Consider the following 230686-nt stretch of genomic DNA (forward strand, 5'->3'; position numbering starts at 1 on the left):
CGCTAGCAATTAAATTACTAGTTTGTTTTTGTTGAAAACAGCTTTCTGTTTTCTGCCCTGCGATTACCAGTGAGACTTTACGTCTCATTGCTTTTCGTCTTCTTCTTTGTTCAGTTTTCAAAGGTCACTTTTTCTTCGTTGCCGCGTTTAGCAGCAACTCTTATATCTTACTCTATCCAGTAGTTAAAGTCAAGAAGTTTTTTCAAAAAAATTTAATTTCCTGAAGAACATTTTGTCTTTGTTTAACTGGAACGTTTATAAATATATCATGTTTTTATAGGTATTGCAAGCATATTTTAAGAAAAAGTTTCTCTTTGGCAAATTTGTTTTTTTCTAATAAAATAGCAAAATCCAGAACTGGTAAAATCAGCTCTGGATTCGTTGTTAATCGCGATGTTTCATTGTTGGGAATAATAATATATCACGGATAGATGGAGCGTCTGTTAATAACATTACTAGACGGTCTATACCTATACCTAGTCCACCTGTTGGCGGTAGACCATATTCTAATGCTTCAAGGAAATCTGCATCCATTCCGTGAGCCTCATCATTTCCTTGTTCGCGTTCTTTCATTTGTGCTTCAAAACGTTCTCTTTGATCAATTGGATCATTTAATTCTGAGAACGCATTAGCATGTTCACGACCAACGATGAATAATTCAAAACGATCAGTGAAACGCTCGTCTTCTTTGTTTTTCTTAGCTAAAGGAGAAATTTCCACTGGATGACCATATACAAATGTTGGTTGAATTAGTTTCTCTTCTACGTATGTTTCAAAAAATTCATTAAGAATATGGCCATACGTCATGTGTTCTGTTACTGCTACATCATGTTTTTTAGCTAGTTCGTGTGCTTCTTCATCAGATGTTACATTCCAGAAATCTACGCCTACATATTCTTTTACTGCGTCTGCCATGTGGATACGACGCCAATTTGGAGTCAGATCTACATCGTATTCGCCGTATGTTATTTTTGTTGTTCCATTTACTTGTTTACATACTGTTGATACTAAGCCTTCCACTAAGTCCATAACATCTTCATAATCTTCATAAGCAGCGTATGATTCTAGCATTGTGAATTCAGGGTTATGGCGTGTGGATGTTCCTTCATTACGGAAAACACGACCGATTTCATAGACTTTATCCATCCCGCCGACAATTAGGCGTTTCAGATGAAGTTCTAAGGCGATTCGTAAGTATAATTCCATATCAAGTGCATTATGATGTGTAATAAATGGTTTTGCGGCAGCTCCGCCAGCAATGGTATGGAGTACTGGTGTTTCTACTTCTAAGAAACCTTGATTATCCATGTAATCACGAGTGTATTTCAAGATTTTACTACGCATAACAAAACGATTTTGACTTTCTTCATTTGTAATTAAGTCTAAATAACGTTGACGGTAGCGTTGTTCTACGTCTTTTAAACCGTGATATTTATCAGGAAGTGGGCGTAATGATTTAGAAAGCAAAGTGAACTCTGTTGCTTTTACGGATAATTCCCCTGTGTTAGTGCGGAAAATAGTTCCTTTTATACCAATAATGTCTCCTAAATCAGCTAATTTGAAAATCGCATAGGCATCTTCGCCAATAGCATCTTTACGAATGTAGATTTGTAATTGATGGAAACGGTCTTGAATATGCGTGAAACCTACTTTACCTTTGACACGCTTCGTCATGATTCGTCCTGCTACAGAAACTTCAATCGCAGCTTCTTCAAGGTCTTCTTTTGATTTATCAGCAAATTTTGTTTCAATTTCTTCCGGGCTGATGGAACGGATGAATTTCTCACCAAAAGGATCTATGCCTTCTTCGCGCAATGTGTCCACTTTTTCTCGACGGACGATGAGTTGGTCATTTAGTTCTTCATGATTCTCGTTACTCATATAGGTACACTCCTATTCTATTCATTTCTACAGATGTTTCCATTATACGCTTTTTTGGTCTTGTTTTTCTAGTATAAATTTAAAAATTGCCCCGAAATCTCGAGGCAACAATGATTAATCTTGTTTTGCTAATGCTTTTTCTTCGTATTGAAGAACAAATTCATTTAAAATTGCTTCCATTTCTGATTGTTTTGTTGCTTGGTTAGCAGCTACTTTTGCACGGGTACTACCGCGAGCTCCTTTTAAATAGTATGCTGCGTGTTGTCTAAATTCGCGTACAGCAATGTTTTCACCTTTTAATTCGACTAAACGGTTTAAGTGAAGCATAGCTGTTTCCATTTTTTCGCGTGGTTCTGGTTCTGGTAGGAGTTCTCCTGTTTCCAAGAATTTCACCGTTCTGTAAATCATCCATGGGTTTCCTAGAGCAGCACGGCCAATCATTACGCCATCAGCTCCTGTATGTTCTAGGATTCGTTTGGCATCTTCAGGTGTTCTTACGTCACCATTTGCCATGAACGGGACTTTTAGCTCGCGTTTAACATCTCTAAGCACATCCCAGTTTGCACTACCTTCGTACATTTGGACACGAGTACGACCATGCATTGCAACAGCTGCAGCGCCTGCACGTTCAGCTGCGAGAGCGTTTTCGATAGCAAAGACATGTTCTTCGTCCCAGCCAATACGCATTTTTACCGTTACAGGTTTATCAACAGCATCCACAACAGCAGCTACCATATCATAAACTTTATTTGGATCAAGTAACCATTTTGCTCCAGCTTCACATTTGATAATTTTGTTTACAGGGCAGCCCATATTAATATCAATAATATCTGCTGTAGTGTTTTCAGCCACAAATTTCGCAGCCTCCACAAGCGTTTCTTTCTCACCACCAAAAATTTGTAAGCTTAGTGGTTTTTCTTTTTCATCAATATATAGCATATCAAGTGTTTTAGCATTACGGTATGCGATTCCTTTGTCACTAATCATTTCACAGCAAACTAGGCCTGCTCCGAATTCTTTGACTGTTAGACGAAATGCGGAATTGGATATACCGGCCATTGGCGCCACAACTACTTGGTTTTTAATTTCTACGTTACCGATTTTAAACATTATTGGTAAACCCCTTCCTCTTAAATTGCGCTAGTGATATGTTATCATAATCAGTTTTTTCTGCAAGTGCCAATTTTACCAGTTCACTTGATTTTTTATTTTTCGAACGCCTTGTTCTTCTAAAATTGCTGGATTCTCTAAAAGATTGCTTTTTTCTGGTGAAATTTCTATTAAAGGTATCATTACAAAAGCGCGTTCTTTCATATAAGGATGTGGGATTTTTAGCTTTTCTGTATCGATTTTAACATCGTCGTATAATAGAATATCAATATCGATTAAGCGCGGCCCCCATTTAAACAATCGAACTCGCCCCAATTCAAGTTCGAGCGCAAGGCAAAAGTCTAGTAATTCATTTGGCATAAAGTCCGTTTCGACTTCCGCTGCGATATTTAAAAATGCTGCTTGATCTTCATAACCTACTGCATCTGTTTCATATACGCTAGAAACATTAGTAATTTTGATTTTCTCAGAATCAGCTAGGCCTCTTAGTGCATCATTTAGATTATCTAAACGTTCCCCTATGTTTGTACCAATCGACAAAAAAGCTTTAGCCATCCAAATCACTTCTCTTACGTTTAATTTCGACTGCAACAGAATCATAGTGACCTGGAATTGGCGGATTTGGTTTAATAAGCTTGACCGTAATCTCTTCTAAAAGCGGATAGTCTGTTAAAACTTCCGATGCGATTTTTTCAGCAAGAGCTTCAATTAGTTTAAACGGCGTACCTTCTACTATTCCTTTCACGGTTTCATAGACGTCCGCATAACTTACAGTGTCATCTACACTATCTGATTGACCTGCTTTTTTTGTAGAAAGTCCAAGGATTAGAGATACTCTAAATGTTTGACCTAATTTTGTTTCTTCTTGTAAAACTCCATGATAACCATAAAACGCTAATTCATTTAAATAAATTTTATCCAATCAAAGCACCTCTTTATAATTTTGTAATATCTAATTTACCAGTAATCGCATCTGTCATCCGTACCATGCGAGCTATCGGAAGTACATCATGTACACGAGTAATTGTACATCCTTTTGCAAATCCGTAAACTGTTGTTGCGCCAGTTCCTTCCATTCTATCTAGAGGAGTAGTTCCAAGCACCAAACCAATAGTTGATTTTCGACTTGTTCCAAGCAGGACTTCATAGCCAAGTGCGACAATTTCATCAATACGGCGCAATACTTCTAAATTTTGAGCTGGTGTTTTAACGAATCCAAAGCCTGGATCTAAAATGATATGTTCATCTGGCACAGCTGCTGCTTTAGCGATTGCAACACTCTCTAATAAATCTTTCTTCACATCTTCTAAGAAATCTTGATATTGCGTATTTTCTCGGTTATGCATTAAACAAATCGGTATACCATACTTCGCTGCAACTTCAGCAATTTTCGGTTCTTTTTTCGCACCCCACTGATCATTTATCATGTCAGCTCCAGCTAAAACGGCTTGTTCTGCTACTTCCGCTCGCCAAGTATCAACTGAAATCCATATATCTGGAAGAGCATTTCTAACAGCTTTAATAACCGGAATAATTCGTGCAAGTTCTTCTTCTGGTGTAACTTCCGAAAAACCCGGTCGAGTAGAAATCCCACCAACGTCGATAATTCCTGCTCCATCTTTCGCCATTTGTACAGCTCGAGCTACAGCTTCTTCTACTTGCATATATTTTCCGCCGTCTGAAAAAGAGTCTGGCGTAACATTCAATATTCCCATGACCATACCTAGGTGATCCCTTTTCCACTTCTTCAAGCACCAACACCTCTTTCCGAGATTTATTATAGCAGAATTCAGTGATTTTAGCGCACAAAAAAACCGATGCGGAAAAGGGAGTAAACCGCATCGGTCAAAAAAGGGAGTTTAGGGTTTTCATTCTAATAGGGGGGAGAAGAATGAAAATGTTATGCTTGTTGTTAGCTTATGATTATATATTAACCAAGTTTTTGGTGGATACACTGTGATTTTTGTTAAAGTTTCATGAGATTTTTCGGTTTTTCTTTTCATTTTTTTGCATTAAAAAAACCAGTGTGGAAAAAGGGAGTAAACCACACTGGTCAAAAAGGGAGTTTAGGAATTTCATTCTAAAAAGGGGAAAGAATGAATTGTTTTGCTTGTTGTTAGCTTATGACTATATATTAACCAAGTTTTCGGTGGATACACTGTGATTTTTGTTAAAGTTTCATGAGATTTCTCGGTTTTTCTTTTCATTTTTTGCATTAAAAAACCAGTGTGGAAAAAGGGAGTAAACCACACTGGTCAAAAAAGGGAGTTTGGGATTTCCATTCTAAAAGGGGGAAGAATGAAAATGTTTTGTTGTTGTTAGCTTATGACTATATATTAACCAAGTTTTTGGTGGATACACTGTGATTTTTGTTAAAGTTTCATGAGATTTCTCGGTTTTTCTTTTCATTTTTTTGCATTAAAAAACCAGTGTGGAAAAAGGGAGTAAACCACACTGGCTAAAAAGGGAGTTTGGGATTTCCATTCTAAAAGGGGAAAGAATGAAAATGTTTTGTTGTTGTTAGCTTATAAATACATTTTAACTAGAAAAAGAAAATTTCCGCTGTGCATTTGATTAGAAAATAGTAAGAAATGCATTTATTTCTTATCATAAAAAAAGAACCTAGAAAATCTAGGCTCTCTGGATTACTAATCTTCAAAATTATAAAGCGGTGTACTTAAGTAGCGTTCGCCGTTACTTGCAACGATTGCGAGCACTTTTTTACCAGCACCAAGTTCTTTTGCAAGGTCTAGAGCAGCTTTAATAGTTGCTCCGGAAGAAATACCTACTAGGATACCTTCTTTTTTCGCTACTTCGCGTGCTGTTTCAAGCGCATCTTCACTTGAAACTTTCAAAATGCCATCATAAACTTTTGTATCTAATGTATCTGGTACAAAACCAGCTCCGATACCTTGGATTTTATGAGGCGATGGAGAACCACCGCTAAGTACTGGGGATTCTTCTGGTTCAAGAGCATAGATTTTAACATCTGGGTAGTTCTTTTTAAGTACGTGTCCTACACCAGTTACTGTTCCGCCTGTTCCCACTCCTGCGATGAAAGCATCTAAGCCATCTTTACCGAAAGCTTCAACGATTTCTGGTCCAGTTGTTTCTTCATGGACAGCTGGGTTTGCTGGATTGTGGAATTGTTGAGGAACGAAATAATTATTTTCTTTTGCAAGTTCTTCTGCTTTAGCAATTGCGCCTTTCATGCCATCTGGTCCTGGAGTTAGCACTAATTTCGCACCATAAGCTTGAAGTAATTTACGACGTTCTATACTCATTGTTTCTGGCATTACGAAGATTGCTTGGTAACCTTTTGCTGCTGCTACCATTGCTAGTCCGATACCAGTGTTACCACTAGTTGGTTCGATAATTGTATCTCCTGGTTTTAATGCACCTGATTTTTCAGCGCTTTCGATCATCGCATTAGCAATACGATCTTTTACGCTACCACCCGGATTTTGGAATTCTAATTTCACATATACGTCGGCGCTACCTGCTTCTGGTAAACGATTAAGTTTCACAATAGGTGTCTTTCCAATTAAATCAGTGATCGAATTTACAATTGTCATTTTTAAAGCACTCCTATCTTTTTTAGGTCTTTCATATAGTTTAATTAATTCCGACCTATTTTGTCAAGTTTAATCACTTTTAAAAAAAGAGCACCCAGTCAGGCGCTCTTTTTTCATCATTTCGCTTCTTCGTATAGTTTTTCTAATTCTTCTTCTGAGAAATCGTAGGTGTTACGGCAAAAATGACATTCTGCTTCGGCACCGTGATCTTCTTCTATCATCGAACGTATTTCTTCTTTTCCAAGTGAAATAATCGCACTGCCAAAACGTTCTTTGGAGCAATTACACTCAAAAGCTACAGGGATTTTTTCTAGAATTTGTAGTTTATCTTCGCCGCCTGCGAGTTTAGCTAGAATAGTTTCTGGTGTTTCTCCGGCTTCAATCATTCTTGAAACTGTGGGTAATGTAGAGAGATTTTTTTCAATTTCATCAATGATTTCGTCTGTTGCACCTGGAAGAAGTTGCAGCATGAAACCGCCTGCTGCTTCGATTGTATCATCTGGATTAACAAGAACTCCAACGCCTACTGATGAATTGATTTGTTCAGATGTTGCTAAATAGTAAGTAAAGTCTTCGCCAATTTCACCTGAAACGATCGGTGTTTGACCAGTGAAATTTTCTCCAAAGCCTAAATCTTTTACTACTGAAAGCATACCAGACGTTCCTACACCGCGGCGGACGTCTAGTTTTCCAGCTTCATTTAGTTCGCTGAAGTGGACGTGTGGATTTGTTACGTAACCTCTAATTTGACCTTGCGCGTTACTATCAGCTACGATTGGACCGATTGGGCCGTCGCCTTCGATTTTCACGGTTATTTTTTGGTCTTCTTTTTGCATTGCTCCAAGGAAAAGTGTTCCAGTCATCGTTCTACCAAGTGCGGCAGAGGAAACTGACCATGTATCATGTCTTCTTTGTGCTTCCTTGATTGTTTCTGTTGTTACTGCTGCATATACACGCGCCATGCCATCGTAGGCTAACGCTTTAACTAAATAATCGCTCATTATATAAAACTCCTTTTATTTTTCTGTGGTTGGCTTGTTTCTTCTATAGAGAAGTTCCAAACCTTTTAATGTTAAAAACGGATCTAAAATGTCTACTGCGGAAGATTTTTCTGTTATCATCCGAGCTAGCCCGCCAGTCGCTACTACAACCGGACTTGTATTAGATTGCTTTTTCATTTCTGCGATAATTCCTTCGCATTGACCGATGAAACCGTAAAAAATACCCGCTTGCATCGATGCCACGGTAGATTTACCAATAATTTGACTTGATTCTGCAATGTCTACCCGCGGAAGTTTTGCGGCACGATTGTATAGGGCTTCGGTCGAAATCATAATACCGGGAGCAATTGCGCCTCCTTGGTAGACTCCAGCCTCGTCAATATAGCAAAAAGTGGTTGCAGTTCCAAAATCAACTACAATTACCGGAGTTCCGTACTCTTCTGAAGCAGCGACAGCATTTACGATTCGATCAGAACCAATTTCACGAGGGTTATCGACTTTTAGATTTAAGCCTGTTTTTATTCCTGGACCAACGATTAGCGGTCGAATATTGAAATAGCGTACACACATTGTTTCCATTGCGTGCATGATTGGTGGAACGACGGACGAAATAATAATTCCTTGAATATCAGAAGGCGTTAAATTTGCATACGAAAAAAAGTTCAAGACTGTCATTCCTAATTCATCGGAAGTACGATGACGATCAGTTGTCATCCGCCAATGTCTTAGAAGTTTCTGTTCTTTATAAACTCCGACAGTACAGTTAGTGTTTCCCACGTCTATTACAAGTATCATAAGTTTAAATACCGTCCTTTAGAAGATTTTTCTAACGTATCATAACATGTTTTACTTAAAAATCCGAATAATATAGCTTCAAAAAAGAGACTGGGAAAGCCCAGCCTCTTTGATCTTATTCGTCTTTTTTATCGTTTGGAGTTTGCTCAATATTTGGAGCATCTTCCGAAGTTACTTCTTTTGGTTCATCTTGTGTTTCTTCGACTTTTTCTTCTTTCAAGTCTTCTTTTTCTTCTTCAAAAGATTTACCTGCTACTTCTTCGTCTTTTTCAGAAGGATATTCTGCTTCTACGTCAATCGTATCGATATCTGGAGGCATTACACCGTCATCAAATAGGGAACGAATTTGGCGAGCATCTAATGTTTCTACTTTTAGTAATGTTTCCGCGATAAGTTTATGTTGCTCTTGGTGTTCTGTAATGATTGTTTTAGCGCGGTCATAACAGTAGCGGATTAAGCTTTGAACTTCTGTATCAATTTCGTAGGCGATTTTATCGGAATATCCTTTATCGCTACCAAAATCGCGGCCCATAAATACTTGACCATTACCAGAAGTGAATTGAAGTGGTCCAATCTTGTCACTCATACCCCATTCAGTTACCATGCGGCGAGCGAGTTCAGTTGCACGTTCAAAGTCGTTACTTGCACCAGTTGTTACTTCACCAAAAGTAACTTCTTCGGCTACGCGTCCACCAAGTAAACCAGTAATACGGTCCATTAACTCAGCTTTTGTCATTAGGAAGCGATCTTCTTTTGGTAACATTACGGCATAACCACCAGCTTGTCCACGAGGAACGATGGTAACTTTATGCACAACTTCCGCTTCATCAAGTACCATTCCGACGATAACGTGACCACCTTCATGATAGGCAACTGTGCGGCGTTCTTTTTCAGAGATAACTCGATTTTTCTTAGCCGGTCCAGCAATTACGCGGTCACTAGCTTCATCGAGGTCACTCATGTCTATTTCTTTCTTATCGGAACGAGCGGCAACAAGTGCAGCTTCATTCAGTAAGTTTTCTAAATCGGCACCAGAGAATCCCGGTGTACGTTGAGCGATTGCTTTTAAATCAACACTTTTAGCAAGTGGTTTGTTACGAGCATGAACACGAAGTACTGCTTCACGGCCTTTTACGTCTGGACGATCAACCATAATTTGACGGTCAAAACGACCTGGACGAAGAAGTGCTGGGTCAAGTACGTCTGCACGGTTAGTTGCTGCAATAATGATGATACCTTCATTGCCGCCGAAACCATCCATTTCAACTAGTAATTGGTTTAGGGTTTGTTCACGTTCATCGTGACCGCCGCCCATTCCTGCTCCACGTTGACGACCAACTGCATCAATTTCATCAATGAAAATGATACATGGTGCATTTTTCTTCGCATTTTCGAATAAATCACGGACACGGCTTGCACCGACACCGACAAACATTTCTACAAAGTCTGAACCTGAGATTGAGAAGAATGGCACGCCTGCTTCACCGGCAACTGCACGAGCTAGCAAGGTTTTACCAGTACCCGGAGGACCTACTAAAAGGACACCTTTCGGAATACGAGCGCCAAGGTCCGCAAATTTGCGCGGATCTTTTAGGAATTCTACTACTTCAACAAGCTCTTGTTTTTCCTCGTCTGCTCCAGCTACATCTGTGAAGCGAACTTTCTTCTTGTCGTCGTTGTAAAGTTTGGCTTTACTTTTACCAAAGCTCATAACTTTACCGCCGCCACCACCTTGAGACTGGCTCATTAGGAAGAAGAAGAGGATGAAGATAATTACAAAAGGTACAATAGAAGTTAGGAATGTAACCCAACCGCTGTTTTGTTTGGCAGGTACTACTGTTGTTTTCACGTCTTCTTTATCAAGCGTTTTTTGCAAATCGCCAAGTGAAGTATCGCTATTTAAAGCGTATGTTGTGAAAGCAGTGCTGCTTGTTTTACTTTGGCCAAGACCGGTTTTTTTGTCGTCGGAGCTTTTATCGCTTGATTTAAATTCTCCTTCGATTGTATAAACACTGCGGTCTGGCTGTATTTCTACGGATTTAACTTTACCATCTTCTAATTTACTCACAAATTCTGAATAGCTAATATCTTTGGCTGCCTCTTTATTTGAATTAAATGAAGCAACAATCCCGATAATAACAAGGAATATTATGACATAAAATATCGCATTTCTAAAAAACCTGTTCATTCCTTACCTCCTCCCACGTAAGAGCTTGGATTCTTACTTTCTCTGGACTTTTACCCCTTTAAAAGTTGTTTTTTACTAATAGCAGATTTAGAAACAATGTTTTCTTCCCCTGATTATTAAAAACATATCCGTTTCGCTTTTTCTCTCACGAAGTTATTCTATTATTAATTTAGATTTTTTAATATTTATTGATACAATTTTCACCTTCGAAAACTAAGACTAATGATAGCATACCGAATCTAGATTGCCCACTATTTTGCATGTTTGGCAGCAATTTTTTTCTTTTTGTTTTCGAAAAAGGTATCTATTACATTTTAACAAAAAATAGTTCTGTTTGTTAATTATTTTCACTCGCTATAAATTTCTGGTTTTAAAATACCGATATATGGTAGATTACGGTAACGTTCAGCATAGTCTAGGCCATATCCAACTACAAATTCATTAGGTACAACAAACCCTACATAGTCAGCTTCAATTGCCACATTTCTCCCAGCTGGTTTATCAAGCAAAGTAACCAGTTTAACTGATTTTGCTTTGCGATATTTGATTAGGTCTACTAGGTAACTAAGTGTACGACCGCTATCAATTATATCTTCAATTATAAGTACATCGCGACCTTCTACTGAAGCATTCAGGTCTTTAATAATTTTCACTTCACCCGATGATACTGTACCATTTCCGTAACTGGAAACATCCATGAAGTCCATCTCTAAGTATGTGTCTATTCTTTTAAGTAAATCAGTCATAAAAGGGGTTGCGCCTTTTAACACGCCTACCACTAATGGGTTACGTCCTTCATATTCCGCTGTCAACTCACGACCAAGTTCACGAATTTTCTCTTGTAATTCATCCTCCGATATCAGTACTTTCTGAATATCATTATGCATGCTCTCGTTTCCTCCTATATTTCGAGTGTACCTAATAATGTATTGCTTTTTGCTACGACTAAATTCTCGGTCATATGCAGACTTTTTCACGCCGGGCACCCAAAGGATTTTTCCAGTATAGTCTGTAATTACGGGTAAATTGTCGCGTTCTTGCCTTGGTATTTTGGCATCGATGAAAATATCTTTTAGTTTTTTACTACCTGCTTGTCCTTTCATCGTCATCCTGTCGCCGTTCACACGGTTTCGGACGATTAATGGAAGTGTGATGTCTTCTGCATCCAGTAGCATTCCATTTAGCCCATTTGTTTGAACAACAGAACTTTTTAACTTTAAACGGATGCTTGCTTTATTGTCTAATTCAATGCGGTCATTTAGTTCTAATTGATGATAAAACTCAGGAGGAGCATGTCTTTCTCCAAATTGAAAATGGAGTTCGTTGTATGATCTTATAACAGTGAGTTTTTTTGGTAAATCAATAGAGCTTGATGGATTTTCGCTTTGAATCATCTGGATAATCTGGTAGATGTGATTAACTGTAATAACACGGCCATCATCATTGTACAGATACATCAATAGTAAATGAATTGCGCGACGTTGTAAAGGATTCGCTTCATTTTTAAATTCACTGAGTAAAAGTGTTGATTGTTTGCCGTTTTGAATGAGATTTTTCTTTAATAAATTGCTTGCTAACTCTTCTAAAAACTGAAAATCTTCGCTTGTTTCTTCGGAAAATCTTTTGAAGTGATCATAAACAGCGGGATTTTCTTTAGATAGAAAGGGCAATAGCTGTGTACGATAACGATTTCTAGTGTATTCTTGGCTGGTATTTGATTCATCGATTTCATATGGCAAAGTGTGTTTGGTTGCGTATTCGATGATTTCGGCTTTTGTAATTGGTAAGAAAGGGCGAATGGCATAACCGCCTTTCACTTCACGTTTTGGTTGTATGCCTGACCAACCGATACTAGAACTACCACGAACTAACCTCATGAGAATTGTCTCGATTTGATCATCCGCGTGATGCGCCAGTACAAGTTTATTTATATTGTTCTCGGCCATTACTTTTTCAAAGAAGTCATATCTGACAATACGGGCTGTTTCTTCAATGCCTTTTTGCAGCTTCTCCGCGCGTTTTTTTACATCTACTTCTTCTATAAAAAATGGAATATCCCGCTCTTCGCAAAAAGTCTGAACGGCGAGTTGCTCTTTTTCTGCATTTTCTCGTAAATGGTGATTTAGATGAGCAACGGCGATAGCTTCTTTTGGAACTAACTTAGCTGACCATAAAAAATGGAGCAACGCAAAAGAATCCGGCCCACCAGAAACTGCCACAAGCAATTTATCATCGGATCGGATTAAGTCATGTTTCTCGATATATTTATGTATTCGTTTTTTGGTGTCATCCATTCAAGAAACCCTTCCTTCGAAATTCGGCTCTCACATTTTATCAAAAAGTGCACCGTATTATGATCCAATACGGTGCATCCTTCTATACTTTACAATTAGTTTTTAGCGTTTTAGCCGCGTTTTGCTCCTCGGCCGCCACGTTTAGATTCTGTTTGGCGTTTGATAGTAGTAAGTCTTTCATCACTATCTTTCAAGAATTTAGACATTATATCTTCAAAGCTCTCGGCTGGTTTCACATAGTTTCCAGCAGGTTTTTTGCTGTATTTTGGCTTACGATCATAACTTTTTTCTGGGCGGTCCGGACGATCTACTGCTTTACGAATGGACAGACCAATCTTGCCATCATCACCAATATTCATTACTTTGACAGTAACTTCATCCCCTACAGTTAAGATGTCATTAATGTCTTTAACATAGTTATCTGCTACCTCACTAATATGGACTAAACCTGTTTTGCCACCTTCTAGCTCCACAAATGCTCCAAAATTAGTAATTCCAGTAACCTTCCCTTGTAACTTGTTGCCTACTTCGATCGACATAAAAAAATGCGTCCTCCTTAAAATATCACTCTATTGCTTAATTATAGCTATAATAAAAAGAGTGTCAATCAGTCAAACTCGCAAACTCCAAAAATACTCAACTCTATTTTCCTTTGATTCTACCATGGAGAATGACGGCTCGGCTTTGACTTACTCTTTTTGTTTCGAATTTTCTTCGGGAATATTAAAAATAATTTCTCCATCTTTGGATAAATAATATTCACTTCTTGCTAATTTGGCTATGTACTCATCATCATGAAGTTTTTTGATTTGGTCATTGAGCGCTTCTTGTTCATCCTTCATTGCAACCATTTTCTTATCTACTTGCACTTGTTTTTCTTTTTTGTCTTTGAGGGCTAAAACTTGTTTGGTATACGTAATAGTTAGTAGTCCACCAACGACTGCAAAGATAATGGCCATAAAAGCAAGTCTACGGAACAGGGCAATACGGCGACGATTACGAGTTTTTTTCATTGTTGCGGTATCTTTAATATAGCGGTTTTCTATTCTCGCTACTTTTGATTCGGCTTTTTTCATACATCGTCCCTCCCATGTTCTTATTTGCTCTTATCTGTGAAATTCGGTAGAGAAAAAAACGTTTCTTGCTTAAAATAATATCAATAAATCAGGCATTTGTCTATTGGAATCCGCTTTTTTTATGATATTTTTCTTGACTTTTTTGCAAAAAATTGTTTGTACTTTATTATACCCAATAAAAAATCGTTTGAAATCGGCTAACGTGCGCGATTTCAAACGATTTTTCTATCTACTTTCGTCTGTGCGTTCTTCTTTTAAAATTGTATACATTTCTGTTGCTTGTTCTTTCTTTGCATTTTCTTCTAAGCGTTCAATTTTTGCTGTAACGATTTTCGGACCAAAGCGAATCACAAGTTCGTCACCAGATTTTACATTTGTTCCTGGTTTAGCTGTTACTCCATTGACAGCGATGCGTCCTTTTTCAGCTACTTCTTTTGCTACTGTTCGTCTTTTAATTAATCTTGAAACTTTTAAATATTTATCTAAGCGCATAGTTGTTGCCATTTTATTCACCTACTTTATATTATTATTTCCGTGCTACAAACTTACTAAGTGCGAGTAATTTGGAGCCAAACGGAAGGAAAACGAAATCTTTCGGGCCGAGCAATTTGTACCTCAGAGCAAAAACAAGAAAAACGCTTCCGCCAATAGCAGCACTTGTTATAGCTTGGAATGCACTTCCGAGTCTAGTACTTAACGGTGCGAACCATTCGAACAAACACGGAACTACTGCCATTAAAGCTAACGCAGCAACTAATCTTAAAATCATTGTTTTCTCTACAAATGGTACACGAATGGTCTGTTTTAACGAAACGTAACAGATGATTAGGACTATCAGTAGGCCGATACACGTTGAGATTGACGCGCCAATAGTTGCAAGTCGTGGTATTAGTATGCTGCCTGTAATCCATTTTACAATAAGACCGATTCCAACACCAACTGCGGGCACGATGATTTTTCCGAAGCCTTGTAAAATACTACTCAGCATTACAATTAATGAACTTAGGAAAACGGCGGGCATGAATAATTGTAAGACAAAGGTTCCATCTGGCGTTTGAAATAGCATTTGATTTAAAGGGCGCATAATAACGATTAATCCAACAGTTTCTGCTCCCGATAAAATCAGAGTAATTTTAACCGCTAATAAAATGGAGCGTTTGAGTTCTTTTTGTTGATTTTGAACCCTTGCCGCAGTAATCATTGGAACAAGCGCAAGAGCGAGCCCCGTTGATAACACAAGTCCTAATTGCAAAATTGGCTGCCCGCGGTCGTATATACCTTTGAGTGATTTAGCGATAAATTCCGGAATTCCTGAATCGCTCATTAACCGGTAAACTTGAAAAGAGTCTACTAATTGAAATAAAATCAGCATGGAACTGACCACACAGATCGCTACACTTTGCCGTAAAAAAGCCCGGCCAATCCCCACTTTTTCTTCTTTATTTGCAAATACAGCAGGTTGTAATCCTCCTCCAAGCGCGACTTTTTTATTATAAAAATGGCGCAAAATAAAGATTCCGGCAACCCCGCCAAAAAATGCTCCGCTCATCGCCATCGAGCCTGCGTCATATAGATTAAGTCCCAAATTGAGCGCAAGTCCTGCACCAATTAAAATGATAGCTACTCGAATTATTTGTTCGACTGTTTGAGAAATTGCTGTTGGTATCATGTCTCCCTCACCTTGGAAAAAACCACGCATGAACGCGAGTTGTGGCATAAGCAAAAACACAAAACTAATAACGCGAATTAACTCAGAAAGGGCTGGATCGCCCATCATGATTGCAATTAAACCTGCAAAGATGAATAAGAAAGCAAAAATCACGATGCTTACAATTCGAAGCATCCGTGAGACAGCTCGCATAATTATTTGCTGCCTTCTTAAATCGCCCTCTGCTTCTGCCAGCATTTTAGAAATAACAACCGGGAAGCCTCCAAGCGCAAGTGTCATCGCAATTCCATATATTGGATATACTTGTTGAAAAATATAAAATCCAACATCTCCCACCATATTTTGAAAAGGTACCCGGTAAACTGCACTAAGTAATTTAGAGATAAACGAGGCAGCGGTTAGCCAAGCCGCTCCTTTCATTAGTCCCTTCATGGAACGTTCTGACATCCCGCCACCTCCTTTCTTCTTAATAATGCACTACTTTTCGGTAGATACTTGTTCTTTCATAGCTCCACGAAGTTTTTCTGCTAAACTTTTCACTTGATATAGCCATTCTTTTAAAGGTTTATTTTGGACATTTATAGTGATTTTCAGCCGTGTTCCTTCCATGCCTACTCCAACCATACGACCAAATTCGCCAATAATTTGCATGACGATGTCTCCGCGAATTCCAGCTGTTCCGCTTTCTGAAAATAGCATCGTAATTTTATTTTGTTCTTGTTTAACTGATTCAATTCCAACTTCAAGCGCATGTACTTTGAGTTCTGTCATCGTAAATAAATATTCAACTTCTTCTGGATACTCACCAAAACGGTCAATCATGTCGCTTTGCAAGTCTTCCAGGTCGAGTAATGATTCAATATTTCGGAACCGTTTGTACATCTCAATTTTTTGGCGCCCGTCAGTAATATAATATTCTGGAATATAGGCATCTGCCTGAATGTCGATTTCGACTGGAACGATTTGTTTTTGTTCTTCTTTCGGTTTTTTCGCTTCAATTGCTTCTTTTAGCATTTGCGAGTATAGATCGAAGCCGACCGAATCAATAAAGCCGTGTTGTTGCGCTCCAAGGATATTTCCAGCCCCACGAATGGATAAGTCGCGCATTGCAATCTTAAATCCAGAGCCTAACTCGGTAAACTCTTTAATGGCTGATAAGCGTTTTTCAGCTTCCTCACGCAAAATTTTATCTTTTTGATACATAAAGTAAGCATATGCGATTCTGTTCCAGCGTCCTACCCGTCCGCGCAATTGGTACAGTTGTGATAGTCCCATACGATCAGCATCTTGCACGAAAAGCGTATTAACGTTCGGAATATCTACTCCGGTTTCAATAATAGTTGTCGTGACGAGGACATCGAATTCTCCTTCAAGGAAACTTAAAATAACTGATTCTAATTCCGATTCACCCATTTGACCATGAGCCGTTGCAACACGTGCATCCGGAACCATTGCAGAAATTTCATCAGCTTTTTGCGTAATTGATTCAACACGGTTGTAAAGATAATAAACTTGTCCATCCCGCGCCAACTCACGTTCAATTGCCTCGCGAACTAAAACGTTATTTTGCTCTGCTACGTATGTTTGAACTGGAAAACGGTTCGCTGGAGGCGTTTCGATAACAGATAAGTCACGAACGCCGAGCATAGACATGTGAAGTGTTCTTGGAATTGGTGTTGCAGTAAGAGTTAGCACATCTATTTTTGATCGCATTTGTTTGATTTTTTCTTTATGAGTTACGCCAAATCGTTGTTCTTCGTCGACTACAAGCAAGCCTAAATCTTGATACTCAACGTCTTTTGATAATAGGCGGTGCGTTCCGACCACAATATCAACTGTGCCATTTTTCATTCCTTTTAACGTCTCTGTTTGTTGTTTTTTCGTACGGAAACGGCTTAAAAGTCCGATTTCGATTGGGAAACCTTGGAACCTTTCTTTCATTGTTTCATAATGTTGTTGCGCCAAAATAGTCGTTGGGACTAAGAACGCAACTTGCTTGCCATCCATAATTGCTTTGAAAGCAGCTCTTAAAGCCACTTCGGTTTTCCCGTAACCAACATCTCCAACCAAAAGTCGATCCATTGGGCGCGGGCGTTCCATGTCTTTTTTAATTTCTGAAATCGAGCGCAATTGGTCGTCGGTTTCTTGGTACGGAAAGGCTTCCTCAAATTCGCGCTGCATTTCGTCATCCGCACTAAATGCATAACCTTTTTCAGCTTCTCGTTCGGCATATAGTTTGATTAAATCATCGGCAATATCTTGGACAGAAGCTTGTACTTTTTTCTTCACACGCTTCCATTCAGCACCACCTAGTTTGTTTAACCTTGGGGATTTCCCTTCTGCACCAACATATTTTTGAACTAAATCAAGTTGATCTACTGGAATGAAAAGTTTATCCTCACCTTGGTAAACTAGCAGCAAATAATCTTTGTGCACGCCGTTAATATCTAGTGTTTCCATCCCCACATAACGGGCGATACCATGATTAACGTGAACCACATAGTCGCCAACTTTTAATTCAGAATAACTTTGTATTCGTTCTGCATTAGAAAGTTTTTGACGTTTTTTCACCTTTTTGATTTTTTTATTAAAAAGTTCAGTTTCACTAATAAAGGCTACTTTTGCAAGCGGAAGTTCAAAACCGTTTTGGAACGTTCCGATGACAAATTGAACCATACCATATTTCGGTACATCCGATTCTTTTTTCAAAATCGTGCTTTCCATATCGTAATCAGCTAAAGTTTGCTGCATTTTTTCAGCGCGTTCTAAGTTTGGCGCTAAGATAACTACGGCATAATTATTTTTGTGCCAACTTTCTATTTCTGTTTTTAAAACATTCATTTGGCCGTGAAATTGCTGCATTTGTTTATAAACGATATTGGTCGTTTTGGCCACGCGCATACTTGCCATTTGTTTTTGGAAAAGCGTTAAGTATATTTTTGGCGAATGGTTTTCATCTAATAATTTTTTGAATGAATGGCTTACTTGAACGTCGCGAACTGTTTCCATGCGACTTAATGTTTCGGTCTGCCACTCAGCTTCTTCCCGCTCCAAACTTTCTTCGGTTTCTAAAATCCGCGCAAATTCATCGAGTAATATAGCAGTGTTTTTTGGCAAATAATCGAAAAGTGAAGCTGGATCTGGATAAGCTAAACCAATATATTTAAAGAACATGTCTGGTTTTACGCCAGAACGCAACATTTCTAAATCTTCTTCTAAATTTTCAACGAGCGCTTGTTTATCTTCGTTTTCTTTTAGTTCATTTAACGTAAGCGTCATTTTCTTTTCTAAACGGGTAACAATGTCAGGATAATAGCTTTGATCTAAGATGATTTCTGTCGCGGGAAGCAAACGGAATTCTTCAACACGTGTTGTCGAACGCTGTGTCTCCACATCAAAGAAACGAAGAGAATCCACTTCGGTATCGAAAAGTTCTATTCTAATCGGAAATTCTTCTGTAATCGGATAAATATCAATGATGCCCCCGCGGACACTGAATTCTCCTGGGGTGTTCACCATTCCACTCATCGTGTAACCCATAGTGACTAATTTTTGGCGCAATACATCTGGATCGATTTCTTCGCCTTCAACGATAGATATATTAAAATGTTTCCATAACGAGACAGGTGGAAGCATTTTTCTAAGCCCTGCAACTGGAACAATTACAATTCCTGGTTTGCCAGATAATAAGAAGTCAAGCGCCTCAACACGTTGACCACGCAATTCTGGACTAGAAATACTTAACTCTGAAGAAATCAATTCATCTGCTGGATATAAAAACAATCTATCAACATCTATTAAAGAAAGTAAATCATCGTATAATTTTTGCGCATGGTACAAATTATGCGTTACAAACACAACTGGCCGCTTAGATGCACCTTCCACTACACTCGCAAAAAGTGCACGCGAAGAACCTGTCAGCCCTGTGACAAGTTGTGATTTTTCTTTTTCATCAAGCGCGTTTAAGACCGCGCGAATATCTTTTTGTTCATATATTAATTGTTGTAATCCTTTCAAGGGAAAACAGCTCCTTTTTTGTCAGAAAATTCATTCTATGCAATGCAAGATTAAATCACACGCTAGAAGAAAGACCGAAATACGTGGCAAAAGCATTGCCACGCCTCTCGGATAGTCTATTTTTTAATTATACTTATTCATTACTTCAATAAATGGTGTTTGCGCAAAATCTTCAATAGCATCTGCGCTTTTTTGAATTGCTGCGATAATATCAGGTTGTTCCGCTTTTGGAAAATCTCCTAATACGTAATGGATGACTTCCCCTTTTAAAGGACGACTGACACCCACACGGATACGATTAAACTCTTGCGTCTTGACGTGTTGAATAATTGATTTCATCCCATTATGACCACCTGCGCTACCTTTTTGGCGCAATCTGATTTTCCCAACTGGTAAATCTAAGTCATCATATACAATTAGAACGTCTTCTATCTGGATATTGTAGTAATCCATTAGCGGACGAATGCACTCACCAGAAGCGTTCATGAAAGTCAGTGGTTTAACTAGAATCATTTTCTCGCCGCCCACATTAATTTCACTTACCATACCGTTAAATTTTGATTTTTTCCAAGGGGTTTGATGGCGAAAACTCAGCTCATCTACTACCATAAAACCGACATTATGCCGGGTACGTTCATATTTTTTGCCCGGATTTCCGAGTCCTGCGATTAATTTCATAAAAGCTTCTCCTTACATAAACTAAACCACTTCACGAATGAACTGGTTTTTGTTTCGATGTTTTTTTGATTATAACACGGATTTCCATTGGTTGAAAGTTTTCCAACTAAGCCTTGTATTCCGCAATTTTATTTTCAATTATTTGCCAAGCTTTTTCGTTTTCTGCTTGAAAGTTTTCTGTTTTCCAATTTTCAGGAGTTTCATCCACGAATTTTTCAAAGCCAAATTTTTGATAAAGATAAATAGCTTGGTAACTTCCTGTCTGCGTTGTTAGATAGACGAAATCACTTTTGTTTAAGCCGAGAATTTTAGATAACAAGGCTTTGGCGATACCTTTTCCGCCGTGCGAGTCGAGTACAGCGACCCAATGAATGCGGCTTGCCATCTCGCCAAATGTATTTCCATCCCAAAGCATTGCGGTCCCGATAATTTCACCGTCTGGAGCTTCTACAAAGACGCAGCGCTTGGCTAATTTTTCTTTTTCATTTCCAAATTCTGTATTAAAACGCATCCGAATACTTTCCATCGATGGAACTTGGCCAGTTTCTAGTTGCAATCTGCACCAGTCTTCCTCCAGCCCATCTCTATAAAAACGAAACGAATAACCCTCCGGCAAACTGAACTCAGGATATTTGGTAGCACTATGATTTACCATTGCAACAGAAATATGTGGTACTGATTTATCAAGCATGAAACCGCCTCCTTCATACAGCTATTATAACAAAAAAAATGGAAGATATCGCAAACAAATGCGAATCTTCCATCCTTATTTATAAAAAATTATTCAACTGGTTCTTCATCATTACCATGTACAGCTTCTGGTTCTGGCGCTTCCGTAGTCGTTGGTTCTTCTTCAGCACGTGGAGCAGAAACGGTAACAACTGTTTCTTCTTCCTCTGCTTGCACGACATAATCTTTGTTTTCAGGAAGGTCGTTTGTAGTTAAAACATCACCGATTTCTAATGAAGAAATGTCTAATTCAATTGTTTCTGGTAATTTTTCTGGTGTTGCTGAAACTTTTACATCATGGATAATTTGTTGAAGTACACCGCCAGCTTTAACGCCTGGAGCATCACCAACTAATACCACGCGAACATCAGTCTCAACTTCTTCATTCATATCAACAGCTAGTAAATCAACGTGTACTAATACGTCTTTTAACGGATCCACTTGATATTCATGTAATAAAACATTTAATTTCTTGCCGTCTACAGTAACTGAAAATACGGCGTTTCGACCATTGTCACGAACTGCTTTGATTAATTCCAAAGAATCAACGGAAACTGGAACATTTTCCGATTTGTAACCATAAATAATTCCAGGCACTTTTCCTTCACTACGCAATCTCGTTACTTCTGAATGTTGCGTTGTTTCTCTTTTCTGGACCTCTAATGTTGTTGCCATAAAAAATCACTCCACTCATTCAATTTTGGTACATCTATATTATATCTACCCTTTAGAAAAATAGCAAAACAAAGCAAAAGCCTTATTTCTCTTTAAAAGGTTTATAATTCTCAATAAAAGGTAAACAGAAAATAGCGAACCGCTCCTAATGCAGACGCTTTCAAACTGTACTATAGCGTTTTCATAAATTTATTATAACAACTTTTTAAAATTTAGGACGTTCAATGCTTCACAAATGAAAAATACATGTTATACTGTACTAGTAAATAGATTTTTTATAGGAGGAATTCGAAATGAAAGATCATCAAAAAATTATTTTAGTTGGCGACGGAGCAGTTGGTTCTAGTTATGCATTTGCTTGTGTAAACTTAAGTATCGGACAAGAATTCGGCATTATTGACATAGATAAAGACAGAACAATCGGGGATGCAATGGATTTAAGCCACGCCGTTCCATTTTCCACACCGAAGAAAATCTACTCAGCAAATTATAGCGACTGCCACGATGCAGACTTAGTTGTTGTCACTGCTGGGACTGCACAAAAACCTGGTGAAACTCGTTTGGACCTAGTAAACCGCAATATCAAAATCATGAAAGGCATTGTGGATGAAGTTATGGCTAGCGGATTTGACGGTATCTTCTTAATCGCATCTAACCCAGTAGACATTTTAACTTACGCTACATGGAAATTCTCAGGCCTTCCAAAGGAACGCGTTATCGGTTCTGGAACAAGTCTTGATACAGCACGCTTCCGTATGTCGATTGCCGATTACTTAAAAGTGGATGCTCGTAACGTCCATGGTTATATCCTCGGCGAACACGGCGACACAGAATTCCCAGCATGGAGCCATACAACAGTTGGTGGCCTTCCAATCACTGAATGGATTAACGAAGACGAACAAGGTGCAATGGATACTATTTTCGTAAGCGTTCGTGATGCAGCTTATGAAATTATCAATAAAAAAGGCGCTACATTCTACGGCGTTGCTGCGGCTCTTGCTCGTATTACAAAAGCGATCCTAAATAACGAAAATGCGATTTTACCACTTTCTGTTTATTTAGATGGCCACTATGGTATGAACGATATTTACATCGGCGCACCAGCAGTAGTTAACCGCCAAGGAGTTCGCCACATTGTCGAAATGAACTTAAACGACAAAGAAAAAGAACAAATGAAAAACTCCGCGGATACACTTAAAAAAGTTCTAGACGATGCAATGAAACAAATCGACTAATATTCTTAAATCCTAAAAGCATGCGATTTTGCATGCTTTTTTGTTATACTTAATTTATTCGAGAGGAGTGACGCGTATGATTACTTTTGACCAACTTGACACCGAGCTAAAAGCCTTAGAAAACCCCAATACGATTAAAATTTTTCGTAATCACGGTTGTCCGGATTCATTAGATCTTTACGGACTAAAAATTGGAGACTTAAAGAAAATTATCCGCCGCGAAAAATTAACTAAAAACCATGAACTGGCCGTAGAGCTAATTGAATCAAATAACAGCGACTTAATTTATCTCGGTTTACTTGCAGTTAATCCAAACAAAGTAACTACCGAGCAAATCGATAAATGGAATGTCGCTTTTCGCGAAACATGGTCACAACTCACCTTTGGACTAGCATCGATCGTAAGCAAACATGGTGATGCACTCCTTTTCGCCAAAAAGTGGATTGAAAGTGAGTATGATTTAACTAAATCCATGGGCTGGCAGATTTATAGCGAGCATATTAACAACTTGCCCGAAGCAGAGGCATTGCTCCAACGCGCGAAAGAAACATTACAATCCGAATCAAATAGAACTCGCTATTCAATGAACGGCTTTATTATCACTTGCGGAATTTACAAAGACGATTTGCATGAAAAAGCAATTGAAGCTGCAAAATCAGTTGGAAAGGTTCACGTAAACCTAGGAAAAACTTCTTGTAAAGTTCCAGATGCAATTTCTTATATTGAAAAAGCGCGAAATCGGGTAAATTAAGCAGATATCCTTTGACTAGAAAAAGTACTAAGAGGTATGATAAAAGAAAACTGGAGGGATAAAACCATGATTGTAACAACCTCACCAAATATTGAAGGCAAACAAATTATCGAGTATAAAAAAATCGTTTTCGGCGAAGTCATTACTGGTGTTAATTTTATGAAAGACATCGGAGCCGGACTTAGAAATTTCTTCGGGGGCCGTTCGCAAGGCTATGAAGATGAACTTATTAACGCTCGCGAGGAAGCAATTCGCGAAATGGAACAACGCGCGAAAGATATTGGCGCAAATGCCGTTATTGGTGTTGACATTGATTATGAAGTGCTCGGTGCAGATAATGGCATGTTAATGGTTACTGCTTCCGGTACTGCCGTTGTTATTGAAGCGCAAGATTATTAAGCAAAAAGAAGTATCCGACTGGTCGGATACTTCTTTTTTACTACTAGCTTATTTTTCGACTTCTTTAAAGCCTTGAGATTTCAACATTTTTTCAGATTCTTTCATACTAATACCTTTAGATACATCGCCAGTTGCTGCCATGCCCGGTAATTTCTTAAGATCTTCAGAAGCTATTTTCGTGTAATCTACTTCTAATGTTTCAATAGCTTTATCATCTTTATAATCAATGCTTTCTTTCAATCCTTCAATGTTTTGGAATTTCTCACTTGTTTCTTTAAGCATTTTTTCTGCTTCTTCTTTTGTTTTAATGCCCATTGAAGTATATAACATTGTGTTTTCAGCAGTTTGCTTAGTAACTTTGTCCCCTTTATAAGTGTAAGTTAATTTCGAATCCACACCATTTTGAGAAAGCGCAAAGGTCTTACTTTCTTCCTTATCCCCACACGCTACTAACATAACTGCCATAATCATTACAAATAAAACTGTTGTTCCTTTTTTTAGCAATTTCATAGCTGTTCCTCCTAATTAGTCTTTTGTACTATTTAAGAGTACCTAACAAACAGAGCCATTACAATAGACATTCTGTGAACTTTATCCACCAAATCTCCTGTGCAAAATTTGTAATAATCATCTCAAACAACGAGTTCAAAACTGCTCTAACTCCTGCTTTCCCCAACCATTTATCCCGAATTAAAGTTATCACACCCTCATTTAAAGCAAAGATAAAAATAGACTTTCAAAAGGGAGATTTTATATAAAGTGTATATTTCCCGTCTTGATTATTAACTGGTTTAATCAAAAACACGATTTTAAATTAAAAAAGGATTTTTCTATGATAATCACAGAAAAATCCTTTTTAGTTTTAAATTTTATTCAAATAAAGAACTTACAGAAGCATTTTCATGAACGCGAACGATCGCTTCACCAAGAAGAGCTGCTACAGAAAGTTGCTCCATTTTATCAATCCATTTTTCTTCTGGAAGAGCGATGGAGTTTGTTACAACTAGTTTTTCGATTGGTGAATCTTCAATGCGTTTCATTGCTGGGCCAGAAAGAACTGGGTGCGAACAACATGCGTATACTTTTGTCGCGCCAGCTTCACGTAATGCTTTTGCAGCAAGCGTGATTGTTCCAGCTGTGTCGATAATGTCGTCAATGATAATACAAACTTTTCCTTCAACATTACCAACGATGTTCATTACTTCAGCTACGTTTGGACGCGGACGACGTTTATCAATGATAGCAATCGGCGCTTTCAAACGGTCAGCCATTTTACGAGCGCGAGTAACTCCACCGTGGTCAGGGGAAACTACTACTAAATCATCACCCAAATGACGTTCGCTGAAATAGTCACTTAGAAGGCGAACCGCATTCAAGTGATCGATTGGAATATCAAAGAAACCTTGGATTTGCGGTGCATGCATATCAAGTGTAATCATTCTAGTTGCACCAGCAGTTTCGATTAAGTTTGCTACTAATTTCGCTGTGATTGGTTCACGACTTCTTGCTTTACGGTCTTGACGTGCATAACCATAGTAAGGCATAACAATATTAATTGTTGCTGCGGAAGCGCGTTTCAACGCATCAATCATGATCAAAAGTTCCATTAAATTCTGGTTTACAGGATTACTCGTTGATTGAATAACATATACATGACAACCACGGATACTTTCTTCAATGTTAATTTGGATTTCTCCATCACTAAAATGAGTAACGCTTGATTTCCCTAACTCAATACCTACTTCTTTCGCAATCTCTTCAGCTAGTTCACGATTAGAATTTAGCGAGAAAATCTTCAACTTTGGATCAAAATACTCGTTTGACATAATCAGCCTCCACTATTTTTTATTAAAATTTTAAACTTTCCAATAGGAAATTATTTACCGTGATTCAAATGTTTCGCGTAGCCAAGTTTGTTATCTTGTTTCGCGCGAGCAATACCTAACGCATCTTCAGGAACATCTTTTGTAATTGTGGAGCCCGCTGCTATGAAAGCACGATCTCCCACTTTGACAGGTGCAATCAAATTCGAGTTACATCCGACAAAGACATTATCACCAATGATGGTTTTTGCTTTATTTTTGCCATCGTAATTAACAGCAATACTTCCGCAACCAACATTGACGTTTTTACCAATTTCCGCATCTCCCATGTAAATGAAATGAGGTAATTTAGTTCCTTCACCGACAACTGCTTTTTTGGTTTCGACGTAATTTCCGATTTTCACATGATTATGAATATCAGATTCTGGTCTCAAGTGAGCGTATGGCCCGATTTGAACGTCATCACCGACTTTACTTTCAAAAATCGAGGAATTTCTGACGTGCACGCGTTCACCGATTACACTACTTACGATTTCTGAACCGCTCGTTACCACGCAATCATCACCAATTACAGTCTTGCCACGAAGCATTACTCCTGGCTCAATAACTGTATCTTGACCTATTTTTACATCTATATCAATATACGTGTTTTCCGGATTAACAAGTGTTACTCCATTACGCATATGATTCTCATTGATTCGACGTTGCATTAATTTGGAAGCTTCAGCTAAAGCAATTCGATCATTTACTCCAAGTGACTCTTCGAAGGACTCCATTTTGTAAGCTGCAACAACTTCGTCCGCATCTTTTAAAATTTTAATAACATCTGGTAAGTAATATTCACCTTGCACATTATCATTAGAGACATTTTCTAAAGCTTCAAAAAGAGCTTTATTATCAAAGCAATATGTGCCGGTGTTAATTTCTGAAATGCGTTGTTCTTTTTCTGTCGCATCTTTATGTTCAACGATTTTTTCGACAATACCAAGATCATCACGGATAATACGTCCGTATCCTGTAGGGTCTTCAATAACGGTTGTAAGAATAGTTGCTTTTGCTCTTTTTTCATGGTGATATTTTAATAAAGCTTCCATTGTGCTAGCTTCGATTAAAGGTGTATCTCCACAAACAACTAACGTCACACCATCTTTTCCTGCAAGTTCTGATTTCGCTTGAAGTACTGCATGCGCCGTTCCAAGTTGTTCATCTTGTTTCACGAATTCGCTCTTACCTGCTAAATGCTCTTGTACTTTTTCAGCACCATGACCTACAATTGTAACCACTTTATCAACATCAAGCGTCGAAATTTGGTCTACTACATGTTCGACCATTGGTTTTCCACAAACAGGATGTAATACTTTGTATAATTTTGATTTCATCCGTGTGCCTTGGCCAGCAGCAAGCACTACAGCATATCGTTTTGACATTATATAGAACCTCCAATATTCACTATTCATCCACTATGAATGATAACGTAAAATTTGCTTTTTTTCAAGAATGCGCCCAAATAAAAACCCCTACCTACGTTTTTTAGGTAAAGAGGAAATTTAAAGTTTTATTTGTTTGAAAATTCCGAAAGATACAGTGTGGTTATTTATTTGCTTACTAAAAGAGGATTTTACACTTGTGCTACAAAAATGTTTGCTTGAATACATCTGTTTTTGCAACATCACTTAAAATCTCCTCCCTGTTTTTACAATCTGCTTTTAATTATACCATAGCCAAAATAGAAGACCAAGGCTATTTATGATTTTTTTCATAGTTATTCTACACAAAAAGGGCTAGCACTAAGCTAGCCCTTGGAAATTTTTTTAATTATTCAGCAGAAACGGATTCAGATTCTTCTTCTGTTACCGCAGTTGCTTCTTCTTCACCAACGCGCTCATATTCAGCTAAAACAACTTCTTGAATTTTTGCACGAGTATCGGAATTAATTGGGTGAGCGATGTCACGGAATTCACCGTCAACACCACGTTTACTTGGCATAGCTACGAATAATCCGTTATTCCCATCAATAACGCGAATATCATGAACTACAAATTCCTCATCTAAAGTGATTGAAGCAATCGCTCTCATTCTTCCATCAGTTTCTACACGACGTAATCTCACATCTGTTACTTGCATTATTAGTCACTCCTTATCCCATTTGCCTCTCTCAAAAAGAATCTGCTTATCCCAGCTAAAATCTCAGGTAAGTATCCCCCAGCTGTTCCCAACAACGTTCTTCCTAACCGAGGATTTTTTAGTTTTCTTCTACAACACTTTCGTCTGCAGAACTTTCTTCGTTTACTGCTGGCTCGTCCGCTACTTCATAAGCAGCTAAAACGGCTTCTTGAATTTTTGCACGGGTGCCTGAGTTAATCGGATGAGCAATATCTCTAAACTCACCATCCGGCGTACGTTTACTAGGCATAGCTACGAATAAACCCTCGTTGCCATCGATGACACGAATGTCGTGAATAACAAACTCACCATCAATCGTAATTGAAGAAATAGCTTTCATTCTCCCATCTGTCTCAACACGTCGTAATCTCACATCTGTAATCTCCATTATCTTCACCACCTTATTCTAGTTGCGCTGCTAGTAAACAATGCTCACATGCAACATAAGTACACACTCGAGAAAAATTCCCCCATAGAAAAAATCACTTTTATAAGCAAGCAATATTAACGTAAAATTCTTCCCTATGAACATAATAATAAAAAAAACTAAATTTGACAACTTTGTGAATTGTAAACCAAAAAAAATAGTTTTTCTTTGAAAATCATTGACATTTTCAGATTGTTTCTTCAAGCTTTTGTTTTGTATACAATTTTTATCACTAAAGTAACAAAAACGCCGAAACCATTGCTAGCACAGTATCAAGATGTAATCATCATACTATTTTATGGGCAAGAACGCTAGTAAAATGGTGTTAAAATTATGATTTCTCAAAAATAATTGTATACAATTTACAGAGAATTTATGATTTTTCTGAGATCATATATTTACAATTTTAGATGTCTCTATTCATCTCATCTGAATAAGTCAATAAATAGTGTATACCCTGAAAATCCTATTCTAATGCATGATTCAAGAACTTTTTTCTTTTTTCTAGTAAAAAAAAGAACTAAATCCCTATTTGAAAACGCTTAATTGTGACAAAAACATTAAATATAGATGACAAGACAACTTAAAGCACTAATTTTAGTTAAAAAAAGAAATCCGAAATACACAATTCCGGATTTCTTTTTTCGTTACTCTGATCTTAAAGCGTCGATTGGTCTTAATTTAGATGCTTTATTCGCAGGGGCGATACCAAATATTACGCCGATGCATAAGGAGAATACAAACGAGAAGATAATGGTTCCAGCTGTTATTCCTGACGATATGCCAGCAACTGAGCCGAATATCAATGCGCCTGAAACGCCGATAAGAATTCCAATAATCCCGCCGCAAACACTAATAACAATAGATTCTATTAGGAATTGTAGCAGAATTGCTCGTTTTTTAGCTCCTAACGCTTTTCTTATACCTATTTCTCTCGTTCTTTCGCTAACAGAAACAAGCATAATATTCATAATTCCAATCCCACCTACTACAAGCGAAATGGCCGCAATTGCACCAAGCGCAGTAGTTAATGTAGTGCTGATTGTATTGAACGCGTTGAGAATTTCTTGTTGATTAATGACTTGATAAGATGGTCCCATTTGAGCAGAAGAAGCATTTTCTTCTTGTTCTTTTTCATTGCCAAACTTAATAGCGAGGCGAGATTCTAATGTATTTACTACAAAATCAACATCTTCAGCAGATTTTGTTTCTACGTAGATAGTACGGACATTTGTATCTTTTAGTAATCGTTGAGCCGAAGAAATCGGGATAAAGATTTGGTCGTCACTCGAGCCCATCATAGAAGCGCCTTTTTCTTTAAGAACGCCAACTACTTTGTAAGGCATACCATTCAATCTAATTGTTTCACCTATTGGATTACCAAAACCAAATAGATCACTGGCTACCGTAGAGCCTATTACAGCTACTTTCTGGCCATATTCCGTATCAATCGGTAATAGGAAGCGCCCCTCTTTCATTTCTAAGCTACGAGCCGCTTTATACTGATCATTTGTCCCAATGACTTTGTTACTTGAACTTTTATAATCGTATGTTGCATTAACTTGACCAGATAGCTCTGGAGATACACTTTTTACGCCATCGATGTTTTGATATTTCATTACTTCATCATAAGTATACTTGTCATTTGGATTCACCGAACTATTAACTACTGTGATTAAATTGGAGCCTAAATCGCCCATTTGGTCGTCTACTTCTTTCGTCACACCATTACCTAGTGAAACCAACAGAATAACAGAGGCAACCCCAATAATAATACCCAACATCGTTAAAAATGATCTAAGTTTACTTGCTTTTAATTGTTTCCACGCCATTTTCATACTTTGGAGAACGTTCATGCTTTTTTCGCCTCCTCGTGGAATAGCTTACCATCTTGAATACGAATACTTCTTGTTCCGTAAGAAGCGATGGTTGGATCATGGGTGATCATAACGATGGTGTTCCCTGCTCTGTTTAATTCCTGTAAGATACCCATTACTTCTTTACCTGTTTTTGAATCAAGAGCTCCTGTTGGCTCATCTGCTAAAAGGATTTGTGGGTTACCGGCAAGTGCGCGCGCAATAGCTACACGTTGTTGTTGTCCGCCTGATAGTTGAGTTGGTAAATTTCTTCGTTTTTCTAGTAAACCAACTTTTTCCAAGCATTCGATTGCAGCTTTTTCGCGTGCTGAAACACTTAGCCCAGCATAAATTAAAGGTAATTCTACATTTTCAAAAGCAGATAATTTAGGAAGTAAGTTAAACTGCTGAAAAATGAAACCGATTTTCTTATTTCTAATTTCGGATAATTTGTTGTCACTTAATTTAAATACATCTACATTATCAAGGTGATAACTGCCTTCATCTGGAACATCCAAACAACCTATCATATTCATTAAAGTTGATTTACCGGATCCAGATGGACCAACGATGGATAAAAACTCACCTTTTTCAACGGTAAAAGTAACATCGTCTAATGCTTTAAACGTTTCTCCGCCTAGTGTATATGTTTTCGTTAAATTTTTCATGTCAATTAGCGGTTTTGGCATGTTTATCCCTCCTTCATACTATTTATCTAATACGTATATACAAAAAACTTAGCTAGGAGCACCTGGAACTGTGGAAGTTTCTTGTGTAGGAAGGATTACTTTTTGGTCTTTTTTAACGCCGTTAGTGATTTCGATATTATCTTCGTTATGAAGACCAGTTTCTACAAATTTCTTCACTTTTTTCGTTTTGCCATTTTCTTGTTCTTCTGGAACTAGTACATAATATTTATCATCGCCGTCTTTTTGAACAGCTTCAATCGGTACGTAAAGTGCATCTTTTTTCTCTTTTACTAAAATTGAGGCATCAGCAGTCATACCGGCCTTCAAATCGTCTATTTTATCAAGAGAAATAATCACAGAGAAGCTAGACACGCCATTTTGGACTTGACCTTGTTCTGCAATTTCTTTTACTTTTCCTGTGTATGTTTTGTCAGGAAGTGCTGTTACTGTGATTTTAACTTCTTGGTCTTTCTTGATGTTAGGAATATCCAGTTCATCCATTTGCGCTACTAATTGAAGCTCATCATAATCTGGAACTTGTGTGTTTTGCGGCGAAATCGCACCTGTTCCTGTAGCGTTGATTTTCATATCCCCTTGTTTCACTTTGGCTGTAACTAATTTTTCTTGTGTTACGGAACCGCTATTTTTTGACAGCAAGAAAACCGCACCCGCGGCAACCACTGCGATAATTACGATAACAATTAACCATTTAACCCATTTTTTCATGAATGTTCTCCTCCTGCTTCTTATGAATAGAAGCCCTGTATTTTATGTAGCAATGATAGGTTTCATTCTACCACAAAAGTTAACTGAGTGAAGTACATCGCAAGTCTGATTTGTTTTTAGTATCACTTAACGAAAATAAAAAACCCTAGAAAATTCTTCTAGGGTTTATCAATTAGTTATTAAAGTAATTTCCGTCAACTACTTCAATTTGTTTTTCTTTCATGTTGACGTTTTTAATTTTGACAAGTGAAACGTAATCATCGACTAAACGTTCCTCTGCATATTCAGATTCAACTAGAACGCCAATACCAACTAAATGCGCATTGAATTCTTCTAGTAAATTCTTCATCCCATTAATCGTACCGCCAGCTTTCATGAAGTCATCCACGATTACTACGTTGGATCCTTCTGCTAAGCTTCGTTTGGATAGTTCCATTTTTTCGATTCGTTTAGATGAGCCTGAAACATAGTTAATGCTCACTGTAGAACCTTCAGTAACCTTACTATCTCGGCGCACGATAACGAAAGGTACACTCAAATGCTCGGCAACAGCTTGTGCAATAGGAATCCCTTTTGTTGCCACAGTCATAATTGCATCTATTTTTTGATTGTTAAATTTGGTAGCTAAAATTTTACCAATTGCTTTAAGCGTCACTGGCTCCCCAAGTAGGTCTGAAAGGTACAAATACCCTCCTGGAAGTAGACGGTTAGGTTCCGCGATTCGGTTACACAACGTATGTACAAAATCAAGCACATCATCATTCCCCGCTATTGAAATATACTGCACTCCACCAGCAGCACCCGGAACAGTTTCAAGTGTCCCAATCCCTCTATCTTCAAATGTTTTCTTTATGATAACCAAATCTTCACTAATAGAAGACTTAGCTGAGCCATAACGTTCAGCAAACATCGTAAGCGGCACTAACTTTCGCGGATGCGATAATAGAAACTGCGTCATATCAATTAATCGTTCACTGCGACGAATCTTCATAATCTCTCTCCCTTTGATAAAATTCCGTATATTAAAAAGCTATTTCACGTATTTTGTCCGTATTTTCTCTATTATAAAACGTTTTCTATAAAATTGACAACTTTTATTCTTTTAAAGTATTAAAAAGCCTGTCAAATAAACATCCTTTGACAGGCCAATGCTTTTATAAATCACGGAAACTAATAATTTCTACTTCTTGTTGGCCTAAATATGCTTGTAATTCTCTTGAAGTTAGAATGGAAACTTCTTTGATGCGCGGCTCTACATAACTGGATATTTCTCGCAGCGTTTCATCGATATACGCTGGATGAGTCATCACTTCCACGACATCGTTTGTTCCGATATGCTCTTGTACTATTTTTTTAATTGTTTCAAAAGATACGCCATCTGCATAGAAAGATGTATCGAATAAATCTGGTGTTTTAATGGCGCCAAAATCAGAAACATCTGAATGACGTCTAATACTTACACCATATTTTTCTGCCAACTTATGCTGAACTGGATAAATTAACGGTTCGATGGAATGATGTGTATCAAAGTGCGAAATAGTGATTCCTGCGCCCAAAATCTTCTCAATTTGTGCTGTTAATTCGCGCTCCACTTCTTCCATATCCACGTTAGCTAAACCAGACTCAAGCGCCGTATAATTTTTGCGGAAACGCCCGTTATCATCCGTTAAAGTTTCTAAACCTTGAAGTAACGGGTAACCGAATGTTAGGGTCAAATGAGCACCAATATCCAGTCCAGGATTTTCTTTCGCTACTTCTACAGCCAAATCAAAAGCTGGGCTGTTAGCAAGAAGTGTAGTTGATTTTACAACACCTCGTCTATACGATTCTAAAATACCATAAACTGCTCCTGGGCTAATTCCAAAGTCATCTGCATTAAAAATAATTTTCATTTGTCTGACCCCTCTCATCCATTAATTAATCGTATCGTTTTCGCTTTCACTCCACGGTCTAACCATATAAACTTCCTCACAAAAGCCACGCAAGCCATTATAGACACGTTTCGCTCTTGAATACTGTTTGATGAGCGCAAACACTGTCGGGCCGCTACCACTCATTAGAGCCGCCTCAGCACCAAATGCTAACATCCGGTCCTTAATTCGCTTAACTTGTGGATTTTTTTCTAGCGTTACAGACTCTAATACGTTTCCTGTTGAAGCAAAAATTCCGTCTAAATCACCATTTTTGATAGATTCAATCATTTTTTCTGTGTTAGGGTGTTCTACATTATCTACTTGTAATTCTTTATAAATCGTTGGTGTCGACACGCTAATGCTAGGTTTAGCTAGTACTATCCAACAACCAGGCATATTAGGCAATGCAGAGATTTTTTCTCCACGTCCAGTCGCAAGAGCAGTTCCACCATATACGCAAAAAGCTATGTCAGAGCCGATTTCGGAACTTATTTCTGCTAATTCTTCTATCGAAAGACCGAGCTCCCAAATGATATTTAAACCTTTGAGCGCAGCAGCAGCATCCGAACTCCCACCAGCTAATCCCGCTGAAACTGGAATGTGCTTATCAATTGTGATGCGCACTCCCATTTTTATGTTAAAACGATTTTTTAAGAGGAGAGCCGCTTGATAAATCAAATTACGACGATCTTCCGGAATAAAATGCGCTTTTACATCTAGCACAATCTTATCCTCGTCTAAGCGTTCTAAGAATAATCTGTCAGCAAGATCTATTGTTGTCATCACCATTTCCACTTCATGATAGCCATCTTCACGTTTGTATAGCGCATCAAGTGAAAGATTAATTTTAGCTGGTGCTGTTATGCTTATTTTCATTTTTCTTGGCCTCCGCGTTCAAAATCTCTTTTTCTATTCTATCATATGAAAGAAAAAATATGTAGCTAGCGGTCCAAAAGGGTTTCTATGTAAAGCAAAAACCGAACCATACTAAACGGTTCGGTTACTTCAGCTTCATTAAAAAGCTAATTCTTTATTATCATCTGTAAATACAAGTTCTACTGCGTCTGTTAAGATATCCGTATAACTATAGGATACTCTTTCAAAGTTGTTTTCATCTTGATCAAGCTCCACAATGAAAACGGATGGATATGTTTCAGCTAGGATACCGCAACGTTCAATCGTTTTCTTACGACCGCCGTTTGCTTTCAATGTCAATGCTTTACCTAATCTAGAATCTAAATTCGTCTTAATGCTTGCAATGGTTTTTGGCATTTATTTTCCACCTCACTAATATCAATTATAGCACAGATGGGCTTGGAAATCAATAACCAAATATTTTAACAGTTGGAAGGGCTAGCTGTCAACTAAGAAAGCGCTCTTTTTGAAAAAAATTATTTTTCTGCGAGGAAATCAGCAAGAAAGTTACTTAATTTAGCGAATTCTGGTATATCAAGCGTTTCTCCGCGTCTAATTAAGTCTATACCAATTGCATTTAAACCTTCTACCAACTCTTCTTTACGCGGTTTTAAGGCCGGGAACTTGGATGCTAAATTATTCCATAGCGTTTTTCTTCTTTGAGCAAAAGATGCTCTTGTTACTTCAAAGAAAAACTCTTCGTCGTTTACTTTTGCTAATGGTTCTTTACGGCGTTTTAAATGAATGACGGCAGAATCGACATTGGGTTGCGGCATAAAGACAGTTTTTGGAACAATAAATGCTAGTTCTGCTTCCATGTAAAATTGGATAGCAATGGTTAAGCTACCGTAACTCTTTGTGCTTGGAACTGCGCTAATTCGGTCAGCAACTTCTTTTTGCAACATAAAAGTCATTGAGTCTGCTGGGATATTATCATGAAGTAATTTCAAAATAATCGGGGTAGTTACATAATAAGGCAGGTTTGCCACAATTTTAAGAGGCAGTTCAGGTTTTGCAAATTGTTCAGTGATCACTTCAGCAACATCGGCTTTGAGCACATCATTATGGACAACGCGCACATTATCGTAGTTACTAAGTGTGTCATCCAGAATCGGTAACAAACGTTGATCAATTTCGAACGCAACGACTTCATTTGCTGTTTTGGCCAACTGCTCAGTTAGTGCGCCGATTCCTGGTCCGATTTCGATGACATTCGTTTCTTTCGTAATTTCAGCTGTATCGGTAATCCGTGTCAAAATATTGCTATCGATGAGAAAATTTTGACCGAGACTTTTTTTAAATAAGAAACCATATTTTTTTAAAATTTCCGTAGTTCTTCCGGGAGTTGCAATATCTTTACTCATTTTCTTCCTCCTGCATAATCGTTTGGCACGCGGCTACTAATCGTTCTTCACTAATGGCAAATGATTCCAACCTTGTTTGCAATTGTTTTCCATTCGTATAGCCGATTTTTAAAATGTTGCCGAGTTTTTCTCTACGTTCTTTTGCTCCTGTTCCACCTAGAAGGCCTAAGTGAATCAGGGTTTCTTTGGAGATATATTGTTTTTCAGTCGGTACGCTGCTTGTATGAAAGTGCTCTAAAGCTTCTCTAATATGGGCGCTGCTCGCATGTTCTACACCGAGTCCACGTCCTGCTTTTGGTAGAGCGTCTTGTCGATTAATAAATGCATGTTTACATCCTGGGACCGCTGAATCAATTTGTTTTCTAATTTTTTCGCCTGGGAAATCTGGGTCCGTAAAAATAATGACTCCCCGCAGTTCTTGAGCGTGTCTAATCTTTTCAATTGTTTCTTGTGAAAGTGCTGAGCCATTGGTTTCGATAGTATCTGCAATAACTGAACGATTGATTGCGGTTGTATCGTCACGTCCTTCTACAACAATAAACTCATGTATTACAGGCTTCCCGCTCATATAGATAACATCCTTTTTTATAAAATAAGTAAATACATCATACCACATTTTGGGCAAAGAAAAAACGAGGCCCTATGAGTCAGCCTCGTTTTTATACGAAATTAGTTTAACACTTTTACAGTAACCATTCTTCTACCCCATGAGTAGCATTGGCTTTCATTTGGGAAATAAACGTCAACGATATTTCCTTTGATAACGCCGCCAGTGTCTCCAGCGATTGCTTCGCCGTAACCTTCAACCCATACTTTAGAACCTAGTGGGATAACGTTTGGATCAACTGCGATTACTTTCATTCCAGGGTTAGCACTTAGGTTAATACCATAAGCTGTCATACCGCCACCTGAATATGCTGTTGATTCCATACGATAAGTTTTACCACCTGATGGAGCTGATGAAGCGTTAGAAGTGGTTGCTTTTGAAGATGAAGCATTTGCGATTTGTGATACTTTCGCTTTTTCTTTTGTGCCACGTACAACTACTTTATCTGTCTTTTCAGAAGTAACGTTTTCTTTAATGACATCGCGTTTTGTTTCTTTGTCATTTTCAAAAGTTACATTATACTCGACAACTTTTTCGCCATTTTTACCTTCTTGAACGACTTTTTCAACGCCTTTATTTAGGCTATCGTCTTCTTTATAAACTGTTTCAAATTTGATTTGTTCATTTTTCTTTTCTGCTTTTGAATTGACGTATGTAACTTGTACGGTCATTTTTTCCTTTAAGTTACTGTCTTTAGCAGGTGACACGCGGTCATCTTTATCAAGTTTGATGTTTTTCTCTGTTAGTAAATCACTAACTTTTTTCTTAGTTGTCCATACTGTATCTTTTTTAGTTCCGTTTTGTAAGGAAAGTTCAATGGCACGGTTAATGTTAACCTCTAGGCCATTTTTTAATTTAGTATCTAATGCAACATTTAAAACATCTTGTGGACGAGTAGTAATATTTTCGTCTTTAAGCAAGTCTGCTACGTTTGTTTTTGTGCTCCAAACGTTTTTCTTTGTACCATTATCATTTATTGTAACTTGACGAGCTGGAAGATATTTAATTTCCATACCGTCTTTAATTTCCGCATTTTTTCCTGGCGCGATTTCATCTTGTGCACTTACTTTAATTCCTGCTTCATCTAATGCTTCAGAAACTGTTTTAGCATGTGTTCTTGATTCAATTTTTTCACCAGCGTTTACTATAGTGATATCGTTTTTAGTTCCTTCGAAAACGAAATAAAAAACCAATGCTACTACAATAACAAATCCTGCAATCATGATTGGTAATTTCCATTTTGATGATTGGGCTACGTTACTGCTGTTTTCCATGGTCATGTATTTCTCCCCTTTCTACTTCGCTAGTGATTATATACAGGGGACTAAAGAACTGTCAATTTTTTCTATAGTTTGTTCACACCTTCGCAAACTTAAAGCATAAACGTTGGTATAAAGCCATTTTCAAATATAAAATTTTTAAAAAGTGTCAAATGTAACAGAAATGTGTCATTTTTCTACGTCTCTGGTCGTAGGCATGAAATAAGGGTTTTTGTCCAAGTAGTGATTTTTATCTTCTAGAAGCTTAAGATTGGGTTACAGACTCGGCCTTATATTACAATTATATTACAATCAGTCTTTAATTTTAAAAAGCCTTTTCGCGTTATCTGTTGAGTGCGTGGCGATTTCGCTATATTTCATTTCTTTCAGTTCCGCGATTTTTTCGGCAACTAACTTGACGTATCCTGGTTCATTTCTTTTTCCACGATTTGGGGTTGGAGCGAGGTAAGGCGCGTCAGTTTCTATTAATAAACGGTCAATTGGTATAGCTTGGGCTGCAATTTTAGGTAATTTTGCGTTTTTAAAAGTGACTGTTCCTCCGAATGAAATATAGAAATTCATTGCTAAACATGCTTCCATTACTTCGACTGTTTCGCCAAAACAATGCATAATTCCGCCTATTTCTTCGGCATGTTCTTCTTGCAAAATGCGAACTACATCTTCTGTGGCTTCGCGATTATGAATCACTATCGGTAAATTCACTTCTTTAGCTAAACGAATTTGCTTTCTAAAAACTTCGAATTGCGTTTCTTTTGGCGAAGTATCCCAGTGGTAATCCAAGCCCATTTCGCCCAAAGCAACTACTTTTTTGTGTGTAAGAGCTAAATCGCGTAACCATTCTAAATCTTCGTCTGTGAAGGTAATAGCGTCTGTAGGATGCCAGCCGACGATTAGATAGATAAAATCATATTTATCGGCTAATTTAAGTGCCCGGTCAATTGTTTCTTTATTAAAGCCTACAACGGCCATACGGGTCACGTCGTTTTCTTTTGCGCGTTTTATTACTTCTTCTATATCATCATCAAAAGCCTCGTCATTGAGGTGTACATGCGTATCAAATAGCACGAGAATTCCTCCTAATAAAATCATTTCCTTCTATTATACTATAATTTTTGACGCAAACAAAAAAAGCCACTTAAAACGCAAGTGGCTTTTCTGGTCTGTTTATTTAATTTGATAAACTATCGCTTCGTATGGTCGTAAAGTTCCTTCTATAATATCAGGAACATTATTTGCAAGTACGGAGCCTTTTTTGATGTCGTTTAAAATATTTTCATCTGTAATAACTTGCTCTTCTTCTGTGAAATTACATAAAACGACTAATTTTTCATTTTCTGTATAACGTTCATATGCGAAAATCGCTTCATCTTTTGGTAATAACAGGCGATAATTACCAGTTGTGATGATTTCTGTTGTTTTGCGTAACTTAATTAGGTTTTGGTAGTAGTAGAAAATCGAATCTGGATTTTTCAGCGCTTCTTCGTTGTTGATTTCTGTATAACGCGGGTTAACTTTAAGCCACGGCGTTCCGGTTGTGAAGCCAGCATTTTCGCTATTATCCCACTGGTATGGTGTTCTTGCGTTGTCGCGTCCTTTAGTGTAAATAGACTGCATAATGCTTTCGTGGCTATGACCTTGCTCTTTACGTTCTTTATACATGTTTAATGTTTCTATATCTCGATATTCTTCCAGTGTTTCAAAATGAACATTAGTCATTCCGATTTCTTCACCTTGATAAATGTACGGTGTTCCTTTCATCATGTGCAGACATGTTGCAAGCATTTTCGCCGAACGAACGCGGAAACGATTGTCATTCCCAAAACGAGAAACAATACGTGGTTGGTCATGATTGTTCCAATACAAACTGTTCCAGCCGTTTTCTTGAAGCGCTACTTGCCACTCGGACATGTTTTCTTTTAAATCTGGTAAATAAATTGGTTTTAGATCCCATTTGTTATCACCATCGGAGTCTAGGTTCATATGTTCAAATGTAAAAATCATATCCACTTCATTATTTGCTGGATTTGTATAAATTTGCGCGTCAGTTGTGCTAGCACCTGGCATTTCGCCAACAGTCATTACATCATATTTGGAAGTTACTTCTTGGTTCATCTCTTGCAAGAACTCATGAATACGTGGTCCATTGCAGAAATCGTTACCTGCATCCCCGTAAATTTGACCTTCTGCAACTGGGCCATCTGGGAAAGCTGTGTTTTTGGAAATGAAGTTAATTACGTCCATACGGAACCCATCGATACCTTTATCAAGCCAGAATTTCATCATATTATATACATCTTGGCGTAATTTAGGATTTTCCCAGTTTAAATCTGGTTGTTTTTTAGAGAAAAGGTGTAAGTAGTACTCGCCTGTTTTCTCGTCCAATTCCCATGCTGGACCACTGAAAATCGAGCCCCAGTTGTTGATTTCATTTTCTTCACGCCAGAAATAGTAATCACGATAAGGGTTGTCTTTGGATTTCCGAGATTCTTCAAACCATTTATGTTCGTCGGAAGTGTGGTTAACAACTAAATCCATTACGAGTTTCATATCACGATCATGTAAACCTTGTAACAGATTGTCAAACGTTGCCATATCGCCATATTCTTCGTAAATTTTTTGGTAATCGCGAATATCGTATCCATTGTCATCTTGTGGCGAATCATACACCGGAGATAGCCAGATAACGTCTACGCCAAGCTCTTTTAAATAATCTAATTTCTCAATAATCCCTTGAATATCACCGACTCCATCGCCATTTGAGTCATTGAAACTCTTTGGATAGATTTGGTAAACTACGCTTTTTTTCCACCAGTCTTTTTCTTTCATCGATTAAATTCCCGCCCTTGTAATTTTGTCTATTTTTTTACCGAAAACTTCTATAGTAGTAACTTTTTGTTGTAAGTTTTCTTCGCCGTGATGGTCACCATTTACCTGTACTTCGCCGTTTTTGAAAGTAGCAGTGAAAGCTGTTTTGGATATTTTTCCGCTTTCGTATTGGTAGCTTTTGCCATCATCATTATACACGTATCCGCTTGCCTCGTCGTTATCTAAGTATATTTCTAATGCCAAATCTTGTGTTTCTTTTGTATTTTGAACGCTAGTACCTAATGGTAAAATCGTCCCTGCTTTAATATAAATTGGCATAACGTCAATCGGAGCGTCAGCGATAATATAGTCGCCGCCTTCTACTTGCTCTTTCGTCCAATAATTAAACCAAGTCCCTTTTGGTAAGCGAACTAAACGCTTCACTTGGCCTTCGCGAACGATTGGCGCAACGAGGATATTTTCACCTAGCATAAATTGATCGTTCACTTGAATTAAATCGCGTTCCTCTTTAAACTCCATATAAAGCGGTCTAACTATCGGTAAGCCATTCTCCGCAGTTTTTTGGAATTCTGTATAAATATACGGTAAAAAGGTGTAGCGCATTTCAATATATTTCTTCACAATTTTCTCCGCGTCTAGCCCAAATGCCCATGGTTCTTGATAAATGCTATCTTGCACGCAATGGTTTCTAAAATATGGTAAAAACGCGCCTGCTTGTGTCCAGCGTATTAGCATTTCTTTCGTACAGTCAGAAGAAAATCCACCAACATCCGCACCTGTAAATGCGACACCAGATAAACCTAAATTCATAATCATCGGCAGCGACATTTCTAAATGCTCCCAGTGACTACGATTATCCCCCGTCCAAACGGCTGAATAACGCTGAACTCCCGCATAACCAGCACGAGTGAGTGAAAACGGACGCTCGTTTGGCACAAGGCGTTTTAACCCTTCAAAAGTCGCTTTACTCATATACAATCCGTATAAATTATGCGCTTCTTTATGGGTTACATTTTTCCCGTCCATATTGTGTACGACATCTAAATCCATCGTTTTACTTTCATTAAATACAGATGGCTCATTCATATCATTCCAAATCCCGCGTATACCTAAATCTGTGTAAAACTTGTGCAAATCGCCCCACCAGCGCTGAACAGTCGTACTTAGAAAATCAGGGAAAGCACTGACACCCGGCCAAACATCCCCATAATAAATCGAACCTTCTAATTTACTGCAGAAATAATTATGTTTGATACCCTCTTGATAAACAGAATAATCAACATCTTTTTTAATTCCCGGATCGACAATTGGTACAACGTCAATATTTTGTTCACGAAGACGCGCGATAAGTTCTGGTCCATTTGGAAAAGTATCTGGGTTAAAAGTGAAAACCCGAAAATCATCCATATAATGTATATCCATAAATACGCAGTCTAGCGGAATTTCTTTTTCTTTAAAAGTGTTGGCAATTCGCTCTACTTCTTCTTCCGATGTATAGCTATATCTTGATTGGTGATAACCTAATGACCATTTTGGCGGAAGTGGGGTTTTTCCTGTTAAATCCGTGTAGTTTGCGACAACTTCTTTGACATCTTCACCAAAGATAACGTATAAATTTGCTTGCCCGCCTTCTGCTAAAATTGTATACATCTCTTCAAAACTTTGAAAATCAAATTCTGTCCGATGTGAATTATCGTAAAACAGGCCGTACGTTGTTTCCTCCGTATCTGCAATCATAAATGGGATGGATTGATATAGTTCCACTGTATCTTTATTATGCGGACTGTATACGTCTGTATTCCACATGCTAATAATGGAACCAGCTTTATTTAACGCTCCTGTTTTTTCACCCAGCCCAAAAATCGCAGTTCCAGGCTTACTTTGGATAGAAATTTGGTGTTCTTTATCACGATTAATTGCCAGTCCTTCTGTTTGGAAAATGGTTTTTTCAGCTTGCTTCATTATAATTTGGAAAGGATTTTTTGAAACGATAAGTTTTTTATCTGCAAATTGAAGTTCATAATGATCATCTGTTTCAGTGAACACGGCAGCTTGTTTTTCTGTGTCGTTAATTGCCGCAATAGAAGGTGTCAGATCCGCTTCACCAAACGGATTCACGGTTACGCGTGCAATTTTTTCATTGACAAAATAACAACTGAAATGACCGACATCAAGTGTGCCAGTTAGGCAATTATTCGCCCAACTAGCTGTTTTCACTTGGTTTATTTTTCTCGGGAAAGCTGTTTTTTGTTTTACGTTAGATGGTAAAATAGCAAAACTTGTGGAAGCATCCATCGTTATCTTCCTTTCTTTATTTGTACTTTTTTGGTCGTTCCAATTACTTCAACTTCATATTCTGGCGTATTTGTTTGAACGGAGATAGTTACTTCATCCGCATTTTCGGTAACTTTTACTAGCCATTTTTCTGATAAATGGTCAGTAATTTCTTCAGTGAAATCGCCGTCTAAATAAACTTTGAGTAATGGGGTATCGTATTCCTCCACTGTATTTCCAACCCATGAGCCGAGTTTCAAAGTAGCATCAACGTTACATAGCACGGCTTTACCGCCACGAATGAATACTGGGATTTCTTCTTTATCCGCTTTACATTTGCGTAAAGTTGGCCCACTTACTCTAGTTCCATTCCAGAAATCATACCAAGTTCCTTCTGGTAAATATACTTCTCTCGAACGCACCCCGTCTTCAATTACTGGCGCGATCAGCATAGCTTCCCCGAATAAGTATTGATCATACATATCAGAAACACGGGGATCTTCTTTGTAATCAAGCAGAAGCGCACGCATCATCGGTAAGCCTGTTTCGACGCATTTTAACGATTCATTATAAATATAAGGTAAAATGTTCATTCTTACATTCGCGAAATGACGGTATATTGGAATAACCGAGTCATCACCAGTCCTTGAGGCAATGTTCCACGGTGTCCGGTCTTGGTTGAATTCAGCTTTACTTTCGGCATGATATTGCATAATTGGACAGAAAGTAGCCATTTCCGCAGAACGGATAAATAGTTCGGCAGTTGGAATGTCGCCATTAAATCCTGCAAAATCAAAGCTCCAAAACGGAATTCCAGAAAATCCAGCTGAAAGTCCAGCAATGAGCGATCTTCTAAACGCGTCAAAAGTGGAACGTTCGTCTCCAGCCCAGTGAGCCGGGAAGTTTTGAGCGCCAGTATAGCCAGCGCGACTAAATGTCATGCCATCATTTTGTTGCGCAAATTGATAATAAGCTTCCACATAGTCATTTGGATAAAGATTACGCATTTCATCGCCACGTCTACCATCAGCAAACTGCAATCCTTCTCCAAAAACGAATTCGCCGCCATCTGTTTTAAAGCCGTCAACGCCAATATCAATCAAATATTGTCGTTTATCAAACCACCATTTTTTTCCTTCTTCATTGGAGAAATCCATTATCAAGCTTTCTGTGAACCAGTTTTCCGGAATACGGTACGGCGAGCCATCTGGATTTTTAACGACGTAGCCTTTTTCAATCATATAGGCTTCTTCGCGGTCTTTTAGTGGGTGTTGTTGACGGTTTAAGTATTTTTGAATCGGAATTTGCCAAAGAATTAATTTCATTTTATTGTCATGGATGTAGTCAACCATCCCTTTTGGATCTGGCCATCTGCCCCATGAAGGGAACCGAATTTCATCATAAGAATATGCTTCTGAAGGTGCTTTTTCATCATATTCGGCGTCATTGAACATATAATAAGTTGCTTCATCGCTCCATTGTTCTAACACGACAACCGTTGACGGAATTTGCAACTCTTGCGTTGTTTCTACTTCATTTCGAACGACAGATTCGCGGTCCCAGTTATTACTAGACATCCACGGTCCAAGCGCCCAGACTGGAACCATTGCAGGCTTGCCAGTTTTTTTCATATAATTAGCAACTGCACTACGAATATCTCCCATTAAAAGACAAATATCCGTATCACAGCCATTTATTTCTACTGTAATCGTATGTTTATCCGCTAATTGGTTACCTAAATCAAAACTTGTGTAACGAGCGGTATCAACGAACACACTATAATCACGATTCGTATGATAAAACGGCATCGGGATGTAGGTTCTTGTTCCTTGGTCGCGGTACTGATTATAAACAAAGCAATCAAGTACATTCCCGCGCTGACCTAATGCATTGTAGCGTTCACCGAAGCCGTAATACTCTTCTTCTTTTGGCGCGTCTAAATGCAGTTTTACTTTGTTAATCGTGCCAGTTTTATCGGTATACCATTGTAACGCTGGGTAAATTTTATGCGATTCTAGAATTAATTTGCCTTTAAAGTGAACCTCAAGACGCACTGGATTGTTTGAAACGATAATCTCTAAATCATCTTTTTTTAATTGGCCGGATGATTTTGTTTTAAAATCGCTCGCTTCAAATGAAGGTTTTAATCCGATTACAAGTTCATCTGATTTCACGGCGAACTCGACCGGGATGACACTTGATGGATTTTCTTTAAATAAAACCATTAAGCCTTGCTCTGTTTCACAAATTGCTGCTTCTTCTGACCAGTGTTTCCAGATTGGTTCGACAGTATAATCATCTGATGTCAAAGTGGTTTGGTCTTTCATTGTCGCCCGGAAATAATAGGTGTATTCGCCAACTTCTTCTAATGGCGGAACGAGTGCTTCCCAGATTTGGACATCATTTTTCTCTTTTTTCTCACATAAAATGGTCCAGTCTTTTTCTTTTAATACAAGTTCGACTTGGATTGCTTCGATTCCAGAAATCACTTCACACGCAGCCGAAAAATGCATTTCTGTTTCGGGATAATGTGGCGTACGTTCAGTTAACTGCTGCTCATAGCGATTTTCATTCCCGAAAGGATCGTGTGAAATATGCGCTGTTACTTCACTTTCCATCGCCCGGAAAGCTTGATTAATTTCAATAAAAATCGCGCCAAGTTCATCATTATCTTCCATTTTCATTGCCATATTCAAATAGTGTAACGCTTTATCTTGGTCGCTTTTTTCTAAGAAATATAGCGCCATTAGAGCCGTTGCAAAGGAATTAACTTTCGGAGCTCCTGAATAAGGCAATACCCCATCATCTTGCACTAATTGTTGTTCCATTTTGCCAACAGCCGCCACCATTACAAGATCTTCGGGCGAAAATAACCCAAACGGAAGCACGGATAGAAGTTGGTCGGTTGACACTTTCCGCGTGTTAAAGCCAGTAAGGATGCTATCACCTTTTAATAAATTATCAAAACAATAGTCGCGGATAATTGTAATTGTTTGTTGTAACTCCGGTTTTGGAAAAGTGTTTTTCACATCTAATAATGCAGAGTATACACTTGAAATAGTTGCTAAATAAATATCATTTTCACCTGAACCCCAAATAGACTTTTCAGGACGATTCCAGTTTTCAACTAAAAATGCAATTACTGGCTCTACTTCTTCTCTGTCATAATGGTTGATTTTACTGCTAAGCCATAGCCAAGAAGCGGTTTCAAGTACTGAATCAGTTGTAAAGTCAGGTTTTGTTTCCAGTAGGATTGGCTTGATGTTTTCATTTTTTCCTTCTATTAAATGCAAGTAACCCTGCATTAATTTTGTGAATTTAGACATGTTTTATTTCCTTTCTTGGATATACTAAAGTGGCAGTCTAATTTGTAAAGGTACTTACAAACGTCCCTGCCACTCTCGTTACTTATTTAAAGCCCATTGTTTTGTTGATGTTATCTTCACTATTTTTCAGTGCTTTTTCTGGTGTAGATTCGCCGTTTAGCACTTTTTCAAATTCTGAGTTTGTATAATCACTAATTTTGTTCCAATCTTTTACAACTGGAGGTAATACCATATATTGTAAGGACTCAAAAACTGCTTCTCTGTTATCTGGAGGAGTCGCATCTAGATACGGTTGTAAAATTTCTTTATTTTCGGTTGCTGGTAGTTCCCAGTTGTTTGCAATTCTAATTTTTGCTGCTTCTTTATTTGCACTCATGAAGGAAGCAAATTTGAACGCCGCTTCTTTTTTATCTGAGTCTTTAGAAACACCGATTCCATTAGCGAAGAAGTGAGTCGCTTTTTGCTTATTGCCTGCTTCTACTTGTACGTCCCATTTAAATGGTGCATCTTGGAACATATCGAATAACCAAATACCTGTATGAAGCATTGCGATTTGACCATTCATGAATAAGTCTTCTGGTAATTGTCCAGATAAATCAGATGGTGAAGGAGCAACCTTAGATTCTGTTACTTCATTAGTTAAGTGAGTTAATGCTTCTACGTTTTCAGGGCTGTTAATAGTAGTTTTTGTCATATCTTTATCGAAAATTGAACCACCATTTTGTGCAGCTACTTTGAAGAATTCGTTCATTGTTACTGGTTGGGAAGTTCCCCAAACTTTATTTTTAGCATCTGTTAATTTTTTCGCTGCAGCTTCTTCGTCTTTCCAAGTCCAGTCAGCAGTTGGATATTCAACTCCGGCTTTGTCAAAAAGGTCTTTATTATAAATAGTTACAACGTTGGAGAAACTTTCTACCATACCGTATTGTTTGCCGTCATATTTGAAAGCATCATACGCTTGTTTATTAAGAGTAGATGGATCAAAATCTTTATCTTTTTCGATATAGCTTGTTAAATCTGCAAGAACACCTTTTTCAGCGTATTGCATGAATGTTTCGTAGTTAAGTTCAAAGGCATCAGGAGCATCGCCACCTGCGATTTGTGTTTGTAGTTTAGTGAAATAGTCGTTAAATGCGATTGTTTGAACGTTTACTTTAATATCAGGGTTTTGCTTTTCAAATTCTTTTACCATTTTATCAAGTGCTTTTCCATCCGCTGGGGCAGAGAATTGATAATACGTTATTTCTGTTTTATCGCCGCTGCTACTACCACCGCCGCAAGCTGAGAGACCAAATACAGACAGTACAACTACCATTAACAATAATAAACCTTTTTTCATTTGTAACACTCCTTTTTTGTTGGTTTTTTATTCTTTCATTCCGCTCATTGCCATTCCTTGGATGAAATATTTTTGAGCAAAAAGGTACACTGCTAGAATCGGGATAACACTAATAAGTACACCCGCCATCATTAAGCCGTAATTCGTTCCATATCTACCTTGTAAAAGAGATAATCCTAAAGGTAAAGTTGCCATTTCTTGTGAACTTGTCACGATTAATGGCCATAAATAACTGTTCCAAGATTGCATAAAAGTTAAAATTCCAAGTGTTGCAAATGTAGGTTTCGCAAGTGGTAAAATAACTTTTCGGAAAATAGTAAAATGATTTGCCCCATCCATAAATGCGGCTTCTTCTAATTCTTTTGGAATTCCCATGAAAGCTTGGCGTAATAAGAAAGTGCCGAAAACGCTGAATAACGCTGGTACAATCAGCCCTGCATAAGAATCTAACCAACCAAACTGTTTCATTAAGATAAATTGCGGAATCATCGTAACTTGAGCTGGAACCATCATTGTCGCTAAATAAAGTAAAAATAACTTATCGCGGCCCCAGAAAGGTATTCTCGCAAATGCGTATGCTGCCATCGAACAAAACAGCATTTGACCAAGTGTCGTTACAACGGCAACAACAACTGAGTTCATTAAAAATCTTAACATTGGGAACATTTCAAATACTTGAGTGAAGTTTGCGGTTGTCGGTTCTTTGGGAATAAATTGTGGCGGTAGAACCATGTTTGCCGCACCTGTTTTAAAGGCTGTTGAAATCATCCAAACAAACGGCATAAGCATGATAATTCCACCAAGACAGATAATCGTATAGGTAAGAATATTTTTTATTAGTTGCCATTTTGGTGAACCACTTTTTTCTGTTTTCATTAGTAATTGGACCACCTTTTTTGAAGTTTATTTTGAATAATTGTAATGATGAAAATAACAATAAACAATATCCAACTCATCGCGGAAGCATAGCCCATTTCGAAGTATCTAAATGCATGATTGTAAATGTTTTGGACTAAGGTCATCGTCGCTCCACTTGGTCCACCTTCTGTCATAATCATCACTTGGTCAAACACCTGGAATGAGTTGATAAGTGAAATTATCGTCACAAAGAATGTAGTTGGAGTAAGAAGCGGGATGGTAATTGAGAATAATTGGCGAAGTTTTGACGCTCCGTCCATATTTGCAGCTTCGTAATAGGAAGGTGAAATATTTTGCAAACCACCCAAAAACAGTACCATAACGAAACCAATATCTTTCCACGCACTAGTTATAATAACTGCAATCATCGCTGTTTGTGGATCTGTTAACCAGTTCGGTCCAGCAATTCCAATTAACGATAAGAAATAATTGATGAGACCGTATGAAGGGTTGAAAAGCCATTTCCAAACGAGTGAAACAGCTACCCATGAAGTAATCACGGGTAAGAAGTACACTGCTCGGAAAAATGGTCTAAGTTTAATTTTTTGGTTTAACATCAAGGCACAAGCTAGCCCAAGAATCATTACACTTGGCAAGTAACCGATGATAAATGTGATAGTATTTCTAAATGACTTCCAAAATTCTGGGTCATTAAACAAACGTTTGTAATTTTCAAATCCAGTAAAGTGAATCGTACTCACTAAGTCCCAATCGGTAAAACTAATACCGAGCGAGCCAAGGATTGGGATAGCAATAAAAATGAGAAAACCTAATAAATTGGGCAACAAGAAAATGCATAGCCAAAATAGTGTTTTCTTTCTAGTCATACCAACCATGTAAAAATAACCTCCCGAAATAATTTATGTACTTTTAACGTAATAAAGTTTGTTCTTCTTCATAGATTGGCACTTGGAATAGTTGGTGGATGACTAGTAAAGCCGCACCTTGTAACCACGCAGGATCCTCTAGAGAAGTTGTTGTAATTTCCGTTTCAAAGCCAGCCCCTGAAAAAAAGTTCTGTGAAGCAATTTCATCAATTTTAGTTAAGAATAAATCTCTGTGATGTAAGCCTTCCCCGACAATAATTACTTTTTCTGGGTTAAAGGTGTTAATGATATTTCGAATCCCGTATCCTAAATATTCTCCCATTTTCCCCATAAGTTCTATCGCCATTTCGTCACCAGCACGCGCGCTTTTTGCTACATTATCAAAATGAAAATCATTTAATTCAGATGTAGGAAAAGCTTCTTTTATTTCTTCGCCGCGGTTTCGGAAGTAAAATTCGGATGCGTACATTTCTAAGCACCCTTTTTGACCACAGTGGCACTTGTATCCGCCTGGTTGGATTGTTGTATGACCAAATTCTCCGGCTCCACCTTGCGCACCGTAATAAATTTGACGGTTAATAACAACAGATAAACCAAGCCCAGCACCAACTGAAACGGTTGCAAAATTATTGGATTGTTTCCCTTCACCTAACCAAAGTTCTGCGAGTGTGTAGCAGTTTATATTTTTATCTACATACACTGGAATATCAGGGAAATGAACATGTAACATCGCTTCTAAGGCAACGTTTTCCCAGCCTAGCATAGTAGAGCGGATTACTGTTCCTTTTTTACGATTCACTAGACCTGAAATAGCAATCCCAACGCCTAGCAAGTTTTTCATATCTCTGTTTTTACACATTTTCTTTACATTTTCAGCAATTAAGTCTATTGCATCTTCCGGTTTTTTCTCTGATGAAAATGGTATGGAAGTATTTTTAATAATTTCTGCATTTAAGTCTGTTAACGCAAAAAGAAGTTGTTCCTCTTCTACTTTGACACTAACAACAAATCCATAATCTTTATTAAATCTTACTAGTTTGGCACGTCTGCCCCCAGTAGATGATGTTTCCGCACCTTCTAGAATAATGCCTTCTTGTTGCAAGTCATCTAGAATATACGTTAATGTAGACATCCCAAAATCGCATTTTTTAGCTATTTCTGTACGTGTGATTTCTCCTTTTTCACGGATTAAATTCAGCACGGTATAGCGATTTATATCTTTAATTAAGTCTTTGTTCCCTTTTCTTAAGATATCCATAGTCCGGCTCCTTTACTTCTGGATGAGCACTTACTTCGTTCATTGAATTAAGTAAGTATAGTTACATTATATTGTAATCGTTTGCATTATGCAATCTTTTTTTTAAAAGTTTTTTTCGATAAAAAAATGAACCCTAACTCCAGCGAATTAGGGCTCGTTTTTATTATTTTACTTTTGCGCCATTTGGAAGTGCGCTATTTGCTTCAATTACGCTTAGTTTTCCATCTTTTTCTCCTGAGAGAATCATGCCTTCGCTCATTAGTCCGCGAAGTTTCACAGGTTTTAAGTTGGAAACAACGATAACTTTTTTGCCAATTAACTCTTCTGGTTGGTAGAATTCTGCAATACCCGAAAGAACTTGGCGTAGTTTACCTTCACCTAAGTCTAATTGGAAACAAAGAAGTTTATCTGCTTTTTTCACTTTGTCTACTTGTTTTACTTCCGCAACCCGAAGATCAATTTTGTCGAAATCTTCAATACCGATTTGCGGGGTTTCAAGTGCTTCAACTTCTGCAGTTTCTTCAGCAGGAGCTGGTGCAGAGCCTTTCATTTCATCTTGAATATAAGTAACTTCGACTTCTGCATCGAGTCTTGGGAAAATTGGCGTACCTTTTTTCACTACCGTTGTACCTTCTGGAATTTCGCCGTAGCCATAGATGCTATCCCATTTCTTCAAGTTTTCTTCTTGCAAGCCTAGTTGTAAGAAGATTTCACCTGGAGTTCTTGTTAGGAATGGTTGAAGTAAAACTGCGATGATACGCAAGTTTTCAGCTAAATGTGTCATTACGCTTGCTAGTTCTGTACGCTTATCTTCCTCTTTAGCTAGTGCCCATGGAGCAGTTTCATCAATATATTTATTTGTACGAGAAATTAGTGACCATAGTTGGTTTAATGCTACTGAAAACTGCATATGGTCCATACTACCTTCGTATTCTTTCACGACGTTATTTTTGAAATCTACTAATGTTTGATCGAATTCTGTTACATTACCTTGATAAGCTGGAATTTCACCATCAAAGTATTTATTAATCATTGCAACTGTACGATTAAGTAAGTTTCCTAAGTCATTAGCAAGATCATAGTTTACGCGGTCAACAAAGTCTTCCGGCGTAAATAAACCATCTGAACCAAATGGAACTTCACGTAATAAATAGTAACGAAGCGCGTCTAGTCCGTAGCGGTCAATCAACATGTAAGGATCTACTACATTCCCTTTAGATTTCGACATTTTACCGTCTTTCATCAAAATCCAGCCATGACCGAATACCATTTTTGGAAGTGGTAAGTCTAGTGCCATCAACATAATTGGCCAATAAATCGTATGGAAACGAACAATTTCTTTCCCAACGATTTGTACATCAGCAGGCCAGTATTTTTGGAATTTCGTATCATTGTCCGTGTTATATCCAAGCGCAGTAATATAGTTAGAAAGCGCATCAATCCACACATAAACAACGTGTTTTGGATTTCCGGGAACTTTAATACCCCAATCAAAAGTGGTTCTAGATACTGCTAAATCCTCTAAGCCAGGTTTGATGAAATTGTTAATCATTTCATTTTTTCTAGATTCAGGTAGGATAAATTCTGGGTGCGAATTATAATATTCTACTAAACGATCCGCGTATTTACTCATGCGGAAAAAGTAGGATTCTTCTTTAACAAGCTCGACTTCATTACCACTTGGAGCTTTTCCGCCGATTACTTTACCATTTTCATCTTTGTATACTTCTTCTAATTGTGTTTCTGTAAAATATTCTTCATCAGAAACAGAGTACCAACCTTCGTATTCACCTAAGTAAATGTCGCCTTGCTCTAAAAGTTGTTCAAAGATTTTTTCTACGGATGTTTTATGACGGTCTTGTGTTGTACGAATAAAATCAGTATTAGAAATTTCTAGTTTTTTCCAAAGTTCTTGGAAACCTTCTGCAATTTCATCCACGTATTCTTGTTCAGAAATCCCGCGTTCTTTTGCTTTTGCTTGGATTTTCTGACCGTGTTCATCTGTTCCAGTTAAGTAAAACACATCATATCCTTTTAAGCGTTTATAACGAGCCATCGCGTCCCCCGCAACAGTCGTATAAGCATGTCCGATATGCGCTTTTCCGCTTGGATAATAGATTGGTGTTGTAATATAAAACGTATTTTTCTCTTCAGGCAACACAATTCCCTCCTTAAAAATAAAACAATTAGTATCATTATATCATTTTTCGCGCTAAACGAAATAATTAATTAAGCGCCTTTTGCGACACCGATTAAAATCCCGCCGAGAACGACTAAAACTACGCCCATAATAACATAAAGCATTTCTTTTTGGGTTTTCTTTTCTTTTAATAGTACAATGCCGCCAATAGTTGAGATAACAACACCTAACTGCGAAAGTGAAAAACCAGTCGCGACTCCGACAAGTTGGTTTGCGTGTACCATTGCCACATTTCCTGCTGCCCAAATCATTCCCGGTATAATGAGCAACAATGTACGTTTATTAAAGCGTTTTTCCGTGCCACCACTATGCGTCATAATTAAGGCACTTAAAACCATTCCAATCGCTTGCGGTAAAATCGCATTAATTCCGTCGATTTTAAACCCTTGAATGAGAACGACTAACCCTACATACCCTAAAGATGAAATAACTAATGTAATTAAGCCTTGTTTTAAAGCATTAGTTCCATCTTCTTCTTTTTCCGCATAGGAAGTTAGGAAAATCCCTCCAACGATAAGCGCAAGTGCGATAAATCCAAGAATAATGCGTAACGTCGTATCCCATTCATGAAATAGAATAACGCCGCAAAGTGTTGTTCCAACTAATTGCATTCCGGTCGAAATCGGCATCGCTTTTGAAACGCCGATGATTTTAAAAGCGCGCAATTGGAACATCTGTCCGACAGTCCATAAACACCCTGTTATAAAACTAATTCCTACTGTTTTAAGTGTATAAACCGGGTCAGTAAAGAAGAAAACGATTACTGCAAAAGTGAGCGCCCCTAGCGTCATCCCCATTGTTTGTTGTCGTGTCGAACCGCCAAATTTTGTAATAATTAGCGGAACTGTTCCCCAAAGTAATGCAGGAATCAGCGCAATCAAAATGTTCAAATCGTTTTCCTCCTTGTTTGCCGTTTAATTTAGTTTTCAATTACTTCATTATAGCGGAAATAACAGGAAGATGATAGAGGTTTTCGGAGTAAAAGTATTTAATAGAGCTAATCGCCAAAGTTTAAATGAACGTTTTATATTTTTATGATTCTCATTAGCCACTATTTCGACAAAGTGTGCCGCATTATACTACCACTAGTACACTTGTGCTCCAAAATTTAGTGCTACAATTAAATTGTATTAAATTTCAACATCAGGAAAGAGGTTATTTAACAAATGTTTACTAAGAAAAAAACTATTGCTAGCCTTATCATTTTAAGCACTCTGGCTGGCCAAATAGCACTTACGCCCGTTTCTGCACTTGCTGATACTCGTGATACAAATGATATTTCATTACTTCAAAACACCAATGAGAATTTTCCATATAAATATACATCAACCATTACATTTCCAGATTTAACGAATCAAACCAAAGAAGACTATAAACTGGAAATAAAATTAGCTCTACCAACGGGCATGAACTATACGGATTTACAAGTTTCTGTTGGTGGGGAAGATATTACAAACCAAGTAGGGACAACTAGCTTTGACAGTTCCACTAATACCGTTACTTTTAAATTCGACAAAGTAACCAGTTGGGACAGTTTATCCAAAGCAAAAGTAAAATTCGACTGGAAAACCTCTTATTCAGGTGAAGGTGGAGAAGCCAAAATCGATTCCTTAGTTGCAACTGCCACTATTACAAGTCAAGACAAGGCCGGTAACAAGTCAACCTCTACTGGCTCTTTAAAACCAAAAGATATTAATGCTCCTGTTGTTAAAGCTGATAAAACTGAAATCACGTACAGCCCTGGAAGCAGTGTTACGGAAGAACAATTTTTAACAGATATTAATGCTAGTGTTACTGATAATTACGACTCCACTGTTAGCCTCTCAAGCGATTTTACTTCCTCTGTTAATTTAGCAGTTAGTGGCGATTATTCCGTCAATGTTCAAGCAACCGATAAGGCAGGCAACGTTTCAAATGTAGTAAAAGTTACAGTTCACGTAGCAACTCCTGCTCCAATAGCCGGGGCAAATATCACAGTGAATTATCTTGATATCGATGGAAATAAAATCGCAGAATCAGATACATTAACTGGAGTTCTCAATAGTAATTACCAATCAACAAGCAAAAAAATTGCTGGTTATACTTTAGAAACCACACCTACAAATGCAACTGGTACTTTCACTGATACTGAACAAACAATTGACTATATTTATAAAAAAGCTGCCGTTATACCAACACCTATTACGGTTGATCCCGTTAAATCAGTTGACTCTGTTAATCCAGATAACCCGGTAGCTCATAATCCGGTCACTGTAAAACCAGCTACTACTAGTTCTAGTCATTCAATAGAAAAAACAACCTATAACTCTTTACCAAAAACTGGTGATACTGACCAAAGTACATCATCCACTATCTTCGGAGCTCTACTTCTTTTAATTAGCGCCCCTTTACTATTATTTAAAAAGAAATAAAAAAAGCTAAGTATGTTACTATCTGAAATCGATAGTTTCATACTTAGCTTTTTTCGTTTATTAAAGGACTTCAAGTGGTGGTAAGAATACTTTTCCTTCTAATACTTCTTTTTTCGGAACATAGAGTCGGAAGTTTAGTGAGAACCCTTTGCCAGCTTTACTTGGTAGCCAGTTACCAGGATCAACATCTGCTGGTTTTTCTGCTGCAATATAAAGTGTTAGGCTTCCGTCCTCATTTGTTTTAGGACCAGTATAGTCATTGATACTGAATTTGTTTAGTTTATTTGGAATAACATGATAGTCTGGAACGCCGTAGAGTGTAACGGACCAGAAAGCTTCTGCAAGGCCATTTGGAAGTTGATCTTTCGGAAAATGGATTTTGTAGACTTTATCCCCACTTAAAAGTTCGCCGTCCGTACCTTGTTGCCCGATGAAATATAAAGCTTCTTGGATCGAGTTCGCCCAGATACCTCCGTAATTAATAATCGCTCGTGCTAAAATATCGTTTTCGAAGGCGCCTGCCACATAAGTAACTGACCATCCGCCTTTTTGCGTTCCGAAACCTTTTGCCCCGTCAGTAAAATAAGGAATGGCTTCTTTTACAATAAGGTTTCTTACTTCTGCTTTTTGCTCGTCGCCAAGCTCAATATAAGCTGCAACTTGTCTTGCTTTATCTTGGAATTCAGCCGCTTTTGGCATTTTATCTGGATACGTTGCTAGTAGTTCTTCTAAATTGGAATAAATTTCTTCTAATAAGAAGTCTGCATTAGTGAAATGTGGAATCTCAAGTGGTTCTTTGATTTTTATATTATCTGGTGCGTCGAATTTGAATGCTTTTTGAAGTTTTACTGCGCCTTCAGGATCGTCTTTTTGTTCTACGCGAAGGAGTACTTTTACTTTCTCTGATGGTAATTCGATTTTTACAGCGTCACTTGGAACGGAAGGATTTGTTCCTTTTTTAACGAAAGCAAATTTTCCGTATGGATGATCTGGATAGTTACGTTCATTGATATTTGTTACCACTTCGCCCCAGCCGTCTAAAAGTTGAACAGTATAGTAGCGATTTTTAATTTCTGGTACTTCTAAAATAACAGCATTATCGTCATCTACAGCGATCCAAGCTTCTGAATAAACCACATCAAAGTTAGGATTCACAAAATTCGCATCTGCTGGAGCTACCGAATTATGCTTAAGTGTGTTATATGGAATTTTATCTTCTTTCGTATCAAAATTTTCTTGACGTAAAACGAGATACCGCGACAATAAATAAACATAAGATTCTTTTACAAGCTCACCATTTACTTCTAATTTCGCATTCATTTTCACCATAACCACCTTTAATTTAGATTAATTTAAGTATAGCATTTTATCAAACCGGAAGCTTGGTCTTAGCTTTTAGCAATTCCTATCATCGTACCACCGATAATAACTAAGATAACCCCGATAATGACCAGAATAAGTTCTTTCTTGGTTTTTTTCTCTCCTAGGAAAAGGATTCCTCCAATGGTCGAAATTACAACACCCATTTGTGAAAGTGAAAAACCTGTAGCGATCCCAACCAATTTGTTTGAGAAAAGTAGAGCCAAGTTACCAGTAGCCCACATCACCCCTGGAATCATATTTAACCATGTTTGCTTTGTAAAACGTTTTTCTTCGGACTTGATGGAAAATAATAATCCTGCGACTACCATCCCGATTGCTTGAGGTAAAATCGCGTCCCATCCACTAATATCAAACCAACGAGTGATAACGACATATCCTACATAACCTACTGATGAAATAAGTAAAGTGACAATTCCTTTTTTCATATTTTGGCCGGAATTTTCGTCTTTATGTTGTTGATAACTCGTTAAAAATATCCCGATAATAATAAGTGCTAACGCGGAAAAACCTAGGATTAGCTTCGATGTTGTTCCCCACTCATGGAAAGCAAAAACACCAAACAGTGAGGTACCGACTAACTGCATTCCTGTTGAAAGTGGCATTGTTTTAGAAACGCCCACTTGCGTAAAGGCCCGGAACTGATTCATTTGCCCTAAGCTCCAAAATGCCCCGGAAATAAAACTAGCAATAATGATTGTTGCTGTATATTCTGGATTTGTAAAAATAAAAACGCCGATTGCGAAAGCTAGTGCCCCGAATGTTGTACCAATAATTTGTTGCCTCGGTTTACCGCCAATTTTCGAAACAACTAACGGCATAATCCCCCACATCACTGCCGGAATTAATGCGATAACTATGTTCATTTTTTATTCCCCCTAATTCTTCTGCTTATGGTCTATACCCTTTTCACCTCGAATTCATTCCTATTATATTGATAATCTGTTAAAATGAATTAAAATTATCAAGAAGGTGAGAAAATGAAATCAACTGGAATGGTAAGAAAAATCGATGAGTTGGGTCGTGTCGTTATCCCGATTGAAATCAGACGCACAATGAATTTAAACGTTAAAGACCCTTTAGAAATTTTTACTGATGAAGATGCAATTGTATTAAAAAAATATTCTGCTGGCTTGGTTTGTGATGTTACTGGAGAGTTTTCTGTTGATAATAAAAAGTTTGTGGACGGTAAGCTGACTCTTAGTAAAGAAGGCGCCGCAGAGCTGATGGAAGAAATCAAACGCCGCTTTGGTGATACGATTTAAAAAAATCATGCGAGAGATCTAGAACAAGATCTCTCGCATGATTTTTTATTTTATTTCATGATAAGCAGCGTAGACTTCGCGCTTTGGTAAATTTCTCGCTTTCATAACGGTTTTAATGGCATCTTTAGAACTAATATTTTCTTGTTCCATCACGGTACTTACATGTGTTTTAATATCCAATTCCTGCCACCAAAGTAGTTCTTCCTCTAAAGGTGGGTTCGCATTTCCTTCAATAATAATACAAAATTCCCCACGAACTTCTTCGTCGGTTGCCCAGTTAAGCGCATCTTCAACTGTTCCTCGTAAAAATTCTTCAAAACGTTTGGTAAGCTCGCGACATAAAACCATTTTCCGGTCATTTCCAGTGATTTTAATGATCGCTTTTAACGTTTCTTTTAAACGATGTGGTGATTCATATAAAATCCAAGTTTCCTCGCGCGCTGCTAGTTTTTCAATTGCCTGCGTGCGCTCTTTATTTTGGCGAGGAAGGAAGCCATAAAAATAAAACGGCTGGGGCGCTAAACCTGAAGCAATCAAGGCGGTTAAAGCAGCGTTCGCGCCCGGTAATGGAATGACTGGAATATTTGCATTTAGCGCATTTTGGACTAGTTCATAACCTGGATCAGAAATAGAAGGCATGCCCGCATCACTAACCAGCGCAACCACTTCACCGTCTAACATCCGCTGAATAATATTATCTTCTTTATTCTCTTTCGTAAACTGATGGTAACTCGTCATTCGGGTCGTAATTTCAAAATGATTTAAAAGTTTCACGGTGTTTCGCGTGTCTTCCGCTGCAATAATATCTGCTTCTTTTAGCATTCGGATTGCGCGGAATGTCATATCTTCTAAATTCCCTATTGGTGTTGGGACTAAGTATAGCGCCCCTTGAATGTCTCCGCTAAAACTTTTTTGGCTCTGTATCACTTCGACTCCTCCTCCCGTTCGCTTAAGTAGCTGTCTTTATTTTTGCGCGATAGTTTTTTGAAAGCCGCTTCAGCTTTAGTGGCTTCACTTCTCGTTTCAAATTTTTCAAAATGGATGACTTTTACTGGGCGGCGTGTTTTAGTGTATTTGCATCTAATTCCCGCATTGTGTTCGGCTTCTCGGCGCATTACATCCGTCGTATAGCCACCATAATAAGAATTATCGCTACATTTTAATACGTAAAAGAAATGTTCATTCGCTTTCGCCATATAAAATCTCCTTAATAACCGGGGTATACTCACCTAGCTCATCGTACACGATAACAGGGGGGACATACTTCACGCCAGGCTTCCCGTCCTTGATGCCTTCTACGAGAACCGTGTTTGCTTCTCGGTCGATTCGTGGATGGACAAACTGGATGCGTTTCGGTTCTAAGCGGTATTTTCGCATTAAATCAATAATATCTAGTAAGCGCTCTGGCCTGTGAACAAAATTCGCTTTACCACCTTGTTTTAAAAGACTTGCGGCAACTCGAATTGTATCTTCTAGCGTGCACATAATTTCGTGACGAGCGATACGATAATGTTCGTTTTCGTTTTTCAGGCTTGTAGATGGGGTTGCAAAATACGGTGGATTGCACGTAACAATATCTGCGCGCTCTTTTGGAATTAAATCGGTAATATGGTTCAAATCGTATTCGATTATTTCGATTTGGTCTTCCAGTTGATTATAAGCAACACTTCTTTTCGCCATGTCTGCAAGTCGCTCTTGAATTTCAACGCCAACTATTTGCGCTTTTGTTCGTGTACTAAGTAGTAAAGGAATAATACCATTTCCGCTACATAAATCAATTATTTTCCCTTTACGGATTGGTAAATAACTAAATTTCGCGAGGAGAACCGCGTCTATCGAGAAAGAAAATACCGATGGACTTTGAATAATCCGCAAATTTTCTGCTAGTAAATAATCGAGCCTTTCATCGCCTATTAATTTGAGTTTTTCCAAATGATTCACCTTTTCTAGCAAAAAGCCCTTCTCCTGAATCGAGAAAGGCCCGTCATGTTATTTTTTGTTAAGCAAGGATAGGCAAAATAAACAATCTTCATCATTGCCACGCGGACTGCCGAAATGTACATTGCAAACGTGAAATCCTTCCTTGTAAAGTTGGACAAGATTATCATAACCTTCCCCGAGTTCAATCATTTGTTGCATCGCTTCTTTGCGATTCGGCGCCATCACTCCATGAACTGCCTCTTCTTCGGCCACTGGTTCAGGAGCCACTTCATCCGTCAAAGAAAGTCTGCGTCGTAAATGCTCATTCTCAAGGTTTAACCGGTTATTCTCTTCCAACATTTCGCCTAAGTTTGTCTTTAGATCTCCAAGTTGCTGATACAATTCGCCAATTTGCTCCTCCATATTGCTGACTGAGTCAAAAATAGCTTTTTTATCCAATTTTTTCACCTCAAGACTTTGCCGGTTGTTTTAGAAATTCGTTATATGGACGTAACTCATCCAATTCGTATTCTATAACCGTCTCTTCTTCGGGCAAACTCACTTGTAGGATTCTAGACAGCAAGTTGATTCCCGAAACACGTGCTTCTACGCCTTCTGGAGTTTTTACTTTTACACCAACATCTGGCATTTCACGTTTTGCTTGCTCATATTCATCATTCTCGTATTTCAAACAACACATTAACCGTCCACATAAACCAGAGATTTTTGTTGGATTAAGGGACAGGTTTTGGTCTTTGGCCATTTTGATAGAAACTGGTTCGAAGTCGCCTAGGAAAGTGGAACAGCAAAGCATACGACCACATGGGCCAATCCCACCAAGCAATTTCGCTTCATCACGAACGCCGATTTGGCGCAGTTCGATACGAGTCCGGAAAACAGACGCTAAATCTTTCACGAGTTCCCGAAAATCAACGCGACCTTCCGCAGTAAAGTAAAAAATAATTTTGTTTCGATCAAACGTGTAATCCACATCCACCAAGCTCATGTCTAACTCACGCTCACGGATTTTTTCATCACACAGTAAAAAGGCTTTCTGACAAGAGTCGCCATTTTCAGCGACACATTTATAATCTGCTTCTGTTGCAACACGAAGTACTTTTTTTAGCGGTAAAACGACATCTTCTTCGTCCACATAGCGCGGTTCAATGACCGTTTTCCCAAATTCGATACCTTGTGCATTTTCAACGATGACACCTTGGTTTTCTGTGATTTCCAGATCTCCAGGTGAGAAATAATATATTTTACCAACGTCTTTAAAACGGACGCCTACAATTTTAAGCATGGCGATTACCTCCCTTGGATTTCAAGAACTAACTGCTCCATTAGAAGTTGCGTGTTCATATTGGAATCCAGTTTTGATTTCGCAGCGAGAATCTTCTCGATTTCCCCTGTGGTTTCGGACAGTGACTTACGTAGCGCATCTTGTCCGAGCATTTCTTTTTGCGCAGTGCAAATAGGTTCGTAGTTCTCATCAAGCGTAAGATGCAGCCTATCGCGGTAAAGCAGTAACAATAATTCGAGTCCAAGCGCCATCTTATCTTTCTCTTTAAATAGTGGCATCCATGATTCTTGAATGATAATTAATGGGCTCGTTCCTTGATGGTGTATTCCTTCGTATAACTTGATGACAACATTTCTTGCATCACTAAACCAGTCACTCTCTTCAAACGTCTTCGCTTCTTCTACGCTACCAGTAATACTAGCATAAATCCGCGCTTTTTGTTCGGAAATGCCCGCAGCCGTTAGTGAAGCTACGAGACTATCAAAAGTTAGTGATTTAAACGTGACAGGTTGCAGTCTTGATTGAATTGTTGGCAAAATTTGCCCAGGATTTGTCGTTAAAAATAGTAATAACAAACCGCCTTCTGGTTCTTCTATAAATTTCAGCAGACTATTGGCTGATTGCACAGTCATTTTTTCTGCATCGTAAATGATAACTACTTTTTGATCTGATTCCATCCCGCGTTTACTTAATTCTTGCTTAAGCGCGCGAACCTGATCTATTTTAATACTAGCTCCATCTGGCTCTAGCAAATGAACATCCGGATGATTATGACTCGCTATTCTTATGCAATTGGCACACTCGCCACAAGCAAGGTTGGTTTCAGTCCGCTCCAAACAAAAAAGACTCTGAGCTAACCAAAGTGCTGTGCGTTTCTTGCCTGTACCTCTTGAGCCTTCTAATAAATAGCCGTGAGATAATCGGTTTTCGCGGACACTTTTTGAAAAAATCTTCATGACCACTGGTTGCATCATTGTAAGTTCATCCTGTAATCCCACAAAAAACTTCCTTTCTATCCATATTGTAATATTATACCATGACAAGGCTTAAATAGCTTCGGAATTTTAACAAAAAAATAACGACTAATTTGTTAAATAATATTACATTTTCAATAAATTAACTTTTTTTCCAAAATATAAATGGACAGTACACCTTTTTGGGCATAGAATAAAAGAAAAGTATTATACTTAGACTTAAAGGGGTTGTCTGGTATGAATGAAGCGAATGGAAGTATGGAACTTTATTTAAGGGCCCATACAGAAGAAATTATTAACAACTGGCTTTCGAAAATTTATGAAAATGAAAATACGTATACGAGTTTCGTTTATTCCCCGCGATATAAAGATGAACTTCGCGCAGATAGCGAACAAACAGCTGACCTAATCATTTCTTACTTCACAGGTAAAAAGGCGTTCTTTCTGAAGCTTGATAAATGGCTTGATAACATGTATGCACGTCGTATGGAAAATGAAGTTCCTTTGCCTGAAGTAATTACTACCCTAGATAAACTACGCCGTGAATTTGTTTCGGCAGTTAACGATTTTTGCATCCATAATGATGAGGTTTCTAAATGTGATTTTTCTTCCAGCTTAGCGATGGTTAATCACGGATTTGACCGAATCAATGAAGCTTTTTCTGCAATGTACTATAACGATATTGTGAAACATTTAGAACAACAACATCGTTTAATTGAGGAAATTAGCACTCCGGTTATTTCTATAACTGACAAATTGGCGATACTTCCTTTAATGGGAGGAATTGACCGTGAAAGAGCAGATAAATTAACTGAAATCACTTCTAAGAAATGCGTTCAACTAGGCGTTGAGCAACTTTGTATTGATTTATCAGGAATAACTTACTTTGACGATGCACTGGGAGACATGCTAAATAATTTAGTAACTGTTCTCAAGCTTTTAGGTGTCGAGGCTTTCATCTCTGGCATTCAACCAAAAATGGCACAACAAATAAATCGAGTGGATTTAAATTTATCAATTCCAGCTTATCACTCATTAAAAGCTGTTTTACAAGATCAAACTCGGACAATATAAAAAAGGAACCGAAAGCGACTATCTCTGTGCTTTTGGTTCCTTTTTTATTATTTTCTTCTAAATGCAATTAATCCAGCGGTAGAAATCGCTACGAGCAGGATTCCGAAGCCGCTAGCAAATGAGCTATCTCCTGTTTTTGGTAATGTTGTTGGTTGCTCATCTGAACTTACTATTTTATCTGGTACTACTGGTGTTTTTGGCACAGTAGGTTTTTCCGGAATATCAGGTTTATTTGGAATTATAGGTTTTTCTGGAACTCCAGGTATTTCAGGTTCTTTCGTGTTTTCTTTTGTAACAGTTAAATTAAGGTGTGCTTCACTAATAGTAAAGTTAATCGGGGTGGCATCAAGGATATAGCCAACCGGCGCTTTTGTTTCTACAAGTTGATAATCCCCAAGCGCAAGATCTGTGATATTTAGCTTCCCAGCGTTATCCGTGATTAAATTAGATTGCAACGTATTACCAGCATTATCTTGTAATTCAAATTCCGCCCCTGCTAAAGTTGCTTTTGTTTCACTATCTTCTTTTATGAGTGAAACAGAGCCTTTAATTGCCTTATTTTCTTTTGAAACAAATATAGCTTGGTGGGTGGCATCGATTGTAAATTCTACTGGTGACGCATCTAATACGTATCCCGTGGGTGCTTTTGTTTCGATTAATTGATATGTGTCGTACTTCAAGCTTGTGATAGCTAGTTTTCCATCGGTACCAGTTGCAAGGTTTTCTTGCATTACTTTTCCTGCTGAGTTGACTAATTTAAATTCGGCATCTGCTAGAGGGTTTCTCTCCACGGTATCGTCTGTTTTAGTTAATTCAACAGAACCGGTTGTTCCTTCTCCGCCACCGCTACCGCCAGATGTCGGGGTCGCTACTTCGATTTCTTGGGTAACATAGTTGTCGCCAGTTAGTTGTCCTTTATTTGTATAACTAGGGGAGGCTCCGTTGTCAGTGGAAGTAGTATAGTAAGAAATTTTTACAGAATCTGTTAAATTCCCTAGGTTTACTTTAAAACCATCTGTTGTTTGAATGATGTCTGAGGACGGGACTGCAGCTCCTGGGGTGAAATTATCATCAGGGTCAAACTCGCCGTGTACTGCTTGGATAGAATTAAAATCAATTACTTGTTTAGGTCCAACAAAATCTTCATAAACAGCATTTTGAATGTTTTCTTTGGCATAATTAACTCGAACTACCCACTGGATAAGTTCCGGGTTTTTGGCATTAGCCCAGCCATATTTGTATAAAGTTTCGGTTGGATCGATTTGATTTTTCCCGCCAACTTCTACGGTAATAGTTTCTGTAGTGCCATTTACTGGAAATACTAATGGAACTTTTTCGTTTCCTTCAACTAAAGATTTATCCCAGTTACTCCAAAAATCAAGATAACCGCTAACGTCTGAGTTTTTTTCTACAAAGTCTGTAAAAGTAATGACTACTTTTCCGGTGTCTTTAGTTGCGACTACATTCCCTACTACATTGCCTTTATGGTCTTTCAATGAAAAATCTAAATCTATTACTATTTGTAGTTCTGGAGGTAATACAAACTGCATTGTATCCCCTGCCTTCACATTACTCGAATTAGGGATTGCCCAAGTATAATGAACTTGAACACTATCATAATAACCAAAATCAGTTGTTGGGTTACCATCTGCATCTAACAATTCAACTGATTGCAAAAAACTAGAGCCATAGTCAGTTGCTGCTTTAACAAAGTTAGTTTGAAATAAAACATTTGCAAGTAAGATAACGCTAAGAAGTGCTAAACCTATTTTCTTTAGATTACGTTTTAAAATGACGCGCTCTTTCATAAAAACCATCCTTTTCAAATTAATCCCAATAAAATATTCTTACTAATTCATTGTGAGTATACCGTAAAATTTATCTCGATTGACGTTTTTTCGGAAAAATTCCACCTATTTGTGAACATTTTGCGAACTTTAGTAATAATTATTGACCTAAAAAGAAGACCTAGATGATTTATCTAGGTCTTCTTTTTTATTTTCGTTTTATAAGAAAACCGCTTATTGACAGGGCTAGAAGAATCATTCCCAATCCCGCCCAGTTTTGTGTATCGCCTGTTTTTGGTAACTTTTTAGCTGCGGATATTTTGTATAATTTTGGACTTTCTTCACTTTTTTCTGATTGCACTGGCTTTTCAGGGACAATTGGAACTTTTGGTTCAATTGGCACTGGTTGTGATGGTATTAGCGGTGTTGGAGGCGGTGTGGTTTCTGCCTTATTTTCTTTGGTTACTTTAACAACCTGATTATTTTCTCCATAGATAATTTCGAACACGACGGGACTAGCATCAAGTTCATAACCAATTGGCGCATTAGTTTCCACAAGCTGGTACGTGCCTGGGACTAAATCAGTGACTTTTAACACGCCGTTCTCATCTGTTGTTAAGCCTGTTTGCAAAGTCTTTCCGTCTTTATCTTGTAATTCGAATGTGGCTCCTGCAAGTAGGGCTTTTGTTGCGGCATCTACTTTAGTAAGTTCTACTGCGCCGACTTCCAAGATGTTTTCTTTTGTTACTTTTACTATTTGATCTGTTTCATCTGCAATAATTTCAAATGGAACGGGACTGCTGTCTAATATATAGCCGGTAGGTGCACTTGTTTCGATAAATTGGTAATTGCCAGGCACTAGGTCAGTTACCTTTAAAATACCATTTTCATCTGTTTTTAAGTCCGTTTGAAGAACGCTGCCGTCTTTATCTTGCAATTCGAATGTGGCTCCTGCAAGTAGGGCTTTTGTCGCGGAATCGACTTTAGTAAGTTCTACTGCGCCGACTTCCAAGATGTTTTCTTTTGTTACCGTAATTTCTTTATTATTTTCGCCAATTGTAAATTCTACTGGCGTGCTATCCAGTTTATAGCCTGTCGGGGCTTTTGTTTCGATTAATTGGTAGGTAGCGAATTTGAGGTTAGAAACGTTTAATTGGCCGCTTGCATCTGTTGTGATATTTTCTTGTAAAATAGTACCATTTGCATCGACTAATTTAAATTCTGCTCCTTCAAGAGTTGCTTTCGTTTTCGCATCTTGTTTTGTTAGTGTAACTGAACCTGTTGTGCCGTCCGCTCCACCTCCACCACCGGATGCTGGGGTCCAAGTAGATGTTTGTTTCGTTACAAAATCCTCGCCCGCTAACTTAGCAGTGTTGTCATATTGAGTGGATTTCCCGCCATCTGTCGCAGTTGTTGTATATGAAATTTGTACCGAGTCCGTTAAATTTCCCAATGTAACGCTAAAGCCATCGGTTGTCTTAGAAAAATTGGTATTTGAAATCGGCGTGCCTGCTGTGAATACGCGATCAGTTGAATAGGTTCCGTGAAAAGCTTTGATAGAGTCAAAATTCAACGTCTGCTTTGCACCGATAATATCAGTAAAAACGGCATTAGGAATATTATTTTGAGCATAGTTCACGCGGACAACCCAATGAATTAAACTCGGATTGTTAGCATCAACCCAGCCATATTTGAAAATCGTTTCTGTTGGGCTAACTGGTGTTTTTTCACCAACATTGACATCTACATTAGTCGTGCTGTTCTCAAGAGGAAATTCTAAATTAATTTTTTCGTTCCCAGTAATTACTTTTTGATTAAATGTAGTCCAAAAATCAAGTTCACCTTTAATATCTGAATGTTTTTCGACATAATCACTAAATACGATTGTTACTTGGTTAGTTGCTCGTTTTACTGTAGCAGTTCCGACTGTTTGGCCTTTACTGTCTTTCACGTCAAAAGCAAGATCTGTCGCGAGTGCTAACTGGCTTGGTAATGCGAAATCCATTGAGTCGCCTGCTTTTACATTTGTTGAGTTAGGAATCGACCAAGTGTAGTGCACATTCATATTATCGTAATAGCCAAAATCCGTTTTAGGCGTACCATCTTTATCTAAAAGTTCTACTGTATTTAAAAACTCAGATCCGTAACTCGTTGCTGCTTTTACAATGGTCGTTTGGAAAATCGTGCTAGCTATGATTAAAACACTTAGAAACGCTAACCCTACTCTTTTTAAAAGATTTCCGTTTTTACTCATTACAAATTCATCCTTTACAATTGAAGTTTTGTTATTATCAAATATCATATGACAATAGAGCAACTCCAATCTACCTCACTTCCCGGAAGTATCGCACTATAATTAACAACTTTATGGAGATTTAGTGACAGTTTGATGAGATGATTTGTAATGCTGTATTTAATTAAACAACAAAGCCGAAACTCCTCTATAGAAAGTTTCGGCTTTGTTTTATGAAAAGGCGCACTTCATAGCAAGCTCCGTCATTGCAACCATCGCTTGGTACGCTTCTAATATATCTTCCGCTTCGAACACAACGGTAGTTTCATCAATGATTCTAGTTTTCGGGACAAGCGCTGCCCACTCCGCTTGACCGTAATTACAGAACTCTATTTTTAATACTGTTTTTTCTGGCGGTACCAGTACAGCGGCTTGTTTATGATTTAACGAAAGCGCCACTTTTTCGCGGATGATTTTCTCTGCTTTTGACTTAGAGAAAGCTACTGCGGACGAACGGGATACCGCTTCTTTTACAACAGCTGTCTCAATTCCAGGTATAAGCTCTTTCGCCTCACGAGCAATATAATCATCGCCAGAAACGAGAATAACCGGGACTCCGTATGCTCCCGCAACATATGCATTTAAGCCAAATTCGCCAATTACCACGTCATTAATATAAAAATTACGAACGCCTGAGATCATCGAGTGGCTCATTACGCCTGGTTGACCAGCACGCGAATGATAACCGATAAAAACAGCCGCATCCGCGCTTGAATCTAACCCTTGCACCATCGAAAAAGGTTTTACGTCACCAGTGATGAGTCTTGCTTCTTCGTGTAAATCTTCTATCAATATATTATTCATTTTTGAATGACTATCATTCACGATAATATCATCATATCCTGCTTTTAAAGCTTCTTCTACTACCCAGTTAGTTTCTTCTGTCATTATTTTTTGTCCTCTAGTATAATTTCGCATACTAGAATCAACAAAAGTATCATCAGGAAGTCCATTTATCCCTTCCATATCTACGGAAATCCAAAGTTTCATTTTGCTCTCTCCTTTTATTCTACGTAAGCACCTTTATAGGAAAAGCTTGTTCCAAAATTATGGTGAACGATTCCTTTTACAGTATCTTTTTTCAAATTACATACTGCAGTTTGATAGAGCGGGATCATTGCTGCATCGGTTTCTATTAGTAATTTTTCGGCATCAATAAAGGTTTCCCAGCGTTCTTCTGGTTTAGTTGTGAGTGTTGTTGAAGTTGCGTTTATCATTTTATCGTAATCGGCGCTTGAATATCCGCTCGCATTATATGTGTTTCCCGTTGTGTAGTTTCCTAGGAATGTAAGTGGATCTTGGAAATCGGGACCCCAGTTTGATAAAACGATTTCGTATTTTTGCTCACGTGTTAATTGCAATAAGTTCTTTTTAGGGACGGTTTTCAAGTTTACTTTTAAGCCTGGTAATGCGGATTCTAGTTGACTTTGTAGGTACTCGCCGACTTTTTTGCTTGATTCTAAATCAGAGTTAAGCAGTTCTACAGTCACTTCACCGCCACCGAGTTCTTGTTTTGCTTTATCAAAATAGCTTTTCGCCTCAGCTTTGTCTTGCTTCATGTAGTCGCCACTTTCTTTCCGGAAATCTTCGCCAGTTTCTGGATTCGTGACAAATTTTTCTGGAACATAGCCATAAATTGCTTTTGAGCCATCTGCCAAGATTTTCTTCGTAAGTGATTCTTTATCTACTGCAAGGGAAAGTGCTTTTCTTAAGTTTTCGTTAGCTAAAGGTGTTTTCTTCCCATCCAGTTCTTGATTTAGTTTTAGGTGAGTCACGTAGGCATCTAGCTCAGAGTGGTAGTCTTTGTCGTTGCTTTTTTGTGAAGCGTAGTCGCCAGAAAGTGTTGCTACATCAAGTTTTCCAGTGTCGTATAGATTTACTGCTGTGTTCGGAGCTTTTACTACGCTCACTTCGATTTTGTCGGATTTCACGTTCTTTTTATCCCAGTACTCGGGATTTTTTTCCAAAGTCCAAGCTTTTTCTGTGTTTGTCCAGCCTTTCATAACAAAAGGACCGTTGTAAATCATGTTTTCACTGCTCTGCGCGTATTTATCACCCTGCTCTTTTACGTAATCTTCATTTTGAGGGTAAAAGGAGTTGAATGCTAGAAGCGAAGTGAAATAAGGTACTGGTTGTTCTAATTGAATTTCAATTGTATAGTCATCAAGGGCTTTAAATCCAAGTTCGTCCACGCTTTTCTTACCATTTACAACGTCGGTTCCGTTTTTAACGGTGCCATCAAGCAGAAAAGAATACTGGGCGGCGGTGTCTGGGTTTGCTAGTTTTTTCCAAGCGAAAATGAAGTCATTTGCAGTGACTTTCGTGCCATTTGACCATTTGGCATCGTCGCGCAGTTTGATTGTATATGTTTTTTGGTCCTTACTTAACTTCGGCATATCTTTTGCAATTGCCGGAACTGCTTGGTCTTTGTCGTTTAAAGTATAAAGACCTTCAAAGACTTGGCCTTGTTCAGTGAAACTTGGAACGTCTTGCGATAAAGTTGAGTCCATGGAAGAAACTTCAGCGTTTTCCATGATTTTCAGTGTCTTTTTGCCTTGTGATTTGCTCGCTTCGTCTTTATTTCCTCCGCATGCCATTAAAAAGGTTGAGATAGATAGAATCATAATACAAACTAACGCTAATCTTTTTTTCATTTTAGTTCCCCCTATTTTGGTTTATGTCATCTCAGAAAATAATTGTTTGCCGACTGTCTGCATCCAAGCTGTCGCATTCGCTTCTAATCCCGTGTTATTCGTCAGTGCGGCTGCAAATCTGGTCTTTCCTTTATACTCAAAAACGGCCACATCATGCTGGATATTTTTTAGTTCGCCCGTTTTATTTAACATTTGAAGCCCCGAAATCCCGGCTTCTTCCAACGTGCCCGCTAGGTTGGATCGAAATTGCTGATTTAGTAGCGGACGCCGGATAGTTTCTTTTAAGTCTGGATAAGCTTCACTAAGCATCATTATTTTTTGGAAAATGGTCACGGCTGCCTTAGCGCTGATTTTATTTTGCTTTACGGTCTTGAAATCCATCATTTGCCGTTCCAGCTGAATTCCATCTTCCCAGTTGTTTTCACGTAACCATGATTGTAGTTTGGTGATAGTTGCTAGCTCGATTAATTGGTTGGTAGCTGTATTGTCCGAAACAGCTATCATTAAATGCAGTAATTCTTCCAGTGTCCAAATTCTTTTTTGCGGAAGTATTTGGATGATTCCTGCTCCAGCTACTACTTTTTCGCTTGGAATTTGGAAATCCGTTTGTAAGTCTAACTCTTTTTTGGCAATTTTTTCGAAAAAATATAAATAAATCGGTAGTTTGATGACACTTGCAGCAGTAAAAAGCTGGTTTTCATTTTCTGCAAAAAGCACCGTTTCTCCATCTGATATAAAAAGTGCTTTTGAATCAATTATGTTGAAATCTTGATTAATTTCTTGATAATTAGTCAGTTTCATCCACCCCCTTTATCGATGTCTTGAGGTCACACAAAGTTCTGGTTCGTACTTACTGCCTGTGATTTTAGTTAAAATTACTTTGGATCCTGGTGTTTGCGAATGAATCATCTCGTCATTTCCGATGTAAACTCCCACGTGATGGACTTCCCCTTTGCCTTCCTCATAAGCAAAAAACAGCAAATCTCCTGGTTCAGCGTTTGCGTAATCAATTTTTTTCCCTGTGAAAGATTGCTCTGTGGCATCGCGACCGATATATTTCCCACATGTTCGGTAAAGAGTAAACGCAAATCCTGAACAGTCAAAACCAGCACTGCTAATTCCCGCCCAAACGTATGGTAAGTCAAGGAATTGCATCGCCATTTGCACCACGTTGACGCCGATGTTGTCGCCTTGTTTATGTTGTAAATCTACTTGAGTTCGTAAAACGGTCGCTAATCCATGAGGTGTTTCAATCGTGTAGTTATCGTCAGTTTCAGCGATTTTGGTGAAAAGTGTGCCAAATGAAACAGTGCGTGTTTCCCCATTTTCGTATGTAATTTCTGCTTTTGGCACGACAACTGCGATTTTTTCACCAGTATCGCTAGTTTTATCTGTATCTTCTAAGTCAGAAAGAAGCATCCAACCAGGATAACCGCGCTCATCTTGAAAACTTTGTTGGGAAGGAACGACTACTTTTGCCCAGTCGCCCTCGATTTCGTCGACAATTACAAAGTCGTTATAAAGCAAATCTGAGTCAACAAGGCTATCCTCGTATAATTTCATCGCATCTTCTTGGTTAATTTGAACCAAGTCAGTTTCTTTTCTAGCCTCTAAAATATTGGCTAAAACCGGGTTCATTTCATTTTTCCTCCAAAGAAATGCATTACTTTGACTAACTAATTTGTTCATATTATCCCTACTTTCTTTAATAAGCTGGAATGCCAATCCCATCTTCTTCTGTTAAAAGCACTTGTCCACGGCCAATTTCAAGACCAATATCAGCGATGTTTTTACCATGTAAATCCCACATAAACGGCACATCTAAATCATAAAACTTCACTTGTTTGGAAGCTGCCGCGAAATGAGCTGCGGCTGATAAACTTGCATATCCTTCAATCATCGTACCAATCATACAGTCCACATTATAACTGCCCGCTAAATCATGTATCGCTTGCGCTTCTTTGATTCCTGCACTTTTCATCAATTTAATATTAAGCAAATTACAGCATTTTTCGTCTAAAAGTCGTTTAGCATCGTGAAAGCCAAATAAACTTTCATCAGCCATGATTGGAAAACTAGTGTTCGCAGTCACTTTTGCCATACCGGTAAAATCCCAACTTTTTACTGGTTGTTCGATGAAGTCAATTGGAATATCTTGCCACTCATTTAGGATTTGAATGGCTTCATCCGCAGTCCATCCTTGGTTTGCATCAATTCTAAAAGGAATCTTCCCGCCTAACGCGTCATTCATTTGCCTAATTTTTGCTACTTCTATTTCAACTGGATCAAGACCTAATTTAACTTTAAGGGACTGAAATCCTTCTGCTACTTTGGTTTCTGCATCTCGAACCATTTTTTCTGGCGTCCCAATGCTAATGGTATAATCTGTTTCAAGCCCCGCTAAGCCACCGCCGAGGAATTCATATAATGGCTTTGAATGAGCTTTTGCCAGCGCATCATGTAAAGCAATATCAATGGCGGCTTTTGGACTTGAATTATGTACTAATAAAGATTTCATTTCATCTAAAATTGTAAGTTCTTCGTCTAGTTCGCGATTAATTAAAAAAGGACCGAAAATATCATTTATTGCACTCAAAATGCTGACTTCCGTATCCCCTGTTATTACATGCGTTGGAGCAGCTTCTCCAATACCTATAATCCCGTTATCAAAATGAATATAAACTCGTACCACGTTCACATGACTAACTTCCCTAAGCGCCGTCTTAAAAGTAGCACTTAGCTGAATCGGTAAAATGTGTGTTTTAATTTTTGTGATTTTCAAGCACATTCACTCCTTTTTATTTAAATGTCAAACTATTCCTAAAACAATAACAAAGGAACGTTTTTTTGGCAAGATAGCCTCGAGAGAAAAACTTCCATGAATAAATGATTTTCTGCCAACCTTACCAAAAAAACTTCCACATTGTGTTAGTTTTGTATCTTCTATTTTCGCTCATTAAATAAAGCGCTGTCAATATTTATACCTCTAAAGAAAAACTCACATGGAATGTTTTTCTTTTAACGGTCGAGAACGAGCATTTGAATTGCGTTTGCTACCCCGTCTTCATTATTTGTTGTTGTGGTATAATTGGCGATTTCTTTAATATGCTCTGTTGCATTTCCCATTGCTACACCCATTCCCGCATATTCTATCATCGTAATATCGTTTTCTTGATCGCCAATACTCATTACTTCCCCTTGAGAAATGCCAAGTTTGTTCACGAGAAGTTCCAGTGCAGAACCTTTATTGACGCCTTTTTGCAAGAATTCTAGGTTGTAAGGAACACTTCGAACTACATAAAAGTTCTCTTTAATTGTCTCTGGTAAGTTTTTAATAACATCCGTGATTTTTTCTGGCGTATCTAATAACATCACTTTGGAGACATGAATTGACTCAGGTGCTTCTTCTACAGGCAAATGATAGAGTGGCGTTTGAAGCAACAAAGCATCCTGGCATGTAATTTCGGTGATTTTTCGACTTGGTACATACATGTTTTTTCCGTCAAAATACGTTACATTAACATCTTGCGCATGACAAAATGCATAAATTTCCTCTAATTCTGATTTATTTAAAGTAATATCTGCTAATGGTTCTTCCGTCGCCGTTTCTAGGATAACTGCTCCATTAAAGGTAATCGCATAATCACCAATGTCTAAAAGATCTAGTTCTATCAAGCTTTTTTTAATTCCAGCAAGTGGGCGCCCTGTACAAAGCACTACTTTGACCCCTTTTTGTTTTGCAGCTTTAATCGCCTCGCGTACAGCTGGGGTAATTTCGTGCGCATCGTTTAAAAGCGTCCCGTCAATGTCTATCGCAATAATTTTATACATAATTTCCTCCTAAATCGACTCATTACATCCATTCTACTAGAAAATCAGTTGTTCCGCCAAAATTCGTTTACTTCTCGCTCGATTTGCAGCGTATTTTTCACTGTCCTGGCATGGTTCCAATGAGCCGGAAACAAAGCTTTATACCGTTCTGTTGCAAAACGTTCTTCTATCAGTAAGACAACGCCTTGATCTTTTTCGCCGCGAATAACACGTCCTACCGCTTGAAGGACTTTGTTCATACCGGGAATCTGATACGCATAATCAAATCCGCGCCCGATTGTTTCATTATAATAATCTTTAATTAAATCAGATTCAACGTTCATTTGCGCAAGTCCCACGCCTACGATTGCCGTTCCAATTAAGCGTTCCCCTCGAAGATCAACGCCTTCAGAAAAAACGCCTCCTAAGACACAAAAACCGACGAACGTTTCTTCACGCCCCGTTTCAAAAGCTGCTAGAAATTCCTCGCGCTCTGCTTCGTTCATAAAAGATTGTTGTTTTTGCGCTCGCACTTCGGGATATTTTTCGCTAAACAATTCAAATGCCGTTTCTAAATATTGGAATGATGGAAAGAAAAACAAATAATTGCCTTTTTTCCCGGAAAGCATCGCATAAAGCGCATCAATAACTGATTCCAAACTATTTTCACGCCTTTGATACTTTGTACTAATATAATCCGCTACCATTAAATGCATATTATTCTGTTTAAACGGAGACGCAAAAGTAAGACGACTTGTATCATTATTTCCACCAAGTAAATTCGTGTAGTAATCAATCGGTCTAAGCGTCGCTGAAAAAAGTACTGAACTAGCACCTAATTTCAATTTCTCTGAGAGTAAAAACGCCGGATCTAAGCATAGTTGTTTTATCAGCACATCGGACCGATTCCGCGTAATTTGAGTCACATAGCGCTTATCGTATAGCTCAGCAATCTTTAAATACCTTAAACTTTCAAAATAAAGCTCCAGTACATCTGCTTGAGCTTTTGCCTCTGTATTTTTTGGCAACCAGTCTTTTGCTACATAACTAAATTTTAAAACAGCTTCATTCCAATCGGACAAGGCTTCTTTTTTAACATAGATCGTTTTATTTTCTTCGGCTAGTTGCTTATTTAGGGCAATCATTATTTTATTCATTGCCGTTACTGAATTTAGTAGTTTTTTATCGGTTTTTTTGTCTAATTCACGTTTTACTTGCATGATGATTGATTTACTTAATGTCGCCGAGAACATCGAACGAGCTCGGTCCACCAAATTATGCACTTCATCCACTAAAAAAGTATATCTGCCAGGTCCATCCGCAAAAAAACGTTTCAAATAAACGACTGGGTCAAATAAATAGTTATAATCACACACAATTACATCACAAAAAAGCGCCACATCAAGCGATAACTCAAACGGACATAAAGTATATTTCCGGGCAAATGCTTCGACGACCGACCGAGTTATAGTTTCTTCTATTTGCAGCATATCGAACAACGCTTCATTCAAGCGATCGTAATAGCCACGCGCAAATTGGCAGTGCTCCGGGTCACATTTTCGTTCATCTAAAAAGCATATTTTATCTTTTGCTGTGATTGTAACACTTCTTGCCGCTAGTCCTTTACGGCGCATTTCATCTAAAGCATCTTCGGCAACCTGTCTCGTAATTGTTTTTGCTGTAAAATAAAAAAGCTTGTCTGCCTTCCCCTCGCCCATTGCTTTTACACTGGGAAATAGCGTCGACATTGTTTTTCCAATTCCCGTAGGCGCTTCACAAAATAGCTTTTCATCATCCATCGCTGTCCGATAAACGGCAATTGCTAGCTCTCTTTGACCACGTCTATAGCCATCATATGGAAAAGTTAATTCTTGAATAGATTTATTTCGCTTCATTTCCCAAGCTGCAGACATTTTTGCCCAAATAGCATATTTTGAAAGCAAATCGTCCACAAAAGTACTCATTTCCTTACGACTCATGACTCGAGTGAATTGTTTCACTTCTTTATCGGCTACTTGATAGTACGTTAATTGAAGCGTGACTTCTGCTAAATCAGACTTCTCCGCTAACATGAATCCATAACAAATGAGCTGGGCCCAGTGCAGCGGGCGAAAGTCTTCAGTAATTTCATCCATTTCTACCTCGGTAGTTTTAATCTCATCTATCATTTCTCCGTTTATGACGCCATCCGCTCGGCCTTCAAGTGTAAAAGAAATGTCATCTATTACTCGTACAAGCTTTAATGATACCTCGGCTTCGTATCCTTCTCCTGCTTCTTTTTGGAGTAATTGATGAATTTTCGTCCCTTCCAAAGCGCGATCTGAACTAGTCATTCGGCTATCAATACTGCCGCTTTTTAAGACAAATTCTACTAAGCGCCTCACTGAGATTTGTACGTTTTTCATCAATAATCCTCCTCTATTTTCCAGTAGAATTATAACACAGAACCTACGTTCGCATCAATTTTAATTTTTTCTCCCAAAAGTCCAAAAATAGTCAACACTATCAATTAAATAACATTTTTTTGTGCTTATCAGCATTATACGATTTAAATAATTCACATTTTAGAAACATTTATTCATGAAATACTACTTTACTCCATACAATCGAGTTTTTTGTTTCTGATACAATTATTTATACAAAAGTAAAGACATAAAAAAAGATTGGAGTAATCATTATGCCTAAGTCATTGTATAATTACCACGAATTCATTCACCTATCTCATGACGGAAGAATACCCTTTGAGAAAATAGAAGTTCAAAAAAACGCCATTTTACTAAACAACAGCGCAGATTTAGACAACTATGTTTACCTTATTATTGATGGTTATGTGGCTTTATTTTTAAACGATGGGAAAGAACAACCCAAAATTTATTCCATTCAAGGTGAAGGAGCTTTTTTAAATTATTTTACGTTACTAGACCATAGCATTAATCGTTTTCGATATAAAACACTCTCGAAATGTTTCTTATATAGATACTCAAAACTTGATATAGAATACTTTCTATCTATGTTCCCCGAGAATTTCGGTTTTCAATTTTTCATCATGAAAAACCAGACTACCCATATTTACTTTAAAAGTTTAATGGCGAGTAGTCCGGCTTCTGAAAAACTTATGCTTACTTTTTCCAATCTTGCTCTACTTCATGGTATTCCTACTGAGGATGGTACAGTTATCTTACCTCCCGCAATTAAAACAAGTCATTTACTTTCGTATAGCAACCTTTCAAAAAGCTGTTTTTATAAAGATTTACAATATTTGAAAACGACTAATCAAATCGAAAAACAGGATAATTCCTGGATAATTCATAATAAAGAGCTAAACCTAATGTTGCAAAATGGAGAAACATATATATAGAAATTACTTTCGCGCTATTTTTAATACAACGGTTGCTATTATGAAAAGAATGATAAACATCAGCGTAATGGTAGCACCTGGTGGGGTTCCTAATTGATAAGAAGATACTAGCCCCGAAAACATTCCTATTAAACCAATTAATATTGCGCTAACTACACACATGAGAAACCCTTTTGAAATCCGCATACCAATAGCTGCTGGAAGAATGATAAGTGCAGATACGAGTAGCGCCCCAGCTATTGGCATAATAACCGCAATTGCAATACCCGTAACAACGCTAAACAAAAGAGAAATCAAGCGTACAGGAACACCTTCAGCGACCGCAACATCTTCACTAAAAGTAAGTACAAACATAAACCGTTTAAACACCAGAAACAATACAACAATAGCAATCCCTAGAATGACTAAAAGCTGTACTTGAGCTTTGCTGATGGTCACGATGGAACCAAATAAATATTGCTGTACACTTGTTGTAATTCCGCCCTGATCCAAACTCATCAATACTAATGCCACCGCAAGTCCCCCGGCCATAAGGATTGCAATCGACAACTCCGAGTATGTTGCATAAACCCCGCGTAAATACTCTATCCCAAGTGCTGCGATTACTACGACAATAAGCGTTGTCACACTTGGATTCACATTTAAAACCAGCCCAAAAGCAACTCCCGCAAGCGACACATGCGAAAGCGTATCCGCCATAAGTGACTGTCTTCGTATAATTAAGAAAACCCCTAAAAGAGGAGCAATAATAGCAATAATCATTGAAGCTTGGAAGGCTCTTTGCATAAATCCATAGAGAAACATTTCCATGACACATCCTCCTTTCTAACGAGGCGAATATGCTTATCAACATAATCTTCCATCTCTTCACTATCATGCGTTACCATCAAAATCGCCTTACCGTGCACTTGTGCTTCATGTTTTAATAAATCATAAAAACGAATTTTACTTTGTTTATCCATTGCGGTTTGCGGTTCATCCAAAATTAATATATCAGGATCAGTTGCAAACATTCGCGCCAAACAAATCCGCTGTTTTTGACCTCCAGATAGCTCACCGATACGTTTATGACGATAATCCCACATTTCAACAGATTTTAATGCTTTTTCGACATGGGCATGATCTTTTTCCGTCAGCCGTTTGAACCACTTACCATTTGGAAAGCGACCTGACCTTACTAATTCGAGGACCGTACTAGGAAATCCAGCGTTAAAGGAAGCTATTTGTTGTGGTACATAACCTACTAAAAGTCGTCCGCCGTCTGTATTCTTCTTGGAGAAAGTGACAGAACCTTTATCAGGTTGTAAAATCCCCAAAATAATACGGAGCAGTGTTGATTTAGCTGCTCCGTTTTCTCCTGTTAGTATGATAAATTCTCCTGCGCTGACTTGAAATGAAATATTTTCAAGTACTGGCTCAGATTCGTATTTAAAACCAATATTGGCTATATCAATATATTTCATTTTTATCGCTTCCTTATTTAATTGTTTTTTGCAAGGCTTGTAAGTTTTGTTCCATATAAGCGATGTAATCCATGCCTTTTTTCTGTTCTTTATCGATAATACCTTCGATTGGGCTTAGTACTTCTAATTTTGCACCTGTTTCGTTAGCAAGCGTTTCTGCTACTTTTGGTGATGCTACTTCTTCAAAATAAATTGTGCTGATATTGTTTTCTTTTACATATTTTTGTAATTCTGCTAAACGCGCTGGGCTAGGTTCTTGGTCAGGTGAAAGACCCGCGATTGCTACTTGATGCAAATCATATTCGTTTGCTAAATATTGGAATGCAGCATGTTGCGTTACGAAATCGCGTTGTTTCGCTCCTTCAAAAGCTGTTTTAAATTTATTGTCGAGTGTTTTTAATTTGTCCGTATATTTTTCTGCATTCTTTTTATATGTATCTGCATTCGCTTTATCCGCTTTGCTTAAACCGCTCTGGATGTTTTTCACTTCTTTTTCAGCAAGGACAGGGCTTAACCATACGTGCGGATCATGTTCATGATGATGACCTTCTTCGCCGTGGTCATGGTCGTGCTCTTCTTCTTCGCTACCTTCTAATAGTTTAATTCCTTTACTAGCATCAATTATCGTTAATTTTTTCGAATCTAGGCTTTTAAGTACGCTTGGTACCCACGTTTCCATGTCTTCACTGTTATAAATAAAAACATCAGCTGCCTCAATTTTGGCAATATCTTTGGCACTCGGCTCGTAATCATGCGGTTCAGTTCCGGCATCAATTAACATATCAATCGAAGCATTATCTCCCGCTACATTTTTGGTAAAATCATACATTGGATAAAATGTTGTCACTACCTTGAGCTTATCCCCACTTGCTTTATCAGCACTCGCGCCACATCCTGCCAAAACTAAAACGAACGCCAAGACTGTTACGACTAAAAACGACCATTTCTTCATATTATCTCTCCTTTTTCGTAATGATTACGATTTAAACCTTAAAGCCATACTATGTAAATTTTGATTACGTATCGTAAAACGTAATCATTCTTATTTGCACAAAATATCTTATCATGGGATTTTTTTTGCGTCAAGCAGTTTTTTCAAGAAACCATTAACTTGACTTATCTTATCGGAATACTTATAATAACGATAAATACACAGATAGAAGGGGAGAAAACCATGCATTTTTTAAAGAAAACATTGCCTATTTTTGCCATTTTGACAGTACTTTTACTTACAGCTTGCGGAAATGACAATGATAAATCTGCGACAAAAACTTCCCCGGACAAAATTAAATTTCTTGAAACCAGTGAATTACTGACTTTAAATACGACAGCTGAAGAAGACTTTGCTAGCTTCACCGCACAAAACCAAGTCTTCGAGGGATTATACACACTTGATCAAAAAGATAACTTTGTTCCTGGGGTTGCTGATGGAATGCCAGAAATCAGCGCTGACCAAACGAAATATACCATTAAATTAAAGAAAAACGCGAAATGGTCCGATGGCTCACAAGTAACCGCCGATGATTTCGTCTATGCGTGGCGCCGTGCCGTTGATCCAAAAACCGCACCAGGATATTCCGCGCTCTTTAAAGATTCGATTAAAAACGCCACTGAAATCAATGAAGGCAAATTACCTGTAACTGACCTTGGAGTCGTTGCAACTGACCCAACAACACTTGAAATCACACTTAAAAAACCAGTTCCATACTTCATTTCACTTCTTTCTTTTGAAACATTTTTCCCACAAAAAGAAAGCTATGTGAAAAAACAAGGCGACAAATACGGAACAGATAGTGCGCACACTTTGTACAACGGTCCTTTTGTCATGAAGGATTGGGGCGGCAACATTACGAATAAATGGACTTACGCGAAAAACGACCAATATTGGGACAAAGATAATGTCAAAGTAAACGAAATCAATGTGCAAGTCGCGAAAGATATTAACGCTGGTGTGAACCTTTATAATACAAACGAGGCTGACCGCGTGCCACTTTCAGGCGATTTCGCCAAACAATACAAAGATAAGAAAGATTTCCAAACGGAAAAAGATGCGCTGATAAGTTACTTGCGCATGAACCAAAAACGTGACGGTAAAGCGACTCCGCTTGCGAACAATTCCTTACGTCACGCGCTTAATTTAGCTGTTGATAAGAAACAACTAACGGACCGCATTCTCGGTGACGGCTCATTCCCAGCGAACGGACTTCTTCCAAAAGATTTCGTTCAAAATCCAACAACGGGCGCTGATTTCCGCACAGATAGCGGCGACCATTTAGTTTATAACAAAGAAGAAGCTTTAAAATATTGGAAACAAGCACAAAAAGAACTTGGCACCGACAAAGTAACAATTGAACTGCTCGGCGATGATCAAGAAACAACGAAAACCATTTTCGCATATTTGAAAGCGCAGTTTGAAGATAATTTACCAGGTGTGACGATTAAAGTGAAAAACATGCCTTCGAAGAGCGCGACACAGCTAACTTCTGACGGTAATTACGACTTGTCACTGGCTGCTTGGATGCCTGATTTTAAGGACCCGTGGACGTATAGCAGCTTATTCTTATCCGATTACTTTAATAACCATATGAGTTACAACAGCCCCGCTTATGATAAACTTGTAAAATCAACGGACACAACGCTTGCGACGAAACCAGAAGAACGTTGGAATGCGTTCGTAGCTTCTGAGAAAGTTCTGCTTGATGATGACGCGGCGATCTTACCACTTTATCAACATCAAACAGCAGTGTTGCAACGTACGGATATTACGGGCGTTCAGAAACATGCTTTTGGTTCGCCTTATAGTTATAAGTTTATTCGGGTGGAGAAGTAATTCGCCAGTTTTGAAGAAACCCAGCAATTTTAAAAATTGCTGGGTTTTGTTGTATAAAGTTATATCAATTTCCTCAGCGTCCATCCCAAAATAGTGACGAATAACAAGGCAGTTCACCATCTACTTCTCTTCATATCTCAGAACATCTTTTATATTCCTCAGTAAAAAAGTAAAGTCTTCAAGCGAACATTCTAATCGAGTAAGCTCTTTATCCACTCCATTTTCTTCGCTAACTGCGTCAATTATTAAGACTTTATGGGCAGAACTAGAAATCAAATATTGATTTCCTTCTATCAAGATTTTTGGACATCATAACAACATCTTCAGAATTATGCTTAACTCAACTAGTTGTCAGTTCATCTAACAAATTTTAGTCAGTTGCTAGCTAAATCCTAGCTCTTATTAAAATTATAACGCTAAAATTTTTTCAGCTATTTCATCTTCATTATTTTTAAATAATAAATTCTCTCCAAATGAATCCATGAAAATTTTTCTTATCCCTTTAGCTAGCACATTCACATCAATTTTAGGGTTTTCTATCACAATACTAATTATTTTGTTGATTTCCTGGCTATATTCATCTTTTGGAGCTAAGGGAAACAGCTCTATTGGATCCCAATCATTTATTATTTTTTCTACTTTTTCATACATAATGACACCCTACTTTCCATACAATTTTTCTATTATTTTTTCCATTCCTTCATCAAAATCTTTTTTACCCCAAGCAGTAACTAATTTGCCATCTTTACTGACAATTGCAACACCATTTTCAGTTATAAAAGCAAATTTTTCTCCTCCATTTTGGGATAAAGCTTTTCCACGCTCCACAAAATCGTCAACTTGACTCTTAGAAAGACCACGTTGTTTCAATCTAGACATTCCATGTTCGGAGTGTTCAGACCAATTTATTTTAATATTAGGATGATTAACTAATTTACCTATTTTTCCAAAGTCCGTTCCAACTTCAACGCCATTATTTTTCTTTCTTCTGTGTAACCAATCTTTAGAAACCTTGAACTTCTTCCCTTTATAACCTCCAACAGTATAACGGAAAACAAGACCGCTTATAATACCAAACCCTTGCGCTTTACTGATTTCTTTCCCAGTAAGAGGACACCTTTATATATTCTAAAGATGCCCTTTGTTTTATTAAGAATACTCTATAAAAATTTCGCTATCTAAGTTATCTTTTAATAACTTAATTAGTTTCATCATAATCTCTTGTGTAACATTATCTAACACTTTTATATCGATTGTTTCGAATTGTTCCAAAACTTTTCTGTTGTCTGGAATCACCCATGAGCTTTCGTCATACCAACCTTCATATAAATGATAATAATATGCTAAAGAACCCCATCTACTATCAACCGTACTAAGTTCATTCATAATATTGTTAAAGTAGCCTTCCCACATTTCTATACCTGTTTTTTCACCATTTATATAAGTATAAAAGTCAATTTCTGGATATCCTTCGAAACCTTTATAAAAATTATCCATATTTTATCTTCCGCCATTCCTTATTATTCCCAATGTCCACCTGTTAACATTTAGGATTAAACAACTACTCTACTTCTCGCATTTCTTTTATTCAAATGAAATTTGTACTGTATTTTCATTTGTGCTCTGTTTTACCTGTTGAATAATTTCTTGCACTTCAGATTCAGAAAGCTTTTTATTTTCATATGGAGGTTCCCAATTCTTCATAGAATCTTTAAATACAACAAATTTACCTCCAACTAACATTTCTCCATCTGCTTTCACTACATATCCATTCTCTAAATCAAATTTCACATGTGAACTATTACCTGTAATTTTCATTTCACTTACTTCCTTTCAAAAATTATTTTTTCAAGTCCTGTTTTAGGATCAATCGTTGTTATCTTCGTTACGTTAGGATTATTTTTTAATCTAGGTAACTCAACATTTTCCCAAATATTTCCTTTTCTCAAATCCGAACCAACTACTGCACGAACTTCACCAGAAACTTGTTCTGCATAAGAACCAGAAGCCAAATCCCATGCTTTCATTGACTCAGGATTATTAAAATCCCAGTCTGGCATTTCAATATTTTTATTTCCTATTGTTGATTCTAAAGTAACGCCACCTTTACTTTTAGCTACATCAGCCGCTATATCAGCTCCACCAACGCCTTCTGTTCTACCAGACCAGAAAAATGCAGTATCTGGTTCTGTTTTCAATTTAGGATGAATTTCGTCAATATTAAATCCTTTAGCTCCACTAGCTTTCTTTCTTCTACGTAGCCAATCTTTTGGAATCTTGAACTTCTTCCCTTTATAACCTCCAACAGTATAGCGGAAAATAAGACCGCTTATAATACCAAACCCTTGCGCTTTACTTATCTCTTGCCCAGTAACCGGGTCTATTCCATCTTTTACCGATTGAATAACTGCCTGTAACAACTCGGCTTCTTCCTGTGCTTCATTGCTTTCATGTGGTAATTCCCCATTAAGCACGGCGGCATTGTACGCGTTCGTTGCTTCTACGTCTACTATACCATTTTTCATTAACACCCACATTTGGCCACGGTACGTTTTTTGATATTCGTCAAAATTGAATGTTGTTTCGTTGTTTTTGAGCGCTTTTCCTAAGGCGTTTTGCATCCGGGTTACGGTGGTGAAATTCAGTTTGCTCATATCATAGGTGCCCGTTTTACTGTTAAATTGAATGTTCGACTGGAGTTCGCGAATGGTTTGCTGAATTCCTCGGACTAAATCGGTTAAATTATCAAAAAAACCGCCATGACTTTGTTCAAAAGCCAAGTATTTTTCTAAGATATTTTCCTGTTTGTAGGCGATGCTTAGCTGGGAGCGATAACTTTGCATTTGCCCTTCTGTTCCGGTATTCATCCGCTGGGCTAGTGCTTCTTTTTTCGCTTCGATGCGATCAATCATTTTCCCGAGTTCGTATAAACCGGCCGCATCAATTTTCGCATCGGCCGAACCATCCACTTGGGCGTGAAAATCGGCTATATATTGCGCTAATCGTTCTTCGCTTTCGTTCATTGCTTCGATTATCGCATCACATAATGGAAAATAAGTCATTTGGTAATAATTTTTCGATGCATCAATCGCTTTTCCTTTTAAACTGCCGTCTTCGGTATAGTTTTTCACGGCTTTTTTGATGTCTTTAATGCTTTTTCTTCCGGCTTCATTAGCTGTATGTAGTTGGTGCGCAAAGGTTTGTATTTCTCCGATGTCAATTCGGCTCACTGTAACAACTCCTTTTGTAAATCTTGTTGTTGATTTTCTAATTGGTAGATGTTTTTTTGGCAAGCGGTGATTTTTTGTTGGTGTTCTTCTTGGTTCGCTTGGATTTTTTTATGCCACTTCTGTTTTTCTTCTTCCTGTAAATCCGCCAAATAGTAGCCGAAACTTCTTGATTCTGCGCCTTGCCAAACTTCGCGCAGAAGCTCCAGCGACTCCCGTTCTTCTTGATGGACACGTGCAAAATCTTCCGCTAACCACTCTTGTTCATTTTGTTGTCGTTGTAAATCTTGCAAAAAATCTTCGGCCGCGGATTGTTCTTTTTTCAGCAATTGTAGTTGTGTCTCCATTTGTTGGCTCTTTGCATCCATTTATTTACCTCCCAATCCCATGCCTCGTTCAAGCTCTTGGTCTTTACGAGTAAATGATGCGCCTAATTCTTTCAATCTTTTGGTATCCGTTCCTACCACACCCTGAAAATTGTCCACCGCGTCTACCAAATCAAACAATGCTGTTCGAAAATGGTTGATGGAATTGGCTTGACTGTAGGCCATATTGCCACCTTTCATTGGTAAATATTCAGCTGATTTGCCTTTAGATTCTAGCTTCGTCGCATGTTTTTTTAATGTAGCTTCTTTAACTTTTATTTCACTCATTCGCTTACTTCCTTTCTATCTCGCTCTTCCTTATTGTAGCACCGTAAGCGGACTGTCTTTGTGAGCATTTTATGAATAAATTTGACTTAATGAAGCTATATTAAGTTAATAATTTCGCTTCTTATTTCTTATTATGTATAAAAAAACACTTTGAATAAAAAATCAAAGTGTTTTCAAAATTAATATCTACGTGATAACCCTTTTCTCAGCACATCGCCAAGCACGTTAAATGAAAGGATGGTCATTAAAATTAGTAATCCGGGGAAAAGCGCCAAGTAAGTTGCTTCGCCGACGTAGCCTTGCGCATTGTTCAGCATGCTGCCCCACGAAGCGTTAGGCTGTTGAACACCGAGGCCAAGGAAACTTAGTGCTGACTCGGTTAAAATGGCTGTAGCGACGTTTAATGAAGCTGCAACGACGATGGATGGCATCGCGTTTGGAATAATATGCTTGAACATAATGTGGAAAAATCCGCCACCCGAAGACTTGGAGTACAAAATGAATTCACGTTCTTTTAATGTTAACGTCTCTGCTCGAACAATCCGCGCCACTTCCATCCAAGAAAGCAATCCGATAATGATAATAATATTCGAAATTCCCGGTTTTAAGTACGCATTTAAAATCATTAGTAGGAAAAATGATGGAATCGACATGAAAATATCAAGAAAACGCATTACCATATTGTCAATGAATCCACCAAAGTAGCCACTAACGGTACCAGCGAGTGTTCCAACGACAACGGCAATCATCATCGCAAACACGCCAACAAGTAGTGAAACCCGGCCGCCGTACAAGACACGCGTCAAGTAATCCCGACCATGGTCATCCGTCCCAAACCAATGCGAGGAATTTGGCGGCATCAGTTTGTCCTGAACGGAAAGAGCATTGGGGTCATAAGGCGAAAGGAACGCGAAAATACAAGCGACTGTAATAAGAATCAGCACACTCGTCGCAAAAACAGCGCGGCGGTCAGCCAGCATAAAACGCCAAAAACTCCGCTCTCTGGTAGCATGAACAACTTCCGCATCCCGCTCGAAATCTTGCATTGTTTTTTTCGAAAAATCTAATCGCATCATGAATTCCTCACCCCATTTCCCTAATCCGTGGATCGACAATCATATAAGCTAAATCGGCCAACAAGTTCCCAATAATTAATAATAGCGCTGAAAAAAGTGTAATCGCCATAATAACTGGATAATCTAGTTGGAAAATCGCATTAATCCCAAGCGACCCCATTCCCGGCCATGAAAAAATACTTTCGGTAATAAAAGCGCCTGTAATGACTTGCGGAAGTGACATCCCAAGTAGTGTTATGACTGGCAACAAGGAATTTTTCAAGACATGATGCCCCATAATTTGTACTTTGGATAGACCTTTCGCATAACCGAATAAAACATATTCTTCTTTTAATTGGTTAATCGTATTCGAGCGGACGTAACGATAATATGCCGCGCACCCTTGGAAAGTCAGCGTTATAACTGGCAAAATCGCATGCTCCGCCATATCCCAGAAGGAGTCGACCCCAATCGTTCGCATCCCTAGACTTGGGAGCCACCCTAATTGAATCGAGAACACATCTATTAAAATCATCCCAAACCAAAAAATCGGAATCGAAATCCCAATATAAGAAATCCCGTTTAGCACTTTATCAATCCACGTATTTTCATAATTCGCCGCAACCAAACCAAGTGGAATCGACAACAATAACGTCAGAACGAGCGAAGTTCCCACCAAACCAAGTGTCGCTGGAATTCTCTCTAAAATTTGTTGTAAAACTGGTTGGCTGTTCACAATCGAATAACCAAGATTACCTTGGAGCAAATTCCCAAGCCAAATAAAATACTGTACATAAATCGGTTGATCCAGCCCTAAGCTCTGTCTAATCCGCTCCACATCATCAGGATTCATATCAGGCGTAACAAACGAATTCACGGGATCCCCGGGCGCTAATTTTATAAGTGCAAACGAAATAATCGAGATAATAAACAGCATCGGAATAATTTGCAATACGCGTTTTATGATTGTTTTTAGCATAATTTATCTCCTATCTAAAACACTAAAAATGACAAGTAAAAACCTGAACCTGCCAAAAACAAGCATGGCAGGCCAGATTTTTTACGAATGATTTTTAATTATTATTCCGTTAAATATAGTTTAGAAAGATCACGGAACATTGTTACTGGTTGTGGTGTTGCAGCTTTTTGACCACCGTAACGGCTATCAAGAGCTAGCACTGCATTATCATAAGAAATTGGATAAATTACAGCGTCATCAGCAATGGTGTTTTGGATTTTTTCATAGATTTCTTGACGTTCTTTATCATCCGCAGTTACAGCACCTTTTTCCCAAAGTGCATCTAGGTCTTTGTTGTGGTAGTTAGCGTAGTTGTATGGCTCGTCGCTTTTAAATAGAGATTTATATGCATCAGGATCGTTCCCCATGATATAACCATTTAGTGCGATAGAGTAGTCTGCGTTTTTGCGGTCAAGTGTGATGTTGCTTAGTGCATTTGGATCTGTTGGTTTCAAGTCAAGTGTCACGCCGATTTCTTTGTATTGTTGTTGTAAGTAAAGCGCGATACTTTCTTGTGATTTACTGTTGTTTAAATAGTAAACAGTTAGTTTTTGGCTTGTATCAAAACCGCTTTCTTTTACTAATTTTTTCGCTTTGGCAATGTCTTGGTCGTATGTTTCTACTTTATCCGTGAAGTATTTCGTGTTTTCTGTTAGGAACGAAGAAGCTGGTTTTGCGTATTCATCTGAACCGTAAGCTGCATCAATGATTTCTTCACGGTCAAGCGCATAAGAAAGGGCTTGGCGAAGTTCTTTTGATTTAAGAGCTGGTTGGTTTTCGTTGAACGTTGCATAGCTTAAGCGGTTTTCCGGGTAAGTGATAATGTTTACCGCGCTCGCTTTTTCTACTTTTTTTCTATCAGAAGGTTGAATGGATTTTAAGTTAATTTCGCCATTTTGCAGTGCTAAATTAGCTGCGTTTTGGTCTTTTGTGATTCGGAAAGTAACTTTATCCAATTTTGGTTTGCCGTCAAAATAGTCGTTGAACCGTTCTAGGGAAACATATTCACCTGTTTTGTATTCAACAAATTTGTACGGACCTGAGCCGATTGGATTTTTGTTTTTATCACTTTTCTCGATGTTTTCTACCCCTTCAAAAATGTGTTTTGGAATTGGGAAGAATGTTTTAATTGTATTTTCAAAGGCTGGAGCAACAGTTGGTAAAGTGAATTTCACCGTTGTATCGTCCACTGCTTCTACTTTTACAGGTTTATCATCAAAAACAAAGTTGCCGCGGTTCGGGCTGTTTTGTTTTGTATCTAAAATAGAATTTACAGTAAATACTACGTCATCTGCAGTCAAAGGTTTGCCGTCATGCCAAGTTAAACCATCTTTTAGTTTCACAGTGTAAGTTAAGTTGTCGTCTGAAATATCTAAGCTTTTTGCAAGTGCCGGTTTCCCGTCAACTTCCCAAAATAGCGGTGCGTATACAGCTTGTTGAATCGTTAATGTTACACGATCAGAAGCGTAGTTCGGATTGATAACTTCTGGATCTCCAGTAACGCCGATAATTAGAGAGCCGCCGTCTTTCGCTTTGCCTGAACCGTTTGCTTTGTCTGAACTAGCGCCAGAGCCTCCGCAAGCCGTTAACACCAAGGCAAAAACTGAGATAACCGCTACTAATAAAAATTTCTTCATCTAACAAAAACTCCCCTCTTTAAGCGCTAAAAATAACGCTTCCTCTGTTTTTTGGTCAGAATCGAAGCGCCTCATTAAAAGCTACTACTTATCTGCCAGAATATTACTTCTGATCGGAATTAGCATAGAACTTGCGCTCCGCTGCCGGGTTTCACTGGGCCGATTCCCTCCACCACTCTGGATAAGAAATTGTAATACTATTATTCCTATAAGTTTACTGTGAATTAAAGATACACTGAAAAGAACCAGATGTCAAGAAGAGAAAACTGGATTTTTAAAATTTATTTTATAAAAAAATAGACTGGGATTTGTTCCCAGTCTACGCCTATTATTTATCGGCTTGTACTTCTTGATATTCTGGCTTCTTAGAAAACTCAGCTTTAGCGAACGGGCAAAGTGGAATAATTTTCTTTCCTTCTGTTTTTGCTTTCTCGACAGCGCGTTTCACAAGTTCTTGAGCTATTCCTTGACCACGAGCCGCATCATCCACCCCAGTATGGTCAATAATAAACATATCTTCCCCAGTTGGCACAAAAGTCACTTCACCAACCTCGACACCTTCATCATTTACCGCATAAATTCTATTTTCACCGTTTTTATATTCCATTTGTTATCCTCCTATTTCTCTATATACTGAAGCGCTCCACTTGGGCAAGTATGAATCACCCGTTTTGCCTCTTCTTTTGGTACGTTATCTGGCATAATCCATGGTTTTCTATCCAAATTAAAAAGTTCTGCGTTACCTTTTACACAATTACCGGAATGTGCGCAAATATTCGTATTAAAATAAATATCTACTTCTGCCCCGCGATACTTACGGTAGCCTTGTTCTAATAATGTTTCTTCTTCCATCTGATTACCTCCTTCGCCAAAGTTTCCTTACTCTTAGTATATTCCACTCATCTACTAAAAGAAAACGTCCCGAAAAAGCATCCCAGTCATTGACTTTCAAGCCAGTTATTGAAATAATAAAGATATTTTATAAGTATATTTAACAATAGAAGAAGGAGTGGAAATAATGGCATTTTATTTTGAAGAACCGTCCCGCACATTTAGTGAGTTTTTACTAGTTCCAGGCTACTCGTCCGCTGAATGTGTACCAACAAACGTTAGCTTAAAAACACCGATTGTAAAATTTAAAAAAGGGGAAGAATCTGCTATCACAATGAACATTCCGCTTGTTTCCGCAATTATGCAAGCTGTTTCTGATGATAACATGGGAATTGCTCTCGCTAAAGAAGGCGGCGTATCTTTCATTTTCGGATCTCAATCAATCGAAAGTGAGGCTGCAATGGTTTCTCGCGTGAAAAATCATAAGGCTGGATTCGTTATTAGTGATTCTAATATCAGCCCAGATAAAACCCTCCAAGACATTCTTGATTTAAAAGAAAAAACTGGTCATTCTACAGTTGCAGTTACAGAAGACGGCACAGCGCACGGTAAATTACTTGGAATCGTGACAAGTCGCGACTACCGAGTGACGCGTATGAGTCCTGATGAAAAAGTTGCAGATTTCATGACGCCTTTTGAAAAACTAGTTACTGCTAAAAAATCGACCACTTTAAAAGAAGCTAACAACATTATTTGGGACCACAAATTAAATGCTTTACCACTTGTAGACGATAACGAACACTTGGTTCACATGGTGTTCCGCAAAGACTACGACTCAAATAAAGAAAATAAATTAGAATTACTTGATTCCTCCAAACGTTATGTAGTTGGAGCTGGAATTAACACACGCGACTATGAAGAACGTGTTCCCGCTCTAGTAGAAGCTGGCGCAGATATTTTGTGTATCGATTCCTCTGAAGGATACTCCGAATGGCAAAAACGCACACTTGACTATGTTCGCGGTAAATACGGCGATACAGTCAAAGTCGGCGCAGGGAATGTTGTTGACCGAGATGGCTTCCGTTATCTTGCAGAAGCTGGCGCAGATTTCGTTAAAGTTGGCGTTGGTGGTGGCTCCATCTGTATCACACGTGAACAAAAAGGTATCGGCCGCGGACAAGCAACCGCCCTAATTGATGTTGCTAAAGCTCGCGATGAATATTTTGAAGAAACAGGTGTATATATTCCGATTTGTTCCGATGGTGGCATTGTTTATGACTACCATATGACATTAGCTCTAGCAATGGGCGCTGACTTTATTATGCTTGGTCGTTACTTCTCCCGTTTTGACGAAAGCCCAACAAACAAAGTTAATTTAAATGGCACGTATATGAAAGAATATTGGGGTGAAGGAGCTAACCGCGCGCGCAACTGGCAACGTTATGACCTTGGCGGCGATAAGAAATTATCTTTTGAAGAAGGCGTAGATTCTTATGTTCCTTACGCTGGATCTTTGAAAGACAATGTTGCCATCAGCCTTAGCAAAGTCCGCTCTACTATGTGTAACTGCGGCGCGCTAAATATCCCTGAGTTACAACAAAAAGCAAAAATCACGCTTGTTTCGTCCACTTCTATCGTAGAAGGTGGCGCGCATGACGTTGTTGTAAAAGATGCTTCGAACAATTTAATCAAATAAAAACAAAATTGGTTGGTGTGAATTTGGTAAATTACCATTCTCACACCAACCAATTTTTTCATTTAGGCATCTCAGACAATCGAATATTTTTCTTTAATTTCTTTCATTGGTAGTGGACGACTAAAATAATAGCCTTGGAAATAATCCACTTTCATTTCGCGTAACGTCTTCACTTGTTCGATGTCTTCTACGCCTTCTGTAACAACTTTCCCGCCTAAATCATGGCATAAATTAACAATTGCTTGAATAATAATTTGTTGCTTTCGATCCGTTTTTAAAAGAGCAATAAATGACATATCTGTTTTTACAATATCAATTGGTAAACTACGCAAATATGCCAGCGAGCTGTAGCCTTTTCCAAAATCATCCATGCTCACTGTGACGCCGAGTTTTTTAATTTTACGTAAGTTTTTATCTGCAACAGCTAGCTCCGTAATTTCGCCCCGTTCGATAATTTCTATTTCTAGGCATTCCGGATACTTTAAATGTTCTTTCACATAATCATATAAAAAAGTCATATAATTACTACTTACAACATAATGTGCCGGAATATTAATCGAAATCGAAAAACGTCCCCCTAGCTGGTTAATTTGTTCAATTGCTGTTTCAGCCACAAAGTCCTGCATTTCTCGTGTTGCATTTAAAAGGGCAATATCTTCAAAGAAATCCGCTGGAGCTAGAATCGCCGTCGCTGTCTTTAGTCGAATTAAACCTTCAAATCCGATAAGCTCATTCGTTTTGGCATCTACTTTTGGTTGATAATACAGTAAGAAACTATTTCTTCTAATCGCATCCCAAATTTCCGTACTAGAGATATCCATCTTATCCCTCCTTTATCTATAGTTTACCCTTTTTTCAACCGAAATGAAAATATAGCCAAAAATTATCGTTACATTTACACAAAATCCATATTTCCTATTGCTAGGGTGATTCCTCTTTGCTACAATTATAGCTAGGCACCTTTGAGTTAGCGCTTACAAATTTGCCACTGGCGAAAAAAGGGAGAGTGTGAAAGTGAACAAATTTTTCAAGAAAACTACACATGTTTTACTCGTAGCAGGGCTCACAATCGGACTTACAGCACCATTCACCGGGACAACAGCACAAGCAGCAGCAGATACTGTTCCTATCCAGATTTTGGGGATAAATGATTTCCACGGAGCGCTTGAAACAGCCTCCAAAGATGCATCAGGCTCACCAATCGGAGGCGCGGATTACTTAGCTACTAACTTGGACAACGCTACTAGCTCATTTTTACAGGCAAATCCTGGGGCGACAACTGACAATGCTATCCGTGTTCAAGCGGGCGACATGGTCGGCGCAAGTCCAGCAGTATCAGGTTTACTTCAAGACGAGCCAACGATGAAAGTTCTCCAAAAAATGAATTTCGAAGTTGGCACATTAGGTAACCACGAATTTGACGAAGGTTTACCTGAATACAAACGAATTTTGGACGGAGTTTCTACAAACAAATTCGGACCAATCGTAGAAGCTTATCCACGCGTTAAAAGTGACATGAAAATCGTCGCAGCTAACGTGGTCAACAAAGGAACAAACACAGTCGCAGAAGGCTTTTTACCATACTATGTAAAAGAAATTGATGGCGTCAAAGTTGGCTTCATCGGTATCGTTACAACAGAAATTCCTAATTTAGTTCTTGCAAATCATATTAAAGACTACGATTTCCTTGATGAAGCAGAAACAATCGTTAAATACTCTGCTGAACTTAGAGGCCAAGGCGTTAACGCAATCGTTGTTCTATCCCACGTTCCAGCACTTTCCACTGGGAACCCAAACACTGGAACAAAACAAGATGTAGCCGGGGAAGCTGCAAATATGATGACAAAAGCAAATGAATTAGACCCAAATAACTCGGTCGATTTAGTCCTTGCAGGGCACAATCACCAATACACAAACGGATTAGTTGGAAAAACTCGTATCGTCCAAAGTTACAACAATGGTAAAGCTTTTTCAGATGTAACTGGCGAACTTGATAAAACAACTGGCGATTTCGTTTCACCACCTGACGCTAAAATTACATATAACTCGAGAAGCGTCACACCAAATGCCGATATTACCGCAGTAACCGAAGATGCGAAAAGCCGCATTGAAGGTGTTATTAACGAAACTATCGGACTAGCAAACAAAGACGTTATTTCTCGTGACACAAATCCAGACAACAAGGCAATTGATGATAAAGAATCCGAACTTGGTAACATGATTACGGATGCGCAACGTTATATGGCAAATAAAGCCGGCGCCGATGTCGACTTTGCTATGACTAACAACGGCGGAATTCGTTCTGATCTTACTACTCGTCTTGCAAATGGCCAAAACGAAATCACATGGGGCGCGGCACAAGCTGTTCAACCATTTGGTAACATTCTTCAAGTAGTCGAAATGACGGGCGCTGATATTTTGGAAGCTCTAAACCAACAATATTTAAGCAACCAAACTTATTTCCTACAAATTTCTGGATTAAAATATACTTTCACAGATACAGATGATCTAGACCATGCTTACAAAGTTGCGAGCGTTACAACAGAAGACGGCACTCCTTTAAAAGCCGACCAAAAATATAAAGTCGTAATCAATGACTTCCTATTTGGCGGTGGCGATGGATTCTCAGCCTTCAAAAAAGCTAATCTAGTAACTGCAATCGATCCAGATACAGAAACATTCATCAACTACATCAAAGACCAAAAAGCTGCCGGAAAAGTCATTACAGCTCAAAAAGAAGGACGTAAAGTCTACAAATCCCAAGCTGAAATCGACAAAGAAACTGAAGATGCAGCTATCAAAGCAATCAAAGACGCAACAAAAATCAATAAATTAGCTGAAAAAGACAAAAATCTAACTGGAACTACTTTACCAGGTGCTACTGTCTCTGTTCAAAAAGCAACTGCTAATGCAAGAATGGCGCTTGCTGCCGGACCTAACGCAACAGCTGATGCAAACGGTAAGTTCTCCGTAGATGTTACTTCTTTAAACCTTAAAAAAGGCGACCAAGTAACAACAACAATCACTGACACAAACGGCTACAGCACAACTTTCCAAGCAACTGTTCAAGAAGCAGCTTCAACTACCCCTCCAGATAATGGAAACGGTAATGGCGGAACGGACAATGGCAACGGAAATAACGGCGGAACAGATGGAAATAGTGGTACAAATAACGGTAATGGCTCCGGAAATACTGGCGGAACTACAACTACCGAAGACCCAACAACCTCCACACCAAATACATCTAACTCAGGGACATCTTCCAACACTTCCCTACCAACAACTGGTGACACAGCTGGACTTGCAACTGTGTTTGGAGTTATTTTAACAGCTACCGCGCTTTATACTTTACGTAAGAGAAGTTAATAAAGAAAAAACCCACTAATAGCTCCTTTATTAGTGGGTTTCCTTTATATTAACGTAAATTGTAACCTTCTACAGATAGAATAATCGAATTAGCATAAGGATCAACTAGAGCATCCCAGCCTGTAGGTTTCATTCTTCGTGCTCTTGCATTAACGACACGCATTTTAGAAGTTGTAAATTCAACAATAAAGTAATAGATAGTAGCAAATCCATCTCCTTGTAAGACAATATTAGAAAGATCAACTCGCGGATAATCTTCTAATTTTTTCACATGAAAACTCTCTTGACGTCGAACACCGTCACCGTGCATCCACGACACTACAATATACTCAAAATTAGCTATATCTCTTGGTAAATAGACTGTACTAGTATCATTTCCTTTTAACTGACCTTCAAATAGAGTTGCTGATGCAGGTCTTTTTCGACTAAACTTATTTGTAAAATCATCACTATTATTTAAATTTGTTATTGTATATAATTTATTTCGTCTTCGAACCGTCTTCCCATCACCACTATTTCCACCAGTGAAGACTGTTTGTACTAAAACCGGTTCCCCTGTTTTACTAACAAAAAAGTCCATACCTTCTGGCTCACGGTATTTGTTAAAGGGCTCACCCAACTCATCATCACTACCCCACGAAATCCATTGCTTGTCATACAAACTACCATCAATGAGAGAATGCGTATACAAGTAACATTTACTTACAGGATCAAGTGCTGTACCTCCTGGACCAATCGCAATATAAACTTTATCTCCAAAACCAGCAAATCCTTGTAAATAGCCATAGGTTTTATTTCCTACGTCAAACTTAATCGAGCTATCTGTGGCACCTTGCTCAAATTCCGCAAGAGTAAATTTCATTACCGTTGCTGTATTATCTGCTAATAAGGTGAAAACAAATACATCATCATTTGAAATACTAATATTTAATGATTTTTTTTGTTTAAAATCCCCTAATTTCTTAGCTTTAGAAGAGTTTTCAGTGATAGTCGTGTCTTTCTCAAATTCAAATTTATATACAACTTTATCTCCACTAGAAGTATGAATCGGTGCATAAATATAGTCTTTTCCATTGATAGTTTTTACACCATATGCAGAATTATGAGTACCTCCGACTAGTAACATTTTCCCCATAACTTCACCATTATTATCAATTTGATAAATAGTTGCGTCATTCGGCTCTACCCGTGCAGTTTGAGAAACTCCGTACACATAAGAATCACTAATCATAATAAACTGAAACGGCTCCCAGCAATTTACAAGTGTAGCCAAATTGTCCTGCGCTTTTTTAATATCAAATTCTTTTACTAATTCACTCATTTAATATTCCTCCTACAATTTTATTTCTTTATTTGAAAATCTACTTCACTCCTGCAACAATTCCCACACAATAATCCTTTTGATATTCCTTTGATTTCAAAATTTTTATGTGCTATCACAGAAATCTACATCAATCCATATTTTTGTCATGATCATCCTCCTTATCCCCTGATTTCGCATCGAAAATCAAAATTAATTTTTTCAATACTTCTGGAACCTTCATTCCCATTCGAACGAAATTTTCCAATATAGAAATCAGCTCATTCGCCAAATAGAAAAAGATAACCGCATCCCGCGTTGTATTATGCGTTCCCATAATCAAATCTATTTGATGAGCGATAGCAACTAAAATCAAAATAGCGATTTTTTTCGCAATTCCTTTAAAACCCATTTTGCTGCTAAGTTCCCCCAGATACCCTGAAGTGAGTAGCCCAGAAATATAGTCAGCTACAATAAAGCACACCAGCACTTTCACCAATAAATCCACTTCCCCAAACAAGTAGCGAAACACCGCATAAAAATCCGTGATTGCAAGTTTTAGAAAAAAATCCATATAGAACCTCCTTTAACTTTTGTCACAATCCTATTCAGATAACACTCCATCAAATTTTTTCAATATAAGTCATCCATTTATCCAAATGAAAAGCCAATACATCAATCATCTCCTGCTGAACTGGTCGTTGCTTTTTTCTATTCAAGCCGTTTTTTCGTTTCCATTCGGCAAGTGAGGACCTTGATACTCCAATAAATTTGCTGATTTCTACATCTGACTTTGTTTTTTTATGTTCGCGGTATTCATTTGGTGTTAAAATAAGTAGTTTTTGTTCCGCCGTTAAAAGTCCTTTTTCTCTATCCCCTAGTGCTTCAAAATACTCCAACTCTTCTATTAAACGTTTCCGAATAAATCTATTTTCTTCTTGTTCCAGTTGAAAAATTAGTTGGATTTGCTTTTCTTTTAAAAGTTTTCTATCCATCCATTCCCACTTCCATCTCATAAATTTGTAAGCTCACTTTTGTCACCAAAATGGTGCTATCGGTGCAAAATCAACCTCATTTATTTTCTAGCTCTAAACATATTATAGCACCATTTTGGTTACAGGTAAACTTTATCCGACAAATATGTTCGAAAAAGTTCCATTTTGGTGCTAAAAATGCTATACTGGAGCCATAAACATGTGGAGGACAATTATTATGGAGTTAAATAAATTTGTAGGAAATAAAATAAAACAATATCGCGAGGAACGAGGCCTAAATCAAGAAGCACTAGCAGAAAAGCTTCATACGACGCGCCAAACTATTAGTCGTTACGAAAATGGCGACCGTAAAGCAAATCAAGATGTTTTATTTGAACTTGCAAAAATCTTCAACAAGCGATTAGATGACTTTTTTCCTGAAAGAAATTTACCACCTGTTGACGAACGCTCGGTGACGATTGCGGCCCATATTGATGACGATGTTACAGAGGAAGAAATGCGAGATATTCTAGCTTATATAGAGATGAAGAAAAAACTCCATCGCGGGATGTGATTTTATTGTACGAAAAATTGGTAAACAAATACCAAGATGAGGTAACTATTAGAGAAGAAAAAATGCCTTACAAATTACCTGGCTTATATTTGAATGGAATGATTTTTATAAGTAAAGATAAATCTTCTATTGAAAAAGGTTGCATCTTAGTGGAAGAATTAATGCATTATAAGTACACGGTAGGAAATATTACAAAGCAAGAAAGCCTTTCAGATAAAAAACAAGAACTATTTGCCCGTCGCAAGGGTTACGAAGAGTTAATTCCACTTGAAGACATTATTACTTGTTTTTATCTTGGCTTAAAAGAGTATTTCGAGGTTGCTGAATTTTTAGAAGTGACCGAAGAATTTTTGCGCCGTACCGTTTCTCATTATGCGGAAAAATATGGTCCAATGTATGATTGCGGCGATTATTTAATCAATTTTGGCAACTCTATTGATGTTTATAAGAAATTTTAACGAAGACTCTACCACTAGAGTCTTTTTATTATATATTTTTGCGCAAATGTAGCGAATGAGTGTCTTTTTTTTGTCTAAATTGTGACAGCAGCTTTGATTTAGTTTCTTTTTCATAGGAATAGAAGTACAGTTAAATGGTAGATAAAAATTTCATTCGTATAGGAGTTTTAACCATGCTTCACACTACCGATTTTTCTGATATTTTTTCGAGCGATTACTCTAGCAAGGTGTCTTTTAAAAAAGGAGATATTATTCATTCGTTTAAAGATTACGAAAAAAAAACACCTCAAATAGGCGTGATTTTGGAAGGTACTGCTGTTTTAGAGGGACCTACTAATGAAGGACGCTGGATGATAAATGCACTTATTTCTGAGAACGCAATTTTTGGAATGGAAAGTTTACTCGAAACAAAAACGGCTCCAGAGCTTACTGAATACCGTGTTCGCGCACTAGAAAACGGGCGGGCGCTTTTCATTGATCGTGAGTTTTTCCTTAATTACTTGTATGCAAACCCACATTTCTTCCATCTGGTACTTGATGATGTAATAGTTAGATATTTATTTACTGCCAAAAATTATAAAAATATTAATCAACCACCAATAATCAAAGTGACTCGTATTTTTGTGGAAATTATTGAACTACTGAATCTCCATCAAACAGAAGGCCCGATCGTTTTACCTTCCTATATCACACAAACATTTTTAGCTGATTATTGCCGTTCTAGTCGCGCTCGAATCACTGAATCATTAGAAGAATTACTCGTAAATGGGCTGCTAGTATCCAAAAAACCGATTACTATTAGCTCACACGAAAAACTCCTTGATCAAATAGATAGTTTTCAAACAGGAAATGGTTTATTAACTAAATAACCTTGGAAAATGGAGACGCCATGGCTTTCTAAGATTGCCATGGTTTCTTTTGTTTCAATGCCCTCGACCACAAAATCGAGGTTATTTTTATGCGCAAAATTCGCCCAAGCTTTAATGAATAAAAGTAAATCCTCTAAATCAATATTATTAAAATGAATCAAAGAGAATTTGAGCTCGATTATGTAAGGGAGATAACTCAGTACGCGCTCTAAACTATTGAGTCCACACCCCACGTCATCTATTGCAACATGGTAACCTAAGCCGTGAATTATTTTAATTTTGTTTAAAATAAAAGCATCTTTATCATCAGCATTTAAATGTCGCTTATGAGCGGGAACATCAAAAATATCTTCGGTCATTTCTATAGTAATACGATGACTCTCACTTCTTAGTTTGTCTAACATATGGAGCGTTTCCATGTAAAAAAGTTGTTGCGGCGCTATATTTATTGCAAAGCGATCATTTGGATATTTTTTTAGAACATCAAAGAAAGCGTCACTAAACCACTCACAAAATGTAAGGTATAATTCTTCGTCCGCAAGTACAGCTTCTAACTCCGACAAAGGAAATCTAGGAACTTCACTATCGTCGCGTAAAAGTATTTCGTATTCGACAATGTTACCTTGAAGAATATCTAACTTTGGTTGAATATAAAGTTGAAATTTCATTGTGTCCCATCACCCTTCCCATTTCTCTTTTCTATTCTAATACATTTTTAGTACTAATCGCAAAATTTAATCCAATAAAAAGCAGGCATTTCGAAAAACACCTGCTAATTTTCCTTCAAAATACCGCTTTTATCATTCAGCATTTTAAATTAACTTGATTTACGCCAGTTTTCCGATGGTGGGAAGCCATAATATTTTTTGAAAAGTTTACTGAAATAATAGGCATCGTTGTAGCCGACCATGTTAGCAGCTTGCTTCACAGTTACATCTTTATTTTTCAGTAGCTCTTCCGCACGTGTCAGGCGAATTTTGATTAGATAATTAATGGGTGACTCGCCAGTTTCTTCTTTAAAAACTTTGGAAATATAGGCGGGACTGATGTACATTGTTTGCGAGAGTGTCGAAAGCGAGACATCTTCTGTGTGGTGTTTTTCCATATAATGAATAATTTCATTGACGAGCATTTGTTTTTGCTGCTCATCGGTGGATAATTTCACGCCATTATTTTCAAGTTGTTCGGGCGTAGCTTCCCGCAAAACATGGATAATTAACTGCATGACAAAAGCTTTCAAAATCAAGTCATATCCAGGTTTTTCAGCATCTTTTTCTTCTATAATTTGTTTAGAAATGGATAAAATAGCAGATTCATCTTCTTTTTTCCGTAAAAAGGCTTTTTTAAATGGGAAAGTGTTTCGCGAGTATCCTTCCAGTGCAAAATTCCGAAAACCAATGTGAAGTTGCGCATTTGTCATACCAGGTTCGGTTATATCGTAATGGTTCACACCAGGATTAAAAATCAACATATCCCCTTTTTCTAATGCGACTCGCTCCCCTTCAATATCATAAATAACGTTTCCCTCACAAATAATGGAGATTTCTAAAAAGTCATGATGATGATTTTCGCCCACTCGTACTTCGTTGGTATAGCAATTAGCTATATACAAAATTTGCGGGTTAAATGTGGTTGTGTTTATTTTCAGCATCGTTTCACCTCCTAAATATAACGCTTACAATTATCTTTTAATTATATAACATTGTCCATGCTTCCAGCGAATATAAACCATTCTTTTTCGAAATTAGGAGTGTAAACTAAATGGATATATGAATGTTAAAGGATGTGAAAAAATGGAGAGTATGAAATGGATTTGGCAATATGTCCGAAAATATCGTTTACTTATGGTTGGTGTATTTATTTTAATTTTTATTGCTTCTGGTATTAGCATTATTTATCCGTTACTAGGCGGGAAAGTGATTGATGATGTTGTCTATCAAAACAAACCGAATTTGCTTATCCCGCTACTTTTAATCATGATAGTTTCGACCATTATTCGAACTATTTGCCGTTATTCCTATCAGATTATGTGCGAGCGAATTGGGCAAAATTCCCTTTTTCAAATTCGGGAAGATTTGTATAAAAAGTTGCAGTCACTTGATTTTGATTTTTTCAATAATACGCGTGTTGGAGATATTATGGCGCGGATGACTGGTGATACAGATGCGATCCGCCATTTTGTTTCATGGGTATCGTACAATATTTTGGAAAACGTGTTCCTGTTTAGCTTTGCAATTATTATTATGGCCACGATTGACTGGAAACTAACGCTCGCACTAGTTATCATCACGCCACTCATTGCCATTTTAACGATGAAAATGTCTAGTAAAGCACAACCAGTTTTTTATGAAATTCGAGAAAGCTTTTCGCGGCTTAATTCAATGGTAGAAGAAAATATAAGTGGAAACCGCGTCGTAAAAGCATTCGCGCGGGAAGATTTTGAAATGAAGAAATTCCACGAACATAATGAAGACTTCAAAAAACGCAATTTAGATTCCGCAGATGTTTCTAGAGCCTACTTGCCAGTGCTTGACTCGCTCGCTGGAATTCTAGTTGTTATCACGCTTATTTTCGGTGGTTATTTAGTAATCAAAGGGCAAATGACGCTGGGAGATCTAGTTGCCTTTAATGGATTTCTATGGATGCTGAATGGCCCGATGCGCATGAGTGGCTGGCTTATTAATGACGTACAACGTTTCATCGCTTCTTCGTTTAAAATTCAAGATATGATGGCAACGAATGCTAAAATTCCTATCCACGCTGAAAAACCGGCGCCATCATTACAAGGCCATGTTGAGTTCAATAATGTTAGTTTTCATTTTGAAGATGACCCAAATACGGACGTTCTGAAAAATATTTCTTTGAAAGCTTCTCCGGGTCAAACGGTGGCTATTTTGGGAGAAACTGGGTCAGGGAAATCAACGCTCGTCAACTTGATTTGTCGCTTTTATGATCCAACTTCTGGTGAAATTTTAATTGACGGGGTTGATGCGCGAAAATGGCATGTGCGGGAACTTCGAAATCACATTGCTACGGTGATGCAAGATATTTTCCTATTTTCCGATACGATTGAAGGTAATATAGCATTTGGAGCACCCGAAGCAACGATGGAAGATGTCCGGAAAATGGCGCGAATTGCCGATGCCGACCACTTTATTGAGACAATGCCAGAGAGTTATGACACGATTGTCGGTGAACGCGGGGTTGGACTTTCCGGCGGGCAAAAGCAGCGTATATCGTTAGCTCGTGCTCTTTTAAAAAATCCATCTATTTTGATTTTGGATGATACCACTTCTGCTGTTGACATGGAAACCGAAGTGAAAATCCAAGGCGAATTAAAGAAAATCACTGAAAATACGACAACTTTTATTATCGCTCACCGCATATCTTCTGTAAAAGAAGCTGATGAAATTTTAATTTTAAATCATGGTGAAATTATCGAACGTGGAACACATGCTAGTTTATTAGCGGAAAAAGGTTATTATTTTGATATTTACAATAAACAACTTGGGACGGAGGCGAATGTGAATGGCTAGAAATAAATTTGATATTGATGAAGAACTAGAAACAGCATTCAGCGCCGCACATTTGAAACGTATTCTCGTATATGTAAAACCCTATCAAAAATCTATCTATATCACGCTTTTTGTAATCTTACTGGCAAATGTTGCGACAATGATTGGGCCATATCTAACCAAAGTTGTGATTGATGAAACGATTCCAAACAAAAACATGACTCAACTATTTTGGATTGCGGTTATTTTCATTGTTTCTGTCATTGTAACTGGGCTTTGTATGCGATACCGAATTAGGTCGATTACGCTTATTGGACAAGATATTTTAAAGGATATGAGAACGGCGATTTTCGGTCATTTGCAAAAACTTCCTTTTTCTTATTTTGATAGTCGTCCGCATGGAAAAATCTTGATTCGGGTTGTTAATTATATCAATATGCTGAGCGATTTATTATCTAACGGGCTTATTAATTTGATTTCTGATATTTTAAGTGTCATTGTAACACTTGGCTTTATGCTGATGATTGATCCCGTTTTAACGTTGTATAGTTTAGCGCTTATCCCGGTTCTTTTCGTGATTGTCATGGTCATTAAAACCGCGCAACGCAAAGCTTACCAGGTTCTTAGCAACAAACAATCCAACATGAACGCCTACATCCACGAGAGCATCGCTGGAATTAAAGTGACACAAAGCTTTTCGCGGGAAGAAGAGAATTTTGAGATTTTTACCGAGGTAAGTAATGAGTACCGCCGTTCTTGGATGAAAGCGGTGAAAATTCAATTCTTGCTTTGGCCAGGAGTTCAAAATATCGCCGTAATGACGACTTGTTTAATTTACTTCGTTGGAATCAAAGGTTACGGTGTGGACGTTTCTACCGGGACACTGATTGCTTTTATCGGTTATGTTGGGAATTTTTGGAATCCTGTTATTAATATTGGTAACTTCTACAATTCGCTTATTACCGCAACGACTTATTTGGAGCGGATTTTCGAAACAATGGATGTTGAGCCTGATATTAAAGATGTCCCAAATGCGAAAAAAATGCCACCAATCGTCGGAAATGTTGACTTTAAAGATGTTTATTTCCGTTATGAGGAAGGTGTGGACATTTTAAAAGGAATTAATTTTCATGTGGATGCGGGTGAATCAATAGCGCTCGTTGGTCCTACAGGTGCAGGAAAAACGACCATTATCAACTTACTCAGCCGTTTTTATAATATAAATTCTGGAGAAATTTTAGTTGATGGAGAAAATGTCGAAGAAGTCACGCTTAGATCACTCAGGTCCCAAATGGGCGTGATGCTCCAAGATACGTTTATTTTCTCAGGAACGATTATCGAAAATATTCGCTACGGGAAGCTAGATGCAACCGAAGAAGAAATTATTGCAGCTGCCAAAGTCGTTCGCGCCCATGATTTCATTTCCGGATTAAAAGATGGCTACTATACAGAGGTAAAAGAACGAGGTAGTACTCTTTCGGCAGGTCAGCGACAACTGATTTCCTTTGCCCGTGCTCTTTTAGCCGACCCGAAAATCCTTATCCTTGATGAAGCAACTTCAAGTATTGATACACAAACAGAAATCTTACTCCAAGAAGGGCTTGAGCGACTACTGGAAGGCCGAACTTCCTTCATTATCGCGCATCGCCTTTCTACAATAAAAAATAGTTCGCGCATCTTTTACATTGATAATGGTCGAATTCAAGAAGCAGGCAGCCACGAAGAACTGATGGCACAACATGGCTATTACTATAATTTATACCAATCACAATTTGATATGTTGCAAGCTTTATAGAAAAAAGGTAACTAGAGATTCTAGTTACCTTTTATTTTGCGCATCGAAACTAAATAATATATCATAAAACTGCCAAATCAGCATTTTTCAAACTTCAAAAATCACTAATTCCATCCATTATTTGAAGTTAACTGCAAATAATGGTAAAATAAAAACTAAATAGAAGTTTACTAGATTGGAGGGATGTAAATGTTTAAACGACCTAATTATCTCAAGCAACTTATTCAATTCAAGGATTCCGATTTCATAAAAGTTATTACAGGTGTGCGTCGTTCTGGGAAATCGGTATTATTAATGCTTTATAAAGAGTATTTATTGAAAGAAGGCCTACCGGAAAATCATATTATACACATAAATTTCGAGAGCTTTGAATATCAAACAATAACAACAGAAGAAAAATTTCGTCAAAAATTAGACGAATTGTTGCCCGAAGATGATAAAAAGGTTTACTTACTATTTGATGAAATCCAAATGGTCGAAGGTTGGCAGCGCGTTGTTAATGGTATTCGTGTAAGCTTTAACAGTGATATTATCATCACTGGATCAAACGCTAATATGCTTTCCGGTGAAATAGCTACCCTTCTAAGCGGTCGTTACATCGAAATCCCCATTTACCCATTTTCATTTTCTGAGTTTTTACATGTAAAAGGTATTGAAGCTGATTCTCGAAAAGTAGACAGCGCTTATAATGAATACGAAAAATACGGCGGCTTTCCGAGTGTTGTTATTGCCGAAGAATCTATCAAAGATACTATCTTATCCGGAATTTTTGACACTATTGTTTTGAATGATGTTGCATTAAGAGCGGGGGTAAAAGATGCTACCGCTTTAAAATCCATCATTCGATTTTTAGCAGATAATGTTGGCCAATTAGTTAATGCCTCGAAAATTGTAAACACCTTAAAAAGTGAGGGCGTTGACACAACTGTCCATACTGTAAATCGTTATTTGGATTTACTAGAGAATGGTTATTTATTTTATAGAGCAAAACAATATGATATTCGTGGGCGAGAATATCTGAGAACTAACGGAAAATATTTTATAATAGACACCGGTTTAAGAAGAAATGCGGTTGGTAGAAAAGATGGGAACTATAGTAATCGCTTAGAGAATATCGTTTATATAGAATTATTACGTAGAGGCTATACAGTAGACGTTGGTAAACTTGATAGTAAAGAAATAGATTTTGTTGCTAGAAAGCTAGACGAAACATTATACATCCAAGTAGCTTATGAATTTCCAAATAACAGGCATGAAACAGATAATCTTTTAAATATTAAGGATAATTATAAAAAGATTGTTGTCACTGGTAGATATTATGAAACAACTCAAATAGATGGAATTCCAATTATTTATATTGTTGACTGGTTACTATCAGAGGAATTCAAATAAAAACAGAGATTCTCCTAAAAGAATCTCTGTTTTTGTCTATTAATTTATTAACAACCAAGGACCCCACTGTTCAGCTCCTGGCTCATTTCCTTGAGTCCACCACTGTGCTTCGTATGTTTTCCCTTTGTAAGAAACCCTATCTCCCTTATTATAGATTTTTGCAGCGTCCCATGCTGGAGTTGCTGGTGGTGTTGCCGCATCAAGCGTTGTTACAGTTAAGGCAGAACTTGCTGCTGAGAAATTTCCCGCCGCATCATATGCTTTTACTGTATAAGAATACGCTGTTTTTGCAGTTAAGCCACTATCTGTAAAAGTAGTTCCTGAAACAGAGCCCACTTCGGTCCCATTTCGGTACACTTTATATCCAGCCACTGCTTTATTATCTGTTGAAGCTGTCCACGTTAGAGTAGCAGATTTGTCTGTTACATTAGAAGATGCGAGTGATTTTGGCACTGTTGGAGCTTCTGTATCGCTTGGATCAGGTACAACAGTTCCCCCGCCAAAAATAGTTTGTTTACCAAATTCGACACTCGATTTTACCATCCGTTGTGTTAAATCAATTTTAGAAATATTATTTACATCCACACTAGATGCACTCGATTTTAAGCGGAAAGTATAAGATGCGCCTTGCGGAATTTGCTGTGCATCATACACCGAAGCTAAATCAACTACTGTATTGCCACCTGAAGTAGTAACCGTACCTGCTTTATAATCTCCAGCAGTAAGCGTTTCGCCGGCTTTTACTGGAATATAAAACTTAGGTAATTTTACTGTTTCAAAAGATAGCTCTGTTGATTTCAAGACTTCATTTGTTTCATCCGCTTTTTCATTATTAGTAATCGTAATTTCGTATCCGACTCCATTTTCACTATAAGGTCTTACAGTTGCTACCACATTTAAATTCGCATATGTGATTGCGTTTTGCGGGATTGCACTTGTACCGAACAATCCGGTTTTAATAGCCTTTGTAAGTTCATCGCGCTTAGTTGAAGTCGTGGTTTTATCCTGCGACTGCATCCAAGAAATCATCCCACCAAGATTATTATCTTTTACATACTGTGCCTTATAGCCAATTGAACGAGTATTGTCATATGTGTAAAACTCCCCAGTTTCCTTACTATAAAGATACGGCGCTTTGGCAGTATCATCCCAATATTCTTTTAAAGTTGGCGTCTTGGCTTTTAGAGCATCAATACTTCTATACGCCCAAACTCCACCAGCACGGCCCCCATCACCAGTTTTAATTGGGTTTTCATTGTTTGCCCCATAAGTGAGCGAGCCATCTGCATCCTTATTCGTTTTTTCAGCCGCTTGGAAAAGTCCTGGCAATGCAGTGTCTGTTCCCGCAGCTACTTTATTCCAACCTCGAGTATAAAATGCTGCCCCAACAACAATTTTATTCGAAACCGCGCCCTTTTCTTTTAAGTATTTTACGGTTTGGTCCACAGAAAAACCACTATTGTAATTCGGGTCTTTCGGATTGCCGTAAAGCGCTGTATGATGCGCACTATTCGGTGTCCAAGCACCATTTAAATCATAGGTCATCACATTCGCAAAATCGACTACTTTAAACAGATTCGCTACATCCACTCCATTTTCCAAAGTAGATTTTGCAGCTGGTAAAGCGACCGATAACTCGTATTTCTTGTTAATATCAACGCCTTGTTTATCCAAAGCTGTTCTTAAATCTTGTAAAAGTGTAATAAAGTTTTGCTTATCCGCAGGTTTTGCATTTGGCGTGCCTTCATCATTTTTATTATCAACAAGGTCAGCATCCCGTACCGAAGCAGGATATTCCCAGTCCAAATCAACAAAATCCATATTAGTATATTTCACAAATTTCATCACATTTTTGACAAAATTAGCCCGTTTTGTCGGATCTGCTGCAACTGTCGAGAAATCACCCGACTTAGACCAGCCTCCAACCGAAACCCCTATTTTCAAATTCGGATTTTGAGCACGTAAATCTTGAATCGCATTCAAAACACCCGCATTTGCTCCGCCCCACTGAACTCCCTCTTGTCCAACAGGCGCTCCGACAGCAGCATCTTTATCAGTAAAAACTAAATCTCCATTACTATTAAAATCCAAGAAAGCAAAATTTAAATGTGTTAATTGATCAGCTGGAATATCTTTCGGATAAAAATTCCCTTCTCCTCCCCAAATCGACCAATCACCATAATACATAACATTTCGATATTGTGGTACATTTTCAGCCGCTTTCGCCCGTTTTGACTCTGCACCAATTGATACAACCACTAACGATAATACTAACAACACAACAGAAGTAATACTAAAAAGCTTTTTCATCTTCTTATTCATCTCTTCACCCCGATTTTTGATTTATAAACCTCATTTCGGCAGTTCTAAGTTTGTCTCTCTGTACCCCTTTTTGTGTGGTTGCCCGAATGTTCTTCTCTCTAATTTCCTCCTCCCGATTAAAGATTCATTCCGAGCAACTGTATAACATGCAATTATCATGCCAAAAGAAAGCGTTGTCATTTAGCGGTTTCAGGCTCATTTCTAAGCTACACAGATGGAATAAAAACTTACACAGATAAAAAAATAGTACAAGCACTTGGCTCATACTATCGATTAATTATTATTTAATTTTCACAAATTCAAACCAATGCTTTCGCGAATAAAAAATTGATGCCAAAAAGAGACCGAGTGCAATTAACGTAGAAGCCAAACTAGTCATTACGAAACCGTAAAAAAGAAACGGGAACATTGAATAATTTAATATTAGTGCTTTACGGTTAATCCGCACAATAACATCATTACTATTTTCCAAAACTGCTTCCTGACTCCCAAAGAACCAATCAGTCACGCGAACCTTTGTTTTCTCCATCTTAGGCATAAAAAAATGAGACTGATGATTGTCGAGTTTTACAATTTCTTCATTTTCGATTCTAATTTTCACTGGAGTAATACCGCCGCCAATACCTGTTTTACGAGTTATTTTGATCGTCATAGTTGCTTTTCCTCCTCGGCTTTATGTTACTTTTATTATACCAAGAAGAACAGAAAGGAACAAGGAAATATCGGCTATTCCCTCGTTCCACCCTTTAAGCGAAAGTCGTTACGTCTGTGATTGGTAAACGATAAGACTCGTAACCAGAATTTTTAGCTTTTCCGATAGAAACGAGCATCACTGGGACGTAGCGTTCTGGATCCATGTTAAACGCTTCTGTCACTTCTTTACGCTCAAAACCACCAATTGGATTTGTGTCATAACCATGCGCACGTGCAACCAACATTAACTGCATCGCCACTAGACCACCATCAATTAATACAACCCGTTCTGCTTCTGAACGCGGAATAGTTTCAAAGTACTGGCTTAATTTTGCCATTTGTTGTTCTTTTATTTCGGCGGGCATTAAACCGCGATTCACAGCTTCCCCGTAAATTTTTTCGCCATTTTCAAAGTTTTGTAGGTCCCCGAAAATTAAGATCATTGCGGAAGAAGTTTCGTTTTGACGTGTGTTAAAGCGTACTAACGAACTTAATTTTTCTTTACCAGCATCACTTTCTACAACCACAAAGCGCCACGGCTGCATATTTACAGATGACGGAGCAGTTACCGCATCCTCCAAAATAGCTTTCATTTCTTCTTGGCTAATTTTCACCGTTTCATCGTATTCTCGAATCGAACGACGGTTTTTCATTAAGTCTTCAAAATCATTATTTAAATAAGTCATCTCTTTCTCCTCCTTATCGCGCAAGTGGCGTTAAAACTGAAATTTCAAGTGGTTTTGCAACAAAATTAGTAGCGGCGTTCTGAAATTTTTTGAAATGCTCGCTTTCATTGTGTTGTTGAATAGCATCCATATCCGCCCATTTTTCCAGCATATAAAAAACTGTCTCATTTTCAGTAGATTGTACTAATTCATAGCCATGATTTCCTGTTTCTGCTTGTGACGCGGCAATAACTTCCTTAGCTGCCTGCAAAAAAGCTTCTATTTGCTCTTTTTTTATCGTCATTTGTGCTTCAATATGCAACATTTACCAACAACTTCTTTCGGATTTGATAGTTCGATTTTTTTCGAACTATCATAATATAACATAACAGCAAGTTCCGCGCAATTAAAATGTAAGTTATGATATGATAATCATATGAAAAAGTTAAATGAGCTATCAAAATCAGATTTATTATTAATTTTCCAAGCCCTAAGCGATCCAATTCGCCTGGATATTTTCCTATGTTTACTAAAAAGCAAAGAAAAACGTTTCTCTGGCGAAACATACAATATTTCCAAATCAACCATGTCACACCACATTAAACTGCTTAAAGAAGCACAACTAATTAATTTAAGAAAGGAAGGGACAACGCATATTTATTCGGTTAACGAAGGACTAGTGGAACAAATCGGTTTCTTCTTTGATTCGTGTAAAAATAAACTTAAATAACTTCATCCCGTAAATTGTTAACTTAATTAATATTTTGATATACTTTAAATATTAACTAGGTTAAGGATGTGGTTTTTTAGTGAAAAGAATACTCATTAGGTCAGGTATGCGCCCTACAAACGTATACATGCCTGAAGATATTTATTTAAAGGATCGAACAGGATTTAATAATGGTAATCTAGCTTACCAATACAGCATTTATAGGACTTTATGGAATGACAATGTAGAAATACACGCTGATGGGTTATCTTCTAATCCTAATTTAGCAGAAAAAATTAATAAAAATTACGATTTGTACATTGTGCCTCTAGCTGATGCTTTCCGTGAAGATTTTCGACCCGCGCTCCGTAATTATACTCAGTTGATTCGTAAGCTAAAAATCCCGGTTGTAGTCACAGGGGTAGGTTTACGAGCAAACTATGAACCTCAGTTAGATGAAGGTTTCACTTTTGATGAAGATGTTACTAATTTTGTAAAAGCAGTCCTTGAAAAATCGGCTCAAATAGGAGTTCGAGGACAGATTACAGCAGATTATTTAAAAAAACTCGGATTTAATGAAGGTATAGACTATCGAGTAATTGGCTGTCCTTCCCTTTATACATTTGGTCGAGAAATAAAAATCAGAGAACTCCACTTAACAGAACAATCCTCCATTGCTATCAACGCATCTCCAACCTCTTCAGATATAGCTATCGAGTTCTTAAACAACTTGATTAATACATATAAAGATTACCAATTTATCCCTCAACACCTAGACGAATTCCATTTAATGTATGCTGGCGGTCCAGACATCTCTAGTGATATCAATGGCTACCCAACAAATATCCAACATAAGTATTACCAAGAAGGTCGAGTAAAATATTTCACTAGCATGCCTAGTTGGTTCGATTTTGTGAAAAATATTGATTTTAGCATTGGCTCTCGCTTACATGGAAACGTCATTCCAACAATAGTCGGAACTCCTAATATTTCATTTGTCCAAGATGCTAGAATGCGTGAACTAGCCTCCTACCATGCGCTTCCTCATGTCACCATCGATGAATTGGAAAAAACAAGCAACCTCCAAGAATTACTAACTAAAGTGGATCTGAAATCAGCCGAAAAAGTCCAAGCAAGGAATTTTGATAACTATATTGATTTCTTAGATACAAACGGTCTCAATCATATCTACAAACACGATAAAAACAGAAAATCAGCTCCTATGGATGAACTTATTAACTCCATTACTTTCCCAACAAGTCCAGACCCCATTTCCATATTAAATCCTCAAGAAATGCTAAACCGAGTAAAAATCTCCACCAACTTATTAAAAGAAAGACATGATTTTAGCACAAGATACCGCGTTAATCTCGTAAATAATCAACTCACCCAACTGAAAAAAACAACTTCTGAGCAAAACAAAAAATACCAACAGAAAATTACTGAATCACAAGAAAAAAATCAACAATTAGAAAAACAACTGACAGATACTACACAAAAATTACAGCTGACGCTAAAGAAAAATCATGAACTTACAAATAAAATCAGACATTATCAAGGCACATTAAACCGAAAATCTGTGAAAACGACTTTAAAAGTAGCGAATTCATTAGCAGCTTTAAAAAAGAAAGTTTCTAAAAGCTAACCAACAAAAAAGCAGCCATTCAAAACGGCTGCTTTTTACTTATTTTCTTAAAATTTTCTCCATTTTCTTTCCTTTTGCAAGTTCATCAACTAATTTATCTAGGTATCGTATTTGTTGCATAAGTTTATCTTCAATTTCTTCCACTCGGTAGCCACATATAACTCCGGTGATTAAAGAGGCATTGGGATTCATTTTTGGTGCTTGCTCGAAAAAAGTCTCAAAGTCGATTTCTTGATCTATGGCTTTTTGTAAGGAAGCTTGGTCATAGCCAGTTAGCCAAAAAATAACTTCATCCACTTCTTCTTTTGTGCGATCTTTTTTCTCCACTTTTTGTATGTAAAGAGGGTATACACTAGCGAATGACATCGTGTAGATTCTTGGTTTTTTCATGTTGGTGTTCCTCCTTCGTTTACTTTTGATTTCACTTTCTATTGTACCAAAATGCGCTGTTTGTTCAATTATTATGTACGAAAAAAAAGCATCAACAGACATCAGTCCATTGAAGCTTTTCGGTATAAATCGGCTTATTTATTTTTGTTTTTCTTCTTGCTAAATATCGACCGAAACGAGCGCTTCATAACATCAAAGAAACTTAGCGAGCTCACCATATTGGCTGGGTCGACATAAACTCTTATTTTACGTAAAACTTCTTTAGGCTTTTTAGAAGCAAATGTATATGTGCCGTTGCGCTTTGTTTTAATGGCGTAGCGAGGGATCCACTTACCTTTTAGCATAACGGATACAATAACTTGATCTACTTCTTCCCAAGGGATTTGGACGAATTTACGCACATCACGTGAGTTGAAAAATTCAAAACCTTTGTCGCCAATCATAATTTTCCCGTAATCTGTAAGTCCAGTATACGCGGTGGCATCTATTGTTAAGTCTACCTTTGTATTAATCGATTGAACCAACTGTATTCGCTCCATTTCTTTTCGCTTGTTTTGTTTATTATACCGTATTCGTTTATCTGTGTCATATATCTAAACGAAAAGAGGCTCGGTGAATATTGCACCAGCCTCTTTTCGATCAGCTTATTTTTACAGAAGCCCGATTAAGTGACCAACTATACCAACTACGAATAGACCTAGAATGATGATAATTGGGCTGATTTTTTTCTTAAGTAACCACATACATAGGAATGTAAGAGCTACTGCTGCAAGTCCTGGGATTAAGTTATCCAAGTTATTTTGCAAGGTTGTTACTTTAATTTCAGAAAGAGCTAAACCTGCTTGTTGTTGTTCTAAAGCAGTTTTGATACCTTGTGCACCTTGTGGAAGATGGCTCCAGTCAATATACGCACCTTCATCAAGTTTAACTTTCGAGATAATTGGCGCAAACTGGATATTTACCCATCTCTGCACCAAGGCGGCGAGGACGAACATCCCGAGTATCGAAGCACCTTTTGTAATGTCTTGTAGTAATCCACCAGAAAGGTCATCAGTAATTTTAGAACCAGCTTTGTAGCCGAATTCTTGTGTATACCACATGAAGCCCCAACGGATTACGTTCCAAGCAACGAAGAATAAGATAGGTCCAAGAATGTTTCCACTCAAGGCAAGAGAAGCACCTAATGCTCCTAACATTGGACGAATTGTAAACCAGAATACTGGGTCACCAACACCAGCTAGAGGTCCCATCATACCAACTTTAACCCCTTGAATTGCTACATCATCAACTTCTGCACCATTTGCACGTTCTTCTTCAAGTGCAAGTGTTACCCCAAGAATTGGAGATGCAATATATGGATGTGTATTAAAGAATTCTAAATGACGTTTTAACGCAGATGAACGGTCTTCTTTTGTTTTATATAATTTTTTAATAGCGGGAATCATAGAGAATGCCCAGCCACCATTTTGCATACGTTCGTAGTTCCATGAACCTTGAATGAACGTAGAGCGCCATGCTACGCGTAGACGGTCTCTCTTTGATAATTCGATTTTTTCTGCCATTCTATTCTCCTCCTTTTTTTATTAATAGTCGTTTAATATATCGCCCAGTGGATCGCGAGAGTTTCCGCCTCCACCGCCGTTTGAGTTACCGCCACCCATTTTAGATAGGTTAAGGTAAATAAGAGCAAGTGCAACACCTAGAGCACCAATTGCGATAAGTGTAAGTTGAGAAATTGCAGCTACTACGAAACCGATAACGAAGAACGGCCATACTTCTTTAGTAGCCATCATGTTAATAACAAGCGCATAACCAACGGCAACTACCATTCCTCCACCGATAGCCATACCATCTGTTAACCAAGCTGGCATTGCTTCTAAGAAAGATTGAACGCTGTCTGCTGGAATGAATAAAAGTGCTGCTGCAGGGATTGCGATACGAATACCTTGCATACAAATTGCTGAAATATGTAACCACTCTACGGTGCGAATATTCCCTTTTTCAGCGGCTCTGTCCATCAAGTGAACAATTGGAACTGCCAATGTACGAACGATCATAGTTAAGAAAAGACCTGCTACTGCAAGCGGAATTGCAATTGCGATTGCGGACGGAATACCTGCTACCCCTTGTCCACCTAAAACTAATATAATTGCTGAAGCTACTGAGGCAAGCGCGGCATCTGGTGCTACGGCTGCTCCGATGTTTGCCCATCCAAGTGCGATCATTTGTAGAGTTCCGCCAAGGATGATACATGCTGTTAAGTTACCTGTTACGAGACCAATTAATGTACATGCGATTAATGGCTGATGGAACTGAAATTCATCTAGAATTCCTTCAATACCTGCTAAAAATGCAATAAGTACTACTAAAATTATTGATATGACAGACATAATAAACCTCCTATTTTAATTTTTTATTGTGTCTTTAGTTCATTTTTTGCTTTTTTGATGATGTCTTCCATGTTAGCGCTTGAGTCATTAGGAACTTTACGCACATCGAATTTAACACCTTTTTCTTTTAATTTTTCAAAAGTGGCTACATCATCTTTCCCCATGGAAAGTACTTTGCTAACAACAACTTTACCTACAGAGTGAGCCATGGAACCAACGTTTACTTGTTCGATTTCTACGCCACCTTCAATTGCGCGTAGAACATCTTGAGGATTTTCGAATAATAAAAGTGCTTTTGTATTGCCGAAACGTGGATCTTTTGAAATCTCAATCATTTTTTGGACTGGGATAACGTTAGCTTTTACTCCTGGTGGTGCTGCTTGTTCGATTAATTTTTTACGAAGATCGTCTTTTGCAACTGCATCTGAAACGACGATGATTCTTGTTGGGTGTGTTGCTTTTGTCCAAGCAGTGGCTACTTGACCATGTAATAGACGTGAATCAACACGAGTTAAAACGAATTCGATTTTGCCATCACCAACTGCAGCGATTTCTGCTTGTGGTTGTTCAGTAGCTGTTACTTGCGGCTGAAGTTCTTCTGGTTTCACGCGGATACCTTCTTGAGCTGGCGCAAGGATATTTGCTGCGATTTCGTGTGCGCTTTCCATTGTGAAACGTGATGAGAAAGCTTCAATCAGCATTGGCAAATTAAGTCCTGCTACGATTGCCCACTTATCTTTATGTAATTCATAAAGACCGTTTGCTTGATTGAATGGTGTGCCTCCCCAAAGATCCACTAAGAATAAAACTTCATCTTGGCTATCAAAGGATGCAATTGCAGCTTCCATTTTAGCTTTGATGTCTTCTGGACCTTCGCTTGGCATCAAAGTGATTGCTTTAACGTTTTCTTGCTCGCCGAAAATCATTGTTCCGGACTGCAAAATACCTTCAGCAAATTCACCGTGAGTTGCGAGGATAATTCCTACCATCTTTTTCCCTCCTAATATAATTCATTTATTTTGCTACCCGCTTAATATATTGCAAGTTCTGTGCCAACTTATTAGTATTGCATCCAAAACCCTTATTTACCAATACTTTATCATTCTAAATTATAAAGATATTAAATAGTGTATCGCTCATTAATACAGAAAATAGATACTCAAATTTTAGTGTATCTAAAAAATGAACAAAGTATATTGAAAAAAGTTATTAATTTCATATTAACCCTACTAAAATACAAAAAAACTACTCAAAAATTGAATTTGAGTAGTTTTTTATAGTTTTATTAAGAGACACAATATGCTGGTGAATCCTGCATTAATATCCAAGGAGTCATTTTAACATTAATTTCACCCTTCTCAGCTAAATCATTTACTATCATAGAAGTTGTTGAGACGGAACATTTTGCGAACTTTGCTAGAACATAAATTTTAAGCCATCTTGGAAATACTGGATTGTGCACGGGATCTAGTTTGTATCGTTCAATTACTTTTCTCAAAACCATTCTGACCCGTTCCTCTGGATAAGCCGACATTAACTTTCTTTGCCATTCGATACTTACCTCAAAATCTTCAGCTATTTGTAAAAAGAAATTAGGTAACAATTGATGCTCATCCAATTTCTCAAACAATTCGTCTGTAGGGATAACGCTATAAACCGTATCTTCTAGAGCACCTAATGTAAGACTTCCACCTGTCGTAAAAATAATCCGTTGATCCGCGAATACTCGTTGAAAAGTAAGCTTCTTATCTTCTTCGCTTTTTTGTATTAGCAGGCCTTTTTCCATAATGATTAGTTGTTCATGCTGCATTTTAAGTTCCTTACCTGCCTCCAACTCCTGGTGAACAAAAGAAAAATTTTTCCTAATCCATGAATAAATCAGTGAATCTTGGCTGATTAGTTGATGAAATTCTAAAAAGGTCATTTTTCTACTTCCTTTCCTCCTAGATGTCTAAAACCCTTGGCTATCGGTTGAACCGTATTATCTGTATAACTAACTCTCTATAGAAAAACTTGTTTAAATGTCCGGAAAAGGTAGGCTAGTCTAAACCTGACATACCTACCTCCCCGAAACTATTCTTTCAATTATCCGTGACGTCTTCTTTGTCTAAACGTCCATAGGAACAGCGCAAATCCTACTAGGCAAGCGCCCATTACAACAACCCATAAATTCATTTGGTCCCCTGTTCTTGGTATTGCTTGTTGGTATGTTGCTGTTTTTTGTTTACCAGGTTTTACATCTGAATTGCTATTTTCTGATGGAGTTATTGTTACTTTTCCTTCTACTACTTCGATTGTAGCTGTAACAGAAAGCTCTTCTTTTCCAGCATCTACTGTTCCTTCATTAGGATCAATTGTATAAGTTACTTGGTATTTCCCAGCTTTTTTCGTATTAACTTTACCTTCAACTTTTACTTTAGACATTGGAATTTCGCTACCGTCTCTAGACATTGCGCGAACGAAATTATCTTTCGCATCCCAATTTGCATTTGTTTTCAGCTTACTATCATTAACAATGATTTTGGCATGATTTTGTAAAACTGTCACGCGAGAAACGCTTGTTACACCGTCATAACGATAAGTGATTTCATATGTGCCTGGTGTTTGGTTATCAACACGGCCAATTACAGTCACATCAGGTAGTTTGACGTCATCGCCTTTTTTATCTATCGCTGAATCGAAGTTGTCTTTGGCGTTCCAATTTGCTCCTGCATAAATCGTGCTATCGTGAGATTCTACTTTAGTTTGTCTTGGTTTCACAGTAATTTGTACTACTTTAGATATACCTTGATATTTATACGTTACTGAGTAGGTTCCTGGTGTATTTAAGTCCACTGTTGGATCTTCTTCCACCGTAATATCCCTATAAGCTACTGGTTTCCCAGCCTTATCAATTGCACTATCAAAGTTATCTTTAGCACTCCAATTGTCTCCTGTATAAACCACAGAATCATGTGCAGTTATTGCAGTTTGTGGATTTTTAACTGTTACTTTAATTGTTTTAGAAAAACCGTCGTATTTGTAAGTGATTGAATATGTTCCTGCTACGGTCATATCCACATTTCCTTCTACTTCTACATCTGCAAAAGCGACTGTTTCTCCGTCTTTATTTCGTGCACTGTCGAAGTTATCCTTCGCTTCCCATGTTTCTCCTACATAAACTGTGGAGTTGTGGGCATTAACAGCAGTTTGAATATTTTTAACTGTAAGAGTAACTGTTTTGGAAGCTCCATCAAAAGTATATTTCAATTGATAAGTTCCTGCTTTATTAGTATTAACATTAGGTGTTTCAGTTACTGTCACTTTTGAAAATTCTACTGGATTGCCATCTTTATCAACAGCATTATCAAAATTATCTTCTGCTGTCCAGCTATCTCCTACATAAATTGTAGCGTTATGGGCATTAATTCCTTTTTTATTTTCTTTAACTGTTACTGTAATAGTTTTTGATACACCACCATACGTATACGTGATTGGGTAAGTGCCAGCTTGTGCTGTATTAACTGTATTAGTAACTGTTACTTTTGATAAAGCTACTTCATTTCCATCTCTATCTGCAGCGCTATCGAAGTTATCTTTTGCACTCCAAGTATCGCCTGTATAGATTGTGGAATCATGCGCGTTAATTTCGGTCGCATCATCTTTTACCGTGATAGTTACTGTTTTAGTAGTATCATTGTATTTATAAGTGACCGGATATTCACCCGCTTTTGTTGTATCAACTGTTCCAGTAGCCTCGATGTCCGCAAAAGTAAGCGTTTCGCCTTCTTTATTTAGCGCACTATCAAAGTTATCAGCCGCACGCCAGTTATCTCCAACATAAATAGTAGAATCATGAGCATTTACTTCTGTTAGGTCTTTTTCTACTTTTACATCAATAACTGTTTCAACTTCTTTACCATTTTTTTCAAGAGTAAATGTTAGTGGATACGTACCACCGCGGTTAGAACCGTTTTTAAGAGCTTTTAATTGTTGTTCGTCTACTTTAACAACATCTGTGCGATCTTCAGCGTCTGAATTCACACCGTTTTTCACTTCTTCAAATGCTGCTGTTTTGGCTTTAGTTACTGCTTGTGCTTCACTAAGGACAACTGCATCTTTGTATTCTAATGTGAAGTTAGTTGCTCCAATTTTAAGTTCATCTTTTTGAGCAACTTTACCGTTTGCTGTTGTTACATAAAGAGGGGCAGTTGATTTTTTCTCTGTGCCAAAAATATCTTTAAGAGCAATTGTTAAATCTGTAACTCTAATTGTTTTCCCATTCGTAGAACCACCTACAATTGCGACAGAACCATCAGTTAGTGTTTTCGCTGTTGCTACGGAAGCATCAGCTGTAGTCCACTTATACCCATCTGTGTTAGCTTGGATTTTTTGGAAAATGTCTGGTTCAATTGTATCTTCTGCTGCTTCACCACTTGTAGGAGCTACTTTTGGTAAAGTGATTTTCAGGCTCTTACCTTCTTGAACTGTTTTTTCATTTAAGTTAACTTTTAAATCTGTTTCAGGAACGTAAGAAATGTACCCTGCATTAATGTGCTGAGCATCTGGTTGTGCTGGATCAATATCTTTAACCCAACCAATTTCAGTACCCATATTTGGTGCTGCACTATTTAAGTCTTTATCTCTACCAACATTTTGTAACGTATGCTTGTAACCTGCTTTTTCAGGGAATTTCACAGCATATTTTCCGTAACCAATTCCTAAATTATAATCAAACTTATATTTTCCATCGGCATCGGTTGTCGTTGTTACATTTTGTCCATCTTTGGTGAATGGTTCATAGGTGGATGTAGCTTCATCCCATTTGTATAATTCAACCGTTTCATTTGCTAGTGGTGTATCGCCCTGTGCGGTTTCATAAATACCACTCGCGTTTTTATCTTTGAATAACTTACCTGCTACTTCTACAATTACTAACTCTGCTCCTACTCGAGTTCCTGCGATAGAACCAGAATAAGTGTTAGTTTCAACTGTATAGTAAGGGTTGTATATATCACGTTCACCAATTTTGTTACCAGCTGTAGCAGATTCAAATGTTTCATCTACTTTCAGTGGTACTTTGATTGTTTGAGATTCGCCTGACTCAATTTTAGTTTTAACTTTGATACGAACCATGTTAGCTTTTCCGTAATCAGTGAGTGTATTTCTGTAAATGCTATCAGACGTATAATTATCTGCAGTGGCATCCGCAGTATAGGTTAAATCAAACTGAGATTTTTGCTGAGCTGTCATAGGAACTTCTCCGTTTAGCTTCATGTCCCATTTGAAAGGTTCACTTTGGAATTTTGTACCAAAGTCTTGTCCAGTTTTTGGAATTGGGATAAAAATATCTAAGCTACTTGCGCTACCGCTAGAAGTATTCGTAATTTTAACCATATAATCAGCGTCAGTTCCAGGTGTGAAATAGGAAACAGTACTGTCATCGCCTTCTACATAACCAGCTTTAATTCCTTCTCCGGCTACATTTAAGAAAGTCTCTACGGCAACTGTATCTTGTTTCGGAACACTTAGAGTACTTGTATTAGTTGAAAGTAAACGTTCCGCATCTCTACCATTTTGGTTTACGTCTAATCCATTATCTAGGAAGACGTTCGCTCCTAGTGCAGAAATTACGTTACTTCCGCCCCAAGCAAGTAATTCTTGAATATCAGTGTGAATGCTTTTACTTAATGTCATATCAAATGTGGTGTTATAGCTGATATTCAAATATTGTTTTTTGGATGGATAACCAACAAATTCCCCTACTGTTATATCTTTTGTTTTAATGACATAAACTTTATCGCCATTTTTAGCAGTTTTTGCTTCTACTGTGAAATCAACTTCTTTGCCATCTTGGTCTGTTAATTTAATGGAAGATGGTTTAACCGTAGTTCCTTCTAATTGGCGTAGATAAACTTCCGGATTATTAAGAACTGATCTTGTTCCATAAGGATAATCATGCATAACTAATGATGCTTTAGTTGTTACTGTTTCTCCTGCACGAGCAGTTTTAATTGGTGTGCCTTCACTATTATAGAATGAAGCTGTCCCATTTGCTGCCGTACTTATATTATTAGCAACTGTATATGTGGATGATCCTGAAACTTTTGTATTTTCTTCATCATCTGCGTTCCAAATATTCACGTCAAATTGAACAGATGTAATACCTGGTTTAACAATCCCGTATGAAGCAGAATTTGCTGCTTTAAATGGGGCAGCTGTGTCAATATTAGTGAAACCTACAGAGAAGTCTCCAACGTTAGCTTTTACTTCTGTAAAATACTCGCCTTCTTGAAGTCCAACTGCTGTTGCATCTAAAGTAAGCATTTTATTACCATTTGTTTTCGGAAGAGTACCATCGTAAGTTCGATATTCCGAATTTAAGTTCGTTTTATACTGTACGTCTTTTACTTTATTACCTGGGTAAGTTCCATCAAAAGGTATGTTGACAGTATAGGCTTCCCAGTTTTCATCAAATTTAATTTGGTAAATTTGGTTTGTTTTCACTCCGGCAGTTTGCCTATTATTGATTTGAATAAGTCCCGCCCAAGATTCGTTATCTGGATTTATATAGTAGTTTCTTGGTAGCATAACCATTTTATTTGCTGCTTTACCTACTACTTTACATGTGTCTTTTGCTGCTAGTGTTGTTGTATCACTTGCATCATTAGTTAATGCATCTGTTTCAAACACTTTATCATCATATGTCGTAATAACTGCATGTGGTACTTTAGGAGAAGTATAAGTCCCTTCATCTGTTCCTTCTGGTACCTTGTATTTTACTGCTAAAATAGTTTCAATAATACCGTAGTAATTTTCTTGTTTAAAGTCAATTTCTACTTTATTTTCGTTTGGATAATGCGTGATTGTTCTATTTTCGTTGTTTGTTAGTAAACTCTTGTTTTCATTAACTACGCCTACATACTCCATACCTTCTGGGTAATAAAGAGTAGTTTTAACGTTTTTAGGAACAAAGATTTTTGAACCACGTCCATCCATTTGGCTGATACCATTTACAACTGAATAAGGTTTAGTGTAGTTATAAGAATCTTCAGTGGCTGTACTTGGACTTACTTCTGGTAAAAATGAAGATGTATACCAGTTTCTAAACATTGTGTCTACCTGTTTTTGATTTGCATAGCCAACAACAGTTTTACCCTCGGCACGAATGCTTTGCTCTGCGGATGCTGCTGGAGTACTTCCTTCTCCCATATAAGCATCAACTTTAATTGGAGACTTCAAGTCAGTAGGACCATAGTATTTAGCTGCATCTACTTGTACAGAGAAGTTTAGAGTTAGTTTTTCAGTAGCTGGATCTAGTTCATAGCTCAAAGTACCATAAGTTGCTTTATTGTAGCCTGTTTCTTTATTTGGAACAGTTACTGAAGTAATCGAATCTCCAACTGGATTACCTGCGCCAAAATAACTTAAAATATTCGAGTCTACGCTACTAGGTGCTTGATAACTACTTGGAACTGGTAGAGAAACAAAACGCATTCCGTCTGGCAAAGTGAAATTAATCTTTTTACCAGAAGCATTGTTGTTGTTAAACTCAACTGTTACAGAAACGTCTTTAATGTCTCCATTCTCCCAATTTGTTTTGTTATAATCAGGAATTTTCATTGACACAGTAGGAGCGCTTGATTTAAGCAAGTTAGATCCTTTTTTAGGAGTATTTCCTTCCGTGACAGTCGGTTTCGGTGTATTTTGTACTTCTTCAGAAATATCATTTACTTCATAAGAAGCAGTATAAGTTTTTTCTGTTTTATCTTGGTCTTGATAGTTAATTACAAAATCCACAGTACCATTTTTCGTGGCTGTATATTCTGCTTCTTGACCTTCTACTTTTTTACCATCTGGTGTTTGTATCGTTAAGATTTTAACTTCCTCGTTTTTAGGGGTTGTTTTAATCTTCAATTTAGCTTTTTTCTTGTCGCTTGAAAGTTCATTTTGTATCTCATAAGAAACTGATTCGTTACCTTTTTCTTCCGCGAATACTCGGAAGGACGAAAGATTCAATTGCCCGATAATCAGTAAAGCTGCCATGACCAATAATAATGGACGCCTCAAGCTTTTAAGTTTCATCATATAAAGTTATCTCCTTTAAAATTTTTTAGACCATTTTTCTAGTAATACAAGTCCCGTTCTCTTTAATTAATCCCATTAAATCTCGTAAGTTTTCATTAGCAAGAAACGGTCTGTACACAGGATTTTTAGAGACTTTTATTAAACTATTTCAGTAAATTAGCGTAAATTCGTTGCCATACAATTAGTGCTCCACTGGCTACAAGTAAACTACATATAATTAAATAACTTCTTACGCCGAGTTGGATATGCCAAGGGGCTTCTGCTACCTGCACAAGTACTAAATACATTGACTTAAGTGCAAAGTATCCAGCGAAGTACAAAGCTGTAATTAAAACTAAGCCCAGTAGCTGCATAATTTCTTTTTTGAGTTTTTGTGGCGTACGCGTTTTTTTCCAATAAGAAAATGGATGAAACAGCCAGCTACTCCAAAACATTAATAATGTAAATTGGAACGGAATGGCGGTTATTTGTACTGCAGATAAACATACTAGAAGTGTCGCCGTAATAACGACAAGAAAGGCTGTCACCTCTGCATCAAATTGGTAGCGGTTATGCCACAATTGGTAACGTTGAATTTTTTCTAATGGAACTTCATCTTTTGATAGAAAATATCGAATACCAGTAAGAAGGAGCAAAACAATAAGAAAAAACGCGGACAGAAGAGCAATAATTTGTAGCAGTGTATCAAAAAATCCGCTTATCATGTGATCCTCCTGTTCTCCATTTGTTTTCGTTTGTTGAGCCTTTCAAAAATTCGTTCAGCTTGATTGGCATCTTTTGAAGCATACTGAGCCATGATATTCGCTTCATTTTGAACGAGATGTAAATAACCGAGGGCAACAAAGATAGGCTCTGTAGCTGCACTATCTAAAATGATGATTTCACTATAGTCGAAAAAACTTAAACAATCGATGTGTTCTTCTAATACAGTTTGCTGACCTTCTTTAGTGTTAATAACAAAGCCCTCAACATCACCTTCAAAAAATTGCCCCATCGGCGAGACGATTTTAAGTTTCATTTGCCTCTCCTCCTATTTCAAATCTTTGTAGGATCCGATAAACAAGAATTCCCGCTCAGAACGTTCATCATATTCACCATTCAAAATACGTTCAACGCTGCTCAACAAGTCTTCAATTTCCACAAATATTCCTTCTGTACCAGTGAATTTTTCAGAAACATAAAATGGTTGTGATAAGAAGTTACGAATTTTCCTTGCGCGATGAACGAGTTTTTTATCCTCATCACTCAACTCAGCCATACCAAGAACGTTGATAATTTCTTGCAACTCCATGTAACGTTGTAAAATAAATTTGACTTGAACTGCCAACTGATAATGACGTTCCCCAACAAAAGTTGGATTAAGTGCCCGTGAGAACGACTGAAGCGGGTTAACAGCTGGGAAAATACCTAATGCTGCTATCGAACGCTCAAGTACAATCGTTGAGTCTAAATGGCTAAATGTTGCAACAGCGGAAGGATCATCAATATCATCAGCTGGTAAAAATACACATTGAATGGACGTAATCGAACCATTCTTAGTCGACGCGATGCGGTCTTGGAAGTCACCAACTTCTTTTGAAAGGGTCGATTGGTATCCACCTGTAATTGGGATTTTACCTTGTAAGGAAGATACTTCAGAACCCGCTTGAATGAAACGAAAAACATTATCGATAAACAATAGAACATCTTTTTTCTCTTCATCACGCAAATATTCCGCTATCGTAAGGCCAGTAAGTGCTACACGCATACGTACGCCAGGCGATTCATTCATTTGCCCGAGTACAACTGTAGTTTGAGGTAAAACCCCACTTGATTCTAATTCATTATATAAACCAATACCTTCTCTGACGCGCTCACCTACTCCAGTGAAAACGGAATTTCCGCCCATCATACTGATATTGTTAATTAACTCTTGCATTAATACTGATTTTCCTACACCAGCACCACCGAAAAGTCCTGTTTTACCACCTTTTAAAATGGGGCAAATCAAGTCTATAACTTTAATGCCTGTATATAGGATTTCTTTATTTGTATCAAGTTCGCGAAGTAAAGGTTGTTCCCGAAAAATCGGCCATTTAACTTCTGCTTCTGGTTCTGGTAAGCCATCAATTGCCTTCCCATAAACATTTAACATACGACCTTGTACAGTTTCTCCAACAGGAACTTCAATAGGATGCCCTAGATTAATAACTTCTGCTCCTCGGGCTAGACCACTAACTTCACCAATCGCAATCGCTGAAACAGTGTTAATTCCTGTATGTTGAACAACTTCTGCTAAATAGGTGCCTTGATGTGTTTTATATTCAAGCGCATGGCTGATTTCAGGTAGTTCGCTCTCATTAAATTCGATTTTTAAAACAAAACCACTAATACTAATAATGGTTCCTATGTTTTTTTTCATTTATTCTTCTTCCTTCCTGATCGTCTGTGCGCCACTAATAATATCTAATAGCTCGCCTGTTTTTTGTTGCAATGCTTTTTTTCTAGCATCAAAAACGGCTTCTTCATGCTGTTTATGAATATTATCTTTTGCTTGTTTCATCGCAATCCGGCGCATACAGTACTCACTTGCAACCGAATAACGAAACATACTATAAAGCAGACCACATAGATAATTTTCTAGTAACAATTGCTCTACTTGTTCATCATCTGTCTCAATATCTAGCACATAATCAACTTCAATGGTTTCTGCTTCTGGTCCTTCAGGAATGTCTGGATATATTTTTTCGCACATTGCTTCTGAATGAACTGCATTGAAGTATTTCGTGAAGATAACGTATAAAGCATCCATTTCTTGTTTATTGATTTGGTCAATAAAATCTGCTGTTACTTCTGTAGTTGTTTCCAAATCAATATTTTCAAGTGAGAACTGCAAGTATTCACTAATATTCTGACCTAGTTTCGTTAAATAGCGATGACCTTGTTCGCCCACTACGATCCAATTGATTGTAACTTGATTTCCAAGTGTTTCAATCAGCCGGTCTATTTCAGCAAATACTTCACTGTTGTAGGCTCCGCATAGTCCTCGTTCAGATGTAATTGCAAGGGCAGTGACGTTCTTCTCTTCGGTTGTTTGTAAATTATTACCGTTGTACATTGTTTTTCTAACCCAACGCAAACTTTTCAAGATAGTTTCGTAATAACTAACTGCTGCTTCGGCTTTTGTCCGTAGTCCAGAAAGTTTACCAAGGGTTGCTAATTCCGTTACGTGGACAATTTTATAAGTTGAGTTCAATGCTTTAATCTTTTTTCGCGCTTGATCTATGCTACTCAACTGAAAGGCCTCCCCGCTTCCTGAATAATCTCTTCTAACATTTTGACGTGTGATTCATTCAGTTCACTAATTTCCTCTATTTGGTTCGAGAATTCTTCAAACTTCTGATGCGCATGAGCTTTTTCTAATAACAAGCCTTTGAACGATTGAACATTAGCAGGCGCCATTTTTGTTAAAAAGCCATTTTGGAAAGCATATAAAATGGTGATTAATTCAGTCACAGATAGTGGGCTCAAAATGTTTTGTTTAAATAACTCTGTTAGCATACGGCCATCTGTTACCATTTTCATACTTCCATCATCAAGTGCATTACCAAAATCAAGTAATTCTTTTAATTCCTCGTACTGAGAAAGGATAAGCGTTAAATTCTTACTAAGTTTACGAATAATTGGATGTTGCGCGTCTCCACCGATTCTGGAAACTGATACCCCGACATCCACTGCAGGTTTTTGACCACGGTTGAACAAATCGGATTTTAAGAATAACTGACCATCTGTGATAGAAATAACGTTTGTTGGAATATACGCTGTTACGTCATCCGATAGTGTTTCAATCATTGGAATAGCTGTGATTGAGCCGCCGCCATGATCCTGATTCATTTGTACCGCTCGTTCTAAGAGACTCGAGTGAATATAAAAACTATCTCCAGGATATGCTTCTCTTCCTGGTGGACGATTAAAGAGCAACGTAATCGCTCGATAAGCATCCGCATGTTTAGTTAAATCATCAAAAATAATTAAAACGTCTTTTCCTTGATCACGTAGCGCTTCTGCAACGGCCATTCCAGCATAAGGAGTTAAATACTGTGCAGTAAGAGAATCACTTGCTGCTGTCGCTACTACTGTGGAATAATCCATTGCGCCATGCTTACGAAGGGTTTCAATAACCTCTGCAATATAGGCTGCTTTTAACCCAATTGCTACGTAAATACAGTGCACATTTTGATTGTGTTGATTAATTATTGTATCTACAGCAATCTGCGTTTTTCCTGATTGGCGATTTCCAAGGATTAACTGACGCTGACCTCGACCAATCGGTGTTATCGAATCAATAACCGCAAGTCCTGTATTGAGCGGACGCGTTACACTATCAATAGTCATAATCGCTGGCGTTACACAGAATAGCGGGCTGCTAGCAGTTGGCTGTTCATCGCTTACGTCGTATAGCATTTTCCCTGTAGTATCAATAATACGGCCAGCCATATCTTCAAAAAGATTTACTTCTATAAAATGATCTGTAACAGAAACACTCATTCCTTCTAAAATGTCATTTGTTTTATCAATTAAGCCGATACCAACAAATTCTTCATTTAGTTCTAGGATTACGCCGCGATGTCTGCCATCGATTGTAACGGCTTGGTGGAGTGCCGCATTTTCTAATCCTGAAGAAAAAATTACGCCATCAGAGATTTTCTCAACCCTGCCATTTTCTTTTAAATATTCCAAGTCCACATGGGCTTCGTATTTGTTTATATCAAAATGAATATTTTTCAAAGTCTCACTTCCGCTTCCATTTTTTCTGTTGTGCGTTTGATTAGTTCCTGATAGCTCATATCAATCGACTTTGTTCCATAATTGATAATAACTCCACCAATTAATTCTTTTTGTACTTGATATTCGATTTTATAGTTTGTATGGGTTGGCTGCCACAGCTTATCAAAATGATTTGCTGCATCTTCACTAGCCACATCTACACGAATAAGCCCTGTATAAAAGTGAATGTTATAAACCTCTAAATAATTTCTGTAAAGTCCACGAGTTTGACGATAAGAGAAATGTGTCAACATATAGAATAGGAACTCAACAAATTCATGATTTAATTCATCTAATGTGCCGTCTTCACGCATAACTTTAAGCTTTTGTTCCGGCGACAAGTAACTACTTTGATAAATTTGTTTAACAGAAAGCTTACTTGCACGCTCATGGAACATTTCGAACGACTTTGTAAATGCATGTAGCTCTTCTGAAGTATGCAATTCGAACAAACGTAAAAGTACTTTATATGGAAGTGCCAGACGGATTTTTTCGGTCCGTACTAGTGCATCAAATTCACGAATTGCTTCTGTAAATAATTGCGCTTCCTCTTCTTCTGATTCAACAAATACTTTTTGCATGATTTCAGTAACACAGCTACTTAGTGATTTATATGGTGCATGTGGAGTTGTCTCAATACTAGGAACTTCAACAATTTGTTTAGGTTTTTCGTTTTGCCACATTTGTAATTCTTGTTCGTATTGTCTATTTCGAGCAACTAACTGATCGATTTCTTCAAGAAAAATAGTCTCTTTTTGTTCAGCTTCAATAGCTAATTGCCTATTTTTCTGCTCTTCTTTGTTTGTAGCGACCTTTTGTCTTTTTAGTCGACGTAATAAACTTTCTTTTTCAAGTGACTTATCTTGGCTAACTTCGTAAAAAAAGCTAGTTAAAATATTTTCCAGTTTTTGCAAGGTAAAATATAGTAAATATAAGAAACCCACTCCAAAAATACTGTAAAGGACTATTGTTTGAATCAATTTTTCCATGCTCTCACCTATCATATGAACGGGTTAACCCAAAGCAAGATGACTGCAATTGCCAGTGCAAAAAGCATTAATGCAACTATCATCAGGAGTCCCAAAAAGAGACCTCCCATAACTTCTTTTTTTGCATTCGGGTTTTTTCCGATAATTTCTGTTGCTCTACTAACCGCGATTCCCTGTCCAATTGCAGCTCCTAAAGTCGCAAGCCCAATTGCCAGTGCGGCGCCAATTACGCTACATGCAACTACTAAATCCATTATTATTTTCCTACTTTCTGTTTGAGATTGGGGCACGAAGAAGATGTGCCCCTCTACTATTCTTGATATACGTACAGTTGCAGTGCGCCATTAGTGTCATAAACTGCAACACGGTAATCAAAATTTTCTTTCGCAATTTTCGAGATTGTCTCCATGTGATTGACTAGACCAGATTCGTCAGCTTGCAGTTCTTTGCTACTGAATGCAGTCCAACTATTCTCTGTTCCAGCTGCACGTCTTTCTATGGCAATCCGATAAGTCTCGCCTGCTTTGCGCTGCATGGTAAATTTCATGTCATAAGTGGCGTTTTGCGGGGCCAGAACTTCTTCTATTGGAGTTGTTAAGCCGCCATTTTGTGCCTTTTCTTGTTCCGTTTCTTCTGTTTGTTTTACACTATTATCTTCTGTTTGGAACGGTGTTAGAGAAATAGTGAATTTCGCATCTTTGTCATATTCAATGTCTTGTTTAATTGGATATTCGAAAGTTTTTGTTTCATTTGTGTTGTTTTTGGTTGTTTTAAGGACTAATTTAGCCTCTAAATCAACTTTTTCTTCATCAGTAATTGGTACTAAGCGAATATTTCCTTTTTCTTGATTAACGATTTTGTAATCTACTTTGGATTGATCTTTTTCATCCTTTAATTCAACAGTAGCTTGATTTATCGTGTAATCTGTGGAATTCCAGTCATACTCAACTTGAACAACTTTATTTACTGATAAATTAGCTCGTAAACTTCTTAATACAGTTGCCTGCATTGTGTAGTATTTTTCTGAGCTATTTAATTCAATTGTTTCGCCATTTTTCATTTCAATGATGGCTTGGAATTGGTATGCGGTACTTGGAGATAGGTCTGTTACATTTAGAAGTTCTCCGTTACCGTTAATGAAGTTTGTACCAACATTCATATAGAAAGAATCACCATTTGCTTGTTTAACTTTGATACGAGCGCGTTTAACATCTTCTATTTGTGCATCTAGAGAAATGTTTACTTTCATTGACGTACTCGTAACACTTTGCATTTGGTAAACTGCTGAAACTGATTGGGTTGTAAAAGATTCGCTCTTCATTTTAACTTCTTGAATGCCTTTATCTGTTCCTAAATCGTACTGATAAGTGAATTCAAGATGATACTTCCCATTTGGAGAAAGACCTGTTAGTGTTGCTTCTGTATCAACAGCTGATACATAGCGAGTGTTAACTGTTTTACCAGTTTTTTCGTCTACAACACTAATTTTAGTTACTCCAATCAAGGTATTATTTGGATCCGAGTAACTATAGTTAACTTTCGCACTAGTTACGCCAGGCGCAATATATCCAATTCTGAGTACTGGAATATTTCGCTCCAATTTCTTGTTCAATTCCTCGATTTTTTTAAGGACTGCTTCGTAATTATCAATTTCCTCTAAATCTTTTTGAGCTTTTCCAGGTGAACCACCCGTATTACCTTTAGAGGCTGTTTCTGATGAACCACTGCCAGCCTTTAAATCATTTCCGTATTTCTTCGTTGCATTTAGACCACCATTTGATGATCCATTTTGGTTACTTGCTTTACTGGTTGATTCTTTGTCATTAGCCGCTGTTTTATCGCTTGCTTCGGTTTTATCTTCAGCAGCTTTTTTATTTTCGGCTTCTTTTTCGTCTTTTTTAACAACGATTTTCTTATTGTCTGTTCCACCAAAACTAGCAAGGTCAATCTTGCGTTCGCCAATTGTATAAGTTTCATTACTAGCATCTAAAACCGTTTCATCGTTAACTTTTAATGTCATATGGCCTAAATAACGGCTTTTCTTTTTATTTTCATAAATAGTGACACTACCAGTTTTATCTATTAGTAGAAGCGGTTTAGAAACTTTCTTAATTTCTTTTCCACCAAGGTACAGTGTTGCATCTGCATTCAAGAAATATTGACGATTAGCTAGTTTAACAACACTTTTTTCAGCGATTTCGGAGTTTTTATATAGATAGGAAGCGGCTTTTTGTTCATACACTTGTCTTCCTTTTAACTTGGTACTCACGCCGTTTATATCAATGACTGGGACACTTTTAGTAAACATTAATGCATCCTTGTCTAAATAAAGAATCGTGCTTTGCATAATTTGGTTACGCGTATCGTCTTCATCATTTTTAGCGATTAGCTGGTCATCATTCCAGCTTCGGTAAAGTGTGTGGCCTTTTTGAAATTGCAATGTTTCTTGTTCATTATTTAGAACCACACCATTACTAGGGAGGGAGACAAGATCGTATCTTGCCTCCTTAAAGGACCCCCATAAGATTACAGAAATAATGATTAACGGAACAGCTGCAACGATTAGACCTATTTTCCATGTAGGTTTCATTTACTTGCCTCCAGTTCGATAATCCCAAAAGTTTTTCCTGATTCTTTTTCTTTAACAGTAACTTTCGAATCATGATAATTTGCATCGATTTCGACCCCGGCATCTAGATCTTCTTTTTTAATCATTTTTGTTTCTTTGAAGTCTTTTCCGAACCATGACTGCACTTTTTCCATAGTAGTAAGTTCTTTTGGTTCAATAGTGACAGTAAGTTCTGTTTTTGCATCACCGGTATCTTCGGTCATCAATGTAAAGCTATCTTTAGTAATATTAGCTTTAAGGTTATTTTCATCGTTATTTCCTTGGTAAAGAGCAACTGGCTTATCTTTCTCATCAGTAACAGTTATTGCATAATTGCTAGTTGGTTTAATCGATAAATCAACTGTTTTTGCAATATCTTTCGCTGCAACTTTTTCTGTATCTAGTACTTTGCCAGCTTCATCTTTTAGTTCAAACGTGTAAGTTTGTTTGTCATCTTTGTCCATTTCCTTCGCATCTAATGCCACGCTTACTTTTTCGTCAGTAGTTTGTACTTTTCTAAACGATTTTAAGTTCGCCGCAACATCTTCTTGCAAGGTAATAAAGTTGGACATTTTTTCATAAGTTTTAACTTCATTTAATTGTGTGCGGTAAGTGATGACCATCTTACCTAAGAAACTTTGATTTTGCTTTTTACCTGCGACACTGAAGTTTGCAGAAACTGTTCCAGGGTAAGAACTTGGTAAAGTAACTGTTTTTCTTTCAACTAAACTTGTTCGCTCGTTGTTACCACCATAATCAAGTAACTCGTAGAACTCCATTTGGATTTTTTCAATGGTTGTTGATCCCGGACTCACTTCTTTTGCTTGTAACTTGATTTGTTTAGTTGCTGCATCAAGTTGAATAGTAAGTGAGTTCGAGGTTACATATTCAGCATCAGTCGTAAAGTTTAAACTATTACTCCATGACTGACTTCCATCTCCACCCAAGTTATCGTATTTTGTACTGATTGTTAATGTATAACCTGTTGCGGGTTCTAAGTTCTCGAAGGTGTTTAGCCAACTTGCTGTATTTCCACCTGTGAAGGCACCTTTTTTAACTGTTTTACCAGTCGTTGTTTCTTTTAATACATATTGGAACTGTTTATTTGTTCCACCAATAAAGTAACTGTCAGGATCGTTATAAGAGAATTTCAATGTTGCTTCTCTCGTAGAAACGTTTTCTAACTTGATTGGTGCCGAAACTGCTCTTGGCGGATTAATATAAATTGCTTGTGCATTACTTAAGAAAATTGGTGCCTTAGCTAGGCTTGTTTTCATAAAGGCTGCAATTACATAAGTTTTTCCGGCAGAATAGTTCTGAGCACCAAGGCTGTTATACAGATCAAATTCTGGTGTTTTCGATAAACTTTCAAAAGTTGCAGCTGGCGTCTTAGTACCTAATTCTTGTTCCAGCGCTACTAAATCAGATAACTCAGCATTTATTGTTGAAGCATCATATAAACGATACTCAATATTAGTTAAAACGCTACTTTCATCGATAAAATTGTTATTTCCTTTGATTGTTCTGGCTCCATAAGCTGGACTCCATGAGTAGCTTGTTGATTCCATGCTTGGTAGACTTTTCTCTGTGGTTATTGTTTCAGAATAGTAAACTTTATTCTGTGGACCTTCACCATCTAACAAATCATATTTACCTTCTACTTTGATGACATATTTTTTGTCAGGAGAGAGGTCTGTAACGAAAATGTCTCGAGTTGGTAAGCCGTCAATCCGAACAGATTTGACAAGTGTTTCTCCATCTTCTTTGTACGCATTAACAAATAACTCATTTTCGTTATCTTTTTTAACTGTTGTATTATCTTTATCTTCACCAACAACATCTAACTTAACGCGTCTGTCATAAATACTAACCTCTTCAGCAGTAATATTTGGTTCTACTAAAGCTTTAGTAGTAATTGCTTGCGAGACTTGTGAAACGCCTTCTTGTGCTGAATAAAGATCAATTTTTGAGCCCGCTGCTTCCGTAGAAACAAGCCCTGACGAGAAGTCAACATAACGACCATTTAGTTCTGCTACATAGCTTCCGTCTTCTTGACGTCTAAAGCTAAATGGATCGGCTGTTTCACTGTTGCTTATCATAACCCCACCGCGATATGCGATGTACTTGTTTGTCCAGATGTTTTTGAATTTAACACCAGCGATATTACCTTCTGAGTCAGTTGGACCTTTCGTTACTCGGTAGACATCTGCACGATTTAGGTTTCTCGTTGTAGATAAGCCACCGTTAGACGAGGTTACAAATGCCGAGCTATTATCAATAGAAACATAATAGTTTTCAAATAACTTCTCATTGTTCATTCGGTTTTCTGAGTAGTTCATTTTCATATCGAGTGTTAACTCATGCGATTTGTTAAACCACACATTCCCGAATGGCAAGCTAAGGTTTTGTGGATCAAATTGCTCGTCACCAATTTTAGCCTCTGTATAATCTGGGCTTGTACTTTTTGCTTCTTGAAGACTGTAGGTTGTTTTCATTACATTACTTTTTGCCACATCATCAGGTTCAGGTGTTATTTTTAGAGACCGACCAGTTTCATCTAATGCGATTTGCGCACTAGCTTTTGGTGCAGTAGTATTCATCGCTACCAAAGTTTTTGTCATAAAGTCAGTTGTTACTGCTGGTTCGCCCGCTGTAATAACATAGTCTCCAGTTGTTTTAATAGTTGTCGCGCCTTCACTTGAAAGCGGCAATGTTACTGTATTTTTACCATTTTTAAGTTGTTCAGAACCACCAGTTGAGCTAGTAATTTCAAGTTTCCCAGGTACAATAGCGCCCTCAATGTCTCTTACATAAACATTTAGTTTTACTTCTGTCGCTGTTCTTCTTAAAATTTCGTATTCAACAGTTGGTTTTTCTTTTTTGATTTGAATTGTTTCGGAACTGATTTCAATACGATGATCTTCATAATTATCGTTCCAAATTACTTCTGCTTTAATTACGTAATCAAAACCACGACCTAAAGCATTATTTGTTAGATCAAAGTAAGAGTGTCTTTCAAACTCAGCCGCTGTTGAAACTTCTTGTTCAACAAGTGGCGTATTTAAGTCATCTACTTTATAGATACGATAAGTGATGGAACTAACTGCATTATAATCATCAATCAGTGGTTTTTCTGTAGCTTCAATACCTGCTAGTCCGCCTACTTTCAATTTATTCGGTTGATAATCAAGTAGCACTTTATCAGTTATTGGTGATGCCTTTTTCGTTTTGAAAACAAGTTGACCTTCAACTGGGACTTGGTTCATTCCGCTGTCTAAACCATCTTCTACTTTTACTAGATATTCTTTATTAATAGCTAGTTCTTCAAAAAGATAGGTTACACCATCTTCAGTCATTAACTTGTTAAAATCATCATTTAGAGGAACTGTTTTTACTAATGTGTTATTTTTCTTATCATAGATTTTTAAGTTCGCGGAGTTTAGTTTCTTCGCGGCTTCAGATAATTTGATATTAACTTCAGCTTGGTTAGTCGTTACGGATTCCAACGTGAAAGTAGCATTAACTTTCGCGATTTCTTTCGTTTGGAACACTCCGGATTGACCAATAAGCTGATCTACCATAATTCCTGCGCCATCATCTAAGTTATAAGAAGCTGTCATAACAACAACGTAATAAGTTTCACTTTCTAAACCGCCGAATTCAAGTAAGTTTGTAATCTCGTTTTTATTTCTAAGATCTACAGTAGCAACTGGACTTCCATCGTACATTCCTTGTGCATCAGATTTATAAAGTTTTAAGGTTGGATGCGTCAAATTATCGTAAAGTAATGTATTATCTGCATCAAAAACTTCATAATTGATTGTTAGTTTGTCCTGCTCTGCTTCTTTCAAAGAAAATTCTACAGTTGGTTTACTTTTCAATCCGACCACTACGGCATTAGAAACTGGTGTAGCAAGCGTAAAGTCAGATTGATTATTATTACCAGAAATGTACGCTACAAAAACGTAATTCCCATCACTCATATCAACCGTACGTCCAACTTTTACCGCCGTTTTCTTTTGACTTGCATTGACAACAGAATAAGCATATTCTTTTGCATTCTGGCCGTTTGCTTTGTAATCCTCTTCTAAATAAGCTACATAGCGTATATTAGTAATAGAATTATCTGTATCGATTAGATTGATTGGTACGGCAGTGAATTCACCTTTTTCAGTACTATATGAAAGGTCTATTCCTGCCATTGATGGTTTTGCTTTTAGTGTAGATGCAATGAAATACCAATTATCATCAGTTACTTCTTTACCATCAACTACTAATTTCTCCATCTCAATAATGTATTCTTTACTACTATTTAACGAATCAAATTTAACGTCTACTTTGCCGTTTTGCGTTAGCTTATTAGCATCAACTTTCACCGTTTTCGAAGTAGCTACATTACTGTTGTTTTCTTTAACTCTTAAGACTAATTCATCTATTTTGCCGTATAGCTCTGTTGCAGTTAGCTCAGCTGTTAAATAATTTTCGCCGCGTTCGATAACTTTTGGCGTTAATACAACTGGTTTAGCTTCTACTGTTTGGCGGAAGAAAATCGTCTCTTGTATTTTGTCGCTGGCGGATTTATATTTCCCTTGCACAACGACTTGGTAGCTTTCGCCGTATTTCAAACTATTAAAATCAAAAGTTTGATTTGCTTTTGAAGAGCTTAATGCTACTTTCTTCACAACTTTATTTTCACTGTCGTAAAGAATTGCTTCCAAAGATTGCAGTCGTTCGGAAGAGTCTGTTAGCTTTAATTTTGCTGAAGCTTTTTGTCCTTCAACTGCTAATTCAACATCGACAATTGGTACTTGGAATGTCTTTAGTCCTTCAGCCTCGTTTAGCTTTTTGATAATTTCATTCGCTTTATCGACATCTGTAGTATTTTGGTTGTCTTTTGTGGTTCCACCTTCATTTGCGTTACCCTTAGTAGTTGTTCCAGTGTCCCCGCCATTAGCAGATCCGTTTGCTCCCTCTGCCTTATTTGTATTATCATTTGTAGCTTGATTTGTATTTGTATTTGTTTCTGATTGTTCGTTGTTTTTTTCTTCTTGTTTTTTCGTTTCATCTTTTGTTGTTTTATCTGTTGTTTCTTTTGTCGCTTTTAGATTACGGTTTTCAGCTTTGTCATCTATTTCGACTTTAATCGACCGAATATCAATATCTTCTTCATTATCCGTTTGACTAACTAATATTTCTTTACTTAAATCAAATTGATAACGATTATTTTCCATCTCAATATAGGCATCATCGCCAGCTAACTCTTCTAAAGTTTTTTCTCCCATTAATAAAACTTTCTTATTCTCGTCAATGGAAACTATTGTGTTTTTGGGTAATTTTTTGTTAAGTCCTTTTTTGTTCTTCAAATAGGCATTATCTAAAATAATGTAACGTCCTTCAGCAAGCTTAACTACTGTGCCTTTTGGAAGTTGTGCAATCGCTTTGTCTTTTGTGTCTGTTGCTTTATACGTTCCTTTGCTTTCAGTGACAGATGTTTTTGACGGCATCTCAATTAGGTCTGATGCACTTTTAACAGCTACACTTTTACCTAAAAATTGAATTCGTCCATCTTTTAAAAATAATGTTCTCGCCAAATTGATTGGCTTTACTTCTTTTCCATCCGAAATAGTTTTTTCGTTATTAAGCCAAGCATCGTTGTACTTTGCATCCGGTGAAAAAGTAACTAGTTTTCCTTTAGGGCTGTAGGTAAACCCTTCCGTTTCAATAGCATAAGCATCATTTCGCGTTAGGAAAAATGCTGAAACAATTGCGCTTATAGCAAGTACTGAAACAATAATTACGACTAAAATATTTTTCTTCAAGTCCTACTTCCACCTCGTTTGTGTGTATATTTTTTATGCTTGGAAAAGAACTTGAGATGTTGCTTCAAGTCTTGTACCATTAGAAAACATTCATTTCTTGTTTTCTTTTTAAATTAATCCGCTACTTTTTGAACATCTCGTTCAAAGTATTCAAGTCTCATTTCGCGTCCTTTAAGTTTCCATGGAGAAGATTTAATATCCAGCATTCCTTTGTTGTGTAATTCATTTACAGTAGAAGATATCGTGGAAATGGAGCAGTTTGCTAATTTGGCCAGAATATTTATTTGAAGCCATTCTGGGAAAACTGGTAATGTGGTATTAGATAAGTTATTTTCTAATAAAAAATTGAGAGTAGAGACAACTTTATTTTTCGAGTTTTCAATACCAAGTAACGCTTGCCTCTTTAAATCTTGTTCATTTTTTTCTGCTATTTGTAAGAAGAAGTTTGATAAAATTTGATCTTCTTCCAACTTTCCAAATACACCTTCTGCACTTATTAAACAAATTTCAGAAGTTTCTAGAGCTTTTAATACCACTGGATTTCTAGTTGGGAAAATGAGATTCTTTTGAAAGAAGCAGCGAACGATTCCTTTTTTCTTTCCATCACTTTCTTCAATTAATGTTCCGCTTTTTACTAACAATACGTGTTCTCTATCTATCGTAATGCTTTCCCATGCTTTAATTTGCTTGCAAACGTAGGAAAAGTTATCAAGTAAATAAGCGTAAATAATCGCATCTCTTTTAATGTAATCATGGTATTCAATATACTTCATTTGTGTAATCATCCTTTCTGAAATTCCACCACAAACTTATTATCTTAGAAAACAAAATATTTTCGTACAGGCAATTACACCTAATTTACGAGAAAAGACACTCTCTTAGACACTATTTCGTAACATTTACCGTTTGAACAAAATCTCAGAAAACTTCAAAATCATTGATAGAACTTAATTAACAAAAAGAACCAAAAAAAAACGATTTCCTCAAACAATATCAAAATAGCTAAAAAAGAAGCGATATTCGATAAAATTTCATCAAATAACGCTTCTTTTTTTATTAAAACCATCACTATTGTACTATTCCAATAGTTTATATTGTCATATTTTTATTAATAATTTTCATTTTTTACAACTAGAAGCACCATTTTTAAGCTTGACTTCAATCAAAATTTGCTAAAAAACTGCTATTTTTGCTCCATAGTTTCCGATGCAATGTAATATTCTCCGTTCTCTTTAAACAGAATTGTCCTTGGAATCTCATCCCCATTTTTCGCTTTATAAAGTTCTGTTCCTTCACTTAAATAATTAGAGGTGAAATTTTTATTTGGTATTCGGTAATGGCGAATTCTATGTTCTATCTCACCAATTTTCTCCAAAGCATCCTCTTTCTGTGCCGGCTCGTACGTCACTATATATAGAACGCCGTCAACTTTCATCATTTCTACAAGGTTGTCTCTATATAACAACCACTTTATTCCGAATACTACTGCACAGCAAATTACTACTACCAAAATTACGGTGAACCATTTCTTCATCTTCATGGATTAGCTCTCTTTCTATGATGTATTTATGTACTTATATAAGGATATAACAGGAAGACGGACTGTACAACTAAAATATGATGAACGGAATGTTTTTCGACATATACCAGCTACTTTAAAAGTTTACAAACAAAAAACCGCCTAAACACATTGTTTAAACGGTCTTCCAATATGGGTTGTGAGGGTTTCGAACCCCCGACCCGCTGATTAAGAGTTGGTTTTGCGTTGAGCAGTTACACGCATTTATGAGATGAAAACGGCTAGTTTATGCGGTTTATATCTTTTAGAAAGCTGTTACAAGAAGCTACAAGTATTTATATGTTGTTTTGGTCTGCCCCATTTATGCCCCGCAAATAATCTTTATAAATACTTTCTATATTAATTGTATTCTCTTCTATTTTTTTATATAGTATAGCAATTTCTTTCTCTGTCCGCAAACCAGCAAATAGTTTTTTTAATGCTTTATCTTTCCCCTCAATATAGCAAATATATTTAAAGTCATTAAAGCTATATACTCTCATGTCATAACCTCACAAAAAACAATATCTTCTATATTAATGTCAATTATTCGTTCGTCAAAGCGTTGTAATTGAACTATATTTTTTTCATAATCAATAAAAACAGGCACTACATACTTGTAGCGTATATGATGATTATTCTTTAAAAATAAAATCTCTATTGACCAATTGCGATTCATTGCATCAATTAAAACTATTGTATTTTCTAATTCATTATCAATAAAATTATACATACTTGTCACCTCTTGTTAAGATTATACGAACAAACGTTCTTTTTATCAAGAGGTAATTAGGACTAAATTTTAATATATATCTCTCTTGAAGTAAGAAATAGTTTATGCAATAATATACCCATAGATGTTTTGCATCTAGTAATTTCATTCAACTATTAGCTGCTTAATATAACAGCAACCTCGAATTTTTTTCGGGGTATTTTTTTATTTTAAAATAAATTTAATAAAACTATTGACTACTACGAATATTCGTAGTATACTATGTATATAGTAAAGGAACGGGAGGAAAATACAATGTATAACAAGGCTGAAATTATGAAACAAGCTTGGAATTGGTTCAACGATAGCAACATTTTGTTAAGCGATATCGAATGGGTAAGTTACACAGACAAAGAAAAAACTTTCTCCGTATGTTTAAAAGCCGCTTGGTCTAAAGCAAAAGAAGAAGTTAAAGAAGTAGAAAAAGAGATCAAACACATCTCTAAAAGCGAAGAACTTAAAGCTTGGAATTGGGCTGAAAGAAAACTAGGATTACGTTTTAATATTTCAGATGATGAAAAATTCACTAGTGTAAAAGATGAAACTAAACAGCATTTCGGCTTAAGTGTTTGGGCTTGTGCAATGAAAGCAGTTAAACTACACAATGACTTGTTTCCACAAACAGCAGCTTAAAATTATATTATAGAAAAGGAATGTGATTAAAATGACAATAACAACAGCACAAAAAAGATATTATGACGCGATGAATGAATTTGAAGCAATTATCAGTAAAGAATTAGAACAAACACCAGCGTTTTCGCAGGATTTACTTAATGACTCTGACTACTTAGTTATTACAAAAAATGAAGCGTATGCAGTAGCACTTTGCCTGCTCGATGATGACAAGCTATATTTAGATGAAACTTTAGTTCACTCGACACGTTTGGATATTGAAGATGAAACTTATTATATTAACTTTGTAGTAACTAATGAAGATGATTTTAAACTAGCTACAGATGAAGATAAGGAAAAACACGATAAACAAGAAGTAATTATAAAAAGTGAGTTGAACTAAAATATGTCAATAAAACTATTAGATGAATTCTTAAAAAAACACAGTAAAACGAGGTATCAGTTAAGCAAACTGACTGGTATCTCGCAAAACACATTGAACGATTACAATAAAAAAGAGTTAAACAAGTATTCTGTTTCATTCTTGCGCGCACTCTCAATGTGTGCAGGAATATCTACATTTGATGTTTTCATCGAGCTAGCAGAATTGGAAAAAAGTTATGACGATCTTGCTGGATTTAAACACTTATTAGATAAGTATAAGTTGTCATTTCCGGCGCAAGAATTTGAGTTGTACTGCTTAATTAAAGAGTTTGAATGTGCGAATATTGAAGTGCTTCCTTTTACATTTAATAGGTTTGAAAATGAAACGCATGTAGATATAGAAAAAGATGTTCGAAAAGCACTGGAAAATGCTATCACTGTGTTAAAAGAGAAGAAAAACGAATTGATATAACAATTACGCTAAGCTTATGTTTAGCGTGTTTTTTTGCATAAAAAAAGCCCTAACGGTGAGGTTAGGGTGTGTTAAAATTATATAGTTCTTTCAGTTTACACTTCAATTCATGTTTGTTATAATTGAAGTGTAAAAGATAACTTGTGATGGATAAAGCTGGGTTCCCGAATGGGAGTAAGATAATTTATTATCGAGAATTCCTTTGCTCCAGAGGTTATCTTTATTTTTTTGTCTTCTTTTTTAAATGTTCAATAGTTTTTTGAGGATTCTTTTTTATCTCTGTTAAGATAAAATCTATGATTGCTCTCGAATATGTATACTGTGAGTGCTCCCCTATAACATGACGATAAGAATATCTCTCTTGCGCCTTTAAAGAATAGAACTTCAAAAAAAGCTGAAAATCAGCAGTATTAAAGTTACTTCTAATTTCCTTAGTAAATACTGAAAAATGTTCAAAGTCAATTTTTTCTCTGCTCAATATTTTATTTATCTCTTTTACACAATTTTTTTGTGTATAAGGATGTGTTTTATTAGGGTCTTTTTGTTCCTTTATTATTTTAACAGGAATTTCTCCCTCTTTTGCTATTCTCACTGTGCTATCTGCATCGTTAATTTTCTTGGTTATATAAAAATTATGTTGAATGTCTATGGAAAAAGCTGGATTATTCTCTAGCTCTATTTTCTCTATCGCTTTTTTCGTTGTTAAGATTTTATCAGCTGTTTCTTTTGAATATTTAGACCTTATAATAGCTGGGTCTAAGTCATCTTCTTTTATTACTAGAGATAAAAAACTTTGAGTAATATACTCTGTTACATCAATATTATGAAACATACTCATTTTCTCTATGTAATTAAAAACACATGATTGAAATAAAGGTGCATATATTACTTCATAATCTTCAGTAATAAAATGAGTACTCACGTTTCTTAACTCGACTATTTTTTCTAGATTCAAACGTAATGGATCATGTTTATTTGTAAATATCTCCTTAATGCTATATTCTAAAGAAACAGTTCTAGACGGGTTATCCTTGAAGTATATACTATTTTCACCTTTATCGTTTATTAATTTAGCTTTTAACATAAGCTCCCATGAGTTGCAAATAAAAAAACTAAAACCTTCTACCCTATATCTTATTGTAGGTTTGTTATATATTTCCAAGCCTAACAAAAATGCTTCAATACTTTTCTTTACTAACATATCATATGTGCTATTCATTTAAGTACCTTCTCCGCTTTTTTACTATAATAATATCATAGCGAATGATTGAGTACAATAAACACATTACAAAAACAACCCCCGCAAACGCGAGGGCATTCATTCTATTTCAAATATGATTTTTTGATGTAACCACGTTTTCCACGATAGAAACAGTCAATAAACCCGTTCTTTTCCTTGCCCTTCGAAACGCTAATCTTTTCGCCTTTTTTCAACGTATAAGCGGTTTTAGAGTCCCAATCAGGCGATACACGAAAATGCGTAATGTTCTTTGTTTGCATCGTATTAAACGGCTTATTAGTAGTAAAGTATTTCGATTTCATAAAGCCCTTGTTACCGTTCAGGATAACTTCATAAAATCCGTTTTTCTCGACATCCCAATTAACTTGAAATGCCTGAAATTTATAAGCAGTAAAAGCTACTTTGCTATTCCAGTCAGCGGACACGCGTGCGCTTAAAGCATTGTGTGCGTATACCCATTGTTTACCTTTTTTCTTGTTAACGGTTGTGTTAGATGTAATACGATTGTATTCATTGATAATTGCTTGTTGTACCGCTGGCCAACGTTTCTCTGCTAAAATTCGGTGGGGACAATATTTTCCGCTCCAATCTTGATGCTTTTTAATCGTATCCTTTGTAGCAATAATACCCTGCTGTACACATAATCCAGCCACATATTTAATAGTATTTTTTTCAGCAGCTATATATTTAGCTCCTCCCGACTTGCTATAACATGTCTCGACTCCAATTGTATTTCGATTTCCATAACCATTACCGCCATCCCCACAATGCCAAGCATTCCGATTAAAAGGCACAACTTGAATAGCTTCTTTATCATCAACCGCAACATGAAAACTAACTTCATAATTATTGTTCTTACAGTAATCTGTCTCATTTTGTGATGTAGCATCATTATACGTATTGTGAACAGTGATTTTCTTTGCTTTCATCGCGTTAGGCGCTTTGATGCCATACTTTGAACTTGATACTAAATTTTGTTTAAATTGCACACCATTTACTATTGCCATTTTCACTTCACCTCTTCAATTTCATTTTCTCGAAATCCTTGTGTTACGCGTTCATTGTTATAATAGAAGGAGACAAATAACAAATCTTTATCTCCTTCTTCTTGAATAATCTTTGTAATTATCCCTTGACATCCGCTTTTTTCAATAATTTTTTTTGCGGTTTCATCTAGTTGACTATCGTTTCTTATCCGTTCAATATCTATAATTTTTACTTTTTGCCCTTTACTCATTATTCTTCATCCTTTCGTGGTTCATTATAATTTAATGCTTGTGTGCTATCACTGATACCTTTCGTTGTCGGGTCTACAAGATAGCCATATACCGCAAATAATACCGCAAAAACTTGATAAGGATTACTAATTACATTCAGCAATAAGTCCCCTAGCGCTGTCCAGCTCGTAATACTAGCACCCTCTACCTGCGCGGTTGCTAGTATGGTACTTCCTAAGAATAAAATAAAAGGAACCCACATTTGCGGATTCTTAAGTCTCACTTTCCAATTTATATTTTTCATTTTGTTCACTCCTTATTTTTAATTTCTTTTATGTCATCTTCGATATAGTCGAGCCGTGTTTCTACTTTCTCTATACCGCCCTCCAGTTTATCGACACGAGAATTTGTTTTGTTCACTCTTATATGAAGCTGTTGTCTATCATGCCGACTTTCTTCAAGTTGCTTTGCCAAATTATCCATGCTTCCCGATAAATTATCGAATCTGTCCATAAACGGTTTTCCAACAATTTTTTTAAACAACCACGCTAGCCCGCTGAAAACACCCGTTAACAGCCCAATCAGTGCGACCCATTCTGTTATTTGCAACCCCCAAACAACTGCCCCCATCACCATTTTTGCTCACCACCTCAAAAAAAAGAAGCTAATTAGGCTTCTGTTTCTTCTATCTTCATTCGTTGTTCTTCTTGTTTCAGCTCATCCACTTTCGCTTTTACCTGACCTCGCAAATTCGAAGGAACTTCTTCAATTGTTTTCCTTCCATTCATCACTAGATTTACATAAATCGGTATCATATAAGCCATATTGTTCACCCTAAATTACTTTCAAATAGTGCGGCTAATGCCTCTTGAGTGAGTAGTAATTCCTCTCTTAATTTTTCTAATTCTGTTTTCTCTGCTCGTTGACTAGCAATAATTTCTTGCTGTCGTTTTTCATCTAAAATCACTTTACCATTTTCAACTTTACATACATTAATTAGATTCATGTTACTTTCTGCTGTTTCAACTTCTATAAATCCTTCGACTTTTTGACTGCTCCACATATCAATATAGCCGTCATTGTTAACTGTAACAAATGACTTCATGTTAATTACCTCCTGCCTAAAAAATTGCTACTGTTCTTAATGCGTAACTCGTGCTTGGTGCTTGACCATTTGTTGCATCACCACTGACGCTTGTAGGCGTTAATCTAATAGTTTTCTTTGCTGCATCTGTTGCACCCGGCATATTCACCCACGTCGCTTTATTATTATTTCTCACTAGATATTCTTTTGAAAAAAAGTACTGAATATAACCATAATCCTGTACTCCTGTTCCCGGTGCATAACGTGAGAATTCTAGTAAAACTCCATGTTTTACTTTTGCTATATCCCACGAAAACGAATGCGTTTCTAAGAAATAAGAAGAACCAGACCACACGAGCGTTTCTTTGTGTATATCATCTGTATACGCTTTTGACTCAATCGTTGCGGCATTAAACTTTGTACTCGCATCTGCTTTTGCGTCAGCAAGTGCTTTGTCTGCTTTACTCTGTGCTCCTGACGTTGATTCTTTCGCAGACCAGCTTGTTTTCTCCGCTGCTGTAACATGTATGTCAACATTATTAACATGTGCATTTAAGTCAGTTTTTTGTGCAAATTGTTCAGAATTCATGCTATCAAATTGTATTTGTAAATTGTCCGCTTTCTCATCTAATTCATCTAATTTAGTTGATAATCTAGCTATAGAGTCATTAAATATCTTTTCGTAATCATCCCAACGTTCGACATAGTACGTAGCAACAGGAAAAAAGTTATCATCAATCATTGCTTTTTCAATTACGAAACTAAAACGATGAATTTGCATTGATTGATTTGGATATTTAACGTATAATTCTGCATTTACTTGTCCGTCGTGGCTTATCTGATCATCAGTTAATGAATACTCAAAAACGCCTTTTGTTCTGTTAGTTATTTCTGGATTAACAACATATTTACTTTCATATTCTTTTCCAACTGACATTATCATCGCAAGCGTTACCTCTGCTGCACTTGATAAAGGCAAACTATTTACTTCTTTTTTTGCTGTAAAAAATAACCTTGCAGTTCCTCCGGAATCTTGCGTACTAAATTTTATCGCTGGAACGTTAGCTTTAGCATTTTGAGTACTAACAGAGAAATCAAGAATTGCAGATTTAAATATTTTATTTGTCATGAGAAAATCTGCCCCCCATAAATTTTTTGTTCTGCTGTAGTGGAATTTAAATTTATCGTTGAAGATGATTTGCTTAGTATGCTTCCATAGGTTGATTTAAGACCAATGTTTGACGTTGCTTCACAAATATTCGTTGAAAAGAAATAAGCTTGGCTTAAAAATTCAGCAGACATAATAATATTTTGATTTACAAAGTAATTGTTATAACAGCCGCCACGCGACTGGTCGTACAACACAGCAACTACGTTTGTTGCTTTTAAATTTGTATCAAATCTACAGTTAGAAACTGAGCCATACCAGCATCGCAAGAAATTAATAACAGCTTTACTATTGTTAACAGATGTGCTCATAGAATTAACGCCTTGCACAACGCATTGAAACATGATTCCAGAAAATGTAATGCTTTTTACAAAAAAACCCGTTTGGGAAGTTTTGTGATCTATTGTTGCTAGATTAGTAGAGCGAATATAAAAATGTTCCGCTCCGCTAATCGAGCTAACGTATACATCTTCGTTATATTGTCCTGGTTCGCAATTGATATATATATCACCACCAATTTTTATTTTAGGAATCATATCTACAGCTTTTTGTATTGATTTAAAAGGCTTGTCAATATCTCCGTTACCTGTTGAATCACTTCCATTTACAGCACTAACATAATATTCAATATCAGCTGCTGAGTTACCATATAATTCATCCAACTTGCTTCTCAACTCTTTATTTTGTTCGCTCACGGTTTGTAACAATTCGTTTGATTCTGCTAATTCTCCTGCGATTGCTGAATAATCGCCATTTAAACGACTGTTTAAAGTGCTGTAGATTTGTCCATTTTTGCTAGTTCTCGCATCAACTACTTCCGTAATGTTATTCCCGCCTGCTTCTAAAACAACATTATCGATTCTATTATTAGTTGCATTTATATCTACATCTTTTGCCAATGAATCTTTTTCTAATTTTTCCATATTAGCATTAAACTGCTGGTACTTATTAGAATCAAAAAGGGTATTTCCCCATCTTTCGAGATTTAACATCTATTTCGCTCCTTTCAGTGCTTTTGCTAATTGGGCCATTATTGATACTATCGACTTTTTATTATTTGAAAGTGTTACTTCTGGCGCTTTTATTGTGAATGGATACTTTTTGTATGCAACTATCTGCACATCATAATCAATGCCAAGAGGCTCATAAATAAATAGAACGTAATCTCCTTTTCCACAATCGTAGTATTGTTTTAATGTCACACTTCCCGTCGTCGCTGGATAGTCTTGTAATTCGAGCTTAAGGCGCCTTTGCATGTTACCTGCAACAGTGTATCGTTCATCAGAAATAGGTTCCTGCCATCGCACACCCCATTTACCTACTTCTGGACTAGTATAAGTAACAGGAGAAAAATAGTTATTTCCATTACTATCCACTTTACCGTAACCTTTTATTTTAGTTTTAAGGGATAACGTGTCAATATCAAAACTTACTTCGTCTGTGTTGTATCTATATCTAATGAAATTTTCTGTCTTAGTACCATAATCTTCACGCGGTTTAAAAACTAAATGCTTATTATCCGGAATAACAACCACTCCATAGTCTTCAACTAATTGATCTATAAGCGTTAAGTAGTTATTATTTCCAAAGTTTTCTTGTTGAACTTTTTCGAGCAGGTTAGAAGGGTCGATTATCTGCCATGTAAAACCTCTGTTATCAGTTTTAAAAACATGAGTTAGGCACTGCGCTAAAGTAAAAGAACCGGTGATTTGCTCATCTTGCCGTCCATCTTGACACGTATAATAAATGTGCGGAGCTTTAATATCTTTAGATAACGTCTGACCAATTGCTTCATGACTTAATTGTTTTACAACAAATTCTTGACCTCTAAAAAATACAGAACTTTCATAGTCTAAAAATGAATAACAGTGGGCATTTTTATTTGTCTGTGTAACTTTAAATTCTATGTTCCACATTTCATTTTCTGTCCAGCTTTCACAAAAACTTTCTTTATCAAAATCTGTTAATATTTCTTCGTTATTCTTCCAAAAATCAGCAACTATAATATCGCTATTCATGTATTCACCTACTTATACAAAAAGGAGAAATCCCATTTTGTATCTAAATGACTAGTATTACTAATCTCGATAAGATTTTCTCCTTTTTTTAAACTTATTAAGCCGTGATTCGTTTGTCGGCCACAAGGACTACCGTTTATTCGCGGAGTTGCTCCGTCAATAATTAGCGTGTCTGTCGTTGTTAGCGACGGATGATATATAAACCTATCTCCTGTTGTTTTGTTGTAGATAGTTAATTCTCCCTCGTTTTGTCCTCGTATCGTTATTACTAAAGGGTGTTCGCGCGGGTCAATATCAAAACTTCCGCCGTTATAAATAATAAATCTGTTTTTTGTGTGAATATATCTATAATCCTCCATCGCTAGCCCTTGTCCAAACTGCCATTTATTACAATCAATTTCAGAATCACTAAGCGTAGTACTCAGTGATTCTGAATAACCTCTGAACACATCAAATTCAAGTGTCAAATCAGCGTATCCCGGAGCTTTCCGGTCAATGCCAACGCCGCTTGGATGTACTCTATATTTTTTACCAGGCGTTTTAGAATGAACTAAAAAATACTCGCTACTTTGATAAATAAGTTCCATTAGTTCATCTAGTTTAACGTGATATAAATCAGCAGTGCCTGTTCTGAAATGGCACAAAATTGAGATAGGAAACATGCTGAAATTACTGTCTGTTGTTCTAGCACCATCAGAACCAGCAAATTCAGTATAGTTATTTACTATTTGCGGCGGCTCTCTGCTCACTTCGCCTACCTCTAAATCAAATAATTCGTTAAGCATATATGTTTTACCTTCGATTACTAATGCTAGTGATGTAGCCATGTTATAGCCCCTTTCCATAAAAAGCTAGTGATGCAGAACTGCCTAAATGATTGTTTGTATTGTCTGCAATATCTTTGCCATCAACATTAAAAATAATAGGTCTATCGCCAGATTGTTTAAGAGCTTTGATTAAATCAGCGTTGCTAGACTCTTTTGTTTTGTTGTCAATAATTGTTTTGACAGTGATAGTTCTGTTTAAATCTACGCTTTTTAGGCCCAACGCTTTTTCTGCGGAAATCTTCGGCAAAGTGATAGTCGGAACAGTCATATTAGAAGCAGCGTTTACTACTTTATCGACCATTTTGTTCGTTGATTGAACAGCTCCCTTAGCTCCAGCTAAGACCCCATTTCCAAGGCCACCAGTAAAGAATTTACCAAGCTCGATGGCCACGCGAGAAGGCGAATGAATTCTAAGCGCTTTTTTCACTGAATTAGTGATTGTGTTAGCGATGCTCTTAGCTGTTTTTTCAAGTTGTTTTTTCTGACTGTTTAGTCCGTTTATTAAACCTTTTGCTGCGTTAATACCAGCAGAATACATTGCATTAGCCGCTGTGTTTCCCATTGACTTAGATGCTGAATTGATTTGATTCTGCGTGCTGTTAATCGCTTTGATAGTCTTAGCATCTGACTTGGCAAGAGCTTGTGCATAAGATGAGCCATTTTCTACTCCTGCCTCCAGAATGTCGTTTATAATGTCCTTGCTAACGCCTTTTTTGCGCAATTTTTCCACATTCGCTTGAAAAGCTTTGATTTCTTTTAAGCGTTTCTGCATTTCTTGTTGAATCGATTTTGGATTATCTGGGTCTACGTTGCTAATAGATCCATAAGACTGCATTTTCTCAGTGATTGAAGCAGCATACTCTTTACTCTGCTTCGTCAAGTCTGCCATTTTTGTATTAGCGGCTTTTAATTGAGCGACTACTTTATCACGTTTCTTAGCTGTCGCTGCTAATTTGTTCGTTTGTTGAGCGATATAACTCTCAATACTATTCAGTGCTTTAGCTTGTTTAAGTTGTCCAGTGCTTTTATTTTTAGAATGTAATCCCGCATCAATCGCTGAGGATATTTTGTCTTTCAGCGTACTAGACAGCTTCTTGATTTGCGATTCAGTACCTAGCGCACTAGCTACTAGATTACTTGCCGCTTTCGTCACTGCTTTATTTTTGTTTGCGATACCTAACGAGTACCCAGAGCCGAAATCTCCACCTAATTTTTTCGACTCTTTCGAAGGTGAGTGCGAGTCTTGTTTTTTCTGAACTGCTGCTAATGCTTTATTTGCCAAAGAAGCGGCTGCCTCTCCAACCGCACCCATGCCACTCAAAATACCATTCACATATCCAGATGCAAAATCAGAACCAACTCCGCTGGAATCAACGGAACCAGCACCAGATTTAGCAGAATTGCCAATGCCAGTGCCTGCCGAAAATGCATTACCTTTTCCGTCCAAAATACCACTATTAAAACCGGATGCATTATTTGACCCTGTCATTTTGAATAAATTAGGGTCAAAAGCGCCATTTTTAGCGTTATTCTTAATCGTAGCACCAGCGTTTTTATTTGCTTCAGCAGTACTTTTTATTCCATCAGCATTTGCATTTCCGCCTTGTTTACCAATTCCGTTTAGTTCGGTTGGAAGAGGCGAAGCACCCATTTTTACGCCATCAACTAAATATTTGCCCGCTTCTTGATATTCGTTAGATTTAATAGCTGCTATAAATTGATTTTTTCCGTTTTGTCCATTCAAGAACATACCGTTAGGCAAACTAGAAAGCGTGTTTAAAACATCATTATTTATGTTTAATGCCGCTGTAGTATAATCTTTACTTTGAATAGCTGTGACAAACGCTTGAACACCTTCTCCGCCTCGTTGTCCCATGATTGCAGCCAAACCAGACAATGTATTATCAATTGATGTGCTTGTAGAAACGAAATTTTGCCATAACGCAGACAATTCATCATCGCTAATATTCCCAAGTTGCGATAAACCACTCGCAAATGTTTCAGCATTTAAAGTGCCTCCGTTCGCGATAATAGAATTCATTTCTATTGCCCAACTTTTTAAATTTGTAGATAGTGTCTTATTCTTCTTTGTTTGCTCGTCTATTTGGATCTGATAATTAGCTTTTTCCGTTTCGGTTGAAGCATCTGCTTTTTTCTTTTTCAAGTCAGCCAGCGACTTCTCGCCTATTTCAACAGCCTTTTTCTTTTCTTCATACAAGCTTTTTTGTACTTCTAAGCTGGTATTTCTTTCCTTCTCATTCAAACTCTTACCTTGTTCTAATCGCAGTAAGTTCGCTTCAACATATAACTGATTTTGTTTCGCTAACTCTGTTTGTATATCGGTAGTTTGTTGTTGTAAGAACTTTTTCTGTTGAGCTGTTAATTCTTGTCCATCAGTCCAGCGATTTGTCTTTAGCATATTTGAATAATCGCTTTGCAAAGTTAGTAACGTGCTATTATTCTTTGTTGTTTCGTCTACTAAAGTCTTATTTGCATCTGCTATAGCTTTTTTACGCTTATCTCCTTCTAAGCTTTGCGCTTTTTCCATAGCAACACTATAAGCATCTTGAGACTTTTTAGCTGATTCTTGATACTGACTGTATAACTCTTTAGCAGAATTTAAGAATGACTTAGTTTTCTCGCTAAGTTTATTGCTGTATTGGTCCACTCCACCGCTCAACATCGTATCTATCGCTTGATTCGACTTCGAAACAGTTGTTTCAGTTTGTTTAGCAGTTGATTCTACTAGTTTTAATGTGTCTTTTATCTTTTTACCGGATGTTTCAGTTTTAGCACCAGTTTTTTCAGCTTCTCCGGCCATTTGTTTAAACGCTTCAACAGTTCCAGTCAGTGCATAATTATCTTTGTTAAATGCATCTTTTGCGGCTTTTCCCGCTTCATCAAATGCTTTTTGAGATTCTTTTACACTTTTGAGGGCGCCTTTTAAGTCACCTTTTAGCGCTTGGAATGTTGCTTTGATTGTATAGTAGAGACCTTGCATGTATTTTGTTGCTACTAAAACTACCCTGACTAACACCTGTATAATATCGACTACCGCAGCTAATGCTATAGCAAGTTCCATCCAAACATATACACCAACAGATTTTAATATATCTTTGAATACTCCACCCACGGGTTTTAGCGCCACCATAAGTTGTTTAAACACTTCTACTATTTTTCCGAATGACTTTTTCACACTTGAGAGCATGACTGATAAAAACCCTTTTATGTTAGCAGTATTTTCCTTAAATGCCGCGTACATACCATAAAGAACTGAAATCACTGCGCCTATCACAGCGGCAACTATTCCAAAAGCCGCTGTTGCTGAACCTAATGCTACCTTCAAGCCTAAAAATGAACCTTTTATCGTGTTAAGTATTACCCCTAAGAGTGACCCGCTAGAAGTCAAGCCTTTAAATACACCTATAAGTCCGGCTACTTTCGAAAACACGCTACTAAGAATATTGAATGCTATAAATCCAGCGGCAACTTTCGCCAAAACTGGCGCCCACTCGATTAAAACTGGTATAAACTCTTTGATTTTTTGAATCAAATCAGAAAGTTTTTTCTGGAATTCCGGACTTGCTGTTACTGCTGCAAACTGTTTAAATGCGTTTTTAGCAACATCTAGTGCTTGGATAATCGGGCCTTTTAAGTTTTCGGCGATATTCGCAAGACTCTTAACAGCTGCGGTTTTCATGTTCGCAAATGAACCGCTGATAGTGTTACCTGCTGTTTTTGCTAGGCCTGCCATTTTAGCCGTGTTACCAGCCATTCCAGTTGTTCCTTCTTCAATACCTTTCGTTAACATTGCGATAGCTTTTGTTGATTCTAAAGATCCCTCGGAAACATATTTTTTCATTTCTCCAACGCTTTTACCTGTCGAGTTTGCTAAAATTTGCCAAGCCGGAACACCAGCGTCAACCAATCGATTAATATCATCAGAATAAGCAACACCACTCGCCTGCAATGCTGAGATAGCATCTGTCATCTGGTCAATTGATTCTGAACCATTTCCAACCCCGTAGGCAGCGTCTGCAATAGCAGTGAAAACAGGCTTTACATTTGCCGCTTTCATACCAGCTGCAACCATTTTTTTAGCGCCTAAAGCGACAGCGTCGAGTGCAATTGGTGTGCCATCAATAGCGGCGGTTAGATCCGTCATAACTAGTTGCGCATCTTTTGCAGAGCCAGTAAGGACTGTTAGTGATTTAGTCGCAGTATCAATCGTATCAACACGACCAATTGCACTGCCTACAACGTTTTTAGTAGCCGCGATAAGCCCTAATGCCGCCGCTAATTTAAGAACACTGAAACGAGCTTGTTCGGCGGGCTTTTCAACTGAATTTTTAAGTGCTTCACGCATTCCAGCGCCTGCGCCTTTCGCCGCCGCTTTAGCTGCGTTAAATCCGCTTACTAATCCACTTTTAATTAAAGAACCAGTGCTTTTCGCAATGTTTCCTAGGCCTTTTAATGCAGAAATACCAGCTTGGCCAGCCGCTTTCGCTCCGGATTTCACAGCGCTAAATCCTGTTTTTAATGCTGATTTCACTGTTGTTCCTGTCGTTTTGGCCGCGCTTGCTACAGCGCTAAAAGCTGTTTTCATTGCGCTACTTACTGCTAACGCTGCTGATTTTGTAGCACTAGGAATAGCTTTCACAGCGCTAATAGTTCCTTTAACGCTCATATAAGCAGCAACTACCACCGCTTTGTAAGCTACAACAAAACTATCTTTCACCGCAACAGCCGCTGTTTTAGCAGCTCCTGGAATACTTTTAATAACTTTTACAGTAGTTTGAGCAAAAGAAATAGCAGCCGATTTAGCTGCTTGTAAACTACTTACTAATGCGGATTTAATACTGATTCCAGCACTTTTAATTGCGCTAGGGATGGATTTAATGACATTAATTGATACTTTAACAGCTGACACAATACTACTTTGCACTGTCTTAGCAATTGAAAAGAAGCCGTTTTTGATATTTACCGCAGTGTTTTTGATGCTAGTTCCAAGTTCCTTTATCGCTGTAATAGATGCTTTAGCAGCGTTTACGAACCCAGTTTTTACTGTTGAAGCCAGTTTAGATAGAGCGGCTTGTACATTTGAAGGCAATTCACGCATAAAGTTCAAACTAGCTTTTAAAGCATTTGAGCCAGCGCTTCCCATCGATTTAAACGCATTTACAAACGTGTCTTTTAATCGTTTCGATTGACTAGCAATATCAGATACTGCTTCTCTGTATGCTTTATCTAATGCCGCCCCTGCATTTGTGCCTGCTTTCGCGAAATCTTTTTCAAACGCATCAAGTTGTTTATCTGCTTTTTTATCGTCTAAACTAATCTCAATTACTACTGATCCATCACTCATGTTCTCACCTCTAATCTTTTAACTTATATCTGTTTTTCAGTTTAATTAATTCGTTTCGTTCTTTTTCTGTTCCTTTTCCAGAAGGTAATTCCGCTTGCCTAATGCCGATTATCGTTTTAATTGTTGTATCATCACGCAAACTTTCTAACAATGCTCTAAACTTATACCAGTGCATTTTCCCGCGACTATCTAATAAATCAATATTGTAGTCTTGTAAAAAAGAAGCATAGATATAATCCGCATCTTGCGTTAATGAATATGAAGCAATTTCTTCCGCTTCGTCATTGTTGTTTGTAGCGCTTGGCATCTTGTTTCCGTCGATATCGTAAAGCAAACCATCGTCATTTTCTTTAACAATATAATTAGTGAAAATATCAATAAGCACTAACGATTTTTCTTCAATGTTCGCGTATTCGTCTTCCTCGTTCGAACGTGACCAAGGCATATCATCAACAAAAAGCACGTCGATTGCTAGGTTAGCTCTGAACACATCAGATAAACTATTATCTTCCGTTAACTCAATCACTCTTAGAACGTTGTCAAAAGCTAAATCGAGCTTATACTCTTTTCCTTCATATTCGTAAATATCGTTAACTCCAAAAGCGAGCGAAAGCATTTAAATCACTTCGCTTTTTTAGTCATTTTTGCTTTATATTTCTTTTGAATTTCATTTTGTTGCTTTTCTACTGAACCGACGATGATTTCTGCAACTTGATTGTATACCTGGTACATTTTTAAAATATCTTTGCATTGCGCATAACATTTATCGAATGCTTTTTCGTCATCCAATAAAATTGCATATGCTTCAGTTAAAGCCTCTTTTACATCTTCTTCTAATGAAAAATATTCTTCTGAACTCATTTCGTCAGTATTATCAATGTTGTATTTATTTAGCTTTTCTAGCTTATTCTTGTACTTCTCATCTGCTTCAATCCATTTGCGGCGCATTTCATCACCTAAACCGACTCTAAACAGTTCCGTGCCAAGCTGAAACTCTTGATATGATTCTTCTAATTGAATATTAATTACATTGTTTTGTGTCATGTATGATTTCCTCCAATTTAAAAGCCCCTACATTGAGTAAGGGCTTTATTTATTAATCTGCTGCTTCCACTGTTACTTGTACTACTTTATTGATAGAAGGGCTTCCTTTAGATGCGACAGTCATGTTTGCTGTTCCTTCTGCTACGCCTTCGACCACGCCACTAGCATTTACTTTTGCCTTTGGTGGATTTGAAGAAGTGAACGTTACTTCTTGGTTTGCTCCGGCAGGTAATACTGAGGCAGTAATAGTAGCTGTTTCACCAACTTTTAACGTAATAGTCGCCTTGTCCACTTCGACGCTGGACGGGCTTGTTTCAGGGTTTTGTAACTTTTGGTGTTTCGTCATAAGCGATACGGCAAGCGAACGCTGGGAACTCCGTAGCATCCCCGCCGCCAGCGGACCCTTTGATTTCTGATACAGTCGCTTTACCGATAGCTGTTTCAGTATCAGGAATTTCGATTTTAAACATAATCCCGCGATTTTCTGGCGTTCTACGTTTAGCGACAATTAAGTTTTGCGCTTCGTCTTCACGATCGTGCGTCCCTTCAAACGTGTAAGCTTCTGAGTAACCTAAAACAACTGTTTTTTCGTTGCCATCGCCATCATAGTCGCCTTGCTCTTCAGTGTTATCAGACCCATCGTCAGAAACGTTTGTAATCCATTTGGATAGTCGTTTCCACACTGGCTCGCCCACACCATCTACAATTTCAGCTACAAAGTATTTCGTTTTCGCATTTTTAATTCTAGCCATTTTTATTTTTCCTCGCTTTCAATATATAATTTAATTTTGAAACTAGCGCTATAAATAAACGTTCCATCGTCATTAGCCGAAACAAGATTCGGAACACTAGTTGTTTCTTTGTCTTCTAGCACAAAGCTGCTATTTAAGCTCTGAATACTTTCTAATTCTGTGTTATCAAAATAAGCAGTAATGGCATTCAACACATTTAAAACTTTCATTTCTTGCTTGCTAGAGCCGTTTAGGTTAAAAGAAAAAGACCGCTCATAAGAGCCGTCTTGATAACCTTGTTTATCGTTATTTGGAGTCAGCAGCAAAGCGATTGACTCGGGTTTTAATATCGCTGTTCTTAATTTCATATCTTTTAAATCTACGTTGTTTTCGATAGCATCCATGACGCTGTCTAAAAAATCTAATGACATTATAGTCCCTCCTCGACCGCTTTTTGCGCCACTTTTTCCCAGACGTCCATTTTATCTATTTTTGCCCGTTGGTCCCATTTAGGACCAGCTAACGGATGATGTGTTAGTGTGAAATTGAAGTTTATACCTTTGTAAAGCCGTCGCGCATAAATAGATGTCCACATAATTTCTTTGTCATTCATAATAACGTATTGATTTGACAAGTCACCGCTTAAAAACGGCACATAAAGCGCAATATCAGCGGCCGCTTGATTAATTAAAGCAAACTGACCTCTTTCTTTCGCCTTTTTTACGCTCCCTTTTGCTTTTGAGAGGTCCACACGTACTTTAATCGGCATCAAACCACCTCGATTTCCCAATGATGCACGCTATTAGAAGTGGCATAAAAAGGTATAACTTTGACAATCTTATAAGCTTTTCCAGAAAAATATATTTTAGATCTACTTATAAAATCGTTTGGCACGTTCATGCTGTTCACTGCATCAATAAAAATAACCGCGTCATATCTATCGGTATCAGATAATCCCGCGATTTGATTTGATTTTGAGAAGTCAACACGAACATGCTCAATCTCAATGCCTTTTTCATAAACGATTTGATTGTGTCTATCTTCTTCTTTATACGCTTCGTAGCTAATGTTATGAATTAACCAATCGAGAGGTAACGGAGGGGCGTTTGTTATCGGTTTTACTACTTTCATTAACGAACACCTACCCCGTTGTAAAGAAGACCTGTATGCGCTAAATAGGACCTTACATCGCTACCAATCAATCCGCTATTAAGTGATGTAGCAGTTGATGCAAAATTACTATCACTAATAGAGGTTCTCCCGATACTCACATTATCCGGCTTGGAAACAGCTAACTCACTTGTTCCACCCGCCTCTTTAAAATACTCGATTTGATTACAAGTAGCTAACTGTATTTGATGCTGAATAAATTCGCTAAACGATTCAATTCCACTTTTGCGTATTCGGTAAAATGTCACTGAATCAATTTTTCTTTCAGCATGCTTTAACAGTTTGTCAAATTCGTCCTGTTCTAAATGCTCCCCAGCGTACTCATCGTTGTAAAATTCTAATGTGGTGTAAGGCATATCACTCACTACCTTCCAACAGAGCTACCAACTCCGCTTTTTTCGCATTACTTGCAAATTCGATATTTCTATTCACAAGCTCTTCTTTCAATTCTGCTACTGTCATAGCTGAAAAGTCTTGAATCGGCGCGCTATCAGTTTCACCCGACCGCGCCGCCATTAGTTTCCCGAAACTGGAACTACTTTCACCGCTTTTGTTTCATCAACTAAAGCAACAGCATAGTGCTGATCGGCATTAAATTTAGTTAACTTATGGTCCATATCACGCCCTACTTCCGCTAAAATATTGCGTTTTAAAAATGTTTTTAGAGCCCCGGCTTTTACAGCTAGCCCATTCCCCACTGTTAATTTTTTAGTGCGGACAATCTCCCAGCCAAGCAACTCACCAAACACTCCTTTAACAAGTAAATTATCCCCTAATTGCGATGCTCTAGTCCAACTCTCTGCTGCCTCTTTGCGAAGTTTTGCTGCATCCTTGTGATTCAAGAAAAGAACACCTGTCGATGTAATTGCTTCATCTTCAATTGCATCTGGAGCATCTACAAATGTATTTTCAATTTGGTCAATTAAATCAATATTAATTGCGCTTTTAACTTCTAATGTTGTTGTTAAAGCTTCTGCTAAAATATCATTATCCACTTTTGAAGCAATAGACATGCGAATTTGCGTTTGCGCTTCTCCGACAGGATTGCCATATCCAGAAAGTACTGCTTCATCTGTAATCTTAACACCTTTGCCAGCCTTTTTAATTCCGTGCTTTACGGATTCGGTTTCAAGCGCGGAGTAATCAATTGCCGCTCCTTCCGCTACGTCTTGAGCATCGCCAATATACTTAAATTTAGGGACAGTGATTTCTGAGCCGGGTTGTCCCTCTAAACTGTTATCAATTGGTGCAATACCCCCAAATTTAATCGCTTTTGGTAGTTGTGCGGAAATCATCGGCGCCATCACTTCTGGGTCAATCAAATTCGCTAATTTCGTTGTTAAATCTGCCATCTTTTTTACCTCTTTCTATTTTTTATTTTGTGATACTTTCGAATGTAGCTGGATCACTAGCTTTTAAATCTGCGAGCTCTTGATAGCTATAATCTGCCAGCGATTTACTAGCAGGGTTATTATTAGTTTGATTTCCATTGATTCCCCACTTAGGTGCTACATTTTCGCTTTCTTGAGCAAACAAATAAGCATCGCTTTCTTGCAATGCTCCTAGCTGTTCGTCAAGGCCTTTCAAACCTTCGTCTGTTAGTTCTAGTTTGTCGTTATCCAGTAAAGCTTTTACAGCCTTCGGATTTCTTGCTTTCGCATTTGCTAAAGCTAAATCAAGTGCTGCGCCTTTGCGAGTTTCTACTAATTTAGCTTCCGAATCTTTTTTCAAAGTTTCGTAATTGTCTTGCAGTGTTTCCAATTGAGTTTTTAAAGATTTGCTTGTTCCGGAATCAGTTTTCAAAGCTTCGATATCATCGTCCCGTTGCGCAAGCTGGCTTTTAAGCCCGTCTCTTTCTGCTTCCGCTGATGTTACCTTGTCCTTTTCGTTCTGAATCGACTTACCGTGTTCTGCCATAATAGAGTCGATAGTTTCCTTTTCCAAGCCTAATTCCTTCAAAAAGTCTCTTTCCATTTCTTATTCCTCCTACGTTGTTTTTACGTGATACGATCACGAGAGCCGACTTTTAACGACTTTCGTTCAGGTCGAATGTTATGCATATACTTTTTCTCTGTTGTATTGCCTTGTTAAATTATGTGTTTTTACAAATGCTCTTAGCTTACTTTGCTTCGTTCTAACAGCCTGTTTTGCTTTTTTAACTGCTAGTTCATCGCCTAATTCTTCGGCAGCTGACAGCTTGCGTTTAGCTGCTCTTATGTCGCGTTCCATCAATCGTTGTTGCTGACTCAACATATAAACGCGTTTGTTTTCTTCTTCGTCTACTAGCTCGCTCTCGTCCGGCGCAATGTTAATGCCTTCAATAAAAGCAAAACGATGATGACGGCAATTACAGCCGAAAACACCATCGCCGTATCCATATCTGAGTTCCGGCGAATAAATAGACATGTATTTATTGCCGTACTTCGTTTTTGTTTCTTCAACAGATAACAAACAGATTACTTTGCCTTGAACAAGTGAACACGTTGGTCGTGCTCCTATGTGCTGTGAAATACGCACTAAATCCACGCCAAATTCATTCATTCGCTCGTCTTCAATGCTGTTATAAACACTGTTAACTGTTGTTCTGGTTACAGTCCGGACATATGCTTCAGGTGTCCACCTTTTATTTGCCTTGTCTACAAGCGCAGGAACACCGTTTTCAGCGAATTTAGTTACTGCCTCAGCTAATGCTTGTCTATGTGTTTTTAAACCAGCTAAGACGCTCTGTGTCGTTTCGTGAATGATATCTGAATAGATTTGTCTTGCTTGCGATAACATCGTTTGATTGACGCGATTATAGTTACTTTGTGCTAACTTAAAATAACTCCTCATTACTTTATCGACTATCGTTTGTCCGTCAGCCACAAGTGGTAACACAGCACCAACTTCGGCTAATTTGCTGAAATAGTTATCTACTTGTTTTAAATCGCTATATCCTGCGTCTTTAACAATAGAAAAAAGCTTCTTAGCAGATACGCCGGAAGCTTTGGAAATTCGTTCAATCATTTGCTGATCTAGTGCATGAACTTGATTAAGTTTTTCTATTTGCCAAGCAAGCACATTATCTGCGCTGATATTTTTCTTTGTTTTCAATCGTCGAACAATAAGAGTGAACAATTCATTTTCGAGCGTTGTGTATACATCAACGACCGGTTGCACAAATAAGTCTAATTGTCGAGGAGTTAGCGCCATCTAAATCACTCCTCTTCTCCAAATATTCCGGTCATATCATTGTTAGGTATTTCCGCTTGTTTTTCCTTTGCTAACATTTCAGCCCATTCATCCGCTTCAGCTTCAGTAATATTCCAAGCACGCTGTAAAGCAATTTTCAGCGGTATCATACCTTGATTTTTAGCATTCGTATAACGATTGATAGTTGTATCTTCATCTTGTGCTATAGAATCGTCAAAATCGACTGTAATAGTGTCTAACTCAATTACTTCGCCAGAATAAGTTTCGATAAATTTCCCGACCTCAAGAATGCTCACAATCATTTCTTTTATGCCTTGTTCAATTAGCTGTGAATGGCTGTTCTTAGTCTGATAGGTTTCTGACTTCTCGCTTACAACCTCTGTAGCTGTTTTTAAGCCGTTTTCATCGAAAGTGAATGTGCCTGCGCTTAATCCAACTTGCATGGCGTATATTCTCAACATTGCGTTTATAGACTCGATAAACTCAGTTGACCGAATCTCTACAGATATATCTTTTATCGCTTTACCGTTGTCGTCTTGATCACCTTGATAAAGGAAAAACGCTTCATCGGTTGAATCAAAATACTGTGAAGTCGAGCCGTCCAAGTTAACAGCTGTTTTAACGAAACTTGAAGGCACCAACACTTTCTTTTTGCCTAATTTGAATTCTTGATAGTATGAATCGAACATCAAATCAAGTGTTTTCAATGTATCCAATGCGTTAGCATAAACAGAAATGCCGAGCGGGCTCGTTAGATTCTTGTTATTCGCTATATTAGGTTTAATATAAATGAAAGTCGGACGTGTAAAGTCAGGTAGCGGAACAACCGGCTCAATATCGTCAAACAGCAATGTTAAACTTACTTTTGTCCCAAGCTCGTTCGGGTCATCTGACTGATATAGCTCTGTTGTGACCGTGTATACATCGCCTTGCCACTCATTCCACTCAAGCAACGTATAATATTTATTGTTTTTGTGGAAACTATTAGCAATAACACATTCGTCTACATTCTCGCTATCATTTGACAAAGGATACATACAATCAGCTGTTGCAAATGAAACTTTGACGTTTTTATTGCCGTCGTGATAAACCTTTATCACGAAGCCGCCCATCGCTTCTCCGTATTCGATGTAACGCTCCATGTTTTTAGTAAAACCGTTTGTTTTGAGTACGTTAAGCACGAACTCTTCTGCTGCTTCATCATCGATATTGATTTTCACTTTCTCGTTAAAAAGAAGCTTTGACATGTACTTAGCTGTGACCTTCGGCAAATTCATAGATAATTGGCGTCTGTTGACTGGATTGCCATTGTGTTCGTAATTGAGATTATGCCATTCAGCATAATGGCCTTGGTACAATCGTTTCCATATGTCAATATACTTATAATCTTCATCATTAGCATTTACTTTTTTATGTTCCGTTACATCTTTCAGTGCTTTCAATAGTCCCATTCTCCGCATCACTCCTTTCACTCCCGCGATTATTTGGTTTATCAAGGTTTTCACCTCCTAATATTTGAGCCCCAATTTGCGTAAATTATCTTTAACATAATACTGAAAAGCATCACACGTATGATCGTCTTCTTTGATGACCTCAGGCTTATCTGTGTTAACAGTTTTTACATCCCATTGATATTTGCGGTGTTCTTCGATGAATATTTGATTTTCTGGAATATCAAGATAATAAAAACGACCTTGTGCTAATAAATCTTGCACAAAGTCGACCATATCCACTTTTTTACCTTTTGTGACGGGGTGTAAGCTAACACCGTAATCTTTGTAGTACTGATTTCGAAGTCCGCCCTCCGCACTATCTACCGTTTGCATATCGACAGGCGCATTATACTTCGCGACTATTTTAGTCATGAACTCGCGTAACTCTTTTGAATAATCCGAAGGTGCTTTCTTTACTACTTGATTCGCGGGACTGTAATAGTACGTGTCTAGTAAGATAACATTTTTCTTTGCTGTAAAACCTAGCGCTAGACATGTGGTAGCTGATACTTGATGTCCAGTGTCGATAGCAAAGTCAATCATTATAATTCTATCGTCCGGCGGGATAGTTTTAAGTTTTTGGAATAAATTCATGTTATAAACGTTTGTGCCTAATCCCACCGCTTCTCCTAAATATAAATAGCGGTAATAGTCATAATCATTTTCTTTTATCCGATTGATTACATCTAGCATTTGGTCATTAACAAAACCTAACTCGTCATTCAAATAACTTGATTCATGAACTAAATAGGTCGAATTACTTCGTTGCTGGTCTGCCCATTCGTTTATCCATGAGTAAGGGTTGCGAGGAGGATTATATGACCAAAAGAATCGAACAAAAGCAGCTCTTTTCTGTTTTTGCCTCATAAACGTTGTGTTAGTTTGGTCGAACTCTTCCGCGTCTTTAAACTCGGCGGCTTCCTCATACCAAACAGCTATAATGTCGTTAATGTCATTAGACTTTAGTTTCTGAAAGTCATCTTGTCCGTAGAAATAAAAAGTTGAACCCGTCTTTTTATGGGTTATTTTAAAGGGGCTGACAGTAGTATCGAATTTATTTATCAAAAAGAACTTTTTCAAGGCCCATTGGATTTTATTAAATACAGAATCACGGATTGTATTTCCAACTTTTCGAATTACAACCACATTCGCTTTCTCGCCTCGTGATAGATACGGTATTAACAAAGAAACCAGTAACAAAGCTATAACGGATGATTTAAACGAGTTACGACCACCTTTTAGGACATTAAAAGGCTTTGCCGCTTTCCAAACTTCAGCAAAATGCGGGTTTACTTCTTTACGGATGTCTATTTCTTTTTTAGCCATCGCGTTCACCCCACGGGTCAATGATGGTAATTTGGTCGTTGTCGTCTTCTCCGTTATCTTTCAAGTACTTCATGAGCTCTAACATAGCTTTTTGCTTATCATAGAGCTTCAAAGATACGCCATCTTTCCCTTTTTTCACTTCTTGAATTAGCGAGCCATCCACTTCCGAATTATCCTTTAAAGCAACGAAAGACGCTTTATAAGTTACAGGTTCGCCGGTGATTGGGTCCAATACCGTTTCCATAACACCTTGCTCGTTTAAATCAGATACTGTTACTTCATCATTGCCGAATTCAACAAAATCTGTTATATCGGCGAAAGCTTGCTTTACATACTCTTTCATCAAGTCTTGCACACTAACAAATAACTCTTGTTGCAACTCTGCTTTTAATCTGTTCAACTCTTGCTTAATGTTATCTTTTGCTAGCAGTCTAACGCTATTAGATCTAGCGGAGTTATAATCACACTTATATGCCTGTTGATATGCCTTCGTTGCATTAAAGTGTTGTAAATAAAATAAACAGAACATTTTTTGTTGTTCTGTTAGCGTATCGTTTTCAATTATTAACTTAGTTTCTTTTTTGTGTGCAACCTTTTTCTTAGTTGCACCTTTTTTATCTTCCGGGTTGCTCCACTTTCGAGATTTCCAAGATTTCACTGTATTTATAGACACGTTGTATTTTTCGGCAATATCTTTATACTTCATGCCTTCTTTATAATCTTTATAAGCTAATTCCCAATTAGTCACTACATATCACCACACTCCCTTATTTTAATTAACTGAAATCTAATCTACATCTTGCTTATGAAATAAATTATTGTCCTTCAAAAACTGGTGCAATGTAATTCCGACTCTATTTACTACATCCTCGTCTTGCTCTTCAAAGCCCGATTCATAAAAGATTGCATGTAGTATTTCATGTACTAATGTCTGTTCTTTTCGTTCTTCTGAAAGTCCGGTTGAAATTTCAATATGATTATCATGAAATACACACGCACCCCAATTCGAATTATCATTATCAACAACTTGTTTTTCTTGAACATCGTAATTAACAGCGCCTATTTTAACCTGTTTTGGAATCGCCATAAGCTTCCCCCTTTATTTTTATGTATCAAAAAAGCCCCGAATAATCGGAGCTATAACTATTATTTAATATCCGTAGTTATGAAACCAGTAGACTTCTACGGTGACGAACGTCTTCGTCTTGTCTTTTGTTTCCTCATTTAATATGCTTAGTGCTTACCAATTTGGCTGAGGTATCTACATACTGCGTACAGCATGAGACTGGCTATTAAAAGCCTTCCTGTCAGAACTTATCTGCTATTAAATAGAGAGAAGGCATTGTCGTTTAAATATACTCGGCAAGGATTTGCACCTTGCATGAACTAATTAATTTGTTTTACAGGAGTTTTAAGCTAAGACATACGTTTCTTAGCCACACTAGTTCTATCCTGTGCTTCGTCTACCTATTCCGTCACGAGTATAAACTGTTAACGTACAGCATAACGCCACAAGCGTGTTTTACATCCAGTATGGATAGGATGTGAGAAGTAAAGTGCAGACTCAACATAAAATTTTATTTTTGTAATCATCTTTACTTCTCACTAATATCATATTATCACCTTTTTTTGCTCAAAAAGTGCCAGAAAAGTGCCATTTTCAATTTAGCACTTCAATCCCAAGTGTTGTTGCTAATTCAATAACAGCCTTCCGTTTCTCTCTTTTGTATTGCCTTTCTTCGTAAGGAATATCAAGCATAATAGTTATATCTTGTAAGTTATGAATGAACTTCTCAAAGAGTATCTTTCTATGAATGTGCTCAAGTTGATTCAAAATAGCATCGTATTTTTTAACCGCTTCTTGTGCCGCATGAACGTTATCGACATTATGAATTGCAGCATCTTCTACTTTTGAATGAAATTCATTACTGAAATTCGGTGGCGTTAATTTGTATGTTGTCGTCATTGTTGGCAATTTACGACTTCCTGCCATCACTCGCAGCATTAAATAGTCTTTAAAGAACTTTCTTACTGCTCTGACTGTCTGAATGTAGTTAATATCTTCAACTTGTGGTAGATTGAATAGTTGTCCCATAAAGTCGCCCCCATCACTTTATAAATTTTCGATAAACTCCCTTATTTTCTCAACCTTTTCAGCTGTATCAATAAAAGATTCTTCACTAATTGCTTCTAATTCAATATTATAATTAGCGATTTCTATGTCCTCTCCGTGACAAATTGTTTCTCTGGTAAATACATTTAACTTTTCAATTTGCATTTTCATCCTCCTAAAACATATTACTCCAAGCCCAAAATATCCCTTTAACTGCTAATCCTAGTACAAAAATCAGTACTAGAACCCATAAGGCGTAAATAGTGAAAGCTCCTATAAATTTCGCTACTTTATCAATCATTCCATATCTCCTTATTTTTTTGATATTCGTTCATGTCAAAAATCTGATAGTATTCTTTTTTGTTTCTTTGTGTGTAATTGAAAACTACAGCCTTCGACACTTTGAAATGCTCTGCGATTGCGTAACACGTTAGTCCTGCATTACGTAAATCAGCGAATTCACGAATTGTAATTTCCGGCCATTTTTTCTTTTTCACGATTCGATCGAACGTTTTGGTCCAGTAAGTTTTTTGCTTTTCTATTGTATTCTCGTTCATTAGTTGATTGAGTTCTTTTTGCAACTTTAGTAATTCGTCAAGCTCTACATCGTTATTTGCTATATAACTAATTATCTCCCGCTGCCTCGCTTTACTCTTCGTTATCTCCATTACCGCCATTTGTCACACCTCCACGAAATTTCGCCCTTTCAGCTTCAAACACTTAATTGATTGCATATAACGCAGTTCGAAAAGTTTTTGTTTGATTCGAAACTCTTTTGTTAACATGCCTTTTATGTCGATTAATTCCTCATGTCCATCACTGTAACGAACGAGAAAATCAGCTTTATATTTAATCGCTCGATACAGTTTCCCATTTTTCCGAAAGCTTTCTTGTAGCACAAATTCTGGCTGTAAATCGAAACTCACTACTTCACCAGTCATTTTTAATAGTTTCAATTGCTGATAATATGCTGCTTCCGCTTTGCTATCGAACTTTATATTGTCAATAACAACTTTCTTCGCATTATATTTACTTCGCGTACTCGTTCGCCTCGTTAATGACGAACGCCGTATATTTCGCCTCAATCTCTTCGTCCCCCATACTTTCGATTTCGCTAATTTGGTAGTTTGTGACTTCTGCAATCGCATTAGCCATTTGTCTGATGCTCATTGATCTATTTCTCAACTTTTTTATTGCTGTTTCTGCTGTCATTTTTATTCACCCTTTTATTAATTTTTAGAAATCCTTTCGAATAGTTCAAAATTGCCAATAACGGTGCTTCCTTCTTTGAGCTTTTGTGATATATAACCGTGGCTTTTCCCTAAAAAGCGACTAGCTTCTGTTTTGCTCCGGAAATATTTAGTTTCTTTAGTTTTAGAATTAACCAAGACTATGGCTTGTGCGTTTTCATTTAAACGATTGTCGAATGCGTGTAATAAATTTTCTCTATAATTACACCATTCTAGGTTATTAACGTTATTATTACTTGGGTTACAATCTTTATGGTTAATTAAGGTTTTATTTGGTATTTGCGGAATAAACGTTAATGCAATAATCCTATGAACTAAATAATCCTTACTATTTCCATTCTTCCATAGAGAAACGCGTTTATATCCACCTTTATCTTGCTTCTGTTTTAAAATTCTTTGCTTCCATCTGCGCTTTCCGTGTTTACTTGAAAATGTAGTTTTTTCTTCATGCGTTCTTATATTACCTTCGTTACTAGCTTGATAGATTAATTCATATCCTGGTACATCCTTCCAAATTTCCATTTTGTTTTCACTCCTTTAGAAAGGTAAATCATCCGGATTAATATCAATCGGCTTACCTTCGTTTGCAAATGAATCGCTCTTCTGGCTCGTATCCGCTCTATATGAGCTTGTTTTATTGTTATTTGAATAATTAGCTTGGTTTTGGTAACTATTCGATGTAGCGCCTTCTGCGTTGTTATTTTTAGGGTCTAAGAATTGAACTGATTCAGCAACTACTTCTGTAACGAAAACTCGTTTACCGTCATTATCTTCATAATTTCGAGTCTGTATGCGTCCATCAATGCCTGCCATACTTCCTTTCTTCAAGAAATTAGCAACGTTTTCTGCTGGTTTACGCCAAACAACACAATTAATAAAGTCAGCTTCTCGCTCTCCCTTTTGGTTAGTGAACGTACGATTTACAGCTAAAGTAAAAGTCGCAACTGCCACGCCAGCCGGAGTGTAACGTAAATCTGGGTCTTTCGTTAATCGTCCTACAAGTACTACACGATTCATCATTCGTTTTCCTCCTCAAAATTTTTAATTTGCGGACGTACAACTTGCGGGAATTTTTGTGCAAAGAAATGTAACACTAAATTTCCGTTTTGAAATAATAATGTCTCTGTAATTTCCGTAACTTCTTTTCCGTTGAGCATTTGACCAGTACCACGACATTCGATATTTACATAGCCTTCGATTTCGCAAGCAGTATTGACAGCTGCATATAAAACAGGCACTTCATGTTGATTTTTTATCGAAAGAACTGTGCTCTCCGCTGGCAATGTAATTACTTGAGAGTCTTTTATTGCTAAAGGATATTTATAAATTTTTAGATTCATTAACCATCTCTACTCCTTCAAATCTAACGTAGTGAATATTTAATTGAAGTAGTTCATTATTCAAATTTACTACTGCGACAGGAAAAGCTACTACACCGCCGATTTCTCCAATAAGATTTCCTTGCTTAACAAATGAATATTGATATACTCCTAAAAATTCCGCTTCTTTCCATACTTCTTTTTTCGTATCTTTTTCGTAAATTTTGACTTGACATCTTCTCATTCCGACACCTCTCTTACAATGTAAGTTCCGTCATCATCTAATAACAAACAATACTCTTTCATTGTCTCAGCTTCATCATGTAACTGATCACTCAAATCTGTTTCTTTGTCATATTTATCGTATAAGAATGCTTCTACGTCTAACTTTATTAACGCAACATAGTAATCTTCATCAAGTTCTCCGTCATAGAAAACTTGCTTAGCATTTTCCAACCATTTTTTAGCTGTTAGGAAGTCCGTTGTCCACTCTGTTACATCGTTATATGTTACTACTCCATATAAAATCATTCCGCCACCTCTTCACTACTAACTGAAAACACATGTGGGTCGTCATATAAAGCGTTAATTGCAGACCGTAATTCGTTATCATCTTTTACCGTTCTTTCATATGAATCAACAATAACTTCCCCCATGAAACGTTGCTTGTATGTTATTTTATATACTTTATAATCTGTTTTTTTATCGTTCATTCCGCCACCTCATTCAAAATAAAATCAATCACTCTGTAATATCTCTTTTTAAGTTTTTCGTTATGCTTATGCGTTTGTTCAACAGACGCTTTGAGCTCATCTAATGTGCCTTGAAAACAGCCTGTTATCCATATGTCTAATTCTTTGATATACACTATTTGGTTGTTTTTACGTGTCGTATCTACTTGTACGCAAATTACTGTTAAGCCTTCGATGTCTTGCCAGATTATCCAATTTAAAAGTGCATTGCTTAAATTTGCATAACTTAAATTTGCTCCTCTTAAATCTGCACATCTTAAATCTGCATTGCTTAAATCCGCTCCTTTTAAATCCGCACGTCTTAAATTTGCATTACCTAAATCTACATTATTTATATCCGCTTTCTTGCCACCCTTACCCCGCAGCCATTTCCCGTGATTCTCTAATATGATGTCTAACTCTTTTTGTTTCATCCCATCACCTCCGACAAACCCTTTAGAAAAGCCACATAATCCGCAATTTCTTTATCGTTCTTTTCGTCCCATTCCTCATCTGTATATACATGCCCACAGCTTTCACATACGAGCGTTCCGTTTTCGCCGTTAATACACTCTCCGTCACACTCGAAACACTGCGGGCAATAATCATCATCTACCATTATTCAGCCCTCCTATTCATATTAAATCAGTATCCAGTAGTAAAATTTTATTGTTGGTAGTTTCATAAAACCCTTGTTTTATTTCTTCATCTGTTTCATATTCTTGCAAGGATGACATGAAGAGTTTCAGTGCTTTTCGCTCTGTTACTTCAACGGAATTGAATTCAATCATTAGTCCAGTTTTTGCAAATTCGTCTTCGTGCTTAACAACATCACGCCAGTATACAAAATCAGCTTGTTTTTTGCTTTCTGCTTTAATTAGCGCATAATATTCGTTTTCTTCTCGTGTGTATTCGAAGTATTTGCTCATGCCTCACCCTCCACTTCAAATTCAGCAAAGATATAAACTCTATCACGATTTACATTAGGATAATGCACTACTTGAAACTGCACTGAAACTGGTCTTTTATTATTTCTGACAATGTATTCACTCAACAATTCCAACGCTTCCTTGTCACCATCCACAAAAGTTTTGAAATAAGTAGAAACATCAAATGATCTCATTCTTCCTCACCCTCCAAATCTCTAACAGGAACAGCAAACTGCCAATATAAGTCGCCTCCGGGCATACCTTTTATTTGTGCTTCTGTCAATTCTGCTTTCCATGATCCATAGTTGCGGTTCGATATTGATGGCTGCATTTCGTCAGTAGTTATATTTACGATAATATATGTGTAAGTTGTTTCTTTTTCGAAATCAGTAGATCGAGACGCAAACGGCAATCTCACATAATAAAGCGGTTCTTTCTCGACTTCGTAGCCGTATTTCATCTTAATAAGCGTTTCAATTGGATTATTACACGCATGATTCATGAAACTATAAAAATCACTTTCATAGTCTTGATCAGCCCACTCATATATATATTTCCAGATACTGTACTCCAAAGCGCATTTATACTTTTCATACCAGTCGGCTACACACTGCGGAACAACTATGCGTTCTTGTTCTTCAACTTTTACTACAGCTTTATCTGAAAATAACAAATCTACCGGAGAATCGCTTTGCTTAATAGACACCTCTTGTGTTCCAGGATAAACTCCATTTATTTCTCCTGCGCTTTTCTTATTTTTGTAAATAAACTCTACTTTATCGCCTTTTTTAAATCTCATGCTTGTTCCTCCTTGATTTTTTTAGAGTTAATATAATGCGAATATGTCGCATCTGCTTCTTTTCGCCAACCGTTCATCTCGTTTTTTGATTCCCTTCTATAATTGATTCTGTGATTTCTTATATAGTTTTTAATTAAACAATAAGGCAAATTCATTTCTGCTGAAATCTCTTTGATTGTGTAACCTTGATTTCCAAGATGCCGAATGATTTTGTCATCTTCTTTAGACATGTGTTTGTTTGTCAGTCCTAACTGTACCTTTCTTCCTGTTACAGAGGCTTTTGTTCTTCTTAATCGTTCAGCTAATTGGTCATTCGACATAATAATATAATTATTTTTTAGTATCTCATCTTCTTTTTTGGTCCACGGACGCCTAATAAAAGAAACTGAAGAATCTCTTTTTCTTAACTTCACTAGTCTGTTTATAACTGCATCTTTTGTACGTCCTAAAAATTCGGCAGCTTTGCTAATATTGTCGTCGTTTTCATAAACAAAATACTCTAAATAAATATCCTCATCTTCTGTCCACTCCGAGTTTTTACTGATTCCAAGTCGCGCCGCTTTGTTTTTTATTGAATGATAAGAGCGATTTAAAAAATTAGCTATTATTTCAGTGTCTACGTATTCGTAATTATTCTGTAAAACTCTGATTTCCTCATCCGTCCAATTTTTTCGCATCTAATCACCTCACTAAGCAATCTGCATCAAAACAGATAACATTTTTTGATCATCTTTCTTTTGTAATTCGTCTAACACATGCGCATAGGTTTCTTGTGTGACACCTACGTCAGCATGTCCTAATCGTGCTGAAATCGTATGAATCGAAACACCTTCTGCCAGCAATACGCTTGCATGCGTATGCCGTAATGCGTGAAAGCTAATCTGTGTAATGCCTGTTTCTTTGCATTTAGCAGCTAAAAAATTGTTGATGGTTGAATTAAATTGACGTTTGTAAGTGCCGTCTCCAAATTTTTCAACGAAAATGGGTTCATTTTCTGGTAAATCTTTTATCAGTTGTTTGAACTGCCCGACAATCTGCCAATCAATTTTAATGGTCCTTACTGACGACAATGTTTTCGTTTTAGCAAATCCCTTGTTATATTTGTAATCCCATGTTTTGTTGATAGATATAGTCTGTGCTGTCCAGTTAAAATCAGCAGGAGTAATGGCTAAAGCTTCGGCATAGCGCATCCCGGTCTTAGCTACTAGCAATACGAACCATCCGAAGCCAATTTGGCTCGTATCGAGTGATTGTAATAACTTCGATAACTCATCTTTCTGTAAAAATTTGCGTTTTTTCGCTCTTGTCGGTTCTGCACCTTTGATAACAACTCGGTATGTTGGGTCTTTATCTATTAATCCATCGTGAAACAAATCTTTAATGCACGCTTTCACGTGATGATGAAAATCTTTAACTGTCTGTTTCTCATGTGTTTCAGCATAAACATTAATAATTCGTTGATATTCTCGTCTGTCAAAATCTGAGATAAAAAGTTTTGGGCATATATCTCGAAGTTGTTTTGCTGCATTATAATATTTAGCTAGTGTTATTTTTGCAATTGCTCCAACTTTATACACTTCGACCCACTCTTCAAAATAGTCACAAAATAGTATTTCTTTTTGCTTCTTAGTCATGTTCTCCCTCCTAAAAAAGTTTCAATTGTGATGCTTCTTCGTCCTCTATTTCTAACTCATTTAAATATCTATCAGCTACTGAAAGAGGGCTTTCTATATGTTCGATAACTGGTTCTAGCCATTTATGAATATTAAATTCCTTCTCTACGGTTTCACTGTGTGGCATGATGTTGAAAGAACTAAAATTTAATAAATCGTCTTTATCGTTTTGAATGAAATACACTTGTTTCGCTTCTCTTGTTAGCGCATCCCCGTGAATAACTGTTGCGTTCATTCCTCTAATTAATAAATTGAAAAGAAGGAAAGGTAACGCACGATCCGATAATTCTTCACATTGATACAAATACATAGATGGTAGATAATCAAACGGCGAATATTTTAGGCAATCTTCGTACCATTTGCAAATCGTTAAACTACCCGTACCAGCGGCAACATCTAGTCTTGTTCCTCCCTGACTGTCTGTTAATCCTCTTACTAATTGCGATGCAACACTACTTAATTCAGTTGGTGTAAAATCTTGTGCATATTTCTTTTTATTCGCATGCTCTTCTTCAAAATAGACGTGAAACCAATCTTTTTCTAAATGCGTATCATGTTGTAAAAACTGTTTAAATATCTCTTCTCGTTTTTCTCTATCAAACAAAATTTTCATTAGCGCATCAGATGCTTGATATGATTCTTTTATTCCGATTAAATTATTAATTGTTTCTGTTGTTAGTGTCATGCCTTCGCCTCATTCCTAGCCGCTAACTGCGCTTTAATTTTCGCAACTTTCTTTTCTAAGTCTTCGCTTGATTCTGTTGTTGAAGTTTCTTGTTTTGTTTGTTTCTGAGCCTTGTCGAACCAATCTGGCAAGACTTCTTCTTTAACTGGCTTGTTGTATTTGTTGAACGGCTTGTTAGCAACTGGCTTATTACGTTGCGTCGCCATCTGATCATAATTTTTCCTTAAAGATTTCGGAGATTTTATGACACCGCACCAGAAATCATTTTTCTGTGACCAGATAATTGCATTCTTAACTTTCTCAGCATCTCGCTTATCTTGTTCAATCATAATTCTGATGTCATTAGCCCATTTCTTAATGTTCGGATTTTTTTCTTCTGGGTTATTTGACTTAATCATTTCAAACAATAAATTAGCTAAAGATAAATGAACCTCGTCAAACTTGTTTTGACGTTTATTATTATCTTTATTATCATTCTTATCTTTCTTAACATTCTTCTTATTGTTCGGTGGCTGTTCGGTAGCCGTTCGGTGGCTGTTCGGTAGCCGTTCGGAGCTAGTGCCACTATAGTTGTTCAAATCTTGATATAATGCGTAGTTACGAACTGTAAAAAGTGTTCCTAGCTTTGTGGTTGTAATTTCGAGTCTTTCCTCTCTTACTAGTTCGTCGATTTTTTCTTTTATCGTGCTTAGAGAGTAAAATTTTTCGGCATTGTTATCGTAGTAAAGTAAATCTTCTCGTAAATTTCTAAATGACCTTAGATATTGCCCTCTACCAATTTGGATGCCGCCTTTCATAACTCCATTTTCTGAAAAGACGGCATTCCCGACAATGTAGAAAAATAAACGGAATTTTATTACATCACTCCATATGTCATTTTCGAATATTTCACGACTCATCTGAAATGCGCCTTTCATTTTTACACCTCTATTCCTGTAGTTCTAAATCAAATAAATCTGCTTCTTTTGGTTGAACGCCTTGACATAAATCTTTTTGTTCCAAGTCAATTATCTTTGTAAGAGCAACTAAATTCTGTGCACTTAACTCGTCTGGCTTAACGTTAAATTTGGAATCAATTAGATCACTTAAATAAGTTCTTTCTAAGTTATAAGTTTCTAGTTTTTCTTTGATTATTTCCCATTGCATTGCTTTCGCGTCTTCTTCTGTCACTGTATTTTCTTCGTCTGTTTCTATTGTTTTTTGTGTTGGCGTAATATCCTTGCGTTGACCCGGATTGTATTCTTGCTCGTTTTCAATTCCGTTGCTTGGAAGCATTTCATCTTCTCCAATTTCAATTCCAAATTGTGTTTTTGCGGCGCGTTTAATTAAATGTTTTTTGAACATATCGTTAAAATATTTGGACCACATATTTTTATTAGTTCCATTCTTCATGTGTTCGACTTCCTCTACATCCATCACAACTACAAAATCCGGAAAATTCTCTTTACGAGCAATTGCGTAACCGCCTGTAACTTTGCCGCGAGGAAAGCCAAATTCATGTTTCGTTACAGTCATTACACCTTGTTCATTTCTTCCGAATCTAATTTCGTCTTTCTCATGCACTAATTGAACATCAATGCCTCTGTATCCTTCTGAACGTCTTGCAAGATACTCCACGCCTTCTACCGAAATCTGTATATTCATTTGATTACCATATTTGATGAAATAGACATGATTCAAAAACGGATTTAACCCGCTGTTTTTACATACTTGAACAAATAGTTCGAACTCTTGTGGTGTTGAGTTTTTAGCAATAGTTTGTTGCATTGTTCTTAGTTTTTCTTCATCAAAATTAGCTACCTCATAACTATTCTGTGCGTCAATTAATTCATTATTCATTTTCAGAAACTCCTTTTACCGTGAATTTTGTTTTCTTAACAGTTGCTGTAATTAATTGTCCTGTTGGTTTTGGTAATTCGATAACAGATTCTGCATTATCTGCAAAAAGAGGAATAATTGTTTCAGCTTTTAGGCTTAAAGCATTCGCAAACTCGATGCCTGCGATAATTTTTTCAGCAGTAGATAATTTGCTATAGGGCTTTTGTTGCCACTCCACTTCGAATGTTGGCTTTTCTGTACCATTTTTTAGCACTTCATATAACTTAATCGTGATGTTTTCGAACAATCCATTCACTTTTTCAACCATCAAATCACTTCTTTTAGCTTTAAATCGTTTTATAGCCTCAACAATTGATTGTGATTTATTGCGTTGTTTTCTAATTCGTTGTTGCTCAAGTTCTGACTCAGCAATTTGTTTATTTAACTTTTCAATTTGTCTAGCAGATTGAATATAGCCAAGCAACTCTAGTATTTTTTCATCAATTTCTTTATATTTAACACGATCAAAATTTTTCTTTGGATTTTCTAGTTTGGCAAATCGTTCTTTTGCTACTTCTAGTTCTTCGACCATTATTTTTCCTGCTGTTACAAGTCTGTTATAATGCTCTTTTTGATGTTGAACTGCATATTCGATGGAATCACCTTGTAAAGTTTGTCCACAATATTCACAGTTTTCTTCTATTTTTTGTTCTCGCACATTTAATGCTTCTTCTCTTTTTCTAAGAATCCTCTCTTTTAACGCATTTATTTTTTGTTCTGCATCTGTATAATCAATTCGTAATTGCACATTTTTATCTTCTTCCGATTCAATTGCAGTTCTTTCTGCGATTAAAGCATCCTTTTGCTCTGTAATCTCTTGGATATCCATGTTTACTTCGCTAGCATTTGACAGTTGTTCTTTAAGTGTCAATACTCGTTCAGAAGCACGCTCATACTGTTTATCAGAGTTTTTGAATGTTTCTCTATTCACTGCTTCTAAATCGTCTAAAAGATGCTTGTTGAGCTCTGTAGAAAGAAGCGTTTTATCAACCTCGTTCATTTCTTCTAAAACTTCTTTTTCGCCTGGTTCAGTCACATAAGAAAGTAATTGCTCTCGCTGTGTTTGCCAATGTTGTGAAAAGAAATAACCGGGACTATATAGTGAATAAAATAGATTTTTTTCAAATAAAGAGTCAATCATATCAGCGAATTCAGTTGCTTTTCGAGGAACTTCATTAATTGCATATTTAGCCGTTTTCTTTTGCTTTTTAGTTAGTAACAAATCTTTTCCATCTGCGTTTATTAATAGCGAAACATGCACTTCCTCTTCTGTTCCAAGCGGCTGTGGTTCAATCTTTGTACCTAACAAGTCCGTGCCATAAAGAAGCCATGTTACTGCTTCGCCGATGCTTGTTTTACCGAAGCCGTTTTTCCCACTAATTTGTGTTACTTGTTCATAGTCCACTACTAAATTTTTATGATTCTTGAAATTTTCTAAAGTAAGTTGTTTAAATACGATTTTCATATATGTTACCTCCATTGATTTTTTAATAGATTCGAGGTATAATTCTGTTAAGGTAATATCTCAAATCCTTAAAGCGCGCACTGCTATGCGTGCTTTTTTAATGTCTAAAATCATCGTTCCAAAGATCATCAACCACAAGTGGATTCTCAACCATGTTTATCACTTCCTCTCAACCAATATCCAGCGATTAAGGACATAAACGACACGAAAATTATTACTATAAACACATCCATCAGCGCGTGACCTCCTTTATTTTTCTCCACCTTGTGCTATCCACGCTTCGAGTTCTCTCTTACTAAAAATCCATGTCTTACCATTTATTTTTTTGCCAGGCAGACCCGCGTTTCTAGCCCAAGATTGAATAGTCCTTTTTTTCATCCCTAACATTTCCGCTGCTTCCTCAGCTGTTAAAATATCCTTTTCCTTTATTTCCATTGTTTTTCACTCCTTCACCAAACCGGATTTTAAATAATATTTATCTCGACTTTCTAAAATTTGTTGTAAATTAATGTTGAATGCTTTAGCTATACTCGTATTAAGTGTTAAAGCTGTTGCGATTACATCCGTTATTTCTGAAATAGCTTGTTTTGCAGCTTCTCGTTGTAACATGTCACCTTTTCTTAAGCTGTAAGTCATCGTTTCTAATCCGCTTCTTAATGCGTTGACTGCCTCTGTTACTTCTAGTTCAAAGCGACAAGTTAAAGATGCGTGGTGGTTGTCTAGACCATTCAGCAAAGGCGGTATCATTCCGTTACTAAATTCATGTGCGAATAAATAGGTGCTTCGTGGTTCGTTGTAGCTATCAATTAACTGTTCTGCTTGTTCAAGTGATACCGTCCGCTTTCCTTTCAGCTGATTACTTATTAACGCTGGCGTTACATAACTATCAATCGCTAGCTCTTTTTGCGTGCGAGTTTCTGCTAAAACTTGCATCGCGGTTGGTGCTGATATTGATTTTTGAAACATAATATCTCAATCCTTTTTTTGTTATTTTTTTAGCGACAAATTAACAACTTATCGTTATATACTATTGTTAGTCGCTCCCCGTGACTATTAGTTGTCTGCGAGCGCCGTTGTGGTAGACGGCGCTTAACTTATAACTTGATCATGTTCTTCTAGTAATTTGTTTAATAGATATACTTGCCCTTTGCCTGTTATTCTTGGCGTGTAGGTTGTTATTATTAAGCCATTTCTATCTGTATGAATATATGTTTTTTGTTCGAACAATCCTAAATTCATTGCCTTTTGTGATGGTTTGTTATAATAAGCCCCTTTATTTAGCAAATATCCGCTACCTCTCAGCCATTCGAAAAGTCTGTTTTGCCCGATGTCTAATCCTTTTTGTTTTAGAATAGTAGCTAAATCTTTTACTAAAATTGTGTTCTCACTCGTTTGTACGGCTTCCGCAAAAACTACTTTCGGCTTTTGTTCCTCAAGTTGCTTTAAAGCCTCTTGCTTCTCTTGTTGTTCCTCAATCCATTTTTTAGCTCTAGCGACTGGATCTTCTATCATGTATGAAAATGTTGGATATTCAGTTGCTAATTTCCTCGCTTGTTTTTCTACTTCAATGAAGTATTTTCTAATTGCTCGACCCATTTCATTGTTTTGCACCATTGCTAATTCTTTAGCAGTATCTAAAGTTAGTAAGTATTCTGTTCTAGGTCTGCCAAATGTACTTTCTCCCAAAAATGGGAAATAGTCTTCATCCTTTGAAAATCCGTAGTTACTAAATTTATCGGTAATCCAAGTAGTAAATTTTTTACCGACTTGCAAGGTTTGATGTAGTTCCCGTGCATTTACGAATTTCTCGCCTTTTTCGTTCTCCATAACTGGCAACATATCGTTTGCAATTACTTGTAAATTTGACATTTTACATACCTCCTATTTAATCGGTAAATTATATATGTCTTCTAAAGCTTGTTTTAAACTTTCTTTATCTAAATGTCCTAAAACGTCATTAGTTACTGGCGTATCATAAACTAACGACCAATCGTCGTCGCTATTATTAGAGAAAAATATAACCGCTAATTCTAGCCCGTAAGTATAAGGACCTGAAACAACGCTCGCTCCATAATTATTTGGAAATTTGTATAATATCTGTTGGTTAAAAAAATTATTGTTTTTATTGTTGATAGTGTATTCTTTAAATTCTTCGATAATAATCATCTTTCTTCCTCCTATAATCGTTTTAAGATAGCTTCTACTTTTAAACCATCCACTTCTATTGAATCCGGAAAGCACTCAATGATGAGTAGCGGTGGATTGCCTGCGGTCATATCTAATTGAATAGACCTTACACCTTTTTTTAAATTCCAATCTCCGAGTTTAATATCGTATTTCTCAGATGCGTTGCTTGCTGCATCTTTACGCTTGTTAATTGATAAAACTAACTTGTTGTTTTTCATTTTCCACCCCTCATCAGATACATTTTGTATCATTAATATTTAAAAAAATATCTGGGAAAATTTCTTCCATATTAGAATCTAAAGCTTTTGAAATTTTTACTGCCGTATTTATACTTGGGTCCCTCTCTCCATTTTCAAGCTTCCTAATTGAAATTTCCGCTAATCCAACAGCAATTCCTAACTCCCTTTGAGTCAAACCAGCTTTATTCCTTTTTTCTTTAAAAGACAATCTCACTTTTAATCACCCCTTTTCGATACATTTTGTATCTGATACATATAATATACATGATACTTTTTGTATCGTCAAGTCTTTTGGATACATTTTGTATATTTTCGCTAAAAAAGATACCTTTAGTATCTAATTCATGTTAATATTTTTTTAAAGGCGGTGTGAAAAATGTTTGGCAACAGACTTAAACAATTAAGAAAAAATAACAATAAAACACAAGAAGATATTTCAAAAATATTAGGAATTTCTAGAGGAGCATACTCACACATTGAAAATGGTAGAAATGAGCCAGACATGGAAACAATAGTTAAACTAGCAAATATTTTTGAAGTTTCAACTGATTATTTGTTAGGTAAAAGTAATAATGGTTTAGTTGATACTATCGCGGCTCATATTGATGCAGACGCATCAGAAGAAGATATAAAAGAAATACTTGCTTATATAGATGAAAAAAGAAAAGAACATACACATGAAAAGGACATAAACATCACAGAAACAGCTTCAGAAAAAGACAAAGATGTAGATAATTTTGTAGAAGAAAACGAAGAATTTAAAGCTGTTGCTGAACGCGTAATGAACGATAAAGAAGCTGTAAAAGCTGTTAAATCATTCATTGAATATTATGAGCAACAAAAAAACAAGTAATTTAGTAATTTATTCTTGAATCAAATATAACTATGTAACCACATTGCAGTTGCGATGCGGATACATACAAAAGGGAGCTTGTAATATGAAAAAAGGGATGGTTTTATTAACGGGGTTTTTATTAGCTTTTAGTATTTTTTTAGTAGGTTGTGGAAATGAAAAAAATGATATACAAGTTACAAATACCAATGATAAAAGTAATTTCAAAGAAAAAGAAGAAGCTCAAATGAAGTTAACAGAAACAGAAATTACACCAAATGATAAAGGCGACTTTAGCATAATGGGCGTTGTCGATGAAGGTGCATCTGTTTATATTGAGTCAGAAGAAGCAGAAGTTAATTCATCGGGGATGTTCGTTGCTTCTAGCAACTACACCGGCTCGGAAGAAATTCAATATACTGTTACAGCTAAAGAAGCTGGAAAGACTGATAATGTACAAATTGTAACTATACTTCCACCCACTCTGAAAGAATACAGCGTTGGTGATACACAAGAAATCGGCGGGATAAAAGTAACTTTAACTAGTGTTGAGAAAACGAACGAAAGAAATCAATTTGATGATACCAAGCCTAAGAATGTAGTTAAAATAAGTTATAAAGTTGAAAATAATTCTGGATCCGAGTATTTTGTTGATTCTGATATTGATGTATATGATTCTAACGGCACAATGGGTGAAAGATACCCACTCGACAACACGACCGGAAAAATACCAAATGGAAAAAATATGAATGCACAATTCCATGCAGGGATTAATGAAAGCGGAAATATTGAAATCATCTTCAACTTATTTTCCGATGCAAATTTAACTTTTCATGCAAAAATTTAAAAGAGAGCCTCTTGGCTTTTCTTTTTACCGAAAAAAGAACATACGTACGGAAGGAGAGCTTATTTATGGTGAAAAAAGTAAAAGGTAGGCGTTATGAGGGTTCTATTGAACAACGTAGCGAAAATTCGTGGCGCATGCGTGTTACTGTGGGTTATGATTACAAAGGGACACCAATTCGTGCTAACAGAACAACTCGAACAAAAAATGAGAGAGAGCGCGAAAGAGAGTTAAGAAATTTCATCACGGAATTAGAGCAAAATGGATATACAGCTCCCGCAAGAATGACATTTAAAGCATTTGTTGAGAATGAGTATATGCCAAAACATGCACAAAATAACCTAGAAGTTAAAACCTGGACAGAATACTACAAATCTATAGTAGCAAGAGCTTACCCAGCCTTTGGCGGCGTTCAAATGGATAAAATAACTACACTTCATATAGTTAACTTAGTCGCAAAATTACAAAAGCCCGGCGCAAGATTAGATGTTAAACCTACAGATTCAGACGAAAAGAAAAATAAACCGCTTTCGCCGCGATCTATCAGAAATATTTATTTTGCGATAAATTCAGTATTTGAAACTGCTGTTGAGTGGAAAGTAATCCCAAATAATCCAGCGGAGGTTGTAAGACTTCCAAAAACAACTAAAAGACCACCTACGATTTATACTCCTGCTGAAATTGAATTGTTAAATGCAGCTCTAGTAAAAGAGCCGCTTAGATTGCAAGTAATGATTTATATAGCGCTGATTTCAGGTTGTAGAGAAGCTGAATTAGCAGCATTAGAAGTAAAACACGTGAACTTAATAGAAGATGAGCTAACATTCGAACAAACGTTAGTTGCAAAAGCAGGAGAAGGTTTACTTCTTAAAGAATCAACTAAGAATGATTTGGCTGGGATAGTTTCAATACCAGGGTGGTTAACCACTTTAATAGAAACATATATAAGCAACGAAGTTTTAGACATACAAACAGAAGGGAAATGGGCAAATTACAAATTTTTATTTGCCGACATGGAAGGGAAACCAATCAGGCCCGATTCAATTTATCAGCGTTGGAGACGATTTTTAGAAAGACACAACTTGCCACTGATTCGTTTTCATGATTTGCGTCACACATCTGCTACACTTCTATTGAATAAAGGTAGAGATATAAAAATTATTCAAGAACGACTTAGACATAAATCTAGCGTAACTACGTCTAACATTTATGCACATGTTTTGAAAGATACTCACAAAGATGCGGCTAGCGATTTTGAGAACCCTTTTTAAGCTTTCTGCCCCATCTCTGCCCCAATTTATAATTATCGGCGAATTCACACTATAATTTCACAAACAAAAAACCGCTTAAACTCTTTGTTTAGGCGGTTTTCATATATGGGTTGTGAGGGTTTCGAACCCCCGACCCGCTGATTAAGAGTCAGCTGCTCTACCAACTGAGCTAACAACCCTCGTCGTATTCCGACAAAAAACATTATACCATAATTTGGTGTAAAAACACAGCCACAGCACCTTGCCATGACTGTATTTCTTAACTTAGTAAACGGAATGTAATGGTTGTTTTCCTGCTAAAACTGCTTCAACGTTCGAAATGGCCATTCGACCCATTTCTGTGCGGGTTTCTACGGTCGCATTGCCGATGTGCGGCGTTAAAACGACATTTTCTAGTTTGCCTAGTTCAGCTCCAATTTTAGGTTCAAATTCAAATACATCAAGCGCAGCACCAGCAATAACACCTGTTTCGAGCGCATTAATTAATGCAGATTCTTCTACAACAGGGCCGCGAGCCGCATTGATTAAAAAAGCACTCGACTTCATTGTATTTAGTGTAGTTTCATTGAGTAAATGTTTCAAGCTTGGACTATATGCTGCGTGAATCGTCACAACATCACTGCGCTTTAATAGTTCATCCTGACTTACAAACTCCGCATCCCACTGTTTCGCTGCTTCTTTCGGTTGGTGCCCAGAATAAATGATTTTCATTCCAAAAGCAGCTGCGCGTTTTGCAACAGCCTGACCAATTCTCCCTAAACCTATAATTCCCAGAGTCTTACCGCTTAATTCCGTACCTAAAAAGAATGTCGGCGCCCACCCTTTAAATTGCTCAGGTGTTTCACGACATAAACGGTCACCTGCTGAAATTCTTCGCGCCACATCTAAAATCAATCCGAGAGTTAATTCCGCTGTCGCTTCCGTGGATACATCCGGTGTGTTAGTTACCGCGATGCCCAGCTCTTGCGCTTTTTTTACATCAATATTGTCAAAACCAGCGCCAATATTCGCTACGATTTTAAGATTTTTAGCAGATTCCAGTACTTTTGCTGTAATTGGTGAAGAAAGTGGGCAAATGATTGCTTCCACATCCGTAACGTTTTTTATTAGCTCAGACTCCGTAATATTTTCTTTGCCTTTGTACGTTTTTACATCCCATTTATCTAGAGCTTCCATCGTTTCTGGTAGTAATTTTCCTGCTACAAATACGCTTGCTGTCATCTCTTTCACTCCTCCAGTGCCATTTTTACCCTTATTTCATTGTAATCCGTTTTTTATGAAAGGTAAACGATTTTACGCACCTTTTCCTGGCAAAATACGATATAATGGAAACGGAAGCGAGGTTTGAAATCATGAAAAAAATTACTGCGCCGCGGATTCCTGATGGGGATTTGACGGTTTATCCGAATGATACATATTTTATTGAAGATATTGGAGAAGTTAGTGAGCAAATCTTTAGAAAAACGACGCTAACTGGGGAAATTTTCGAGCATTTTCATTTAGAAACAATTATTTTTGATGGTTGTGTTTTTGATTCGGTTTCTCTTGTAAGCGCGAATTTGACTGATGTTGTATTTAAAAATTGCGATTTGTCGAATTTAGATTTAATGGGCGCCGTTATTCATCGGGTACGTTTTGAAAATTGTAAATTAATTGGTGTGAATTTCAGTGATGCTACACTTAGAAATTGCGTTTTTGTTGATTGTTATGCGGATTATGTTGCCTTTCGCTATGCTAACTTGAAATGGGTGGCATTTGAAGCGGGTGCGTATACGAATAGCGATTTTAGCGGGGCTCAACTGGTCGACACCTATTTGGAACGACTTGACTTGAATAAAGCACAGTTTTTGAATTGTGCGCTAAATGGGATTGATCTTAGTTCTTGCATTTTTGAGTCGATTACTGCGATGCCGCAAGATTTGAAGGGTGTGAGCATTGATTTTTCTCATGCTCCTGCCTTGATGCCGTTGTTTGGAATACGGGTTAAATAATTGAAAAAAGATGGTTCCGCGTTACTTTGGAACCATCTTTTCATGTTTAATTAGCCATTCTTTTCGGGCAAGACCGCCGCCGTAACCTCCTAATGCTCCGTTAGTATTGATTACACGATGGCACGGGACGATGATGGATAATTGGTTAGCCCCATTTGCTCTTGCCACAGCTCGACTCGCTGTTGGTCGCCCTAGTTTTTCTGCCAACCTTTTGTACGAAATCGTTTCACCTACCGGAATTCGTCGCAGTTCATTCCAAACACTTTGTTGAAATTCAGAGCCAATATAACGAATTGGTGTCTCAAAATCAACTAGCTCGCCATCGAAATATCTCCCTAATTCTTCTTCCATTTGCTTAATTACCGCTGTTTTTTCAGGGGAAATTGCTGCTTTCAATCGCATTCGCAGCTTTTTTATTTCAGTTTCTAATCCTTTCCGATCAACAAATTCTAGCAGAAGTAATTTATCATCATCGGAAATTGCCAACATTGATCCTAGCTTAGTTTCAATCCAAGCAGAGTACAGAATCGTTATATCTTTTGATTTATGAGGAACATCTCCCATCGTTTTTGAAAAAGCATCTCGGAACCCATTACCAGACTCATAACCACTATCAAGTTGCGCATTAATAATCGAATCCCCGCTCCGAATATGCTTAAAAGCAAGTCCAAGCCGCCGCGAACGCGCGTACTCAATAAAAGTCATCCCAAACTGCTTCTTAAACTGGCGCCGCGCCGTATTTGCACTAATGGATAATTCATCAAAATCTTTATCAGTCCATTTTTTCTCCGGATTTTTCTCAATTGCATCGACAAGTAACTTCACAGCTGGAGACAATTTCGTCGGATTGGAGAGCGGTTCACAACGCTTGCAAGGCCGGTAAGATGCAAGTAACGCCTCCTTGGCTGTACTGAAAAACTCACAATTTTCTTTTAAAGGTTTCTTCGCCGGACACGTTGGACGACAAAGTATTCCCGTCGTTTTCACTCCGACAAAAAATACGCCTTCATAATTCGAATTTTTCTCCACTAACATATCATAATATTTATCAATATCCCGCTGATTTGTTATCATAAGGCTCTTCCTCCTTCGAAAATCCGCTCAACTTCCCGCTGAATCGCTAAATTAGCCTGAAAAAAACTAAACGGTCCATAACTGATTCTTTTCACACCGATTTTTTGTAAGTCCTCGTTTGAGAGCATCCCATCCATCCTCATGACATTGACCGGAAGTGGTGATTTCTCAACAAATGCGCGAATTAATTTTGGTGATAACAGACCCGGAATAAAAATAGCATCCGCCCCAGCCTCCTTGTATGCCTTTGCCCTGTTAATCGCTTCTTCCACCAAGTCTATCGTCTCATCCCGCCCTTGGAAAAAGACATCTGTACGCGCATTGATAAAAATTTCCGTGCTCATTTTCGCTGCCGTTTCTTTGATTGTCTTGATTTTATCACATTGCATCTCAGTACTGCATAACCCCGGATTTGCAGCACCAATAAGCTGATCTTCCACGTTCACGCCACAAACATCAATCGCCAGCAACCGCTCCACATTCTGAGCCAGTTCCTCCAAATTTCTTGCATATCCAGTCTCTATATCCACCGTCAGCGGCAAACTCACATTCTCGGCAATGCGCGAAATAACTGAAAACATCTCGTCAAAAGTTAAATGCTCCCCGTCCACTACGCCGAGTGACTCTGCAATTGCATAACTGCTTGTCGCTATTACTGATGCTCCTCCTTGTTGAATTGCTCTGGCGGAGGCGACGTCCCAGCAGTTGTAGAGGATTAGTGGGGCGGGGAGTTCGTGTAGGGATTTTAGTTTTTTAAAGTTTTTTGTCATTGGTTTCAACTCCATTTGTTAGGATGGGGTTAGTATAGCAGGTGTGGGGGTTGGGGGTGCGAGGAAAATTAACATGGATGTTTTTTTGTAGATGTATGTACAATTATAAACCCTTGTATACGCTAAGCAGCCTAAGATTCTCTCCCTCATCTTAGGCTACTTGTTCTCGTATGTAGTTAGTTTTAATGCTACTTTAGTCTCTTTTTCTCTATAATTATTAACAAAAAATAACACTTCTACAACCATCAAAAAATTTATTATATCCGTCCTTAGGCTCACTTTACTTAAGCCCTAATTTTTAAGATTCAACAAATTACGTAAAATAGCCTTATAATCCACTTGATTCTGATCTAATTCTATGTCATATTCTTTAATCATTTGTTTAAAATACATATATTTCCAGGTGAAATTAGCTAGAACTTTAGCTCCCATTGTCAAACTAGAGTTATCATTACTTATTGTATGAAAATCATATCTATATCACAATAACCCACTACATAAGTATTTTTTTCATTAATAAGGCACATGGCATCTTTCTTATAATTTTCTATCTCGAACAAGTTAGAATCCAGAAATCTTGACAGACAGTTCTTTGCCTCTATCTCGTTGGAAATAGTGTTCTTAAGTTCTGGTCTAGGACAAATCGTTTTAAATCGGCTCATTTTAATCATTATTCCAAAATAAAAGATGGCTACTTCTTTATCATGTAATGTCATAATTTTTGTTTTAGTACCTCTAGACAATTTGAATAGCTCGTATTTTAATTCATTGCAGGCTAAAACAAAGATAATATCTTGATTTACGGTACCTTCTAATCGTTCTCTTACCTCTATACTATTCGTGGACTTATTGTCTGTTATAAAATAGTCTGTACTTAAAAAATTCGTTAAGGATTCTATCATAAGTATAAATACCACCTACATTGTAGCTTTCATCAAATTAACAAGTCTATTTACTTCCAACCGTTGTACACTAAAAATTTATCTGGGATTCTTAATTCAAGCTGTTCCTGTAGTTCTTTGCAAAAAATATCCATGTCTGCTTTGTCATACCATTTTTGGGTATTAGGTAGAGCAATACCTAAACCCCCATTTACAATACTACATCCAAAGGAACCGCGATCATAATTCAATATGATATTAAAAAAATTATATGCCGAAAATTCTATACTAAACTCTATCCATGGCTCATCTTGTGTTTTACAAATTGAAAAAGAAGAACAAATTTTATCCCCTAATCTTTCTTCTATTTCATCACTAACTTTTGAAGCTAATACCTCTGCTTTACTTAATTGCATACCGTACATCTCCTCTTTGAATTAATTTGGAATAACCATATTCTTTTTGTAAATACGTCCATTCTTGTGCTAAATAACTATTTTTATATTGCTCCAAATTAGGTTTATGTGAAAGTTGAACGCTAGCTATGTTTTTGAAATTAAAATCCCATTTTTCCATATTCTGCATGAATCCTCGCATTTTCTTCATGGTTATCGCCCAAGCTTTATTGTATGTTTCCATTAATCAGTAGAAGCAACCAACTATTTAAGATGATTGCTCATTTAGTTAATTTAAAGGTATATTTTTTCGTTCCTCCATGATTTCTATCCCAGACTCAGGTACCCATTTCTCATATAAATATTTATCTGTTCTTTCAAATTTTAATTCTTTTGCTAACTCAGAATCATTTGTTCCCAAACAAATTTCCTCATTTTTCATATTAGGTCTTATCCTAAAATTGTTTCCTTCGTACACCGCTTTCGGAATTATATAATACAGATTTTCTAATTGTTCTAAATCAATTTCTTTTTCATAAATACCGTCAGCATACTTTTGGAAATCAGGCTATTTTTTATCACTTATTATATAACTTTTTCCATTTCTATCTTTTAAAATCACTTTATATTCTTTCCCGTTTATACAAGTATATTCTCCTGATTTTATCACTATGTTCATTACTTCTTTCTAAGTTAAAGTTCGAGAGCTATAAATCTGCCAATGTTTCAACTCCATAAAGACTAGCTCCATCAATTTTTTTGATGCCGTAAAGCCATTTAATGTACACAGAGAACCGTCCGTATTTATTCCTCTCAACTTTTCCCCATGTAGTATTCCAATATCATCTAAAGCGCTTGTCCCACAATGAACAAGGATATTCAGGAGGTTGCTCTTCCCTCACTTGTCTACGATTCTGCAAAATACTAAGTTGTAATTTAAACAAAAAATTATGATACGCTTCAAAAAAGTTTTCAAATTGTTTTTTCCCAGAAATGGAAGCGCGCTCTCCCGTTGTATAGACTTCATAGTGGTTTTCTATATATTCAATCCTTACTTGATACTCAATCCTATTATTCTTTTCCCCTTCAAAAATGGCATATCTTAATGGAGTATATCCTAACAAATCCACTGCGTCTTCAATTATCTTTTTATATTTTTTTAACTCATCTATCATTTATATTACGTCCTTCAAAAGATTTGTTTTTTATTCAATGGTTTCCCTAGTTAATTCAGCCCGCTCAAGCCACAACCGAATTTACATCAAAAACAAAAGAATACGGTGATCAATCATTGCTTTATCAAGGATTCAATAAATCGATTGCATAAGTTTAAGATATCTTCTTTTTTAGCGATTTGGTCAACCCAATTAACAGGAATTTGTTCCATTTTATAGTAGATACCTGCTAGGCTACCTGTAATAAAAGCTATTGTATCTGTATCTCCGCCTAGGTTCACTGCTTTTAATACAGCTTCCTTACATGAATTCGTGGTTAAGAATGCCCAAATAGATGCTTCTAAAGTATCCACTACATATCCACTAGATTTAATATTGGATTCTTTCAATTCATATAAATTTCCTTCTAAAATATTGTTGTAGTATTGTAATTCGTCTTTAAAAGGATAATCACTATAATTTTTCCTGATATAATTTTGCATTTCTTCATATGCCAACTTCTTATCCATGTTAGCAAACAAATTTTGAAGCAATTCAATATATACATAACTGCCCAGTATAGATCTTGGGTGTGCATGGGTAATTCTAGTTACTTCCTCAGTAATTTTATTTTTTTTACCGAACGAAAAATCTTTACCAAGATAAAAAACCAATGGCATAATACGCATAATAGCGCCATTTCCATTATCAAAATTGTCTTTTCCCCCGCACTCAAACACAGATACACCATTTTTATATCTATTTAAAGATTCTCGCGTTACACTTCCAATATCAAAAACTTCTCCATACGGCGTCCAAAAACCATCGTCCATAAAACTAACCATGTCATTTACAATGCGATTAATATCATACCCAGAAATTAGACTTTCCATTAATGCAAGTGTTAAGGAACTATCATCTGACCACGTTCCCTTAGGTTGATTGTATGTTCCATATCCTATCATTTCAACAATCGGATTTTGTTTTAAGTATTCTCTGTCTTTAAACTCCAATGGGGCACGTAAGCAATCTCCAATTACTGCACCTAAAACACAAGGAATTAGTCTTTCTTTAATAAAGAGAACTTGGTATTGTTCTTTATCTATTTCTTCTTGTCCTCGCATTCGCTTCACTCTCTCATTATAATAAGTCAACTATAATTTCTATCTTGCCGTTAAGTTCAGTAACTTCTTTTATTAACATTTTTTGCCCTATATTAAACCGGACTCAATAGATAGAGTTTTCATCAAATTAAAATGCGTAGTTTTCTATTTCCATCCGTTGTACATTAAAAATTCGTCTATAATTCTTGATTTAAACTGTTGTTATAGCCCTTTGCAAAAAATACTATATCGCTTTATCTCATTTTCACAAGTTTCCATTTGATATAACTAAATACTAGTTCTGTTCAAACTATCAAACCTTCTTCTAACATTGCTCACTATTTTAATTGCTGGTTTTATTTATTGCATAATATTACTAAACTAATTTTCCATTAATTTCCTCATTGCTTATTCCAAAGTGGTGAGGAATAATTAGGAAACTCACCATTCTCAATTCTACGCCTATTGCTTCTGACCATGTATTCTAAACGATTAATAAATTCTGATATTGCTAATGAGAAATCATCAAACTCAAATTTACGGCCTAAAATACTAGCTCTGTCTGCCAATCCATAAATGAAGTATTTCCCATTTTCGTATTCAATACGCCATTGCCATTCTTCTCGATACTCTTTTTCTGGATTAAATAAAGAGTATCTCAGAGTTTGATATCCTAAAGCTTCAATTTCCTCCTCAAGTTCCAATCGTAGTTTATTTAATTCAGTTTTATTCATTATTTAACCTCCTTTATTAAGCTTAATTTTTCATTGCATCATCTAGATCGTTTCTAATGTTTGAAGGTTAAAATTTCACATCATCTATGAGCTTCACTTCAATTTTCTTTATCTCGCCTTTTTTTGAAATTCGAAAAAGCTCCTTCCCATTTTATTTTAATCGTAAAACGCAACCTTTCATATTCAAAAACAATTTGATATTTCTTTATCACTATACACTTTACTTAATTCATCCCAATTGTCTAATTCAAAATATTGTGCGCCAATTTCTTTAGCTTCAGTTGTATACGCAGTTAGCCCACCACTATCAAATCGTCTTCGATGGCGCTGTACTTCCCACGATAGTTGGTGTGTTGAAAGGAAATCGCGCGGTCAGAGTCCAGTTCTTGGATACCTTCTTCCATATTTTTCGATACTTTTTCTAAATTATTAAATAAGCCGCCCAGCCAGTTCGCTGCGGCAAATGGGGCGAGGGCACTTTTGGCTTCATGCCAGCCATCTTCTCGGTAGTTGACTTCTTTCATTCATCTGGCCTCCGATTTTCTAGGTTGGAATAGCGGTTTTTGTCTGAGTTCTTCTGGAGCTCACATTAATCAATATGGTTAACATCCCATTTAACTTTTTGAATCGATTTTCTATATACCTAATCTATTGAATTACAGTCACTGCGACCAAATAAATATAGCTTTTTTAATTCTTCTATAAACTTAAAATCTTCCTCTAGCTCAAGTTTTTCAATTATTTCATAAAAATGTTTTAAATCTAAACTATAGTTACATAAAACTTTAGCCGCAATGTTTAATTTTCTTGATTTAGTAATATATATTACGGATTTATCTTTCCCGTAATACAAAACATTGTACCTGTCATTATTTTCTTTTTCTAATACGATTCTACCTTTTCTCCTATCAAAAAAAGAGTAGTATCGCTCTCCAAAAACAAGCATAAAAATTGTTTTAATTTCTTCAAGTGACTGCGCCTTATCAATCTCATCTTTAATATTCGAATTATAATCTTTAAACTCCAGTTTATTCTTTCCATAAATGTATACTGCTATTATCGCCCTATCCTCTTCTGAAAACGAAGCCACCGTATATTCTTTTCCTCTTACCATATTCATTAAGTCAAAGTAACCACTCCGCTTGTTCAATATTACTTTAACAAAATTCTCTGGATAGTGATTTATTCCTCGAACAGCAATAGAAATTAGGCTATTTGCATCATTTATAATAGAAAACTCTGTTTCAATTTTATTGTATATGCTGGTATTGTTCACTATCTTTACTCCTTTATGGCTTTGGAAGAAAATTCCCCATATCAATAGCGTATGCTCAAAAATACACAAGTGAAATGAGGAAAATAACATAAGGATATTCACCAGTCCTTGGGTCATTTCTATCAATATAACTCTCCATATCCACTTAAGATATTTTTTCTACTCTTAATTATCCCATAATGGACAGGAGTATTCTGGCGGTTCCCCGTCTTTCACTCTTTTCCGATTTGACAAGACTGTAAGTTGCATAATATTTAAAAATTGGTTAAATGCTTGGAAAACATCCTCAAATTCATATTTCCCCATTACACTAGCTCTATCAGCTGTCATGTATACTTCAAATTTAGCTTCATTCTTTTCAATTCTAACTTGATATTCTTGTCGATTATTTTTCTCGCCTTCGAATATAGCGTATCTTAATTCCTGATAACCCAATAAATAAATATCTTCTTCTAAAATTTTTTTATATTCCATTAAATCATAACTCATTATTTTACCTCCTTTAAAAGATTCAATTTTTCATACCAGTCAACCACTGTTCCTAGTTGAATTTGAGTTCCTCCACCAGCTCCAAACACTTTTGATATTTTTCCAGACTTAGGATTCGCTATATCTTCTAGCGAAAATTTATGTTTTATCATGTCATTTGCTAATTTACCTTGCTCTACAGGGCTTAGCTTATTATAAGCCTTCTGAACATTCTCTAAGTTAATATCCGTCACTACTTCATACTGGTGATACGTTTTAGCACTTTCAGGATAAGGTAATCCTCTTGTATCATAAGCTAAAATGTTCCCATCTTCTACAGGGCTAGTAAATTTACCAAATGAGTTTCCATATCGATCAATAATCTGACCTGCTTTCAAATCAGCATTTACCGTAATAGGTTTTCCAGCCTTATCTACCACAAATCCATCCGCTTCTGGCCACTTGATATTGCCTTCTTTATCTAAGTATTCGGGTGAACGGACTAATGCACCGTCTTTTGCTTTATAAGCAATTTCTCCATTTTCTAAGGTTACTTTTTGGGGTGAGAAATGCTTACTAGTTTCCTCAATTATACCAGCTTTCCCGCCGCCCTTCACATTCAAATTATCCATGTTCTGCATAACATCTTTCAGCTTTTTCTTCGCAGCTATGGAGGCGGCTCCAGCAGCGCTTTGTTCCGGGATACTGCCTCCTCCCGCAAAGGCGAGTTTCTCACGCGGTGGAAGTGTGAAGGTTTCTTTGGTTTTGTTTTGGATGGTCTTAGCCATCATGCCGATATCGTCAAGGTCTTTGGTGAGTTTCTTTTGGACGGCTTCGCTGACTTTTTTCGCATTGGCTAACCGGAGATCCATCGCTTGTTTCCCTGCTTGAATCCCATTGTCGATAGTTCCTTTGCCGACGTTCTTGCTACCTACTAAAATATTATCGCCTACGCGGACAAGTTTCGAGCCGGCACTGGCAGCTTTCGCTCCTGTGCTCAATGCTTTCACACCTGGAACGATATCTAGCAGCGCTAAACCGCCACGGAGCGCCCGTTCTTCCGTACTTAGTTCTCGGCCAGATACCCAGTCCTTCCCACTTATCGCCGAACCAGCTTCTAAACTCCCGTATCCTACGGCTAAGGCAAGGCCGGCAGGTGGGCAGAAAATACTGACACCCACAATCACCACGGTTGCCACAATGTTGACCCAAAACTCTTTCTCTTGTTGTTCATCTTTAATCGATTTATATTCAAATGCCCGGCTATGTAACATCCCCATTTGAAAGTCTTTCTTACTCACATCTTGATTTGGATTCGCTCGTTGCCAGTCCCTATATTGTAGTTGCATTTGGTTTGCGTAGAAGTTATCGCCATTCATCAAATCTTCGATCGTCGCACCTTCTTTGATGGACTCGATGACTTGCGAACCGCCAGATGTAGTTGTATAGGTTTGTTTCGACTTCGCACCAATCCGGTTGGTGGTAGAATACGTCGAAATACTCAAATCTTGCATGCCGTCCACAAACGCATCCAACTTCTCATAAAACGGTTGGTCTACCAGGGTTTCCATCTTTTCCCCTGCATGACAACTGAACTTATACAATACCATCAAATCGTCTTCGATAGCACTGTACTTTCCACGATAGTTGGTATGTTGAAACGAAATCGCATGGTCTGAGTCCAGTTCTTGGATATCTTCTTCCGCTTCTTCCATATTTTTCGATACTTTTTCTAAATTATTGAATAAACCGCCTACCCAATTCGCTGCGGCAAATGGGGCGAGGGCACTTTTGGCTTCACGCCAGTCGTCTTCTCGGTAGTTGACTTCTTTCATTCATCTGGCCTCCTTATACCTCTAAAGCTGCGATAATTTTTTCAGCAATATCTCTGTCTGCATCTACCATGGTTTGGAGTATATCGAATACAACGGAAGATGCCATGTTATATTGGTCTTGAAGTTCCATTACACGTTCGTTCGCTTTAGGTACTTTTTCCATTGCTTTTTTTGCTTTGCCTTTTGTTAAATACTTATTTGCTTTTAACTGATTTACTGCTGGCTTTATTACTCCTTCAAACTCATTAGCAATTGCTAGTAATTCCTTGGCAATATGAGTCATTTCATCTGGATTAATATCTATTGTAGAAGCGGCTCCTGCACCGCCCATCGTTTGTTGCGCCATCTATTTAGCCTCCTCATAAGGAAATTCAAGTTCATCAAACAATAATTTTAATAAAGCATACTGGCTTCCACGGTAATAGGTATCGTTTACAACATCTACCATCATTAATTTGTCTTCCATCTCAAATGCCAAGTACTGTTTGTAGTATTTAGCATTGTTTTTTTCTTTTGGTTCCTCATCCACATGAAAGAATTCCATACTAATAAAATTTTTCTCCGGATCAAAAGCAGTTGCTCGTTTACGCTCTTCATTAGTCAATTCTTCTTTTAGAAACTCAGTCTCTCTTTCACCAGGTTCTCTACGAATGAGCGGAAAGAAATCTTTTATCATTTCTAGCGCATAAATTTTATTCATTCGTTCAAATCGATATTCTCTTTGAGGAGTTATCTCAATCATTACAAGTAGTTCATTGGGTGTTTTTTCTGGAAAAGCAAACATCAACTGGTTCATACGCACATACTTTTTACTTTGATAATATTCAATTAAGGAATCAATCAAAAAGCCGCCGCCATCCGTTAGCTCGCCTGCATTATTTAATATCCCTTTACTCTTGAGCCGGTCAAACCCTTCAGCAAAAACATCTTCTCCCTTTAATAAAAAAGTAAGCTTGTCAGGAACACCAAATAAGTGTTGCGCATCGATTGGAGAAAGTAAAAGGTATAACTCAACAGGGGAAAATACGTCTATCGTTTCCACTGTCATAGTCTTTTCACATCCTTGGAGTATGAAGTATTCTCAAAATCCTCTACATAATCTTCTAAGGAAGTTAATGCTTTCTTTTGCTTTTTATAGTTTTTCTTCACATCAGCATGATACTTTTCAATTAATTCCATGAAGGTAAGGAAAGCGTCCCGCGATTTACCACTCCAAGATGCGCCTTCTACATAAGAAATAACTGATTTGCATTTTTTATGTGTTGATTCTAAGCTTTTTTCCACTATGGCAGCCGATTTTTTAGCTTCAGCAACTTTTGCGGCATCAATTTTCACATTACCCATTCTTTAGCCTCTCCTCTCGTTCTTTTTTCTCCTTCTCTTTCTTTGCTTGCTCTGCTTTTTCTTCTTTTATGGCCAATGCTTTATACTCTAAATATTTTCTATAAGCTGTATCAATAGCACTTTTCAAACTGGCACGTTTATCTTTTTCTTTATCTATATATTTTTCAAGCTGCTCTAAGACTTTCTCATTTTTTTCTACAAATGGATTTGCAGGAATACCTTTGCTCGGCATATCAGGCATTCCTTTTTTATACGCACTCAAATCACTTTTTACTTCTGCCATTTTTTCATCATGTTTTTTGAGAGCATCTTTTAGATAGTCATGCAGCTTATCGTATTCATCTCGTTTTTTCTCAGTAGGTGTTTTCCAGAAATCTGTTAGACCCATCATTAACAGCTCCTTTCAATTATTGATTTGGTGCAATAAGTTTAATTTTTTCGTATTGACCTTGTTTAATGTAATACGCCTCATACGGCGCTAGCAGAGCTTCTTTATAGATGTTGTTTATGAGACTGAGAATATTTTGATCTGAAATCCGTCCAAGTAAGATACCGGTTTTTTGTTTTCGTAATTCACCAGAAATTTCATCTCGAGCTCTATATAGAATTCCTGTTTGGCTTCCGGTAACAAAGTAGATACCTAATTTAGGTCCATTTTCAATTAGTCGGACCATATTTTTCCTAGCTTCCAGAGACATCTGTTCCGCAGCATAGATACTATCCGTTAGTAGCACATACATTGGTCGTAATTCTTCAACATACATTTTGAGTGTGATTTCTCCATTCGATGCCCGTTGAATATCCTTCCAACCATCTTCTCGAGCTTCGAGTACGCTAACAATTTGCTCTGAAGCACTATTCATGGCAGTTTCCTCACCTGCGTATATATTTACGTTGTTTCTGTACTGTTGGAATCTGTTAGACGAATTGTCATATAGAGCAATATCCACTTCCATATTCTGACCAATTAGTTCGATTAGCGAAACCATGGTTCTTTCCAAAACATCTGCATTATCTGTTAAAACAAGTGTGTTGCCATCTGTTTGCACATCTAAATTGACTGGTAATACATCTTCAAAATCTACTGCTATTGGCGTTTTTCCTTCTGAAAATGATTTTTGGACTTGTTTATTTTCTAGATATTCAAGCATATTGATAACTTCAGGTACCATTGGAATTGGCGCAGGTCGTGATCCGTTCCACTCGCTAGACATCGCTTCACTTTCCGCTTGGATTTTTTCAATAATTTCAAGTGTTCCATCCGCGCAAACTGGCAGTGCCGTTTGGAAAACAGTTGGCTCTTCTAATTTAACTAATCCACGGCCCGGAAGTTCTTCAATGGCTAAATCGGTTTTTCCTACAATACTTCTTGCTTCACCTGGTTCAATCATAAATAACGGTATTTGATGTTTTATACTTGCTAACATTTGTACTCGAATAGCATTTTGTCTAACTGCACTCATAACTAAATGAATCCCTACACTCGCTCCTTCACGAGCAATTTGAGCAATTAGTTTTTCAAATACATCTTTATAAGGGGCTTCTCCAACAGAATCAAATGCATCTATAACGAGTAAAATTGCTGGAACTTCTTCCTTACTTGCTTTTTCATACATTGAAATATTCGCAACACCATATTTACTCAATTTTTGCTTACGTTCTTTTAATTCTAGTGTTAAGCGACGAATAAGTTTTCCAATTTTAATTTCTTCATCTACCATAATCGTGTCAGCAACATGCGGTAATTTTTTCAAAGGTAGTAGCCCATTTGTTCCTAAATCTAGTAAATAAACATGCAATCTTTCAGGGTTATGCTGTCTTGCTAAGTCCATTGTTATTGTTTGTAAGAAAGTCGATTTACCGTAACCTGGGCTAGAAAACACAGCTAAATGCCCATCTTTTGCCAAATTAATTGTTAATGGCTCTTGCGCTTGCATTTGTGGTATGTCTAAAAAGCCAATGGTAGCTTGAAGAGGTTGTTTCTCACCGCTCCATAGCTCTTCAGTATTTACTTGGTGCAATTCTGGTAAGAAAATTTGTTCCTCTAGCGGCGGCAACCAAGGTCTCGGCAACGCCTCAATCCCAGAAGCCTCCGTATACGCATGAATATGATCAATCACCGCATCAAGTTCACTCGGCAGTTTCGTCAAATCATCCTTCTTATCTAATCCGCTCAAATCCTCTGTCAAAATATCATACTGACCCAAGTCATTAATTGCATAAATCGTCGTATCAATATAATCCGTGCTTTCCTTATCTGGCACATAATCCGCGCCACTCCAAGCACTCTGGAACAATTCGTAAATTTCGTTATTACCAACTTGCAAGTATGAACGACCTGGTAGTGTAATTTCTGCTGCGTCTGGTGTTTTCAAAATTTCGTTTGAATCGCTGGCGTTTTGTACTTTTAGGGCCAGTTTGAATTTGGAGTTGGACCAGATTTGGTCATCCACGACGCCGCTTGGTTTTTGGGTTGCTAGGATTAAATGGATTCCGAGTGAACGCCCGATACGTGCTGTCGAAACGAGTTCTTTCATGAATTCTGGTTGTTCTGATTTCAGCTCGGCGAACTCATCTGAAATAAGGAATAAATGCGGCATTGGTTCGGTCGCTTTTCCTTGTTTGTATAGTTTTTGGTATTGGTTGATGTGGTTAACATCGTGCTCGCCAAATAATCGTTGCCTTTTTTGCAATTCGGCTTTGATGGAAGCTAGTGCACGCATCGATTGCGTGCCGTCCAAGTTTGTAATTGTTCCAAGTAAATGTGGCATATTTTTAAATAAGTTCGCCATACCACCGCCCTTATAGTCAATCAGCAAGAACGCGACTTCATATGGGTGGAAATTGACGCCAAGTGAAATGATATAAGACTGAATGATTTCTGATTTACCAGAACCAGTCGTCCCAGCTACCAAACCATGCGGCCCGTGCGCTTTTTCATGTAGATTCAATTGAACAATATCGTCTTTCCCGCGCAAGCCTAGTGGTACAGCAAGGCTCTTATACGTTTCATTTTTCGCCCAGCGTCCAGCAATGTTTAGCTCCTCGACACGCTCCACACCGTACATTTCAAGGAAAGTGACGGATTCTGGAATAGAGTTTTTCAAGTTTTGTAGATGGTTCAGTGGTGCAAGAGCCCGGCTGATTACTTCTTTGTCAAAATCTGCTGGCAAATGATCTGGCACGAATGCTCGGTTTACAAGGTCACCTTGTTCCAAAATAATGTTCCCGCTCTTCGCATCACGAATATCCACGACCGTTTTCACGTGTTCTGGCAAGCTCTCCATTACGTCCTGTACGAACACTAAAGAAACACCTAGTTCACTTGGATCTTCATTGAAGAATTCCATAACCGTGTGATCGAGTACTAATTTTTCGTCGGTAATTAAAACCACATAATGTGGTGTGAAGTATAATTTTTCCTGTTTGCTCGCTTGTTCAGTGAGCGCTTGTTTACGTTCTTTTAAAATTTGATAAAGCGAGTTCAGCACTTGGTCGCGCGAACGTTCATGGTAAACAAAACCACGCACATTCACATCACGCATATTCGCATGCGGTAACCAGCGCATCCAGTCCCAATCCGCCTTTTCTTCTTCTGGGAAAATGGTAATAAATTGCAAATCATAATAACTATGGAAAAGGGATGTTTGCATTACCAACATTTGAAGTTGCTCTAATACTAAACGGCGCGGTCCAATGTAACCCACTGGTCCGTGCATTAAATCTGTCGCAACTGGCACTTCATTAATAGATAAATATTGTCCTTTGATTTTCACAGCTTCATCAATAAGTTCATCTTTGTCCTGACTAAATTCTTCTTGTTGAAATTCGACGGAAAAACTACTTGCTTCGGCGCCGCGTCCAACTCGGAAAGTCAAGAAATCATGGTGGAACATTGTTTTTTCATAAATACGCGAATCCACTCGAAGCGCCATTTTTTCCAGTTCAGTTACATCCGGATAATGGTAAGTTAAGGCGTGGCGTTGCTTCTCACTTGTTTCATGTAATTCTTTCGTTTTTCGTTTTAAATATAAATCGTAGCTTTCCACGCGTTGTTTGGAATCGATTTTGTATTTTTTGCGTGATTTTACGTAATTAATAATCGCCATCGTTATCGTTACTGCTGACATTGCGATTGTCATAATAATATACAGCCCACGAGGTTGGAAAATAGAAATCATCACAGTAATCGCAACCATGATAAGCGGCGGTAAAATTATCTTAATTAAGCCATCTGTTGGTTTGGAGGGCTTACTAGAAGGTTTCGCCATGCTGATTTTTTCTTCTGGAGCACGGTAAATAATCCGCGGAGAACGGTGATAATCTGGATAGTCTTCACCGAACGAATTGTCCGCTGCGAATAAAGGCGCTAATTTGCTCGTCACGCGATTTTTCACAGCAAGTACACTAATATCTTCTTTTCCGATTGTAATCGTCACACCGTCCGTATAGAGCTGATCACCCGGTTCTAGAACGCAGTCTTCTGTTACTAAAGAAAAATTATGATAAATTTCGCCATTTAAAACTTGTAATTTAAACAGTTTCTCCTTCGCATCACGCAAAAGTAAAAAGTCTGATTTTGTGCCATCAATCGTAACATCATTCTCCGTTCCCGCGCCAAATGCTACAGAAATGTTCATGACGACATCATACACTTGCGTATCCAAATCTTGGCAAAGATAAAATGCTAGATTGTCCACTTTCACGGATTGGTTCACTTGAAGCGCTGTTGTACCGACATTCCACGAGTTTTCATCATATTTAACTTCCATTGATTCAACTAGTTCTGGATAAGTAATTTCGTGTTCGATTGTATTACCAATTGTCACGACTTTTTCAGGGGACAAATGGTGTTTATGACATTGTTGCCCGTTACTAACAATTAATAAAGCCTCTCTATTCATGGTTCAGTCTCCCTTATTTTGCTTCTGTATTTGTTGATGCATCTGTTTCTTTCGTTTTTGCATTTACTTTTTCATCATATTCTTTTAAATTTTCTTCTAGCGTTTTTAGTTTTTCTACTTTTTCGTCGCCGCTAAGTTTTGTATCACTTTGGACTTGTTCGATTTGTTTCGTTAAGCTGTACATTGCAAGCGTTGGGTCATCTAAAAGTTTCGCAATATCTAGTGACTTACCAAATTCACCGCGACCATTATAAATCCAGTAAAGTAAATTTTTCTGATCTGATTTCAAACTGATGGTATTCATAATGTTTTCTTTCTTTTTATCACTCATTTTTTCGCCGTTAACGTAGGAATAAGCAAGTTCGTACTGCACTGATTGCGGCATTTTTTCAGGATCCACATTCTCAAGCCCCGTAATCACTTTGTCATAGTCTGTTTTAAGAAAATTCTCGTTCGCTGTAAGTAAATCGTTTTGAAGTGGCACTTTGATGAACGCAAAATAGCTCACTGGAATAGCCAGTAAAATCGCTACAATAATAAAACCAACCGCAAGTCCTCGAAAAGTTCCGTATTTTTTCTTTGGAACGATTGCCATATTCTTTTTCACAGTTTTATTTTCTTTCACATAAGCTTCTTCTAAAATATCAGCAATATCTTGAATCGTTTTTGCATCTAAAATACTTTTTTCAAACTGAGTTCCTCTAGCACCCGAAAGCGAGCCATTATATAAATTTTCAAAAGAAAACTTCTTGGAAAACATCGCAATCGCAAAACACTGATATTGCTTAAAGAACATTTCTTCGGTCAATTCATATGGTGGTAAAATATTCTTAATCCCGCGGTGAACAATACTCGGGACTAAATTTATATCAAAAATCAAATTATCGGGATGTAAGAAAAAAGTATAGCGTGTATTCAGTAATTCACTTAAATCCGCAATATTCCGCAACGCTCGTAGCTTATCTTCGCGTTCCATTTTGCGAACTTGCTCAAAGCCATATGTATGTTGAGCAATCTCATAAGAAATCGTATAGGAATCGCTATCGCTCGTAATTTTTGCCGGAACAAAATGAGCAGCTGGTTTTTCTAATAATTCTAGTTGCGCTAGTTCTTTTGCATGTGTTTTTGATTTAGGAAACGTTACACTCCACGCTAAATCCTCATAAGTAAAATCGTAAGCTGTTCCGTCCATTTCTGTTGTCTTATTCATCGTTTTCATTCTCCTTTTTTTCTATAAAATTTCTAAAATGTCGCCATCAGCAATTTGAAAATTAGTTAATTTATCATCATCGCTTAGTAAAATAGCTTTATTCGTCGTTTTTATCGTACATTTGGATAAATCTTTATATTCTATTTTGAGTGTTTCTGCCAAATTAATAATTAATGCTTTAATTGGTTGATGGACTGGGATGCGTAAATCATACTTATCCGCGCCCCAATTAGTGAAATCAACCGTCACATTCATATGCGTATTTTTAGCCATTTCGTTTTCCCCGCTTTCTATTCAAATACATTACGCGCCGCCACATAAATTCCGCCAGCTAAAGCCAAAAGTGTTCCAGCAATTGCTCCACCAACTGTTTTTTGCTTTGTCTTTTTAGTTTCATCTTCTGTGATTGTTTCCGTAACCGTCGTTTCATTTGTTGCAGCCTTCGTTTCATATTCTTCAGCAAATAATTTTTCTTTTGTCTTTTTAACCGTTTCACCAGCAGTTGGCTCTTCTTCAAACAACGACTCTTTAATCCGGTCATATTCAGCTTTTTCTGTCGCTTTTTGTTTCGCTATCTTTTCATCCATTTCATCTGTAAAAAGTGGAATACCTTGTTTATCAAGCTCTGTTTCTTCCATGTCTTCCAGTTCTTTGGTCTTTTCTTCACTTGTCTTTTGAAGACGATCTGTTTTAATGTCCATTTTTCCACTATTTTCAAGATAACTATCCGAATCCGCAGCGAGGACACTAGGAGAAAAAGCGAAACAAATCAATACAATAAATACTGCAATATTAAATTTCATCTGAATCCTCCTCTGCATCTTCTTTGTTAGAACGGTGCCAAACGAACAGGTTAAGCCCCGTAAACACTAGTGTTGCGCCAATCAAACTGTATACAATAATAATGTAATCTTGTTGCATACTTAAAATTCCATTCAGCAACTGTTCCATATATTGTAGTGGTGAAAATTTCCTAAAGGTCGCAAAAATTGATTCATTATCGATATTAAGTCCAACCGCATCTGTTAAAAATAGGTACAAACTCAAAACGAGTAAAACAATCGACATTCCAATCATGTTTAATTGGCGTAGTACGTACGAAAATGCAGTAACAAGCGCCATCATAATCAGTAAACAAACCCCAATCCATAGGAAAATCCCAATTTCGCCTAAATCAAAAATAAAGCCAGAAATAGCGCCGATTACTAAGCCTTCAATTATTCCAACACATATCATCAAAAACGTGATTGGAATATTTTTAAAGACAATAGACATTTCTTTTTCAAATTCATTTAGTTGCTGGCGTTTCTTCTCTTGGTGAGAAATAACATAACTTGTGAAAATCGCCAAAATTGTACAAATTAGAACCATGAAATACGGCATTGATTTATCTCCAGCAACAATAGTTCCCGCATTCATTTTATCTACAGGATTACTTAAGAAACTGTAGAGATTTTCATTTTGCCGATCGCCAATACGGCTATTTTCCATAACTTTAGCGAAATTTTTCTGGAAAGTTTCATCATCTTTCAGTTTTTCTCCTAAGTCCTCCGATAAAGTAGAAGCTTCTTTAACTAGGGTTTCACCGCTTTGCTGAATATTCTTCGCTTCCTTATCAATCGCATCAAAAGTTTCATAGACAACTTCCGCCGACTTTAAGTTGCCTTCAGACGTCCCAGCAAGTGATTCACTTTCCGCTAAAAGTCCGGCAAATTCAGAATTTAGTTGAAGCGCCATCGTAGCTTCCTCACCCGTTTTATCTAAAACTACATCATTTTCTTTTATTAAATCCTTACTTGCATTTCGCCAAGATTCTAGATTTTCTAAAGTTAGCGCTAAATTGGTATTTAAATTTATTGCTTGTTCGGTTGTCTCAGTGAGCCTGTTAGTGACATCTTCTGAGCGCGAATTCGCTTCGGCCATTGTATATTTATAATCATCAATCCGTTGTTTGAATGCATTAATTTTTTTCTTATAATCCGCTACAAATCGGTCTGTTGTAAGATTTACAAAATTACTAATAACATCTTCCTTATTAAAAATGTAATAATACGAAGACGTTTTCGCAGAGTTTTCTAAGGTTATGCTATAATTACTAAAATCCGGTAGCTGTGCTGAGTCACTTGCGTCAATTCCGTAATACAAATCAAACAACGCCTGCAACTTATAATAATCTTTCACTGTATTAGTAATAGCTTTTACAGAAGTTTTTGTTTCGTTAAGATACGTAGGCTCTGTAACTTTAATAGGTACAACTTCTTTTCTAACCACGAGCGAACTTTCTGGAGTAGAGGGATCTAAACCAATTGGAATCGTAGGCATTTGAGGATATTCTTGTTTTTCATATTGTTGCAAGGAAGCTGTCCAATTCACTGCCCCAACTAAAGGCACACTTGCTCCCTCTTTTAATTTCGCTGTCCCCGTAACCTTAATTTCAACCGGAGTCCCTAGAGCTGGAATGGTAAGTCTTAAGCCGTTTTCACCATAAGGAGCTACTTGAACTAATCCCGTTTGAGCATCTCCATTTACAACTCCAACAACATTTTCAAATGAAAAATTTTCATCTAATGTTAGGAGAATTTCAGAAGCATATTCACTTCCTTCTAAAGTAATCGCATTACTTTCTAGCGCCACGCCTTCTGATTTCAGCTTGTTTATAGCGTCACTTTTTAGCGTATCTGTTGGTAGAGTTTTCATTTCATTTGTGATGCTGAAATTATCACCAAAAGCACTGCGATGACTGCTATAATATTTTTTTGAAATGGTTACAATATTTTTATATAACTCCTCGTCAAGTCCGATTGAAGCTAATTGGTCCGTATTGTATGTCGGTAAAGCCTTGATAGTTTTCACAATCATATTGTTAAAACCAGCATTAATATCCTCGCCAGCTAAATCTTTAAGACCAATTTCATTCAATCTATCAGAGTACTCGTTTTCTTGTAGAATGCGTAACAAGTCGTTATATACTGCTGTACGGAAATCATTTTCGAGCGTTCCGATGATCTCAGCATCTAACGCTTCAATACGAGCATTCGTTTCTGCAATGTAGCTTTGTAACGCTTGAGTCTGGGTGAGTAACGAATTGTTTCCTTCTATAATCTGGAATTCTGAAGTCATCTGATCATTGGCTCTTTCTAAAGCGACTGTTTGCGTTCTAATATCTTCCGCAGTCAAAGTTCCATCAAATGTCTGTAAATTTTCCGCGAATCCGGCTCGAAGTGGACCATTTTCCTCTTGCGTTTTTGTAAAAGCATCCATATTCTTCATATGTTCCGCATTTTCTTTTTTAGCGAGATTTAAGCTTTCTTCAAAAGCCTTCATAATCTCTTGGAAACCCTGAAAACTCTCTTTGGAGGCTCCGGTATAATCTTCTACTGTTTTAAATTGTTTGGTGTAATTTGAAAGGGGATTATTTATATCTTTGTTGTAAATTGCATCATATTTTTTCTCTTCTTTTACTAATGTGCCAATATTGTCTTGCGCTTCTTGTAACGTGGTTAAAATGCTCGCAAAATAAACATCAATAATACGCGTGTTGAAATCTTCCAATACAGACGCAGCTGTTTTTTCTGCTTCTGCTTTTAGGTCGCTATTTCCAACATCATTTACTTTGTAACTAATGGTTACTTTTTCTGGCGCCTCTGATGTCATAGATAATGCTTTTTTAGAAAAATCACTCGGAATAACAATCATCATATTGTATACATCTCGTTTTAAGCCGCTCTCCGCAACACCGCGACTTACAACGTACCATTCATGTTCTTCGTCCTTTTCAACACTTTTAACAAATTGATTTCCAAACTCTGCCCGTTTTCCTTGGAATGTGTCTCCTTGATCCTCATTAACAAGCGCGATAGTCATTTTATGCGCTTTTTCCGCATTATTTTTATCACCCTTACTAGCCCCTTGATTCAAGGCTAAATAAGTAATTCCTGCCGATAAAAAAATCGCCAAGACTAAAAAGAGTAAAATACTCCATTTTACTTTTTTCATTCATGTCCACTCCCGCTGTGTCTTTTTTTATATAAATGCCTTTTTAGACATAAGCTTTCTATTTTAGAAAAAGCCATGCAAAAAACTGCATGGCTTTTCGTAAAGCATCCAACGATATTTGTATGTATGCTTTACTGTTTAATGATTTTTAGAATCCGAAGTTTTGAGAAAGTTGTTGATCGTGCTCTTCTACTGCGTTTGCTGTCTTCTCAAGTTGATCGTTAATTTGATCCATTAAGTTTGCGAATTCAGTTACTTTTGGTTTTAATTGCTCAAATTGATCATCAAAACGCATAAAAGCTTGACCTTCCCATTCGCTACGTAGTTGATCTTGTAGTTGACTTAAACGACTTAGAATATCCTCAATATCTCGACCACTTTGACCGTAAGTTTTCGCGCGATCACGTAGTTCGCTTGGACTCATACGAATTTGACCTGACATTCACTTCATCTCCTCTTATTATCTATTGTGAATAAGCTATCACAATCAAATTATATCATGAATTCACAAAAGAAATTGTGACATAAAAACGAACAAAACCACTTCATTTCAACGTTATTAGGTATTTTTGTGGAATCCCATTTCTATAAAAAGATGTGTTTTTCACAAACAAAACTTATTTTTGTTAACTTTTACAACTTTTAAATGTACAAATGATACACAATGATTTTAAAGAAAAAGCCCTTGCCAGGAGCAATATTTCCTATTAATAACATCAAAAAAACTCTCCAAGGAAAATCCTCAGAGAGTTTAGGTTGTAGTAATATTAAGCTAAACGCCACACGCTTTTAACAACGTGAGTTTGCGCGCGGTCAGGACCTACAGAGAACATAGAAACTTGCACACCTGTAAGTTGAGCAATGCGTTCCATGTAATGACGACAATTTACTGGTAGATCATCTAATGATTGCACTTCAGTAATATCTTCTGTCCAACCAGGCAGTTCTTCATAAACAGGTTCACAACGAGCTAAGTCTTTCAAGCTTGCTGGGAATTCTGTAATTGTTTTTCCGTCTAACTTGTACGCAACACAGATTTTAAGTGTTTCAATTCCTGTCAAAACGTCCAGTAGCGTTAAGGATAAATCGGTTAATCCGCTCACACGACGAGCATGACGAACAACCACACTATCAAACCAACCTACACGACGCGGACGACCAGTAGTTGTACCATATTCATGGCCAACTTCACGGATAGTGTCACCAATAGAATCAAATAATTCAGTTGGGAAAGGACCATCTCCAACACGAGTTGTATATGCTTTTGCAACACCAACAACATGATTGATTTTCGATGGGCCAACACCGCTACCAATTGTTACGCCACCAGCAATCGGATTACTTGAAGTTACAAATGGATATGTTCCTTGATCAATATCAAGCATAACCCCTTGCGCTCCTTCAAATAACACACGTTTGCCATCATCTAATGCATCATTTAAAACAACTGACGTATCACAAACATAGTCTTTAAATTGTTGACCATATTCGTAGTACTCATCTAAAATATCTTCTAATTTAAAGCCTTCTAGCTCATAAAAACGTTCTAGTAAACGGTTTTTCTCACCAAGATTATGCTCTAATTTTTCTTTAAAAGTTTCTTTATCTAGTAAATCGATAATACGAATACCAACACGAGCTGCTTTATCCATGTATGCCGGCCCGATACCTTTTTTCGTTGTACCGATTTTGTTTGCGCCTTTACGTTCTTCGTCAGCTTCATCAATGCGAATGTGATACGGTAAAATAATGTGCGCGCGGTTAGAAATACGCAAATTAGAAGTATCCACGCCTTTATCATGAAGATATTTTAATTCCTCCACTAAAGCTTTTGGATCAACAACCATACCATTACCAATAACACTAATTTTTTCTTTGTAAAAGATACCTGATGGAATTAAGTGCAATTTGTACGTTACGCCATCAAACTTAATTGTATGACCCGCATTGTTCCCACCTTGATATCTAGCAATCGCTTCTGCATTCTCGGAAAGAAAATCCGTAATCTTCCCTTTTCCTTCATCGCCCCACTGTGTTCCTACAACAACAACTGAAGACATTTAAACACCTCATTTAATTGGTCTTTGATAGCTATGATTTTTTCATAGCCTCTTCATTTTCCACTATACATTGTACCGTTTGCCACCAAAATAGTCAATGGATTTACGAACATTGATTTGTAAGGTAATTTTATCGTTCGCTTTTTTAATCATTTTACGGGAATTTCAAAGTCCATTAATAGTAATACGATACCTTTTTGCATAAAATAAAAACCTTGCAAACTCCAAATCTAATTAGAATTTCACAAGGTTTCCTTATTAAGCCATTGCGTCATCATAACGCACTTCTAAATTCACAAACTTATTGTATTCTTTTACAAAGGCTAATTTCACGTCACCGACCGGACCATTACGTTGTTTTGCAATAATAATCTCAATCGTACCGTCATTTTCACCTTCCCGATCATAGTAATCTTCCCGGTATAAAAAGGCTACAATATCCGCATCTTGCTCAATCGAACCCGATTCACGAATATCTGACATCATTGGACGTTTATCTTGACGTTGCTCTACACTACGAGACAACTGTGAAAGGGCAATTACCGGTACTTCAAGTTCCCGCGCCAAAGCTTTTAACGACCGAGAAATCTCAGAAACCTCTTGTTGCCTATTTTCACCGCCACGACCGCTCCCCGCAATAAGTTGCAAGTAATCGATCACGATCATGCCAAGACCTGTTTCTTGTTTTAAACGACGACATTTGGAACGAATCTCATTCACCCGAACGCCCGGCGTATCATCAATATAAATTCCAGAATTAGAAAGTGTACCCATCGCAATTGTCAGCTTTTGCCAATCATCACTCGTTAAAGCACCTGTCCGTAAATTCTGCGCATTAATATTCCCTTCCGCACAAAGCATACGCATAACAAGTTGTTCCGCACCCATTTCCAAACTAAAAATGGCCACATTCTCGTCTGTTTTCGTTGCAACATTTTGCGCGATATTTAAGGCGAATGCTGTTTTACCAACGGAAGGACGCGCGGCAACAATAATTAAATCATTCCGCTGAAATCCAGCTGTCATTTTGTCCAGCTCGTTAAATCCAGTCGGAATACCAGTAATATCACCTTTACGATTATGCAAAATTTCAATATCATCATAAGTTTTAACTAGGACATCTTTAATATTCTTGAATGCACCAACATTTTTACGCTGCGAAACTTCCAAGATACTCTTTTCCGCTTCGTCCATAAGCATATCGAGCTCGTCTTCGCGCGAATAACCATCTGTTGCAATTTGGGTAGCAGTTCTAATTAAACGTCTGAGAAGCGCCTTGTCCTCGATAATATGGGCATAGTATTCCAAGTTAGCCGCAGTTGGTACAGCACCGGATAATTCCGTTAAATAAGGCAAACCGCCCGCATCTTCTAAATTACCTTTGGCAGCAAGTGCCTCATATACTGTTAAAACATCGACAGCCTTCCCGTGGTCATTCAAATCAAGCATCGTTTCAAAAATGATTTGGTGACCAGTTCGATAAAAATCATCCGGCATTAAAATTTCAGAAGCAGTAATCAGCGCATTTGGCTCAAGAAATATCGCGCCCAGTACAGCTTGTTCGGCTTCAATATTTTGTGGTGGTGTTCTGTCCTGGAAATTATTATCCACTGTCTTACGCTCCCTTAAGAAAAATTATTCTTCACTCACATGTACATCAAGTGTTGCCGTTACTTCATGGTGCAGCTTCACAGGCACTTTTGTATGTCCTAAAGCTCGAATTGCTTCTGGTAGATCCATTTTGCGTTTGTCTACCTTAATACCATGCGTTTTTTCAAGTGTTTGAGCAATTTGTTTAGATGTAATGGAACCAAACAATCTACCGCCTTCACCAGACTTCGCTTTTAATTCCACTGTTAATTTTTCCATTTTTTCTTTCAAAGCTTTTGCCTCAGCTAATTCTTCAGCAGCTAATTTATCTTCTTTTTTCTTTTGCGCGGAAAGTGTGCTTAAAGCCGCATTGCTAGCTTCAACCGCGTAACCGTTTTTAATTAAAAAATTGTTTGCATAACCATCTGCAACATTTTTTGTTTCACCTTTTTTACCTTTACCTTTTACGTCTTTTAAGAAAATAACTTTCATAATTATGTTTCTCCCTTCCAATACGCATCAATGGCGCTAATTAATTGTTTTTCTGCTTCTGCAATTGTAACATCTTTAAGCTGTGTGGCTGCATTCGATAAATGTCCACCACCGCCTAGTTTTTCCATAATGACTTGCACATTGATTTGTCCAAGCGACCTTGCGCTAATTCCGATTAATTTATCTGGACGTAGCGTGATAACGAAGGATGCCTGCACACCTTCCATTGAGAGCATCGTATCTGCTGCCTGAGCTGCAATAACCGTGCCGAATTCCTCGTCTTCATGTCCAGTCGCAATTGCCATACCATCATGATAAATTTCAAGCGACTCCACTAAACGACTCCGCTGTGTAAAAGTAGTTATATCCTCTTTTAAAAATTGTTGCACTAAAATTGTATCTGCTCCAAGCGATCGTAAATAACTTGCCGCATCAAATGTTCTTGAACCAGTTCGAAGCGTAAAGTTTTTCGTATCAACAACAATTCCCGAAAGTAATGCTGTCGCTTCAATTTTCCCAACCTGTTCTAAATCAGGCTGATACTCAAATAGCTCCGTAATAAGTTCCGCTGTAGATGACGCATATGGCTCAATATAAACCAGAACCGGATTACCAACAAATTCCTCTGAACGACGGTGATGATCAACAACGACCACATTCGTAGCAGAATCAAGCAGTTCCTTATTAATAACCATCGAAGGTTTGTGCGTATCAACTACGACAAGCAAACTCTTCTCCGTGATATTTTCTAGAGCGACTTGCGGTGTAACAATATTTTTAATCACATTTGGATATTCTTCTATTTCATTCATTAGTCGCTTCACATCAGGACTCATTTTTCCAGGTTCAACGACCACATAAGCATTCCGATTGTTCATCTCAGCAATTCGCATTACACCTAGACTAGAACCAATTACGTCCATATCTGGATAGCGATGCCCCATAACAAAAACTTGATCACTTTGCGTAATTAGTTCTTGTAAAGCTTGCGAGATAACGCGTGCCCGAACTCGAGTCCGTTTTTCCATCGGATTCGTTTTCCCACCATAAAATCTAACTTTTCCTTCAGGTTGTTTGATTACGACCTGATCTCCGCCTCGCCCTAGAGCAAGGTCCAAACTTGACTGAGCCAAATCTGCCAACTTAATCAAATCATCTTCCTTATAACCAATCCCAATACTTAAAGTCAGCGGAATATTTTGTTTTGACGTCCGCTCACGAATTCGGTCCAAAATTTGAAACTTCTCTTCCTCCAATTGTTTCAACATTTCTTCGGTCAAAAAAGCCATAAATCTGTCTGTCGAAATTCGCTTCAAATAAATACGGTGCTCCCTGGCCCAGTTAGTCAACATCGATGTCACTAAGTTATTTAGGGCACTACGGCGTCTATCATCCATACCCTGCGCCCATTCATCATAATTATCTAAGAAAATAACCGCAAATACTGATTTATTCGCTTGAAATTTCTTATTTAAATCATAATACTCCGTTCGGTCATATAAGTACAAAATCCGCTCTTTTCGCTTTACAATCGTATCAAAACGATGCTCACGCCAAGCAATTGACATAATTCCTTTTTCATCATTTCCAGTTATTACATCCAGAAATTCCGGTCCCACTTCTTCCAAAGATTCACCAATTAGCTCAGTTTTATCAAAGTATTTGGACATGAAAGGGTTAACCCATTCGATTTTATAATGTTCATCATACAGAAGTATCCCCATCGGCATTTCAACTAGCGCTTCTTCTTCACTGCGCTTAATTCGATACGTTAAATTAGAAACATACAATTGAACGTCTTCATTTAGGCGATATTCAAAGTAAAACATCGCAACTGTAAGAATAATTCCGCCAACAACTACTAACGCCGATAACCACCACGAAAAAAAGAACGTGATTACGCTCAAAATAATTGTCGCTGCAATCAGACCGTATAATGGATATTTAAGCATTCGTTTTTGAAAATAGCCTGACATTTCATCCAGCTCCCCATTTTTTTACATACCTTTTGTCTGAATTTGAGTATCTATATCATAACATAAAATTAACTAACAATTCATCACTATTATTTTACCTATAATTCCCAATTTCATCAAATTCAAGCTGACGTTCGTACAAAAAAAGCGACCCTTAAGGCCACTTTTATAAACTCAAACTTTTAATTAGTTTTGATGATGCATAACAATTTTCTCCGTTAGACATCTTCACCACGCCTTTTGTCGTATCAAGTTCATGGATATTTTTCTTATTCACAATATACGAGCGATGGCACCTATAAAAAGATTCATCCAACATTTTCTCAATGCTTTTCAACTTACCATAAAATTCCACTTGGCGATTTTTGCCATGTAAAATTACTTTATGAATCGTAGGCGCTGTTTCGAAAAACAAAATATCGTCTAAAAGTTCATGAATAATCTTTTTATCGGAAACTTTAAAGGTAAAATACTTCTGCATATCTTGGTCGTTAGAGATTCGTTCTTCTGCCTGCTTCATACAAGCTAAAACACGGTCATGCAACATATCAATATCATCTTTAATAATGTAATCAAGCGCTTCCACCTTGTACGTGAAAGTCATATAACTCAGTTCCGCATGTGTCGTAATGAAAATGATGAAACCGCGTGGATCGAATTTCCGGATTTCTTGAGCTAATTCAAAGCCATTCATGTCCGGTTGTCCTAAATCAATATCAAGAAAATACAGTCCCATACCTTGATGTCTAGGCATTCGTGATACTAACTCAAACGGATCACCTGTTGAAAGTTCCAACTTCATATCAAAATGTTCAACCATTATATAGTCTTCAATATATTTTGTTAACCTTTCTCGCTGCATCCTATTATCTTCACATATAAAAACCGGTAGCATAAAATCATCCCCATTCTTCTACATAATTTCTAATTCTTGAATAACTTCTCTATTAGTCACTTTTGTATCTAAGGCAACGTGCGAATATTTCTTCATAATCTCCCGCAAACTAGCAAGTCCTAAACCACGACCCTCTCCTTTTGTGGAAAAACCTTCTTCAAATATTTTATAAATCGGTGGCATATTTACTGGCAAGCTATTCGCAAACACAATAATAATGCTATCACCCTTCTTCACAAACGCGATTCGAATAACTGGATTTTCACAAGTTAGCGCCGCTTCAACAGCATTGTCCAGTAAAATCCCGACAACTTTGCATAAATCTATGCTATCCATCGAAATCTTATCAATCGGTTCAACTACTTCTAAAATTGCATCAATTTTCAACTCTTGAGCTCGTATTAACTTAACCGCCAATAAGCCTTTCAGTTCAATCACATGAATATTTTGAAGCAAAGAAATTTTATAGTTGTTAGATTCAATTGTTTTATTTATAGGTACGATATTATTTTCAAAGTAATACTTCAAACCCGGCATATCATCGTTATCAATATATCCTACAAGCGTTGACAGGATATTCACATAATCATGACGAAAAACGCGCATTTCTCTATGCAGGGACTCTAATGTAGTAACATAATCCTGTAACTGTTCTAGCTATTCCTTCTGATTCTGTACTTTAAGTTCATTGGTTGCAGTGTTAATCACAACCGTCACAATAACTATTAACAAAATGGTATATCCTGTAAAAATAAGCGTATTAATTTTCAAAACTGATCCATCGAAACCTGCGATTGACCCCGCATATATGTTCATATAGAACGCTAAGACAGTAAGAGCCACGATAGAAAAAATAATGTACGCATATTTTCTATGTTCAACAAATCTAGAAATATTAACTTTTTCAATCAATTTTCTAAGAATAAACGAAAATACCAACAAGTTCGCCAGCATTCCCGCACAGTAAATTAGTGTTGGTAACAATTCATTAAATATTTCATCATATTTAAAGTTCAAGCCCGGTACTAAAATAAAACCTACTATAGAATCACTGATAGTAAGCAAAATAATGACCACAAGCGTAATAGAACCTGAAACTATCACATTTTTATTTTTCCAATATAAGGCACTTACAAAAACAATCAACACAAAAATCATCGACCAGTATTGAACTAATGTAAATAAAGGGAAGGCTAGCATAGCAATTGCTATAGTAACCAATCCCTCTTTAATTGAAAAAACTTTGTTTGTCAAAATCTGGATTGCTATAAAAATACCCGTTATCTGTATAATTGCCATCAAAATACTAAACATATTAATCCTCCACTGTCTAAAATATCTATGTTTAAATATGTAAGTTTGCCTTCTTTTTATTTTAGCATGAATTTTGATGTTATACAGTTTTAAATTTATTTATTTTCGTTTTTTTCTTGCATTTTCACAAATGGACTTTTTGGTTCGTATACAAACATGAAACAAGCTTTACTCATAGAAGAATCCGCAACTTTCATGGATTGTTCTTCTAGCTTTCTAGAAAGGAATTTACCAACTGATTTATTCATATTTTTCATAGTTCCGATACCTCCTTTTCAATAGTTTGTAAGTAAGTGGATTAATACTTATCACCTGAAACAAAGATCCTACCATGATTAATGTTTTCATCTCTGCGAATGGTATTAGTAACGCAATTCCCGTTAAAATTAGCGTTCCTATCATCGCTTTTCTTTTTAGTTTTTTCCGGTGTTCTTCACCGATTAAAGGCAAACTTTCTGTGTCTGCCGGAGCGAATAAAAACATGTTGAGTAGTATAAATGCAAATGTGCCTAAAACAATCCAATTATTAGAAGGTATATTTTGGAAAATAAAAGGTGCAAGCACAAACATTGTTAAGCTAATTAGTGTACAGTTCAATGTTTTGGTCGCATGTAATCCAAAAGAATACCGTCTGAGCCATAAATATGACAGATGCACTGTCACTGTTTGCAGTAATAACCCTGTTACTAAGGCAATACCGTATACGATTGCAAACTTCATGACGTTAATTAAAATTATCTCCAGCCCATATTTTACTTTTAAATAACCTTCTTCGTCATCTTTCCAGCGATCTTTTGAAATCAAAACATCCGCCATTCTTTCTGACAAAGGTACTTTTGCAGTAAAATTACTCAACTAATTCACCTCCACTAACATTTTACAACGAATTTAGCCATTATAACCAAAAATGTAATGAAATGTCCGATTCTTGTCATGAACGACTCAAAAACAGCAAAAATGCCGATTTTTTGGATACATTTCAGAATTTTCAAACGTGTAAAAAGTACCTCTGAATAGTAACAAAAGACTATATTAACCTTTAACTTTAGTAATATTATTCATAAAAAAAGCTACCTGCGAAAGAATAATCACAGGTAACTTTTCGTGCTTTTAGTCATCTTGTTCTGTTTGTAAGACATCTAATGTTTTTGAATTTAACTTAATTTCGTATTTATTGTTACCTTGTTTTACAGTTACTTCATAATAAGTTGTATCTAATTCTCTTTCTATTTTCCAACTTGTTACATCGCCTGCTTGCTCGCTAACGGCTTTGTCCATTGCTTCTTTTGGTGATTTAATTCCATCTAAGCTGATTTTTTCGTTTTCTTTTTCTACTCCACCTGTATCTTCTTTATCTAATTTATCGGTTTCGTCAGCTAATTCTTCTTTTGTTTCTGCATTAAATTTCATTTCGTACTCATTATCGTTTGAGATACCTTCTACTTTATAAATATATTTTCCCAAGTTTTTCTCTAATTCAACGCTAGAAATTTCTGCATCACTATGTTTATCTTTAAATGCTTTCACCGCGTCTTCATAACTCATATCGAAGCTTTTATTTTGCAAGCTATCGGATGAGCTTTTATCGTTGTTACTTTTGCTACTAGTAGTTTCTTTACTGCTATTACTTGAAGAAGTATCCTTATCATCATTAAAACTACACGCAGATAGTGCTCCTACTAATAATACTGCCACCCCTACTGTTGCTAATTTTTTATACATTTTTGTTGCCCCCTGTGTATTTTTTTACTTCTATTTAAGAATAACATGAATGTAAGATGCTAAACGTCCAACTTAAGCCCTAAGTTTCTTCCGCATAAAGTCTCCATTTAACAAAAAACAGCCTAGAAATAAATTCTAGACTGTTAATAGTTAACTTATTTTTCTTCAGCAACAAATGGTAGTAATGCCATTTGGCGAGAGCGTTTGATAGCAACAGTAAGTTTACGTTGATATTTAGCGCTTGTTCCAGTTACACGACGAGGTAAAATTTTACCACGTTCGGAAACGAATTTTTTAAGAAGTTCTACATCTTTATAATCGATATGCGTAATACCATTGGAAGTAAAGTAACATACTTTTTTCCGACGGCGTCCGCCTCTGCGTCCTCCAGCCATTGAAAGTTCCTCCTATCTTAAAGTTCAAACCGCTAAAATGAATTTAGAATGGTAAATCGTCATCAGAAATGTCGATTGGCTTACCATCACTTGCAAAAGGATCATTGTTAGTGGATTGATAATTTTGATTTTGAGATTGTTGCTGGTCCTGTCCGAATCCACCGTTATTAGTAGGTGCTTGTCCGAAGTTATTTCCACCGTTATTATAATTATTGTTGTTATTTCCGCCTTGATAGTTATTATTTCCGCCACCGCCATTAGAATTGCGCGGTTCAAGGAATTGAACACTCTCAGCTACAATTTCTGTCACATAAACACGTTTGCCATCGTTTCCCTCGTAATTACGAGTTTGAACCCGGCCATCAACGCCTGCCATGCTTCCCTTCTTCAGGAAATTAGCAACGTTTTCTGCTGGTTTACGCCAAACAACACAATTAATAAAGTCAGCTTCTCGTTCTCCCTGTTGGTTAGTGAACGTACGATTTACAGCTAAGGTAAAAGTCGCAACGGCCACACCAGCTGGAGTGTAACGTAATTCAGGATCCTTTGTTAAGCGTCCTACAAGTACTACACGATTCATCATGCAAAACCAACCTCCTCTCGTTTAGTAAATCAAGGTCCTAGCCTTGAATAAATTCTTATGCTTCTTCTTTAATTACCATGTGACGAACGATATCATCAGAAATTTTTGCTAAACGGTCAAATTCGTTGATAGAATCTGCTTTGTCAGCATTCAATTTCACGATGTGGTAAAAACCATCACGATAGTCATTGATTTCGTATGCTAAGCGACGTTTACCCCATTCTTTTGATTCGATGATCTCCGCGCCATTTTCAGTTAAGATTCCGTCAAAGCGTTCAACAACAGCTTTTTTCTCATCTTCTTCAATGTTTGGGCGAATAATGTACATAATTTCGTACTTTCTAGCCATCTACTCTACACCTCCTTGTGGTCTTAAGCGGCTCTGATAAGGTATGTAATCACACCATATCCCTGAAATTCAGACTGCCTTTAGCAAGCCTTAAAATCAAGAGCGAGCAAGGAATAATTTATAATTACTCACAATAAAATATTATATCATAGCGCAAACTAACCAGCAAGATATTTCTCGAAAATTTCTGGTTTGAAAACACTATAGCACATCTTAAAAACAGCGACAATACTTTTTGTGAAAGTCGTATTTTGAGGGGAAATACCAGTTTTTCAAAGCTTATTTTAGATTTTCCCTAGTTATCGGCATTGTCATACATCTAGGACCTCCGCGCCCCCTAGAAAGCTCCGAGCTAATTACCTCATGAACCTTAATACCAGCCTTTCTTAAAAGGTCATTTGATACGTGATTTCGATCATATGTAATTACTTCTCCCGGCGCAATCGCAAGCGTATTAGCACCATCATTCCACTGCTCTCTCGCTGAAACAATCACATCTTCTCCTCCACAAGGAATAAAATCAACTTCTGGCACACCAAGAACTTCGGCAATTACACGCTTAAAATCTCTACGCGGAGTAATTTCTAGCCCGTTCTCACTTTTCTCTAAAATATAGACATTTAGTTCGCCTTGCTGGTTTTGAATAGCAGGATGAATTGTAAACTGTGCAAAATTGACCATTGTAAAAACTGTATCTAAATGCATAAATGATCTTGTTTCTGGTATTTCAGCTGCTAGTACTCGCTTGATTTTTGGAGCGCGACTAAATAAACTTTCTGCTAGCCGCTCAACCGCGCGCGCATCAGTTCGCTCGGAAACACCAACGAGAACCGTTTCCTCATTCAAAATAAGCTCATCTCCTCCCTCTAATGGGAAAGGCTCTTCTCGACCAGACCATATCGGGATTTCTTGACTACTAAAACGAGGATGATGTTTTAAAATGAGCTCAATAAATAGGGACTCCCGTCTTCTTGCAGGTTGGAACATTTTGTTAATTGTTACACCACTACCAATGACTGCAGCCGGATCACGTGTAAAATATAAATTAGGTAACGGATCCAAGAAAAACGGATATTGTTCGTCCATCATTTCATTTAAATGTTTCTTTTTTCGTTCTGGAATTTCTGATTTTTTCAATCCGGACATCAGTTTTTTAATCATTTCTTCTTCATCAAAAGCCATCAAATAATCACGTACATAGAGAGCACTTTCATCCATTTGATTGGATTCTTTAATCATTTTCGTTAAAAAATGTTCTTTATTACTAGCTTCTTTTAAAGCTTCTGCTGCTAATTTTTCTAAGTAGAGTACTTCAATATTCGAGTCTTGCATCGTTTTGACAAAGAAATCATGTTCTTTTTGCATCATTTTTAAGTAAGGTATGTCGTCGAATAATAACGACTCTAGATATTCTGGCGTGATATTTTCCAACTCAGAACCGGGCCTTTTTACAAGGACGGTTTGCAGTTTACCAATTTCGGATGTAATATTTAAACCATTTTCCATTTCTATCACCTCTTCCTAAACAATTACCCCAAAACTTATCATTTATACATTTCCCGGGAAATAAAAAAAACACGGAAATTAATCCGCGTTTTTTTGAGTCATTTTACTTCTAATAAAGGAAACTACCATCGGAATTACTGAAACTACGATGATTCCGATCACAACTAATGAGAAGTTGTCTTTAACGATTGGGAAATTACCAAAGAAGTAGCCTGCAAGTGTACAAAGTAGAACCCAAACAGTTGCTCCTAATATATTATAATTGATGAAATAACGATAATTCATCCGACTTGCCCCCGCAACAAACGGTGCAAATGTACGAATGAAAGGCATAAATCTAGCAATGAAAATCGTTTTTCCACCATGTTTATTGAAAAACGCCTCTGCTTTTGCCATTTTTTCCTGGTTTATTAATCTCCCAAACCAACTATCTTCTGGGATGGAAGTTCCAATTTTTTTACCGATTTGATAGTTTACTGAATCCCCGATGACTGCTGCTAACCAAAGTGTGATAATTAGAGGCACAATATGTAAAATTGAACCGTCCAACACGGATAAAGCTCCCGCGGCAAATAGTAATGAATCCCCTGGTAAGAACGGAAATACTACTAGGCCAGTTTCTATGAAAACAATCAAGAACAAAATGATGTAAGTCCAAATTCCAAAATTGTTTATAATCTCCACTAAATGTTGGTCAATATGCAAAATAAAATCAATGATGTACGTAATAAAATCCACCAGGCACTCACTTCCTTTTCTTTTTTAAAAGTCAAAGTCCATTTTACCACAAGTTAACTCTCCGTGTATCAGACTTGTGACTTATTTATCAATTTTTAATAATTAAATGCCTTTTCTCTTACTTACGAAATTCAGGAAGCAGTGTGTAAAAAAGACTGGAAAACCCCTACTTACTTCGGGTTTTCCAGTCTTTTAGTAATTTTTAAGCGTAGTCTCCAGGTTTTGTTTTACTTTTCATTGCTACGCCAAAGTCTGTGTAGATACGTTCTGTTAATTTGTTCCCTTTCAACTCTGCAATGTGATGAGCTAAGATTTGGAAAGGAAGAATCATTAGAAACGGTGCTTGAAATTCATCCAAATCAGCTGGAATCGTTAGCGTACGGTCATTTTCAGCTGTACCAAACTTAATAGTATACGTAAATGGCGTGTATTTGGATTCATAATCGCGTAATAGCACTAATCGCTCTGTAACTGCGCTTTCTGTTTCTATGAAGAAAATTCTATGCTGCGGGTTTACTTCTAAATATGGGCCATGCATAAACGCTTCTAAATCAAGACCTTGCGATGGTACACGAACTGTTTCTGAGAATTTTGTTTCAAATTCTTTGCACGTTCCAACTGTTGGACCATAACCAATCGCAGTAAACTTTGGTGCTGAAGCAAATTCATTTTTCCATTTTTCATAAAATGCTTCGGTTCGGGCAATTGTTTCTGGGATGGCGTCGGTCGCACGGTTGAATGCACTAATTTCGTTATTAAAACGAGTCCCATCAATTTGCGCCGTTTTATAAGCGAAATGAAGGCCTGTTAGCATTAATGTCAAGACTGTTGCAGTGAAGCCTTTTGTTACATAACCAACTCGTTCTTTTCCACAACCTATATCAAGTGTTATATCCGCAAACTCGGCAATTTCACTTGTTACATCACTGGTTAGCGCAACTACTGGCACGGAAGCTTCTTTTTTCACACGTTCTAGCGCGGAAATAGTCGATGTGCTCTGACCACTTTGTGAAATACCGATAACTAAATCTAGGTGACTTGATAATTTTTCGTAATAGAGATGATTGAATGGTTCTTCAATAGTAATGCGTACATCAGCTAGATTTTCAATGTAATATTTGGCACTTTGGGCTGCATTCAAACTTGATCCAGTAGCTAAAATCAGCCATTCTTTTGCGCCATTTTTTACTAAAGCTTCTAATTGTTCTGCATTTTTTTGGAAATTAGCTAAAATTGATTTGCACATTTCCTCTTCTTCGTTAATATAAGTCATCATTGTTGGTTTCATTTAAACTTCTCCATTCGTTACTGTTTCTGCTTCAACGTTTCCAGCAGCTTTTTGTTCTAAAACGTACGCGCGGTTAGCTACAAGTACAAATGGTAGGTAAATGAGCGTTCCAACGACGATAATTGCGATTTGTAAGATGGAAGCGCGAATGTCCCCACCTGTTGCAAGATACCCTGAAAGGACAGGCGGTGTTACCCAAGGAATCAAGATGTACGTTTGGCTAATCCAGCCCCATGAAGTTGCAAAATACGCCATTGCTGTTGAAGCAAGTGGTGCGATAACTAGCGGAATACCGTAAATCGGGTTGAATACAACTGGCAAACCGAACATAAGTGGTTCGCTGACATTGAAAATACTAGGGATTAAGCCAAATTTTGTTACCATGCGATGATCTGGTCGTTTTGAGGCAATGAAAATCGCGATAACTAAACAGATAATTGTTCCGCCACCACCCATATAAACAAACGCATCTAAAAACGGCTGTGTAACAATATTTGGTAAAGCTGATCCTGCATTGACAGCATCAATATTTTGTTGCAAGGAAGTTAATAGTACTGGCCCTGAAATTGCGCCTAATACGAATGCACCGTGAATACCAAATACCCATAAGAATCCCGCTAAAAATACATAAAGTAGAATACCTGGTAACGTTTGGAAACCGCCTACTAGTGGGATTTGTAGAACTTTTACGATAATTTCTGGAATACTCATTGATACAAAACTAACTACAAGCACTTCAATAATTGCTAAAATACTTAGAACTAAGAAAGATGGAATTAAAATGTTAAATGATTTTGCAATTGCCGGTGGAACACTTTCTGGCATGGAAATCTTTAATTTTTTACTTTTTGAGAATTTTGCAAGCATTGTAATACTAACTAAAGAAGCAATAATCGCTAGGAACATCCCAGTTGAACTTGTCATTTCTTGTGTTAAAACGCCGCCAGCCTCAAACGCTTTTCCGTCAACAGACATTAAGTGCGAAGATGCGGGAATTAAGACTACATAAGCTGCAACTGCAACCATTCCTTCCGTACGACCTTCCATCCCATATGATTTAGCTAAAAAGTTCCCGATTAGAAACGCCGCTAAAATCGCCATAATACCAAGTGTCGCATTATAAACTTGCACACCTACACCCAAATAATTTTCTACATTTGGAATGAATTTAAGCAGACCATTCTCTGGTTGAAGCAAAACATTATTTACAAGTAAGAAAAATGCTGCAATAATCGTAATCGGAATCATTGCTGCAAAGCCATCACGAATTGCCATAATGTGTTTTTGCGATGAAATTTTTTGGGCAAAAATTGATAATCCTTCAATAAACCGACTAGATAAACTTCTCTCTGAACTCATTTTTTTGTCCTCCTATGACTTTCCTGTTATTTTGTTTAAATCCGCTACAATTGACATCCATTTGCCGGCATTACCGACCCAAACTTCCTTATAAGTTGCATTATTAAACTCCGGCCAGTATGGTTCATCTTCATTTCTAAAGGTTTCCATTCCGACTGGTATCTCCCCTGTGATTTCGCCGTTAAGCACACTATACTGCTGCGCATAACGGTAACCTTCGCCGTGCATCATTGATTGTCCAAATGGGTTCATTCCTATTACCCACTGCAATTGACCTTCTGCAATATTTAACAGCGCCTTATCTTGCAAAATTTTCCCAGCAATTGATGCCGCTTTTCCTGCCGAAAGTAAAATGGCGTTATTGCCTCTAAACGAGAACCAGATCGGGAATTTCCGCAACGCAATCTCGTCATTTATTTTGATACCTTGTTCGAATTGTAATTGGTATTCTTCTATCGCTCGTTCATCAATGAGTAAATGTTGTAAGTGAAAACTTGCTTCGTCTAAATACTCGTCTTTTTTGTAAAGTCCGGCTGGAATGAGCGGATACGGTTTAGTGAAACGCGTTACTTTTTTCAAATAGTCACCGTACATTTCGACCGCTTGTAGCCAAGTTTGTTTTTCAGGGTGACCTGGTTGCGTTTCAAGAGCCACCTCAAGTGCCATCAAATAAAGATGTTCACGCGCTTGATGATTGAAATGTTGAATAACATTGTGCGTTTTATCTCGGTAGAAAAATCCTTTGTAAAGTTCGCTAGTTTCGCTGTCTTTAATCCCAGTTTTTTCTTGTGCTTCTAACATCAAATCTAACCATTCGACCGCTTTTTCTGCGTATATTTCTTTGTTTGTTAATTGATAAACCATCGAAGCCGCCCATGAAGCCGTTGCGTAATACAAACTTTCTGAGGTTTGATACGTATGCTCCCAGAAAATCGGTTTTTGCCCAGTTCCATGTTTTTCAAGTTCCGCTATCGCAAAAAGTAAATCTTCTTCCGCAATTCGTAGTAGATGATTCTGCATAGTGGCGTTATCCTGGATTTGGCTGCCGATATACGCTTCAATCCCCGCACAGTAAAAATTCTCATAAGCTTGATTATGAACCCGCGCGATTGCGTCATCCATGCCACCAACAAGGCCATCCGTCCACCGTGTCATCCCAGCACTTGTCGCTCTAAAACCATCTCCAAAGCGGGTTTTCAATATGAAATCTAATCCCCACTCACCTTCTTCTAAAAGGCGCATCCGTAACATTTCATCTTTTTCAGATAAACTCGCAGCCATTTCATATAAAGCCATCGTTACTTCGGCTGTTTGAATAAGTTGTTGCGAAACATCACCCGCGTCATGCCAACCACCATTGAATGACAGCTGTTTTCCATTATGTTCAGCGATAATATCCGCATGACAAGTCGTATGTTTTCCAAAAATCGGGCAACCACAACGTTCACAGAAAATAAAATTAAGTGATTTCCAGATAGAAGATTCCCAAATCACTTCGGAAGTCCCGATTTGGAACGGTTCCGATTGCATCTCAGCAAATTTCAAATAATACTCACCCACAGTTTGTAAATCTGAAAAATCAAGAATAATGAAATTGCCAGTTTCGGTTGTATTTTGGTACCCTTTTCCGGTGAAAACGACTTTATTTGTTTCTTTTTCGTGGATTGTAAAGGAATTCGCTTCAAGTTTATTGGCACAAAACGCTATTTTGGGCATGTCTTTTGTGTAGCCGTTGTGGGAATAAATTAGCGAATTATCTTGCGGAATCCAGCCCTTGGAGATTTCCGGCTCACTGATTTGCTCTAGTTTAATCTCACTAATGAATAACTCCATTGTTCCAGCAGTCAGTCGCTCCGGGCCATTCAAATAATAGCTAAAACTAATTTCTGTCATTTTATCCCGTGGCAATCCTTCAATTTCAAAAATGACATCGTTCCATTCATGGTTGATTAAATTCACGCCATGAACACCCTCACGTCCATATATATCAGGTACTTTCACGGTTCCATCATTTTTAAAGCTAATCATTAAATATGGATTCGTTACACCTGGAAAATCTGGGAAAACTTGAATTCTCACGCGGTTAAAGCTGTTCCAGTCCTCATTTTGAAGTGGCGCAGATATGAGAACGTTACCAAAATTGGTGTAGTCACCGTCATCTGGCGCACCTGCTGGCCAATGTGGCATAACAACTGGAGAAGTCAACTTAATCTCACCTTGATCAGATATAACAAAATCGCCAGCGCCTTGATGTGTAAAATCTAAGGAAACCTGTTTTTCAGAGCTAAGTAACGTTCTACTTGATAAAACTTGTTTCTTTTTCGCTATCGTTTCTAGCGCATGTTCCGTTTCAATTGGAAGTGGTCGATGAATAATACCTGTTTGCACAATTTGTTGCTTCATTTTCGGCTTCATTCTTGTCCTCCTTCATTTCCTAGTCTCATTCCAATAACTGCCGCCCCAATTAAGCCAACTTTATCCTTCTCAAGCTGTGAGCGAACAACGCCTTTCGTAACAAAACGGATTGTATTACTTTGAAGATTAGCTTTTATCTTTTGGAAAAAATGCTCGTTTCTTGTCACGCCGCCGCCTAGAATGACACATTCTGGATCTGTCGTCCGAACCATATTCATAATCAAATTAGCTAGCTGAAGCGTGGCGTTATCAATGATTTTTTCAGCCAATTCATCTTTTTGTTCTGCTGCATGAAGAACCATTTTTCCAGTTAATTCGGTTTTATTATTAGCAAGAAGGGATGTAGGGTATTCATTTAAATGTCTAAGCGCTTCTTCTTTTATTCCAAGACCAGAAGCAAGACGCTCCACACAGCCGTATCTGCCACAACCACACAGTACATCGCTATGAATATCTACAACGGCATGACCAATTTCACCAGCGTTAAAGTGCCCGCCTTGCGTAATGCGCCCGTCTACAACAAATCCAGCAGCAAGACCAGTACCAACATTTAAATAAATAAAATCATTTGTTTCTCGCCCCCAACCAAATTGTTTTTCAGCCATTGTTGCGCAAACTACATCATTACCAAGCGTCACTGGCAATCCTGTTTTCGCTTCTAACATTTTCGCTAGTGGTATCGGATTTGTTTTTCCTGGTTCGATTTCCAGCCAAATGCCCGCCTTATAATCTACGCGCCCTACTAGGCCAACACCGATCCCAATTTGTTTCGTTGCTATAAAACCAATATTTTCCGAGTAATCATCTAGCGCATTTAGCAGAACTTCTACCGCTTTGGCTTGATTTTCAGTATTGCTCGGGTAGCTTTTGGACCGCAGCACCTCCCCATCTTTTGTTACTTCACCGATTAAAATTTTAGTGCCACCTAGATCAATGCCGATGACAGATTCTTGTATGTTCAACTATTCCACCTCATTTTTGGTAACGTTACCAAATTAAAACGTTTGTTGATAGCGCTTTCTAACATAGAATAACCGGATAAATTTAATATGTCAACCTTTTTTTGCTTATTTTTGATAACGTTACCAAATTTCACTTGTTATTTAGACCCAAATAAGATACACTTAAAATAGCTAAAAACGCTTACGAGGTGAATATTCCTAATGAAAAAAATAACTATACAAGAAATTGCGAAACTTAGTGGCGTTTCCGTTTCAACTGTCTCACGAGTGATTAATAACAGCCCCTCGGTTTCAGCAGCGAAACGCAAGAAAATCCAAGCAATCATAGACGAACACAATTACACACCTAGCGTATTTGCGCGTGGAATGGTCAATAAACAAACAAAAAATATTGGCGTAATTTTACCGGATATTTCCAATCCTTATTTCATTTCACTCATAACGCAAATCCAAAAATTCGCGCTAGATTACATGTTTTCGACAATTTTATTCAATACGATGCTTGCCGAGCCAAATAATAAGAATAACAAACATCCTTTGACGGAAGAAGATTACTTAAAAATTATTTTAGAAAAACAAGTGGATGGATTACTTATTTTAGGTGGCGAAATTGATAAAGAAGTTGTTTCAAAAGACTACATCAATGCTTTAAATCAGCTAAATAGAGAAATTCCAGTTGTCGTTATTGGTTCAAAAATTCCCGAACTTAACTGTTTATTTATTGAACGTAATTTAAAAAAAGGCATAACAACTTTAGTTAGCCATCTGACAGCGCTAGATCACAAAAATATTGGCTTTATTGGCGGGGAAGCTGGTGTAAAAATCACCTCCTACCGATTGGAATCTTTTAAGGCTGCTATGGCTAGTTACAATCATTCGGTTAATGAAGATTGGATTGTTCTTTCTGACTACTATACAGCTGATGGTTACGCGGCGATGACTAAACTTCTGGAAAATAACACTACTTTACCCACTGCACTTGTAGCAATCAATGATAATGTTGCAATTGGGGCGATTAGAGCGATTAATGACGCGAAACTTTCTTGCCCGGAAGACATTGCCATCGTCAGCTGCGATCAGTTTATGAATGGCGATTATCAAACCCCGCGCTTAACTTCAATGGATCAACACAATGAATATCTTGGAAAAATGGCACTTTTGCAATTGATTAGCGCAATTAACGGTCAAGTTGAGCCGATGATAATTAATCATAATCCAGAATTAATCATCCGCGAATCATGCGGTTCCAAGCTATAATGAAAGGAAGGTTTACTTGGAAAAATACTTAATTTGTTCTGATTTAGACGGAACATTACTACTAAAAAATCAAACAATCTCACCAAAAACACTAGGGTTACTGCAACAATTAATAGAAGAAGGTCATCATTTCGCCGTTTCTACTGGCCGAATGTATAATTCCGCAACCGACTTCGCCAAACTGGTTCATCCAAAAGCAGATGTTATTGCCTCAAATGGTGGCGTAGTGGCAGTTTCCGGCGAAATCATCCAACAAGAAAAAATGAAACAATCCGCATTACTAGAAACATTTTTATTATGCCAAGACCATGATCTACCAGTGTTTTTCTTCTCGACTGACACGGTTTACTACACTAAAAATCCACCTTATTATTTTACCGATGAAGAAGATAAAGGTCGCGTAAATGCAACAAAACTCGTTGCAATTAAAACAAAAGAAACCTTCTTGGAGCATGCTAATCAGTTCATTAACGGCATTGTCATTGAAGAAGAGGATTTCGATAAACTTGCAATCCTTCGAAACGAATTAGAAAAACTATCTGACGTTTCTATTCTTTCTTCTCATGCTAACAATATCGAAATTTTGCCCAAAGATATGGATAAAAAATATGCCGTGAAAAACCTCGCTGCACATTTAGACATCAAACCAGAAAATGTTATTAGTTTTGGTGATGGTGAAAACGATATTGGAATGCTTGAAGTAGCTGGTGCTGGAGTCGCAATGGAAAATGCGAGTGAATTAGTGAAAAAAAGCGCTGATTTTGTTACTACTGCAAATGATGCTGACGGAATTTATTACTTTCTAAAAAAATATCTTAATCGTTAATAAAAAAAGCTGCCCACGTGGACAGCTTTTTTTCATTTATTCTTCTACTGAAGCAGCTTCTTCATAGTTAATTAGTGCAATTAATCCACCAACAGCAAGTAACACGATTGGTAGTAAGAACATGATGGAAATCGACATGGTACAACCGATTGCAGCTGCAACCATCATTGCTCCACCAAGACGAGGTTTATGCGAAACAACAAACGATCCTGCAAGCCCCACCCCTGAAAGCACAAGCGAACCAATCGTTAACATATAGAAGAAAAACGATTCCTCTTCTAAAGCCTGTGAAATATCAGGAATAACAAGAACCATCAAACTAAATCCAATACCCATTGCCGCCCCTAAAAAGCCAAGTAATCCTTCAACTTTCATGATAAAAACTCCTTTTTCATACGCATTTTCTTTTATGTTATCATTTTAACAAAAAATTGAATAGTTTTCAGCTTGGAGAATTAAAAAAAGACCGACAATCAAGTCGGTCCAAAAAGGGAGTTTAGGATTTTAAGGAATTCTACAATTAGCAAAAAGGGAGTAAAACTAATTGTATTCCTTGCTTACAAGTTCTATATTAAAGGTTAATTATGAACATTTCGCAATAAAAATATTAAAAATTTGTTAATGTTTCACGTGAAACATTAATTTTTGCTCCAATTAGGCATGGTTTTGCTTCGACACTATGACCTATTTCCTTAGTTCGAAAAACAGGTAACTCATATTTTAATCCAATCTGTTGATATAAGATGCCTATTCTGTCGTATTCTCCGTTTTTCTCAGCCTCAGTGTGTTCTCCCACAACTATTCCTAAGCATTTCGAAAACACATCTAACTGTTCTAATTGCGCTACGTAAGAAGCAATTTTCGCCTCTTTTCCACCTAAACTTTCTAAAAAAATTATTTTATTCGAGACATCAGGCATAAATTCCGTTCCTGCTAGTTTCAAAAAGCAGCGGATATTTCCACCAACGACCTCACCCGGGCTCCATTCAAACTCAGTAAGGAATTTTCCATTTATCGCAATTTGATTCTCGAAAAACGCTTTTTGGAATTGCACTCGTTGTATCTCGCTAGCTTCACTTACTAAATTTCGCAGTAAATAATTAAAGCCAGGCTGCTTCGTCTTCGCAAAAATTGCATTTAATATTACGGTTAAGTCGCTATAGCCAATAAAAGGTTTGGCTGCTTTTTTTATAATGTCATAATTAAGATATGGTAATACTTGATTAGCCGCATCCCCTCCTGAAATGTCAAAAATCATTTTTACATCCACATTTTGATATAGTTTCATTAATTCGGTTGCTCGTTCCTCAGGAGTACCACTAAAAGGCGAATTATCTGTTTGAAAAATAGTTTTCGCAAAAAACACCTGAAGTCCAAATTCCTTTTCTAAGACTTGTTTAAGGCGCTTCAAATCCTTCTCGTCTTCTTTTTTCCGACCATCAGAACAACAAATGATCCCTATCAAATCGCCCTTTGCTAACATCCGCTCACCGCCTATTTTTCCCTCAGTATAACATAAAAACAGCTTGAGCAGATTTACGCCCAAGCTGTTTATTAATGAATTTTAGATGACTAATGTGATTAAACGTTCTTCTAGTTTAGCTTCTTTTGCATCTGTAATCATTACGTCTAAATATTGATTGGAGTTTGTTACTACTACTGGAGTTGTAACATCATATCCAGCTGCTTTAATGCCTTCAATATCAAATTCAGTTAGTAATTGACCTTTTTCGATTACATCGCCTTGTTTAACATGTGCTGTGAAGAACTTACCTTCTAGTTGAACTGTATCCATACCGATGTGGATTAATACTTCTGCACCGTCATTCGTTGTAATACCGATTGCATGACCAGTTGGGAAGATAGTTGTTACTGTTCCTGCTGCTGGAGCTACAACGCGTCCGACAGTAGGGATAATTGCTACACCTTTTCCAAGTGCACCGGATGAAAATGCTTCGTCTTTTACGTCTGCTAAAGTTACGATTTCGCCAACTACTGGAGCTGGAATTGTCTCACGTTCGATTAAAGTTTCGCCCTCTGTTACGTTAGTTTCTTCTACAACTGCTTCAGCTGGATCTTTGAATCCTGCTACATAAGTTAAGATGAAACCAAGGATGAAGCTGATAACGATTGCGATAACTACCCACCAGAATGCACTTGTAATACCAGCACCTGGTTGGAAGAAGTTAGGAAGACCGAAGATTCCAAGTCCACCCATGATATAAACTTTTGCACTTACAAAACCAATGATTCCTCCACCAACAGCACCTGCGATACAGCTCATGATGAATGGTTTTTTCAGTGGTAAAGTAACCCCGTAAATCGCTGGCTCAGTTACACCAAAGATACCGGAAATAAATGCTGGAATACTAAGAGATTTAAGTTTTGTATTTTTAGTTTTGAAGAATACCGCTAATACTGCACCGATTTGGGCAAAAGAAGCACCGAACATCATTGCAAGTACTGGATCTGATCCAAGCGTTGTTAAGTTGTTGATTGCCACTGGAATAAGACCCCAGTGAAGTCCAAAGATAACGAATACTTGCCAGAAACCACCTAAGATTAAACCAGCAACAACCGGGCTTAAGTTATAAATCCAAATTGTTCCTGCTCCAAGTAATTGACCAGCCCAAGTTGCGATTGGTCCGATTACAAGGAAAGTAAGTGGAACTACTACTAATAGTGTACAGAATGGAACTACGAAAGTTTTAATTACATCTGGAATGATTTTCTTGAAGCCTTTTTCTACTTTTGAACCAAAGTATGTTGCTAAAATAATTGGAATAACAGAAGATGCATAAGACATCAAGATAACTGGAATTCCTAAGAAAGTTACGTGAATTGGAGATTCAAAAATTGTTCCTGCAAAAAGTGTGTAAATTGGGTCACCTGCTGAAATACCTGCAAGTGTTGGATAAACTAGGGAAGCACCAATTGCCATCCCGATAAAAATGTTTCCGCCGAATTTTTTCATCGCTGTGAAACCTAGGAAGATTGGGAAGAAGTAGAATAAACAATCCCCAATTGCATAAAGTAGTTGGTAAGTGCCTGATGTATCTGTAATCCAACCAAATGCTGCAAACATTGCTGTGAAACCTTTAATCATACCTGTTGCGGCTAATACACCTAGAACTGGTGTAAATACGCCGGAAATCATATCGATAAAACGGTTGAAGATATTACCACTTGCCGGAACATTACTATCGTCTCCTTCAGCTGAAATACCACCAACTTCTAATACTGCTTTGAATACGTCTGGTACGTGGTTACCAATAACAACTTGATATTGACCACCACTTTTAATTACGGAGATTACTCCATCAAGCTTTTCAATTTCTTTTGTGTTCGCAATATTCTCATCTTTCAGTTTAAACCGAAGTCTGGTAATACAATGGAAAACACTATTAATATTTTCTTTTCCGCCGACATTTTTCAAGATGTCTTTTGCTAACTGTTCATATTTCATTTTGACGACTTCCTTCCTCTTTTTGGTTTTTTGGGCAAAAAGAAAAACCTAAGCTCATTCGAGGACTTCACGTATACACGTGTCCTACAAATCAGCTTAGGTTTTGCCCAATGAATTGGTAACAATCCTTTGTGATGAGATAAATATATCATATAAAGAAAACGGTTGCAAGCCTTTTTTTAAATTTTTTTTATTTGGGGAGTTTTAGCGCTCCCCAAACAAGTCTGTACCATGTATTTCAGCCGCTCCCGTTTCTTTTGTAATCCATTCCAGATTGTGCGATTTAATTCCTCCACCTGGTAAAATAATGATTCGTCCCGCTGCATAATCAATATATTTTCGCCAATGAACAAAAGTTTCTTCGGGAAGTTTAGCTCCGTCACCACCGTGCGTGAGAATTCGCGTAACACCTTGCTCAGCTAACCAGTCTATTGCCGGTAATTTTTCTGTTTCTACTAACTCATCAAACGCCATGTGAAAAGTTACTTCCAGACCTGTTGCAGCTTTCAATAATTCATTTATGGCTGGTTTATCTAGTAATCCCGCGTCCGTAATACAGCCGAAAACCACGCCATCAGCTAACAATTTCTTATACATCAAAATATCATCAATCATAATCGAAATTTCTTCTTTTGTATAAACAAAATTGCCTTTTCGGGGACGAACCATTGCCATTACACTTACATTTTGTTCGTGGCAAATTTCCACCACATGTTTCGCAACCCCGTAACTAACCGAAGTTCCGCCCTCCGCTAGATTATCACAAAGTTCAATTCGATTCGCCCCAGCCGCAATAAATCCTTCTAAATTAGTAGTGTTTTCAATACAAGCCTCTTTTAAAACCATCATCTAGCCTCCAAAAAAGCGCGAAAACAGTGTTCATTTTCGCGCGTGTTTTTATTATAAATGGAAAATCCGATCAGCGAACTTATCTTCAATCGCAAAATTGTATTCGTAACCACCATCAATATTAGCACTACGATAAACTGGTGGAGTATAGCCTTTTTCAAGCATCAGCTCTACCGCTTCATAAATCGTTTGCTGGAGAAGTAATACGGCGGAGAAAGACGATGTTCCACAAACTTTTCCTTCTAAGCCATCTAATTCAAGTGCCGCGTCGCCTTGAACCGAGCGATTATCTAAAATTACATCCGCAAATTCATACAACAGTTTTCCTGAAGAATGCCTTGAGGCTGCTGTTTGCGAGGCATCGAGCGCTGTCACAACAATCAATTTACAACCCTGTGCCTTAATCCATTCGGCAAGTTCTATTCCCATTGGATTGCGACCTGAGTTAGATATAAGAAAGAATATATCGTTTGGTTTCGCTTGTAACCTATGAGTCAATAATGATCCAACGCCCTCAATAGATTCATAGTATCCACCCGCGGGATCCATAATAACCTTCGACGGAATAAGTCCACCCGCTCTCCCACAAACTTCAATCGCCGCTGCATAAGAATGTCCACTACCGAAAGCTTGGATAATACCCTCATTCATAATGCTCTCCGCCACCAATTTCGCTGCTTGATGAATGTTTTCTGCCTGCGTTTTTTCTAGTTCTTCCGTTAATTCCCGCGCTTTGTCAAAAAATGTTAAACCCATTTTGTCTACTCCTCCAATTTTTTATATTTTAACCTAGAATTTTTAGGTTGAATAAAATAATCGCAATAACCATTAC

233 protein-coding genes, 1 tRNA gene, 7 pseudogenes and 1 riboswitch (1 of these 242 cut by a window edge) are annotated in these 230686 nt (G+C 37.2%); of the genes and pseudogenes, 27 read left to right on the forward strand and 214 right to left on the reverse strand.

Annotated elements, in window-relative coordinates:
* Positions 1 to 384: 384 nt before the first annotated feature.
* From lysS to AC4PG0_RS09985, 18 genes are all read right to left on the reverse strand, one after another.
* A complete protein-coding gene (gene lysS / locus AC4PG0_RS09900; protein ID WP_003772459.1) occupies positions 385 to 1881 on the reverse strand; it encodes a lysine--tRNA ligase in 1497 nt (498 codons plus the stop codon).
* Between the two features lie 114 nt (positions 1882 to 1995).
* Entirely contained in the window at positions 1996 to 2991 is a 996-nt protein-coding gene (gene dusB / locus AC4PG0_RS09905) for a tRNA dihydrouridine synthase DusB (RefSeq protein ID WP_003772462.1), read from the reverse strand.
* Between the two features lie 75 nt (positions 2992 to 3066).
* The gene (folK, locus tag AC4PG0_RS09910; RefSeq protein ID WP_033533676.1) at positions 3067 to 3546 is read right to left on the reverse strand and encodes a 2-amino-4-hydroxy-6-hydroxymethyldihydropteridine diphosphokinase; all 480 of its coding nucleotides are present in this window, start codon (positions 3544 to 3546) and stop codon (positions 3067 to 3069) included.
* Positions 3539 to 3913, reverse strand: a complete 375-nt coding sequence (folB, locus tag AC4PG0_RS09915; protein ID WP_003760053.1) for a dihydroneopterin aldolase — start codon at positions 3911 to 3913, stop codon at positions 3539 to 3541. The genes folK and folB overlap by 8 nt, the downstream gene beginning before the upstream one ends.
* Positions 3914 to 3926: 13 nt before the next feature.
* A complete protein-coding gene (folP, locus tag AC4PG0_RS09920) occupies positions 3927 to 4742 on the reverse strand; it encodes a dihydropteroate synthase (RefSeq protein WP_077918119.1) in 816 nt (271 codons plus the stop codon).
* An 897-nt stretch (positions 4743 to 5639) separates the two neighbouring features.
* Entirely contained in the window at positions 5640 to 6566 is a 927-nt protein-coding gene (cysK, locus tag AC4PG0_RS09925; RefSeq protein WP_010990298.1) for a cysteine synthase A, read from the reverse strand.
* 116 nt (positions 6567 to 6682) lie between these two features.
* On the reverse strand, positions 6683 to 7567 hold the full coding sequence (gene hslO / locus AC4PG0_RS09930; protein ID WP_003760045.1) for an Hsp33 family molecular chaperone HslO: 885 nt from the start codon (positions 7565 to 7567) through the stop codon (positions 6683 to 6685).
* 15 nt (positions 7568 to 7582) lie between these two features.
* Positions 7583 to 8362, reverse strand: coding sequence for a type III pantothenate kinase (locus tag AC4PG0_RS09935; RefSeq protein WP_003772472.1), 780 nt, complete (start codon positions 8360 to 8362; stop codon positions 7583 to 7585).
* 115 nt (positions 8363 to 8477) lie between these two features.
* The gene (gene ftsH, locus AC4PG0_RS09940) at positions 8478 to 10550 is read right to left on the reverse strand and encodes an ATP-dependent zinc metalloprotease FtsH (protein WP_003772475.1); all 2073 of its coding nucleotides are present in this window, start codon (positions 10548 to 10550) and stop codon (positions 8478 to 8480) included.
* 347 nt (positions 10551 to 10897) lie between these two features.
* The gene (locus tag AC4PG0_RS09945; RefSeq protein ID WP_492167514.1) at positions 10898 to 12844 is read right to left on the reverse strand and encodes a bifunctional tRNA lysidine(34) synthetase TilS/hypoxanthine phosphoribosyltransferase HprT; all 1947 of its coding nucleotides are present in this window, start codon (positions 12842 to 12844) and stop codon (positions 10898 to 10900) included.
* 110 nt (positions 12845 to 12954) lie between these two features.
* Positions 12955 to 13383 (reverse strand): S1 domain-containing RNA-binding protein, encoded by a 429-nt coding sequence (locus tag AC4PG0_RS09950; RefSeq protein WP_003718298.1) that lies wholly within the window; start codon positions 13381 to 13383, stop codon positions 12955 to 12957.
* A gap of 150 nt (positions 13384 to 13533) precedes the next feature.
* Positions 13534 to 13920: an FtsB family cell division protein gene (locus AC4PG0_RS09955; protein ID WP_003765023.1), complete on the reverse strand. Its 387-nt coding sequence runs from the start codon at positions 13918 to 13920 to the stop codon at positions 13534 to 13536.
* Between the two features lie 225 nt (positions 13921 to 14145).
* A complete protein-coding gene (locus AC4PG0_RS09960) occupies positions 14146 to 14412 on the reverse strand; it encodes an RNA-binding S4 domain-containing protein (RefSeq protein ID WP_003760031.1) in 267 nt (88 codons plus the stop codon).
* 34 nt (positions 14413 to 14446) lie between these two features.
* On the reverse strand, positions 14447 to 16036 hold the full coding sequence (locus AC4PG0_RS09965) for a putative polysaccharide biosynthesis protein (RefSeq protein ID WP_112120360.1): 1590 nt from the start codon (positions 16034 to 16036) through the stop codon (positions 14447 to 14449).
* Positions 16037 to 16066: 30 nt separating this feature from the next.
* Positions 16067 to 19606 (reverse strand): transcription-repair coupling factor, encoded by a 3540-nt coding sequence (mfd, locus tag AC4PG0_RS09970; protein WP_492167515.1) that lies wholly within the window; start codon positions 19604 to 19606, stop codon positions 16067 to 16069.
* Positions 19607 to 19729: 123 nt separating this feature from the next.
* Positions 19730 to 20284, reverse strand: coding sequence for an aminoacyl-tRNA hydrolase (pth, locus tag AC4PG0_RS09975; RefSeq protein WP_003760026.1), 555 nt, complete (start codon positions 20282 to 20284; stop codon positions 19730 to 19732).
* A 106-nt stretch (positions 20285 to 20390) separates the two neighbouring features.
* Complete coding sequence (locus AC4PG0_RS09980) at positions 20391 to 20975, reverse strand: GNAT family N-acetyltransferase (RefSeq protein WP_003772485.1); 585 nt, start codon at positions 20973 to 20975, stop codon at positions 20391 to 20393.
* An 89-nt stretch (positions 20976 to 21064) separates the two neighbouring features.
* Positions 21065 to 21688 carry a 50S ribosomal protein L25/general stress protein Ctc gene (locus AC4PG0_RS09985; RefSeq protein ID WP_003760021.1) on the reverse strand — a complete coding sequence of 208 codons (624 nt, stop codon included), beginning with the start codon at positions 21686 to 21688 and terminating at the stop codon, positions 21065 to 21067.
* Between the two features lie 293 nt (positions 21689 to 21981).
* Between AC4PG0_RS09985 and AC4PG0_RS09990 the strand changes: the two genes are divergently transcribed.
* The 3 genes from AC4PG0_RS09990 to AC4PG0_RS10000 all read left to right on the forward strand — a co-directional run bounded on the left by AC4PG0_RS09990 (position 21982) and on the right by AC4PG0_RS10000 (position 24073).
* A complete protein-coding gene (locus AC4PG0_RS09990) occupies positions 21982 to 22923 on the forward strand; it encodes an L-lactate dehydrogenase (RefSeq protein WP_003772488.1) in 942 nt (313 codons plus the stop codon).
* 76 nt (positions 22924 to 22999) lie between these two features.
* Complete coding sequence (locus tag AC4PG0_RS09995; RefSeq protein ID WP_203579076.1) at positions 23000 to 23674, forward strand: DNA alkylation repair protein; 675 nt, start codon at positions 23000 to 23002, stop codon at positions 23672 to 23674.
* Between the two features lie 66 nt (positions 23675 to 23740).
* Complete coding sequence (locus AC4PG0_RS10000) at positions 23741 to 24073, forward strand: putative heavy metal-binding protein (protein ID WP_003725735.1); 333 nt, start codon at positions 23741 to 23743, stop codon at positions 24071 to 24073.
* 48 nt (positions 24074 to 24121) lie between these two features.
* Here the strand turns inward: AC4PG0_RS10000 and AC4PG0_RS10005 are convergent, their stop codons facing one another.
* The 25 genes from AC4PG0_RS10005 to AC4PG0_RS10125 form a co-directional block, all read right to left on the reverse strand.
* The gene (locus AC4PG0_RS10005) at positions 24122 to 24583 is read right to left on the reverse strand and encodes a YehR family lipoprotein (protein WP_492167516.1); all 462 of its coding nucleotides are present in this window, start codon (positions 24581 to 24583) and stop codon (positions 24122 to 24124) included.
* 359 nt (positions 24584 to 24942) lie between these two features.
* Positions 24943 to 25899 carry a ribose-phosphate diphosphokinase gene (locus tag AC4PG0_RS10010; protein WP_003764989.1) on the reverse strand — a complete coding sequence of 319 codons (957 nt, stop codon included), beginning with the start codon at positions 25897 to 25899 and terminating at the stop codon, positions 24943 to 24945.
* Positions 25900 to 25949: 50 nt separating this feature from the next.
* Positions 25950 to 27323 carry a bifunctional UDP-N-acetylglucosamine diphosphorylase/glucosamine-1-phosphate N-acetyltransferase GlmU gene (gene glmU, locus AC4PG0_RS10015; RefSeq protein ID WP_010990291.1) on the reverse strand — a complete coding sequence of 458 codons (1374 nt, stop codon included), beginning with the start codon at positions 27321 to 27323 and terminating at the stop codon, positions 25950 to 25952.
* 388 nt (positions 27324 to 27711) lie between these two features.
* Positions 27712 to 28020, reverse strand: a complete 309-nt coding sequence (gene spoVG, locus AC4PG0_RS10020) for a septation regulator SpoVG (RefSeq protein WP_003722726.1) — start codon at positions 28018 to 28020, stop codon at positions 27712 to 27714.
* Between the two features lie 118 nt (positions 28021 to 28138).
* The gene (spoVG, locus tag AC4PG0_RS10025) at positions 28139 to 28447 is read right to left on the reverse strand and encodes a septation regulator SpoVG (RefSeq protein WP_003728886.1); all 309 of its coding nucleotides are present in this window, start codon (positions 28445 to 28447) and stop codon (positions 28139 to 28141) included.
* A 686-nt stretch (positions 28448 to 29133) separates the two neighbouring features.
* A complete protein-coding gene (locus AC4PG0_RS10030; RefSeq protein ID WP_010990290.1) occupies positions 29134 to 30342 on the reverse strand; it encodes an ABC transporter permease in 1209 nt (402 codons plus the stop codon).
* The gene (locus tag AC4PG0_RS10035; RefSeq protein ID WP_185501646.1) at positions 30339 to 31031 is read right to left on the reverse strand and encodes an ABC transporter ATP-binding protein; all 693 of its coding nucleotides are present in this window, start codon (positions 31029 to 31031) and stop codon (positions 30339 to 30341) included. The genes AC4PG0_RS10030 and AC4PG0_RS10035 overlap by 4 nt, the downstream gene beginning before the upstream one ends.
* A 48-nt stretch (positions 31032 to 31079) precedes the next feature.
* Positions 31080 to 31757, reverse strand: a complete 678-nt coding sequence (locus tag AC4PG0_RS10040; protein ID WP_194321667.1) for an efflux RND transporter periplasmic adaptor subunit — start codon at positions 31755 to 31757, stop codon at positions 31080 to 31082.
* Positions 31758 to 31929: 172 nt separating this feature from the next.
* Entirely contained in the window at positions 31930 to 32748 is an 819-nt protein-coding gene (gene purR / locus AC4PG0_RS10045) for a pur operon repressor (protein ID WP_003759983.1), read from the reverse strand.
* Between the two features lie 163 nt (positions 32749 to 32911).
* The gene (gene chbG / locus AC4PG0_RS10050) at positions 32912 to 33649 is read right to left on the reverse strand and encodes a chitin disaccharide deacetylase (RefSeq protein ID WP_010990287.1); all 738 of its coding nucleotides are present in this window, start codon (positions 33647 to 33649) and stop codon (positions 32912 to 32914) included.
* Between the two features lie 21 nt (positions 33650 to 33670).
* Positions 33671 to 34546, reverse strand: coding sequence for a 4-(cytidine 5'-diphospho)-2-C-methyl-D-erythritol kinase (gene ispE / locus AC4PG0_RS10055; protein WP_003759978.1), 876 nt, complete (start codon positions 34544 to 34546; stop codon positions 33671 to 33673).
* Between the two features lie 138 nt (positions 34547 to 34684).
* The gene (gene veg, locus AC4PG0_RS10060) at positions 34685 to 34942 is read right to left on the reverse strand and encodes a biofilm formation stimulator Veg (protein WP_492167517.1); all 258 of its coding nucleotides are present in this window, start codon (positions 34940 to 34942) and stop codon (positions 34685 to 34687) included.
* 119 nt (positions 34943 to 35061) lie between these two features.
* Positions 35062 to 35949 (reverse strand): 16S rRNA (adenine(1518)-N(6)/adenine(1519)-N(6))-dimethyltransferase RsmA, encoded by an 888-nt coding sequence (gene rsmA, locus AC4PG0_RS10065; RefSeq protein WP_003772508.1) that lies wholly within the window; start codon positions 35947 to 35949, stop codon positions 35062 to 35064.
* Complete coding sequence (gene rnmV, locus AC4PG0_RS10070; protein ID WP_010990285.1) at positions 35942 to 36517, reverse strand: ribonuclease M5; 576 nt, start codon at positions 36515 to 36517, stop codon at positions 35942 to 35944. Before rnmV ends, rsmA begins: the two co-directional genes overlap by 8 nt.
* Positions 36518 to 36618: 101 nt before the next feature.
* A complete protein-coding gene (locus AC4PG0_RS10075; protein ID WP_003772511.1) occupies positions 36619 to 37836 on the reverse strand; it encodes a resuscitation-promoting factor in 1218 nt (405 codons plus the stop codon).
* A 291-nt stretch (positions 37837 to 38127) separates the two neighbouring features.
* Positions 38128 to 38901, reverse strand: coding sequence for a TatD family hydrolase (locus AC4PG0_RS10080; RefSeq protein WP_153648461.1), 774 nt, complete (start codon positions 38899 to 38901; stop codon positions 38128 to 38130).
* A gap of 99 nt (positions 38902 to 39000) precedes the next feature.
* Positions 39001 to 40662 carry a glycoside hydrolase family 13 protein gene (locus AC4PG0_RS10085; RefSeq protein ID WP_033533685.1) on the reverse strand — a complete coding sequence of 554 codons (1662 nt, stop codon included), beginning with the start codon at positions 40660 to 40662 and terminating at the stop codon, positions 39001 to 39003.
* A gap of 3 nt (positions 40663 to 40665) precedes the next feature.
* Positions 40666 to 42957, reverse strand: coding sequence for a glycoside hydrolase family 31 protein (locus tag AC4PG0_RS10090; RefSeq protein WP_492167518.1), 2292 nt, complete (start codon positions 42955 to 42957; stop codon positions 40666 to 40668).
* Between the two features lie 2 nt (positions 42958 to 42959).
* Positions 42960 to 46262, reverse strand: a complete 3303-nt coding sequence (locus AC4PG0_RS10095) for a glycoside hydrolase family 31 protein (RefSeq protein ID WP_492167519.1) — start codon at positions 46260 to 46262, stop codon at positions 42960 to 42962.
* An 82-nt stretch (positions 46263 to 46344) separates the two neighbouring features.
* Positions 46345 to 47601: an ABC transporter substrate-binding protein gene (locus AC4PG0_RS10100; protein WP_003759948.1), complete on the reverse strand. Its 1257-nt coding sequence runs from the start codon at positions 47599 to 47601 to the stop codon at positions 46345 to 46347.
* Between the two features lie 27 nt (positions 47602 to 47628).
* Entirely contained in the window at positions 47629 to 48477 is an 849-nt protein-coding gene (locus tag AC4PG0_RS10105; protein WP_003759946.1) for a carbohydrate ABC transporter permease, read from the reverse strand.
* Positions 48477 to 49355 carry a carbohydrate ABC transporter permease gene (locus tag AC4PG0_RS10110; protein WP_003722709.1) on the reverse strand — a complete coding sequence of 293 codons (879 nt, stop codon included), beginning with the start codon at positions 49353 to 49355 and terminating at the stop codon, positions 48477 to 48479. The genes AC4PG0_RS10105 and AC4PG0_RS10110 overlap by 1 nt, the downstream gene beginning before the upstream one ends.
* A gap of 34 nt (positions 49356 to 49389) precedes the next feature.
* Entirely contained in the window at positions 49390 to 50604 is a 1215-nt protein-coding gene (locus AC4PG0_RS10115) for an ROK family transcriptional regulator (protein WP_010990281.1), read from the reverse strand.
* 163 nt (positions 50605 to 50767) lie between these two features.
* Entirely contained in the window at positions 50768 to 52768 is a 2001-nt protein-coding gene (gene metG, locus AC4PG0_RS10120) for a methionine--tRNA ligase (RefSeq protein WP_255299986.1), read from the reverse strand.
* Between the two features lie 65 nt (positions 52769 to 52833).
* Positions 52834 to 53694, reverse strand: a complete 861-nt coding sequence (locus AC4PG0_RS10125) for a GRP family sugar transporter (RefSeq protein WP_492167520.1) — start codon at positions 53692 to 53694, stop codon at positions 52834 to 52836.
* Positions 53695 to 53970: 276 nt separating this feature from the next.
* On the opposite strand from AC4PG0_RS10125, the gene AC4PG0_RS10130 reads away from it, so the two are divergent.
* A complete protein-coding gene (locus AC4PG0_RS10130; RefSeq protein ID WP_492167521.1) occupies positions 53971 to 55215 on the forward strand; it encodes a MucBP domain-containing protein in 1245 nt (414 codons plus the stop codon).
* Between the two features lie 60 nt (positions 55216 to 55275).
* Here the strand turns inward: AC4PG0_RS10130 and AC4PG0_RS10135 are convergent, their stop codons facing one another.
* A complete protein-coding gene (locus tag AC4PG0_RS10135) occupies positions 55276 to 56541 on the reverse strand; it encodes a DUF1214 domain-containing protein (protein WP_112120351.1) in 1266 nt (421 codons plus the stop codon).
* 62 nt (positions 56542 to 56603) lie between these two features.
* Positions 56604 to 57461, reverse strand: coding sequence for a GRP family sugar transporter (locus AC4PG0_RS10140; protein WP_003759931.1), 858 nt, complete (start codon positions 57459 to 57461; stop codon positions 56604 to 56606).
* 114 nt (positions 57462 to 57575) lie between these two features.
* Here AC4PG0_RS10140 and AC4PG0_RS10145 point away from each other — a divergent pair, with 114 nt between their 5' ends.
* Positions 57576 to 57860: an AbrB/MazE/SpoVT family DNA-binding domain-containing protein gene (locus tag AC4PG0_RS10145; protein ID WP_003759929.1), complete on the forward strand. Its 285-nt coding sequence runs from the start codon at positions 57576 to 57578 to the stop codon at positions 57858 to 57860.
* A gap of 45 nt (positions 57861 to 57905) precedes the next feature.
* Here AC4PG0_RS10145 and rsmI read toward each other — a convergent pair whose 3' ends face one another.
* From rsmI to holB, 6 genes are read right to left on the reverse strand one after another with little or no spacing between them, the layout of a single operon-like run.
* The gene (gene rsmI / locus AC4PG0_RS10150; protein ID WP_003772523.1) at positions 57906 to 58787 is read right to left on the reverse strand and encodes a 16S rRNA (cytidine(1402)-2'-O)-methyltransferase; all 882 of its coding nucleotides are present in this window, start codon (positions 58785 to 58787) and stop codon (positions 57906 to 57908) included.
* Positions 58784 to 59056 (reverse strand): GIY-YIG nuclease family protein, encoded by a 273-nt coding sequence (locus tag AC4PG0_RS10155; protein WP_010990277.1) that lies wholly within the window; start codon positions 59054 to 59056, stop codon positions 58784 to 58786. Before AC4PG0_RS10155 ends, rsmI begins: the two co-directional genes overlap by 4 nt.
* The gene (locus AC4PG0_RS10160; protein ID WP_010990276.1) at positions 59040 to 59792 is read right to left on the reverse strand and encodes a tRNA1(Val) (adenine(37)-N6)-methyltransferase; all 753 of its coding nucleotides are present in this window, start codon (positions 59790 to 59792) and stop codon (positions 59040 to 59042) included. Before AC4PG0_RS10160 ends, AC4PG0_RS10155 begins: the two co-directional genes overlap by 17 nt.
* Before the next feature lie 57 nt (positions 59793 to 59849).
* The gene (gene yabA / locus AC4PG0_RS10165) at positions 59850 to 60239 is read right to left on the reverse strand and encodes a DNA replication initiation control protein YabA (RefSeq protein WP_010990275.1); all 390 of its coding nucleotides are present in this window, start codon (positions 60237 to 60239) and stop codon (positions 59850 to 59852) included.
* A 10-nt stretch (positions 60240 to 60249) separates the two neighbouring features.
* Entirely contained in the window at positions 60250 to 61083 is an 834-nt protein-coding gene (locus tag AC4PG0_RS10170; RefSeq protein ID WP_003772526.1) for a PSP1 domain-containing protein, read from the reverse strand.
* Positions 61084 to 61088: 5 nt separating this feature from the next.
* Complete coding sequence (gene holB, locus AC4PG0_RS10175; protein ID WP_003759912.1) at positions 61089 to 62081, reverse strand: DNA polymerase III subunit delta'; 993 nt, start codon at positions 62079 to 62081, stop codon at positions 61089 to 61091.
* Between the two features lie 213 nt (positions 62082 to 62294).
* Here holB and AC4PG0_RS10180 point away from each other — a divergent pair, with 213 nt between their 5' ends.
* On the forward strand, positions 62295 to 63131 hold the full coding sequence (locus AC4PG0_RS10180) for an STAS domain-containing protein (protein WP_003759910.1): 837 nt from the start codon (positions 62295 to 62297) through the stop codon (positions 63129 to 63131).
* 47 nt (positions 63132 to 63178) lie between these two features.
* Here the strand turns inward: AC4PG0_RS10180 and AC4PG0_RS10185 are convergent, their stop codons facing one another.
* The 9 genes from AC4PG0_RS10185 to AC4PG0_RS10225 all read right to left on the reverse strand — a co-directional run bounded on the left by AC4PG0_RS10185 (position 63179) and on the right by AC4PG0_RS10225 (position 76080).
* Positions 63179 to 64939: a SpaA isopeptide-forming pilin-related protein gene (locus tag AC4PG0_RS10185; protein WP_492167522.1), complete on the reverse strand. Its 1761-nt coding sequence runs from the start codon at positions 64937 to 64939 to the stop codon at positions 63179 to 63181.
* A 187-nt stretch (positions 64940 to 65126) separates the two neighbouring features.
* Positions 65127 to 67172, reverse strand: coding sequence for a SpaA isopeptide-forming pilin-related protein (locus tag AC4PG0_RS10190; protein ID WP_492167523.1), 2046 nt, complete (start codon positions 67170 to 67172; stop codon positions 65127 to 65129).
* A gap of 210 nt (positions 67173 to 67382) precedes the next feature.
* On the reverse strand, positions 67383 to 68201 hold the full coding sequence (gene dppA, locus AC4PG0_RS10195) for a D-aminopeptidase DppA (RefSeq protein WP_492167524.1): 819 nt from the start codon (positions 68199 to 68201) through the stop codon (positions 67383 to 67385).
* A gap of 14 nt (positions 68202 to 68215) precedes the next feature.
* Positions 68216 to 69865, reverse strand: a complete 1650-nt coding sequence (locus tag AC4PG0_RS10200) for a peptide ABC transporter substrate-binding protein (protein WP_492167525.1) — start codon at positions 69863 to 69865, stop codon at positions 68216 to 68218.
* Positions 69866 to 69886: 21 nt separating this feature from the next.
* Complete coding sequence (locus AC4PG0_RS10205) at positions 69887 to 70666, reverse strand: serine hydrolase (RefSeq protein WP_203574766.1); 780 nt, start codon at positions 70664 to 70666, stop codon at positions 69887 to 69889.
* A 9-nt stretch (positions 70667 to 70675) separates the two neighbouring features.
* A complete protein-coding gene (locus AC4PG0_RS10210; protein WP_492167526.1) occupies positions 70676 to 71554 on the reverse strand; it encodes a C40 family peptidase in 879 nt (292 codons plus the stop codon).
* Between the two features lie 16 nt (positions 71555 to 71570).
* The gene (locus AC4PG0_RS10215; RefSeq protein WP_003772535.1) at positions 71571 to 72653 is read right to left on the reverse strand and encodes a dipeptide epimerase; all 1083 of its coding nucleotides are present in this window, start codon (positions 72651 to 72653) and stop codon (positions 71571 to 71573) included.
* A 230-nt stretch (positions 72654 to 72883) separates the two neighbouring features.
* The gene (gene yidA / locus AC4PG0_RS10220) at positions 72884 to 73696 is read right to left on the reverse strand and encodes a sugar-phosphatase (protein WP_003772536.1); all 813 of its coding nucleotides are present in this window, start codon (positions 73694 to 73696) and stop codon (positions 72884 to 72886) included.
* A 44-nt stretch (positions 73697 to 73740) separates the two neighbouring features.
* Positions 73741 to 76080: an ATP-dependent DNA helicase gene (locus tag AC4PG0_RS10225; RefSeq protein ID WP_492167527.1), complete on the reverse strand. Its 2340-nt coding sequence runs from the start codon at positions 76078 to 76080 to the stop codon at positions 73741 to 73743.
* Between the two features lie 272 nt (positions 76081 to 76352).
* On the opposite strand from AC4PG0_RS10225, the gene AC4PG0_RS10230 reads away from it, so the two are divergent.
* Positions 76353 to 77033: a Crp/Fnr family transcriptional regulator gene (locus AC4PG0_RS10230; RefSeq protein WP_492167528.1), complete on the forward strand. Its 681-nt coding sequence runs from the start codon at positions 76353 to 76355 to the stop codon at positions 77031 to 77033.
* Positions 77034 to 77036: 3 nt separating this feature from the next.
* On the opposite strand, the gene AC4PG0_RS10235 is transcribed toward AC4PG0_RS10230, so the two are convergent.
* Genes AC4PG0_RS10235 through AC4PG0_RS10245 form a run of 3 tightly spaced genes read right to left on the reverse strand, consistent with a single transcriptional unit; the run spans position 77037 to position 79448 of the window.
* Positions 77037 to 77843, reverse strand: coding sequence for a metal ABC transporter permease (locus AC4PG0_RS10235; protein ID WP_010990266.1), 807 nt, complete (start codon positions 77841 to 77843; stop codon positions 77037 to 77039).
* The gene (locus AC4PG0_RS10240) at positions 77792 to 78496 is read right to left on the reverse strand and encodes a metal ABC transporter ATP-binding protein (RefSeq protein ID WP_003759876.1); all 705 of its coding nucleotides are present in this window, start codon (positions 78494 to 78496) and stop codon (positions 77792 to 77794) included. The genes AC4PG0_RS10235 and AC4PG0_RS10240 overlap by 52 nt, the downstream gene beginning before the upstream one ends.
* A gap of 13 nt (positions 78497 to 78509) precedes the next feature.
* Complete coding sequence (locus AC4PG0_RS10245; RefSeq protein WP_492167529.1) at positions 78510 to 79448, reverse strand: metal ABC transporter substrate-binding protein; 939 nt, start codon at positions 79446 to 79448, stop codon at positions 78510 to 78512.
* Between the two features lie 222 nt (positions 79449 to 79670).
* On the opposite strand from AC4PG0_RS10245, the gene AC4PG0_RS10250 reads away from it, so the two are divergent.
* A complete protein-coding gene (locus AC4PG0_RS10250) occupies positions 79671 to 81326 on the forward strand; it encodes a peptide ABC transporter substrate-binding protein (RefSeq protein WP_010990264.1) in 1656 nt (551 codons plus the stop codon).
* Positions 81327 to 81446: 120 nt separating this feature from the next.
* Here the strand turns inward: AC4PG0_RS10250 and AC4PG0_RS10255 are convergent.
* From AC4PG0_RS10255 to AC4PG0_RS10315, 13 genes and pseudogenes are all read right to left on the reverse strand, one after another.
* A pseudogene (locus AC4PG0_RS10255) lies at positions 81447 to 81626 on the reverse strand (hypothetical protein); the annotation flags it as partial.
* Positions 81627 to 81734: 108 nt separating this feature from the next.
* A complete protein-coding gene (locus tag AC4PG0_RS10260; protein ID WP_070285306.1) occupies positions 81735 to 81977 on the reverse strand; it encodes a DUF1871 family protein in 243 nt (80 codons plus the stop codon).
* A gap of 9 nt (positions 81978 to 81986) precedes the next feature.
* A pseudogene (locus AC4PG0_RS10265) lies at positions 81987 to 82439 on the reverse strand (T7SS effector LXG polymorphic toxin); the annotation flags it as partial.
* Between the two features lie 36 nt (positions 82440 to 82475).
* Complete coding sequence (locus tag AC4PG0_RS10270) at positions 82476 to 82823, reverse strand: dihydroorotate dehydrogenase (quinone) (RefSeq protein WP_112120342.1); 348 nt, start codon at positions 82821 to 82823, stop codon at positions 82476 to 82478.
* Positions 82824 to 82910: 87 nt separating this feature from the next.
* Positions 82911 to 83144, reverse strand: a complete 234-nt coding sequence (locus AC4PG0_RS10275; RefSeq protein ID WP_003732237.1) for an Imm74 family immunity protein — start codon at positions 83142 to 83144, stop codon at positions 82911 to 82913.
* A gap of 5 nt (positions 83145 to 83149) precedes the next feature.
* Positions 83150 to 84556 carry a T7SS effector LXG polymorphic toxin gene (locus AC4PG0_RS10280; RefSeq protein ID WP_492167530.1) on the reverse strand — a complete coding sequence of 469 codons (1407 nt, stop codon included), beginning with the start codon at positions 84554 to 84556 and terminating at the stop codon, positions 83150 to 83152.
* Positions 84553 to 84921 carry a hypothetical protein gene (locus AC4PG0_RS10285; RefSeq protein WP_003728921.1) on the reverse strand — a complete coding sequence of 123 codons (369 nt, stop codon included), beginning with the start codon at positions 84919 to 84921 and terminating at the stop codon, positions 84553 to 84555. The genes AC4PG0_RS10280 and AC4PG0_RS10285 overlap by 4 nt, the downstream gene beginning before the upstream one ends.
* On the reverse strand, positions 84922 to 85206 hold the full coding sequence (locus AC4PG0_RS10290; RefSeq protein WP_153648483.1) for a DUF3130 domain-containing protein: 285 nt from the start codon (positions 85204 to 85206) through the stop codon (positions 84922 to 84924).
* Positions 85207 to 85385: 179 nt separating this feature from the next.
* A complete protein-coding gene (locus tag AC4PG0_RS10295) occupies positions 85386 to 86279 on the reverse strand; it encodes an ABC transporter permease (protein ID WP_003724035.1) in 894 nt (297 codons plus the stop codon).
* 10 nt (positions 86280 to 86289) lie between these two features.
* The gene (locus AC4PG0_RS10300; protein ID WP_003724034.1) at positions 86290 to 87240 is read right to left on the reverse strand and encodes an ABC transporter permease; all 951 of its coding nucleotides are present in this window, start codon (positions 87238 to 87240) and stop codon (positions 86290 to 86292) included.
* Positions 87241 to 87341: 101 nt separating this feature from the next.
* The gene (locus AC4PG0_RS10305; RefSeq protein WP_003772562.1) at positions 87342 to 88916 is read right to left on the reverse strand and encodes an ABC transporter substrate-binding protein; all 1575 of its coding nucleotides are present in this window, start codon (positions 88914 to 88916) and stop codon (positions 87342 to 87344) included.
* Positions 88917 to 89001: 85 nt separating this feature from the next.
* Positions 89002 to 89104, reverse strand: a riboswitch (SAM riboswitch).
* 140 nt (positions 89105 to 89244) lie between these two features.
* Positions 89245 to 89523 (reverse strand): GNAT family N-acetyltransferase, encoded by a 279-nt coding sequence (locus AC4PG0_RS10310; RefSeq protein WP_003772565.1) that lies wholly within the window; start codon positions 89521 to 89523, stop codon positions 89245 to 89247.
* Positions 89524 to 89534: 11 nt separating this feature from the next.
* Positions 89535 to 89768 (reverse strand): (4Fe-4S)-binding protein, encoded by a 234-nt coding sequence (locus AC4PG0_RS10315; protein ID WP_003759861.1) that lies wholly within the window; start codon positions 89766 to 89768, stop codon positions 89535 to 89537.
* Between the two features lie 166 nt (positions 89769 to 89934).
* On the opposite strand from AC4PG0_RS10315, the gene AC4PG0_RS10320 reads away from it, so the two are divergent.
* Complete coding sequence (locus tag AC4PG0_RS10320; protein WP_033533703.1) at positions 89935 to 91443, forward strand: IMP dehydrogenase; 1509 nt, start codon at positions 89935 to 89937, stop codon at positions 91441 to 91443.
* 71 nt (positions 91444 to 91514) lie between these two features.
* On the opposite strand, the gene AC4PG0_RS10325 is transcribed toward AC4PG0_RS10320, so the two are convergent.
* Positions 91515 to 92264 (reverse strand): EAL domain-containing protein, encoded by a 750-nt coding sequence (locus AC4PG0_RS10325; protein WP_010990256.1) that lies wholly within the window; start codon positions 92262 to 92264, stop codon positions 91515 to 91517.
* A 187-nt stretch (positions 92265 to 92451) separates the two neighbouring features.
* Here AC4PG0_RS10325 and AC4PG0_RS10330 point away from each other — a divergent pair, with 187 nt between their 5' ends.
* A complete protein-coding gene (locus tag AC4PG0_RS10330; RefSeq protein WP_492167531.1) occupies positions 92452 to 94809 on the forward strand; it encodes a bifunctional metallophosphatase/5'-nucleotidase in 2358 nt (785 codons plus the stop codon).
* A 49-nt stretch (positions 94810 to 94858) separates the two neighbouring features.
* Here the strand turns inward: AC4PG0_RS10330 and AC4PG0_RS10335 are convergent, their stop codons facing one another.
* The 3 genes from AC4PG0_RS10335 to AC4PG0_RS10345 form a co-directional block, all read right to left on the reverse strand.
* On the reverse strand, positions 94859 to 96130 hold the full coding sequence (locus tag AC4PG0_RS10335; protein ID WP_003772576.1) for a phage baseplate protein: 1272 nt from the start codon (positions 96128 to 96130) through the stop codon (positions 94859 to 94861).
* A 130-nt stretch (positions 96131 to 96260) separates the two neighbouring features.
* On the reverse strand, positions 96261 to 96683 hold the full coding sequence (locus AC4PG0_RS10340) for a phage holin family protein (RefSeq protein WP_003764866.1): 423 nt from the start codon (positions 96681 to 96683) through the stop codon (positions 96261 to 96263).
* Positions 96684 to 96732: 49 nt separating this feature from the next.
* Complete coding sequence (locus AC4PG0_RS10345) at positions 96733 to 97104, reverse strand: hypothetical protein (RefSeq protein ID WP_033533706.1); 372 nt, start codon at positions 97102 to 97104, stop codon at positions 96733 to 96735.
* A gap of 217 nt (positions 97105 to 97321) precedes the next feature.
* Between AC4PG0_RS10345 and AC4PG0_RS10350 the strand changes: the two genes are divergently transcribed.
* The 3 genes from AC4PG0_RS10350 to AC4PG0_RS10360 all read left to right on the forward strand — a co-directional run bounded on the left by AC4PG0_RS10350 (position 97322) and on the right by AC4PG0_RS10360 (position 98984).
* Positions 97322 to 97657: a helix-turn-helix transcriptional regulator gene (locus AC4PG0_RS10350; protein WP_003764864.1), complete on the forward strand. Its 336-nt coding sequence runs from the start codon at positions 97322 to 97324 to the stop codon at positions 97655 to 97657.
* Positions 97658 to 97662: 5 nt separating this feature from the next.
* Positions 97663 to 98115, forward strand: a complete 453-nt coding sequence (locus tag AC4PG0_RS10355) for an ImmA/IrrE family metallo-endopeptidase (RefSeq protein ID WP_003764863.1) — start codon at positions 97663 to 97665, stop codon at positions 98113 to 98115.
* Between the two features lie 173 nt (positions 98116 to 98288).
* Positions 98289 to 98984, forward strand: coding sequence for a Crp/Fnr family transcriptional regulator (locus tag AC4PG0_RS10360; protein ID WP_492167532.1), 696 nt, complete (start codon positions 98289 to 98291; stop codon positions 98982 to 98984).
* Here AC4PG0_RS10360 and AC4PG0_RS10365 read toward each other — a convergent pair.
* Together AC4PG0_RS10365 and AC4PG0_RS10370 are read right to left on the reverse strand one after the other, a co-directional pair.
* Positions 98954 to 99652 (reverse strand): EAL domain-containing protein, encoded by a 699-nt coding sequence (locus AC4PG0_RS10365; RefSeq protein WP_003759821.1) that lies wholly within the window; start codon positions 99650 to 99652, stop codon positions 98954 to 98956. The two genes, AC4PG0_RS10360 and AC4PG0_RS10365, sit on opposite strands and share 31 nt — an antisense overlap.
* 149 nt (positions 99653 to 99801) lie before the next feature.
* Positions 99802 to 100635 (reverse strand): AraC family transcriptional regulator, encoded by an 834-nt coding sequence (locus AC4PG0_RS10370; protein WP_003772584.1) that lies wholly within the window; start codon positions 100633 to 100635, stop codon positions 99802 to 99804.
* A gap of 142 nt (positions 100636 to 100777) precedes the next feature.
* On the opposite strand from AC4PG0_RS10370, the gene AC4PG0_RS10375 reads away from it, so the two are divergent.
* The 3 genes from AC4PG0_RS10375 (at position 100778) to AC4PG0_RS10385 (ending at position 105686) form a co-directional block, all read left to right on the forward strand.
* A complete protein-coding gene (locus AC4PG0_RS10375; RefSeq protein WP_033838291.1) occupies positions 100778 to 102520 on the forward strand; it encodes an ABC transporter ATP-binding protein in 1743 nt (580 codons plus the stop codon).
* Positions 102513 to 104294, forward strand: a complete 1782-nt coding sequence (locus AC4PG0_RS10380; protein WP_003772591.1) for an ABC transporter ATP-binding protein — start codon at positions 102513 to 102515, stop codon at positions 104292 to 104294. The genes AC4PG0_RS10375 and AC4PG0_RS10380 overlap by 8 nt, the downstream gene beginning before the upstream one ends.
* A gap of 189 nt (positions 104295 to 104483) precedes the next feature.
* A complete protein-coding gene (locus AC4PG0_RS10385) occupies positions 104484 to 105686 on the forward strand; it encodes an ATP-binding protein (protein ID WP_492167533.1) in 1203 nt (400 codons plus the stop codon).
* Positions 105687 to 105725: 39 nt separating this feature from the next.
* Here AC4PG0_RS10385 and chiB read toward each other — a convergent pair whose 3' ends face one another.
* From chiB to AC4PG0_RS10405, 4 genes are all read right to left on the reverse strand, one after another.
* The gene (chiB, locus tag AC4PG0_RS10390) at positions 105726 to 107996 is read right to left on the reverse strand and encodes a chitinase ChiB (RefSeq protein ID WP_492167597.1); all 2271 of its coding nucleotides are present in this window, start codon (positions 107994 to 107996) and stop codon (positions 105726 to 105728) included.
* A gap of 292 nt (positions 107997 to 108288) precedes the next feature.
* Positions 108289 to 108660 (reverse strand): hypothetical protein, encoded by a 372-nt coding sequence (locus AC4PG0_RS10395; protein WP_003772602.1) that lies wholly within the window; start codon positions 108658 to 108660, stop codon positions 108289 to 108291.
* A 94-nt stretch (positions 108661 to 108754) separates the two neighbouring features.
* On the reverse strand, positions 108755 to 109387 hold the full coding sequence (locus AC4PG0_RS10400; protein ID WP_003764843.1) for a nitroreductase family protein: 633 nt from the start codon (positions 109385 to 109387) through the stop codon (positions 108755 to 108757).
* A 13-nt stretch (positions 109388 to 109400) separates the two neighbouring features.
* Positions 109401 to 109691 carry a putative quinol monooxygenase gene (locus tag AC4PG0_RS10405; protein WP_010990237.1) on the reverse strand — a complete coding sequence of 97 codons (291 nt, stop codon included), beginning with the start codon at positions 109689 to 109691 and terminating at the stop codon, positions 109401 to 109403.
* A 111-nt stretch (positions 109692 to 109802) separates the two neighbouring features.
* On the opposite strand from AC4PG0_RS10405, the gene AC4PG0_RS10410 reads away from it, so the two are divergent.
* Both AC4PG0_RS10410 and AC4PG0_RS10415 read left to right on the forward strand, forming a co-directional pair.
* The gene (locus AC4PG0_RS10410; protein WP_003759790.1) at positions 109803 to 110096 is read left to right on the forward strand and encodes an ArsR/SmtB family transcription factor; all 294 of its coding nucleotides are present in this window, start codon (positions 109803 to 109805) and stop codon (positions 110094 to 110096) included.
* A 106-nt stretch (positions 110097 to 110202) separates the two neighbouring features.
* Positions 110203 to 111720 (forward strand): polysaccharide pyruvyl transferase family protein, encoded by a 1518-nt coding sequence (locus AC4PG0_RS10415; protein ID WP_492167598.1) that lies wholly within the window; start codon positions 110203 to 110205, stop codon positions 111718 to 111720.
* A 39-nt stretch (positions 111721 to 111759) separates the two neighbouring features.
* Here the strand turns inward: AC4PG0_RS10415 and AC4PG0_RS10420 are convergent, their stop codons facing one another.
* The 20 genes from AC4PG0_RS10420 to AC4PG0_RS10515 form a co-directional block, all read right to left on the reverse strand.
* The gene (locus tag AC4PG0_RS10420) at positions 111760 to 112110 is read right to left on the reverse strand and encodes a DUF2200 domain-containing protein (protein WP_003759782.1); all 351 of its coding nucleotides are present in this window, start codon (positions 112108 to 112110) and stop codon (positions 111760 to 111762) included.
* A 134-nt stretch (positions 112111 to 112244) separates the two neighbouring features.
* Complete coding sequence (locus AC4PG0_RS10425) at positions 112245 to 112634, reverse strand: DUF956 family protein (protein ID WP_003728941.1); 390 nt, start codon at positions 112632 to 112634, stop codon at positions 112245 to 112247.
* 126 nt (positions 112635 to 112760) lie between these two features.
* Positions 112761 to 113672, reverse strand: coding sequence for a PTS system mannose/fructose/sorbose family transporter subunit IID (locus AC4PG0_RS10430; protein WP_003728942.1), 912 nt, complete (start codon positions 113670 to 113672; stop codon positions 112761 to 112763).
* A 21-nt stretch (positions 113673 to 113693) separates the two neighbouring features.
* Entirely contained in the window at positions 113694 to 114500 is an 807-nt protein-coding gene (locus tag AC4PG0_RS10435) for a PTS mannose/fructose/sorbose transporter subunit IIC (protein WP_003764836.1), read from the reverse strand.
* A 23-nt stretch (positions 114501 to 114523) separates the two neighbouring features.
* Positions 114524 to 115489, reverse strand: a complete 966-nt coding sequence (locus AC4PG0_RS10440) for a mannose/fructose/sorbose PTS transporter subunit IIA (RefSeq protein WP_003772614.1) — start codon at positions 115487 to 115489, stop codon at positions 114524 to 114526.
* A gap of 296 nt (positions 115490 to 115785) precedes the next feature.
* Positions 115786 to 116424: a mpt operon Crp-Fnr family transcription regulator gene (locus tag AC4PG0_RS10445; RefSeq protein WP_003772617.1), complete on the reverse strand. Its 639-nt coding sequence runs from the start codon at positions 116422 to 116424 to the stop codon at positions 115786 to 115788.
* Between the two features lie 161 nt (positions 116425 to 116585).
* Positions 116586 to 122567 (reverse strand): putative cellulose-binding protein LCP, encoded by a 5982-nt coding sequence (gene lcp / locus AC4PG0_RS10450; protein WP_492167534.1) that lies wholly within the window; start codon positions 122565 to 122567, stop codon positions 116586 to 116588.
* Between the two features lie 143 nt (positions 122568 to 122710).
* Positions 122711 to 123271, reverse strand: coding sequence for a hypothetical protein (locus tag AC4PG0_RS10455; RefSeq protein WP_003772620.1), 561 nt, complete (start codon positions 123269 to 123271; stop codon positions 122711 to 122713).
* Positions 123268 to 123585, reverse strand: a complete 318-nt coding sequence (locus AC4PG0_RS10460) for a F0F1 ATP synthase subunit epsilon (RefSeq protein WP_003759763.1) — start codon at positions 123583 to 123585, stop codon at positions 123268 to 123270. The genes AC4PG0_RS10455 and AC4PG0_RS10460 overlap by 4 nt, the downstream gene beginning before the upstream one ends.
* A 12-nt stretch (positions 123586 to 123597) precedes the next feature.
* Positions 123598 to 124968 (reverse strand): F0F1 ATP synthase subunit beta, encoded by a 1371-nt coding sequence (atpD, locus tag AC4PG0_RS10465; protein ID WP_003772623.1) that lies wholly within the window; start codon positions 124966 to 124968, stop codon positions 123598 to 123600.
* A complete protein-coding gene (locus AC4PG0_RS10470; RefSeq protein WP_003772625.1) occupies positions 124969 to 125841 on the reverse strand; it encodes a F0F1 ATP synthase subunit gamma in 873 nt (290 codons plus the stop codon). It abuts the gene before it with no gap.
* Entirely contained in the window at positions 125838 to 127334 is a 1497-nt protein-coding gene (locus AC4PG0_RS10475) for a F0F1 ATP synthase subunit alpha (protein WP_003772628.1), read from the reverse strand. Before AC4PG0_RS10475 ends, AC4PG0_RS10470 begins: the two co-directional genes overlap by 4 nt.
* Positions 127331 to 128362, reverse strand: coding sequence for a F0F1 ATP synthase subunit delta (locus AC4PG0_RS10480; RefSeq protein ID WP_010990233.1), 1032 nt, complete (start codon positions 128360 to 128362; stop codon positions 127331 to 127333). Before AC4PG0_RS10480 ends, AC4PG0_RS10475 begins: the two co-directional genes overlap by 4 nt.
* An 11-nt stretch (positions 128363 to 128373) precedes the next feature.
* A complete protein-coding gene (locus AC4PG0_RS10485) occupies positions 128374 to 128616 on the reverse strand; it encodes an ATP synthase subunit c family protein (protein ID WP_003721714.1) in 243 nt (80 codons plus the stop codon).
* 56 nt (positions 128617 to 128672) lie between these two features.
* Positions 128673 to 130952 (reverse strand): cell envelope integrity TolA family protein, encoded by a 2280-nt coding sequence (locus AC4PG0_RS10490; RefSeq protein WP_280376963.1) that lies wholly within the window; start codon positions 130950 to 130952, stop codon positions 128673 to 128675.
* Positions 130949 to 136789, reverse strand: coding sequence for an ATP phosphoribosyltransferase regulatory subunit (locus AC4PG0_RS10495; RefSeq protein ID WP_492167535.1), 5841 nt, complete (start codon positions 136787 to 136789; stop codon positions 130949 to 130951). The genes AC4PG0_RS10490 and AC4PG0_RS10495 overlap by 4 nt, the downstream gene beginning before the upstream one ends.
* A gap of 113 nt (positions 136790 to 136902) precedes the next feature.
* Positions 136903 to 137562, reverse strand: coding sequence for a cyclic nucleotide-binding domain-containing protein (locus AC4PG0_RS10500; RefSeq protein ID WP_010990230.1), 660 nt, complete (start codon positions 137560 to 137562; stop codon positions 136903 to 136905).
* 410 nt (positions 137563 to 137972) lie between these two features.
* A complete protein-coding gene (locus tag AC4PG0_RS10505; RefSeq protein WP_033533715.1) occupies positions 137973 to 138329 on the reverse strand; it encodes a hypothetical protein in 357 nt (118 codons plus the stop codon).
* Between the two features lie 314 nt (positions 138330 to 138643).
* Positions 138644 to 138850, reverse strand: a complete 207-nt coding sequence (locus tag AC4PG0_RS10510) for a hypothetical protein (protein WP_069001825.1) — start codon at positions 138848 to 138850, stop codon at positions 138644 to 138646.
* A complete protein-coding gene (locus AC4PG0_RS10515) occupies positions 138847 to 139080 on the reverse strand; it encodes a hypothetical protein (RefSeq protein ID WP_492167985.1) in 234 nt (77 codons plus the stop codon). The genes AC4PG0_RS10510 and AC4PG0_RS10515 overlap by 4 nt, the downstream gene beginning before the upstream one ends.
* 294 nt (positions 139081 to 139374) lie before the next feature.
* On the opposite strand from AC4PG0_RS10515, the gene acrIIA3 reads away from it, so the two are divergent.
* From acrIIA3 to acrIIA1, 3 genes are read left to right on the forward strand one after another with little or no spacing between them, the layout of a single operon-like run.
* Complete coding sequence (gene acrIIA3 / locus AC4PG0_RS10520) at positions 139375 to 139752, forward strand: anti-CRISPR protein AcrIIA3 (RefSeq protein ID WP_492167986.1); 378 nt, start codon at positions 139375 to 139377, stop codon at positions 139750 to 139752.
* Between the two features lie 31 nt (positions 139753 to 139783).
* Positions 139784 to 140134, forward strand: a complete 351-nt coding sequence (locus AC4PG0_RS10525; RefSeq protein ID WP_012581437.1) for an AcrIIA2 family anti-CRISPR protein — start codon at positions 139784 to 139786, stop codon at positions 140132 to 140134.
* Positions 140135 to 140137: 3 nt separating this feature from the next.
* Positions 140138 to 140587, forward strand: a complete 450-nt coding sequence (gene acrIIA1 / locus AC4PG0_RS10530; protein ID WP_012581438.1) for an anti-CRISPR protein AcrIIA1 — start codon at positions 140138 to 140140, stop codon at positions 140585 to 140587.
* 220 nt (positions 140588 to 140807) lie between these two features.
* Here the strand turns inward: acrIIA1 and AC4PG0_RS10535 are convergent, their stop codons facing one another.
* The 57 genes from AC4PG0_RS10535 to AC4PG0_RS10815 all read right to left on the reverse strand — a co-directional run bounded on the left by AC4PG0_RS10535 (position 140808) and on the right by AC4PG0_RS10815 (position 177944).
* Positions 140808 to 141806 (reverse strand): DUF3644 domain-containing protein, encoded by a 999-nt coding sequence (locus tag AC4PG0_RS10535; RefSeq protein WP_012951560.1) that lies wholly within the window; start codon positions 141804 to 141806, stop codon positions 140808 to 140810.
* Positions 141807 to 141910: 104 nt separating this feature from the next.
* Positions 141911 to 142834: an N-acetylmuramoyl-L-alanine amidase gene (locus tag AC4PG0_RS10540; protein WP_492167987.1), complete on the reverse strand. Its 924-nt coding sequence runs from the start codon at positions 142832 to 142834 to the stop codon at positions 141911 to 141913.
* A gap of 2 nt (positions 142835 to 142836) precedes the next feature.
* Positions 142837 to 143064, reverse strand: a complete 228-nt coding sequence (locus AC4PG0_RS10545; RefSeq protein ID WP_492167988.1) for a hypothetical protein — start codon at positions 143062 to 143064, stop codon at positions 142837 to 142839.
* Positions 143064 to 143348 (reverse strand): phage holin, encoded by a 285-nt coding sequence (locus AC4PG0_RS10550; protein WP_492167989.1) that lies wholly within the window; start codon positions 143346 to 143348, stop codon positions 143064 to 143066. Before AC4PG0_RS10550 ends, AC4PG0_RS10545 begins: the two co-directional genes overlap by 1 nt.
* A 5-nt stretch (positions 143349 to 143353) precedes the next feature.
* Entirely contained in the window at positions 143354 to 143680 is a 327-nt protein-coding gene (locus tag AC4PG0_RS10555) for a hypothetical protein (RefSeq protein ID WP_492167990.1), read from the reverse strand.
* Positions 143681 to 143712: 32 nt separating this feature from the next.
* Positions 143713 to 143868, reverse strand: a complete 156-nt coding sequence (locus AC4PG0_RS10560; protein ID WP_492167991.1) for a CD1375 family protein — start codon at positions 143866 to 143868, stop codon at positions 143713 to 143715.
* A 5-nt stretch (positions 143869 to 143873) separates the two neighbouring features.
* Positions 143874 to 144149 carry a hypothetical protein gene (locus AC4PG0_RS10565; protein WP_492167992.1) on the reverse strand — a complete coding sequence of 92 codons (276 nt, stop codon included), beginning with the start codon at positions 144147 to 144149 and terminating at the stop codon, positions 143874 to 143876.
* Between the two features lie 16 nt (positions 144150 to 144165).
* A complete protein-coding gene (locus tag AC4PG0_RS10570; RefSeq protein ID WP_492167993.1) occupies positions 144166 to 145257 on the reverse strand; it encodes a phage baseplate upper protein in 1092 nt (363 codons plus the stop codon).
* Positions 145254 to 146288 carry a hypothetical protein gene (locus AC4PG0_RS10575; RefSeq protein ID WP_492167994.1) on the reverse strand — a complete coding sequence of 345 codons (1035 nt, stop codon included), beginning with the start codon at positions 146286 to 146288 and terminating at the stop codon, positions 145254 to 145256. Before AC4PG0_RS10575 ends, AC4PG0_RS10570 begins: the two co-directional genes overlap by 4 nt.
* The gene (locus AC4PG0_RS10580; RefSeq protein WP_115848547.1) at positions 146289 to 147314 is read right to left on the reverse strand and encodes a phage tail protein; all 1026 of its coding nucleotides are present in this window, start codon (positions 147312 to 147314) and stop codon (positions 146289 to 146291) included. It lies immediately after the preceding gene.
* Positions 147315 to 147322: 8 nt separating this feature from the next.
* A complete protein-coding gene (locus tag AC4PG0_RS10585) occupies positions 147323 to 148141 on the reverse strand; it encodes a phage tail family protein (RefSeq protein ID WP_115848546.1) in 819 nt (272 codons plus the stop codon).
* A 1-nt stretch (position 148142) separates the two neighbouring features.
* Positions 148143 to 153506: a tape measure protein gene (locus tag AC4PG0_RS10590; protein WP_492167995.1), complete on the reverse strand. Its 5364-nt coding sequence runs from the start codon at positions 153504 to 153506 to the stop codon at positions 148143 to 148145.
* 10 nt (positions 153507 to 153516) lie between these two features.
* The gene (locus AC4PG0_RS10595; protein WP_119722978.1) at positions 153517 to 154122 is read right to left on the reverse strand and encodes a bacteriophage Gp15 family protein; all 606 of its coding nucleotides are present in this window, start codon (positions 154120 to 154122) and stop codon (positions 153517 to 153519) included.
* Between the two features lie 5 nt (positions 154123 to 154127).
* Entirely contained in the window at positions 154128 to 154550 is a 423-nt protein-coding gene (locus AC4PG0_RS10600; RefSeq protein WP_061727556.1) for a phage tail assembly chaperone, read from the reverse strand.
* 52 nt (positions 154551 to 154602) lie between these two features.
* Positions 154603 to 154935 carry an Ig-like domain-containing protein gene (locus AC4PG0_RS10605; RefSeq protein ID WP_077945412.1) on the reverse strand — a complete coding sequence of 111 codons (333 nt, stop codon included), beginning with the start codon at positions 154933 to 154935 and terminating at the stop codon, positions 154603 to 154605.
* Positions 154865 to 155302 carry a phage tail tube protein gene (locus tag AC4PG0_RS10610; protein ID WP_010990223.1) on the reverse strand — a complete coding sequence of 146 codons (438 nt, stop codon included), beginning with the start codon at positions 155300 to 155302 and terminating at the stop codon, positions 154865 to 154867. Before AC4PG0_RS10610 ends, AC4PG0_RS10605 begins: the two co-directional genes overlap by 71 nt.
* A 2-nt stretch (positions 155303 to 155304) precedes the next feature.
* Positions 155305 to 155712, reverse strand: coding sequence for a minor capsid protein (locus tag AC4PG0_RS10615; protein WP_185557105.1), 408 nt, complete (start codon positions 155710 to 155712; stop codon positions 155305 to 155307).
* Complete coding sequence (locus tag AC4PG0_RS10620) at positions 155712 to 156050, reverse strand: minor capsid protein (protein WP_031644586.1); 339 nt, start codon at positions 156048 to 156050, stop codon at positions 155712 to 155714. Before AC4PG0_RS10620 ends, AC4PG0_RS10615 begins: the two co-directional genes overlap by 1 nt.
* On the reverse strand, positions 156050 to 156412 hold the full coding sequence (locus AC4PG0_RS10625; protein ID WP_492167996.1) for a putative minor capsid protein: 363 nt from the start codon (positions 156410 to 156412) through the stop codon (positions 156050 to 156052). The genes AC4PG0_RS10620 and AC4PG0_RS10625 overlap by 1 nt, the downstream gene beginning before the upstream one ends.
* Positions 156412 to 156807, reverse strand: a complete 396-nt coding sequence (locus tag AC4PG0_RS10630; protein WP_271000067.1) for a head-tail connector protein — start codon at positions 156805 to 156807, stop codon at positions 156412 to 156414. Before AC4PG0_RS10630 ends, AC4PG0_RS10625 begins: the two co-directional genes overlap by 1 nt.
* Position 156808: 1 nt before the next feature.
* A complete protein-coding gene (locus AC4PG0_RS10635) occupies positions 156809 to 156967 on the reverse strand; it encodes a HeH/LEM domain-containing protein (RefSeq protein WP_077918135.1) in 159 nt (52 codons plus the stop codon).
* Positions 156967 to 157803 carry a N4-gp56 family major capsid protein gene (locus AC4PG0_RS10640; protein ID WP_045552937.1) on the reverse strand — a complete coding sequence of 279 codons (837 nt, stop codon included), beginning with the start codon at positions 157801 to 157803 and terminating at the stop codon, positions 156967 to 156969. The genes AC4PG0_RS10635 and AC4PG0_RS10640 overlap by 1 nt, the downstream gene beginning before the upstream one ends.
* Before the next feature lie 22 nt (positions 157804 to 157825).
* Complete coding sequence (locus AC4PG0_RS10645; RefSeq protein WP_045552936.1) at positions 157826 to 158425, reverse strand: phage scaffolding protein; 600 nt, start codon at positions 158423 to 158425, stop codon at positions 157826 to 157828.
* A 78-nt stretch (positions 158426 to 158503) separates the two neighbouring features.
* On the reverse strand, positions 158504 to 159643 hold the full coding sequence (locus AC4PG0_RS10650; RefSeq protein ID WP_045552935.1) for a phage minor capsid protein: 1140 nt from the start codon (positions 159641 to 159643) through the stop codon (positions 158504 to 158506).
* A gap of 5 nt (positions 159644 to 159648) precedes the next feature.
* Positions 159649 to 161139: a phage portal protein gene (locus tag AC4PG0_RS10655; RefSeq protein WP_031667963.1), complete on the reverse strand. Its 1491-nt coding sequence runs from the start codon at positions 161137 to 161139 to the stop codon at positions 159649 to 159651.
* Positions 161140 to 161151: 12 nt separating this feature from the next.
* Positions 161152 to 162462: a PBSX family phage terminase large subunit gene (locus AC4PG0_RS10660; protein ID WP_492167997.1), complete on the reverse strand. Its 1311-nt coding sequence runs from the start codon at positions 162460 to 162462 to the stop codon at positions 161152 to 161154.
* Entirely contained in the window at positions 162455 to 163210 is a 756-nt protein-coding gene (locus AC4PG0_RS10665; RefSeq protein WP_069008323.1) for a terminase small subunit, read from the reverse strand. The genes AC4PG0_RS10660 and AC4PG0_RS10665 overlap by 8 nt, the downstream gene beginning before the upstream one ends.
* A gap of 39 nt (positions 163211 to 163249) precedes the next feature.
* Positions 163250 to 163549: a hypothetical protein gene (locus AC4PG0_RS10670; protein WP_061385639.1), complete on the reverse strand. Its 300-nt coding sequence runs from the start codon at positions 163547 to 163549 to the stop codon at positions 163250 to 163252.
* A gap of 573 nt (positions 163550 to 164122) precedes the next feature.
* A complete protein-coding gene (locus AC4PG0_RS10675; RefSeq protein WP_003735131.1) occupies positions 164123 to 164557 on the reverse strand; it encodes an ArpU family phage packaging/lysis transcriptional regulator in 435 nt (144 codons plus the stop codon).
* An 18-nt stretch (positions 164558 to 164575) separates the two neighbouring features.
* Positions 164576 to 164740, reverse strand: coding sequence for a hypothetical protein (locus AC4PG0_RS10680; RefSeq protein WP_012582398.1), 165 nt, complete (start codon positions 164738 to 164740; stop codon positions 164576 to 164578).
* A gap of 10 nt (positions 164741 to 164750) precedes the next feature.
* Entirely contained in the window at positions 164751 to 164876 is a 126-nt protein-coding gene (locus tag AC4PG0_RS10685; RefSeq protein WP_003735129.1) for a hypothetical protein, read from the reverse strand.
* Positions 164869 to 165252, reverse strand: coding sequence for a DUF2481 family protein (locus AC4PG0_RS10690; protein ID WP_033533855.1), 384 nt, complete (start codon positions 165250 to 165252; stop codon positions 164869 to 164871). Before AC4PG0_RS10690 ends, AC4PG0_RS10685 begins: the two co-directional genes overlap by 8 nt.
* Before the next feature lie 3 nt (positions 165253 to 165255).
* Positions 165256 to 165660 (reverse strand): DUF1064 domain-containing protein, encoded by a 405-nt coding sequence (locus tag AC4PG0_RS10695; protein ID WP_014589139.1) that lies wholly within the window; start codon positions 165658 to 165660, stop codon positions 165256 to 165258.
* A complete protein-coding gene (locus tag AC4PG0_RS10700) occupies positions 165605 to 165787 on the reverse strand; it encodes a hypothetical protein (protein ID WP_033533856.1) in 183 nt (60 codons plus the stop codon). Before AC4PG0_RS10700 ends, AC4PG0_RS10695 begins: the two co-directional genes overlap by 56 nt.
* Positions 165788 to 165804: 17 nt before the next feature.
* Positions 165805 to 166347 (reverse strand): NUMOD4 domain-containing protein, encoded by a 543-nt coding sequence (locus tag AC4PG0_RS10705; RefSeq protein WP_012582394.1) that lies wholly within the window; start codon positions 166345 to 166347, stop codon positions 165805 to 165807.
* Between the two features lie 15 nt (positions 166348 to 166362).
* Positions 166363 to 166845 (reverse strand): single-stranded DNA-binding protein, encoded by a 483-nt coding sequence (gene ssb / locus AC4PG0_RS10710; protein ID WP_119722988.1) that lies wholly within the window; start codon positions 166843 to 166845, stop codon positions 166363 to 166365.
* Positions 166842 to 167165, reverse strand: coding sequence for a DUF7352 domain-containing protein (locus AC4PG0_RS10715; protein WP_070784157.1), 324 nt, complete (start codon positions 167163 to 167165; stop codon positions 166842 to 166844). The genes ssb (AC4PG0_RS10710) and AC4PG0_RS10715 overlap by 4 nt, the downstream gene beginning before the upstream one ends.
* Complete coding sequence (locus tag AC4PG0_RS10720; protein ID WP_003769970.1) at positions 167146 to 167388, reverse strand: hypothetical protein; 243 nt, start codon at positions 167386 to 167388, stop codon at positions 167146 to 167148. The genes AC4PG0_RS10715 and AC4PG0_RS10720 overlap by 20 nt, the downstream gene beginning before the upstream one ends.
* Positions 167385 to 167675: a hypothetical protein gene (locus AC4PG0_RS10725; protein WP_003769971.1), complete on the reverse strand. Its 291-nt coding sequence runs from the start codon at positions 167673 to 167675 to the stop codon at positions 167385 to 167387. Before AC4PG0_RS10725 ends, AC4PG0_RS10720 begins: the two co-directional genes overlap by 4 nt.
* Positions 167672 to 167857, reverse strand: a complete 186-nt coding sequence (locus AC4PG0_RS10730) for a hypothetical protein (RefSeq protein WP_003727764.1) — start codon at positions 167855 to 167857, stop codon at positions 167672 to 167674. Before AC4PG0_RS10730 ends, AC4PG0_RS10725 begins: the two co-directional genes overlap by 4 nt.
* A complete protein-coding gene (locus AC4PG0_RS10735; RefSeq protein ID WP_492167998.1) occupies positions 167854 to 168309 on the reverse strand; it encodes a pentapeptide repeat-containing protein in 456 nt (151 codons plus the stop codon). The genes AC4PG0_RS10730 and AC4PG0_RS10735 overlap by 4 nt, the downstream gene beginning before the upstream one ends.
* Positions 168306 to 168494, reverse strand: a complete 189-nt coding sequence (locus AC4PG0_RS10740) for an SAM--benzoic acid carboxyl methyltransferase (RefSeq protein WP_070005277.1) — start codon at positions 168492 to 168494, stop codon at positions 168306 to 168308. The genes AC4PG0_RS10735 and AC4PG0_RS10740 overlap by 4 nt, the downstream gene beginning before the upstream one ends.
* 16 nt (positions 168495 to 168510) lie before the next feature.
* Entirely contained in the window at positions 168511 to 168804 is a 294-nt protein-coding gene (locus AC4PG0_RS10745; protein WP_070005275.1) for a YosH family protein, read from the reverse strand.
* The gene (locus AC4PG0_RS10750) at positions 168801 to 168998 is read right to left on the reverse strand and encodes a hypothetical protein (protein ID WP_070005273.1); all 198 of its coding nucleotides are present in this window, start codon (positions 168996 to 168998) and stop codon (positions 168801 to 168803) included. The genes AC4PG0_RS10745 and AC4PG0_RS10750 overlap by 4 nt, the downstream gene beginning before the upstream one ends.
* Positions 168995 to 169603, reverse strand: coding sequence for a DUF1642 domain-containing protein (locus tag AC4PG0_RS10755; protein WP_492167999.1), 609 nt, complete (start codon positions 169601 to 169603; stop codon positions 168995 to 168997). The genes AC4PG0_RS10750 and AC4PG0_RS10755 overlap by 4 nt, the downstream gene beginning before the upstream one ends.
* Positions 169600 to 170280 (reverse strand): hypothetical protein, encoded by a 681-nt coding sequence (locus AC4PG0_RS10760; RefSeq protein WP_015987313.1) that lies wholly within the window; start codon positions 170278 to 170280, stop codon positions 169600 to 169602. The genes AC4PG0_RS10755 and AC4PG0_RS10760 overlap by 4 nt, the downstream gene beginning before the upstream one ends.
* Before the next feature lie 12 nt (positions 170281 to 170292).
* Complete coding sequence (locus AC4PG0_RS10765) at positions 170293 to 171237, reverse strand: site-specific integrase (protein WP_015987312.1); 945 nt, start codon at positions 171235 to 171237, stop codon at positions 170293 to 170295.
* 10 nt (positions 171238 to 171247) lie between these two features.
* On the reverse strand, positions 171248 to 171961 hold the full coding sequence (locus tag AC4PG0_RS10770; protein ID WP_015987311.1) for an N-6 DNA methylase: 714 nt from the start codon (positions 171959 to 171961) through the stop codon (positions 171248 to 171250).
* Positions 171958 to 172860: a phage replication protein O gene (locus AC4PG0_RS10775; protein WP_492168000.1), complete on the reverse strand. Its 903-nt coding sequence runs from the start codon at positions 172858 to 172860 to the stop codon at positions 171958 to 171960. Before AC4PG0_RS10775 ends, AC4PG0_RS10770 begins: the two co-directional genes overlap by 4 nt.
* A 28-nt stretch (positions 172861 to 172888) precedes the next feature.
* Positions 172889 to 173800 carry a RecT family recombinase gene (locus AC4PG0_RS10780; RefSeq protein WP_061727258.1) on the reverse strand — a complete coding sequence of 304 codons (912 nt, stop codon included), beginning with the start codon at positions 173798 to 173800 and terminating at the stop codon, positions 172889 to 172891.
* Positions 173793 to 175304, reverse strand: a complete 1512-nt coding sequence (locus AC4PG0_RS10785; RefSeq protein ID WP_070309770.1) for an AAA family ATPase — start codon at positions 175302 to 175304, stop codon at positions 173793 to 173795. Before AC4PG0_RS10785 ends, AC4PG0_RS10780 begins: the two co-directional genes overlap by 8 nt.
* A gap of 249 nt (positions 175305 to 175553) precedes the next feature.
* On the reverse strand, positions 175554 to 175739 hold the full coding sequence (locus AC4PG0_RS10790; RefSeq protein ID WP_015987071.1) for a helix-turn-helix domain-containing protein: 186 nt from the start codon (positions 175737 to 175739) through the stop codon (positions 175554 to 175556).
* A 6-nt stretch (positions 175740 to 175745) separates the two neighbouring features.
* On the reverse strand, positions 175746 to 176270 hold the full coding sequence (locus tag AC4PG0_RS10795) for a hypothetical protein (RefSeq protein ID WP_015987070.1): 525 nt from the start codon (positions 176268 to 176270) through the stop codon (positions 175746 to 175748).
* A 123-nt stretch (positions 176271 to 176393) separates the two neighbouring features.
* A complete protein-coding gene (locus AC4PG0_RS10800) occupies positions 176394 to 177173 on the reverse strand; it encodes a phage antirepressor KilAC domain-containing protein (RefSeq protein WP_492168001.1) in 780 nt (259 codons plus the stop codon).
* Between the two features lie 12 nt (positions 177174 to 177185).
* Positions 177186 to 177470, reverse strand: a complete 285-nt coding sequence (locus AC4PG0_RS10805; protein ID WP_015987068.1) for a hypothetical protein — start codon at positions 177468 to 177470, stop codon at positions 177186 to 177188.
* An 11-nt stretch (positions 177471 to 177481) separates the two neighbouring features.
* Positions 177482 to 177709 (reverse strand): hypothetical protein, encoded by a 228-nt coding sequence (locus AC4PG0_RS10810; RefSeq protein ID WP_015987067.1) that lies wholly within the window; start codon positions 177707 to 177709, stop codon positions 177482 to 177484.
* A 13-nt stretch (positions 177710 to 177722) separates the two neighbouring features.
* On the reverse strand, positions 177723 to 177944 hold the full coding sequence (locus tag AC4PG0_RS10815) for a helix-turn-helix transcriptional regulator (protein ID WP_015987066.1): 222 nt from the start codon (positions 177942 to 177944) through the stop codon (positions 177723 to 177725).
* 162 nt (positions 177945 to 178106) lie between these two features.
* Here AC4PG0_RS10815 and AC4PG0_RS10820 point away from each other — a divergent pair, with 162 nt between their 5' ends.
* The 3 genes from AC4PG0_RS10820 to AC4PG0_RS10830 all read left to right on the forward strand — a co-directional run bounded on the left by AC4PG0_RS10820 (position 178107) and on the right by AC4PG0_RS10830 (position 180677).
* Positions 178107 to 178583 carry a helix-turn-helix domain-containing protein gene (locus tag AC4PG0_RS10820; RefSeq protein ID WP_069027357.1) on the forward strand — a complete coding sequence of 159 codons (477 nt, stop codon included), beginning with the start codon at positions 178107 to 178109 and terminating at the stop codon, positions 178581 to 178583.
* Between the two features lie 85 nt (positions 178584 to 178668).
* Entirely contained in the window at positions 178669 to 179409 is a 741-nt protein-coding gene (locus tag AC4PG0_RS10825; RefSeq protein WP_015987064.1) for a hypothetical protein, read from the forward strand.
* A gap of 65 nt (positions 179410 to 179474) precedes the next feature.
* Complete coding sequence (locus AC4PG0_RS10830; protein ID WP_069027356.1) at positions 179475 to 180677, forward strand: site-specific integrase; 1203 nt, start codon at positions 179475 to 179477, stop codon at positions 180675 to 180677.
* Positions 180678 to 180783: 106 nt separating this feature from the next.
* Here the strand turns inward: AC4PG0_RS10830 and AC4PG0_RS10835 are convergent.
* Together AC4PG0_RS10835 and AC4PG0_RS10840 are read right to left on the reverse strand one after the other, a co-directional pair.
* Positions 180784 to 180856, reverse strand: a tRNA-Lys gene (locus AC4PG0_RS10835).
* Positions 180857 to 180941: 85 nt separating this feature from the next.
* Positions 180942 to 181898 (reverse strand): 2-hydroxyacid dehydrogenase family protein, encoded by a 957-nt coding sequence (locus AC4PG0_RS10840; protein ID WP_112120524.1) that lies wholly within the window; start codon positions 181896 to 181898, stop codon positions 180942 to 180944.
* Between the two features lie 131 nt (positions 181899 to 182029).
* Between AC4PG0_RS10840 and AC4PG0_RS10845 the strand changes: the two genes are divergently transcribed.
* Positions 182030 to 182668 carry a pentapeptide repeat-containing protein gene (locus AC4PG0_RS10845; protein ID WP_033838317.1) on the forward strand — a complete coding sequence of 213 codons (639 nt, stop codon included), beginning with the start codon at positions 182030 to 182032 and terminating at the stop codon, positions 182666 to 182668.
* A gap of 21 nt (positions 182669 to 182689) precedes the next feature.
* On the opposite strand, the gene AC4PG0_RS10850 is transcribed toward AC4PG0_RS10845, so the two are convergent.
* The 43 genes and pseudogenes from AC4PG0_RS10850 to AC4PG0_RS11060 form a co-directional block, all read right to left on the reverse strand.
* Positions 182690 to 183742 carry a bifunctional transcriptional activator/DNA repair enzyme AdaA gene (locus AC4PG0_RS10850; RefSeq protein WP_010990185.1) on the reverse strand — a complete coding sequence of 351 codons (1053 nt, stop codon included), beginning with the start codon at positions 183740 to 183742 and terminating at the stop codon, positions 182690 to 182692.
* Positions 183739 to 184512 (reverse strand): isocitrate lyase/PEP mutase family protein, encoded by a 774-nt coding sequence (locus tag AC4PG0_RS10855; protein ID WP_492167536.1) that lies wholly within the window; start codon positions 184510 to 184512, stop codon positions 183739 to 183741. Before AC4PG0_RS10855 ends, AC4PG0_RS10850 begins: the two co-directional genes overlap by 4 nt.
* 455 nt (positions 184513 to 184967) lie before the next feature.
* Complete coding sequence (locus AC4PG0_RS10860) at positions 184968 to 185414, reverse strand: hypothetical protein (RefSeq protein WP_492168002.1); 447 nt, start codon at positions 185412 to 185414, stop codon at positions 184968 to 184970.
* A gap of 50 nt (positions 185415 to 185464) precedes the next feature.
* Positions 185465 to 185809 carry a hypothetical protein gene (locus AC4PG0_RS10865; RefSeq protein WP_194323830.1) on the reverse strand — a complete coding sequence of 115 codons (345 nt, stop codon included), beginning with the start codon at positions 185807 to 185809 and terminating at the stop codon, positions 185465 to 185467.
* Complete coding sequence (locus AC4PG0_RS10870; RefSeq protein ID WP_143211849.1) at positions 185796 to 185999, reverse strand: hypothetical protein; 204 nt, start codon at positions 185997 to 185999, stop codon at positions 185796 to 185798. Before AC4PG0_RS10870 ends, AC4PG0_RS10865 begins: the two co-directional genes overlap by 14 nt.
* A gap of 78 nt (positions 186000 to 186077) precedes the next feature.
* Positions 186078 to 186341: pseudogene (locus AC4PG0_RS10875) on the reverse strand (UCP033725 family protein); the annotation flags it as partial.
* Positions 186342 to 186630: 289 nt separating this feature from the next.
* The gene (locus AC4PG0_RS10880) at positions 186631 to 186963 is read right to left on the reverse strand and encodes an Imm59 family immunity protein (RefSeq protein ID WP_492167537.1); all 333 of its coding nucleotides are present in this window, start codon (positions 186961 to 186963) and stop codon (positions 186631 to 186633) included.
* Between the two features lie 113 nt (positions 186964 to 187076).
* The gene (locus tag AC4PG0_RS10885) at positions 187077 to 188066 is read right to left on the reverse strand and encodes an ADP-ribosylglycohydrolase family protein (RefSeq protein ID WP_492167538.1); all 990 of its coding nucleotides are present in this window, start codon (positions 188064 to 188066) and stop codon (positions 187077 to 187079) included.
* A gap of 16 nt (positions 188067 to 188082) precedes the next feature.
* Positions 188083 to 188169 (reverse strand): annotated as a pseudogene (locus tag AC4PG0_RS10890) (hypothetical protein); the annotation flags it as partial.
* 277 nt (positions 188170 to 188446) lie between these two features.
* Positions 188447 to 188779: an Imm59 family immunity protein gene (locus AC4PG0_RS10895; RefSeq protein WP_185511062.1), complete on the reverse strand. Its 333-nt coding sequence runs from the start codon at positions 188777 to 188779 to the stop codon at positions 188447 to 188449.
* A 299-nt stretch (positions 188780 to 189078) separates the two neighbouring features.
* Positions 189079 to 189303, reverse strand: a pseudogene (locus AC4PG0_RS10900) (hypothetical protein); the annotation flags it as partial.
* A 119-nt stretch (positions 189304 to 189422) separates the two neighbouring features.
* Positions 189423 to 190172: a hypothetical protein gene (locus AC4PG0_RS10905; RefSeq protein ID WP_492168007.1), complete on the reverse strand. Its 750-nt coding sequence runs from the start codon at positions 190170 to 190172 to the stop codon at positions 189423 to 189425.
* Positions 190173 to 190220: 48 nt separating this feature from the next.
* Entirely contained in the window at positions 190221 to 190544 is a 324-nt protein-coding gene (locus tag AC4PG0_RS10910; protein WP_112120516.1) for an Imm59 family immunity protein, read from the reverse strand.
* Entirely contained in the window at positions 190544 to 190963 is a 420-nt protein-coding gene (locus AC4PG0_RS10915) for a TNT domain-containing protein (RefSeq protein ID WP_233458768.1), read from the reverse strand. The genes AC4PG0_RS10910 and AC4PG0_RS10915 overlap by 1 nt, the downstream gene beginning before the upstream one ends.
* A 141-nt stretch (positions 190964 to 191104) precedes the next feature.
* Positions 191105 to 192358, reverse strand: a pseudogene (locus tag AC4PG0_RS10920) (hypothetical protein); the annotation flags it as partial.
* A gap of 13 nt (positions 192359 to 192371) precedes the next feature.
* Positions 192372 to 192704 carry a hypothetical protein gene (locus AC4PG0_RS10925; RefSeq protein WP_112120515.1) on the reverse strand — a complete coding sequence of 111 codons (333 nt, stop codon included), beginning with the start codon at positions 192702 to 192704 and terminating at the stop codon, positions 192372 to 192374.
* Positions 192705 to 193406, reverse strand: coding sequence for a DUF5081 family protein (locus AC4PG0_RS10930; protein WP_492167540.1), 702 nt, complete (start codon positions 193404 to 193406; stop codon positions 192705 to 192707). It abuts the gene before it with no gap.
* Entirely contained in the window at positions 193403 to 193702 is a 300-nt protein-coding gene (locus AC4PG0_RS10935) for a WXG100 family type VII secretion target (protein ID WP_112120513.1), read from the reverse strand. The genes AC4PG0_RS10930 and AC4PG0_RS10935 overlap by 4 nt, the downstream gene beginning before the upstream one ends.
* Complete coding sequence (locus tag AC4PG0_RS10940; RefSeq protein WP_003727547.1) at positions 193695 to 194090, reverse strand: hypothetical protein; 396 nt, start codon at positions 194088 to 194090, stop codon at positions 193695 to 193697. Before AC4PG0_RS10940 ends, AC4PG0_RS10935 begins: the two co-directional genes overlap by 8 nt.
* 19 nt (positions 194091 to 194109) lie before the next feature.
* On the reverse strand, positions 194110 to 198606 hold the full coding sequence (essC, locus tag AC4PG0_RS10945) for a type VII secretion protein EssC (RefSeq protein WP_492167541.1): 4497 nt from the start codon (positions 198604 to 198606) through the stop codon (positions 194110 to 194112).
* A 13-nt stretch (positions 198607 to 198619) separates the two neighbouring features.
* Positions 198620 to 199816, reverse strand: a complete 1197-nt coding sequence (gene essB / locus AC4PG0_RS10950) for a type VII secretion protein EssB (RefSeq protein ID WP_492167542.1) — start codon at positions 199814 to 199816, stop codon at positions 198620 to 198622.
* Positions 199817 to 199837: 21 nt separating this feature from the next.
* Complete coding sequence (locus AC4PG0_RS10955; RefSeq protein WP_003759563.1) at positions 199838 to 200089, reverse strand: EsaB/YukD family protein; 252 nt, start codon at positions 200087 to 200089, stop codon at positions 199838 to 199840.
* Positions 200090 to 200106: 17 nt separating this feature from the next.
* A complete protein-coding gene (gene essA / locus AC4PG0_RS10960; protein WP_492167543.1) occupies positions 200107 to 200619 on the reverse strand; it encodes a type VII secretion protein EssA in 513 nt (170 codons plus the stop codon).
* On the reverse strand, positions 200609 to 203812 hold the full coding sequence (gene esaA, locus AC4PG0_RS10965) for a type VII secretion protein EsaA (protein WP_492167544.1): 3204 nt from the start codon (positions 203810 to 203812) through the stop codon (positions 200609 to 200611). Before esaA ends, essA begins: the two co-directional genes overlap by 11 nt.
* A 148-nt stretch (positions 203813 to 203960) precedes the next feature.
* Positions 203961 to 204254, reverse strand: coding sequence for a WXG100 family type VII secretion target (locus AC4PG0_RS10970; RefSeq protein ID WP_003759554.1), 294 nt, complete (start codon positions 204252 to 204254; stop codon positions 203961 to 203963).
* A 325-nt stretch (positions 204255 to 204579) separates the two neighbouring features.
* Positions 204580 to 205872, reverse strand: coding sequence for an adenylosuccinate synthase (locus tag AC4PG0_RS10975; protein ID WP_003772678.1), 1293 nt, complete (start codon positions 205870 to 205872; stop codon positions 204580 to 204582).
* A 258-nt stretch (positions 205873 to 206130) separates the two neighbouring features.
* The gene (gene dnaB, locus AC4PG0_RS10980; RefSeq protein WP_003721677.1) at positions 206131 to 207483 is read right to left on the reverse strand and encodes a replicative DNA helicase; all 1353 of its coding nucleotides are present in this window, start codon (positions 207481 to 207483) and stop codon (positions 206131 to 206133) included.
* A gap of 24 nt (positions 207484 to 207507) precedes the next feature.
* Positions 207508 to 207954, reverse strand: coding sequence for a 50S ribosomal protein L9 (gene rplI / locus AC4PG0_RS10985; protein ID WP_003772680.1), 447 nt, complete (start codon positions 207952 to 207954; stop codon positions 207508 to 207510).
* A 2-nt stretch (positions 207955 to 207956) separates the two neighbouring features.
* A complete protein-coding gene (pdeA, locus tag AC4PG0_RS10990) occupies positions 207957 to 209930 on the reverse strand; it encodes a cyclic-di-AMP phosphodiesterase PdeA (RefSeq protein ID WP_003772681.1) in 1974 nt (657 codons plus the stop codon).
* Positions 209931 to 210096: 166 nt separating this feature from the next.
* On the reverse strand, positions 210097 to 210825 hold the full coding sequence (locus tag AC4PG0_RS10995) for a LytR/AlgR family response regulator transcription factor (protein WP_003759538.1): 729 nt from the start codon (positions 210823 to 210825) through the stop codon (positions 210097 to 210099).
* Positions 210826 to 210843: 18 nt separating this feature from the next.
* Positions 210844 to 212139, reverse strand: a pseudogene (locus AC4PG0_RS11000) (sensor histidine kinase).
* A 95-nt stretch (positions 212140 to 212234) separates the two neighbouring features.
* Complete coding sequence (locus tag AC4PG0_RS11005; protein WP_003721672.1) at positions 212235 to 212396, reverse strand: cyclic lactone autoinducer peptide; 162 nt, start codon at positions 212394 to 212396, stop codon at positions 212235 to 212237.
* A complete protein-coding gene (locus AC4PG0_RS11010; RefSeq protein ID WP_003764750.1) occupies positions 212380 to 212994 on the reverse strand; it encodes an accessory gene regulator ArgB-like protein in 615 nt (204 codons plus the stop codon). Before AC4PG0_RS11010 ends, AC4PG0_RS11005 begins: the two co-directional genes overlap by 17 nt.
* A 255-nt stretch (positions 212995 to 213249) precedes the next feature.
* Complete coding sequence (locus AC4PG0_RS11015; protein WP_003759535.1) at positions 213250 to 213861, reverse strand: PepSY domain-containing protein; 612 nt, start codon at positions 213859 to 213861, stop codon at positions 213250 to 213252.
* Between the two features lie 155 nt (positions 213862 to 214016).
* Positions 214017 to 214256 (reverse strand): 30S ribosomal protein S18, encoded by a 240-nt coding sequence (gene rpsR / locus AC4PG0_RS11020; RefSeq protein WP_003721669.1) that lies wholly within the window; start codon positions 214254 to 214256, stop codon positions 214017 to 214019.
* Positions 214257 to 214299: 43 nt separating this feature from the next.
* On the reverse strand, positions 214300 to 214839 hold the full coding sequence (gene ssb, locus AC4PG0_RS11025; protein WP_003759533.1) for a single-stranded DNA-binding protein: 540 nt from the start codon (positions 214837 to 214839) through the stop codon (positions 214300 to 214302).
* A gap of 55 nt (positions 214840 to 214894) precedes the next feature.
* Entirely contained in the window at positions 214895 to 215188 is a 294-nt protein-coding gene (gene rpsF, locus AC4PG0_RS11030) for a 30S ribosomal protein S6 (protein ID WP_003718123.1), read from the reverse strand.
* A 279-nt stretch (positions 215189 to 215467) separates the two neighbouring features.
* A complete protein-coding gene (arcA, locus tag AC4PG0_RS11035; protein WP_153648817.1) occupies positions 215468 to 216700 on the reverse strand; it encodes an arginine deiminase in 1233 nt (410 codons plus the stop codon).
* A 72-nt stretch (positions 216701 to 216772) separates the two neighbouring features.
* Positions 216773 to 217432 (reverse strand): DedA family protein, encoded by a 660-nt coding sequence (locus AC4PG0_RS11040; protein WP_003772689.1) that lies wholly within the window; start codon positions 217430 to 217432, stop codon positions 216773 to 216775.
* Positions 217433 to 217634: 202 nt separating this feature from the next.
* Positions 217635 to 218720, reverse strand: a complete 1086-nt coding sequence (locus AC4PG0_RS11045; RefSeq protein WP_185625548.1) for a glutamine--fructose-6-phosphate aminotransferase — start codon at positions 218718 to 218720, stop codon at positions 217635 to 217637.
* Positions 218721 to 220079: a PTS sugar transporter subunit IIC gene (locus tag AC4PG0_RS11050; RefSeq protein WP_003772691.1), complete on the reverse strand. Its 1359-nt coding sequence runs from the start codon at positions 220077 to 220079 to the stop codon at positions 218721 to 218723.
* A gap of 12 nt (positions 220080 to 220091) precedes the next feature.
* Positions 220092 to 222494: a glycoside hydrolase family 9 protein gene (locus AC4PG0_RS11055; RefSeq protein WP_492168003.1), complete on the reverse strand. Its 2403-nt coding sequence runs from the start codon at positions 222492 to 222494 to the stop codon at positions 220092 to 220094.
* Positions 222491 to 223456 (reverse strand): ROK family protein, encoded by a 966-nt coding sequence (locus tag AC4PG0_RS11060; RefSeq protein ID WP_492167546.1) that lies wholly within the window; start codon positions 223454 to 223456, stop codon positions 222491 to 222493. The genes AC4PG0_RS11055 and AC4PG0_RS11060 overlap by 4 nt, the downstream gene beginning before the upstream one ends.
* Positions 223457 to 223657: 201 nt before the next feature.
* Between AC4PG0_RS11060 and AC4PG0_RS11065 the strand changes: the two genes are divergently transcribed.
* Positions 223658 to 224713, forward strand: a complete 1056-nt coding sequence (locus tag AC4PG0_RS11065; RefSeq protein ID WP_270908461.1) for a LacI family DNA-binding transcriptional regulator — start codon at positions 223658 to 223660, stop codon at positions 224711 to 224713.
* 16 nt (positions 224714 to 224729) lie between these two features.
* Complete coding sequence (locus AC4PG0_RS11070) at positions 224730 to 225539, forward strand: Cof-type HAD-IIB family hydrolase (RefSeq protein ID WP_003772695.1); 810 nt, start codon at positions 224730 to 224732, stop codon at positions 225537 to 225539.
* Between the two features lie 36 nt (positions 225540 to 225575).
* On the opposite strand, the gene AC4PG0_RS11075 is transcribed toward AC4PG0_RS11070, so the two are convergent.
* From AC4PG0_RS11075 to AC4PG0_RS11100, 6 genes are all read right to left on the reverse strand, one after another.
* Complete coding sequence (locus AC4PG0_RS11075; protein WP_003759515.1) at positions 225576 to 225914, reverse strand: DUF4064 domain-containing protein; 339 nt, start codon at positions 225912 to 225914, stop codon at positions 225576 to 225578.
* Between the two features lie 232 nt (positions 225915 to 226146).
* Positions 226147 to 227022: a S66 family peptidase gene (locus AC4PG0_RS11080; RefSeq protein WP_492167547.1), complete on the reverse strand. Its 876-nt coding sequence runs from the start codon at positions 227020 to 227022 to the stop codon at positions 226147 to 226149.
* Positions 227023 to 227103: 81 nt separating this feature from the next.
* Positions 227104 to 229005, reverse strand: a complete 1902-nt coding sequence (locus AC4PG0_RS11085; RefSeq protein ID WP_492167548.1) for a beta-glucoside-specific PTS transporter subunit IIABC — start codon at positions 229003 to 229005, stop codon at positions 227104 to 227106.
* A 204-nt stretch (positions 229006 to 229209) separates the two neighbouring features.
* Positions 229210 to 229851, reverse strand: coding sequence for a copper homeostasis protein CutC (locus AC4PG0_RS11090; protein ID WP_010990160.1), 642 nt, complete (start codon positions 229849 to 229851; stop codon positions 229210 to 229212).
* A gap of 54 nt (positions 229852 to 229905) precedes the next feature.
* Complete coding sequence (locus AC4PG0_RS11095) at positions 229906 to 230610, reverse strand: SIS domain-containing protein (protein ID WP_003759505.1); 705 nt, start codon at positions 230608 to 230610, stop codon at positions 229906 to 229908.
* Between the two features lie 28 nt (positions 230611 to 230638).
* Positions 230639 to 230686 carry the end of a PTS system mannose/fructose/sorbose family transporter subunit IID gene (locus AC4PG0_RS11100; protein ID WP_003728733.1) on the reverse strand. 780 nt of this gene lie beyond the right edge of the window, so 48 of the gene's 828 nt are visible here — the last part of the coding sequence; its start codon lies off the right edge, out of view; the stop codon is at positions 230639 to 230641.

It is taken from the genome of Listeria sp. MAN/IMW/UF464 (genome assembly GCF_058683955.1).

Bases quoted from the DNA above. Each gene is read 5' to 3' on its own strand.
- lysS (WP_003772459.1), bottom strand. From the start codon at position 1,881: ATGAGTAACGAGAATCATGAAGAACTAAATGACCAACTCATCGTCCGT.
- dusB (WP_003772462.1), bottom strand. From the start codon at position 2,991: ATGTTTAAAATCGGTAACGTAGAAATTAAAAACCAAGTAGTTGTGGCG.
- folK (WP_033533676.1), bottom strand. From the start codon at position 3,546: ATGGCTAAAGCTTTTTTGTCGATTGGTACAAACATAGGGGAACGTTTA.
- cysK (WP_010990298.1), bottom strand. From the start codon at position 6,566: ATGACAATTGTAAATTCGATCACTGATTTAATTGGAAAGACACCTATT.
- hslO (WP_003760045.1), bottom strand. From the start codon at position 7,567: ATGAGCGATTATTTAGTTAAAGCGTTAGCCTACGATGGCATGGCGCGT.
- AC4PG0_RS09935 (WP_003772472.1), bottom strand. From the start codon at position 8,362: ATGATACTTGTAATAGACGTGGGAAACACTAACTGTACTGTCGGAGTT.
- ftsH (WP_003772475.1), bottom strand. From the start codon at position 10,550: ATGAACAGGTTTTTTAGAAATGCGATATTTTATGTCATAATATTCCTT.
- AC4PG0_RS09945 (WP_492167514.1), bottom strand. From the start codon at position 12,844: ATGGATGACACCAAAAAACGAATACATAAATATATCGAGAAACATGAC.
- AC4PG0_RS09950 (WP_003718298.1), bottom strand. From the start codon at position 13,383: ATGTCGATCGAAGTAGGCAACAAGTTACAAGGGAAGGTTACTGGAATT.
- AC4PG0_RS09955 (WP_003765023.1), bottom strand. From the start codon at position 13,920: ATGAAAAAAGCCGAATCAAAAGTAGCGAGAATAGAAAACCGCTATATT.
- AC4PG0_RS09960 (WP_003760031.1), bottom strand. From the start codon at position 14,412: ATGCGCTTAGATAAATATTTAAAAGTTTCAAGATTAATTAAAAGACGA.
- AC4PG0_RS09965 (WP_112120360.1), bottom strand. From the start codon at position 16,036: ATGTCAGAACGTTCCATGAAGGGACTAATGAAAGGAGCGGCTTGGCTA.
- pth (WP_003760026.1), bottom strand. From the start codon at position 20,284: ATGAAATTAATCGCAGGACTCGGAAATCCGGGCAAAAAATATGAACGT.
- AC4PG0_RS09980 (WP_003772485.1), bottom strand. From the start codon at position 20,975: ATGCTTGATAAATCAGTACCACATATTTCTGTTGCAATGGTAAATCAT.
- AC4PG0_RS09985 (WP_003760021.1), bottom strand. From the start codon at position 21,688: ATGGCAACAACATTAGAGGTCCAGAAAAGAGAAACAACGCAACATTCA.
- AC4PG0_RS09990 (WP_003772488.1), top strand. From the start codon at position 21,982: ATGAAAGATCATCAAAAAATTATTTTAGTTGGCGACGGAGCAGTTGGT.
- AC4PG0_RS09995 (WP_203579076.1), top strand. From the start codon at position 23,000: ATGATTACTTTTGACCAACTTGACACCGAGCTAAAAGCCTTAGAAAAC.
- AC4PG0_RS10000 (WP_003725735.1), top strand. From the start codon at position 23,741: ATGATTGTAACAACCTCACCAAATATTGAAGGCAAACAAATTATCGAG.
- AC4PG0_RS10005 (WP_492167516.1), bottom strand. From the start codon at position 24,583: ATGAAATTGCTAAAAAAAGGAACAACAGTTTTATTTGTAATGATTATG.
- AC4PG0_RS10010 (WP_003764989.1), bottom strand. From the start codon at position 25,899: ATGTCAAACGAGTATTTTGATCCAAAGTTGAAGATTTTCTCGCTAAAT.
- glmU (WP_010990291.1), bottom strand. From the start codon at position 27,323: ATGTCAAAACGATATGCTGTAGTGCTTGCTGCTGGCCAAGGCACACGG.
- spoVG (WP_003722726.1), bottom strand. From the start codon at position 28,020: ATGCAAGTAACAGATGTGAGATTACGTCGTGTAGAAACTGATGGAAGA.
- spoVG (WP_003728886.1), bottom strand. From the start codon at position 28,447: ATGGAGATTACAGATGTGAGATTACGACGTGTTGAGACAGATGGGAGA.
- AC4PG0_RS10030 (WP_010990290.1), bottom strand. From the start codon at position 30,342: ATGAACGTTCTCCAAAGTATGAAAATGGCGTGGAAACAATTAAAAGCA.
- AC4PG0_RS10035 (WP_185501646.1), bottom strand. From the start codon at position 31,031: ATGCCAAAACCGCTAATTGACATGAAAAATTTAACGAAAACATATACA.
- AC4PG0_RS10040 (WP_194321667.1), bottom strand. From the start codon at position 31,757: ATGAAAAAATGGGTTAAATGGTTAATTGTTATCGTAATTATCGCAGTG.
- purR (WP_003759983.1), bottom strand. From the start codon at position 32,748: ATGAAGATTCGTCGCAGTGAACGATTAATTGATATGACGCAGTTTCTA.
- chbG (WP_010990287.1), bottom strand. From the start codon at position 33,649: ATGAAAATTATTTTTAATGCAGATGACTTTGGAATTAGCCCAGGAGCA.
- ispE (WP_003759978.1), bottom strand. From the start codon at position 34,546: ATGAAAATAAGCATAACAGCACCAGCTAAAATTAATCTTTCACTTGAT.
- veg (WP_492167517.1), bottom strand. From the start codon at position 34,942: ATGCCAAAAACCATTGCAAGCATTAAGACGAATTTAGATTCTAGATTA.
- rsmA (WP_003772508.1), bottom strand. From the start codon at position 35,949: ATGAGTAAAGATATTGCAACTCCCGGAAGAACTACGGAAATTTTAAAA.
- rnmV (WP_010990285.1), bottom strand. From the start codon at position 36,517: ATGAGCGGGAAGCCTGTAATACATGAGTTTATTGTTGTAGAAGGACGT.
- AC4PG0_RS10075 (WP_003772511.1), bottom strand. From the start codon at position 37,836: ATGACCATGGAAAACAGCAGTAACGTAGCCCAATCATCAAAATGGAAA.
- AC4PG0_RS10085 (WP_033533685.1), bottom strand. From the start codon at position 40,662: ATGAAAGAAAAAGACTGGTGGAAAAAAAGCGTAGTTTACCAAATCTAT.
- AC4PG0_RS10090 (WP_492167518.1), bottom strand. From the start codon at position 42,957: ATGGATGCTTCCACAAGTTTTGCTATTTTACCATCTAACGTAAAACAA.
- AC4PG0_RS10095 (WP_492167519.1), bottom strand. From the start codon at position 46,262: ATGTCTAAATTCACAAAATTAATGCAGGGTTACTTGCATTTAATAGAA.
- AC4PG0_RS10100 (WP_003759948.1), bottom strand. From the start codon at position 47,601: ATGAAAAAAGGTTTATTATTGTTAATGGTAGTTGTACTGTCTGTATTT.
- AC4PG0_RS10105 (WP_003759946.1), bottom strand. From the start codon at position 48,477: ATGAAAACAGAAAAAAGTGGTTCACCAAAATGGCAACTAATAAAAAAT.
- AC4PG0_RS10110 (WP_003722709.1), bottom strand. From the start codon at position 49,355: ATGGTTGGTATGACTAGAAAGAAAACACTATTTTGGCTATGCATTTTC.
- AC4PG0_RS10115 (WP_010990281.1), bottom strand. From the start codon at position 50,604: ATGGATATCTTAAGAAAAGGGAACAAAGACTTAATTAAAGATATAAAT.
- AC4PG0_RS10130 (WP_492167521.1), top strand. From the start codon at position 53,971: ATGTTTACTAAGAAAAAAACTATTGCTAGCCTTATCATTTTAAGCACT.
- AC4PG0_RS10140 (WP_003759931.1), bottom strand. From the start codon at position 57,461: ATGAACATAGTTATCGCATTAATTCCGGCAGTGATGTGGGGGATTATG.
- AC4PG0_RS10145 (WP_003759929.1), top strand. From the start codon at position 57,576: ATGAAATCAACTGGAATGGTAAGAAAAATCGATGAGTTGGGTCGTGTC.
- AC4PG0_RS10155 (WP_010990277.1), bottom strand. From the start codon at position 59,056: ATGGCGAAAGCGAATGAACATTTCTTTTACGTATTAAAATGTAGCGAT.
- AC4PG0_RS10170 (WP_003772526.1), bottom strand. From the start codon at position 61,083: ATGCTTAAAATTGTAGGCGTCCGTTTTAAAGACGTTGGTAAAATATAT.
- AC4PG0_RS10180 (WP_003759910.1), top strand. From the start codon at position 62,295: ATGAATGAAGCGAATGGAAGTATGGAACTTTATTTAAGGGCCCATACA.
- AC4PG0_RS10185 (WP_492167522.1), bottom strand. From the start codon at position 64,939: ATGAAAGAGCGCGTCATTTTAAAACGTAATCTAAAGAAAATAGGTTTA.
- AC4PG0_RS10190 (WP_492167523.1), bottom strand. From the start codon at position 67,172: ATGAGTAAAAACGGAAATCTTTTAAAAAGAGTAGGGTTAGCGTTTCTA.
- dppA (WP_492167524.1), bottom strand. From the start codon at position 68,201: ATGAAACTTTGGATTTCCGTAGATATGGAAGGGATAAATGGACTTCCT.
- AC4PG0_RS10200 (WP_492167525.1), bottom strand. From the start codon at position 69,865: ATGAAAAAAAGATTAGCGTTAGTTTGTATTATGATTCTATCTATCTCA.
- AC4PG0_RS10205 (WP_203574766.1), bottom strand. From the start codon at position 70,666: ATGAAACTGACTAATTATCAAGAAATTAATCAAGATTTCAACATAATT.
- AC4PG0_RS10210 (WP_492167526.1), bottom strand. From the start codon at position 71,554: ATGAACAAATTAGTTAGTCAAAGTAATGCATTTCTTTGGAGGAAAAAT.
- AC4PG0_RS10215 (WP_003772535.1), bottom strand. From the start codon at position 72,653: ATGTGCTTGAAAATCACAAAAATTAAAACACACATTTTACCGATTCAG.
- yidA (WP_003772536.1), bottom strand. From the start codon at position 73,696: ATGTATAAAATTATTGCGATAGACATTGACGGGACGCTTTTAAACGAT.
- AC4PG0_RS10225 (WP_492167527.1), bottom strand. From the start codon at position 76,080: ATGAAAAACGTACAAATCTCAGTGAGGCGCTTAGTAGAATTTGTCTTA.
- AC4PG0_RS10230 (WP_492167528.1), top strand. From the start codon at position 76,353: ATGCCTAAGTCATTGTATAATTACCACGAATTCATTCACCTATCTCAT.
- AC4PG0_RS10235 (WP_010990266.1), bottom strand. From the start codon at position 77,843: ATGGAAATGTTTCTCTATGGATTTATGCAAAGAGCCTTCCAAGCTTCA.
- AC4PG0_RS10240 (WP_003759876.1), bottom strand. From the start codon at position 78,496: ATGAAATATATTGATATAGCCAATATTGGTTTTAAATACGAATCTGAG.
- AC4PG0_RS10245 (WP_492167529.1), bottom strand. From the start codon at position 79,448: ATGAAGAAATGGTCGTTTTTAGTCGTAACAGTCTTGGCGTTCGTTTTA.
- AC4PG0_RS10250 (WP_010990264.1), top strand. From the start codon at position 79,671: ATGCATTTTTTAAAGAAAACATTGCCTATTTTTGCCATTTTGACAGTA.
- AC4PG0_RS10260 (WP_070285306.1), bottom strand. From the start codon at position 81,977: ATGTATGAAAAAGTAGAAAAAATAATAAATGATTGGGATCCAATAGAG.
- AC4PG0_RS10270 (WP_112120342.1), bottom strand. From the start codon at position 82,823: ATGGATAATTTTTATAAAGGTTTCGAAGGATATCCAGAAATTGACTTT.
- AC4PG0_RS10275 (WP_003732237.1), bottom strand. From the start codon at position 83,144: ATGAAAATTACAGGTAATAGTTCACATGTGAAATTTGATTTAGAGAAT.
- AC4PG0_RS10285 (WP_003728921.1), bottom strand. From the start codon at position 84,921: ATGGATGCAAAGAGCCAACAAATGGAGACACAACTACAATTGCTGAAA.
- AC4PG0_RS10290 (WP_153648483.1), bottom strand. From the start codon at position 85,206: ATGAGTGAAATAAAAGTTAAAGAAGCTACATTAAAAAAACATGCGACG.
- AC4PG0_RS10295 (WP_003724035.1), bottom strand. From the start codon at position 86,279: ATGCGATTAGATTTTTCGAAAAAAACAATGCAAGATTTCGAGCGGGAT.
- AC4PG0_RS10300 (WP_003724034.1), bottom strand. From the start codon at position 87,240: ATGCTAAAAACAATCATAAAACGCGTATTGCAAATTATTCCGATGCTG.
- AC4PG0_RS10305 (WP_003772562.1), bottom strand. From the start codon at position 88,916: ATGAAGAAATTTTTATTAGTAGCGGTTATCTCAGTTTTTGCCTTGGTG.
- AC4PG0_RS10310 (WP_003772565.1), bottom strand. From the start codon at position 89,523: ATGGAATATAAAAACGGTGAAAATAGAATTTATGCGGTAAATGATGAA.
- AC4PG0_RS10315 (WP_003759861.1), bottom strand. From the start codon at position 89,768: ATGGAAGAAGAAACATTATTAGAACAAGGCTACCGTAAGTATCGCGGG.
- AC4PG0_RS10320 (WP_033533703.1), top strand. From the start codon at position 89,935: ATGGCATTTTATTTTGAAGAACCGTCCCGCACATTTAGTGAGTTTTTA.
- AC4PG0_RS10325 (WP_010990256.1), bottom strand. From the start codon at position 92,264: ATGGATATCTCTAGTACGGAAATTTGGGATGCGATTAGAAGAAATAGT.
- AC4PG0_RS10335 (WP_003772576.1), bottom strand. From the start codon at position 96,130: ATGAGTGAATTAGTAAAAGAATTTGATATTAAAAAAGCGCAGGACAAT.
- AC4PG0_RS10340 (WP_003764866.1), bottom strand. From the start codon at position 96,683: ATGGATTTTTTTCTAAAACTTGCAATCACGGATTTTTATGCGGTGTTT.
- AC4PG0_RS10345 (WP_033533706.1), bottom strand. From the start codon at position 97,104: ATGGATAGAAAACTTTTAAAAGAAAAGCAAATCCAACTAATTTTTCAA.
- AC4PG0_RS10350 (WP_003764864.1), top strand. From the start codon at position 97,322: ATGGAGTTAAATAAATTTGTAGGAAATAAAATAAAACAATATCGCGAG.
- AC4PG0_RS10360 (WP_492167532.1), top strand. From the start codon at position 98,289: ATGCTTCACACTACCGATTTTTCTGATATTTTTTCGAGCGATTACTCT.
- AC4PG0_RS10365 (WP_003759821.1), bottom strand. From the start codon at position 99,652: ATGAAATTTCAACTTTATATTCAACCAAAGTTAGATATTCTTCAAGGT.
- AC4PG0_RS10370 (WP_003772584.1), bottom strand. From the start codon at position 100,635: ATGCTGAAAATAAACACAACCACATTTAACCCGCAAATTTTGTATATA.
- AC4PG0_RS10375 (WP_033838291.1), top strand. From the start codon at position 100,778: ATGGAGAGTATGAAATGGATTTGGCAATATGTCCGAAAATATCGTTTA.
- AC4PG0_RS10380 (WP_003772591.1), top strand. From the start codon at position 102,513: ATGGCTAGAAATAAATTTGATATTGATGAAGAACTAGAAACAGCATTC.
- AC4PG0_RS10385 (WP_492167533.1), top strand. From the start codon at position 104,484: ATGTTTAAACGACCTAATTATCTCAAGCAACTTATTCAATTCAAGGAT.
- chiB (WP_492167597.1), bottom strand. From the start codon at position 107,996: ATGAAAAAGCTTTTTAGTATTACTTCTGTTGTGTTGTTAGTATTATCG.
- AC4PG0_RS10395 (WP_003772602.1), bottom strand. From the start codon at position 108,660: ATGACGATCAAAATAACTCGTAAAACAGGTATTGGCGGCGGTATTACT.
- AC4PG0_RS10400 (WP_003764843.1), bottom strand. From the start codon at position 109,387: ATGACTTATTTAAATAATGATTTTGAAGACTTAATGAAAAACCGTCGT.
- AC4PG0_RS10405 (WP_010990237.1), bottom strand. From the start codon at position 109,691: ATGTTGCATATTGAAGCACAAATGACGATAAAAAAAGAGCAAATAGAA.
- AC4PG0_RS10410 (WP_003759790.1), top strand. From the start codon at position 109,803: ATGAAAAAGTTAAATGAGCTATCAAAATCAGATTTATTATTAATTTTC.
- AC4PG0_RS10415 (WP_492167598.1), top strand. From the start codon at position 110,203: ATGCGCCCTACAAACGTATACATGCCTGAAGATATTTATTTAAAGGAT.
- AC4PG0_RS10420 (WP_003759782.1), bottom strand. From the start codon at position 112,110: ATGAAAAAACCAAGAATCTACACGATGTCATTCGCTAGTGTATACCCT.
- AC4PG0_RS10430 (WP_003728942.1), bottom strand. From the start codon at position 113,672: ATGGCAGAAAAAATCGAATTATCAAAGAGAGACCGTCTACGCGTAGCA.
- AC4PG0_RS10435 (WP_003764836.1), bottom strand. From the start codon at position 114,500: ATGTCTGTCATATCAATAATTTTAGTAGTACTTATTGCATTTTTAGCA.
- AC4PG0_RS10440 (WP_003772614.1), bottom strand. From the start codon at position 115,489: ATGGTAGGAATTATCCTCGCAACTCACGGTGAATTTGCTGAAGGTATT.
- AC4PG0_RS10445 (WP_003772617.1), bottom strand. From the start codon at position 116,424: ATGACCTTTTTAGAATTTCATCAACTAATCAGCCAAGATTCACTGATT.
- lcp (WP_492167534.1), bottom strand. From the start codon at position 122,567: ATGATGAAACTTAAAAGCTTGAGGCGTCCATTATTATTGGTCATGGCA.
- AC4PG0_RS10455 (WP_003772620.1), bottom strand. From the start codon at position 123,271: ATGATAAGCGGATTTTTTGATACACTGCTACAAATTATTGCTCTTCTG.
- AC4PG0_RS10460 (WP_003759763.1), bottom strand. From the start codon at position 123,585: ATGAAACTTAAAATCGTCTCGCCGATGGGGCAATTTTTTGAAGGTGAT.
- atpD (WP_003772623.1), bottom strand. From the start codon at position 124,968: ATGAAAAAAAACATAGGAACCATTATTAGTATTAGTGGTTTTGTTTTA.
- AC4PG0_RS10480 (WP_010990233.1), bottom strand. From the start codon at position 128,362: ATGGAAAAATTGATTCAAACAATAGTCCTTTACAGTATTTTTGGAGTG.
- AC4PG0_RS10485 (WP_003721714.1), bottom strand. From the start codon at position 128,616: ATGGATTTAGTAGTTGCATGTAGCGTAATTGGCGCCGCACTGGCAATT.
- AC4PG0_RS10490 (WP_280376963.1), bottom strand. From the start codon at position 130,952: ATGAAACCTACATGGAAAATAGGTCTAATCGTTGCAGCTGTTCCGTTA.
- AC4PG0_RS10500 (WP_010990230.1), bottom strand. From the start codon at position 137,562: ATGAAGTATATTGAATACCATGATTACATTAAAAGAGATGCGATTATT.
- AC4PG0_RS10505 (WP_033533715.1), bottom strand. From the start codon at position 138,329: ATGAAGATGAAGAAATGGTTCACCGTAATTTTGGTAGTAGTAATTTGC.
- AC4PG0_RS10510 (WP_069001825.1), bottom strand. From the start codon at position 138,850: ATGAGAGTATATAGCTTTAATGACTTTAAATATATTTGCTATATTGAG.
- AC4PG0_RS10515 (WP_492167985.1), bottom strand. From the start codon at position 139,080: ATGTATAATTTTATTGATAATGAATTAGAAAATACAATAGTTTTAATT.
- acrIIA3 (WP_492167986.1), top strand. From the start codon at position 139,375: ATGTATAACAAGGCTGAAATTATGAAACAAGCTTGGAATTGGTTCAAC.
- AC4PG0_RS10525 (WP_012581437.1), top strand. From the start codon at position 139,784: ATGACAATAACAACAGCACAAAAAAGATATTATGACGCGATGAATGAA.
- acrIIA1 (WP_012581438.1), top strand. From the start codon at position 140,138: ATGTCAATAAAACTATTAGATGAATTCTTAAAAAAACACAGTAAAACG.
- AC4PG0_RS10535 (WP_012951560.1), bottom strand. From the start codon at position 141,806: ATGAATAGCACATATGATATGTTAGTAAAGAAAAGTATTGAAGCATTT.
- AC4PG0_RS10540 (WP_492167987.1), bottom strand. From the start codon at position 142,834: ATGGCAATAGTAAATGGTGTGCAATTTAAACAAAATTTAGTATCAAGT.
- AC4PG0_RS10545 (WP_492167988.1), bottom strand. From the start codon at position 143,064: ATGAGTAAAGGGCAAAAAGTAAAAATTATAGATATTGAACGGATAAGA.
- AC4PG0_RS10550 (WP_492167989.1), bottom strand. From the start codon at position 143,348: ATGAAAAATATAAATTGGAAAGTGAGACTTAAGAATCCGCAAATGTGG.
- AC4PG0_RS10555 (WP_492167990.1), bottom strand. From the start codon at position 143,680: ATGGTGATGGGGGCAGTTGTTTGGGGGTTGCAAATAACAGAATGGGTC.
- AC4PG0_RS10560 (WP_492167991.1), bottom strand. From the start codon at position 143,868: ATGGCTTATATGATACCGATTTATGTAAATCTAGTGATGAATGGAAGG.
- AC4PG0_RS10565 (WP_492167992.1), bottom strand. From the start codon at position 144,149: ATGAAGTCATTTGTTACAGTTAACAATGACGGCTATATTGATATGTGG.
- AC4PG0_RS10570 (WP_492167993.1), bottom strand. From the start codon at position 145,257: ATGACAAATAAAATATTTAAATCTGCAATTCTTGATTTCTCTGTTAGT.
- AC4PG0_RS10575 (WP_492167994.1), bottom strand. From the start codon at position 146,288: ATGTTAAATCTCGAAAGATGGGGAAATACCCTTTTTGATTCTAATAAG.
- AC4PG0_RS10580 (WP_115848547.1), bottom strand. From the start codon at position 147,314: ATGAATAGCGATATTATAGTTGCTGATTTTTGGAAGAATAACGAAGAA.
- AC4PG0_RS10585 (WP_115848546.1), bottom strand. From the start codon at position 148,141: ATGGCTACATCACTAGCATTAGTAATCGAAGGTAAAACATATATGCTT.
- AC4PG0_RS10590 (WP_492167995.1), bottom strand. From the start codon at position 153,506: ATGAGTGATGGATCAGTAGTAATTGAGATTAGTTTAGACGATAAAAAA.
- AC4PG0_RS10595 (WP_119722978.1), bottom strand. From the start codon at position 154,122: ATGCTTTCGCTCGCTTTTGGAGTTAACGATATTTACGAATATGAAGGA.
- AC4PG0_RS10600 (WP_061727556.1), bottom strand. From the start codon at position 154,550: ATGACACAAAACAATGTAATTAATATTCAATTAGAAGAATCATATCAA.
- AC4PG0_RS10605 (WP_077945412.1), bottom strand. From the start codon at position 154,935: ATGCTACGGAGTTCCCAGCGTTCGCTTGCCGTATCGCTTATGACGAAA.
- AC4PG0_RS10610 (WP_010990223.1), bottom strand. From the start codon at position 155,302: ATGGCTAGAATTAAAAATGCGAAAACGAAATACTTTGTAGCTGAAATT.
- AC4PG0_RS10615 (WP_185557105.1), bottom strand. From the start codon at position 155,712: ATGTCATTAGATTTTTTAGACAGCGTCATGGATGCTATCGAAAACAAC.
- AC4PG0_RS10620 (WP_031644586.1), bottom strand. From the start codon at position 156,050: ATGCCGATTAAAGTACGTGTGGACCTCTCAAAAGCAAAAGGGAGCGTA.
- AC4PG0_RS10625 (WP_492167996.1), bottom strand. From the start codon at position 156,412: ATGAAAGTAGTAAAACCGATAACAAACGCCCCTCCGTTACCTCTCGAT.
- AC4PG0_RS10630 (WP_271000067.1), bottom strand. From the start codon at position 156,807: ATGCCTTACACCACATTAGAATTTTACAACGATGAGTACGCTGGGGAG.
- AC4PG0_RS10635 (WP_077918135.1), bottom strand. From the start codon at position 156,967: ATGGCGGCGCGGTCGGGTGAAACTGATAGCGCGCCGATTCAAGACTTT.
- AC4PG0_RS10640 (WP_045552937.1), bottom strand. From the start codon at position 157,803: ATGGCAGATTTAACAACGAAATTAGCGAATTTGATTGACCCAGAAGTG.
- AC4PG0_RS10645 (WP_045552936.1), bottom strand. From the start codon at position 158,425: ATGGAAAGAGACTTTTTGAAGGAATTAGGCTTGGAAAAGGAAACTATC.
- AC4PG0_RS10650 (WP_045552935.1), bottom strand. From the start codon at position 159,643: ATGGCGCTAACTCCTCGACAATTAGACTTATTTGTGCAACCGGTCGTT.
- AC4PG0_RS10660 (WP_492167997.1), bottom strand. From the start codon at position 162,462: ATGGCTAAAAAAGAAATAGACATCCGTAAAGAAGTAAACCCGCATTTT.
- AC4PG0_RS10670 (WP_061385639.1), bottom strand. From the start codon at position 163,549: ATGGCGATTCCAAAACAGGTTAAAATAGGCGCTGTTAATTACGATGTT.
- AC4PG0_RS10675 (WP_003735131.1), bottom strand. From the start codon at position 164,557: ATGGGACAACTATTCAATCTACCACAAGTTGAAGATATTAACTACATT.
- AC4PG0_RS10680 (WP_012582398.1), bottom strand. From the start codon at position 164,740: ATGCAAATTGAAAAGTTAAATGTATTTACCAGAGAAACAATTTGTCAC.
- AC4PG0_RS10685 (WP_003735129.1), bottom strand. From the start codon at position 164,876: ATGATTGATAAAGTAGCGAAATTTATAGGAGCTTTCACTATTTACGCC.
- AC4PG0_RS10690 (WP_033533855.1), bottom strand. From the start codon at position 165,252: ATGGCGGTAATGGAGATAACGAAGAGTAAAGCGAGGCAGCGGGAGATA.
- AC4PG0_RS10700 (WP_033533856.1), bottom strand. From the start codon at position 165,787: ATGACAGCAGAAACAGCAATAAAAAAGTTGAGAAATAGATCAATGAGC.
- AC4PG0_RS10705 (WP_012582394.1), bottom strand. From the start codon at position 166,347: ATGGAAATTTGGAAGGATGTACCAGGATATGAATTAATCTATCAAGCT.
- ssb (WP_119722988.1), bottom strand. From the start codon at position 166,845: ATGATGAATCGTGTAGTACTTGTAGGACGATTAACGAAAGACCCAGAT.
- AC4PG0_RS10715 (WP_070784157.1), bottom strand. From the start codon at position 167,165: ATGAATCTAAAAATTTATAAATATCCTTTAGCAATAAAAGACTCTCAA.
- AC4PG0_RS10720 (WP_003769970.1), bottom strand. From the start codon at position 167,388: ATGAGAAGATGTCAAGTCAAAATTTACGAAAAAGATACGAAAAAAGAA.
- AC4PG0_RS10725 (WP_003769971.1), bottom strand. From the start codon at position 167,675: ATGATTTTATATGGAGTAGTAACATATAACGATGTAACAGAGTGGACA.
- AC4PG0_RS10730 (WP_003727764.1), bottom strand. From the start codon at position 167,857: ATGAACGATAAAAAAACAGATTATAAAGTATATAAAATAACATACAAG.
- AC4PG0_RS10735 (WP_492167998.1), bottom strand. From the start codon at position 168,309: ATGAAACAAAAAGAGTTAGACATCATATTAGAGAATCACGGGAAATGG.
- AC4PG0_RS10740 (WP_070005277.1), bottom strand. From the start codon at position 168,494: ATGGTAGATGATGATTATTGCCCGCAGTGTTTCGAGTGTGACGGAGAG.
- AC4PG0_RS10745 (WP_070005275.1), bottom strand. From the start codon at position 168,804: ATGAGCAAATACTTCGAATACACACGAGAAGAAAACGAATATTATGCG.
- AC4PG0_RS10750 (WP_070005273.1), bottom strand. From the start codon at position 168,998: ATGAGATCATTTGATGTTTCTACTTATTTCAAAACTTTTGTGGATGGT.
- AC4PG0_RS10755 (WP_492167999.1), bottom strand. From the start codon at position 169,603: ATGAGATTTAAAAAAGGCGATAAAGTAGAGTTTATTTACAAAAATAAG.
- AC4PG0_RS10760 (WP_015987313.1), bottom strand. From the start codon at position 170,280: ATGCGAAAAAATTGGACGGATGAGGAAATCAGAGTTTTACAGAATAAT.
- AC4PG0_RS10765 (WP_015987312.1), bottom strand. From the start codon at position 171,237: ATGACTAAGAAGCAAAAAGAAATACTATTTTGTGACTATTTTGAAGAG.
- AC4PG0_RS10770 (WP_015987311.1), bottom strand. From the start codon at position 171,961: ATGACACTAACAACAGAAACAATTAATAATTTAATCGGAATAAAAGAA.
- AC4PG0_RS10775 (WP_492168000.1), bottom strand. From the start codon at position 172,860: ATGAGTCGTGAAATATTCGAAAATGACATATGGAGTGATGTAATAAAA.
- AC4PG0_RS10780 (WP_061727258.1), bottom strand. From the start codon at position 173,800: ATGAATAATGAATTAATTGACGCACAGAATAGTTATGAGGTAGCTAAT.
- AC4PG0_RS10785 (WP_070309770.1), bottom strand. From the start codon at position 175,304: ATGAAAATCGTATTTAAACAACTTACTTTAGAAAATTTCAAGAATCAT.
- AC4PG0_RS10790 (WP_015987071.1), bottom strand. From the start codon at position 175,739: ATGGAAATAAAGGAAAAGGATATTTTAACAGCTGAGGAAGCAGCGGAA.
- AC4PG0_RS10795 (WP_015987070.1), bottom strand. From the start codon at position 176,270: ATGTTTCAAAAATCAATATCAGCACCAACCGCGATGCAAGTTTTAGCA.
- AC4PG0_RS10800 (WP_492168001.1), bottom strand. From the start codon at position 177,173: ATGTCAAATTTACAAGTAATTGCAAACGATATGTTGCCAGTTATGGAG.
- AC4PG0_RS10805 (WP_015987068.1), bottom strand. From the start codon at position 177,470: ATGATTATTATCGAAGAATTTAAAGAATACACTATCAACAATAAAAAC.
- AC4PG0_RS10810 (WP_015987067.1), bottom strand. From the start codon at position 177,709: ATGAAAAACAACAAGTTAGTTTTATCAATTAACAAGCGTAAAGATGCA.
- AC4PG0_RS10820 (WP_069027357.1), top strand. From the start codon at position 178,107: ATGTTTGGCAACAGACTTAAACAATTAAGAAAAAATAACAATAAAACA.
- AC4PG0_RS10825 (WP_015987064.1), top strand. From the start codon at position 178,669: ATGAAAAAAGGGATGGTTTTATTAACGGGGTTTTTATTAGCTTTTAGT.
- AC4PG0_RS10830 (WP_069027356.1), top strand. From the start codon at position 179,475: ATGGTGAAAAAAGTAAAAGGTAGGCGTTATGAGGGTTCTATTGAACAA.
- AC4PG0_RS10840 (WP_112120524.1), bottom strand. From the start codon at position 181,898: ATGACAGCAAGCGTATTTGTAGCAGGAAAATTACTACCAGAAACGATG.
- AC4PG0_RS10845 (WP_033838317.1), top strand. From the start codon at position 182,030: ATGAAAAAAATTACTGCGCCGCGGATTCCTGATGGGGATTTGACGGTT.
- AC4PG0_RS10850 (WP_010990185.1), bottom strand. From the start codon at position 183,742: ATGATAACAAATCAGCGGGATATTGATAAATATTATGATATGTTAGTG.
- AC4PG0_RS10855 (WP_492167536.1), bottom strand. From the start codon at position 184,512: ATGACAAAAAACTTTAAAAAACTAAAATCCCTACACGAACTCCCCGCC.
- AC4PG0_RS10860 (WP_492168002.1), bottom strand. From the start codon at position 185,414: ATGATAGAATCCTTAACGAATTTTTTAAGTACAGACTATTTTATAACA.
- AC4PG0_RS10865 (WP_194323830.1), bottom strand. From the start codon at position 185,809: ATGCAATTAAGTAAAGCAGAGGTATTAGCTTCAAAAGTTAGTGATGAA.
- AC4PG0_RS10870 (WP_143211849.1), bottom strand. From the start codon at position 185,999: ATGAAGAAAATGCGAGGATTCATGCAGAATATGGAAAAATGGGATTTT.
- AC4PG0_RS10880 (WP_492167537.1), bottom strand. From the start codon at position 186,963: ATGATAGATGAGTTAAAAAAATATAAAAAGATAATTGAAGACGCAGTG.
- AC4PG0_RS10885 (WP_492167538.1), bottom strand. From the start codon at position 188,066: ATGCGAGGACAAGAAGAAATAGATAAAGAACAATACCAAGTTCTCTTT.
- AC4PG0_RS10895 (WP_185511062.1), bottom strand. From the start codon at position 188,779: ATGAATAAAACTGAATTAAATAAACTACGATTGGAACTTGAGGAGGAA.
- AC4PG0_RS10905 (WP_492168007.1), bottom strand. From the start codon at position 190,172: ATGACCCAAGGACTGGTGAATATCCTTATGTTATTTTCCTCATTTCAC.
- AC4PG0_RS10910 (WP_112120516.1), bottom strand. From the start codon at position 190,544: ATGAGTTATGATTTAATGGAATATAAAAAAATTTTAGAAGAAGATATT.
- AC4PG0_RS10925 (WP_112120515.1), bottom strand. From the start codon at position 192,704: ATGGCGCAACAAACGATGGGCGGTGCAGGAGCCGCTTCTACAATAGAT.
- AC4PG0_RS10930 (WP_492167540.1), bottom strand. From the start codon at position 193,406: ATGACAGTGGAAACGATAGACGTATTTTCCCCTGTTGAGTTATACCTT.
- AC4PG0_RS10935 (WP_112120513.1), bottom strand. From the start codon at position 193,702: ATGGGTAATGTGAAAATTGATGCCGCAAAAGTTGCTGAAGCTAAAAAA.
- AC4PG0_RS10940 (WP_003727547.1), bottom strand. From the start codon at position 194,090: ATGGGTCTAACAGATTTCTGGAAAACACCTACTGAGAAAAAACGAGAT.
- essC (WP_492167541.1), bottom strand. From the start codon at position 198,606: ATGAATAGAGAGGCTTTATTAATTGTTAGTAACGGGCAACAATGTCAT.
- essB (WP_492167542.1), bottom strand. From the start codon at position 199,816: ATGAATAAGACAACAGAAATGGACGGAACAGCTTACGATTTTACTTAT.
- AC4PG0_RS10955 (WP_003759563.1), bottom strand. From the start codon at position 200,089: ATGGCTAAAAATACGCATATGAATGTGACGGTTGATTTCACTAATTGG.
- essA (WP_492167543.1), bottom strand. From the start codon at position 200,619: ATGAAATTTAATATTGCAGTATTTATTGTATTGATTTGTTTCGCTTTT.
- esaA (WP_492167544.1), bottom strand. From the start codon at position 203,812: ATGAAAAAAGTAAAATGGAGTATTTTACTCTTTTTAGTCTTGGCGATT.
- AC4PG0_RS10970 (WP_003759554.1), bottom strand. From the start codon at position 204,254: ATGTCAGGTCAAATTCGTATGAGTCCAAGCGAACTACGTGATCGCGCG.
- AC4PG0_RS10975 (WP_003772678.1), bottom strand. From the start codon at position 205,872: ATGTCTTCAGTTGTTGTTGTAGGAACACAGTGGGGCGATGAAGGAAAA.
- rplI (WP_003772680.1), bottom strand. From the start codon at position 207,954: ATGAAAGTTATTTTCTTAAAAGACGTAAAAGGTAAAGGTAAAAAAGGT.
- pdeA (WP_003772681.1), bottom strand. From the start codon at position 209,930: ATGTCAGGCTATTTTCAAAAACGAATGCTTAAATATCCATTATACGGT.
- AC4PG0_RS10995 (WP_003759538.1), bottom strand. From the start codon at position 210,825: ATGCTACCGGTTTTTATATGTGAAGATAATAGGATGCAGCGAGAAAGG.
- AC4PG0_RS11005 (WP_003721672.1), bottom strand. From the start codon at position 212,396: ATGAAAAATATGAATAAATCAGTTGGTAAATTCCTTTCTAGAAAGCTA.
- AC4PG0_RS11015 (WP_003759535.1), bottom strand. From the start codon at position 213,861: ATGTATAAAAAATTAGCAACAGTAGGGGTGGCAGTATTATTAGTAGGA.
- rpsR (WP_003721669.1), bottom strand. From the start codon at position 214,256: ATGGCTGGAGGACGCAGAGGCGGACGCCGTCGGAAAAAAGTATGTTAC.
- ssb (WP_003759533.1), bottom strand. From the start codon at position 214,839: ATGATGAATCGTGTAGTACTTGTAGGACGCTTAACAAAGGATCCTGAA.
- rpsF (WP_003718123.1), bottom strand. From the start codon at position 215,188: ATGGCTAGAAAGTACGAAATTATGTACATTATTCGCCCAAACATTGAA.
- AC4PG0_RS11045 (WP_185625548.1), bottom strand. From the start codon at position 218,720: ATGAAACCAACAATGATGACTTATATTAACGAAGAAGAGGAAATGTGC.
- AC4PG0_RS11050 (WP_003772691.1), bottom strand. From the start codon at position 220,079: ATGAGTTCAGAGAGAAGTTTATCTAGTCGGTTTATTGAAGGATTATCA.
- AC4PG0_RS11055 (WP_492168003.1), bottom strand. From the start codon at position 222,494: ATGAAGCCGAAAATGAAGCAACAAATTGTGCAAACAGGTATTATTCAT.
- AC4PG0_RS11065 (WP_270908461.1), top strand. From the start codon at position 223,658: ATGAAAAAAATAACTATACAAGAAATTGCGAAACTTAGTGGCGTTTCC.
- AC4PG0_RS11075 (WP_003759515.1), bottom strand. From the start codon at position 225,914: ATGAAAGTTGAAGGATTACTTGGCTTTTTAGGGGCGGCAATGGGTATT.
- AC4PG0_RS11080 (WP_492167547.1), bottom strand. From the start codon at position 227,022: ATGTTAGCAAAGGGCGATTTGATAGGGATCATTTGTTGTTCTGATGGT.
- AC4PG0_RS11085 (WP_492167548.1), bottom strand. From the start codon at position 229,005: ATGAAATATGAACAGTTAGCAAAAGACATCTTGAAAAATGTCGGCGGA.
- AC4PG0_RS11090 (WP_010990160.1), bottom strand. From the start codon at position 229,851: ATGGTTTTAAAAGAGGCTTGTATTGAAAACACTACTAATTTAGAAGGA.
- AC4PG0_RS11095 (WP_003759505.1), bottom strand. From the start codon at position 230,610: ATGGGTTTAACATTTTTTGACAAAGCGCGGGAATTAACGGAAGAACTA.